Origin of the sequence: Nonomuraea sp. NPDC050383, from assembly GCF_044459125.1 — a bacterium.
Taxonomy (GTDB): Bacteria; Actinomycetota; Actinomycetes; order Streptosporangiales; family Streptosporangiaceae; genus Nonomuraea.
Window position 1 is genome coordinate 112,210 of sequence record NZ_JBITIP010000012.1, and the last position, 161,794, is coordinate 274,003.

Genomic DNA, 161,794 nt, shown 5'->3' on the forward strand with positions numbered 1-161,794 from the left:
CCCGGCTGTTGCGCTCGATCGGCGGGCTCGACACCTCGCTGGTGCTGGCGGAGGACACCGAGCTGGGGTACCGGCTCACCCAGGCGGGCGCGGTCTTCGTCCCGGACGCCGAGGCGCGGGCCTGGCACGTCGGCCTGCCCACGGCCATGCGGGACTTCGCCGCCCTCAAGCGGTACAACGACCCGTACGTCGCCGACCGCGTGCCGTACCGTCGCTACCTGCGCACGGACCCGGGCCGCCAGTGGCTCGTGCCGTACGTGGACGCGTACGTCCCGGCCGGAGCCTACGAGGACGTACGGGCCAGTGTGGACGCGTTGCTGGGCGCGAGCCTGCCGGACGTCCGGGTCACCGTCGAGGGCCCGTGGACGTCCCTCGGCTCCGGCCGCCGCTCCCCGCTCCGCGACCCCGACCTGGACCTGCGCCTGATCCAGGCCACGTTCGCGCACGACCCGCGGGTCCGCCTCGCCCCGCACCCCGCCTGGCCCGCACCGGCCGGCCCTCCCGCGGACGCCGGAGAGCCGGACGGCGCCGACCGGCCGGCCGGCGCGGGGGTCGCCGTCACCGGAGGTGCCGGTGTCCTCGCGGGTGCCGGTCAGGAGCCGCCGCCGGTCGTGCCGCCGTTCCGGTTGCTCGTGCCGCCCGGCTGGGTGCCGGCCCCCGACGCCGTCGAGCGCCTCGTCCAGCGGCTGGAGGAGGCCGACGGCGGCGCCCTGTGCCTGGCGCTGGAGGAGACCGGGGACGGCGTGGTGACCGCCCGCCTGGAGCGCACGGCGGCCCTGTCGCGCGCCGCCCTGGTCGCCCGGCCCGGGGAGCACCTGGACGACGCCCTGGACGAGGTGTTCGGCGTGGAGTGGCTGGACGGCGCGTCGTGGGGCTTCGCCCGGCGCCCGGAGGTCTACCCGCCCCGCAGGCGCCCCGTCCCGGAGCACGTCGCCCGGCTGGCCGAGCGTGACAAGGAGATCCTCCTCCTGCGCAGGCGCACGGACGCGCTCCGCACCGAGCTGGCCGAGCAGCGCAGGCAGGCCGGCAAGGCGGCCAGGGACGCGGCGCGCTGGCGGGAGAAGGCCGAGGAGTGGCGCCGCAAGGCCGTGTCCCTCTCCCGGACCCGCGACCGCACCGTCCTCAACCGCACCGTCCTGAGACGGGCCGTGCGCCGGGTCCGCGGTCTCACCTCTCCGGAAGCCTGAGCCCGACGAGCCTCCGGACCGGCTCCAGCGTGGGCCGCGGCGGCGGCGATCAGCGCTGTCCTAGTCTGGGCGCATGCCGGAGTATGTGCGCAGGCGGGCGGCGCCCCGACTGCGCGGGCTGGTGTCCGGCTACTCGGGGTATCGCTGGTCCGGTGCGCCGGGGCTGCATCATGGGCTGCCGTCCACGCATCTGACGCTCGTCGTCTGCCTGTCCGGCACGCTCGACTTCGTGGGACGTCGGCCCGCGTCCTTCGTGTCCGTGGCCGGTGGGCTGCACGACGGTCCGGTCGTGATGTCGCACCATGGCCTGCAGTACGGCCTGCAACTGGATGTGCCCTGGCGAGGCGCCCGGGCCTTGCTGGGGGTGCCGGCCGGCGAGTTGGCCGGTGACGTGATCGGCCTGCCGGACCTGCTCGGCGATCGGGCCGATGAGCTGGCCGAACGGCTGGCCGCCGCGCCGACGTGGCGGCACCGGTTCCGGCTGCTGGACACCACGCTGTCCGGGCTGGCCGACCACGGCCGCGGCGAGCCGCCGGCTGAGGTGGCGCAGGCGTGGCGGCGGCTGACCGAGACCGCCGGGAGCCTGCGCATCGGCGCGCTCGCCCGGGAGGTGGGGTGGAGCCGCCGGCACCTCACCAGCCGGTTCCAGCGTGAGATCGGCCTGCCGCCGAAGGCTGCGGCCCGGGTGATCCGGTTCGAGCGTGCCCGGCGCCTGCTGCGCTCCCGGTCCCGGCCGTCGCTGGCCGAGACCGCGGCCGAGTGCGGCTACGCCGATCAGGCCCATCTGGCGCGGGACTTCCGCGCCCTGGGTGGCCTCACCGCGACGCAATGGCTCGCGGAGTTCCCATCCGTACAAGACCTGGACGCGGCCCTGGGCGACGATGGGCCGCATGCCGCGGACAGGAGTCCGGAGACATGTTCATACTCGCTTGGAGTCGTCCATGATCGTTAAGCGTGTCGTGCCCAACGTCCGGTCGGAGGCTGTGCGGGAGAGCCGGGAGTTCTATGGGCTGCTGGGGTTCGAGGAGGCCATGAACCTCGGCTGGATCATGACGCTCGCCTCACCGTCCAGCCCGGCAGCGCAGATCAGCTTCATGACCGGCGACAGGACCGCACCGGTCATCCCCGACCTGAGCGTCGAGGTGGACGATGTGGACACGGCCTACGCGGTCATGCGGAAGAGCGGCGCGGAGATCGTGCACCCCTTGCAGGACGAGGAGTGGGGCGTCCGCCGGTTCTTCGTCCGCGACCCCAACGGCCGCGTGGTCAACGTACTGAGCCACCGCTGAATGATCGTGGGGGAGCCCGGCTCCCCCACTGTCACAGCCATCCTGAAGCCCGTGCCCACCGGCCGGGCTACTCGTCGCCCTCCACGCGCATCACGCTGGCCACCGCGCGGACGATGTCCAGGTCGCGCAGCCCCTCCATGGTCGCCGTCAGCGCGGCGTCCGTGGCCCGGTGGGTGACGATGACAAGCTGGGCGTCGTCGCCGTGGCCCTCCTGGCGTACGGTCTGGATCGAGACGTCGTGCGCCGAGAACAGCTCCGCGACGCGCGCCAGCACGCCCGGCTTGTCGGCGACGTCCAGTGCCACGTGGCAGCGCGTGACCGTCTCGCCCATCGGGTGGACGCTCAGCGAGGCGTACGTGGACTCCTCGGGGCCCCGGGTGCCAGCCAGGCGGTTGCGGGCCACGGCGACCAGGTCGCCGAGGACGGCCGAGGCCGTCGGCGCGCCGCCCGCGCCCTTGCCGTAGAACATGAGCTGTCCCGCCGACTCGGCCTCCACGAACACCGCGTTGTACGCCTCACGCACCCCGGCCAGCGGGTGGGACCTCGGGATCATGGCCGGGTGGACCCGCACGCCGACGGAGCGGCCGTCGTCGGAGCGGGCGCAGATGGCCAGCAGCTTGATGACGTAGCCCATGGCCTTGGCCGAGGCCACGTCCGTGGCGGTGATCTCGGTGATGCCCTCGCGGTGGACGTCGGCGGCCGTCACCCGGCTGTGGAAGGCGAGCCCGGCGAGGATGGCGGCCTTGGCGGCGGCGTCGAAGCCCTCGACGTCGGCCGTGGGGTCGGCCTCGGCGTAGCCGAGCGTCTGGGCCTCCTCCAGGGCGTCGGTGAAGGACGCGCCGGTGGAGTCCATCTTGTCGAGGATGTAGTTGGTCGTGCCGTTGACGATGCCGAGCACGCGCCGCACCCGGTCGCCGGCCAGCGACTCGCGCAGCGGGCGCAGCAGCGGGATGGCCCCGGCGACGCTGGCCTCGAAGTACAGGTCGCCGTTGCCGGCGCGGGCGGCCTCGTGCAGGGTGGCGCCGTCCTCGGCGAGCAGCGCCTTGTTGGCGGTGACGACGGACTTGCCCCGGCTCAGCGCCGCCACGATGAGCGAGCGGGCCGGCTCGATGCCGCCGATGACCTCGACCACGATGTCGATGTCGTCGCGGGTGACGAGCGCCTCGGCGTCGGTGGTGAGCAGCTCCGGGGCGACCTCGACGTCGCGCTTGCGGCCCAGGCGGCGCACGGCCACCCCGGCCAGCTCCAGCGGGGCGCCGACGCGGGCGGTCAGGTCGCCGTCCTGCTCGTGCAGGAGCCGGATGACCTGCGAGCCGACGACGCCGCAGCCCAGCAACGCGACCTTCAGCGGTTTCACAGCTGCCCCCTCAACAGGTCGTCCTCGGTCTCGCCCCGCACGATCACGCGGGCCTCGCCGTCGGCGACGGCGACCACGGCGGGCCTGGGCAGGTAGTTGTAGTTGCTCGCCAGCGAGCGGCAGTAGGCGCCGGTCGCGCCGACGGCCAGCAGGTCGCCGGGGGCGAGGTCGGACGGCAGGAAGCAGTCGCGGACGATGATGTCGCCGCTCTCGCAGTGCTTGCCGACGACGCGGCTGAGCATGGGCTCGGCCGTGCTGTCCCGGCTGGCGAGCGTGACCGCGTAGTCGGCGCCGTACAGGGCGGTGCGGATGTTGTCGCTCATGCCGCCGTCGATGCTCACGTACGTGCGCAGGCCCTCGACGTCCTTGACGGTGCCGACCTCGTAGAGGGTGACGCCGCCGGGGCCGACGATCGCGCGGCCGGGCTCCACGGTGAGGCGGGGCACCGGCAGCCCGGCGCCCGTGCACTCCTTGGCGACGATCTCGCGCAGCCCGTCGGCGATCTCCTTGACGTCGGGAGCCTCGTCCTCGTCGACGTACGCGATGCCGTAGCCGCCGCCGAGGTCGAGCTCGGGCAGGACCACGCCGTGCTCGTCCTTGATCTGCACGAGCAGCCCGGCCAGGCGACGGGCGGCCACCTCGAAGCCGGCCGTGTCGACGATCTGCGAGCCGATGTGCGAGTGGAGGCCGACGAGCTCCAGGGACGGCAGCGCGAGGATGCGGCGCACGGCCTCGGCGGCGGCGCCGGCGCTGAGCGACAGGCCGAACTTCTGGTCGTCGTGGGCCGTGGCGATGAACTCGTGGGTGTGCGCCTCGACGCCGGTGGTGACGCGGATCATCACCTTGGGGCGCTTGCCGTGCTCGGCGGCGAGGTGGCCGAGCCTGGCGATCTCCTCGAAGGAGTCGACCACGATGCGGCCGACGCCGACCTCCAGGGCACGGGTCAGCTCGGCGACGGACTTGTTGTTGCCGTGCATGGTGATGCGCTCGGGCGGGAAGCCGACGCTGAGCGCCACGGCCAGCTCGCCGCCGCTGGCGACGTCGAGGCCGAGGCCCTCGTCGTCGAGCCAGCGGACGATCTCCTTGCAGAGGAACGCCTTGCCGGCGTAGTGGACGTCGGAGCCGGCGAACGCGGTGACGTAGTCGCGCATGCGCGAGCGGACGTCGTGCTCGTCGAGGACGAACAGCGGCGTGCCGTGCTCGCGGGCGAGGTCGCGGACGTCGACGTGACCGATCGTGAGCGCGCCATCGGTCCGGCCCGACGTTCGGGGCCAGATCGCGGGGTTGATCCGGTTGAGGTCGGCGGGCGGGAGCGGCGGGCGCTCGTGCGGCAGCATCTCGGCGTGCCGGTCCCCTGCGGGATGGGCGAATCGACTCACCCGATCGAGGCTATCGGAACAGTCCAACCACCAGGACCCGTTGACCACGTATCGAGACGCGATCAACCCTCCGAAGGGATATTTTTACGAGTTTTCGCCTTTTGGCCGGATATTTTCTGGATCATAGGCGGTCGGGTCCCGGCAGGACGTCCTCCACGGCCCGCGCCAGCCGCACCCGGGCCGTGTGCAGCGGCGACGGCGCCTCGTCCCCCACCGGAACGGCCGGGGCCAGCTCGTGCGCGTCGTGGTACGCCGTCGCCAGCCGCACCGCGTAGGACGCCCAGAAGGACGCGCCCCGCGCGGGCCTGGCCAGCCGGCCCGGCAGCTCCGCGAGCACCCGCAGCACCGCCCGGTCGCGCGGGTCGTCGAGCAGCTCCGGCCGGAACCCCTCCCCCGGTACGCCGAGGTCACGTGCCCAGCGCCGCACCGCCACGGCCCGCGCGTGGGCGTAACGCACGGCGAAGCCGGGGTTGTCCCAGGTACGCGGGAAGTCGGGCCACGGGTCCGGCAGGGACAGCGGCCGGACGGTCTCGACCAGCGCCCCGGGGACCTCGACGGTGATCCGCAGGAACCCGTTCGGGCGCTCTTCCACCGCGGCCACCCCGGCGACGGCCCGCACCCGCGCGGCCAGCCCGGCGGCGGGCACACCGAGCCGCCGGGCGGCGGCCGACAGGTAGGCGGCCTCGCGCTCCCACGTCCCCTCGGGGGCCGGCGCCTCCCCCAGTACCTCGGCGACCCGCTGCTCGGGCGTCATGCCACCGACCCTACGGCCCCGAAGGACACCGCTCAGATGAGCGCGTGCGGCTCGGCGGAGCCGTACTCCACCAGGTGGGCGGCGCCCAGCAGCCAGCGGTCCTCGTCGCGCACGCGGACGTAACCGAACCGGTCGGCGGAGAACACCTTCACCCCGTCGGCCCGGCACTGGCGCATGAGAACGTCGTCCCAGCCTTCCGTGAGGTCGGCGAAACCGAGCTGGCGCAGGGTGTTGCGGCGGGCCAGCAGTGTGGCGCCGGCCACTTCCGGCAGGTAGGAGTACTCGGCCTCGGGCCGCTTGAGCAGCGTGGCCTGGGGCTTGCGCAGGTGGGCGTAGTAGGCGGCCTTGCCGACGATGTCGGCGGTGCTGAACAGGAAGGCGCGGCGCAGGTCGGCCAGGTAGTGGATGCCGTAGACGTCGCGCGGGTCCATGACGCCCACCAGGTCGGCCTCGCACAGGTCGAGGCCGCGGCCGAGCATGGCACCGGCGGACAGCGACGGGTCGAGGTGGCGGAAGAGCACCTCGGTGCCGGGCATGACGTCGCGGGCCCGCTGCTCGGCCTCGGGCGGCCCGAACACGATGAGCTGGGCGGGCCGTACCGACTGCCGGGCGACCTGGGCGAGCGCGTGCTCCAGCAGGAAGCGGTCGAGGACCGGCAGCAGCAGCGACACCTCCAGCGTCGCGCGGGCGCTGGGCAGGCCGATCGCCTCCAGCAGGTCGTCGATCCGCTCGGTCATCGTGCCGCCGTCGTAGGCGCGGCGCAGGGCGGCGTGCGCCCGCCGCGAGTCGGGCTGGTCGCCGATCGGCGTGCCGCAGGCGGCGAGCTCCGCGAGCCGCCACGGCGGGGTGCCGGGCGGGCAGTCGACGGCCGCGGGCCAGCGGTAGGAGGTGAGCACGTCGGGGTAGGTGAGGTGGCCCGGAAGGAGCTGGTCCAGGGTGAGCACCCGGTCGATGCGCCCGCCGGAGAGCGGGACGGGGTTGTGCACGCGCGGCTGGACGCCGAAGGACAGGCGCGGCCACCCGGTGGCGGGGTCGGTGCTGAAGCGGTGCTCGAACAGTCCGGCCGCGGCGCGGTAGGGGGCCACGTCGCCGCCCGTGTGCCAGAACACCGTGCGGATGCCCCGCTCGGCGCACCAGGCGAGCAGCGCGCGCAGCCCGTCGCCGGGCTCGCCGGTGATCTCCTCGGCCCACGGCCCGCTCCTGACGGACTCCACGACGAGCAGGTGCGGGACCTCCTGCGGCAGGACCCTGGCGAAGTCGCGCGGGGTGAAGCCGGTCGTCTGCCGCCACTCGTAGCGCAGCAGCGCCTCGGCGTGCGGGTCGGCGACGACCGCCGCCGTGAGGTGGGGGCGCGTGTTGGGGCCGGTGGGGATCCGGTACGGCTTGAGCCTGAAGGAGTGGCCGCCGAGCGTCCGCGTGGAGGTGGTGGCCTGATAGGCGGCGCCCGGCCGCTCGTCCTTGGCCCGCTGGACGGCGACGGGCCGGCGCTTGGGCGCGCTGGGCCGCTTGACCGGCTTGGCGGCGCCCTTGAGTCCCTTGGCCAGCAGCACGGGGTTGCTCTTGCCGCTCCGGATGGCGTCACCGAGGCGGTTCCAGCGGGCGACCTTGATGGAGGACAGCTTCCAGTTGGCGACCTCGGCCTGGTAGCGCTGCTCGGCCAGGTCCTTGCGGAGCTTCTCGGCGGCGGCGCGCTCGTCCTCCAGCAGCTCCTCGGCCTCGGCCAGCCGCTCGGCGAGCGCCTTGGCCTCCTCGGTGCTCCGCTCGGCCTCGGCCAGGCGCGCCTGGGCGGCGTCGAGCAGCCGGGCCAGCTCGGCCGCGTGCTCCGCCTGCGCGATCGCGTCACGCAGCGCGCGCCTCGTGCTCTCCAGCTCCGTGCTCACCAGACCTCCGTTCGCCAGCCCGGCAAAGGATACTCTTCTGCGGAAGCGTCTCGAAGGGATGAGATCCGGTGCAGTTCAACGTGCGGCCCTACGTCTGCGGCGCTCTCGGCCGGATCGACCCCGTCGTGCTGGGCAAGCTCACGGGCGCCGGGCCGCGGGTGCGCCCCGCCCTGCAGACGCCCGGCGCCGCGCTGTTCAGCTCGGCCCCGCTGCCGCCGTACCACCGGGCGGAGGGCTCGTTCGCGTTCGCCTGGGGCGAGCGCAGGCCGTCCGGCTCGCCGGAGGGCGGCTGGATGACGGTGGCGGAGACGTACGAGACGCCGGGGCTGATCGGCGAGGGCGAGCGGGTCACCCTGCACGCCGGCGCGCTGGGCCTGGTCGACGTCTACTACGTCCGGCTGGGCGAGGCCGTCTACTTCTCCTCGCTGATCCAGCCGCTGCTGGCGCTGGTGCCGGTGGAGATCGACTGGGCGGCGTGGGCGTCGATCCTCCAGGTGACGTTCCCCCTGGGCGAGGCGACGCCGTTCGCCGGGGTCAGGCGGCTGCCGGGCTCGGGCGCGCTGGTCGCCGACCAGGACCGGCTGGCCACCGAGCGGCGGCTGCCGCGCTGGCTGCGCGGCGAGCCGTACGAGACGTGGATCAGCGCCGGCGAGCTGCTGGAGATCCTGCACGAGGTCTACAAGGACTACGAGGGGCGCAGGCTGCTCGTGCCGGTCAGCGGCGGCTACGACTCGCGGCTGCTGTGCGCGGTGGCCGTGGCCCGGGGCGCCGACGTGGAGTCGTGGACGACGAGCCCCGACGACGGCACCGACACCGACATCGCGTTCGCGCGGGCCATCACGCGGGAGCTGCGCGTCCCGCACCGGGTGATCACGCAGGACGCCGCCGCGTACCCGGGCGACGCCCGTGAGGTGGCGCGCCGGCTGGAGTACCTGACGCCGCACCACGCCTGGTACGCGCCGTTCGCCAAGGAGGTCCACGGAGCCGGCCGGGTGCTGGTCGACGGCCTGGCCGGCGGCCCGCTGCTGAAGAACTTCATGGTCAGCGGCGCCGCGCTGGAGGCCACCTCGCAGGCCGAGCGGTCGGCGGCGGTGCTGCGGTCGCTGAGCCTGGGCGAGCCGTCGCAGCCGTTCCTGTCGCCGGGGGCGCGCGAGTGGATCGAGGAGGCGGTCGGGGAGCAGTTCGCCGCGGCCACCTCGATGTTCCACGGGCACCGGGCGGAGCTGCCCCTGTCGGTGCTGCACACGCGGACCGTGCGGGGCATCGCGCGTTCCGCGGTCAACCTGGTGGGGCCGGAGGCGTCGTTCGCGGCCCCGTTCGTCCACCCGGACTTCTTCGACGCGGCGCTGTCGGTGGGCGTGGCCCGCAAGGACAAGGGCCGCTTCTACCGCGAGCTGCTGCACGCGGCCGACCCGCGCGTGGCCGCGCTGCCGTCCACGAACGTGGTCAAGCAGCCGCTGCGGCGGGTTCCGCTGCGCTCCACCGCCGCGCCCGCGCGCGCGTACGCGCACGGGATGCTGCAGACGGTCGCCGAGCGGGTTCCGGCCCTGTTGTCGGAGCAGATGCACGAGGTCGTGTGGGGCGGCCCGGACGCGCTCACGCGCTTCGGCGGCTGGAACGACAGGTTTTGGGTGCGCGGGCTGGTGCTGCTCGGCCTGTGGTTGAACGACTTCGAGAACGATCTCGGCGAGCTCGCCCCGCCCTTCTAGATGAACTCATGGTAACAGGACGATTACATATGGATCTCCTGGGTACGACGAGATCACGGCACAACCGGGGTTCCGGAAAGCCCTCGGGCTGGTAGTGTTCGGCCCGTAAGCGCCGCATCAAGCGGGCACCGGATCACAAATCCGGTCCCGTCAAGGGCATGAGGTTCGCAGGGATGACGACCTCAGGCGGCGCGGTCACCAGATAACAACGCCGGGGAACCGGTGACTCCGTCCTGCCCACATCTCCTTCTGTGAGCGACACATGATCAACGCATCCCCATCACCGGAGCCAGTTTCCGAGACCTTCGTCTCGGAGGATCCCTCCTGGTACAAGCGGGCGGTGTTCTACGAGGTTCTCGTCCGGGGGTTCAAGGACTCCAACGGCGACGGCACCGGAGACCTTCGCGGTCTCATCGAGAAGCTGGAATATCTCGAATGGCTCGGCGTCGACTGCCTGTGGCTGTTGCCGCTGTACGAGTCACCGCTGCGTGACGGCGGGTACGACATCTCCGACTACATGAAGATCCTGCCCGACTTCGGGGATCTCGGGGACTTCGTCCAGCTCATCGAGTCGGCCCACGAGCGTGGCCTGCGCATCATCACCGACCTCGTGATGAACCACACGAGCGATCGGCATCCCTGGTTCCAGGCATCCCGGCACGACCCCGAAGGCCCCTACGGCGACTTCTACGTCTGGGCCGACGAGCCGACCGGCTACCCGGACGCGCCGATCATCTTCATCGGGGCCGAGGAGTCCAACTGGACCTACGACCCCGTGCGCAAGCAGTACTACTGGCACCGCTTCTTCCACCACCAGCCGGACCTCAACTACGACAACCCGGCCGTGCAGGAAGCCATGATCGAGGTCCTGAGGTTCTGGCTGGACCTCGGCATCGACGGCTTCCGCCTGGACGCCGTGCCGTACCTGTTCGAGCGGGAGGGCACCGCGTGCTCCGGCCTGCCGGAGACGCACGCGTACCTGAAGAAGATCCGCGCCGAGGTGGACCGCCTCTACCCCGACCGGGTGCTGCTGGCCGAGGCCAACGGCTGGCCCGAGGACGTCGTCGAGTACTTCGGCGACCCCACCACGGGCGGCGACGAGTGCCACATGGCCTTCCACTTCCCGCTGATGCCGCGCATCTACATGTCGGTCAAGAAGGAGACGCGCGAGCCGATCTCCGAGATCATGTCGCGCACGCCGAAGCTGCCGGACAAGGCGCAGTGGGGCATCTTCCTCCGCAACCACGACGAGCTGACGCTCGAGACGGTGTCGGAGGAGGAGCGTGACTACATGCACGCGGAGTACGCCAAGGACCCGCGCATGCGGGCCTACCTCGGCATCCGCCGCCGGCTCGCGCCGCTGCTCGACAACGACCGCGACCGCATCGAGCTGTTCACGGCGCTGCTGCTGAGCCTGCCCGGCTCGCCCGTCATGTACTACGGGGACGAGATCGGCATGGGCGACAACATCTGGCTGGAGGACCGTGACGCGGTCCGCACGCCGATGCAGTGGAGTCCCGACCGCAACGCCGGGTTCTCCTCGGCCGACCCCGGGCGCCTCTACCTGCCGGCCGTCATGGACCCGATCTACGGCTACCAGGCGGTCAACGTCGAGGCGCAGCTGCGCAACCCCGGCTCGCTGCTCCACTTCACGCAGCGCATGCTGGAGATCCGGCGCGAGCACCCCGTGTTCGGCACCGGCGCGTACACCGAGATGTGGTCCTCCAACACGTGCGTCCTGACGTTCGTGCGTGAGGAGGGCGACGACGTGATGCTGTGCGTGAACAACCTGTCGAAGTTCCCGCAGCCGGTGGAGCTGGACCTGCGCCGCTTCGCCGGGAAGACGCCGGTCGAGGCGCGGGGCGGGGTGTCGTTCCCGCTGATCGGCGAGTCGTCGTACACCCTGACCCTGCCGGGTCACGGTTTCTACTGGTTCGCCCTGAAGGGCTGACCTACCCGTTTCGCCCTGAAAGGCCGCCAGCGGCGCTCAGGGACGCGAGGAGGGGACAGGTGCCGGTCACCGCGTGGCGACCGGCACCTGCGCGCGTGCGGCCCGCCTGGCCGGGATGAGCGCCACCGCGAGCGACGCCCCCACGGCCACGAGCACGGCCAGCGTCATCGTCAGCGGCGACGGCGAGCGGCCGATGCCGGCCCCCACCCCGCTCGTGTGCCCCTGCAGATCGATCAGGCCCGTCACCACCGACATCCCGGCCGCAGCGCCGACCGCCACGCCCACCACGACGAGCAGGCCCGTGCTGGTGACGAGCGTGGCCATCACCTGCCGTGGCGTCAGCCCCATGGCCTTGAGCACGGCCAGGTCGAAGGCGTGGTCGCGCAGGCCGAGCGCGCTGGCGGTGAGCAGGTTGGCCAGGCCGATCAGCGCCAGGACGGCGATCAGAGCCACGATCACCACCCGGATGACCGACAGCCGGTCGGCCGGGTTGACCACCCGCTGCACGTCCAGGCTCTCCCCCGACTCGGCCAGCAGCCTGGCCCGCACCTCGGCCGGGTCGGCGCCGGGACGCAGCGCCAGCGCGTAGTACTCCGGCGGCACCGAGTCCTTGGCCGCCAGGGTGTCGATCCCCACGGACAGCACCTCGCCGTCAAGGTCCGGCTCCAGGGCGCGGCCCACGATGCGCACGATGAGCGGCGAGCCGCCCACGGTCAGCCGCACGCGGTCGCCGATCCGGACGCCCAGCAGGTCGAGCAGCCCCTGCCCGGCCACGGCCTCGCCCGGCTGGGTGAACGTGCGGCCCTCGACCACCGGGAACGGGTATGGCTCAGCGGTGGTGCCGAGGGCCCGCACCCGCACGGAGCGGGCCTCGCCGGGGGCCAGGGCGTTGACGTCGGTGCCCGGGTAGAGGGCGCTCACGCCGGGGTCGCCGGCCGCGAGGCGCTGCGCCTCGGCCGCCTCCAGCTTGCCGGGGCGCACGTACAGGGAGGCGTGCTGGCCGACCTGCTCGGGATGGCTGAGGAAGTTGTCGAGGGTGGACCAGACGCCCAGCCCGATCGTGATCATCATCATCGGCACGGCCAGCCCGAACGCGGTCAGGAACGCGGGCAGCCGCCGGGTGAAGGCGTCGCGGGTGCCGAGGATCAGGGCGGGCGGCAGCCGTACGAGCAGGGCCAGGCGGGCCAGGCGCGACAGGTGGCCGCGCGGCGGGGCCGCCGGGACGTCGGGGATGGGCGGGGTGCGTCCGCCGCGCCAGGCGGGCAGCCCGACGGCGGCCAGCACCCCGAGCGCGGTGCAGCCGACGATGGTGAGCACCGGCACAGGCGCGACGGAGGTGGTGCCCAGCGCGGCCACGGTGCCCGCCCAGCCGGTCAGGGCGCCGACCCCGATGCCCAGCAGGCCGAGCGCTCCGTGCTCGGCCAGCAGCAGCAGCGTCACCTGGCCGCCGGTGAACCCCATCGACTTGAGCGTGGCCAGGTCGCGGAGCTGGCCGAGCACCCGGCCGCCGGCCGCGTTGGCCAGGGCGAGCGCGGCGGCGACCATGCCGACCACCCCGAACAGCGCGAGCAGCGTGCCGAGCAGCCGGTTGTCGAGCTCCATGGCCGCCCGCACCTCGCGCCAGGTGTAGACGCGCTGGAGCTGGTCCTCCAGCATGACGACGACGCGCTGCGAGACGATCTGGGCGGCCTCCGGGTCGGACAGGCGCAGCCCGGTCACCCACTCGCTGCGGCCCAGCATCGGCTCGATCCGGTCCAGCATGGACGGCAGCACCCAGGCCAGGCCGGGGGTCCACTCGGGGTAGAAGCCCTGCTCGGCCGAGTCGGCGATGCCGCGCACGTACAGGGTGTGGCGCTCGCCGCTGAGCGCGATGACCGTGAGCGGGGAGCCGGTCTTCAGGCGCAGCGCGGTGGCGAAGGACCGCTCGACCACGACGCCGTCGACCTGCGACTGGTCGAGCCACCGGCCCTCGGTGACGACGGGATGGGCGACCTGCGCGACGGCCGAGGGCAGCGCGCGCAGTGCCGCCGGCTCCTTCTTGCCGTCGCGGGCGACGGTGACGGGCGCCGACCGGTACGGCCCGGCGACGCGGGTGACGCCGTCGATGGCCCCGACCCCGTCCGGCGGGCTGTCCTTGGTGTAGAGCCACACGTGGGCGCCGTTGGTCTGGGCGAACAGGCTGCGCCACGGGTTGGTGCCGTCCTCCAGCAGGGTGACGGCGGCGATGAGGGCCGCCACGATGCCGGCCACGAGGAGCACGGTCAGCGCCGCCTGGCCCTTCCTGGCCCGCAGGTCGGCGGCGATCCACCGGCTCCCGGCCCGCACGGTGCTCATACCGGTGCTCATCCCGCTGGTCGTCTCGGTGGTCGTCCCGCTGGGCATCCCGCTGGTCGTCTCGGTGCTCATCGCAGGTCGATGACCTCGCGGGCCGTTCCGGTGCGCCGGCGCGCGATGCGGCCGTCGTCGACGATCTGCCCGTCGAACAGCGACACCAGGCGGTCGGCCAGGCTCGCCACGCGGGCGTCGTGGGTGACCATGACGATGGTCTGGCCCTGCTTGTGGACCTCGCCGAGCAGGCGGAGCACGTCGCGGGTGTTGCGGCTGTCGAGGTTGCCCGTGGGCTCGTCGGCCAGCAGCACGCTGGGCTTGTTGGCCAGCGCGCGGGCGAGCGCCACCCGCTGCTGCTCCCCGCCGGAGAGCTGCGCGGGCGCGGCGTCGGCCCGGTCGCCGAGGTTGAGCGCGTCGAGCAGGCTCTCGCGGCGCTCGCGGGCCTCCTTGGGGGAGACGCCGGCCAGCAGGGCGGGCAGCTCGACGTTGTCGGCCACGGTCATGTTGGCCACGAGGTTGAAGAACTGGAAGACGAAGCCGACCTTCTTGCGGCGCAGCATCGCCCAGGCACTCTCCGAGAGGGTGTCCACCCGCCGGCCGTCGAGCCAGATCTCGCCGCTGGTACGGGTGTCGAGGCCGCCGAGCATGTGGACGAGCGTCGACTTGCCGGAGCCGGACGGCCCCATGATCGCGACGAACTCGCCCGGCTCGACCTCCAGGTCCACGCCCCGCACGGCCGGGACCGGCACCGCGCCACCGGAGTAGATCTTGACCAGGTTGACCGACTTCAGCACGGGGCTCATGCCAGATCCTCCTGGCAGCGCTCCAGCCAGTCGAGGTCGGCCTGCAGGTGCAGCATGGCGCCCTCGATGAGCAGTCCGGCCACCCGGTCCCGGGGGTCGGTGCGCGAGAGCAGGTCGTTGAGATCCGCCATGAGGGAAAGATAGTGCCGCCGCTGACGGCTGATGAGCGCCATGCGGTCGGCGATGCCGGTGAGCGGGGCGAGGACGAGCTTCATGAAGAACTCGTCGCGCACCCGCGGACCCTCGGTGGGCTCCTCGACCCAGGCGGTCAGGGACTCGCGGCCCTTGGCTGTCAGATAGTAAACCTTCTTGTTCGGCCGGTTGGACTGCTCGACGTCCACCGCCCTGACCAGGCCGTCCTTCTCCAGCCTGCCGAGCGTCACGTATATCTGGCCGATGTTGGGGGAGGGGTAGGCGGACCCGAAGGTCTGCTCCAGAGCCTGCTTCAGCTCGTATCCGTGCGCCGGCTCCTTGGCCAGCAGGGCGAGCAGATGAGGCCGCACGCCTCACCCCCTTCCCTTGCGTTACGTGAGCGTTACTAGGCCATCCGTTGACCGACACATTACCTGTGTGCATAACATGAATGCATCTACCTAACACGTATGTAATCCCGAGAAACGTGGAGGTAACAGGGTGCTTCGCTCTGTTCCGCTTGTCCTGGCCGTCCTGCTGGCGGCCGGATGTGCCGGGACGGGCGACGAGGGCGGTGGCGAGACCGGGACCGGCGGTACAGGCCCCATCACGTTCGCCACCGGACGCGACACCACGGCGTACCTGCAACCCTTGCTGGATCGCTGGAACGAGGCCCACCCGGCCGAGAAGGTGACGCTCCTCGAACTGCCCGAGGCCGCCGACGAGCAGCGCGCGCAGATGGTGGCCAACCTCCAGGCCCGCAGCAGCCGGTACGACGTGCTCGGACTGGACGTTGTGTGGACCGCGGAGTTCGCGGACAACGGCTGGATCATCCCCCTGGAGCGCGGGCTCTTCCCGCTCGACAGGTTCCTGCCGACGGCCGTGGAGACCGCGGTCTACAAGGACAAGCTCTGGGCCGTGCCGTACACGACCAACGCGGGGCTGCTCTACTACCGCACCGACCTCGTGAAGAGGCCGCCGAGAACCTGGGCGGAGCTTCGCGAGCACGCACAAGAGGTCAGAAGAAAGCGCGACATAGAGGGTTACGCCGGCCAGTTCCTCGCCTATGAGGGGCTGACCGTCAACTTCATCGAGGCCCTCCAGTCGGCCGGCGGGCAGATCGTCAGCCCGGACGGCACGAAGGTGGCCCTGGACCCGGCCAAGGCGAGCACCACGCTGAAGTTCCTTCAGCGGGGGCTGCGCGAGGGCTGGATCCCCAAGGAGTCACTGACCTACAAGGAGGAGGAGACGCGGCTGGCCTTCCAGGACGGCCGGCTCGCCTTCGCCCGCAACTGGCCGCACGCCTACGGGCCGGCCAGGGCGAAGCTCGGCTCCAAGGTCGGCGTCACGCGCCTGCCTGGTCTGGACGGGCCGGGCTCCAGCACGCTCGGCGGCACCAACCTGGCCGTCAGCGCCTCGTCCAAGCACCAGCAGACCGCACAGGAGTTCATCCGCTACTTCACGGGCCTGGACAACGAGCGCCGGGTCCTCACCGAGGGGTCCTTCCCGCCGGTGTGGACCGAGCTGTACGACGATCCGGAGCTGATCAGGCGCTACCCGTACCTGCCCGTGCTCAAGGAGAGCATCCTCGCCGCCAAGCTCCGGCCGGCGAGCGCCACCTACAACCAGCTGAGCCTGGTGATCGCCAGTTCGGTCGCCAAAGCGCTCAGTCCTCCTTACGACGAGTCCGCCGACGACGTCGCGGACTCCATGAGATCCGAACTCGAAGAGATCATCAGAACCCAGTGAGGGAAGTCATGGCAAAAGCCAGAGCAGCAGTCATCCTGGCAGGGCTCGCCGTAGCCGTCGCCGCCTGCGGCAACGCGCCGACGGCGTCGGAGCCCACGGCGTCGAGTTCGGCGAGCGCCGCCGGCGGCGCGAAGACCCTCGAAGGGGTCAAGCTGGAGGTCGCCGCCAAGTGGACCGGTGACGAGCAGAAGAACTTCGAGCAGGTGCTCAAGGCCTTCTCCGCCAAGACCGGCGCCAAGGTGACCTACGCCTCCACCGGCGAGGACACCGGCGCCTACCTCGGCCCGCGCATCCAGGGCGGCAGCCCGCCCGACGTGGCCATCCTGCCGCAGCCCGGCCTGGTGCAGCAGTACGCCAAGCAGGGCGCGCTCAAGCCGCTGACGGACGCGGTCTCCAAGGAGATCGACGCCAACTACACGCCGTACTGGAAGGAGCTGGGCTCCGCCGACGGCAAGGTGTACGGCGTGCTGATCAAGGCGGCCCACAAGTCGCTGGTGTGGTACCGCACGCAGGCGTTCGACGACGCCGGCGTCCAGCCGCCCACCACCTGGGACGAGCTGATGAAGGCCGCTCAGACGATCGCCGACTCCGGCACCGCGCCGTTCTCCCTCTGCGGCGCGTCGGCCTGGACCCTGACCGACCTGTTCGAGAACGTCTACCTGTCGACGGCCGGCCCCGAGAAGTACGACCAGCTCTCCAAGCACGAGATCCCGTGGACCGACCCGAGCGTGGCCACCGCGCTGGAGAAGATCGCGCAGATCGCCGGCAAGCAGGAGTACATGGTCGACGGAACGTCCGGCACCCTGCAGACGGACTTCCCGACCTGCGCCAACAAGGTCTTCGCCACCAAGAAGTCCGCCATGGTGATCGAGGCCGACTTCGTGGCCACCTCCGTCGTCCAGGCCAAGGCCAAGGTGGGCGAGGACGCCAAGGCCATCCCGTTCCCGAAGGTCGGTGACACCGCGCCCGTCATTCTCGGCGGCGACGTCGCGGTCGCGATGAAGGACTCCCCCGGCGCCATGGCGCTGCTCGAGTTCCTCGCCTCCAAGGAGGGCGGCGAGATCTGGGCCAAGCTGCCCGGCTACCTGTCGCCGAACAAGAACGTCTCCCCCGACAACTACCCCGACGCGCTGACCAAGCAGCTCGGCCAGACGATCGTCTCGGCCGGCGACACCGTCCGCTACGACATGTCGGACCTCGCGCCGAGCGCCTTCGGCGGCACCGACGGCAAGGGCGAGTGGAAGATCCTCCAGGACTTCCTGCGCAAGCCCACCGACGTGAAGGGCGCGCAGAGCGCCCTCGAGGCTGAGGCCAAGAAGGCCTGGAAGTAAAGAGGTATGGCCGTGACCGAACGGTTGGACGGCCCGGCAGCACCGCGCGAGGAGAAGTCCTCGCGCGGCAGCGCACCCGGACCGGCTGATACCCCCCGCACCTCACTACGCCTCGGCCCCTCGCCGGCGGTCGCCATCGCCTTCCTTCTCCCGGCAGCGGTGCTGCTGGGCGTCTGGGTGGTCTATCCCATCGTCTACTCGCTGTTCCGCAGCCTCTTCGACGCCTCGGGCACGGGGTTCGTGGGCCTGGGGAACTACGCCACCATCTTCAGCGACCAGGGGATGCTCACGACGATCAGGAACAACCTGATCTGGGTCGTCGTGGCGCCGATCGTCGTCACCACCCTGGGCCTGATCTTCGCGGTGCTCACCGAGCGGATCAGATGGTCGACGGCGTTCAAGCTGATCGTGTTCATGCCGATGGCCGTCTCGCTGATGGCCGCCGGCGTGATCTTCCGCCTCGTGTACGACGAGGACCCGGGCAAGGGCGTGGCCAACGCCATCCTCACCACCGTGCACGACACGTTCTCCTCCTCGCAGGGCTACCCGGAGGCGCGGGCCCGCGAGGGCGGCGAGTCGCCGGTGGCCACGAAGGACGGCGCGGTCGTCACCACGCAGCCCGTTCAGGCGGGCCAGCCGGTGCTGATCCCGATCGTGGGCGTCAAGCCGGCGGTCATGCCGGAGAACGCCCTGGCCGCCAAGGCGCCCACGGGTGGCAGCGGCCTGACCGGCACCGTGTGGTTCGACTTCACCCCCGGAGGGGGCGGCGCCCCCAACCAGGTGGACTCGGGCGAGAAGGGCCTGCCCGGCATGACCGTGGAGGCGGTCAAGGACGGCAAGGTGGCCGGAACCGCCACGACGGCCGAGGACGGCTCGTTCCGCTTCGACGGCCTGCCCGCCGGCTCCTACGTCGTACGGCTGCCACAGGACAACTTCAAGGCCGCCTACAACGGCCTGACCTGGCTCGGCCCGACGCTCATCACGCCGGCGATCATCGGCGCGTTCGTCTGGGTGTGGGCCGGGTTCGCGATGGTGCTGATCGCGGCGGGCCTGGCGGCCATCCCGCGTGACGCGCTGGAGGCGGCCCGCATCGACGGGGCCACGGAGTGGCAGGTGTTCCGCCGGATCACGGTGCCGCTGCTCTCGCCGGTGCTGCTGGTCGTCTTCGTCACCATGATCATCAATACCCTGAAGGTCTTCGACCTCGTCTTCATCATCGCGCCGTCCTCGGTACAGCCACAGGCGAACGTGGTCGCACTGGAGATGTGGCGGGTGGCCTTCGGCGGCGGCAACAACCAGGGGCTCGGCAGCGCGCTGGCGATCTTCCTGCTCATTCTGGTCCTGCCGTTCATGATCATGAATGTCCGCAGGTTCAAGAGGGAGAACGCATGACGACCGCGACAGCCACGGCCGCTCCCGCCGGACTGGAGGCCGGCGCTCCCCGCAGGGGCCTCGCCAGCCGCATCGTCGACCGCCTCGGCAGCGGCGCGGTGCAGGTCATCATGGTGCTGCTCGGCCTGTTCTGGCTGGTACCCACGCTCGGCCTGTTCGTCGTCTCGCTGCGCACGGTGGACGTCAACAACGCCGAGGGCTGGTGGACGATCTTCACCAAGCCCGCCGAGCTGACCTTCAAGAGCTACAGCAGCCTGCTGGCCAGCGGCTTCACCACCTCGTTCTGGAACACCGTGGCGATCACGGTGCCGACCACGATCCTCGTGATCGGCATCGCCGCCATGGCCGCCTACGCCTTCGCGTGGATGGAGTTCAAGGGCCGCGACACGCTGTTCCTCGTCGTGGTGGGCCTGCTCATCGTGCCGATCCAGATCGCGCTGATCCCGGTCGCCGCCATGTACGGCGGCATGGGGATCTTCGGCACGATCCCCGGCGTGGTCCTGTTCCACACGGCGTTCGGCCTGCCGTTCGCCATCTTCCTGCTGCGCAACTTCTTCGTCGGCATCCCGGCCTCGCTGCTGGAGGCCGCGCGGATGGACGGCGCGCCGGAGTGGAAGATCTTCGTCTCGGTGGTGTTCCCGCTGGGCAAGCCGGCGATCGCCTCGCTGGGCATCTTCCAGTTCCTGTGGGTGTGGAACGACATGCTCATCGCGCTGGTCTTCGCCAACACCGAAAGCCAGCCGATGACCAAGGCACTCCAGTCGCAGATGCGGCAGTTCGGGTCGAACGTGGACATCCTTTCCTCGGGCGCGTTCCTCTCGCTGATCATCCCGCTGGTGCTGTTCTTCTCCTTCCAGCGTTACTTCGTCCAGGGCATGATGGCCGGCTCCGTCAAGTAGCCGCCACCGGGCGCCCGCTCCCCCACGCCGGGGGGCGGGCGCCGCTCTGTGATCATTCCGGTACGGCCGGAACACCCGAATCGGGCACGGGGCCGTCCCGGACCTCGATAGGCTGATCGGCCATGGCCGGTCGTCCCCTGAACGAAGTCGTCGAAGCCGGATGGGCCCAGGCACTGGAGCCCGTTTCCGAGCGGATCGCCCACATGGGCGAGTTCCTGCGCAACGAGATCGCCGAAGGCAGGCAGTACCTCCCCGCCGGGGCCCACGTACTGCGCGCCTTCAGCCAGCCCTTCGACGAGGTCAAGGTGCTGATCGTCGGGCAGGACCCCTACCCCACGCCCGGGCACCCCATCGGGCTGTCCTTCTCCGTCGCCGCCGACGTGCGGCCCATCCCCGGCAGTCTCCTCAACATCTACAAGGAGATGGAGTCCGACCTCGGGCTCCCGCGCCCCGCCAACGGCGACCTGACCCCGTGGGCGGACCAGGGCGTGCTGCTGCTCAACAGGGTGCTCACCGTGATGCCGGGCAAGCCGGCCTCCCACCGCGGCAAGGGCTGGGAGGAGGTCACCGAGCAGGCCATCCGCGCACTCGTGGCCCGCGACAAGCCGCTCGTCGCCATCCTGTGGGGCCGCGACGCCCGCAACCTCGCGCCCATGCTCGGCGGGGTGCCGCGCATCGAGTCCGCCCACCCCTCGCCGCTGTCGGCGCGCAACGGCTTCTTCGGGTCGCGGCCGTTCAGCCGGGCCAATGAGCTGCTCATCCAGCAAGGCGCGACCCCGGTCGAGTGGAAGCTGCCCTAGCATCGTCGCCATGAGCGATAACGAGAAATTCCTGCGCCTGACGGTCGAGCTGACCGTCGAGGTGCTCGACGTCAACGCGTTGCAGGCCGCCGCGCTTGCCGAGATCCGGCATCCCGACGCCGACCTGTCCGACGAGGAGCGGGCCGAGCAGGCCGAGCTGGTCTCCTCCGACGAGACCGGCGCCTCGGCGTTGCAGTGGCTCATCGAGCCCGACCACGTGCTCCAGCTCGTGGACCACATCGACGAGATCGAGCCGCGCGAGGCCATGCTGGGCGTCGAGCCGTCGGAGGCGCCCGATGACGAAGAGGGCGACGAGGAGCATGCGCACGCCTGACGTGCGGCGGGGGGCCCGGGGCGGGCACGACCCCGGGGCCCCCGCCGCCAGTCCAGCCGAGACCGTGCACGAGGGGGCACAGCGTGATCGTCGCATTCTCCATCACCCCGCTGGGCGTCGGCGAAGGGGTCGCCGAGCCGGTGGCCCGCGCCGTCCGGGTGGTCAGGGAGAGCGGGCTGCCCAACCGCACGGACGCCATGTTCACCACGGTCGAGGGCGAGTGGGACGAGGTGATGGCCGTGATCAAGCGGGCCGTCGACGCGGTGGCGGAGGTCGCGCCCCGGGTCAGCCTCGTCCTCAAGGCCGACCTGCGCGAGGGCGTCACGGACGGGATGACCAGCAAACTCGAGTCCCTGGAACGCCACCTCCCCTGACGGGCCCGCCCCCGGAAACCCCGGGGGCATCAGGCACACAAACGCGATATGTCTTGACCTGTTCGCAGACGCGACATATCGTGTCGGTCGAACGCGATATTACGCGTGCCCTGATCCTTCTGAGAGGTGGACATGAAGCACGAGCGAGTGCCCGTCCTGGTGGTCGGCGGCGGCTACGCCGGGCTCAGCGCGGCCCTGCTGCTCGCCTGGCGCGGCATCCCAGTCATGCTCGTCGAGCGGCATCCCAGCACCTCGATCCAGCCCAAGGCGTTCGGCGTCATGCCCCGCGCCGTCGAGCTGCTGCGCCCCGTACCCGGCGTCGAGCACCTCCTCGGCCAGATCTCCCAGGGCATCGGCGACGGCATGCGCATGGCCATCGCCCCCAGCCTCAGCGCGCCCGACCCCCACATGATCATGGACAGCGAGGACGAGTCGCTCGGCTTCCTCCACGAGCTCACCCCGGCCATCAGGGTCGGCGCCCCGCAGGCCGAGGTGGAGCGCCTGCTCCGGGCCAAGGCCGAGGAGCTCGGCGCCGATCTGCGCTTCTCCACCGAGCTGGTCAAGCTCGACCAGGACGGCGACGGCGTGACGGCGGTCATCCGGACCCACGGCGCGGAGAGCGTGGTCCGGGCCGACTACGTGGTGGCCGCCGACGGCTACCGCAGCCCGCTGCGCGAGGCGCTCGGCATCCCGACCATGGGCAAGGGCGAGCTCGGGCGGATGTACTCGATCATGTTCGACGCCGACCTCACCGGGCTCGTGCGCGAGCGCGAGGTCACGCTGTGGTACCTGCGGAACGACGTCTTCACCGGCGTGATCATCACCGGCACCGGCGTCGGCGCGCACGTGGTCGGCGTCAACTACGACCCCGCCAAGGGCGAGAGCGACGCCGACTTCACCCCCGAGCGCTGCGTGGAGCTGGTACGCCTGGCCACCGGCGTACCGGACCTGGACGTGCGGCTCCTCGACACGACCTCGTTCACCATGGCGCACGTCCTGGCCGAGCGGTACCGCCACGGGCGGGTGTTCCTGGCCGGCGACGCGGCCCACACCATGCCGCCCACGGGCGGGCAGGGCGGCAGCACGGCGCTCCAGGACGGCTGCGACATCGCCTGGCGGCTCTGGCTCGTCCTCACCGGCCAGGCCGGGCCCGGCTTCCTCGACACGTACGACGCCGAGCGCCGCCCCATCGGCGCCCTGACCGCCGACGCGCAGCTCGCCAACCTGGGGGTGCGGATGCCGCCCGCCCAGCGCGTCGACTACCCCGAGCCGCTGGAGGACCCGGCCGCGGTCCTCATCGGCTACCGCTACCACTCGACGGCCATCCTGGACGAGCCGGGCGACGACGGCTCGCTGCTGGAGGACCCCCGCGTGCCCAGCGGCCGTCCCGGCAGCAGGGCCCCGCACGTGGTCCTCGACTGGGACGGCCGGCACATCTCGACCATCGACCTGTTCGCGACGGGGTTCGTGCTGATGACCGGGCCGAAGGGCAGGGCGTGGACGGACGCCGGGCGCCGGGTGCAGGACCTGCTGGGGATCCAGCTCACGCGCGTCATAGTGGGCGACGAGCTGAAGGACGTGGACGGGGTCTTCGAGGAGCGGTACGGCGTGGGCGGGGGCGGCGCCGTGCTGGTACGGCCCGACGGATACGTCGCCTGGCGCTCACCGGGACCGGACCCGGCACCGGCGGCCACGCTGGAGCGCGCCCTGCGCCGTCTCCTCAGCCGCTGAGCCGCCGCACCAGTTCGAGGGCGTCTCGGGCGACGGGCGCTCGTGGAGGCCGGCGCCCGGAGACAGGACGAGGCCAGCCCCATCGTGGCGTGGACGCCCATCGCGCGCCGCGTCATGACTTCCGTACCTGCCCCCCGCGACTGCCCGCCAGGTAGTCCCTGGCCCGCGCCGGCCGCGCCGCCGATCGGGCTGGACCTGGTGGCGGGAGGTCCGAGATGGCGCAGGCCACGCCCGGAGCTGAGCTCTCCACTCGGGACCGAGGCGGGCAGGGGCTGCGTGGTCCTGCGGTTTGCCCCTCTGCGCTCGGCAACCACCCGGTCTCGGTGGTAGTCCAACCCCGTGTGAGGAGTGCACTGATCGACGGGGACCCGCAGCGGCTGGGCGCGTACTGGCTGGCCGGGCGGCTGGGGGCGGGCGGCCAGGGCGTCGTGTACGAGGCGTACGACCAGGCCGGCACGCGGGTGGCGGTCAAGCTGCTGCGGGGCGATTTGGCCGGCGTGACCGAGGTGCGGGGGCGGATGGCCAAGGAGGTCGTCGCGGCGCAGCGGGTGGCGTCGTTCTGCACCGCCCGGGTTCTCGGCGCGGATCTCGACGGGCCCAGGCCGTACATCGTCAGCGAGTACGTCGAGGGCCCGAGCCTGCGGGCGGCCGTGGCAGGCGGGCGGCGCTTCACCGGGGACGACCTGCACCGGCTGGCCACGGCGATCGCCACCGCGCTGACCGCCGTCCACGACGCGGGCGTCGTCCACCGCGACCTCAAACCCGACAACGTGCTGCTCGGGCCCGACGGCCCCCGGGTGATCGACTTCGGCGTGGCCAGGACACAGGAGATGTCGCTCACCACGACCGGGGTGGTGGCGGGCACGCCCGGCTACATGGCGCCCGAGGTGTTCTCGGGGGAGCGGGCGGGGCCGGCTGCGGACGTGTTCGCGTGGGGCGCCGTGGTGCTGTTCGCCGCCACCGGCAAGGCCCCGTTCTCGGGCGAGTCGCTGGGCGCGGTCATGCACCGCGTGCTCTCGCACGAGCCTGACCTCGCCGTGCTGCCCGGCTCGCTGCGCAGCCTGGTCCGCGCGGCGCTGGCCAAGGACGGCGCGCGCCGCCCGCGCTCGCGCGAGCTGCTGCTGGGGCTCCTCAGCGCGGACGGGCTCGTCGGACCGGCGGTCGGCCTGCTCGGCACCGACGGGCTCACCGGACAGCCGGACGGCCTTCTCCGCACCGACGGGCTCGCCGGACAGGTGGACGGGCTCAACGAGGCGGACGGGGCCGTGGACACGGCCCGGCTGCTGGCGCGCGGCGCGAGCGACGGCAAGCGGATCGGCGTGGCCGGCAGCGACCCGGCGCTCGGCGTCATCGCCGAGGACGCCTACGCCGCGCTCTCCCCCGCCGACAGGGAACTGGTTCCGGACATCTTCCTGCGCCTGGTCACGGTCACCGAGGACGGCACCCTCGTGCCGCGCGAGGCGCGCAGGTCCGAGCTGCCCCCCGACGCCGACCGCGTGCTGGCCGCCTTCGCCTACCTCGTCTCGGCCGTGGACGGCGGGGACAGGCTCCGGCTGCTGCGGCCCGCCCTGCCGTTGGCCTGGCCCCGGCTGCGGGCCTGGATCGCGGCCAACCGGGACGGGCTGCCCATCCACCGGCAGATCCTCACGGCCGCCGAACGCTGGAAGGAGCGCGGGCGCAAGGACGCCGACCTCCTGCATGGCAGCTCCCTCGACGACGCGCTGCGCTGGGCCGCCGCCGAACGCCGCAACATCACCCTCACGCCCGCCGAGCGGGACTTCCTGGAGGCCGGCGCCGCGCTCACCAGGCGTCGTTCGCGGCGTACCAGGGCGCTGGCCGCCGGCCTCGGTGTCCTGCTGGTGGTGTCGCTGGTCGTGGGCGGTTTCGCGGTACGGCAGAGCGCCACCCTGGCCGAGCAGGGGGACACGCTCGTCCGGCAGCGCGACACGGCCGAGTCCGCCAGGCTGGCGGGCGTCGCGGAGTCGGTGCGCGGCCGCGACCCCGTGCTCGCCATGCTGCTCAGCGCGGCCGCCGGACGGCTCTCGCCCACGGCCGAGGCGCGATCGAGCCTGCTCGCCTCGATCGCCGATCCGGCCACCGGCTCCTTCCACGATCCCGCGACGGGCCCGGACGTGGCCCGCGCGCTCAGCGCCGACGGCCGCACGCTGGTCAGCGTCAGCCCCGGCGAGGTGCGGATGTGGGACGTGGCGACCGGCCGCCGCACGGGCGGCTTCACCGGCAGCCTCACCGCCCCGGGCAAGCCCGCCGCGCGGCTGCGGCAGGTCGCGGTCAGCGAGGACGGCCGGCTGCTGGCCGTGGCCGACACCAGGGGCGTGGCGCTGTGGAACCTCGCCACCGGCACGCGGGTGGGCCCGCGCGTGCCCGCCAGCGAGGAGCTCGACCTGGAGGTCTCCTTCAACGGCGGCCTCCTCGTCATCGACTACGGGCAGGGAAGGGACATCCGCGACCCGCGTACCGGACGGACCACCATGGTTCCCACGCTCGACAAGGTGGCGGTCCACCCCGGCGGCGACTACGCCGTGGGAGGCGGAAAGCGCTGGGCACTGCCCTCCGGCAACGCCCTGCCGGGCTTCCCCGGCATCTGTTCGAACTGCGCCGCCTGGGCGGCCTTCAGCCGCGACGGGCAACGGCTCGCCATCGCCGACGACAAAGGGCTCACCGTCTTCGACGCCCGGACCCGCAAGGAGATCGCCTTCATCGGGGACTGGGACCGCATGGCGACACCGGTCTTCGGCCCGGACGGCCGGCTGCTCGCGGGGCTGGGCACGACGCTGCGACTCTACGACGTGGACGCCGACGATCCCCTGGTGTACGAACGGGAGCTACCCGACCTGGCGTCCGCGGTCGGGTTCGGGCCGGACGGCCTGCGGTACCTGAGCGAGGACACGGTCGTCACGCTCCCGCCGCAGGCGGTCTCGGCGGAGCCCGTGGACGAGGTCGAGCTCGACCCGCACGGCCGGTGGCTCGCCTCCCACGCGCTGGACGCGCCGGAGGTGCGGCTGGCCGACCCTCGCACGTGGGAGGCGTCCCGGGTACGGACGGCCGGCAGGGCGCTGGCCGCTGGTCCGTCGGACCCGTACGACAGCGAGCTCACCTTCAGCCGCGACGGCGGCCGGCTCGCGCTGCGGCGCAACGACAACGTCGTCGTCTGGGACACCGCCACCGGAGGCGAACTGGCCAGGGTGCCGCTCGCCGGCATCGCCGACGGCGCGCTCCCCGGCCCAGCCGGGCTGTGGACGGCCGAGGAGAAGACGTTCACCCTCTGGGCGCTGCCTGGCGGGCGGCGGGTCAAGCAGGTGTCCAGGCCGCGCCTGTTCGGGTGGACGGTGAGCGCGGAAGGCCGGCTCGTCGGCCTCGACGCGGACCGGCTGCGCATGGTCGACCTGGAGAGCGGGCAGCCTTACGGGCCGCGGTTGCCGTTCCCGGGCGCGACGGAGGAGGTCTGGTTCGACGCGGACCTGAGGTTGGTCGCCGCGAACTTCGCCGGCAAGGTCGGCATCTGGGACACCCGCACAGGAGCCCAGGTGGGCGACTGGCTGCGGGCGGGGGCGCCGTCATGGGCGGCCGCGTTCTCGGCCGACGGCGGGCTGTTCGCGTTCGCGGCGCAGGACAACACGCTGACCGTCTGGGACGTGCGGCGAGGGCAGCAGGTCGGGCCCGTGGTGCAGTTGACGGACAGCGCGCGGTCGGTCGCCTTCACCGACGACGCGGAAGTGGTGGCGATCGGCAGGAAGGCACGGCTGACACGGCTGCCCGTGGCGGTCGGGCCGCTGCTCAAGGCGGTGTGCGCCCGGGCCGGGCGGACCCTCACCGCGGCGGAGTGGGCGCGCCACCTCCCCGGCCGGCCGTACCGGGCTGGGTGCTGACGGGAGCCTCGTCAGCCGCGGAGCGGGTCGCCGCCGAGGATGCCCCGGACGAACTGTGGCCTCGTGACGGGCGCGGCGAACGGGCAGTCGCCCCGTGCCTGTCGGACCACGAGCCGGGCGCAGGTTGCCGCTCATGCTGCGAGGGGGTAGGGCGAAGGGGTGCGTCGGAACGGGTGCGCCTCCTGGGTGGCGCAGAGCCAGTCGTTGAGGGAGCCGGTGAAGCCGGAGGGCGGACCGACCTTGAGGCATGTCGCCTGGCCCGTGCCGGGGGCCGGGGCGACCTTGAGGCGGCGGACGCTGCCGGGCCGGCCCGCGCCCGGGGCCTGCGGCTCGCAGGGGGTCAGGCGTACGCCGAAGGTGAGACCGTCGAACGCGGTAGCGGCTGACGACGTGGCGCGCCGGGCCTGAACGGCGGCCGGGACCGACGTGGCACGCGGGGCCGGAACGGCCGCCGGGAGCGTGGCTCGCCGGGCCTTAACGGCGGCCCGGACGGACGTGGCAGGTGGGGCCTGAACGGCCGCCGGGACGGACGTGGCGCCGCCGGGTGGGCGCGGCCGCTCGGCCGGGATGCCGGGCAGCGGCTCGGCCGGTAGGGCGATGTGGAGGTGGTCGTCGATCACGCGGACGTCGGCCTCCGGGTGCGCGGCCAGGAACGTCAGGTGGTCCGCCACCAGCCGGTGGGCCACCGCGCGGAGCAGGTTGGTCGCGCACAGCCTGTGCGCGCAGGCCGCACCGTCGATGGTGATCTCCGGCAGCGCGAAGCGGCGCAGGCCGCGGGAGGTCACCCGCAGGCAGTCGCACGCCGCCGTGTCGGCCGGGTCCCACGGCGGGCACGTCGCGTCGTCGTGGACCTGGATGTCCCAGCCCAGCCAGTCGTCGGCCGGCCGGAACTCGGCGGGCTCGTCGGGGCACCGGTCGCAGGGGGGCACCGTCGTGCCTGTCAGCGGGTCGATGACCAGGCCGCCGCACTGGCGGGCCAGGGCCCGGGCCGTGGCGCGGGCGACCTGCGCGTTGCCGGGGAGTGCGTGCGGTGGCGCCGTCGAGGAGACGACGAGGTGGTGTCTTGCCCGGCGTAGTAGCTGCCGCTCGTCGGGGTGCAGCGTGGCGGCCGTCGGTCTCCAGGGGGTGGGGTGGGGATCTTCCCATGGCGGGAGGGGCGCCTGAGGGGCTACTTCGAGGCGGGGTGTGCCGTAGGCGGTCATCGCGGCCTTGCGGAACGGGCGGCCGACGCGCCAGGGCACCAGCTCCGGGACCGGGCGTGGCAGGCGCTCGACGGCGACGACGAACCGGCACGTCAGGGACGCGGGGACGGGCAGGGTGATCTTCATGTGGGCCTCCGGGACGGGGTGAGGCCCTCAGGGTGGCGAAGAGGGTGGGTGGGCGGTGCGGCCGAATGCGGTTCTGTGGATGGTGGGGCCGGGCACAGGGCGGCTGTGGATGACGGGGCCCGGGCAGGCTGACGTACCCGTTCCGTGGATGGCAGGGGCGGGGCACGATTCGTGGCATCCAGCCGGATCAGGACGGTGCGCCCTCGCCGGTACGCAGTGACGAGGGCGCACCGGCAGGGCGTCTGGTAGCAGGGCCCCTGGTAGCAGGGCCTCTGGTAGCAGGGCCTCTGGTAGCAGGGCCTCTGGTAGCAGGGCCTCTGGTGACAGGCCTCTGGTGACAGGCCTCTGGTGGCAGGGCCTCTGGTGACAGGGCCTCTGGTGACAGGGCCTCTGGTGGCAGGGCGCGTCAGGTGGGCGGGGACTGGGTCGTGCGGCAGATGGCGAGGCTCTGGGAGGGGAGTCGGAGGCCGTCCTCGCCCCCCGTCACGTTGTCGTCCGCCGCCAGCAGCACAGACGCCACCCGCACCGGCAGTGTCACCGCGTCCGCGCCGAAGTTCACCGCCACGCACACCGACTCGCCGCGCCACATGACCAGCCAGTCGCCCCCCGGGTCGTGCTCGACGCGGACCCGGTCGAAGCGCGGGTCCGACAGCTCCGGCAGCGCCTTGCGCAGGGCGATCAGGTCGCGGTACCAGCACAGCAGCGACCAGTGCGCCTCCTCCTTCAGCTCCCCCCAGTCGAGCTTGGCGTTGAGGAACGTCTGCTCGTCCGACGGGTGCGGCGCCTCCCACGCGTAGCCGAAGCCCTCGAACTCCTGCTCGCGGCGGTCGTCCTCCGACTCGCGCAGCTCCGGCTCGACGTGGTCGGAGAAGAACGGGAACGGCGTGCGCGCCCCCCACTCCTCCCCCATGAACAGCATGGGCGTGAACGGCGACGTCAGCAGCAGCCCGGCGCCCAGCCTGAGCGCGGGGATGGGCAGCCGGTCGCCCGCCGGGCGGTTGCCGATCTGGTCGTGGTTCTGGAGGCAGGCGACGAGCCGGTGGCCGGGCACCCCCGTGTACGGGCTGCCGTGCGTGCGGCCCCGGAACGTGGAGTAGCCGCCGTCGTGGACGACGCCCGAGGTCAGCACCTTGGCCAGGGCGTCCAGGCCGGCGAAGTCCTCGTAGTAGCCGTGGGTCTCGCCGATGACCGCGGTGTGCAGGGCGTGGTGGACGTCGTCGTTCCACTGCGCGGTCATGCCGAGGCCGCCGGCGTCCAGCGAGCGCACCATGCGCGGGTCGTTCAGGTCCGACTCGGCGATGAGCGACAGCGGCCGGCCGACGGCGCAGGCCAGCGCGTCCACCTCGGCCGACAGCTCGGCCAGCAGGTGCGTGGCGCGCTTGTCGTGCAGCGCGTGGACGGCGTCGAGCCGCAGCCCGTCGATGTGGTAGTCGCGCAGCCACTGCACCGCGTTCTCGATGAAGTAGCGGCGCACCTCGTCGGAGCCGGGCCCGTCGAGGTTGACCGCCTCGCCCCAGTAGCTCCCGGCGAAGCCGGAGAAGTACGGGCCGAACGGGTGCAGGAAGTTGCCCGACGGGCCGAGGTGGTTGTAGACCACGTCGAGGATGACGCCGATGCCCTTGCGGTGGCAGGCGTCCACGAAGGACTTGAGCCCGTCGGGCCCCCCGTACGTCTCGTTGACCGCGTACAGGTCCACCCCGTCGTAGCCCCAGTTGCGCCCGCCCGGCACGGGCGCCACCGGCATGACCTCCACGAAGTCGACGCACAGCTCCGACAGGTGGTCGAGCCGCTCGACGGCCGCCTCGAACGTCCCGTCCTGGGTGAACGTGCCGACGTGCATCTCGTAGATGACGGACCCGCGCAGGTCGCGGCCGGTCCACCCGTCGTCGGACCAGGTGAAGCGGCCGTGGTCGTAGACGGCGCTCGGGCCGAAGATGCCGTCGGGCTGCCGCCGCGAGCGCGGGTCGGGGTACGGCCCGCCGCCGTCCACCACGTACGCGTACCGCGTCCCGTGGGTGGCCTCCGGCACGTCGGCCGTCCACCAGCCGTCCGGCCGCTGCCGCATGGGCCGCCTGCCGCCGAGGACGTCGATCTCGACAGCCGTGGCCTTCGGTGCCCAGACCTCGAAGGTCTTGTCGCTAAAGGTCATGTCTCTCCAGAAGTGCGACGGGATGCCGGTTGAGCAGGTGTGCGAGCGGGACTCGGCCCGTGTGGACGGCACCGGTGAGCAGGTCACGCCAGGAGCCGGGCGGCAGCGTGAGCGTGGTGGCGCCCCAGCCGCCACGGCGGTACAGGCGCACCGGGAGGCGGGTGGCGACGGCGACGGCCCGTGCCCGCCCCTCGTCGCCCGGGGTGCCGGTGCCGCCCGCGGCCGCCGGGCCGCCGGTGGTGAGCGCGCCGTCCGTGACGGAGCCGGCGAACGCGCCGCCGCCCCGCGCGAAGGCGATCACGTGCTCGGCGGCCTCGCCGTCCGCCGCCAGCGGCGTGTACGCGGCGTCGGCGCCCAGGCGGCGGCGCAGCCGGAGCGCCTGGGTGGTGACCAGCAGCTTGGCCGCGTCCCACTCCGACGCGGGGGTGCGCGGGTAGCTGACGGGCCGCCGGTTGTCCGGGTCCACCAGGGAGAAGTCGGTCGTCTCGTTGCCCTGGTAGACGTCCGGGACGCCCGGCATCATGAGCTGCACCAGCTTGGCGCCCAGCGAGTTCGACATGGCGTAGCGGTCGATCCGCGAGGTGAACTCCCCGACGGGCAGCTTGACGGCGGCCTCGGCGAAGTCGCGCAGCCGCTGCTCGTAGCCGGGGTCGGGATCGACCCAGGAGATGGCGGTCTTGGCCTCCCGCGCCGCCTTGAGCAGGTAGCCGGCGAACCGGTCGGCGGAGATCGGCCAGGCCGCCATGAGGTTCTGCCAGGCCAGGTAGTCGAGGTGGGGGTCGTGGGAGACCGCCGACGACCAGGCGGTGACGGCCTCCTCCCACTCCTCGGGCAGCTCCGACAGCACCGACAGCCGGGCGCGCACGTCCTCCGACCGCTTGGTGTCGTGCGTGGACAGCGTGGTCATCGAGTGGGGCCGCATCTGCGCGCAGAACGCGTGGAACTCCTCGACCGGGATCCCGAACACATCTGGCTCGCCGCCCACCTCGTTGAGGCAGGACAGCGGGAACCACCGGTACAGCGCCGTGTCCTCGACGCCCTTGGCCATGACGGGCCCGCACGCCTGCTGGAAGCGGGTGACGACCTCCGGCGGGCCGTACAGGACCTGCTGGGCGAGCCGCTGCGCGGCCGGGGAGCAGGCCGCCGCGGCCTGCTCGACGATCTCGACCGACTCGGGCGGCGGCGGCTCCCCCGGCACGATGTACGCCCGGTACACCGGCATCGCGGCCAGCAGCTCGGCCACCGTCTCCGGCTCGGCGCCGGTCGCCTGGGCCAGGCGCCGGACCTCGGCGCCGAAGAACAGGTCCAGGACCTCGCTCTTCGAGCGCGCCACCACCTCCCGGTAGTCGGCGGGCTGCCCGGTCAGGCGGGTGAACAGCTCCACCAGCGGCGGCGCGCCCGCCGGGTCGACGAACAGGCCGTTGACGCGGTTGAGCACCTCGTAGCCGGTGGTGCCGTCGCACGGCCAGTCCTCCGGCAGCCGCTCGCCTCCGATGAGGATCTTCTCCACGACGGTCCACGTGTCGCCGGTCCTGGCGCGCAGCCGTTCGAGGTAGCCACGCGGCTCGGCGAGGCCGTCGGGGTGGTCGATCCGCAGCCCGTCGACGAGCCCCTCGTCGAGCAGCCAGAAGATCACCTCGTGGGTGGCGAAGAGCACCTCGGGGTCCTCGACCCGCAGCCCGATCAGCGTGGAGACGTCGAAGAAGCGCCGGTAGCCGGGCCCCTCGCGCCAGTCCACGAGCCGGTAGTGCCCCGGGTGGGGGAACTCGTGCTCGTGGTAGCGCAGCACGTCGCCGTCCACGACGGGCTCGGTGTCGTCGCCCAGCACGGGCAGCGCCACCTTCCCGTCCTCCCACTCGATGTCGAACCAGCGGGCGTACGGCGAGGCGGTCCCGTCGCGCAGCACCGACCAGAACTGGGCGTTGGTGGTGTTCATGTGGTTCGGCACGATGTCGACCACGATGCCGAGATCGTGGGCGGCGAGCTGCTCGGCCATCTCCCTGAAGCCCTTGGCGCCGCCGAACTCCTCGCGGATGCGCGAGTGGTCGGTGACGTCGTAGCCGTGCAGCGAGCCGGGGGTCGCCTGGAGGATCGGCGACAGGTAGACGTGGGTGACCCCCAGGTCGCGCAGGTGGCCGGCGATCTGCGCCACCTGCGCGAAGCCGAAGTCGGGGGTGAGCTGGACGCGGTAGGTCGACAGGGGCCTAGACACGACGCAGCACTCTCACACTGCGGCCGGGGACGCCCACCTTCTCACCGGCCCGGCAGACCCGGATGTCCAGGCTGATCGGCATCGCCGTGTCGATCTCGGTCTGCCACATCTCTCCGTAGTCCTTGGGGATCGTGAACTTGATGGTGTCGTGGTGGGCGTTGAACAGCAGCAGGAACGAGTCGTCGCGGATGGGCCGGCCGCGCCGGTCCGGCTCGGTGATGGCGTCGCCGTTCAGGAACACGGCCAGCGACCTGGCGTATCCGACGTTCCAGTCGGCGTCGGTCATCTCATCCCCGGCCGGGGTGAGCCACGCGATGTCGCTCAGGCCGCGCACCGGCCGGCCGTAGAAGAATCGCCTGCGCCGGAACACCGGGTGCTTCTTGCGCAGCGCGGCCAGGCTCTGCGTGAACTCCAGCAGCAGCCAGTTCTCGCGCACGTCCGACCAGTCGACCCAGGTCAGCTCGTTGTCCTGGCAGTAGCCGTTGTTGTTGCCGCGCTGGGTGCGGCCCAGCTCGTCGCCGTGCGAGAGCATCGGCACGCCCTGCGACAGGAACAGCGTGGTCAGGAAGTTGCGCTTCTGCTGCTCGCGCAGCGACTCGACGGCCAGGTCGGCCGGGCCCTCGGCGCCGCAGTTCCAGGACCGGTTGTCGTCGCTGCCGTCGCGGTTGCCCTCCTTGTTGGCCTCGTTGTGCTTGTGGTCGTACGAGACGAGGTCCTGCAGGGTGAAGCCGTCGTGGCAGGTGACGAAGTTGATCGAGGCGGCGGGGCGGCGGCTGTCGTCCTGGTAGAGGTCGCTGGAGCCGGTGAGCCGGGAGCCGAACTCCGGCAGCGTCGCCGCCTGCCCCCGCCACAGGTCGCGGATGGTGTCGCGGTAGCGGCCGTTCCACTCGGTCCAGCGCGAGGGGAAGTTGCCCACCTGGTAGCCGCCCGGGCCGACGTCCCACGGCTCGGCGATGAGCTTGACCTGCGACAGCACCGGGTCCTGCTGCACCAGGTCGAAGAAGGCGCTCAGCCGGTCCACCTCGTGCAGCTCGCGCGCCAGGGTGGAGGCGAGGTCGAAGCGGAAGCCGTCGACGTGCATCTCCGTCACCCAGTACCGCAGCGAGTCCATGATGAGCTGGAGCACGTGCGGCGAGCGCATCAGCAGGCTGTTGCCGGTGCCCGTGGTGTCCATGTAGTAGCGCGGGTCGCCGTCGACCAGCCGGTAGTAGTTGGCGTTGTCGATGCCCTTGAACCCGAGCGTGGGCCCCAGGTGGTTGCCCTCGGCCGTGTGGTTGTAGACGACGTCCAGGATGACCTCGATGCCCGCCTCGTGCAGGGCGCGCACCATGGCCTTGAACTCCGGCACCTGCCCGCCGCGCTGCCCCTGGCTGGAGTAGCGGTTGTGCGGGGCGAAGAAGCCGATCGAGTTGTAGCCCCAGTAGTTCGCCAGCCCCCGCTCCTCCAGGATGTGGTCGGTGACGAACTGGTGCACCGGCATCAGCTCGATGGCGGTCACCCCGAGCTTGGTCAGGTGGTCGAGGATCTCCGGGTGGCCCAGCGCCGCGTAGGTGCCGCGCAGGTGCTCGGGGATCTTCGGGTGCGCGATGGTGAGCCCGCGCACGTGCGCCTCGTAGATCACGGTGTCGTGGTACGGCGTGGCCGGCGGCCGGTCGTGGCCCCATCCGAAGAACGGGTTGATCACGATGGACCGCGGCATGTACGGGGCGGAGTCCATGTCGTTGCGCGAGTCGGGCTGGCCGAACCGGTAGCCGTACACCGCCTCGTCCCACTTGACGTCACCCTCGATCGCCGTCGCATACGGGTCGAGCAACAGCTTGTTCGGATTGCACCGCATGCCCTGCGCCGGGTCGTACGGCCCGTGGACGCGGTAACCGTAACGCTGGCCGGGGTTCACGCCGGGCAGGTAGCCGTGCCAGATGAACCCGTCCACCTCGGTCAGAGCCACCCGCGTCTCTTTGTTCTTCTCGTCGAACAGGCACAGCTCCACCTTGTCGGCGGCCTCGGTGTACAGCGCGAAGTTGGTGCCCGCGCCGTCATAGGTGGCCCCGAGCGGATAGGGGTCTCCCGGCCACACTTCGATCATCAAGGCTCCCTTACGGCTCTTCCCCATGTTCCGTTCCCCCGCTCCACCGGACAAGGCCGGCTCCCCGTAGACGGATCAGGTCCTTCCCACAGAACGGCCCCTTAGCCTGTCTCCGCGTCGCGTTTGACCGCCCGTCCCCCGGTCACGTAGGCGTTCCATGAGTGGATTCAAGAAGTTCCTCTTACGGGGCAACATCGTGGAGCTGGCCGTCGCGGTGATCGTGGGCGCGACGTTCAGCGGGCTTGTGCAGGCGCTCGTCGCCGATCTCATCACCCCGCTGATCGGCGCCGTGACCGGCGGGCGGAAGCCGGACTTCGCTCAGTACTCCTTCACCGTCAACGGCAGCCAGTTCAGGTACGGCGACTTCCTCAACCATCTCATCACCTTCCTCATCATCGCGGCCGTCGTGTACTGGCTGGTCGTCCTGCCGATGACGCGGCTGGTCAGCCTGTTCGACCGGGACCAGGAGGTCACGACCCGGCAGTGCCCGGAGTGCCTGAGCGACGTCCCGACGGAGGCGCGCCGGTGCGCCCACTGCACCTCGCCGCTGGTCCCCGACTCCGAGAAGCCGGCCGTGACCGAGCCCCGGTAGAAGCTTGGGGTGGACCGGGCGGGGACGGGCGGAAGCCGCAGAGGTTCCCAGTACGCATGGGGTGTGGGGTTTTGGCAGGTTGTGGGCTTCAAAGGGGCCGGGGGTTGGGCAGGATGGGCGGGTGAGCGTTGAGTTGATGGTCTGGGACGAGCCCGTGCCGATCTCCAGGGATCAGGCGCGGGCCGGGTACCTGGCCGCGAAGAAGGGCAGGCCGGTCCAGGGCGCGCTGCCGGAGGTCGCCAAGGAGCTGCCGGGGCTCGTCACGGTGTTCCCCGGGCACGTGCTGGTGACGATGGACCTGGAGTCGATGGACGAGATGTCCGGCCAGGTGTTCACCGTCGCGCGGGCACACGGGCTGGTCTGCTACGACCCGCAGCGCGACCTCGTCCACAACGTCGGCCCGCTCGGCGTCCACCAGGGCATGCAGCTCCACACGGGCGACGGCATGGTGGTGCACGACCCGGACCTGGGGCTGATCCACGACGTGCTGGCCACTCTGTCGGCGCAGAACCCGTTCGCGGCCCTGGTGACCTTCGGGCACCACTTCATCCAGGTGTCCCCCGCCGAGCAGGGCGAGCCCGCGTACGAGGTGGAGTACAAGGAAGGGCACATGGTGCGGACGCTGATGCCGCGCCTCGACGAGGTCCGGCAGGCGTTCCACGAGTACGCCACCGGCGACCGGTCCTTCCTGAGCCGGCACGAGTGGTCCTGAGGGTGGCAGGATCGGCGGGATGAGAACCCATTACCCGCCCGTCGAGCCCTACGACTCCGGCTTCCTGGATGTGGGGGACGGCAACGAGATCTACTGGGAGCTGTGCGGCAACCCCGCCGGCAAGCCGGCCGTGATGCTGCACGGCGGCCCGGGCGGTGGGTGCACGGCCAAGCACCGCCGGCAGTGGAATCCCGACCTGTACAAGGTGGTGCTGTTCGACCAGCGCAACTGCGGGCGCAGCCGCCCTCACGCGAGCGACCCCGCCACGTCGCTGGAGCACAACACCACCTGGCACCTCGTCGCCGACATGGAGCGCCTGCGCGAGCATCTCGGCATCGAGGCGTGGCAGGTGTTCGGCGGGTCGTGGGGCAGCGCGCTCGCCCTGGCGTACGCGCAGGCCCACCCGGAGCGCACGACCGAGCTGGTGCTGCGGGGGATCTTCACGCTGCGGCCCCAGGAGCTGCGCTGGTTCTACCAGGAGGGCGCCTCGTACCTGTTCCCCGACCGGTGGGAGGCGTACGTGGCGCCGATCCCCGAGGAGGAGCGGGGCGACCTGATCGCCGCCTTCCGCCGCCGGCTGGAGGGCGAGGACCCCGAGGCGCGGCTGGCGGCGGCGCGGGCGTGGGCGCAGTGGGAGGGCTCCACGGTCACGCTGCTGCCGGACGAGGAGCTGGTCGCGGACTTCGGCCAGGAGCGCATGGCGGTGGCCTTCGCCCGGATCGAGAACCACTACTTCACCCACCTGGGCTGGTTCGAGCCGGAGCAGCTCATCCGCGACGTCGGCAAGGTCCGCCACATCCCGGCCGTCATCGTGCAGGGCCGCTACGACGCCTGCACGCCCATGGTCACGGCCTGGGACCTGCACCGCGCCTGGCCCGAGGCGGAGTTCCACGTGGTGGCCGACGCGGGGCACTCCGCCACCGAGCCGGGCATCGTGGACCGGCTCATCGCGGCGACAGACGGCTTCGCGCCAGCCGCACCACCGGCGTGACCGCGCCGACCAGCAGCAACGTGCACAGCGGCGCCAGCGTCACGCCGATGAGGAAGCCCGCCGCCACGTCGTGCGGGTAGTGGACGCCGACGAACACCCGCGAGAACGCCATGACCGCCGCCAGCGGTAGCACCAGCCAGGCCAGCGCGCGCCAGGCCAGCACCAGCGCGCCCGCCGCGCCGGCGGCGATCACGGCGTGGTTGCTGGGGAACGACCAGTCGTCCGGCGGCGGGCACGCGGTGATCGTCGCCACGCCGCCCCGGCACGGCCGGTCCTCCCTGACGACGGTCTTGACGACCTCGCTGACGACGTACGCGCACACCACTCCGGCCGGGCCGGCGATCGCGATCGCCAGGTCGCGCGCGGGCCCGTTGCGGGTCCGCCACCAGCACAGCACGAACAACGCCGCGAACAGGAACAGGCCGGCGTCGGTGCCCACCTCCGCGAGGGTGTGGAGCCATGCGGGCGTGCCGAGGGCGAAGTCGACGATGTCGCGGTACACACGTGTCCAATCGGTGAACGAGCAGTGACACGACTTTACGGAAGATCACCCGCTTTCGCGTCCGACTCCCGGCCGATCCCGGAGTGTCGCCGATCGGCCGATCGGCCGAGGGCCGGGCTGGACGAAGGTCAGGGCGCGGCACGCCGGATCGGCGGCGTAGGCGGAGTTCCGGCCGGGTAGAGAGGCATGCGTGATCGGAGAGCACGTGATCGTCGGCTACACCGCCGACGCGGGTGGACGTGACGCTCTCGCCCTCGGCGCCGCCATCACGCGCGTCACCGGCGGCGAGCTGACCGTGGCGACGGTCTACCCGCCCGGCAGTCCCGGCGAGGCCGTGGAGGCGCAGGCCAACCTGGCGCACGCCGCCGAGGAGCTGGGCGGCATGCCCGCCGAGTACATCACCTACGAGAGCCGGGGCGTGGGACGCGGGCTGTCCGTCCTGGCCAGCCGGATCCGGGCCGACCTGGTCGTGGCAGGCTCGGCGGACGGCGGTCAGCGGGGGCGCATCGCGATCGGGTCCACCACGGACCACCTGCTGCACCTGTCGCCGGAGGCGGTGATGCTGGCGCCCGCCGGGTACCGCCCGCCCGAGGAGGCGGGGCGGCTCACGCTCGCCTACGTCCACCGGCCCCAGTGCGACGCCGCCGTGGAGCGGGTGGCGCAGACGGCCCTGCGGCTGGGCGTGCCGCTGCGGCTCATCACGCTCGACCTCCGGACGGAGGACCCGGGCCGGCTGGGCGACGACCTGGCCCTCGCCGTACGGCTGGCGTGGGAGTCGACCGGCATCGAGGCCGAGGCGGAGATCGCCGAGGGGCACGACGTGGCCTCGGCCCTGGAGACGCTGGAGTGGACGCCCGGCGAGCTGCTGGTGTGCGCGGCCAGCGAGGACGCGCAGCCGCACCGGGTCTTCCTCGGGGAGCTGGCCATGAAGGTGCTGCGGGCCGCGCCGTGCCCGGTCACGGTGCTGCCGCGCGGGTTCGGCTGAGCCGGATTCGATCGGCGCGCCGCCCCTCCTAGGCTGGTGCCCTCACGGGTCACAGGGGGGCAAGGGTGCGTCAGGCGCGGCTGATCGTGGTCGTGGTGCTGGCCGGATTCGCCGGCGTGTACGTGATCGCGGGTTTCCCCGGGGCGGTGGCGGTCTTCGGCGTCCAGGTCGCGTACATGCTGTGGCGCCGCTGCGGGTGGCTGCTCGCCGCGCAGGCCGCGCTGGTGGCCGGGCTGTCGGCCGGGCTCGGGTCGTCCGTGGCGGTGATCGGGTTCCTGGGCGGGGCGCTGCTGCTGTCGCGGTGGTGGGCGCTGACGCCCTTGGCGGTGCTGGGCGCGGCGGTGATCGAGCACGCGCGGCACGGCGAGGTGCGGGCCACCCTGGACGCCACGATCACGACGGCGCTGCTGTCGCTGCTCATCTACGGCATGGGGCGGCTGGTGGACCGGGCCGGCGAGCTGCACGCGAACCGCGCGGCGCTGGCGGCGGGCGCGGCGGCCGACGAGCGGCTGCGGATCGCGGCGGAGCTGAACGACGGCCTGGGCCGGAGCCTGGCGGTGATCGTCGAGGGTGTGCGGCGCGCCCTCGCGGGCGCCGACATGCCGGCCGAGGTGGTGCGGACGGCGCGGGAGTCGCTGGCCATGGCCCGGGAGGCGGCCGCCGGCTACCGGGCCATGTCCCTCGGCCCCGAGCTGACGACCGCCCGCGCTCTGCTGGCCGCCGCCGGGATCGGGGCCGAGGTGCGCGAGGGGCACGCCGAGCCGCTGGGCCCCGCGGGCGCCGTGCTCGCCGCCGTGCTGCGGGAGGCGGTGACGGACGTCGTCCGGCTCGGCGCCGCCCGGACATGCCTGATCGAGACCCTGGACACGGACGGGACGGTGCGGCTGCGCATCACGGACGACGGCCGGCGGACCGCCGAGGACGGCCGGCCGGGCGCGACGGCCGCGCAGGTGGAGGCGGCGGGCGGCGTCCTGTCCGCGGGCCTCGCCCCGGACGGCCGCTACGTCGTCGAGGCCGCGCTGCCCCACCGGGCCGCCGGCGAGGACGAGGCGGAGACGGGCCGGGCGACGTACGGCGAGTCGTACGGCGTGGTCCTCGGGCTGCTCGCGGCCGTGCTGGTGGGGTTCAGCGTGAAGGCCCTGCTGGCGCTGCCCGCGGGCATGGTGGCGCCCGCGGCGGCGGTCCTGGCCGTGGTCGTCGCGATGCAGCTGCGGTCCGTCAACGGGCGGCACATGGTGGCGCTGGGCGTGATGACCGTGCTGGCGGTCGCGCCCGTGCCGGTGTTCGGGCCGGTGTGGCTGGGCGTGGCCGGGTTCGTGGCGGGGCCGGTGCTGCTGGCGTTCCGGTGGCGGGTGGCGTGGCCGCTCGTGGCGGCCGTGCTGGCCGCGGTGGCCGTCGCGGGGACGGCCTTCGGGCTGCCCTCCGCCGCCACGGCGAACTTCACGGTCAGCGCCCTGGTCACCGGTCTCGTCGTGTACGGCCTGGTGCGGCTGGCCCGGCAGGTGAAGGAGCTCCAGGCCGCCCGCGAGGAGCTGGCCCGCGCGGCCGTCGTCGAGGAGCGCCTGCGGGCCGCCCGCGACCTGCACGACCTCCTCGGCCACAGCCTGGCCGCCATCCTGCTGAAGTGCGAGCTGGCCCGGCGGCTCGACCCCGCGCGGGCCCGTGCGGAGCTGACGGGCGTCATCGCCCTGGCCGAGCAGGCGGAGGCGGACCTGCGCTCGGTCTCCGGCGAGCACCGCGACCTGTCGCTGGCCTCCGAGGCGGCCTCGGCGCGCTCGGTGCTGTCGGCCGCGGGGGTGGAGGTCACCGTGGACCTCGCCCACCCGCCGCTGCCCGCCGAGGCCGAGACCGTGCTGAGCGCCGTCCTGCGGGAGGCCGTGACGAACGTGTTGCGCCACAGCTCCGCACGCCACTGCGCCGTCTCCACGGCGCTGGAGGACGGCGTGGTACGGCTGCGCGTCCGCAACGACGGCGCCCGGGGCGCGCGGGCCCGGCACGGCTCGTCCGGCATCGGCAACCTGACGACCCGGCTGGCCGCCCTCGACGGCCGCCTGACCACCGCCGCGGGGGACGGCTGGTTCGAGCTGGAGGCCGTGACACCCCTCCTCGCCTCACCCTGCCCGATCCCGGCGGCGTGAGCGGGCGTCAGATCCAGCCGGCCTCCGTGGCGATCCGGACCGCGTCGGTGCGGTTGCGGGCGTTGAGCTTGGCCACGATGCCCGTCAGGTAGTTGCGGACCGTGCCCGCCGTCAGGTGCAGCTGGGCGGCGATGTCCGTGGCGTCGGCGCCGCCGGCGGCCAGGCGCAGCACGTCCGCCTCGCGGCCGGTCAGCGGGTTCTCCGCCAGTCCCCAGGCCGCCACCGCGAGCGAGGGGTCCAGCACCCGCTCCCCCGCCGCGACCTTGCGGATGGCCGCCACCAGGTCCTCCGGCGGCGCCGTCTTCAGCAGGAAGCCGTCCACCTGGGCCGCGAGCGCCCGGCGCAGGTGCCCCGGCTTGCCGTACCCGGTGAGCATGAGCATGCGGCACGACGGGACGCGGGCGCGGATCTCGCTCGCCGCGTCGAGGCCGTCGAGCCGGCCCGGCATGTCGATGTCCATGACGGCCACGTCCGGCCGGTGGGCCGGCGCGGCGGCGACGGCGGCGTCGCCCGAGTCCACGGCCGCCACGACCTCCAGGTCGGCCTCCAGGCCCAGCAGCGCCGCCAGCGCGCCCCTGACCACGTGCTGATCTTCTGCCAGCAGTACGCGAATCACGGGGACATGTCTATCAGTGTCCGGTTCATGATGGCGTCATGGTCGACCGGTGATCGCGTCTCTGGTCCGGGGGCGGCCCGCTGAGCAGGCTTGAGGGCATGACGGACGTGGTGCGGCTCGACGCCGTGAGCAAGGTGTACGGGAAGGGGCAGGGGGCCGTGGCCGCCCTGCGCGAGGTGTCCGTGGCGATCCCGCGCGGGAGCTTCACGGCGGTGATGGGGCCGTCGGGATCGGGCAAGAGCACGTTCCTGCACTGCGCGGCCGGGCTGGACGTCCCGACCTCGGGCTCGGTACGGCTGGGCGGCACGGAGCTGGCCGGCATGGACGAGACCCGGCTGACCGAGCTGCGCAGGCGGCGGGTCGGGTTCGTGTTCCAGTCGTTCAACCTGGTGCCGTCGCTGACGGTGACGGAGAACGTGACGCTGCCCCTGCGGCTGGCCGGGGCCCGCGTGGACGCGTTCTGGGCGGCGGAGCTGCTGCGCCGGGTCGGCATGGACGGGCGGGCCGGGCGGCGGCCGGCGGAGCTGTCGGGCGGCCAGCAGCAGCGGGCGGCGATCGCCCGGGCGCTGGTGACGAAGCCGGAGGTGGTCTTCGGCGACGAGCCGACCGGGGCGCTGGACACGATGACGGCCCGGGGCGTGCTGACGCTGCTGCGCGAGGTGGTGGAGGGCATGGGCCAGACCGTGGTGATGGTCACCCACGACCCGGTGGCCGCCTCGTACGCCGACACCGTGCTGTTCCTGGCCGACGGGCGGATCGTGGACGCGATGGGCGCGCCGTCGGCCGACAAGGTGGCCGAGCGCATGACGCGGCTGGGGGCGTGGACGTGATGGCGAGGTCCCAGGGGATGACGGGGTTCGCGGTCCGCTCGCTGCGGCATCGCAAGGCGGGGGTGGCGGGGGCGTTCGTGGCGCTGCTCTGCGCCGCGGCGCTGGTGTGCGCCTGCCTGATGCTGCTGGACACGGGGCTGCGCGGCACGGTCGCGCCGCAGCGCTACGCGGGGGCGCCGCTGGTCGTGGCCGGTGACCGCTTCGTGCGCCAGACGGTCACCTCGGGTGACAAGGTGAAGACCAAGGCCAAGCCGCTGGCGGAGCGGGCGTGGATCCCCGCCGGGCTGGCGGACGAGCTGCGCGCGGCGCCCGGGGTGTCGCGGGTGGTCCCGGAGGTGACGTTCCCGTTCGGCACGGCGCTGGGGCACGGGTGGGAGTCGGCCGCGCTCACGCCGTTCACGATCGCGTCGGGACGGGAGCCGCGGACGGCGGGCGAGGTGGTGGTCGACGCCCGCGCCGGGCTGGCCGTCGGCGCGCGGCTGGGCCGTCATCGGGTCGTCGGCGTGACCGCGCAGGCGCTGCCGGGGCAGGACACGGTGTTCCTCTCCACGGCGGAGGCGCGCCGGCTGGCCGGCCGCGCGGGGCTGGTGAGCGCGATCGGGGTGTTCCCCCGGGTGGACGTCTCCGCCGTGCTGGCCGCGCACGCGGGCGACAAGCGGAACGCCGCTCCTGTCGCCTACACCGGGGACGAGCGCGGGGCGGTCGAGTTCCTGGACGCCGAGAAGGCGCGGACCCGGCTGGTGAGCCTGGGCGGCGCGCTCGGCGGCACCTCGCTGCTGGTGGCGATCCTCGTCGTGGCCGGCACGTTCGCCCTGTCGGTGCAGCAGCGGCAGCGGGAGATCGCGCTGCTGCGGGCCGTGGCCGCCACGCCCCGGCAGGTGCGCCGGCTGCTGGGCGGCGAGGCGGTGCTGCTCGGGCTGGCCGCCGGGACGCTCGGCTCGGCGGCGGGGATGGGACTGGGGTTCTGGCTGCGGTCGAGATTCGTGGCGCTCGGCGCGATGCCGGAGAACCTGGAGCTGGTCGTGAGCCCGTTCCCGGCGCTGGCCGCGCTCGTCGCGACCGTGGCGGCGGCCTGGGTGGCGGCCCTGGTGTCGGCGCGGCGGGCCACCCGGATCAGGCCGGTGGAGGCCCTGGGCGAGGCGGCGCTGGAGAGCGGCCGTCCGGCGACAGGCCGGATCGTCGCCGGAGCGGTGCTGGCCGCCGGCGGCGCGGCGCTCGCGCTGGTGCTGTCCGGGCTGGAGACGGAGGCGGCGGCGAGCCCGGTGACGATGCTCACCGCGCTGGTGTGGGCGGCGGCCGTGGCGCTGCTCGGTCCGGTGCTGGCGCGGGCGGCGGTCGCGGCGCTCGGGACGCCGCTGGGCGCCCTCGGCGCCGCCGGCCACCTCGCGGCGCGCAACCTGCGCTCCCGCGCCGGCCGGACGGCTTCGGTCATGGCACCGCTCACTCTCATGGTCGCCATGACGTGCACGATCCTGTTCGTCCCCGTCACCCTCGGCCAGGCGGCCGGCGAGCAGGCAGACGCCGGCATCCGCGCCGGGTTCGTCCTGTCCGGCCGCGAACGGACCGCCGCGACGGGCCCGGCGCTCCGGGAGGGCACGCCCGCCGCCCAAGTACGCCGGGTGGCCGGGGTGGAGGCCGTCACCGAGGTGGTGCGCACCTCCGTCAGGGCCGGGCTCGACCGGTACGGCGCGCAGGGCCTCACGCCGGACGCCCGGACCGTGGACCTGGGCGTCGTGGCCGGGTCCCTGGACGGGTTCGGCCCCGGCTCGGTCGCGCTGAGCCGGACCGCGGCCTCCCGGCTCGGCGTGGGGGTGGGCGACCGGCTGGAGCTGACGCTCGGCGACGGCACGCCGGTCGCGCCGCGGGTCGCCGCCCTCTACTCCCGCGGTCTCGGGTTCGGCGACGTGACGCTGGACCACGCGCTCGTCGCCGCGCACGTGGACGACCCGTCGGGCACGCTGCTGGTGTCGGCTCCCGCGCTGACCCGGGACCGGCTCGCCGCGGCCCTGCCCGGACTACGGGTGCTCGACCGCGCCGAGGCCGCCGAGGTGAGCGCCCCGGACGCCGGGGTGAACTACGTGGCCATGGGACTGGTCATCGCCTTCACCGCGATCGCCGTGGTCAACACGCTGGCCATGTCCACCTCGGACCGCGCCGGCGAGCTGGCGCTGCTGCGACTGGTGGGCACGACCAGGCGGCAGGTGCTGCGCGTGCTGCGGCTGGAGACGCTGGCCGCGGTGCTCGTGTCGGTCGGGGCGGGCACGCTGATCGCGCTGGTGACGCTGACGGCGTTCGCCGCGGGCATGACGGGCTCGGCGGCGCCGTCCGTGCCCGTGCCGGGATACCTGGCCGTGGCCGGCGCGGCGGCGGCGCTCGCGCTCGCCGCCACCGCCCTGCCGGCCCGGCTGGTGCTCGGGCGGCGCCCCGCGGTCCACTGAGTACGCCGCCCGAGCATGGAGGCCACGATCAGGCGCCGGCTCGGCGCCGCCTGATCGTGGCCTCGTACAGCTCCAGGTAGCGGTCCGCCATGACGCCCGGCGAGAAGCGGCGGGTGGCCTCCGCCCGGCACTCCTCGGGGTCGATCTCGTCGACCCGCAGGACGTACTCGGCCAGCTCCTCCTCGGTGTCGGCCAGCCATCCGGTGCGGCCGTGGTCGATCAGCTCCGGCAGGCAGCCCCGGCGCAGCCCCACGGCCGGCACGCCGAGGGCGAGCGCCTCGACCACCGCGGTGCCGCCCGGCTCGTCCCACTGGACGGGGAACAGGGCGGCCCGCGCCGAGCCGTACAGCTCGTCGCGCCGCCGCCCCGCGACGGCCCCCTCCCAGCGGACCAGGTCGCCGTCGAGGTAAGGGCCGACCGCCTCCAGGTGGTAGCGGACGTCCGGGTGGCCGTGCAACGGGTGGTAAGGGTCCTGGACGACGGCCTCCAGCTCGGCCGGCGTGCCGAGGCCGCTGACCGGCCCGGCGAGCGCCAGCGGCTGCCCCAGCTTCTGGCAGATGCGGGCCGCGACGTGCTGACCCTTGAGCCGGCAGATCCGCCCCATGACCACCAGGTGCTCACCGCGTTCCACCCGGGGCGCGGCGCCGGCGAGCGGGGTGGCCAGGTGGACCGCGCCGAGCGCCGCCTCGCGCAGGGCGGCCGGCGCGGTGCGGAGCTGCGACTCCGACACGCCGTTGGCGGCGACCGACTCGGGGAAGGCGCCGTAGAACGCGGCGTGCTTGCGCAGGTCCCAGTGCAGGGTGTGCAGCACGGGCGGCCCGTCGAGGGCGGAGAGCACGGCCGGACCGACCACCTCCAGATGGTCGTGGACGAGGTCCACGTCGTCGCGGCGGCGCAGCTCGCGCGCCACCATCGCCTGGTGGGCGTGCGCCAGCCCCATGACCTGGTTGTACGGTTTCTGCAGCTCCGCGAACTGGCCGGAGTCGTAGACGCTGACCAGCTCGTCCACCTCCAGCGTGCTCGACCCGACGGAGGCGAGGACGACCCGCACCCCGCGCTCCCGCAGCGGGGGCACGAGCGTGGCCACGACGTTCTCGATGCCGCCGTACCCGGAGGGCGGGACCTGGAGCCAGGGTCCCGTGTTGATCAGCACGTTCATGCGACGTCCTCCTCGGCGAGCAGTAAGGCGAGCGGAGGACGCTCGGCCACGACCACGTTCATGAGCGAGGCCTGCCCGTCGAGCCCGAACTGCAGGAGCGTGCGGGCGGGCGGCTGGGCGGCCATGACCCGCCCCTGGCGTTCGAGACGGGTCCAGGCGGTGTGCAGGATCTGCCCGGCCATCCGGCCGAGTGCCGCGGTGGACTGGTGGGAGTGCACCCGGACACCCAGGTCCACCTGGGCCATGGCGTCGAGGCCGACCAGCTCCAGCAGGTCGACGAGGAGCCCGAGCTCGACGCCGTACTCGGTGACGAACGGCACCTGCTCCAGCGTCTCGCGCCGGCCGGCGTACTCGCCGCCGAGCGGCTGCTGGAACCCGGCCAGCTCGGGCCAGAACATGTTGATGAGCGGGCGTGCCACCAGCTCGGTGACCCGCCCGCCGCCTCCTCGCCGCCGCACCCCGTCGGCGCCGGTGAACGGCCGCTCGCAGGCGCCCTTGACGAACTGGATGCCGGGGTCGGTCAGCAACGGCCCGAGGAGGCCGATGACGAAGTGCGCGCCGAAGTCGCGCAGGTCGGCGTCGACGAAGACGACGATGTCCCCGCTGGAGGCCGCCAAGCCCTTCCACAGGGCCTCACCCTTGCCGGTGAGGGGCGGCAGGTGGGAGAGCACCGCGTTCTGTGCCACGACGCGTGCTCCCGCGGCGGCGGCCCGCTCGGCCGTCGCGTCGGTCGAGTTGGAGTCGACGACGAGGACCTCGTCCACGAGCGGAACCCGCTCGACGAGCTCGCGGCGGATCACGGTGACGATGTCGCCGACCGTCGACTCCTCGTTGCGAGCCGGCAGGACGACGCTCACCGTGGTCGTTCCCTTGGCGAGGAGCAGGGCCTCGGGGACCCACTCGGTCGCGGTGCTCGAGTGGGGACCGTACCATTCCCGAGCCCTGGCCAAGGCCCGCAGTTCTGTCTCCATGCACTCAGCCCCGTTCTGTTTTAGGGGTTCACGGTCGCGCATATGTTCCCTATAGCCGCACGTTTGAACGTGTTGTTTGATTTTGCGTAAAAGTGGGATATGCGAGATGTGTCCTCAACCACCCGTGTAGGCATCATCGGTGCCGGAAATGTCGCCGCGCGTCACGCGGACGTGCTGTCAGGTTTTCCCGATGTGGTGATCGCCGGAATCGCCGACGTCGATCCCCTCAAGGCCGAGGCGCTCGCCGCGCGTCACGGAGTCCCGGCTTTTGACGGCCATGCCGGGCTCCTGGAGGCGGGCAGACTCGACGCAGTATACGTCTGTGTGCCCCCATTCGCGCACGGTAAGCCAGAGCATGATGTTCTGTCATGTAATCTCCCGATTTTCGTGGAAAAGCCGCTCGCACTCGACCTGAAGACCGCGGAAAACATCGCGTCCGAAATCCAGCGGCGTGGACTGCCCTCGGCGGTCGGGCATCACTGGCGCTACCTGGACGTTCTCGACCGGGCCCGTGACCTGCTGGCCGACCGTCCGGTACGGCTGGCGCTCGGCCACTGGCTCGACAAGGTCCCCCCGGTCGGCTGGTGGCTGGACCCGGCCCGGTCCGGCGGCCAGGTCGTCGAGCAGGCGGTCCACGTCCTGGACCTGGCCCGGGTCCTGGTCGGCGAGGTCACCATGGTCCACGCGGTGCCCGCAGCGTTGGGCGGCGACGGCGCCGCCGGGGAGGTGGACCGGGCCGTGGCCGCCGTGCTGAGCTTCGCGGGCGGCGCCACCGGCACCCTGGCCACCACGAGCCTGCTGCGGCACAAGCACCGGGCGGGACTGGAGGTCTACGCCGACGGTGTCGCCCTGGAGCTGACCGAGACCTCGCTGACCGTCAACGGCGGCGAGGTCGTCGAGGACGCCGGACGGGCGAAGACGCTGGTGGACCGGGCGTTCGTCGACGCCGTGCGGGGCGCGGACGGCGACGTGCGGGTGCCGTACGCGGAGGCGCTGCGCACCCACCGGGTGGCGCTCGCGCTGGCCAGGTCGGCGGCCGAGGGAAGGCCGGTGACCCTGGATGACTGACCACGGCGCCGGAGTGACGGGCGGCGCGACGGTGCGCAGCCGCGTGCTGTGCGTCGAGGCCCCCGGCAAGATCACCCTGGCCGAGGAGGAGCTGCCCGAGGTGCCCGAGGGCGGGTTCCGGGTGGCGACCGCCTACAGCGGGATCTCCGCGGGCACCGAGCTGACCTACGTCAAGGGCACCAACCCCTACCTCGCCGCCTCCTGGGACCGGACGCTCGGCCTGTTCCGGCCGGGCGCGCCGGCGGTCCGCTATCCCGTGCGCGGCATCGGGTACATGCAGGTCGGCCGGGTGGTCGAGGCCCGTACCGCGGCCGTGCGCGAGGGCTCGCTGGTCGCGATGGCGTACGGCCACCGCACCGGGTACGTGGCCGACCCGCTGACGGACCGGTTCGTGGAGCTGCCGGCCGGCCTCGACCCGGTGCTCGGCGTCTACGTCGCGCACATGGGGCCGATCTGCGCCAACGGGCTGCTGCACGCCGCCGCCGACCTGCACGGACCCGCGGTGCGGGACCTCGGCGACGGCGTGCGCGGGCGGCGCGTGGCCGTCGTCGGGGCGGGCGTGGTGGGACTGCTCACGGCCTCGTTCGCGCTGGCGCACGGGGCGGCGGAGGTGGTCGTGGCGGACGAGACGCCCGCCCGGCTGCGGATCGCCGAGGCCCTGGGCGCCCGAGCCCTGAAAGCCGGGGCCCTCGCCACGGAGGAGGACCCGGCGGTGGAGCTCAAGCGCCGCTGGCGGCACGGCCCGGACGACCGGGGCGCCGACGTGGTGTTCCAGTGCCGTGGGCAGGCCTGGGCGCTCGCGCTGGCCCTGCGGATGCTGCGGCCCCAGGGCACGGTCGTGGACCTGGCCTTCTACACCGGCGGCGCGGACGAGGTGCGGCTCGGCGAGGAGTTCCACCACAACGGGCTGTCGCTGCGGTGCGCGCAGATCGGCCGGGTGCCGCGCGGGCTCGCGCACGCCTGGGACAGGGAGCGGCTCTCGTACGAGACGATCGCCCTGCTCGGGCGGCGCGGCGCGGTGCTACGCGAGCACCTCGTCACCGAGGTCGCCGATTTCGCCGAGGCGCCGGGCCTCCTCGCGGATCTGGCCGCCCGCCGGCGTCACGCCGTCCAGGCCGTCCTCCGCTGCGACGTCGAGGACGAGGGCGGCTGACCAGCTGAAGTCGTGGCAGCCGTGCCCCTCCAGCGTGAACGGGTCGAAGTACTCGCGGAACCCGGACTCGGCGACGGCGCGGACCATGCCCTCGGCGAGCGGCGCCGCCAGGTCGGGCCGGCGCCGCCGCAGGCCCCGCCAGATCAGCCAGGTGAGGTTGATCCAGGCGGGGCCGCGCCAGTAGCGGACCGGGTCGAACTCGGGCGCGGCCGGCGCGAAGCTCGGCAGGATCCCGTCCTTGAGCCCGAAACGGTCGAGCCCGGTGCCGATCAGCTCGTTGACCAGCTCGCGCGGCAGGCCGGGCAGCATGAGCGGGGTCAGCCCGGCGGCGCTGTTGGAGCGCACCAGGCAGCCGGTGAGCATGTCGCGGGCGTGGAAGAGGCCGTCGTCGTAGAGGTGCTCGGCCATCGCGGAGGTGTGCGCGGCGGCCTCACGCAGGTGCGGCTCGGGGTCGTGCCCGACGGCCCGCGCGATCCGGGCCAGCGCCACCTCGGCCACGCCGTACGCGGTGTTGAACAGCGGGTCCTCGACCCGGAAGGCGTCGGAGCGACGGTAACCGGTGTCGCGGTAGGCGCGGGCAAGGGTCGTGTAACGCGCGTAGTCGCGGTCGGTGGGCCGCTCGTCCACGCTGACGTAGGTGGTGTCGCGGCGCACGAACGCGGACGGCTCGGGCTCGACGGCGGCCAGCGGCGCGTCCCAGGCCGGGCTGTTGTCCATGCCCGACTCCCACGGGTGGACGATCGAGATGAGCCCCTCGGGCGAGCGCCTGGCGGTGCGCAGGTACTCCTGCTGGGCGACCAGGCGGGGATAGATCCGCCGCAGGAACGCCGTGTCGGGGTCGGCCAGGTGGACGCGCCAGGCGGCCAGCGCGTGGACGGGCGGCTGCACGATGCCGGAGGTCCGCGCCCCGGAGGGCGCGCTGACCTGCCAGAACTCCGGTCCGGGGAAGTAGGCGCCCTCCGGCACCGCCGGGTTGAACACGATGTGCGGCACCCGGCCGTCGCGCCACTGCGCCCCGAACAACGTCAGCAGCTCCGACCTGGCCCGGCGCGGCGACCACTGGGCGTTGCCGATGGCGATGAAGGCGGAGTCCCAGCTCCACTGGTGGGGGTAGAGGGTGCGGGAGGGGACCGTGTAGCTGCCGTCCCAGTTGGCGACGAGCACGCGGACGGCATCGCGGAGGATCATAGGAATTTCCTGATGAAGGAGGCGGTCTGGGGAAGGACGATCTCCGGCTCGCCACGCAGGCGGCACTCCAGCGCCAGGTAGCCGTCGTAGCCGGCGGCGTCGAGGGCGGCGAGCTGGGCGCCCCAGTCGAGGTGGCCGGTGCCGGGCTGGTTGCGGTTGGACTCGCTGACCTGCATATGAGCAAGGTAGGGGGCGGCCCGCAGGATCGAGCGGCAGGGGTCGTCCTCCTCGATGTTCATGTGGTAGGTGTCGCCGGCCACCCGGATCGCCTCCATCGAGCAGTACGACACGGCCTCGGCCAGCGTGTTCACCATGTGATTCTCGTACCTGTTGAGAGGCTCCAGCATGATGAGCACGCCGTTGCGCTGGGCGTGCTCGCCGAGCGTGGTGAGCGCCTCGGCCAGCACCTCGCGGTCCTCGTCCGGACCGCGGGGCGGCTCGAACGGCGGCAGCCGGCGCGAGAACTGGCCCCAGGAGGCCGGCGTCATCACGCCGATGCCGCCCAGCTCGGCGATCACGGTGAGCTGCGACCTGAGCTGCTGGATGGCGTCCTTGCGCCGGACCGGGTCGAAGTCGCCGATGAAGTGCGGCATGTCCACGCACACGGTCGGCATGACGACGCCGTCGGCCAGGGCGCGCTTGAGCTCGGTCAGGCGGGTGGCGAAGTGGAAGTCGCCCTTGCCGCGCAGCTCGATGGCGTCGAAGCCGGCGTCGACCGCGAAGGCGAACTTCTCCTGCAGCGTGCGGCCGGGCAGAAGCTGCTCCTGGACGGAAAGCTTCACTTGTCTCACTCCTCGAATCGGAAGACGAGCTGGAGGACGTCCGACGGCCGGTGGTCGAGCAGCTCGTAGGCCGTGGCCGCCTCCCCTGCGGGGACCACGTGGCTGACCAGGCCGAGGACGCTCACCTCGGCCCGGTGGACGAGCTCCATGAAGGTGCGCTGGAGCCGCTCGACGTCCCAGCGGTGGGACAGCCATGAGGCGACGCCGCCGATCTGGGAGGAGACGAGCTGCACCTGGTTGTGGTGGAACTCCTCGCCCAGCCGCAGGCCGGTCGCGTCGCCCTGGTAGAAGCCGGCGGCCACGACCCGGCCGCCCCGGCGCACGGTCCTGATGGCCTCGTGCAGGCCCTGGTGGCTGCCGCTCAGCTCGATGGCACTGTCGGCGCCCTCGACGCGCTTGCGCACGATCTCGGCGACCGAGCCGGAGCGCACGTCGAACGTCTCCGCGGCCCCGAAGGCCCGGGCCAGCTCCAGCCGGGCCGGGATGGCGTCGGCCGCGAGGACCCGGGCGCCGCTGAGCACGGCCATCCGGGTGGCGAGCAGGCCGATGACGCCCTGGCCGAAGACGGCGACCTGGTCGCCGAGGCGCAGGTCGGCCGCGTGGACGGCGTTGAGCGCGATGGCGCCGACGCGGGCGAACACGCCGGTCAGCGGGTCGGCGCCGGGCGGCAGCACGTGGCCGGCCAGCCGCTCGGCGGGCACGACGGCCTCCGCCCGGTGGCCCCAGATGCCCCACACGAGGCTGCCGACGGGCGGGTCGGCGACCTCGGGCGCGGCCTCGACGACCTCGCCGACCTCCTGGTAGCCCCATCCGGTGAGCGGATAGGCGTGGGTGCGGCCGTCGACGAAGAGCCGGCGCTCGGCGTCCCACCTGCGGGTGAGGTACGGATTGGTGCCGCGGTAGGCGGTGAGTTCGGTGCCCGCCGAAACCCCGGAATACAGGGTGCGGACCCGGACGGAGCCCGGACCGAGGGCGGCGGGCGGCTCGACGCCGACACGGACGCGGCCTGGTCCTTCAAAGGTGATGACGCGCATTCCCCCACGCTTACGATTATTGATCAAACGAAAGTCAAGGAATTAGTACGTGCACGCAGACCATAGTTGAGCGGATAACACTCTTAAGTCCAGGACTTCGACGGAGGTAACAATGAAATTGGGTTTCCTGACCGCCTGTCTCCCCGAGCTCGATCTCGTGGATGTCGCCCGCTGGGCCGCCGCGCATGGTTTCGAGGCGCTCGAAGTCGCCGGATGGCCGTCGACGGATACCCGAAATCACATCAGAGTGGACCGTTTCGACGAAGCCGAAAGAGAGCGGGTCGGGAGAATCTTCGCAGAGACCGGACTCACCCTTTCCTCGATCGCCTATTACGAGAACAATCTGCACCCTCGCGCTGGGGCGGAGGTGAACGCGCACGTGCGCCGGTGCGTGGAGGCCGCGGCGGCGCTCGGCTGCCCCACCGTCGGCACGTTCGTCGGCCGTGACCCCGGCCTGTCGGTCCGCGACAACCTCGAACGCGCCGAGGGCGTCTTCCGCCCCCTCGTCGCCCACGCCCGGGACCACGGCGTCGACCTCGTCATCGAGAACTGCCTGATGAAGAGCTGGCACCCCGACGGCTACCCGGGCAACCTGGCCTACTCCCCCGAGCTGTGGGAGTGGATGTTCACGCTCGGGCTGCGGCTCAACTACGACCCCTCGCACCTCGTCGCGCTCGGCATCGACCCGGTCGCGGCCGCCATGCCGTACATGTCGCAGATCTCCCACGTGCAGGCCAAGGACACCGAGCTGCTGCCGGGCACCATCAACCGCTTCGGCTTCTACGGCCCGATCAGCGGCGAGAAGGGGTGGTACCGGTTCCGGGTGCCCGGGCTGGGTCAGGTCGACTGGACCATGGTGATCGGCGCGCTGCGCCGAGGCGGGTACGACGGGGTGGTCTCCGTCGAGCACGAGGACCCCGAGTGGACCGGCAGCACGGACAGGGTACAGACCGGTCTCGGTATCGCGTACCGGACGTTGCGCCATCTCGTGCGGGGGTAAGTGCGGCATATCCCCGCAACGGAGGAGCGCGCCATGCCGAAGAGGACAACCGCCGTGCTCTGTGTCGCCCTGATGGCCACGGCCACATTGGCCGCCTGCGGCGACGAGGAGAAGGCGAGCAACCAGATCACCGTCTGGACCGAGGAGAACCTGCCTGACCGGATGGCCGTGCAGCAGCGGATCGCCGCCGACTTCACCAAGAAGACCGGGATCAAGGTGAACCTGGTCGGAGTGGCCGAGGACCAGTTCAGCCAGATCGTCACCTCGGCGGCCGCCGCCGGCAAGCTGCCCGACGTCATCGGGGCCCTCCCGCTGTCGTCGGTGCGCGAGCTGGAGGCCAACGACCTGCTCGACACCGAGACGCCGGCCAAGGTCGTCGACCAGCTGGGCCGTGGCACGTTCTCCCAGCGCGCCCTCGACCTCGACAGCTCCGGCGGCAAGCTGCTGGCCGTGCCCAGCGACGCCTGGGCCCAGCTCGTCCTGTACCGCAAGGACCTGTTCGACAAGGCCGGGCTGGCGCCACCCGACACGTACGAGGCGCTGGAGGCGGCGGCGCGCAAGCTCAACACCGGCGGCGTCGCCGGCATCACGCTGGCCATCGCCCCCAAGGACTCCTTCACCGCGCAGAGCTTCGAGCACGTGGCCCTGGCCAACGGCTGTCAGCTCGTGGACGGCTCCGGCAACGTCACGCTCGACTCGCCGCAGTGCGTGAAGGCGTTCGGCTTCTACGCCGGCCTCGTCAGGAACTACTCGGTCAAGGGCAAGCAGGACGTCGACTCCACCCGCGCCACCTACTTCTCCGGCAAGGCCGCCATGGTCATCTGGTCGTCGTTCATCCTCGACGAGCTGGCGGGGCTGCGCAAGGACGCGTTGCCGAGCTGTGAGCAGTGCAAGAAGGACCCGGGCTGGCTGGCCAGGAACACCGGCGTCGTCACCGCGCTCAAGGGGCCCGACGGGAGCGCGCCCGCCCAGTACGGGGAGATCGTCTCGTGGGTCGTCACCCGCGACGCGGCCAAGGACCCCGCCGCCAAGTTCGTCGCGTACGCGATGAACGAGGGCTACGAGCGGTGGATCGGGATGGCCCCGGAGGGCAAGTTCCCCACCCGCAAGACCTACGCCGCCGCCTGGAACAAGCTGCCGGCCGGCGTCGACACCAAGAAGCCGCTCGCCGACGTCTACCCGGTCTCCGTGCTCGACGCGCTGCGCGCCGGCCCCGACCACTTCGGCCGCTGGGGCATCACGCAGGGCCAGGGCAAGCTGGTGGGCGCCACGATGGGCGAGCTGCCGGTGCCGAAGGCGCTCAGCCAGGTCGCGGACGGCTCGCTGACACCCCAGGCCGCCGCCGCCCAGGCCAAGAAGGACGTCGAGACCATCAAGCGCGGGATCCGCCAGTGAGCCCGCGCCCCCGCACTCTCAGGCAGCAGGAGGGGCGGGCCGGGCTCGCGCTGATCTCACCCACTCTGGTCATCACGGTCGTCGTGGTCGTGCTGCCGCTCCTGTGGGCGATCATGCTGGCCTTCCAGGACGTGCGGCTCATCAACATCCGGAGCAAGGGCCTGTTCGGCGGCTACACGCTGGAGAACTTCCGGTACGTGATCTCCGAGCCGGGCTTCTGGACCGCGCTGGTCAACACGCTCGTCTACACCGTGGCCGGCACGGCGCTGTCCATCGCCGTCGGGCTGGTCACCGCGCTGGCGCTGCGCGACCGGTTCAGGGGGCGCACGCTGGTGCGGGCCTCCATCCTCGTGCCGTACGTGGCTCCGGTCGTGGCCGTCGCGTTCCTGTGGGAGACGATGCTCAACCCCCAGTACGGCATCGTGAACACCTGGCTCAGCCAGCCGATCGCCTTCCTCAGCCAGGCCAAGGGCACCTTCCTCGGGGTGGAGGTGCCGGTGGCGCTGCTGACGGTCATCGCGTTCGAGGCGTGGCGGTACTTCCCGTTCGCGTTCCTGTTCATCCTGGCCCGGCTCCAGGCGCTGCCCGCCGATCTGGAGGAGGCGGCCCTGGTGGACGGGGCGACGCCCACGCAGCGCTTCCGGCACGTGGTCCTGCCGCAGCTCGCGCGGGTCATCGCGCTGCTGGCCGTGCTGCGTTTCGTGTTCACCTTCACCAAGTTCGACGACGTGTACCTGCTCACCGGCGGCGGAGCCGGGACCGAGGTGGTCAGCGTGCGCGTCTACAACTTCCTGACCGCGCGCGACGACATCGGGGCCTCCGCCGCCCAGGCCATCGTGCTCGCCGTCGTGCTGGTCGTCTTCCTGGTCCTCTACCTCAGGTTCTTCGCGGGAGGCGAACGTGAGCGCAACGGCTGAGCGGACGAGCGCCAGGCCGATGAGCAGGGACCGGGTGGAGCGGGCGGTCCTGCGCGTGCTCAAGCCGCTGGTGATCGCGGCGCTGGTCGCCGTCACCGCGTTCCCGTTCCTCTACATGATCACGCTGTCGGTCCGCGACATCCAGGAGCTCATCCTGGACCCGGGCTCCCTCTGGCCCCGGAACCTCACGCTGTCCACCTACGCGGACGTGCTGGACCGGCAGGGGTTCCTGACCTTCATGCGCAACAGCGCGATCGTCGCCGTGGCGTCCGTGGTGGTCACGCTGCTGATCTCCATCCCCGGCGCGTACGCGGTGGCCCGGCTGCGCTTCTTCGGGCACCGGCAGGTCCACTTCCTGTTCCTGTCGGTCTACCTCTTCCCGGCGATCGTGCTGGCCATCCCGCTCTTCGTGCTGTTCACGATGATGGGGCTGCGCGGGTCGCTGCTCGGCCTCATCCTCGTCTACATCGCGCAGACCGTGCCGGTCACGGTATACATGCTCCGCAACTACTTCGAGACCGTGCCGCGTAGCGTGGAGGAGGCCGCCGCGATCGACGGCTGCTCGCGCCTGTCGACCATCTGGCGGGTGGTGCTGCCGCTGTCCAAGCCCGCGCTCATGGCGACCGGTCTGTACGTGTTCATGATCGCCTGGAACGAGTTCCTGTTCGCCCTGCTCTTCCTCGTCGAGAGGCGGGAGAGCTGGACGGTTTCCCTGGGACTGTCCCAGCTCGCGGGTAGCATCGAGATCCCGACCACGGTGCTCATGGCCGGATCCGTGGTCCTCACGCTGCCCATCGTGATCGTGTTCTTCGCCGGCGAGCGTCTGCTGACCGAGGGCCTCACGGCAGGAGCGGAGAAGGGGTAGACCATGCTGACGGCGGGGCACATCCTCCAGCTCATCCGCGATGGCTCCTGCCGCACCCGTAAGGAACTCATCGAGTACACCGGTCTGTCCCGCTCCACGATCACCGACCGGGTGGACCGGCTGATCGAGGCCGGCTACATCCACGAGTCCGGCGTCGCCAGCTCAGGGGGCGGCCGGCCGCCCTCGGTGCTCGACCTGGACGCCGGCAAGCGCCTGGTGCTCGTGGCCGACCTCGGCGCCGGCCACGCCCATGTCGCGCTCACCGATCTCGCCGCCCGGCCGCTGGCCGAGGAGCACAGCGAGATGCGCATCGACCGGGGGCCCGACGCCGTGCTGACGTGGGTGCGGCAGGCCTTCCAGCGGCTGCTCGACCGGACCGGCATGCCGCGCGAGCGGGTGTGCGGCATCGGCGTCGACCTGCCCGGCTCGGTGGACCACGGCACCGGCAGGCTGATCAGGTCGTTCCTCATGCCCGGCTGGGACGACCACCCCATCGGGGAGAGCCTCAGCGCGGCGTTCGGCGTGCCGGTGCTCGTGGAGAACGACGCGAACGCGATGGCGCTCGGCGAGTGGTGGTGCTCCTGGCGGAGCACCCGGGCGCTGCTCCTCGTCAAGGTCTCCACCGGCATCGGCACCGGCGTGGTGCTCGACGGCACTGTCTACCGGGGCGTCGAGGACGCCGCCGGCAACCTCGGTCACGTACGGCTGCGCGAGAGCGACGACCGGGTCTGCACGTGCGGCTCGCGCGGCTGCGTCGCCTCGCTGGCCAGCGGCCAGGCCCTGGCCACCGACCTCGGCATGGAGTCCAGCCGCGACGTGGTGCGTCTCGTCCAGGCCGGCGACCCGGCCGCCATCGCCCGCGCCCAGGAGGCGGGCCGGACGCTCGGGGTGCTGCTGGCGACCGCGGTCAGCCTGCTCAACCCGGGCGTCCTGGTGCTGGCCGGCGACATGGCCGAGACCGGCGAGCACTACCTGACCGGCATCCGGGAGAGCGTCTACCGGCGCAGCCTGCCGTACACCACGCGCAACCTGAAGATCGTGACCAGCTCGCTGGGGCGGCTGGCCGGGATCGTGGGCACGGCGGTCATCGTCATGGAGCACGTGCTGAGCCCGGAGGCCGTGGACGCCGCCCTCGCCGCCCCGTCCGGGCGCTCCAGGACCGGCACCTGACCCCCCTCTCCCCCGGGTGTCACGCCAGCGCGCCGGCGAGGCGGTCGCGGGCCGTCACGAGGGAGGGGCCGTACCAGGTGAGGTCGCGCCCGCTGACCAGCGCGCACCGCAGTCCGGGAAAGCACTCCGGGCCGTCGCCGGCGCTGAAGGCGTACGGCTCGTCGGGCAGCACCACCAGGTCGGGCGCCTGCGCGGCCAGCTCGGGCAGCGGCACCCTGGGGTAGCGCTCGGGGTGACCCGCGTACAGGTTGTCCACGCCGAGCCGGCGCAGCACGTCGCCGGTGAACGTGTCGCGCCCCACCACCATCCACGGCCGCCGCCAGATCGGAATGACCGCCGTGCGCCGCGGCCCCCGCGCCGGCTCGCGCCACACCTCGCGGGCCTCCTCCAGCCACGCGGGCGGCCGGGCGCGGCAGGCGTGCCGGAACATCCGCTCCAGCGAGACGAACGCCTGGTCCAGGGTCTCGATCCTGGTCACCCAGACGGCCACTCCGGTCGCGCGCAGGGCGGCGAGGTCCGGCTCCCGGTTCTCCTCGGCGTTGGCCAGGACGACGTCGGGACGCAGGTCCCGGATCGCGTCGAGGTCGGGGTTCTTGGTGCCGCGCACGCGCGTGACGTGCAGGTCCGCGGGGTGCGAGCACCAGTCGGTGGCTCCGACGAGCGCGTCGGGAACGGTCGCCGCCACCGACTCGGTCAGCGACGGCACCAGTGACACGATCCTGGTCACGACCTCGGGCACCCGCACGGTTGTCCCGGTGTCGTCGTCCGCGTCCTGTTCCGTCACAGATGTCCCCTTACCTGGTCTCCTACGATCTCTTCCCGGAGAGCCTGACCGAAAAAGAGTGAAATCAAGTGAATTTTGAGCCGAATGTGCGCAGCTTCTCCACAAGGGACATAACGAATCCGTAGAATCCCCCATAAAGATCGTTACATCTTGATCGGGGGATCTCCGGTTGGAGCGAGAATCGCTGGGCTTCGATCCGAACACGCCCAACGTCGCCCGGCTCTACGACTACTACCTCGGGGGCAAGGACCACTTCCCGGCCGACCGTGAGGCCGCCGAGAAGATCCTGGCCGTCGCACCCGAGGTACGCCTCGCCGCGCGGGCCAACCGGGCGTTCCTCGGGCGGGCCGTGCGGCATCTGGCCGCGGCCGGGGTCACCCAGTTCCTGGACATCGGCACCGGGCTGCCCACGCAGGGGAACGTGCACGAGGTCGCCAGGGAGGTCGCGCCGGGGGCGCGCGTCGTCTACGTGGACCGTGATCCCGTCGTGCTCGTCCACGCCCGCGCGTTGCTGGCCGACGACGAGAACACCACCGTCGTCGAGGGCGACGCCCGCGATCCCGGCAGCATCCTGAAAAATCCGGATGTGTTGAAGTTAATCGACTTCAGCCGGCCGGTCGCGGTGCTGCTCGTCGCGGTCATGCACTTCGTGAGCGAGGACGACGGCCCCGAACAGATCATCGGGACGCTGCGCGAGGCGATGGCCCCCGGCAGCTACCTGGTCATGTCGCACGGCACCAGCGACGCCCGGCCCGATGCCGTGGACAAGGGCGTCGAGGTCTACCGGAGCGCGACCTCTCCCCTGGTCCTGCGCAGCCGTGACCGTGTCAGGGAGCTGTTCGCCGGGTTCGACCTGGTCGAGCCGGGCATGGTGTGGCTGCCGCAGTGGCGGCCCGACGAGACGGACATGATCGACTTCGCCGACGACCCCCAGTCGTCCCTCATCGTGTGCGGGGTCGGCCGCAAGAGCTGAGGCCCGTGCGGCCCGTACGGCCGGGGCGGCGACCATCGCGCGACGCCCCGGCACGGACAGGCGGTTACTTCAGGGCGGCGAGAGCGGCGTCGTAGTCCGGCTCCTGGGTGATCTCCGGCACCAGCTCGGAGTGGACCACCCGGTTGTCGCCGTCGAGCACGACCACCGCGCGGGCGGCGAGCCCCGCCAGCGGCCCGGACTCCTGCGCGACGCCGTACTCGCCCAGGAACTCCCGCCCCCGCATGAGCGACAGCATGGTCACGCCGTCGAGCCCCTCGGCGCCGCAGAAGCGCTGCTGCGCGAACGGCAGGTCGGCCGACACGCACAGCACCACGGCCTCCGGGTGCTCGGCGGCGACCTGGTTGAAGCGGCGCACCGAGGCCGCGCAGACGCCGGTGTCGACGCTCGGGAAGATGTTGAGCACCTTCACCGAGGAGCCGAACGACCCGAGCGTGACGTCGGCGAGGTCCTTGCCCACCAGCCTGAACTCGGGCGCCGTGTCACCGGGCTCCGGGAACGTGCCCCCGACCGTGACCGGGTTGCCCTTGAACGTGATCTCGGACATGAGAAAACCTCCTGTTAGCTGTGGTCCCCGGTGGCGATCCTATCCGCGCGTGGATCGATCACCGTGCCGACGTCCGGGGCGGCATTCAGGAGCGTCGTCTCACACGTTGCGCCGGTACTGGCCTCCCGCCTCGAACAGGGCGTCGGTGATCTGGCCGAGCGAGCAGACCCGCGCGGCGTCCATCAGCACCTCGAACGCGTTGGCCTCCGACATGGCGGCCTCCCGCAGCCGGGCCAGCGCCGCCGGCGCCTCGGACCGGTTCCGCTCGTGGAAGGAGCTCAGCCGGTCGAGCTGTGACCGCTTCTCCTCCTCGGTGCCGCGGGCCAGCTCCAGCTTCCGCTCGTGCGGCTCGTCGCCGCGCGGGTTGCGGAACGTGTTGACGCCGATGATCGGCAGCGAGCCGTCGTGCTTGCGCGTCTCGTACAGCATCGACTCGTCCTGGATGCGCCCGCGCTGGTAGCCCGTCTCCATCGCGCCCAGCACGCCGCCCCGGTCCGAGAGCCGCTCGAACTCGCTCAGCACGGCCTCCTCCACCAGGTCCGTCAGCTCCTCGATGACGAACGAGCCCTGGAGCGGGTTCTCGTTGCGGGCCAGGCCCCACTCGCGGTTGATGATGAGCTGGATGGCCATGGCGCGGCGCACCGAGTCGGCCGACGGGGTGGTGACCGCCTCGTCGAAGGCGTTGGTGTGCAGGCTGTTGCAGTTGTCGTAGACGGCGATCAGCGCCTGCAGGGTGGTGCGGATGTCGTTGAAGTCCATCTCCTGGGCGTGGAGGGACCGGCCCGACGTCTGGATGTGGTACTTCAGCTTCTGCGAGCGCTCCCCGGCGCCGTACCTCTCGCGCATCGCGACGGCCCAGACGCGCCGGGCCACCCGTCCGAGCACGCTGTACTCGGGGTCCATGCCGTTGGAGAAGAAGAACGACAGGTTCGGGGCGAAGTCATCGACGTTCATGCCGCGCGCCAGGTACGCCTCGACGTAGGTGAAGCCGTTGGCCAGCGTGAACGCGAGCTGGCTGATCGGGTTGGCCCCGGCCTCGGCGATGTGGTAGCCGGAGATCGACACCGAGTAGAAGTTGCGCACGCCGTTGGCGATGAACCACTCCTGGATGTCGGCCATCATCCGCAGCGAGAACTCCGTGGAGAAGATGCAGGTGTTCTGCCCCTGGTCCTCCTTGAGAATGTCGGCCTGGACCGTGCCCCTGACGGTGGCGAGGGTGCGGGCGCGCAGGTCGCGCGCCTCCTCCTCCGACGGCTCCCGCCCCTGCTCGGCGCGGAACCGGTCGAGGGCCTGGTCGACGGCGGCGTTGAGGTAGAAGGCCAGGATGGTGGGCGCCGGGCCGTTGATGGTCATCGACACGGACGTGTTGGGCGCCGACAGGTCGAAGCCGTCGTAGAGCGCCTTCATGTCGTCGAGCGTCGCGATCGACACCCCCGAAGTACCGACTTTTCCGTAGATGTCGGGGCGGGGGGCGGGGTCGTTGCCGTACAACGTCACCGAGTCGAACGCGGTGGACAGCCGGGTGGCGGGCTGCCCCTCCGAGAGCAGCTTGAAGCGCCGGTTGGTGCGGAACGGGTCGCCCTCGCCCGCGAACATCCGGGTGGGGTCCTCGTCGTCGCGCTTGAACGGGAACACCCCGGCGGTGAACGGGAAACGGCCCGGCAGGTTCTCCGAGCGCAGGAACCGGAGCAGGTCGCCGTGGTCGGTGTAGCGGGGCAGGGCCACCCGGGGGATGCGGCTGCCGGACAGCGTCTCGCGCCACAGCGGGGTGTGGATCTCCCGGTCGCGGACGCGGACGACCAGCTCGTCGGCGGTGTACTGCTCGCGGGTGGCGGGCCAGGAGTCGAGCAGCGCCCGGCTCTCGCCGGTCAGCTCCCGCCCGGCCCGCACCTCCAGCTCGGCCAGCCGCTCGTCCTCGCCCTCCAGCATGGACCGCACGGCGGTGAGCTGCTGACGCCGCCGGGCCACCTCCGCCTGGGCGAGCGTCTCGGCGTGGTACGCGCGGACGGTCTCGGCGATCTCGGCCAGGTAGCGGACGCGGGCGGGCGGGACGATCGCGGCGGAGGTCTCGGAGGTACGGCCGCGCACGGGCGCGAGCAGCCCCGGCCCGGCCGGCAGGCCACGGTCCACGAGCAGGCCCTTGAGGTGGTGGTAGAGGGCCGTCACCCCCGCGTCGTTGTACCGGGCGGCGATCGTGCCGAACACCGGCATGTCGTCGGGCGAGACGCCGAACGCCTCCCGGTTGCGCACGAGCTGGCGGCGCACGTCGCGCAGGGCGTCCTCGGCCCCGCGCCGCTCGTACTTGTTGATCACCACGGCCTCGGCGAAGTCGAGCATGTCGATCTTCTCCAGCTGGGACGCCGCGCCGAACTCGGGGGTCATGACGTAGATCGGCACGTCCACGTGCGGCACGATGCCGGCGTCGCCCTGGCCGATTCCGGGCGTCTCCACGATCACCAGGTCGTACCCGGCGGCGCGGCAGGCGGCGACCACGTCGTCCAGGCAGGCGGGCACCTCGTTGGCGGCGCCCCGGGTGGCCAGCGAGCGGAAGTAGGTCTGCGGGCCGAGACTGTTCATGCGGATGCGGTCGCCGAGCAGCGCGCCGCCGCCGCGCCTGCGGGTGGGGTCGATGGCGACGATCGCGATGCGCAGCTTGTCGTCGTTGTCCACGCGCAGCCGCCGTACCAGCTCGTCGGTGAGCGAGGACTTGCCCGAGCCGCCGGTGCCGGTGATGCCGAGCACGGGCGCGCGCCGCCCCGCCGGCCCGTCGGCGCTCCCCGCCGTGCGCAGCCCGTCGAGCAGCTCGGCCGGGGCGCGACCGGACTCCACCAGGGTGATCGCCCGGGCCAGGGCGGCCTGGTCGCCCGAGACCACGGCGTCCACCGAGGGCGGGTCGCCGAGCTCGACGTCGCACTCTTCGACGAGCTTGTTGATCATCCCGGGCAGGCCGTAACGCTGGCCGTCCTCGGGCGAGAAGATCCGGCTGACGCCCCGGGAGTGCAGCAGCTCGATCTCCTCCGGCACGATGACGCCGCCGCCTCCGCCGTACACCCTGACGTGTCCCGCGCCGCGCTCGCGCAGCAGCTCGACGAGGTAGGTGAAGAACTCGACGTGGCCGCCCTGGTAGGAGCTGATCGCGACGCCCTGGACGTCCTCCTGGATGGCGGCGGTGACGATGTCGTCCACCGACCGGTTGTGGCCGAGGTGGACGACCTCGGCGCCCTGCGACTGGAGGATGCGCCGCATGATGTTGATCGCGGCATCATGGCCGTCGAACAGGGCGGCTGCCGTCACGAAGCGGACGGGATGGACCGGAACGTGCACGCCTGATCACTCCTCTTTGAGCGGCCTACTCCCAAGATACTAGGACGTCCTACTATTTCCTGTCGCCCGCCGGGTACAGGTACGGCATGCGTGCGATCACCTTCCAGCCGGGAGCTCCGGGGACGCTGCGCGTCGAAGAGGTGCCCGACCCGGAGCCCGGACCGGGCGAACTGCTCGTCCAGGGGCTGGCGCTGGGCATCTGCGGCACGGACCGGGAGCTGGCCTCCGGCGAGTACGGCTTCGAGCAGGACGGCAAGAAGACCATGATCATCGGGCACGAGTCGCTCGGCAGGGTGATCCGGGCTCCCGAGGGGTCCTCCTTCTCCCCCGGCGACCTCGTCGTGGGCGTCGTGCGCCGGCCCGACCCGGAGCCGTGCCCGGCCTGCGCCAGAGGCGAGTTCGACATGTGCCGCAACGGCCGCTACACCGAGCGCGGCATCAAGGCGCTCGACGGCTACGGCAGCGAGCGGTGGACCGTGGAGGAGGACTACGCGGTGCGGCTCCACCCCGGGCTGGAGCGGGTCGGGGTGCTGATGGAGCCGGCCTCGGTCCTGGCCAAGGCGTGGGAGCAGATCGAGGCCGTGGGCTCGCGGGCGTGGTTCGGGCCGCGTACGGCGCTCGTCGTCGGGGCGGGGCCGATCGGCCTGCTGGCCGCGCTGCTCGGCAAGCAGCGAGGGCTGGAGGTCCACGTCATCGACCGGGTCACCGAGGGGATCAAGCCCGACCTGGTGCGCTCGCTCGGCGCCGTCTTCCACTCCGGGAGCACGCTGGAGCCGGTGCGCGACCTGCGCCCGGACATCATCGTCGAGGCCACGGGGGCGGGTCCGATGGTGCTCGACGCCTTGGTGGCGAGCGGGGCCGCCGGCGTCGTCTGCCTGACCGGCGTGTCGGCGGCGGGCAAGGTGCTGGACGCGGACGTGGGGCGGATCAACCGGGAGATCGTGCTGGAGAACGACGTGGTGTTCGGCTCGGTCAACGCCAACCAGCGCCACTTCCGGGCCGCGGCGGAGGCGCTGGCGGCGGCGGATCGCGCCTGGCTGGAGCGCATGATCACCAGGCGGCTGCCGCTGGAGGAGGCGCCGCAGGCCATAGAGGGCCACAGCGACGACGTGAAGCTGGTCATCGACCTCGGCGGCTGATCCCGGCCGCGCCGCTCCGTGCCGGCGTCAGGGTTTCGGCTCGTACGGGCGGCGACGGGAGGGGGCGGCGCCGCCGCGCGCGGGGCCTCCGGAGCCGTGGCCCGCGACGACGGGGACACGGTCGCCGTCGTGGTCGTCCACGTCCAGCCAGGAGGGGTCCGCCTCGGTCCAGGACACGACGGTGGGGCGGGGGCCGGACGGCGCGTTCCAGGGCCAGGTGAAGCGGCGGTGGGTGCCGCGGCGGCGTCCGGCGAAGCGTAAGGAGAGCACGATCGTCGTCAGCACCATGACGGCGAGCAGCGCGTGCGGCGTGCCCAGCACGTCGAACACCGACCCCTGCGGCTCCCGCGCCCTGGGCAGCGGCGCGAGCGGATGCTCGGTGGCCCGGATCTCGCTCAGCGTGGCGTTGGCCTTGACCACGCGCGGCAGGCCGTAGCCGACGACCTTGTCGGTCTCGCGGACCTTGCGCTTGAGCCAGACGCCGTCGACGTTCGCCTCGATGGTGTGGATCTTTCCACCGGAGACGCTCTCGACGATGCCGACGTGGTCGATGCCCTGGTAGCTCTTGCCGCCCTTCCAGTCGAAGAAGACCAGCGCCCCCGGCTCGGGCCGGGACGACCAGGCGCCCTGCTTGATGAACCACGCCGCGTGGGACGGCGTCCAGGCGAACCGGCCGACGTAGTCGGCGATGCCGGCCCGGTCCGCCGCCCAGGCGATGAACATGTCGCACCAGGGCGCGTCCCGGTACTGGGCGTCCTGGACGCGCTCGGCGTACCAGTGGCCGAACTTGGTGTTCTGGCCGCTCTTCTCCCGGTAGCCGACTTCCGGACGGACTTGCCGCAGCAGAGCTTCCGCGATGGGGTCCAGTGCGACTCCTCCCAGAAAATCCGGCAGATCACGATGTACGGTAATCGCCGCGCGGCGAGCGCGGGCCGCCCACCGCGAAAGTGGCTAGCTCTGAGGAGAAAAGGCACTTCTGTGACCGAAGGGATCGAAGGGGCGGGCCTAGGCGCCCGCGCCGACGCGGTAGACCTGCTCGTCGCCCGTGCCCGGCGCCACCACGTCGGCCACGATCACGGTCACGTTGTCGGGCGAGCCGCCCTCGTTGGCCAGGTCGATGAGGCGCTGCACGGCCAGCGCCGGGTCGGGGTGCGTGGTCAGCACCTCGTGCAGCGCCTCCGGGCCCAGCACGGCCGTGAGCCCGTCGGAGCACAGCAGGTAGCGGTCGTCGGGCTCGGCCTCGCGCAGCGCCATGTCGGGCTCGGCCCGGCCCTCGCTGCCGAGCACCCGCAGCACCATGGAGCGACGGGGATGAACGGCGGCCTGATCCTCCGTTATCCGCCCTTCGTCCACCATCGACTGCACAAGTGTGTGATCCTTGGTCATCTGGTAAAGAGCACCATCGCGAAGCAGGTATCCGCGGGAGTCACCGAGATGAGCCAGGGCGAACCGGTAACCGTCCCAGAGCATGGCGGTCACCGTGGTTCCCATTCCCCTGCGCGCCGGGTCGATCTCCGCCAGCTCGACCAGCCGGCGCGCCGCCTCGTGCACGGCGCCCTCAAGGGCCGCCTCCAGGTCGGAGCCCGTCTCCGGAAGCGTGGCATCCAGCTCGCGCATGACGGCGATCGCCGCCGAGCTCGCGAGCTCGCCGGCCGCGTGGCCGCCCATCCCGTCAGCCACCACGAGCAACCGGCCGCTCGCGTAGCCGGAATCCTCGTTCTGCTCCCTGCGGCGCCCCACATCTGATCCGGCGGCATAGCGGATGTTGTGCTTCATACCTAGCAGTAAATCATTGGTTGAAAGACTTCACAAGCAGATGCGCTGAAGACTCTTGTGAACTACTCTGGTCCGCATGAGCCACGACCCGACCGTGAACGCCGGGGACATCGCCCGGCTCGCGGGGGTCGGGCGGGCCGCGGTGAGCAACTGGCGACGCCGCCACGACGACTTCCCCCGTCCCGTCGGCGGAACCGCGAATCAGCCATTGTTCTCGCTGCGACAGGTGGAGGCGTGGCTGCGCCGCTATGGGAAGTCCTACCAGGTATCCCTCGGAGATCGTGTGTGGCAGCGCCTGAAAGCCGCCGGAGATCTACGCCTGGGTGAACTTGTCGCCGCGGCGGGCACGTTTCTTTCCACCGGCCTTTCCACCGGCCTTTCCACGGACCTGTCCACGGACCTGTCCACCGGCGGCGACGGCGAGCTGGAGCCCGAGCTGGCGGGGCTGCTGACCGAGCTGGCCGAGCGCGACGGCCCTCTCAGGGCGTACGAGTTCCTGTGCGAGCGCTACCTGGAGGCCCACTCGCGGCAGCTCTCGGTGACCCGGGAGGACGTCGCCGCGCTGATGGTCCGCCTGGTGAGCACCGTCCCGGCGGACGCCCACCCCGCGACGGACGGCCGGCCCACGACCTCCCTGGCGGACGGCCGCTCCCCGACCTCCCTGATCGACGGCCGGTTCGTGACGGACCCTTCGGCGCCGGGCACGATCCTGGACCCCGCGTGCGGCGTCGGCACGCTGCTGCTCGCGCCCGAGGCGGCCCGCGTGCTCGGGCAGGACCTCAGCGACACCTCCGCCCGCATCGCCGCCGCCCGGCTGCGGCTGCGCGGCGCCGAGGCGCGGGTCGTCGCGGGCGACGCCATCCGCCACGACGCCTTCGCCGGGGAGAAGGCCGACGCCGTCCTGTGCGACCCGCCGTTCAACGAGCGCGCCTGGGGCTACGAGGAGCTGACCGGCGACCCGCGCTGGGAGTACGGCCTGCCGCCGCGGGGAGAGCCGGAGCTGGCCTGGGTGCAGCACTGCCTGACCCACGTCAAGCCCGGCGGCCTGGTCGCGATCCTCATGCCGCCCGCGGCCGCGAGCCGCAAGGCGGGCCGCCGCATCCGGGCCAACCTGCTGCGGGCCGGCGCCCTGCGCGGCGTCGTCGCGCTGCCCGGCTCCGACCTGTGGCTGCTGCGCCGGCCGCGCGCGGGCGAGCGCCCGCCGTCCGACGTGCTCATCCTCGACGCGACGGCCGACCTGTCCGCCGTCGAGCCGGCCTGGCGCGACTACCTCGACGACCGCTCCGACCGTACGGTGCGCATCATCGACCTGCTGGCCGACGAGGTGGACATGACGCCGGCCCGTCACCAGCGCCGCGACGACGTCGGGCGGGCCTTCACCGAGGCGCGCGACCGCTTCCTGGCCGCCTCCACGACACCGCCCGACCTGAAAGTCCTGGACCAGCCGCTCGACCAGCCCGCCACCACCGTCGGCGACCTCATCAAGGAGGGCCTCGTGACGGTGCTCCAGGCGCCGCCCAAGATGGCCGCCGACGGCGGCGACCTGGCGGTGCTCACGGCCGACGACGTGGCCGGCGGCGCGCCGCCCTCCGGCCACGCGGGCGGGCAGCAGGGCCTGGTGCAGGTGCGCCCCGGTGACGTGGTGGCGTCCTACTCCAGCGTCCGGGTCATGGCCGAGGGCGGCTGCGTGCTCGGGCCGCACCTCACGCTCTACCGGGTGGACCAGCGTCGCCTCGACCCCGACTTCCTGGCCGGCTTCCTGCGGGCCGCCGGGGGCCGCGCGACCACCGGCTCCAGCCGCTTCGACGTGCGCCGCACCCGCCTGCCGCGCCTGTCGCTGGAGGAGCAGCGCGCGTACGGCGAGGCGTTCCGGCAGCTCGCGGTGCTGGAGGACGCGCTGCGCGAGACCTCGGCGCTGGGCCAGACGCTCATCCGGCTGGGCCTCGACGGGCTGGCCGACGGTCACCTGCACCCGCCCGCTCCTGGCCTCACCCCGTGAGGCGGGGGAGGTTGACGGTGTAGTTTCTTCCGGAAAGGCGGTATGGAGGGGCGAATGGTCATCGGCGACCGCTACGTGCTCGGTGATTTCCCCCTCGGGCAGGGCGGCATGGGGGCCGTCTACGCGGGCCACGACCGCCATCTCGACCGCCGGGTCGCGGTGAAGCTGCTGCGGCTGCCGAGCGGGCCGGACGGCGAGCTGGAGCGCCGCTTCATCCGGGAGGCCCGCATCCTGGCCCGGCTGGAGCACCCGGGCGCGCCGGTGCTCTACGACTTCGGCACCCACGAGCAGCGGCTGTTCCAGGTGATGCAGTTCATCGAGGGCGTCACGGTGGCCGACGTGGTCAGCGAGCACGGGCCGCTGCCGGTGCCGTGGGCCGCCGCGATCGCCGCGCAGGCGTGCGCGGTGCTGTCGGCCGCCCACGCCCTGTCGATCTGCCACCGCGACCTCAAGCCGACCAACCTCATGCTGTGCCCCGACGGCAGCGTGAAGGTGCTCGACTTCGGCCTCGCCATGCTGCGCGACGCCGACGTCACGACGTTCACCCGGATCGGGCAGATCCTCGGCACACCCGCCTACATGGCGCCCGAGCAGATCCAGCGGGGCGTCGCCGAGCCCCGCAGCGACCTGTACGCGCTGGGCTGCGTCATGCACGAGATGCTGACCGGCCGGCAGCTCTTCACGGGGCCGACGGACTACGTGGTGTTCGAGAAGCAGGTCAAGGAGCGACCCCCGGCCATCCCGGGCCTGCCCGCCGGGCTCGGCGAGCTGCTGGCCGAGCTGCTGGAGAAGCGGCCCGACGACCGACCGGCGGGGGCGGACGAGCTGTACGAGCGGCTGGAGCCGTACGCGGTGGGGCTGCCCATGCTGCCCGGCTTCCTGGCCAAGGCGCCGAGCCCGGGCCGCATGTACGCCCGGATGGTCGGCCGCGTGCTCACCGCCTGAGACCGGATCGCCCTAGGCGTGAACGCGCTCTCTCAGCCTTTCTGATCGTTATCTCACAGCAATTGACAGCCTTGGGTGAGGCCCGCGACTCTGTCGAGAGAGCGCTCTCTCGCATCGACCGACACCCCCCGCTCCGACCCAGGAGGGTCCCATGCCCCCTCGTCTCCAGCGCCTCGCCGTCCCCCTGCTCGCCGCGTCCCTCCTGGCCCTGGCCACGGCGTGCGGCGGCGGAGGTGACAGCGACGGGACCGCCGCCAAGCCCGGCGAGAAGGTCAAGCTCAGCATCGGCCTGTTCGGCGACTTCGGCTTCAAGCCGCTCTACGAGGAGTACAAGAAGACCCACCCGAACATCGAGATCACCGAGCACGTCACCCAGTTCAACGACCACCACAACAACCTGGTCAAGCGCCTGGCCACCAACGCCGGCGCGGACGACATCGAGGCCGTCGAGGTCGGCTACATCAGCACGTTCACCGCCCAGCCCGCCAAGTTCCAGGACCTCAAGCAGTACGGCCTGGACAAGCGGCAGGGCGAGTACCTCGACTGGAAGTGGCAGCAGGGGCTGAGCAAGCAGGGCGGCCAGCTCCTCGGCCTCGGCACCGACGTGGGCGGCCTGGCCATGTGCTACCGCAAGGACCTGTTCGCCAAGGCCGGCCTGCCCACCGACCGGGCCGAGGTGGCGGCTCTCTGGCCGACCTGGGAGAAGTACATCGAGACCGGCCGGAAGTTCGCCGCCGCGAACGTGGCCGGCGCCAAGTTCGTCGACAGCCCCGGCGAGATCTTCCGCGCCATGGTCAACCAGGCGCCGACCGGCCTGTACGACGACCAGGACACGATCATCGTGGGCTCCAACCCGGCCGTGAAGCAGGCATGGGACCTGTCCAACCAGCTCACCTCCGACAAGCTGACCGCCAAGCTGGCCGCCTTCTCGCCGCCGTGGAACACCGGCTTCGCCAAGGGCTCGTTCGCCACGATCATCTGCCCCGCCTGGATGACCGGCTTCATCCAGGAGCAGGCCAAGGACGCGACGGGCAAGTGGGACATCGCGACCGTGCCGGGCGGCTCCGGCAACAGCGGCGGCTCCCACCTGATGATCCCCAAGCAGAGCAAGCACCCGAAGGAGGCGGCGGAGCTGATCGACTTCCTCACCTCCAAGGAGAACCAGGCCAAGGTCTTCAAGGAGGAGGGCACGTTCCCGTCGATCCCCGCCCTGTACGACGACCCGTCGATCCAGAGCTTCACCAAGCCGTTCTTCGGCGACGCCCCCATCGGCAAGATCTACTCCGAGGCCGCCAAGGCGCTCAAGCCGCAGCACCTGGGGCCCAAGGAGGCCGAGGTCCGCGTCGTCATCGGTGACGGGCTCGGCCGGGTCGAGCAGGGCAAGCAGACCCCCGACCAGGCGTGGGCGCAGGTCCTCGAGGACGTCAAGAAGATCAAATGAGCTCTCTCCCCCTCGCCGTGGCCCGGCGGCGGCACCGGCGGGGCGTGCGGCACACCCTCGACGTGAGGGTGTCGCCGTACGCCTACGTCGCGCCGTTCCTGCTGCTCTTCTGCGCCTTCGGGCTGTTCCCGCTGGCCTACACCGCCTGGGTGAGCCTGCACGACTGGACGCTGCTGTCGGACGAGCACGCGTTCGTGGGCGTCGCCAACTACGGCACGCTGCTCGCCGACGGCTACTTCTGGAACGCCGTGGCCAACACGCTGTCCATCGGCGTCCTGTCCACGGTGCCGCAGCTCGTCCTGGCGATCTGGCTCGCGCACCTGCTCAACCGGCCGCTGCGTTTCCAGACGCTGTTCCGGGTGTCGCTGCTGCTGCCGAACGTCACCAGCGTGGTGGCCGTCGTGGTCATCTTCAGCCAGCTCTTCGGCCGGGACTTCGGGCTGATCAACTGGGTGCTGTCCTGGTTCGGCGCCGGCGCGGTCGACTGGGCGGCGGGCACGGCCACCTCGCACGTCGCCCTGTCCACGATGATCATGTGGCGCTGGACGGGCTACAACGCGCTGATCTTCCTGGCCGCCATGCAGGCCGTCCCCCGTGAGCTGTACGAGGCGGCGACCCTCGACGGCGCCGGCGGGTTCACCCAGCTGCGCAGGATCACGATCCCCATGATCCGGCCGACGATCGTCTTCGTGGTCGTGGTCTCCACGATCGGCGCCATGCAGATCATCGCCGAGCCGCTGCTGTTCAGCGCGAGCAGCGGCGCCGGGGGCGTCGGCGCGAGCGGCGGGCCCGACCGGCAGTACCAGACGCTGGCGCTGTTCGTCTACGAGCAGGGCTTCACCAAGTTCGACTTCGGCTACGCGGCGGCGGCGTCCTGGCTCATGTTCCTCGCCGTCGCGCTGGTCGCCGGGGTCAACTACCTGCTCACGCGCCGGCTGAAGGGCGGTGTGGCATGAGGCTGCGCTACCTCACCCTGATCGCGGTCGTCTTCTTCTCCGCCTTCCCGCTCTACTACAGCGTGGTGGTGGCCTCCCGGCACAACTCGGCGCTGGCCCAGGTGCCGCCGCCGCTCTGGCCGGGCGGCAACTTCTTCGCCAACGTCGCCCGCGTCTTCGACACCGTGCCGTTCGGCCTGGCCCTGGTCAACTCGGTGCTGGTCGCGGGGTCGATCTCGGTCGCGGTCATGTTCCTGTCCACGCTGGCCGGGTTCGCGTTCGCCAAGCTCCGCTTCCGCGGACGCAACGCCCTGCTGCTCGTCACGGTCGCCACCATGACCGTCCCGGCGCAGCTCGGCATCATCCCGCTCTACCTGCTCATGGTGAAGCTGGAGTGGACCGGCACCATGTACGCGCTGGTGGTGCCCGCGCTGGTCAACGCCTTCGGGGTGTTCTTCATGACCCAGTTCCTGTCGCGCGCCCTGCCGGGCGAGCTGCTGGAGGCGGGGCGGGTGGACGGGTGCACGACGTGGGGACTGTTCTGGCACGTCGTGCTGCCGGTCGCGCGGCCCGCGGCGGCGGTGCTCGGCATGCTGACGTTCATGTCGGCCTGGAACGACTACTTCTGGCCGCTGGTCGTGCTCACCCCGGACAACCCGACCGTGCAGGTGGCCCTGTCCACGCTGGCCAGCGGCTACGTCAACGACTACGTGCTCGGCCTGGCCGGCACGGCGGTCGGCACCCTCCCCCTCGTCCTGATCTTCGCCGTGTTCGGCAGGCAGATCATCGGCGGAATCATGCAAGGAGCAGTCAAAGGATGATTTTTCCGGAAGGTTTCGTCTGGGGTGCCGCCACGGCCTCGTACCAGATCGAGGGGGCGGTCAAGGAGGACGGGCGCGGCCAGTCGATCTGGGACGCCTTCTCCCACGCCCCCGGCAACGTGGCCGGCGGCGACACCGGCGACGTCGCCTGCGACCACTACCACCGCTACGCCGACGACGTCGCGCTCATGCGGGAGCTGCGGCTGGCCGCCTACCGGTTCTCCGTGGCCTGGCCCCGCGTCCAGCCGGACGGCACGGGCCCCGCCAACTCCCGGGGCCTCGCCTTCTACGACCGGCTCGTGGACGAGCTGCTGGCCGCCGGCGTCACGCCGTACGCCACGCTCTACCACTGGGACCTGCCCCAGGCGCTGGAGGACCGCGGCGGCTGGACGGCCCGCGACACCGCGTACCGCTTCGCCGGGTACGCCGAGGCCGTGCACGCCCGGCTGGGCGACCGGGTCCGCCACTGGACCACGCTCAACGAGCCGTGGGTCGCGGCGTACCTCGGCTACGGCAACGGCGTGCACGCGCCCGGCCGCCGCGACCCGGCGGCGGCGATGCGCGCCGCGCACCACCTGATGCTCGGCCACGGCCTGGCGGCGGCCCGGCTGCGGGAGCTGGGGGCGGAGAGCCTCATGCTCGTCGTCAACTCGGCGCCCGTGCTCACCCCCGCCCAGGTGGGCGACCCGTCCGCGGTGCCCGGGGAGGCGGACGCGGCGGCGGTGGAGCGCGTCCACGCCCTGCTGACCGGGCAGTTCCTCGACCCCGCCGTCCACGGCCGCTACCCGGAGGCGGTGCTGGAGGCGGCGCGGCGCAACGGCGGCACCGGCCACATCCTGGACGGCGATCTGGAGCTGATCTCCGCGCCGATCGACCAGATCGGCGTGAACTACTACAACCCCTGCGTGGTGGAGGCCAGCCCCGGCGAGCCGGCCGACGCCGCCTGGCCGGGCACGGAGGACGTCGGCTTCCGGGGCGCCGACGCCCCGGCCACGGCCATGGGCTGGCCCATCGTGCCGGACGGCCTGTCACGGCTGCTCCTTCGGCTGTCGCGGGACTATCCGGGCACGCCCCTCATGGTGACCGAGAACGGCGCGGCCTTCGAGGACGTCGTCGTGGACGGCCGGGTCCACGACGCCGACCGGGTCTCCTACCTCGACGGGCACCTGCGCGAGGCGCACCGCGCCATCGAGGCGGGCGCCGACCTGCGCGGCTACCTCGTGTGGTCGCTGCTGGACAACTTCGAGTGGGCCGAGGGCTACCGCCGCCGGTTCGGCATCGTCCACGTCGACTACGCCACGCAGGCCCGTACACCGAAGGACAGCGCGCTGTGGTTCAGGGACGTGATCGTCAGGAACGGGCTGTAGATTTTGCCCGTGCTCACCCTCTCGCCGGCGCAGCCATGAGGCGTCCGACCCTGGAGGCGGTCGCCGCCCGTGCCGGGGTCTCCCGGGCCACCGCCTCCCGGGTCGTCAACGGGCAGACGACCGTGGCGGCGCACATCCGCGACGCCGTGCTGCACGCGATCGACGAGCTGGGCTACGTGCCCAACCCGGCCGCGCGCAGCCTCGTCACCCAGCGCACCGACTCGGTGGCGCTCGTCGTGTCGGAGCCGCCGACCCGGGTGTTCTCCGAGGACCCGCTGTTCTCGACGGTGATCCGCTCGGCCAGCGTCGAGCTGGAGACGGTCAACAAGCAGGTCGTGCTCATGCTGGCCTCCTCGGCCAGCAGCCACGCGCGGGTCGAGCGGTACATCACGGGCGGCCACGTGGACGGGGTCATGCTCATCTCCATGCACGGCGCCGACCCGCTACCGGCCGCGCTGTCCCGGCTGCGCGTCCCGGTCGTCTCGTACGGCCGGCCCGCGGTCCCCGTCGACATCCCGTACGTGGACAACGACAACGTGGGCGGGGCCGAGCTGGCGGTCCGCCACCTGGTGGGCCTCGGGCGGCGGCGGATCGCCACGATCGCCGGCCCGCAGGACATGATCGGCGGCCAGGACCGGCTGAGCGGGTACCGCACCGTGCTGCGCGACTCCGACCGCCGCTCGATCGTCGCGGTGGGCGACTTCACGCGCGAGTCGGGCGCGGTCGCGATGCGCCAGCTCCTCCGCGACGACCCGGGCCTCGACGCGGTGTTCGTGGCCAACGACCTGATGGCGGTGGGCGCGCTCCAGTCGCTGCGGCAGGCGGGCCGCAGGGTGCCGGACGACGTGGCGGTGGTGGGCTTCGACGACATCGAGGCCGCCCAGTACACCGAGCCGCCGCTGACGACGGTCCGCCACCCGGTGGTGGAGCAGGCGACGGCGATGGTGCGGCTGCTGCTCGGGCTGTTCGAGGGCGAACCGGCCGACCCGGTCATCCTGCCCACGGAGCTGGTGGTGCGCGAGTCCGCCTGACCTCAGCGGGACGGCTCGCTCGGCGGCACGGCCCGCTGCCAGGGCAGCCGGCCCTCCAGCTCCACCTGGAGCGAGAAGCTGAGGAACGTCCGCACCGCCACGATGACGGCCAGCACGCCCACGCTCTGGAACGTGGGCGAGACGGCCACGGTCCTGATGATGTCGGCCGCCACCAGCAGCTCCAGGCCGAGCAGGATCGCCCGGCCCACCCCCTGCCGGAACACCGGGTAGAGGCCGGTCACCTCACGCGTCCGGACGTACCTGAGGCCGAAGGCCACGCTCGCGACCAGCGTGCCCACGGCGATGACGAGCACGCCGGCGAAGTCCATGAGCTCGCCGATGACCTCGATGACGTGCCTCACGCGACCGCCTCCTCGCCCTGTTCATGCCCATCCGTCCCCCTCGCGGATCTCAATCTGCCCGTGATCAACGAGTGGAATGCTGGGGTCCCAGTCGAACCGCGGCCGTTGGGAGCGTCATGCCGGTGCTTGGGTCCATGGCTCGCATCCGCCTCGCCGCCTCGGCGGTGGCGCTGGCGGCGGCCCTCCTGCCGCTCGGCTCGCCGCCCGCGGCGGGAGCGAGCGCGGAGGTGGTCGAGTACTCCTGCTCCGGCGAGTCCGTACCGGCCCAGACGGTGCGCGTCCGGGTGACGCTGACCATGCCGGCCTCGGCCGTGGTGGGGCAGCCGTTCGCCATCGGCTGGCGCGCCGAGTACGAGGCGGGCGCCGAGCTGAAGGCGCCGAGCAGCGGGTTGTCCGCGGGGGCGAACCTCTACGCGCACGCCGGGATCTCGGGCCTGCCGCAGCTCACCTCCGCCACCGGGACCGCCCCACTGGGCGCCATCACCCCCGGTCAGGCCATCCCCCTGCCGGCCTCCGTCGCGATGACGACCACGGCGCGGAACGCGGGCACCGGCGCCGTCCGGCCCGGCGCCATCAACATCGGGACGATGGAGAACGATCCCCTGATCGAGTGCGAGGTACGCACCCCCGGGGCGCTGTCGGCGTACACCCTGACGGTCGCCGCGGGCCCCGGCACGGACCCGGACACCTCCCCCTCGTCCGACGTCTCCTCCTCGGAGAGCTCGTCCCCGAACGCTTCCTCCTCCGAGACCTCCTCGGAGACCTCCTCCGAGGCCGACGAGAGCTCCGAACCGGAGAGCACGCGCAAAAGATCGTCCGCCGTCCCCAAGGCGGGCGCGGACACGGGCGGCGGCGGGGAGGCGGGGCCGGACGGGCGGGCCCTCGTCCTGGGCGGGTCGGTGCTGATCATGGGGGCCGGTCTCGGCGGCCTCCTGGCCCGCCGCCCCCGCCCGGCCGGAGCCCCGGCCCGCGACCGCGCGTGACCGGCCGCCACCCGCTACGGGCAACGTAGGCGTCAGCGGTCCGCCAAGCCTGCCCCGCCCGCCCGCGCCTCCGTGCTCGCGGGACCCGCCGCCATGACCATGGAGCCGTGCGTAGAACCCTCGCTCTCCTCGGCGTCCTCGCCCTGCTGCTCACCGGATGCAGCTCCTCCCCTCCCGGCCGCCCGGCCCCGTCCCCGCCCCTGGCGCAGACGGCGTCGCCCGCCCGGCCGAGCGCCCCGCCGCCGGGCCGGCCGGCGAAGTGGCGCATCACCCATCGGGGCGGCGAGCACGAGATCGAGGGGTACGCCGACCACACCAGCGTGCTGCCCGGCGAGCGGTTCCGGCTGCACGTCTCCACCACCGCGCCGCGCTTCACCGCGCGGGCGTTCCGGATGGGCGCCCAGGCGGAGGAGGTGTGGCGCTCCGAGCGGGTCCCCGGGCAGCGGCAGCCGCCGGCGCGGACCGTCGAGGGCACGGTGACGGCCGCGCACTGGAAGCCCTCCCTCACCGTCGACACCACGGGCTGGCGGGAGGGCGCCTACCTGATGCGCCTCGACGCCTCCACGGGCGGCCAGCGCTACGTCCCCATCACCGTGCGCTCGGCCTCCACCCGCGGCCGGGTCGTGCTGCTGAACGCCGTCACCACCTGGCAGGCGTACAACTTCTGGGGCGGCCGGAGCCTCTACCTGGGGCCCGGCGGGTTCGCCGACCGGTCCCGCGAGGTGACCTTCGACCGCCCCTACGACACCACGGGGGCCAGGCTGTTCCTCGCCTTCGAGCTGGACGCCATCGAGGTGGCCGAGCGGAGCGGCGTGCCGCTGGCCTACCTCACCAGCCTGGACCTGCGGCCCGGGGTGCTGGACGGGGCGCGGGCCGTGGTGTCGATGGGGCACGACGAGTACTGGTCGCCCGGCATGCGGGCCGCCGTCACCCGCGCCCGCGACCAGGGCACCAACCTGGCCTTCCTGGGGGCGAACGCCGTCTACTGGCGGATCGGGCTGCACGACCGGACGGTGGCCTGCGACAAGGAGAGCACCTGCACGCTGTGGCGGGCGTCGAAGCCGGAGAGCGCGCTGGTCGGGCAGATGTACGACTGCTTCCCGGCCGAGGCCGCCTACGTGGTGACCCGGCCGGACCACTGGATCTACGAGGGCACCCACGGCACCCGCTTCCCGGGGATGACCGGGGTGGAGACCGACCGGGTGGGGACGGGGTCACCACGTGACGTCCAGGTGCTGGCGGAGTCGCCGGTGAACTGCGGCGGCCGGTCCACCGTCAGCACCAGCACGTACTACGTCGCGCCCAGCGGGGCGAGGGTGTTCGCGTCGGGGACGATGCGCTGGGTGTGCGCGATGCGGGGCCGGCGGTGCGGGCACGGCGTGACCGACGCCGCCGCGGTCTTCACCCGCCGCGCGACCCGCAACCTGCTGACCCGGTTCGCCCAGGGGCCCGTGGACGGCCACTGACGCCGCGGCCCGGCCGGGCCGTCCTTGACGCCGTGGCCCGGCCGGCCGGGCCACGGCAAGCCTTAGGCTGGGTGATCGTGACCACCGAACGATGGGCGCTGGGCGGCGATCTGAGCGTCGCGAGGATCGGGTACGGCGCGATGAAGCTGACCGGTTGGCCGAGGGGCGAGCGACCCGGCCGGGAGACCGCCCTGGCCGTCCTGCGCCGCGCCGTGGAGCTCGGGGTGAACCACATCGACACCTCGCACTACTACGCGCGCGACGGGGTGGCGGCCAACGAGCTGATCCGGGAGGCGCTGCACCCCTACCCGGACGACCTGGTGATCGTGACCAAGGTGGGAGCGCTGGTCGAGGGCTCCGACATCGCGCTCCCGGCGGAGCGGAAGAACGGTCTCACCCCCGACGGTCTGCGCCGCGGCGTCGAGGCGAACCTGCGCTCGCTCGGCGTGGACCGCCTGGACGTGGTCAACCTGCGGATGGGCGACCTCGACCGCGCCGGGACCCCGCTCGCCGCGCCCCTGGAGACGCTGCTCGCGCTGCGTGAGGAGGGCCTGATCCGCCATCTCGGCGTCTCCAACGTCACCGCCGCCGAGTTGGCCGAGGCCCGCGCGATCGCGCCCATCGCCTGCGTGCAGAATCTCTACAACCTGTCCCAGCGCGACGACGACCCGCTCGTCGACGCCTGCGCTGATGCGGGCATCGCCTACGTCCCCTTCTTCCCGGTCGGCGGTTTCCAGCCGATCACGGCGGAGCGCCTGGACGCCGTCGCGGCCCGCCACCGCGCGACCGTGCCGCAGGTGGCGCTGGCCTGGCTGCTGGCCCGGTCCCCGAACGTCCTGCCGATCCCCGGGACCGGCTCGCTGGAGCACCTGGAGGAGAACGTGGCCGCCGGCGCGCTGAAGCTCGGCGCGGACGACCTCGCGGAGCTCGCGGGGCGGCCGGGGTGACCGCCTAGAGGTCCGCGCGGGTGGGGAGGCCCTGCCAGTCGCTGGCGCTGCTCACGGCTGCTGCGCTCAGCACCGTGCCGCGGTGCAGCCGCTCCTGCGGCGTCAGCCCCTCCAGCGCCGCGCTGATGTACCCGGCCACGAACGCGTCGCCCGAGCCCGCCGGGTCCACGATCGGCACCTGGAGCCCCGCCGCGTCGTACCGCATCCGGTGGGCCCGCACGCTGGCGCCCTTCATGCCCCGGTCCACCACGACCTCGCGCTCGGGCGTGAGCGCGGGCTTGACCAGGTCCAGCTCGTCCTGGGCGAGGAACAGCAGATGCGACTCGCAGGCCAGCTCGCTCAGCACCTCCTCCGCCTCCCGCACCGAGGGCCACAGCTCCGGGACGTAGTGGACGGCGAACGAGATCACCACCTCGGCGGTGCGCGCGGCGCTCACGGCGGCGCGGACCGCTTCGAGCGCGTCCCGGCCGAGCCCCGCCGTCAGGCCGGTGACGTGCAGCATCTTGGAGGCGGCGATCCGGTCGATCGGCACGTTCCCCGGTGTGAGGGCCGAGCCGGCGGAACCCACCCGGTAGTGCGTCACCAGTGGCTCCCGGCCCACGCGCGACTCCCTGAGGAGCATCCCGGTGCGGACGCCCTCGCTGACCCGTACGTCGGCCACGTCGACGCCCTCACCCCTGAGCACCGTGAGGACTCTCGCCCCCAGCTCGTCCCCACCGACCTTGCCGAGGAAGCACGCCCGGTGGCCGAGCCTGGCCAGGGCGACGGCCAGCGTGAACTCCGGCCCGCAGACGTCGAGCCGGGCCTCTGTCTCGTGGCGGACCCGGCCGCTGGAGACGACTCCCAGCGCCTCGCCAAGGGTGTAGACGTCCGTCATGGGCGAGACTGTAGCCGGTCTGCCTATCCCAAAAGGATTTTCGGGTGATTGCCCTGGTAGCGCCTGTGATCAAATTTTTGCACGAACTTTAGACAACCTTTTCCCCATACAGTGGCTCTAAGTAGTAAAGGAGTCGGCTTCCCGGGCCGACTCCAGCGATACGGGGAGAGGAATCAGCACCCTCATGAGAAAGATCGCTGTAGGTATCGTCTCCACCCTCGTCGGTGGGGCCATGCTCGTGTCGGGTGGCAGCGCCGCCATGGCGAAGACCAAGGCCGCCACCATCGACATCAGGGACATCACGCCCAACCCGGTCGTCGTCAAGGACGGCGGCGAGACGGAGGCGTTCTTCAAGGTCGACGCCAGCAGCGACGTGGACAACGTCAAGCTGAGCGTCTCGCCCCTCGGCGTGCGCACGCTGCGCGCCCAGGAGGCCAAGCAGATCGAGTCGTGGCGCTTCAGCGTCCCGTTCAACTCCGACGACGCCGAGGGCAAGTGGCGCGCCACCGCCCAGGCGTTCAAGGACGGCAAGGTCGTCGCGACTGACGAGGCCGTCTTCAGCGTCGAGATCGAAGAGGGCAAGGCCGAGACGCGGGTCTCCCGCTTCAGCGCCGACCCGTACAAGGTTCGCAAGGGCAAGTCGATCTGGTTCTCCGGCCGTCTCCAGGTGGATGACGACGGCTGGGAGGGCGTCCGCGGCGAGAAGGTGAACGTCTACTACCGCGCCAACGGCTCCAGCGGCTGGAAGTGGGTCGCCTCCGGCACCACCAAGTGGGGCGGCAAGTTCACCGCCAAGACGCGCGCCTGGAAGAGCGGCACGTTCAAGGCCGTGTACGACGGTAACGACGAGCTCGACGGCAGCACCAGCCGCACGGACTACGTCCGCGTGTACACCTGGCGCCGCTAGCACGACCGGTCCTCACGACCGCTGAGCACGTCTGAGCGAGAGCCCGGCCCCTTCGTCAGGGGCCGGGCTCCCGTGTTTCCCGGGCCCCCACAGGGGGTGGCCGTGAGAGGCGGCGTCCTGCGGGTAGCGTCGGAATATGGCTGAGGACCTGCTGAAAGAGTTCGATCCGTTCGCCATCTTCGACGCCGAGGCGGCCAGGCTCGACCGGTTCTTCTCGGGGTTGGACGACGAGGCGTGGGAGCGGCCGTCGCAGTGCGAGGGGTGGTCGGTCAGGGACGTCCTGGGGCATCTGGCGGGCGAGGAGCTGTACAACCACGCCTGCCTCGACGGCAACGTCCAGAACCTGCTGACCCGCCTCGCCCGCGAGGGGGTGAACGGTTTCCACGACTTCAACGAGTGGTCCGTACGGCAGCGCCGGGCGACGCCCGTACGGGACGTCCTGGCGGAGTGGCGCGAGCAGAACGGCGACACCCGGCGGCGCATGCGCGAGCTGGGAGCCGAGCACCTGATCGACACCATGGCCGGGCCGTACCCGGTGGGGCTGCAGACCTTCCACTACGACTCGGAGTACGCCACGCACGCCGACGACGTCGGGGCGCCCGTCTCCGAGGAGGAGGCCGACGGCCGGACGCTGTGGCGGGTGGCGGTGGGCCGGTTCGCGCTGGCGGAGCAGAGCGCGGACGTCCAGGTGGAGCAGACGGCGGACCAGATCTGGGCGCACGCCGACGGGGTGAGCGCGACGCTGTCGTACCCCGAGTTCGTGCACGCGACCGTGGGACGGCTGCCGGCCGGGCACGGGCTCGACCCGCGGCTCGCCGCGAAGCTGCGCTGCCTGGCCTGACCAGGCGATCTCCCGGGGGGAAGGGGAGGAACGATGTGGTTGCGTGACCGCGCGGGGTACGAGCCGGCGAACGCGCGCAGCCCGCTGGGCGCCCGGCGGGGACTGTCCAGGGTGGCGCTGGTGATCGGCATCGCGGCGGCCGTGTTCTTCGCCGTCCGCGCGATGCGGACGGGCGACGAGGTGTGGGTCTGGGAGGCGGCGATCGCCGCCGCGGTGGCGGTCATCGCGGCGATCGATCTCGTGGTCCTGAAGCGGCACCGCCGATCGCCGGACCGCTGAGCCCTTCCTGTGGCCGCCCCGTGGGTCTTGGCGGGGCGCTGCCGCCTCCTGGGCCCACGAGGCCCAGGAGTGCCGGACGGGCGGTCAGGCGAGGAGTACGGCCAGGGTGAGCAGCGCCACCACGAGCACCACGGCCCCCACGATGAGCCATACGTGCCGTGTCACCCAGACCCGCGCCCGATCCCCGTACGGCCGCATGTACCCTTCGCCGCCTGATTCGATGCTGTTGATCGCCGCGACGCGCCTGGCCAGGTCCGGGTCCTCCAAGGCCAGGGCGTACTCGATTTCCGCGAGGATGCGGCGTTCCTTTCCTGAGAGACTCATCGCGATCACCCTGCTCCCACGCCGGTGAAGGCTTTGTACCCACTGGTAATGGGGGCATGCGACCCGGTCTGTCCGAAGGCGATTCGTCAGTGTGTTCGATTCAGCGCTTGCCGTACCGCTGCTGGAAACGCTCGACGCGTCCGGCGCTGTCGACGATCCGCCCGCGCCCGGTGTAGAAGGGGTGGCTCGCGGAGGAGACGTCCACGTCGACGACCGGGTACGTGCGGCCGTCCTCCCACTCGACGGTCTTCGCGCTGGTCACGGTGGACCGGGTGAGGAAGGCGACCCCCGCGCTCGGGTCGCGGAAGACGACGGGGCGGTACGACGGGTGCAGGTTCTTCTTCATGCCCCCTCCAACCCGATGACAACGGTTTTCATTCCCACAGTGTGGACGGGTCTCAGCCCTGCCCTTCGGGGTCGAGCCCGAGCACCGACCGGCCGCCGTCCACGGGCAGCGTCACGCCGCTGACGAACCCCGAGTCCTCCCCCAGCAGGTACGCCACGGCGGCGGCTATCTCGGCCGGCGAGGCCACCCTGCCGAGCGGGTGCAACCGCGCCATCTCCTGTTCGATGCCGGCCGCCCCCTCGGGCCCGAGCGAGGCGAGGAACTCCTCGTACCTCTCCGTCGCCACCGAACCGGGCGCCACGGCGTTGACCCGGATGCCACGCTTGCCGTACTCGACGGCGAGCGCCCTGGTCAGCCCCTCGATGGCGGCCTTGGCCGTGGAGTACGGCAGGCTCCCGGGGACCGCCCGCCGGGCCTGGTGGGAGGTGACGTTGACGATCGCGCCGGCCGTACCGGCGACCAGGAAGCGGCGCACGGCGACGGCGCAGCCGGTGACGGCCAGATCGAGGTTGGCCGCGATCAGCGCGCGGATCTCGGCGGTGGACGAGGTGTGGACGGAGGCGTCGCGGAAGACGGCGGCGTTGTTCACCCAGCCGGCGAGCGCGCCGGCCTCCTGGGCCAGGTCGGCCGCCCGCTCGACGACGGCCTCGTCGGAGGCGTCGCCGACGACGGGGACCACTCCGCCACCCGCCCAGGCGAGGGCCTCGGCGTCGCGCTCGACGGCCACCACACTCACCTTCACGCCCGGTCCGCCGGAGCGGAGCAGCCGCTCCACGACCGCCCTGCCGATGCCACGCCCTCCACCGGTCACCACATACGAAACACTCATGATCTGCACACTTTCCCGCTCCCGCCGGGTCACAACAGGATTCGCCTAGGATCGCCGTGGGCGAACACGGCGCCGGAGGCTCGGCGAACACGTAAGGTAGCCGCATGGATACCCCCATCGACGTCCTCAACCGGGTGTTCGGCTACGACTCCTTCCGCGAAGGCCAGCAGGAGATCATCGAGCACGTCGTGAAGGGCGGCGACGCGCTCGTCCTCATGCCGACCGGCGGCGGCAAGTCGCTGTGCTACCAGATCCCGGCGCTCGTGCGGCCCGGGGTCGGCGTGGTGATCTCGCCGCTGATCGCGCTCATGCAGGACCAGGTCGACGCGCTGAGAGCGCTCGGCGTGCGCGCGGGGTTCCTCAACTCGACGCAGGGCTTCGACGAGCGGCAGGCGGTCGAGGCCGCGTTCCTGGCCGGCGAGCTCGACCTGCTCTACCTCGCGCCCGAGCGGCTGCGGACCGACTCCACCCTGCGACTGCTGGGCAAGGGCGACATCTCGCTGTTCGCCATCGACGAGGCGCACTGCGTGTCCCAGTGGGGCCACGACTTCCGGCCCGACTATCTCGCGCTGTCCGGGCTGCACGAGCGCTGGCCCGACGTGCCGCGCATCGCGCTGACCGCGACCGCCACCCCGGCCACGCACGCCGAGATCTCCTCCCGGCTGGGCCTCGACCAGGCCAGGCACTTCGTGGCCGGGTTCGACCGCCCCAACATCCAGTACCGCATCACGGCCAAGAGCGAGCCGAAGCGGCAACTGCTGGAGTTCCTGCGCGCCGAGCACCCGGGCGACGCGGGCATCGTCTACTGCCTGTCGCGCTCCTCGGTGGAGAAGACCGCCGAGTTCCTGGCCGACAACGGCATCCCCGCCGTGCCGTACCACGCGGGCCTCGACGCCCCCACCCGCGCCGCCCACCAGGCCCGCTTCCTGCGGGAGGACGGGCTCATCGTGGTGGCCACGATCGCGTTCGGCATGGGCATCGACAAGCCCGACGTGCGGTTCGTCGCCCACCTCGACCTGCCCAAGTCCGTCGAGGGCTACTACCAGGAGACCGGCCGCGCCGGGCGCGACGGCCTGCCCGCCACCGCCTGGATGGCCTACGGCCTGCAGGACGTCGTCCAGCACCGGCGGCTGGCGCTGGAGGGCGACGAGGCGCACCGGCGGCGCCAGGTCCTCCACCTCGACGCCATGCTCGCCCTGTGCGAGACCGCCGGCTGCCGCCGCGCCATGCTCCTCGACTACTTCGGCCAGCGCCTCGACGAGCCCTGCGGCAACTGCGACACCTGCCAGGCCCCGCCGGAGTCCTGGGACGCCACGGTCCCCGCCCAGAAGGTGCTGTCCACGGTCCTGCGGCTGGACCGGGAGCGACGGCAGAGGTTCGGGGTGGGGCAGATCGTCGACATCCTGCTCGGCAAGAAGACGGCCAAGGTGCTGCAGCACGGCCACGACTCGCTGACGGTGTTCGGCGTGGGGGCCGAGCTGGGCAACACCGAGTGGCACGGAGTGGTGCGCCAGCTCCTGGCGCAGGGGCTGCTGGCCGTGGAGCCGGCCCATGGCACGCTGGTGCTCACCGACGCCAGCGCCGACGTGCTGCGCGGCCGGCGGCAGGTCGACCTGCGCCGCGACGCCCAGCGCCCCGCCCGCTCCAGGACCTCCGGCGGCGGCTCCTCGCGTCCGGTGGTGGAGCTGCCGGCGGAGGTGGCCCCGGTCTTCGAACGCCTCCGCGCCTGGCGCGCCGCCACGGCCAAGGAGCAGGGCGTCCCGGCCTACGTCATCTTCCACGACGCCACCCTGCGCGAGATCGCCACCCGGGGGCCGTCCTCGCTGGCGGAGCTCGGGACGGTCAGCGGGGTCGGCGAGAACAAACTCGCCAAGTACGGCGAACAGGTCCTGGAAGCCTTGGCCTCCTGACCGGAGGCCGGCGCTTCTGGAGGGACCTGGGCACGGACGGTGACGGTCCGAAGCACAGCCAGTCGCGCGAGGCGGTGGCGACGGCCCCACGAAGAACGGTCGTCGCCACCGCGCTGCCACCCAAAATCGGGCGGTCAGCTTCACTGCCACATTAGCCGGACAATCGGCGTGGCGCTCTCGGCAACCCTTTCGGCCGCTACATACAGTGATCACGCATCGTCACTTCGTGGTAACAGGGGGAACCATGAGAAGCCTCATCGCCGCCGGCGGGCCGTTGATCGCCGCCTTCGCACTGGCCGGAGCGGTGGCGGGTCCGGCCGCCGCCGCCACGCACGGGGACGACGGCATCGGGATCGAGTGCAGCGCGTCCTCACGCACCACGTCCACCTGGGTGTACTCCGTCAACGACGAAGTGGTGTCCGGGTCCTACTCCTCGGAAAGGTGCAAGGACCCCGCGATCGGCTGGCGCCCGTACTGGTGGGAGAACATCCAGACCGAGACCGACAACGCCGCCGCATTCGACGACGCGGACGGCGCCGCACTGTACGAGAACGACAACGCCGACGAGCTGCAGGACTAGCCTCGCGCTCTCACCGGGAGCCGTGGCCAGCACAGCCACCTACCCGAGAAAAGGGCCTTTGAGCTGGAGGACCGGGCTTGTCCAGAGTCCGAGTCCGGTCCACCCCAGCCCAAGGGACCCGTGATTCACAGTCCCTACGGGTACGCGCCAGGCGGGTTCAGGCGAGCTTGGGGAGAGCCAGCCATTCCTTCCACGACAGGTCGCGTCCGATGAGGCGCGGGCGCTCGAACGGCCAGGACTCCGCGATCCACTGCGGGACCAGCGCGTCCATCGCGCGTTCCAGGTCGGTGCCGACGCGATCGTCCACCACCCACCAGGACACCTCGGCGTCGGCGTCCTGGCGCTCCGGCGGGTCGATGTAGACGCAGCCGAGGAGTGCGGTCTCCGCGTCGTCGAACAGCGCGTAGTTGAAGGACTCGTGCGCCTCGATCTCTCTCGCATGCCGTTCGAGGTCCTTCAGGTCATCCTCGTAGGTCATGTCGGCCCTGGGCCAGCCGTACGCCTCACCGTAGATCGACCAGAGCCGTGCCTGCGAACCCATCACGGCGGGGTGGTCGAGGTCGGTGTCCGCGCCGGTGATCGGGCGTAGGTGACAGCCGCCACCGGGGAGCTCGACATGGGTGGGATGGACGAAATCAGCGGGCAACCATGTCATGGCGGCAGCCAACCGAGCGGGCAGCCGCCTCCTGATCCCTGCACCACGGCACCTCCAGCGGTCACATCCCAGACGGTGGTGATCCTCACCGCTTCCCGATCGACCCCCTCCCCCGGCCCCACGGGGACCCCTCAAGAGCATTCATCCGTGGAACCATTCGGCACCGCGACGGAATTACCGCCGACAATCACGGGAATTGGCACCACGATGGTAAAAGCTGCAGGCGTAGCCTCTTGCCATGGACCCGGATCACGGTCGCCAGGAATGGGGCGACCGAGGAAGAAAACGCACCGTGGTGGCCGGATGCCTGGTCATCGGGGCGATCGGAGCAATTATCTGGCTCATTGCTCTCGGTGTGATCCTTTATTTCCTTTTACGATCATAAATCATGACGGGAACCTTCTGCCGCCTCCCGGTGTATGGGACGTGAGCGAGTGAGGAGGCCTCATGAGATGGACGGCGATGGGAGCGGCGCTCCTGCTGCTGGCCGCCGGCTGCACGGCCGGCGGAGCCGAGAAGGCGGGCGGTTCAGGGCGAGACCCGGATACGCCGGCGACCGCCCCGGCGACGACTCCCGGTTCGAGCGAGGAGGCGAAGCCCAGCGGCGATGACGGCGCCACGGCGACCCCAACGGCGAGTGACGAGGCGGCGACTCCTGGGACGAGTGACGGGACCAGCCCGGCCGTCACGGGGGCGGGGAAGGGGTGCCATGGGATGCCGGTGCTGACGTCCGGCGGCGGGTTTCCGGAGGTGCGGGGTGAGGGCCGGGGCGCGGAGGTGTGGGGATTGCTGTTCGCCCCGGTGCCGTTCCGGAAGGGTCGCGAGGTGAAGATCGTGTGGCGGATGACCGGTGAAGGGCCGTTGACGGTCACCGCCACGCTGCCGGACGGCACGCGGGCCCGCCGGACGTTCGGACCTGAGCAGCATGGCGGGTCCAACTGGAAACGACCGGGCGAGGAGTGGGGAACGGGCTTCGTGTTCCCGAAGCCGGGGTGCTGGAAGGTGGAGCTGTCGCGGACACGCGGCTCCGGCCAGGTGTGGTTACCCGTGCGCTAGCGCTTTGACCGGAAATGATCACCGGGTTGGCGCGTAGGGCGTCCCTGCCGGTTGGATGGTGCTGATCACGTTCGATCGGCACGTGGGAGGCCGAGGGACGCAACCGGTCAAGGTCCGCAGGCTCACGGACCAAGAAGGCCAGAAGCTGCAGCGGATCGTGCGACGCGGCACGACCAGCACGGTCCGCTGTCGGCGGGCGATGATCGTGCCGACCTCGGCGGTGGCAATGCCGTGCCGGTCATCGCCCGCTTGGTTTCGACGAGTTCGGACCGCTCGGCATCCGCCCCACCGCCGGGGCGGGCCGGGCACCGCAGGGCGAGCCGGACCAACTGTCGTCAGCGATTCGGCGTCGTGAAGCCCTCCCTCCAGGTAAAGGATTTGCCACACTTCTGGGTGCGGAGGAGTGGGAGATCCGCGCCACCAAAGAGATCCTGGCCTGGATCAACGCCCTGGACGAACGATCCCGGGTGCAGGTCGTCGATGCCATCGACCGACTGGCCGAAGCCGGCCCGAGCCTGGGCCGCCCGCTGGTCGACAAGTTACAAGGCTCCCAGGTCCACAACCTGAAGGAACTACGTCCCGGCCCGGCGGGTAGCTCCGAGATCCGGATCTTGTTTGTGTTCGATCCGTGGCGGTCGGCCATCTTGCTGGTCGGCGGGGATGAGTCCGGTGACTGGTCGGGCTGGTATCGGCGGACCATCCCCCGCGCCGAAGAGCTGTATGCGGAGTACTTGACCGAACGCGAGGCGGAAGAGAAGGACCGATTTTCCCAAGTGGAGCGACGTCCGCGCCGACATCGTGGCCACCTCCGGCGGCGAGGAGGCCGTGGCTGAGGCCCGGCGACGCAATCAGGCCTACATCGATGGCTATCGGCTAGCCGAACGGCGCAAGAGCTTGGGCATGTCACAGACCGAGGTCGCTGACCTGATGGGAGTGACCAAGAGCCGGATCTCCCAGATCGAACGTGGTGAGGTGTCCACCGTGGAGGCCATCGCCCGGTACGTGCAGGCCCTCGGCGGGCAACTCCAGATCTCGGCGGTGTTCGGCGATGACCTGTACATCCTGCGTGGCACCGACACCCACGCCGCATAACTCGAACGCCATCTCCACGGCCCGATCACGCGACTCTTGGGGATACTTTCTCTGCGCGGGCACGGCTCCCAGCCTTGCGGGCTTCCGATCAGCTCGGGGCGTCTCAAGCATGTGGCCGTCATTTCGCTGGCGCTGCCATATCGGATGCGTTGGGAAGTAGAGGCGTAGGCAGGCGGGGTGACGACGGCTGGACCCCGGGTGTCCGGCCCGGCATGGTGGAGCCTGCCCGAGCAGGAGATGACCACCCAGGACGAGAACTGCTGGTGGAAGGCGAAAACCTGGGCGGCCGACGGCGGATCCATGACCCGGACCCGGCTGTCCAGCGCCGGACGAAGCTCCACCCCGTCTGGGCCAGTGACACGGTCCCTGACTCGCGCGGCTCGAAGCATGTTGCCAAACGGAAAAAGCGCAACTTTCGCCGTTAATGGTCAAACGATCCAATTAAGTCATACAAAGATCACGGACGGTGGCTTACCATTCCTGATCCCCTCACCGGCCGATGGCCGCGTCCGCGCAACGGTTCGGATGAGAGTGCCGAACGGGCTTCTGGTCCCGGCACGTCCGGGACTACCTTCTGATCCATGACCGCACTGGAGCCACCGAGAGCCCCCTACCGCCCGCGCCGGACCCGGTCCCTGGGCGTGACGATGGTGGGCGGATGGAGTGTGAAGGTCATCGGGATCACCGCCGGAGGGGAGCTGCCGGACGACTTCGAGGTGGAGGCCGCGCTGCGGGCCGTCGAGGAGGAGCTGCCCGAGGGGGGCGGGGTGGCGTTCGTGATCGTGGACCGGGGCACCGACGCGCTGTGGGCGAACGTGTGCTGGTGGCAGTCCGACATCCTGTTCCAGCGCCTGTGGCGGGCCGAGCCGGGCACGACCGACCTGCGCAGGCTGCCGCTCGACGCCCCCATCGGCTGCGTCTGGCACCTGGTGGCCATCGAGCATGAACGGCGGGCCTGGGTGGAGCACGTGCTGGCCCGGCCGCAGGCCCCGGACGTCACCGGCTATCTGGCCGCCGACCCCATGGTGGAAGCCGGCTGAACGGGTCTTAAGAGCACCTGAAGGAGACCGTAAGGCCGCTCCGGCATCGTGGAACTCGTCAAGCCGACGACCACCGGAGAAAGGCACCCCGATGACCACGCAGACCGCGCAGTACGAGATCACCCGAGTCCTCGACGCCCCCCGCGAGACGGTGTTCGCCGCCTGGACCGAGCCGGAGCGCCTGTCCCGGTGGTTCGGGCCGCGTTCCTTCACCGCCCCCGTTGAGCGGATCGTCGTCGACCTGCGGCCCGGCGGCGTGTGGCAGGTGGTCCTGGTCGGCGAGGGCGGCTTCGAGGCCCCGCTCGGCGGCACCTACCGTGAGGTGGACGGCCCCGGCAGGCTGGTGTTCACCACCGGTGACCCGGACAACCCCGGCGACGGCCCCGCCTCCGTGGCCACGCTGGAGCTGACCGGGAAGGACGGCGGGACCGAGATGCGCTTCCACCAGTTCGGCGTCAACACCGACGAGGAGCACGCCCAGCAGGCCAAGGCCGGCTGGATCCAGTTCTTCGACCGTCTGGCCGAGTACGTGGCCACCCAGGCGTGAAGGTCAGAGGGCGAGGCCTGGTGCGTCGTCGAGCTTCAGGCGGCTGCCCTCCTCGTACAGGGCCGCGAACCGCTCCTCACCCAGCGCCTCCCGGACCCGCTCGGTGACCCGGTCGATCTCCTCCGTCTGCGACGGCGTCGCCGGGGTCCGGCCGGCCTCGTGGGCGGCGGCGGCCAGGCCCAGCAGGCGCGCGGCCCGGTCCGGCGAGCCGGATGCGGCCAGCGCGGCGGCGAGCGCCTCGACGGCGAACGTGACGCTGCTCGGGTCGCCGATCCTCTGGGCCGCGGCCAGCGCCTCCAGGTGCAGCTTCCGGGCCTCCTCGGCGTCGCCCTGCCGTTCGCGCAGGTATCCGAGCTCGACGAGCGTGGTGGGCAGGTGCAGCGCGGGCTCGGCGCCGGGGTGGCGGGGCACTCCTTCGAGCAGGTGGAGCAGGTGCCGCTCGGCCAGGTCGAACCGCTCGGCCCGGCGCGCGGCGAAGGCGAGGCCCATCTCGGCCATCACCTTGCCCTCCCGGAACCCTTGCTCGACCGACAGCCGCAGTGCCCGGCCGCACAGCTCCATCGCCCGCTCGTAGGCTCCGGCCTGCAGCGCCCCCCAGCCCAGCCAGGCCGTACGGCGGGCGGCCTCGTTCCACAGCCCGAGCTCCTCGGCCACCCGCAGCCCGTCCTCGAACAGCAGCCTGGCCCCTTCGCCGTCGCCCCGCATCTCGGCCAGGCCGCCCAGCCACTCCAGGGCCTGGAGGCGTCCCCACTGGTCGCCGAGCTTGTCGAACAGCCGGACGCTCTCCTCGCTGTCGCGTTCGAGGGCGACCACGTCGCGCTGCGTGAAGGCGTCACGGGCCCGTTTGCTGAGCACTGTCGCGATGCCCCATTCGTCGCCGATGGCGCGGAACGTGGTCAGAGCGCCGCCCATCAGCGCCTGCGCCGTCGGAACGTCGGCCACGGCCATGCCGAGGAACAGCTCGGCCCTGGCCCGGTCGCGGGCGTCCTCGATGGCGGCGGTGTCCCAGGTCGCCTGGTCACCCAGCATGAGGGCGAACCCCGCCCGCCAGGCCGCCGCCCTGGCCCGGCCGGGGGCATCGCCGTGGAGGGCGAGCGCCGTCTCCAGGGAGCGCCGGGCCTCGCCGGGCCTGCCACGCAGGTACCAGTACCAGCTCAGCGCGTTGACGAGGCGGATCGCGGTGCCGGCGTCGTCGCCGCGGGCCGCCGTCTCCAGCGCCGCGCGCAGGTTGGCGGCCTCCGCGTCGAGCCGTTGCAGCCATTCCCGCTGGTCGTGGCCGTACAGGGCTGGCTCGGCCTGCTCGGCCAGCGCCAGGTGGTGGCGGGCGTGCGCCCGCCGTACGGACTCCAGCTCGCCGGCGTCGGCCAGCCGGTCCAGGCAGTACTCGGCGACGGACTCCAGCAGCCGGTACCGGACGCCGGCGGCCCCCTCCACGACCACCACCAGCGACCGGTCGACCAGCCGGGCGAGCAGGTCGAGGACGTCGAGCTCCGCGAGCTCCGCGAGCTCCGCGAGCTCCGCGAGCTCCGCGAGCTCCGCGGGCTCGTCGATCCGGTCCCGGCCTGTCCTGTCGCCGGCGCAGACCTCCTGGGCCGCCTCCAGCGTGCAGCCGTCGGCGTGGACGGCCAGGCGGCGCAGCACCACCCGCTCGGGCGGGGTCAGCAGCTCCCAGCTCCAGTCGATGACCGCGGTCAGCGTCTGCTGGCGGGGCGGGGCGCCGCGGTGCCCGGAGGCGAGCAGCCGGAACCGGTCGTCCAGCCGCGCCACCACCCCCCGCAGACCGAGCGCCCGTACGCGGGTGGCGGCCAGCTCCAGCGCCAGCGGGATGCCGTCGAGCCGGCGGCAGAGCCGTACGACGGCCTCGGCGTTGCCCGCGTCGAGCGTGAAGCCGCGCGTGGAGGCGGCGGCGCGGGCGACGAAAAGGCGGACGGCGTCGGACCCCTCGGCGGCGGCGAGGGCGGCGCCGGGCGAGGCGCCGAGGACGGCGTCGAAGGCGGTGAGGTCGGGCACGTCGAGCGGCGGCACGCTCCACAGCACCTCGCCGGGCAGGGACAGCGGCTCGCGGCTGGTGGCCAGCACGCGCAGCCCGGGCACGGCCCGCAGCAGCGCGCCGGCCACGTCGGCGATCCGATCGACGACGTGCTCGCAGTTGTCCAGCACCAGCAGCGTCTCGCGGGTGCGCAGCACCTCGGCGAGCCGGGCGGCGGGCGTCGCGCCGTCGGTGCCCTCGCGGATGCCGAGCGCCTCCATGACGGCCTCGGCGGGCGAGCCCGTGGCGCGGTCGAGCGAGGCCAGCTCCACCAGCCAGGCCCCGTCGGTGTAGGCGCCGGACAGGCTGTGGGCCACCTCCAGCGCGAGCCGGGTCTTGCCGACGCCGCCGCTGCCGGTCAGCGTGACGAGCCTGTGGTCCGCCAGCAGCGCGGCGACCTCGGTGATCGCGTCGTCGCGGCCGATGAGCCTGCTGACGGGGGCGGGCAGGTTGGTGGGCGGGCGCTCGGTCACGGCGCTGAGCGCGGGGTCCTGCCCGAGGATCGCCTGGTGCAGCTCGGCCAGCTCGGGGCCGGGGTCGAGGCCGAGCTCCTCGGCCAGCCGCTCGCGCAGCTCGGCGTAACTGGCCAGTGCCTCGCTCTGCCGCCCCGCGCGGTACAGGGCGCGCATGTGGACGGCGCGCAGCCGCTCCCTCAGCGGGTGGAGGGCGACGTGCTCACCCAGCTCGCCCGCGAGCAGGCCGTGCTCGCCCAGTTCCAGCCGCGCCTCGGCGTGCCGCTCCAGCGCGGCGAGCCGCTGCTCCTCCAGGCGGACGATCGCCGACCTGGTGAACTCCTCGTCGGCGAAGTCGGCGTACGCCGGTCCGCGCCAGAGCCCGAGAGCCTCCGACAGCAGCGCGGCCGTGGCGCGCGGCCCGTCGGCCGCCTCGGCCCGCGCGAGCAGGCCGGTGAAGCGGGCGGCGTCCACGGCTCCGGGCTCGGCGCTCAGGAGGTAGCCGGGAGCGCGGGAGACGACGAGGTTCTTGGCGCCGGGCTCGGCGTCCTCCAGCGCCCGCCGGAGCTGGGAGACCCGGACCTGGAGCGCCCCGGCGGGGTTGCCCGGCGGCTCGCCGCTCCACAGGTCGTCGACCAGCCGGTCGGCCGACACCACGTGCCCCTCGCTGACGAGGAGATCGGCGAGGAGCGCCCGCACCTTCAGGCCGGGGATCGCCACGCTCTCCCCGGCGTCGGTCCAGACGGCCAGCGGGCCGAGCACGCCGAATCGCATGCCCGTCACCTTAGGGGGGACCTTGAGCCGGCGAGAAGAGCATCCGGAGCCCTGTTGGGTTCGGCTCAGGAGGACAGCGGGGGCGCCTTCCTGGCCGAGCCGCGGTAGCGGCCGGGGTCGTAGCGGCGCTCGTTCTCGTCCAGCTTGGCGCCCGCCGCCTCCACCAGGTCGATCCCGAGGACGTCGGCCAGGCGCACCAGGTAGGCGGTCACGTCGCCCAGCTCGGAGCGGACCCGGTCGAGGGTGGCCGGGTCGGGGCTCGCCGACTCTGCCGGGGTGAGCCACTGGAACTCGGCCACCAGCTCGCCCACCTCGCCGGCCAGCGCCATCGCGAGGTTCTTGGGGGTGTGGAACTGCTCCCAGTCCCGGGCCTCGGCGAACGCGCGCAGCCGTGCGGTCAGCCGCTCCAACTCGGTGCTCACGTGCGCCGACCCTACCCGCCCCCACCTGCCCCGGCCACCGGCGGCCGTCAGGCCGCGCCGATGCTGTGATCGGTGCTGTGATGGGTGCGGTGGTCGAGGCGGTTGAGGGCCTTGGCCAGGGCCACGCCGTACACGACGTGCCCGGCGGCCATCACCGCCTGGCGGCCCGGCCGGTCACGGTGCAGCGGCGGCATCGTGCCCAGCTTGGGCACCCATCCGGCGTAGCTGGCCACCCAGATCGCCAGGCCGTACGCGATGCCGAGCGGCACCCGGGCGCGACGGCCGCGGGCGAGCGCGCCGAACAGCGCCCCGGACCCCACCCCGAACCCGAAGTGGGCCACGGCGCCGAGCACGCCCTCCCCCGGCTTGCTCCTGTGCCGGTGGCCGGGCAGGATCGCGCGGACGATGCGCTTGGGCGGCTGATCCCCCATCAGACCGGCGCGCTCGCCCGCCACCATGACCGTGCTCATCGCCGCCGTGGCCAGGGCTCCCCCGACGGCTCCGTTCACCAGGTTTCGCAGCATGTCGTACCGGCTGCCCCGGTAGCCGACCAGAAAACTCGGACGCCTGGCCGCACGCGCTACGCTTCCGCGCGTGTCGGAATTATCCGTCCCCGGGTACGAGATCCGGGGCGTGCTGGGGCAGGGCGGCTTCGGCGTCGTCTACCGGGCCCTGCAGTCGGCCGTGGGCAGGGAGGTCGCCCTCAAGGTCGACAACCGGGTCCTGCTCTCCGACCGGGACCGGCGCCGCTTCATGCGCGAGGTCACCGCCGCCGGCGCGCTGTCCGGCCATCCGCACGTGGTGCCCGTCTATGACGCCGGTCTGCTGCCCGACGCCCGGCCGTACATGGTGCTGGAGCTGTGCCCCGGCGGGTCGCTCAAGGGGCGGCGGCTCACCCCGGCGGACGCCCGCGACGTCGGCGTCCGCATCGCCGGCGCGCTGGCCGCCGCGCACGCGCAGGGCGTGCTGCACCGCGACGTCAAGCCCGCCAACATCCTGCTCAACCGGTACGGCCAGGTCGCGCTGTCCGACTTCGGGCTGGCCACGATGCCGGCAGCCGGGTCCGCGCCGGGCCTGGACGCCTCGGTCACCCGCGAGTCGCTGACGCCCGCCTACGCCCCGCCGGAGGCGTTCGAGCTGGCCGGGCCCACCCCGGCCGGTGACGTCTACTCGCTCGCCGCGACCGTCTACGCGCTCATGTCGGGCCGCCCGCCGCGCTTCCCGGAGAGCGGCGTGCCGCACCTGGCGGTGATCCTGGCGCTGCACCGTCTGCCGGTGCCGGACCTGCCGGGGGTGCCGCCGGAGCTGACGGCGGTGCTGAGACGGGCGCTGGCGTCGGACCCGCGCGAGCGCACCCCGGACGCGGCCACCTTCCGCGACGAGCTCGCCGCCGTCCCCCTCGGCTCGCATCCTTTCAGCTCGCGTCCCCTCGGCTCTGTCCCCATCGGCACCGGTTCCCCGGGGCCCGTGCGCGTCCCGGCCGCTCCTCATGGCCCGGCGTACAGGACGGACGACCCCGCGTACGGGCCCCGCGATCCCGCGCCCCACGGGCCCGGTCCAGATCCGGCGCACGCGGCGGACGACGGAACGGGCCCCGGGGGGCGCGGCGGCCAGGAGGTCGACACCGAGGCGCCCGCCCGGCTCGGCGCCTCCAAACTGCTCCTGACGCTCGTGACCGTCCTCGCGGTCGTCTCCGCGACCGCCGTCGGCGTCGTGGTCCACGACCGCATCACCGGCGAGCCATCCGACCGGCAGGCCACCGCCCCGGCCGACCCGTCCGAAACCGATCCGACCGGGGCAGATCCGTCCAGGACCGGGCCCACCGGGACGGCCCCAGCGACCGGACGCCCCGCCAAGGGCCCGCTCAGCGGCCTGGACACCTACACCGAGGGCTGCCCGGCGGCGGCAGCGGCGGCCGGCGCGGCATGCGTGAAGGAGGCCGAGTGCTGGGGCGGCCTCGTCATCATCGCGGGCGACACCACGGCCCGGCGGGTGGGCTGCGAGGAGACGCACTCCTGGGAGACGTACGCGGTGGCGCCGATACCGGACGACTCCATGACGTACGACCAGCACGACCTGGCCAGGCACCCGACGGTGAAGCGGGTGTGCTCCCCGCGGGTGATGCTGGCCACGCGCAACGCCGCGGCCGAGCGCGCCGGGCGGAAGCTGGAGTCGGAGGTGATGCCGCCGTCGGCGGCCCAGTTCGCGGCCGGGGCGCGCTTCTACCGGTGCGTGGGCAGCGTGGTGGGCACGGAGACGAGGCGTGCCCTGTTCTTCCGGCCCTGACCGATCCCGCCGGGTCAGCGGCGAAGAGGCGCGGTGCTCTCGCGGACGACCAGCTCCGTGGCCAGCTCCACGCGCCGCGACTCCGGCACCTCGCCGCGTCCCATCGCGAGCACCGTACGGGCGGCCAGCGCGGCCATCTCCTGCAACGGCTGCCGGACGGTGGTGAGCGGCGGCCAGGCCGAGCGGGCGAGCGGCAGGTCGTCGAAGCCGACCACGCTCAGGTCCTCCGGCACCCGCAGCCCGCGCTGCCGGGCGGCCTCGAAGACGCCGAACGCCTGCAGGTCGCTGCCCGCGAAGATGGCCGTGGGCGGGTCGTCGAGGGACAGCAGGGCGTGGCCGTTGTCGTGGCCGGAGTCGACGAGGAAGGTGCCGCGCCGGATCAGCTCAGGCGCGACCGGCATGCCGGCGGTCTCCAGGGCGGCGCGGTAGCCGTCGATGCGGGCCTGGCTGCACAGCATGTCGGCGGGACCGCTGATCACGCCGATGCGGCGGTGGCCCAGCTCGACCAGGTGGCGGGTGGCGGCGAGCCCGCCGTTCCAGTTGGTGGCGCCGACGGAGACGACGCCGGGCGCGGGCTCGCCCTCGGGGTCGACGACGACGAACGGCAGCGAGCGGGCGCGGAGCTGGTCCTGCACGCCGGCCGACAGGCGTGAGGCGACGATGACGACGCCGTCGGTGCGGCGGCCGGCCAGGCGCTCCATCCAGTCGCGTCCAGGTCCGGCGTGGGTGTGCAGGACGGAGATGACGACGCTGGACCCGGCCTCGTGGGCGGCGCTCTCGGCGCCACGGACGATCTCCATGGCCCACGGTGACTCGATCTCGGCGAAGACGAGGTCCACCAGCCCGGCGTGGGTGTCGCCGGCGCTGGCGCGCCGCTGGTAGCCGTGCTGCTGGAGCAGCCGCTCGACGCGGGAGCGGGTCGCGGGCGCGACCTCGGGACGGCCGTTGATGACCTTGGAGACCGTGGGGATGGACACCCCGGCCTCCTCGGCTATCACGGCGATCGTCACCCGTCTCTTCGCTGACATGCTCGAAAGTGTACCGAAACTTTCGGCACCGCGATGCTCCCGTTCCTGCTATTGACGCGTAACACGCCGTTTACCTATGCTCCGGGCAACGAAATTATCGGGGGGTTTCACGAAACTTTCGGCCTGAAGGAGAGAACCCCTATGAAACGTGGTTTCCTGCTGATCGCGACGGCCGTTCTCGTCACCGGCTGCAGTGGCGGCGGTGGCGGCGCCGCCGAGCCGCAGAAGAGCACGGCGGGCTCCCCCGCCAAGGTGACGCTCGAGCTGTGGCACCTGTCCACCACCGAACCGATGAAGACGATCATGGTCCAGCGGGCCAAGGAGTTCGAGGCCGCGCACCCCAACGTCACCATCAAGGCCACCGTCCTGGAGAACGAGGCGTACAAGTCCAAGATCACTACGCTCACCCAGTCGGGCAAGGCACCCGACGTGTTCGCCTCGTGGGGCGGCGGGGTCCTTCAGCAGCAGATCGACGCGGGCCTGGTCAAGGACATCTCCGCCGACGTCGCCCCCATCCTCGGCACCTTCACCAAGGCGTCGCTGACCGCCTACCAGTTCGACGGCAAGACGTACGGGCTGCCGACCGACATCGGCATGGTCGGCTTCTGGTACAACAAGAAGCTCTTCGCCAAGGCCGGCATCCAGCAGCCGCCCGCCACCTGGGCCGAGCTCCTCGACGACGTCAAGAAGCTCAAGGCGGCCGGCACCACCCCGATCGCGCTGGCCGGCAAGGAGAAGTGGCCTGGCCACTACTACTGGGCCTACCTCGCCATGCGCATCGGCGGCGTGCCGGCCATGCACCAGGCCGCGGTCGACAAGAACTTCAACACCCCCGACTTCGTGGCCGCCGGCCAGCAGCTCAAGGCGCTGGCCGACCTGCAGCCGTTCCAGAAGGGCTTCCTCGGGGCCGGCTACTCCACGCCCGACGGCCAGTCCGCGTCCGTCTCCAACGGCAAGGCCGCCATGGAGCTGATGGGCCAGTGGGCGCCGGCCGTGCAGAAGTCGTCCGGCAAGGGCCTCGGCGACGACCTCGGCTTCTTCCCCTTCCCCGCGGTCGACGGCGGCAAGGGGACGGTCACCGAGGCGTTCGGCGGCGGTGGCGGCCTGGCCGTCGGCGCCGACGCGCCGCCCGAGGCCGTCGAGTTCGTCAAGTTCTTCACCGCCATGGCCAACCACAGCAGGGCGGTCGAGGCGGGCGGGGTGCTGCCCGTCCTCCAGGGCGAGGAGAGCTCCGTCAAGGACCCGAACCTCAAGATCGTGGCGGAGTCGCTGGCCGGCGCGACCGGGTTCCAGCTCTACCTGGACCAGGCGTACCCGCCCGCGGTGGGCGCGGAGGTGAACGACAGCGTGGCCCAGCTCATCGGCGGCACCAAGACGCCGCAGCAGGTCGTCGAGGCCATCACGGAAGTGGCCAAGAGCGAATGACGACGCTGACGCGAGGGCCGCAGGCGCCCGCGCTCCCGGCCCGCGCCCGGCCGCCCGGGCGCCCGCGCCGGCCCTGGGTGACGATGACGTTGTTCGTCCTGCCCGCCCTGGTGCTGTTCCTGCTGCTGGTGGTGGCGCCGATCGCGGTCGCGCTGTACGCGAGCGTGTTCAAGTGGAACGGCTTCGGCGGCCTGCCCACGGACTTCGTCGGCCTGGACAACTTCACCCGACTGATCGGCACCGAGGTCTTCCGGCAGGACGTGTGGCACCTGGTCCTGCTGATCCTCCTGTCGTTGTGCGTGCAGCTGCCGTTCTCGCTGGCCATCGCCATGCTGCTGCACCAGCGCGTCCGCGGCAGGGCCGTCTACCGGCTGGTCTTCTTCGCGCCGTACGTGCTGTCCGAGGTCATCACGGGCGTGCTGTTCTCGCTCCTGCTCTCGCCCGACGCGGGCCTGGCCAACCAGATCCTCGGCGTGGTCGGGCTGGACTCGGAGTGGCTGGCCGACACGGGCACCGTCATGCCGTCGCTGTTCCTCGTGATGACGTGGAAGTACTTCGGCTTCCACATGATGATCTACCTGGCCGGGCGGCAGAACATCCCGGACGAGCTGATCGAGGCCGCGCAGATCGACGGCGCCACGCCGTGGAAGGTGTTCCGCCACGTCACCCTGCCGCTGCTCGGCCCGACGATCCGGATCAGCGTGTTCCTGTCGGTCATCTACACGATCCAGCTCTTCGACCTCGTCTGGATCCTCACCGAGGGCGGCCCCTCCCACGCCTCGGAGACCATGGCGGTCACGATGATGGAGTTCGGCTTCGGCCGCAACCAGGTGGGCTACGCCAGCGCGATCAGCGTGGTGATGTTCGGCCTGAGCCTCGTCTTCGCGCTGTTCTACCAGCGGTTCGTGATGCGGCGCGACCTGGAGGGCGCGACGACGTCGATGGGAGACCACCGGTGAGACGCAACACCCTTCCCCTGCACGCCGTCGCCTGGATCGTGGGCGCGTTCATCCTCGTGCCGGTCGTGTACGCGGTGCTCGGCGGATTCAAGAGCACCGACCAGCTCTCCACCAACGCCTTCGGCCTGCCCGACCCGTGGGTGATCGGCAACTACACCGACGTGCTCGGCTCGGGGTCGTTCTGGCGGCAGCTCTGGAACAGCACGTTCATCGCGGTGGCGACGACCGTGATCGTGGTGCTGCTGTCGGCGATGGCGGCCTACGTCTTCGCCCGCTTCGCCTTCCGGGGCCGGGAGCTGCTGTTCACGGTCTTCACGGTGGGGCTGATGTTCCCCTTCGCCGTGGCCATCCTGCCCATCTTCGTGCTGCTGCGCACGTTCGGGCTGATCGACAACCCGCTCGGGGTGATCCTCACCCAGGCCGCCTTCGGGCTGCCACTGACGATCATCATCCTGCGCGGCTTCTTCCGCAGCATCCCCGGCGAGGTCGAGGAGGCCGCCACCATCGACGGCTGCACGCCGTTCGGGTTCTTCTGGCGCATCCTGCTGCCGATGGCGCGCCCCGCGCTCGCCACCGTCTCGGTCCTGGCCATCGTCGGGAGCTGGAACAGCTTCATGCTGCCGCTGGTGGTCTTCAGCGACGAGTCGGCGTGGACGCTGCCGCTGGGCGTGCAGCAGTTCCAGGGCCAGTACGCCTCGGACACCGCGCGGGTGCTCGCCTACCTGGTGCTGGCCATGCTGCCGGCGCTGGGCTTCTACGCCGTCGCCGAGCGGCACCTCATCGGCGGACTGACCGCGGGCGCGACGAAAGGGTGACCATGCTGCATGTGTCCGGAACACGGCTCCTGACCTCCGACGGCACGCCGGTGCGGCTGCGCGGCGTGGGCCTCGGGGGCTGGCTCAACATGGAGAACTTCATCACCGGCTACCCCGCCAACGAGTCGTCGATGCGGCTGGCCGTGCGCGAGGTGCTGGGCGAGGATCGGGCGGCGCTGTTCTTCGAGCGGCTGCTCGGCTCGTTCTTCACCGAGGACGACGCGGCGCTGCTGGCGGGGCTGGGCATGAACTGCGTGCGCATCCCGGTCAACTACCGGCACTTCGAGTCCGACGACCGGCCGTTCGAGATCATCGAGGACGGCTTCCGGCACCTGGACCGGGTGATCGACGCGCTCGGCGCGCACGGCCTGTACAGCGTGATCGACCTGCACGCCCTGCCCGGCTCGCAGAACCAGCACTGGCACTCCGACAACCCCACACACGTCGCGGCGCTGTGGCAGCACCGGCACTTCCAGGACCGGGTCGTGCACCTGTGGGAGGCGATCGCCGACCACTACCGCGACCATCCGTGGGTGGCGGGCTACAACCCGGTCAACGAGCCGGGCGACCCGTCGGGCAAGGTCGTCGGGCCGTTCTACGACCGGCTGGTGAAGGCGCTGCGCGCCGCCGACCCGCGCCACGTGCTGTTCCTCGACGGCAACACCTACGCCACGGACTTCACGGTCTTCCGTGAGATGTACGAGAACACGGTGTTCGTCTGCCACGACTACGCCCTGGCCGGGTTCGCCCACGGCGGGCCGTACCCGGGGTACACGCGCGGCGAGTGGTGCGACCGGGGCGAGCTGGAGCGGGCCTTCGAGCGGCGCTCGCGGTTCCAGCGGGAGACGGGGACGCCGCTGTGGGTGGGCGAGTTCGGGCCCGTCTACACCGGCGACCCCGACACGGACCGGCAGCGCTACCAGATCCTGCGGGACCAGCTGGAGATCTACGACGGGTACGACGCCGGCTGGTCGCTGTGGACGTACAAGGACGTGGGCCTGCAGGGTCTGGTCTGCGCCCGGGGGCCGTACCTGGAGCGGTTCGGCCCGTTCATCGAGAAGAAGCGGCGGCTGGGCGCCGACCGGTGGGGCTCGACCATGGAGGAGACGGCGAGCGAGCTGGCGCCGCTGCACCGGCTGGTCGAGACCGAGGCCCCCGGCTGGAACCCCTACCCGTGGGGCGCCCGGTACCAGACCGACGACCTCGTCAGGCACATCCTCATCGCGCAGGCCCTGCTGCCGGAGTACGCCGAGTTGTTCAGGGGCCTCGGCGACGACGAGCTGGTGGCGCTGGCCGACTCGTTCCTGCTGGAGCGGTGCGACCGGCGCGAGCCGCTGCTCGGCCTGCTGGCGGACAGCCTCCGCTAGGGGCCGCCGCAGTAGTCGCCGAGCCCCTTCTCCAGCAGGTCGAAGGCCCGCTCGGCGTCGGCCGACGCGTCGGGGTGGACCGCGTCGGCCGGCTCGCCGGCGAACAGGCGGCGCAGGTTCTCGGTGACGAGGGCGGCGCGCGTGTAGATGATCTGCGCCGCCGCCACGCGGGCCGTCACGTCGTCGCGCCCGGATTGCGCGGCCAGCTCGCGCTCCAGCAGCTCCTGAGCGTGCCGGTGGAAGGCGAACGCCCTGACCTGCAACGCGGGGGTGCTCTGGATGAGCCGCATGACGCTCAGGACCTCCGGCGTGTCGTTGAGCCCCGTCGAGGCATCGCGCTCGGCGAGCATGGCGAGGAAGTGACGGCGCAGCGCCGCCACGGCCGTCTCGCCGGGCGCGCGCTCCCGCACGATGCGGGCGGCGTCGTCCACGTGCGCCTCCATCGGGGAGAGGACCAGGTCCTCCTTCGTCGCGTAGTAGTTGAAGACCGTCTTCTTCGACACCTGGACCGCCGCGGCGATCTCCGCCACCGACACGTTGTCGAAGCCGCGCTCCAGGAACAGCTCGATCGCCGTCCGCCACAACGAGCGCTGGGTCTGCTGCTTCTTCAACTCACGCAAGCCTAGTTCCATGGCGCAAGAATACACCAAGTTAAAAAGTTGTCTTGGTGTAAATTTCGTCCTAGAGTACCGCCATGACCAAGACCCAGCGCCGCGTGGCGCAGGTACTCTGCCTTCTCACCATCGTCGTCGCCGTCCTCGACCAGAACATCGTCTCCTCGGCCATCGTCCCGATCGTCCGCGAGCTCGACCCCGCGGGCGGCCTCGACCACGTCGCCTGGCTCGTCACCGCCTTCGCCCTCGGCGCCACCTCGGTGCTCCCCCTGTACGGCCGGCTGTGCGACGCGCTCGGCGCCAAGCAGGTCTTCATCGGCGCGGTGGGCACGTTCGCCGCCGGCTCGCTGCTGTGCGGCCTGGCGCAGAGCATGTCTCAGCTCATCGCCTTCCGCGCGGTGCAGGGCATCGGCGCGGGCGGCCTGATGAGCGTGACCATGGTGGTGATAGCGCAGTTGCGCGAGCCCGGCGACGACGGCCGTCCCAGTGCGCTCGCCGGCCTCGTGGGGGGCATCGGCTTCGCCGTCGGTCCGCTCGTGGGCGGTCTGTTCGCCGACCACGGGAACTGGCGGATGGCCTTCCTCGTCAACCTCCCGATCACCGTGCTGATCATCGGCGGGTCCCTGTGGGCCGTCCGCATCCCCCGGCACGCCGCCAGGGGCTCCATCGACGTCGCCGGCGCCGTGCTCGCCGCCGCCTTCGCCGGCTCGCTGCTGCTGGTCTGCGACTGGGGCGGCACCGAGTACGCCTGGAGCTCGCCGATGATCCTCGGCCTCGGCGCCACCGCGGTCGTGTCACTCGCGCTGTTCGTCCGGCGGCAGGCCACGGCGGCGCACCCGATCCTGCCCCTGAGCCTCTTCCGCGTCGGCGGCCTGCGCGGCGCCTACCTCGTGCAGATCCTGTGCAGCGTCGCCATGGTCGGCACCATGATCTACCTGATGCTCTACCTCCAGGTGGCGCGCGGGGTCAGCGCCACCGGGGCCGCCGGCTACCTCGTCTTCATGGCGATCGGGCTGACCGCGTCCGGCTTCGTCGGGCGTAACGCCTCCGTCCGCGCCTCGCTCGTGGCCGGCACGTCCGCCACGGCGCTCGCCCTCATCTGGCTTGCGTTCCTGCGCGAGGACACCTCCCTGTGGCTGGTGCGGGCCGCGCTCCTGCTGGTCGGTCTCGGCTTCGGCCAGCTCCTCGGCAAGCTCATCACGTTCGTCCAGCAGCAGGCGCCGGCCGCGCACCTCGGCGTGGCGACCACCGGCATCCGCTGGTTCCAGAACCTCGGCATGGCCCTCGGGTCCGCCGCCTTCGGCTCACTGCTGGCCCGCGTGCTCGCCGAGAAGACGGGCGGGCTCGATCTCGCGGACCTCGCCACGCACCCGGCCGCCGTCGGGGCGTTCGTCTCCTCGCTCGACGTGGTGTTCGCGGTGGCCGCGGCCGTCATGACCGCCGCCCTGCTCTGCGCGGCGCTGCTGCGCGCGGCCGGCCGGGCGCGGACCGCCCCGCAGGAGGAGCTCGTCCCCGCCGCCTGACCATGCCCGGCGCCCCCATCATGGGAGGAGCCATGGAAGGACCACTCGTGAATCTCGTCTTCCCCCGGCATCCCGGGGCCCGCCCCGTCCTCACCTGGGCCGTCTTCGGCGTCACCGCCGTGACCACGGCGGCCGGATACCTCGTCCCCGGCTTCGCCCAGGCCCTCGCCCGCACCAACGCCTTCCACCACGGCGAGTGGTGGCGTCTGATCTCCCCGGTGCTCGTCAACCCCGAAGGCTGGCACCAGGTCGTCTTCAACGGGGTGCTGCTGCTCCTCGCCGGCGTCGCCGCCGAGCGCACGTTCGGCCGGGCCCGCTGGGCGGCCCTGTACCTGGCCGGTGGACTGGCCGGCAACGCCGTCGGCTACGTGACCGACCACTACAGCGCGGGCAGCTCCGTGGCCGTCGCGGGGCTGGCCGGCGGCCTGGCCGCGTGGGCGCTGAGCGGCCGCGCCGGCTTCGCGGCTCCCCCGCGGATCGCGGCCGGCGCGTTGCTCGCGGGCGGCGCCGCGCTCGCGTTCCTGGGCGACAACCACGGCGCCCCCCTGCTGGCCGGGGCCCTGCTCGGGACGGTGTTCGTGCGCACGATGCGCGACGTGCCGTCCCGGGCGGACGTCAGCCTGAGACGTTCAGCGCGTACTCCGTGACCCGCCTGCCGTGCACCCCGTAGGAAGGGGCGTCCGCCGGGTCCGGCAGGGCCTCCTCCAGCACCACGTTCCCGTCCTTGCCGGCCGCCGAGCGGGCCATCGCCAGCAGCAGGAAGTGGTCGGTGACGTCCACGTAGAACGGCCTGCGGGCCGCGCGCCGCCCCGAGCCGAAGCGGACGAAGAACCGCCGGGGGATACCGTGCCGCTCCAGCCAGCGCGCCGTCCTCAGCACGAACGCCGCGTCGCTCTCCCCCTCGTACGGCACGGGCAGCTCGGCGACCGGCATCCGCCAGCCGGCCCGCACCAGCACCACCCGGCCGAGCTGGAGCCGCGGCCTGGCCTGTACCTCGTCGACGGCCGCGGCCGAACGCCACGGCACCGGCGCCAGCCCCATCGGCTCGCCGAACACCCGGACCAGGAACGACCAGGCCGGCGGCAGCGCGCGCGGCGCCGACATGCCGAGGTGGGCGGGCCGCACCGGCTCGCCGTCGGCGCCGGTCAGCACCAGGAGCAGCGTGCCGGGATCGTACGAGACGCGCAGGTCCGTCAGCGACAGCTCCGCGCCGTCCGTGACGGTGAACGGGTAGTCGACGCCCACGGCCGAGGCGGGCCGCAGGTTCAGGTGGTTGCCGAAGCTGCCCAGGCACTCGGCCACCGGCTGCCGCGTCCCGTCGGGCACGCTCACGCCCGCGCGGGCGAGCAGGTGGCGGGTCCTGCCGGCGCCCCGGCCGTAGCCGGTGGTGACCGTGCTCAGCACGAACTCCGGGCCCGCCGTCAGGTGGCCGTAGCAGGTGATGGAGCCGGGCGGCCGGACGTAGGCGGGCCAGGACACCGCCATCTTCTCCACGATGTCCGGGTCGGCGACCAGCACGCCCCGCTCGTCGGGCGGCGAGGCGTACAGGGCGTTCCAGGTCTCGCGCCGCAGCCGGGCCACCCGGCGCCCCGGCGAGCCACCGGTCGGGCCGGTCCGGTCCAGCAGCTCCCGCAGGTCCGCGCAGGCGGCGGGGGCGTCGCGGTAGAAGGCCAGGAACGGCACCGACGCCTCCGCCCCGTGGCGCTCCACGAAGTGCTCGGCGGCGGTGAGCTTGACCGGAAGGTCCGGGTCGAACACGGCGGCCAGGCGGCGCACGGCGTCCAGGTCGCGCAGCACCGGCTGCCAGGCGGCCCGCCCGCACACGGCCGGCGGGGCCGTAGACACGGCCGTCTCCAGGCGGACGCCGCGCTCGCCGAGCCCCACCGTGTCGCCGAGCCGGGCGAGCAGCCAGCCGGCCACGGGCCTGATGCGCTCGCCGTACGTCGCCTCGACGGCCTCGCGCAGCGCGTTGGGCAGCCACGGCCGGTCCGGCGAGTCGCCGGGCAGGACCTCCTCCACCCAGGCGGCGAGGTCGGCGAGCGGGTCCAGCGCCTGGTCGGCGAACGGCCGCAGCCGCTCCACGAGCCCCAGGTCGAGGAGCCGCTTCACCACGCCCGGCTCGGCGACGGCGCGCTCCAGCGCCCCGACGGTCGGCTCGGGCGTGGCGCGCACCCAGGCCAGCGCTCCGGCGACGGCCGGCTCGGCCAGGACCGCGGTGGGCGCCGGGGCCTCGACCGGCTCGCGGAACGGACCGCCGGCCGACCGGCCGCCGCCGCTGCCCCCACTCCTGCCCGCGTCCCCGTCTCCGGCGCGCGGCCCGGCTCCGAGGAACCACAGCCGGCCGTCCTCCTGCCACAGGCTGGGATTGACCCGCACCCGCACGGCCTCGCGCAGCGCCGGCCGCTCGGCCAGCGCCGCCCAGACGCGGCGCACCGTCGCGAGGTCCACCTCGGGCACGGCGCTCCAGCGCAGCTCGCCGGCCGGGGTCAGAGCCGGTCCCGTGTCCGCCCACCGGCCCAGCCCGCTGATCGTGAACGCGGCGTGCGGGCCGGCCGTGGAAGCGGCGCGGGCGACGTTCCTGGCCAGGCGTGCCAGCCTGGGCCGTCTCGGCACCGCGCCGGGCCTGGCCAGCCAGCTCTCCATCGTGGCCGACAGGCCGGGGCTGGCGCAGGCCAGCGCGCGCAGGAACGCGTCGTCGCCGCCCAGGGAGCGCAGCGCGTCGGCCCGGTCGGCCAGCTCGGCCGCCAGCGCCTCGGCCAGCGCGCCCGGCGCCTCGTCGGCCCAGCCGTCGCCGTCGTCGCCCTCCTCGACCGGCGCGCCGTACGGGTCGCGGCCGAACCTGTGTCCCCCCACGCCGTACGGGCCGCCGTCCGGCTCGTCGTCCTGGTCCTCGTCGTCCGGCTCGTCGCCGGGCTCGCCGTGGTGACCGCGTCCGGCCTCGGCGTGGTCCTCCGCGAGGATCTCGTCCACCAGCGCCCACGTGCGCGTGAACCGCAACTCCTCCAGCCCGTCGGCCGGCAGTCCCGCCACCCGCACGCCGAAGGCGTCACCCATCTGATCGTCCATCGCGATCCCCCTGTACGGACTCCTGGGGCCACCTTCCTCGGCCCGGCCGGTCCAGCGGCAACGCGCGCCGTGGCTTTACCGGTTGGACGCGGTGAAATAGGCCGCCGTAGACGTTCCCCTTTTTGACCTGCGATGGGGCACGAAGAGGAGGGGCGTGTCAGTCGACCCGCTTGCATTGGGTAGGCTCCACCTGCCCTAATTTAGGTAAGCCTTTCCTACGCCGCTGCGGGAGTGACCGTGTTCGCCAGTTACCTGATCGGACTGCGCGAGGGACTGGAAGCGACGCTCGTCGTCTCGGTCCTCATCGCGTTCCTCGTCAAGAGCGACCGCAGGGACCGGCTCCCGCACGTGTGGGCGGGCGTCGGCTGCGCCGTCGCGCTGTCCGTGGGCTTCGGGGCGCTGCTCACCTTCACCGCCGCCAACCTCGGCCACACCGGCCAGGAGCTCTTCGACGCGATCACGTCCCTGCTGGCCGTGGTGTTCGTCACCTGGATGATCTTCTGGATGCGCCGCACCGCCCGCGCGCTCTCCGGCGAGCTGCGGGGCAAGCTCACCGACGCCCTGCAGATGGGCTCCCTGGCCGTCGTCGTCATGGCGTTCCTCGCCGTCGCCCGCGAGGGCCTGGAGACGGCGCTGCTGTTCTTCGCCTCCGTCCAGGGCGCCACCGCCACCGCAGCGCCGCTGACCGGCATCAGCCTGGGCCTGCTCACCTCCGTGCTGATCGGCTGGGGGCTCTACCGCAGCGCCCTGCGGATCAACCTCACCAAGTTCTTCACCTGGACCGGGCTGCTGCTCATCCTCGTCGCCGCCGGCATCTTCAAGTACGGTGTGCACGACCTGCAGGAGGCGGCCATCCTGCCGGGGCTCAACACCTACGCCTTCGACGTCAGCGCGGTCGTCCCCGCCGACTCCTGGTACGGTGCGCTGCTGGCCGGGACGCTCAACCTGACGCCGCAGCCCAGCGTGCTGGAAGCCCTCGCCTGGCTGCTGTACCTCGTGCCCACGCTCTTCCTCTTCCTGCGCCCGCAGCGCACCAGGACGACGCCGACCACGACGTCCACGACCCCGGCCGCCCGGCCGTCCGCCTGACCGTTGAGGAGCATCATGCGCATCAGCACCCCCCTCGCCCGGCACGGCCTGATCCCGGCCGCCGGCGCGCTGGCCCTGCTCTGCCTGGCCGCCTGCGGCTCCGGCGAGCAGCCGGCCACCGGCTCGGCGGCCGCCGGCAAGCCCGGGAAGATCACCGTGGCCGCGTCCGACACCGAGTGCAAGGTGGCCGCCTCCGAGGTGACGGCCGGCACCAGCACGTTCGCGATCACCAACGGCGGCAGCAAGGTCACCGAGTTCTACGTGTACGCGCCGGGCGACCGCGTCATGGCCGAGGTGGAGAACATCGTGCCCGGCCTGACCCGCGAAGTGGTCGCCGAGCTGCCGGCCGGCACGTACGAGGCGACCTGCAAGCCCGGCATGGTCGGCAAGGGCATCCGCAACCCGCTGAAGGTGACGGGCGAGCACAAGCCGCTCACCAAGGACGCCAAGCTGGCCGCCGCGACCGCCGAGTACAAGAGGTACGTCAAGTCGCAGAGCGACACGCTGCTGGTCAAGACGCAGGAGTTCGTGGACGCGGTCAAGGCCGGCGACGTCGCCAAGGCCAAGGAGCTCTACCCGGTCTCCCGTACGTACTGGGAGCGGATCGAGCCGGTGGCGGAGATCTTCGGCGACCTCGACCCCGCCATCGACGCCCGCGAGGCCGACCTCGCCGAGGGCGAGGAGTGGACCGGCTTCCACCGCATCGAGAAGGACCTGTGGGTGACCAAGGACGTCGGCAAGGACGGCCCCGTCGCCGACAAGCTGATCGCCGACGTCAAGACCATCGTCGCCAAGGCCAACGCGACGGAGCTGACCCCGCTCAACCTCGCCAACGGCGCCAAGGAGCTGCTCGACGAGGTCGCCACCGGCAAGATCACCGGCGAGGAGGACATCTGGTCGCACACCGACCTGTGGGACTTCGACGCCAACGTCGAGGGCTCCAAGGCGGCCGTGCAGGCGCTCCGGCCGGTGCTGGAGGAGCGGGCGCCGGACCTGGTCAAGACGCTCGACGAGAGGTTCGCGGCGGCTGAGGCGGCGCTGGCCGTCCACCAGAAGGGCGACGGCTGGGAGCTGCACGACAAGCTGTCCAAGGCCGACCTGAAGAAGCTGTCGGACGCGATCAACGCCCTCGGGGAGCCGATCAGCCAGATCGCCCCCATCGTGGCGAAGTGAACAGCGGGCAAGGAGGGGTGACGGTGGACGAGCACGGCGACCAGGCGGGCGGCAACGGAAGCGGGCTGAGCCGCAGGAAGCTGTTCGGACTCGGCGCGGCGGGGGTGGCGGTCGTGGGCGCGGGCGCCGTCGCCACACGCTCGCTGCTCGACGAGCCGGTGGCCCGGGCGGCCTCCGCCTCCGACCCCGTCCCGTTCTACGGCGAGCACCAGGCCGGCATCGTCACCCCGGCCCAGGACCGGCTGCACTTCGTCGCCTTCGACGTGATCACCGACAAGCGGGCCGAGCTGGTCGAGCTGCTCCAGGAGTGGACCGCCGCGGCGGCCCGCCTGACGCAGGGCAAGGACGCGGGCACGTTCGGCGCCGTCGGCGGCTCCCCGGAGGCCGCGCCGGACGACACCGGCGAGGCGCTCGGCCTGCCCGCCTCCGGGCTGACGCTGACGATCGGGTTCGGGCCGTCACTGTTCGACGACCGGTTCGGGCTGGCGGCCAAGCGGCCCGCGGCGCTGGCCGACCTGCCCAAGTTCCCCGGCGAGCACCTCAACCCGGACATCTCCGGCGGCGACATCTGCGTGCAGGCGTGCGCCCACGACCCGCAGGTCGCGGTCCACGCCATCCGCAACCTGGCCCGGATCGGGTTCGGCAAGGTGTCGGTGAAGTGGTCGCAGCTCGGCTTCGGCCGTACGTCGTCCACCTCCCGGGCCCAGGCCACGCCGCGCAACCTCATGGGCTTCAAGGACGGCACCAACAACATGAAGCTGGAGGACGCCCAGCTCCTGCGCGACCACCTGTGGGCGTCGGGCTCCGACTGGATGGCCGGCGGCACGTACATGGTGACGCGCAAGATCCGCATGACCGTCGAGACGTGGGACCGCACCTCGCTGACCGAGCAGGAGGCCGTCTTCGGGCGTGACAAGGGGGCGGGGGCGCCGCTGGGTCGGAAGGCCGAGTTCGACACGCCCGACTTCAACGCCACGGGGCCGGACGGCCAGCCGTACATCAAGGCGGACGCCCACGTACGACTCGCCCACCCCAGCCACAACGCCAACGCCCACCTGCTGCGGCGCGGCTACAACTACGTGGACGGCTCCGACGGCCTGGGGCGGCTCGACGCCGGTCTGTTCTTCATCGCCTACCAGCGCGACCCGCGCACCCAGTTCGTGCCTGTGCAGATGAACCTGGCCAGGCACGACGCGCTGAACGAGTACATCAAGCACGTGTCGAGCGGGCTGTTCGCCTGCCCGCCGGGAGTCCGGGACGCCGGCGACTACTGGGGCCGCGCCCTGTTCGCCTGACCGTCCCCCTGCACCCCCGAGCGTTGTCCACGTCCTGAAAGACCTCTTCACCGACCAGGGCCCCAGTCTTCCTTCGGAGGACCTGGGCCTACAAGCCCGGCCACCATGACCCGTAATAACCCATGAGCGGCGTACAGGACCCGCGTGGCGCTGATCGCCGGGTTTATACGGAGTGAACACATCGCTGGATGCAATACCTCCCATGATTCGACCCCGAACATCCTCGTCCGCGCCGAGCACCCCTGAGAACGTCGATCGACGTAAGTTCCTGCGGCGAGCGGGCCTGGCCGCGGGAGCTGCCGCGCTGGCTCCGCACCTGGGCCCCCCGGAAAGCGCGCCCCTCTCGATGACCCTGAGCTCCTCGTCATCGACCATCGACCCCGACCAGCTGTTCAAAGCCGGCAGCTTCAAGGAAGCCGATCGGGGCTACGCGCATCTCTTGCGGCAGGACCCCGGCAACGCCCACGGCGTGGCGCAGCGCGGACGCATCGCGCTGCTGTCCAACAAGTTCGAGGATGCCGAGAGGTTCCTGAGCAAGGCCGTCCGCCTGGCGCCCGACGACACCTTTTCGAGGCGGCAGCTCGCGCAATGCTACGTCCGGCAGGACAGGCTCGCCCGCGCGGTGCCGCTGCTGAGGAGCACCGGCGACCAGAGCGACTCGGCGTTCGCCACCCAGTACGCCGGCGTGACCGGCACGCCGTACGAGATGCGCGGCGCTCAGAGGACGCGGGTTCCCCTGGTGTGCGTCGATCCTCTGCCCTGCGTCGAGGCCGCCGCGAACGGGTCGAAGCCGAAGCGGTTCCTCATCGACACCGGGGCGACGCTCGCCTTCTCCACGGAGATGGCGGAGCAGGCCGGTCTGCGCGCGCTGTCCACGAGCACGAGCCATCCCGCCGGGCAGACCCTCACGACCTACCACGGCGTCATGGAGTCGTTCCAGCTGGGTGACATCGTGCTGCGCAACGTTCCCGTCGTCTGGTACGACCTGAGAATGCCGGACCTGCCGGACGGCTCTCGCCCGTCGGGTGTCATCGGGACCACGCTGCTCTACCACTTCCTGGCCACGATGGACTACGCGAACCAGGCGCTCGTCCTACGGCGGAAGACGGGAGCACAGCTGCGCGACCTCCGGGCGGAGGCCGGGCGCGCAGGGGCCGACCGCCTGCCGTTGTGGCTGGCCGGCGACCACGTGCCCTGCACGCTGGGGAGCCTCAACGACTACGGGCCACGGGTGGCCTCCCTCGACACGGGAGGCATGGGCATGGGTGTCATGACGACCGAGGAGAACGCCAAGAAGGCGGGCATCGAGATCGACTACGCCCATCCGGACACGGGTGGCGGGATGACGGTCTACCCGATCACTCCCGCCAGGATGAGCCTCGGCAAGACCGTCGGCCGGAACGTCCCCGGTGTCGTCGGCGGGTGGCCCTGGCTCCAGCTCTTCGGGTTCGAGACGATCGCCAACTTCACGCACGAGTTCTTCAAGCCCCACGCCATCACCTTCGACTACGCAGGCATGAACGTCTACATCGCCTGAGTGGCCCAAACAGGTGTCAGGGGCGGTGGCGGGCGCGGGAGGCGGCGGCGTGGGCGCGGTTGGCGCAGCGGGTGGAGCAGAACTGGCGACGGCCCGGGCGGCTGCGGTCCACGAAGGTGTCCCGGCACGGGGCGGCGGCGCACGTCCGGACGCGGTCCCAGTCGCCCTCCGCCGCGAGGTCGAGCAGTTCCTGGACGGCGCGTACGGCCAGGCGGTCGGCGAGCGGGGCGCCGGGCGCCGGGGCCAGGCGGAGCCGGGGGACGCCGTTCGCGTCCTCGACGGCCGGGCGCAGCGGGAGGCCGGCCGTCCAGCGGGCGAGGGCGTGCGCCCGGTCCTGAGGCTCGGCGGAGAGCACGGCGCGCAGCTGGTCACGCGTCGATCGGACCGCCTCCAGGTCCTCCGGCCCGTTCGCGCCCCCGTCCACCTGCAGCGCCGCGCAGAAGCGGCGCAGCGCGTCCACGTCCGGCAGGCGTTCCGGGTCGTCCAGGTACGGGTCCCAGGTGTTGGCCAGGTCGAGGGCCACCAGGCCCGTTTCCGCGTAGTCCCGCATTCCGCCATCCCATCATCCCGTGCTACCGTCAGGAGTATGAGCAGTATAACCACTGACAGAAGCCTCGTCGTGCTCGACGCCCCGTCCAACCTCGGCCTGCGGCCGCCCGCGTCCGGCACGGTCCCCGGCTGCTACAAGGCCCCGTGGGCGTTGCGCGACGCCGGGCTGCTCCAGCGGCTCGGCGCGAGCGACGCCGGCGCCGTGGTGCCTCCCCGGTACGTGGCCACCTGGCAGCCCGGCGACGGTGTTCGCAACGGCCAGGCCATCGCCGCCTACACGGAGAAGCTGGCCGGGCGCATCGCCGGGCTGCGCGGCGAGGGGCGGTTCCCCGTGGTGCTGGGCGGCGACTGCTCGATCGTGCTCGGGTCCGCGCTGGCGCTGCGGCGCGAGGGCCGGTACGGGCTGGCCTACCTCGACGCGCACGCCGACTTCCGCCACCAGGGCAACTCATCCGACGCCGGCGTCGCGGCGGCCGGGGAGGACCTGGCGCTGGTGACCGGGCGCGGCGACGGCCGTCTGACCGACATCGACGGCCTGCGGCCGTACGTGCGCGACGAGGACGTGATCGTGCTCGGGGTGCGGGACGACGAGGATCTGCCGGACATCGCGGACGTCGGCCTCGCGTACGTGCTCGCCGGCGAGGTGGCGTCCAGGGGCGAGGAGGCGGCGGCGGGGGTGCTGGCCCGCGAGGAGCTCGACGGGTTCTGGATCCACCTGGACGCCGATGTGCTCGACGCGTCCGTGATGTCCGCCGTCGACTGCCCCAGCCCCGGCGGGCTCTCCCCCGACGAGCTCGTACGACTGCTGCGCGGCCTGCTGCGGCTGCCGGGCGCGGCGGGCCTCCAGGTGACGATCCTCGACCCCGACCTGGACGAGGACGGGTCGCAGGCGGCCCTGCTCGCCGACGTCCTCGCCCGGGCACTGACGGCCTGAAGGAGGTCAGAGGGCGAGGGCGCCCGCCGGGTCCGCGATCACCCGCTGCATCGCCAGGCCCGCCGCACCCAGGATCGCCGCGTCCGCGCCGATCGCCGAGACCGCGAGCCGCGGCGCGGTGCGCCGCATCTGCCGGAGCCGGGCCGACAGGACGTCCGACACGGGCCGTTCGAGCCAGGGGAACAGCCGCGCGAACGCCCCGCCCAGCACGATCGTCCCCGGGTCGAGCAGATGGACCGCCGAGGTGAGCGCCAGCCCGAGCGCCTCGCCCGCCTGGCCGGCCGCGGCGAGGGCCGACCGGTCGCCCGCCTCCAGCAGCGACACGAGCCCCTCGATGGAGGCGGCGGCCGCGGGCAGGGCCGCCGCCGCGCCGGGCAGCGCCGCGACGCGCCCGCGCATCGGCACCACGGCTCCGAGCAGCGCGTCCTGCCCCGCGTACACCTCCAGGCAGCCGCGGCCGCCGCAGCGGCAGGCGGGGCCGTCGGGCACGACGACGACGTGCCCCAGCTCGCCGGCCAGCCCGTACGTGCCGCGGAACAGCGATCCGTCCACCACCAGCCCCGCGCCGATGCCGATCTCGCCCGAGACGTAGAGGAAGTCGGTCTCCCCGGAGCCGAACCACAGCTCGCCGAGCGCCGCCAGGTTGGCCTCGTTGTCCACCTCGCACGCCAGGTCGTGCAGGCCGAGCTGGCCCGCCACGCCGAGGTCGCGCCAGCCGAGGTGGGGCGCGTTGCGCAGCAGGCCGTCCTGGACGGGGCCGGGCACGGCCAGGGCGGCGCCGGTGATGCGCAGCCCGGCGCGCTCGGCCTCGGCGACGGCCTGGACGGCCAGCTCGCGCAGGTCGGCGAGGATGGCCTCGGGACGGGAGCCGCGGTTGTCGGCGGGCCGGGTACGGCGCACGCGGACGACGCGAGTGAGGTCCACCACACAGGCCGCGAGGTAGTCGACGTTGACCTCCAGGCCGAGCGTGGCGACCCGGTGGCCGCTCAGGCTCACGGCGACGCCCGGCCGGCCGCGCTCGCCGTCGCGGACGGCTCCGTTCTCCACGACCACACCGGCGTCGAGCAGGTCGGAGACCAGCTTGGACACGGTGGTCTTGGTCAGCCCGGTCAGCTCGGCGAGGGCGGCCCGCGTGAGCGGGCCCGCCGCGCGGATCTCACCGAGCACGACGGCGAGATTGCGGGCGCGCATGGAATCGTGCCGCACGCCTCTTGACGATGCCACATCTGCCTCCGAGGATTATGTGCAGATTGTGGACTTAATCCTAGACCGGCGAGAGGGCACCATGAGCTCGTTCAATCCAACCCCCGATGATCGCTTCACCTTCGGCCTGTGGACGGTCGGATGGCAGGCTCGTGACCCGTTCGGTGACGCCAGCCGGCCCGCTCTCGACCCCGTGGAGACCGTACACCGCCTGGCGGAGCTCGGCGCCTACGGCGTCACCTTCCACGACGACGACCTGCTGGCCGTCGAGCCCGACCGGGACAGGGCCATCGAGGCGTTCCGCAAGGCGCTGGGCGAGACCGGGATGAAGGTCCCCATGGCCACCACGAACCTCTTCACCCACCCGGTGTTCCGCGACGGCGCGTTCACCAGCAACGACCGCGACGTCCGCCGCTACGCCCTCCGCAAGGTCATGCGCAACATCGACCTCGCCGCCTCGCTGGGCGCGACGACGTACGTGTGCTGGGGCGGGCGCGAGGGCGCCGAGTCCGACGCGGCCAAGGACATCCGCGCGGCGCTGGCCCGCTACAAGGAGGCCCTCGACCTGCTCAGCCAGTACGTCATCGAGCAGGGCTACGACATGCGCTTCGCCATCGAGCCCAAGCCGAACGAGCCCCGCGGCGACATCCTGCTGCCGACCATCGGGCACGCGCTCGCGTTCATCAACGAGCTGGAGCACCCCGAGATGGTCGGCCTCAACCCCGAGGTCGGGCACGAGCAGATGGCCGGCCTGAACTTCGTCCACGGCATCGCACAGGCCCTCTGGCAGGGCAAGCTGTTCCACATCGACCTGAACGGCCAGCACGGGCCGAAGTACGACCAGGACCTGGTGTTCGGCCACGGCGACGTCAAGAGCGCGTTCTTCCTGGTGGACCTGCTGGAGCACGGCGGCTACGACGGACCGCGCCACTTCGACTACAAGCCGCTGCGCACCGAGGACCCCGAGGACGTGTGGGTCTCGGCCGCGGCCAACATGCGGACGTACCTCATCCTGCGCGAGAAGGCCCGCGCCTTCCGCGCCGACCCGGAGGTCCAGAAGGCGCTGGCGGCCTCCCGCGTGGACCAGCTCGCCGTGCCCACGCTCGCACCCGGCGAGACGCTCGCCGACCTGGCCGCCGACGAGTTCGACCCGGAGGTGGCGGCCGAGCGCGGCTACCACTTCACCCACCTCAACCAGCTCGCGCTGGAGCACCTGCTCGGCGTGCGCGGCGGGGTGGCCGGATGACGAACGCCCTCGCCTTACAGCTCTACACCGTCCGCGACGCGATCTCCGCCGACCGCGACGGCGTCCTGCGCCGCGTCGCCGAGCTCGGGTACGGCGCCGTCGAGCCGTTCGACCCGACCACCGACCCGAAGGGGTTCCGCCGGGTGGCGGACGACCTCGGGCTGTCCGTGCCGATCACGCACGCGTACGCGCTGCTGAGCGAGGAGCCAGCGGCGGTGTTCGACGCGATCGCGACGATCGGCGCGGAGCTGGTGGTCATCCCGGGCGGCATCGCGCACGAGGAGTTCACCACCCGCGACGGCCTGGCCCGCACCGCCGACCTGCTGAACGGGCTGGCCGAGCAGGCCGCCGCCCACGGGATGCGGCTCGGCTACCACAACCACTGGTGGGAGATCGAGCCGCTGGTCGGCGAGCGGCACGCGCTGGAGGAGCTGGCCGGCCTGCTGGCGCCGGAGGTGTTCCTGGAGGTGGACACGTACTGGGCGGCGGTCGGCGGCGCGGACGTGCCCGCGCTGCTGCGCCGCCTCGGCGACCGGGTCAGCGCGCTGCACGTCAAGGACGGGCCGGGCGGCAAGGAGGCGCCCCACACCGCGGTCGGCGCGGGCGTCATGCCGGTGCCGGACATCCTGGCGGCGGCGCCCGCCGGGGCGTGGCGGATCGTGGAGCTCGACCACTGCGCGGGTGACGTGTTCGAGGCGCTGGCGGCCAGCCGCTCCTACCTGAGCTCCCTGGAGGCCGCGTGAGCGGCGGGCCGGTCGGAGTCGCCCTGGTCGGCGCGGGTGTGATCAGCGGTCAGTACCTGAGCAACCTCACGGCGTTCCCCGACGTGCGGGTGCTCGGCGTCGCCGACCTCGACGAGGGCCGCGCGGCGGAGGTCGCCGGGCGGTACGGCGTGCCGGTCTCGGGCGGCATCGACACGGTGCTCGCGCTGCCCGAGGTGGAGATCGTCGTCAACCTCACCGTCCCGGTCGCGCACGCCGCGGTGGCGCTGGCCTGCTTACGGGCGGGCAAGCACGTGTACGGCGAGAAGCCGCTGGCGCTGGACGCCGAGGAGGCGGCCAAGGTGCTGGCCGTGGCCGCCGACCTCGGGCTGCGCGTGGGCAACGCCCCGGACACGTTCCTCGGCGCCGGCATCCAGTCGGCGCTGCGGGCGCTGCGCTCGGGCCTCATCGGCGAGCCGGTCGCGGTCACCGCGGCCACCCAGGGGCTCGGGCCGGAGTCGTGGCATCCGAGTCCCGAGTTCTTCTACCAGCGGGGCGGCGGGCCGCTGTTCGACCTCGGCCCGTACTACCTGACCACGCTGGCCGCCCTGCTCGGCCCGGCGGCGCGGGTCTCGGCGCTCACCCGCCGGGCCCGGGACGTGCGGGTCGTCGGGTCGGGGCCGAAGGCGGGCACGATGATCCCGGTGGAGGTGCCGACGCACGTCGACGCCCTCATCGACTTCGCGGGCGGCGGCGGGGCGGCGGCGACGTTCAGCTTCGACTCGCCGATCCCCAAGCGGCTCATCGAGATCGTCGGCACCGAGGGCGCGCTGTCGCTTCCGGACCCCAACACCTTCGAGGGGCCGCTGCTGGCCCGCGGGCTCCGCGACGCCGACTGGCGGGAGCTGCCGGTGGAGGGGACGGTCGCGGGGCGCGGAATCGGCGTCCTCGACCTCGCCCGGTCGATCCGGGCGGGCACGCCGCACCGCGCGTCGGGCGAGCTGGCGCTGCACGTCCTGGAGATCATGACGGCTGTCACGGAGTCCGGGGAACGGGGTGAGTTCCGGCGGGTCCGCTCGGCCCCGCCGGTGCCGGAGCCGCTCCCGGCGGACTGGGATCCCCACGCCGCGACCCTGCTCTGACCGGCCGGCCCGCGGGTCGTCCCGTCACTCCTCCTGGCGGTCGTCCAGGCGGAAGGTGAAGCCGCCGGTGCTCTTGCGGCCGGCGGCGTTCACGGCCGTGACCGTGAGCCACGGCCGGCCCGGGGCGATCCCGGCCGGGTCGAACGGCGCCCAGACCGTCTCCCGCGCCACTCCCCCGGCCGGCCGCTCCGGGCCGGGGGCGGCCTCCGGGGCGACGGTCACGGTCCTCGCCCCTCCCCCGGCCTCCGGGTAGGTCACCTGCAGCGTGCCGCCCCCCACGTCGAGCCCCCGGACCTCGATCCCGTTCCTGCCGCCGGAGGCGCGCCGGCCCGCGTACACGATGAGGGGGTCGTTCCAGGCCGCCATGACGGCGTCGGCGAGCGACGGTGCGTCCGGGGTGTCCCGGCAGGTCAGGAACGGGTCCCAGCCGTAGGAGATGATCTTCGCGGCGTACCGGCCGACGGCCATGACCTGCCGGTCCACCCGGCTCTTCGCGGCCCGCCCGCGCAGCGGCAGCGGGTCGGTCCTGGCGCACTCGCCCTCCACCGGGGTGGGCTCGAAGACCTCGACGTTCACCCACAGCTCGACGCCGTGCCCGGCGCGGCGGGCCGCGGCCGCGACGTAGTCGGCGGTCGAGCCGTAGTATGCCTGCCGATACGGCATGGCGCCCACCACGGGAACGAGCCGGGCGTCGACCGGATCGCCCTCCCGGCCCGCGTCGTACACCGGGACCTTGCCGACGCCCCGGCCGTCCTGGATGGCGATGACCATCGGCAGGCCGGCCCGGGTGGCCGCGATGTCCGCGAACCCCGCGCCCACCGCGCTCGGCGGGAAGCCCCGCGACCGGCGCGCGTCCCAGTACGGGCTGACCGCGATCGTCCGGCCCGGCAGCACGGAGGCGACCACGGCGTGCTGCGCCCGGTAGAGCGCGAGCACCGGGTCCCGGGGCCCCCGGTCCCGCATGGCCAGCTCGAACGACTGGTAGACCCCGGCCAGCGCCGGCGACGTCCCGAACCGCTGCCGGTAGCCGGTCAGCACCCGCTCGGTGAAGGCGTTCAGCGCGCCGGTCAGGGCGGGGTCCGGCTGCCACGGCTTGGCCGGGTCCTGCGGCGCGGCGGGCAGCCCGGGGAAGACCCGCATCCCGTACGCGGCGGCCTCCTCCAGCAGGTTGCCCACGCCGTCGCCGTCGGTCGCGACCAGCACCAGGTCGTAGGGCCCGCTCCGGCATGACGGGCCCAGCAGCAGCCGGTAGTAGACGCGCTCGCCGCCGTCGATCCGCCGGTCGAGCGCGGGGCAGCGCAGCGCGCCCGGCCCGAGGCTCTCGCTGGTCACGTACGTGAAGACGCGGCGGATCTGCTGACCCCGGGCGGCGTCCCGGGCGGCGAGGTAGCACGGCCGCCCCTGCTCGACGCAGCCGGCGAACACGGGATCGGGCCGCCACCCGGGCCCGTCCGCGACCAGGCCGGGCTCCTCCCCCGTGCTGTCGGCGACCGGGGCCCGCGCCGCGCCGGCCCGCGCCGCGGCCAGCACCCGTCCTTCGCCGTCCACCCGTGCGGCGCTGAAGCGCGGCCCGAACGTGATGATCGTGTCGCCGCCGGCCGCGTGGATCGCCTGGAGGGTGCGCCGCGTGTCGCACCGGTCGGCGCGCGGCTCCATCCAGTAGCCGCTGATCGCGTACGGCGCCGTCACGCGGGTGTCGCGGGCCGGGCAGGCGGGCGCCGGAGCCTCGCGGCCGGCGCCGAGACCCCAGGCCAGGCCGGCCACCGCCACCGCCGCCACGGCCGCGCAGGCCACCACCGACTGGAGGACGAACCGAGCCCGGTGCCGCACAGCCACCCCGCATCCCGCCGCGCCCCTCCGCGTTGCTCACCGCGCCGAGGTCGCTCGTCAGCCTATCCATCGGCCTCGCCGAATTGTCGGCGCGCTCTGCCACGATCGCGATCACCTCAGACCCAAGGAGAGTCGTGCGAGCGAACGACGCCGCCTGGCCGGCGGTGCGCGACCTCATCGTCGCCGGCGACCTGGCCAGGCTGGTGGACACCCTCAAGGCGCTGGACGAGCCGGCGCGGCGGGAGGTGGCGCGCGAGCTGCCCGGCCACGTCGCCGCGGTCCGGCAGATCGTCGCGGACGAGGTGGGCGCCTACGAGGAGCGGCTCGACCGCGCCCGGGAGGAGCGGCAGGCCGAGCTGGCGCGCCGGTACGAGGCGGGTGAGCTGAGCGAGTACCAGTACAACGCGGCCTACGCCATGACCTGGGACGACGACGACTGGGAGACCAGGCCCCGGGCCGACCGCTGGATCGAGCCGATGCGGGTGGCGGGGGCGGCGACGCTCGGTGGCGCGGCGGCGGTGGCCGCCTGGGTGACCCGGCGCGACTTCGACCGCTGGGTGTCCTCCCCCGACGCCCTGGAGCGGGAGCTGGAGCCGGTGCTGGAGATGGTCGCCGCCCGCCCGGCCGCGTGGCAGGCCGACCTGGCGGTACGGCTGGCCCTGCGGGTACGCGCCCGGCGGCGGACCCGGTGGGACGATCGGCCGCTGGCCCTGGCGCTGACGCTGCTCCGGCGCACCGGGGCCACCCCGCCCGAGCACGACCCGCTGGTGGCGGGCTGGGCCTGGCGGGGGCCCGTGCCGGGCGACCCGCTGACCCGGCACCTGGTGCCCCGGCTGTTCGAGGCCGAGGGGGTCGGGCGGGTGCTGCGCGACGACCGGACGTGGCAGGGAAGCCTGGCGAGGCTCGCGGCGCGTGACGCGGCGATGCGGGCGCTGCTGCTCGACGGCTGCCGGCGCCGGTTCCTGCGCGGCGGGGAGGGCCCCGACCTGAGGTTCTTCGTCCGGCTGCACGAGCTGCTGGAGCCGCGGCCGGCCGAGGTCGCCCCGCACTCGCGCGACTACCTGCGCCTGCTGCCGGCCGCGCCGGGCCCGGTGGCGGAGCTGTCGCTGCGGCACGTGCGCGTGCTGGACGGCCTCGGCCGCGCCGATGTCGTGGAGGCGCTGGAGGGGCTGGCGTTCCGGGCGGAGGGCGGGCTGGTCCGGGCCGGGCTGAGCTGGTTGGAGGAGGAGGTCAAACGGTCACCCGGTCAGGCCGGCGACTTCGCCCCCGCCCTGGTCACGGCACTGACGCACGAGGCGCGGGCCGTACGGGAGCGGGCGGTGCGGATCGCCGTACGGCATGCGGCGCGCTTCACGGCCGATGCGGCCGAGGCTCTGCGGGAGAGCGCGACGTCGCTGCCGCCGGACCTGCGCAACCGGATGGCCACGGCCTTCGGCGGCGAGACGGTTCCGGAGCCGGAGTCCGCCCCCGGGGTCCACGCGGAGGAGCCCGTCCCCGGGACGCTGCCCGTGCCGCCCGGCCCCGTGCCGGCCGCGGCCCCGCCCGGCGACGCCCGGAGCCTGGCCGCGATGATGCTCGACGACGGCCGGTCGGCGGCCGAGCGGACGCTCGCGGCGTTCGTGCGGCTCGCCGCGGGCGACCGGGACGCGCTGCGGGCGGCGCTCACCCCGCTGACGCGGCAGGAGGACTGGCGGCTGGGCGAGAACGAATGGTGCGCGCACGACACCTGGATGCGCGCCCTCGCCGTCGAGCTGGTGGACCCGGGCCGGCCGCACCGGCGCACCGGGATGAGGCCGCTGAGGGTGGCGGCGCGCCTGAACGGGATGTCACCGGAGCAGGAGCATCCCGACCGGGTGCCTGAGCCCCGGCGCGCGTCGCCGTTCCACCGCTTCATCCTGCGGCGGTACGCGGAGATCCACGCCGCGCTGGCGACCGGCACGCTGCCGCCGCTGCTCCTGGCCACGCCAAGCCTCTCGACGGGCCACGTGGACCCCATGGACCTGGTGGCCCGGCTGGCGGAGCTGGAGGCCGCCGGGTGCGAGCCGCTGCCCGCCGACTTCCAGCAGGCGCTGCTCCGGCTGCCCCGCGCCGTGGACCCCGCCGTGGTCGAGCGGGCCGGGACGCTCACCTCGGCGGCGGGCCGCCGCGCGGCCCGCTGGATGCGTGAGGGCGGCCTGCCCGACCCCGTCGTGCGGATCACCCGGTCCGGGCAGGACGACGGGCTCGGGTCCGTGGTGTGGATGACGACGACCGTCGAGGCCGCACCCACCGGGCTCCCGTTCATCGACGAGCTGCTGGCCGACCAGCCCCGGCACGTCAACTACGTCTGCGACGGGCACCTGGGCGGCATGCTGGAGCGCTGGCCCGCGGTCATGCCGTCCCACCGGGAGACGGTCGCCGCTCACATGGTCGGCCACCAGCCGCTGGAGATGACGCACATGCCGTCGTCCACGCTGCAGCTCCTGGCCGAGGCCTCCGGCCCGGCCGGGCGGGCCGTCGCCCTGCTGCTCGCGTACCGGATCTTCCCCCGGCCCTGGGGCGAGCACGCCACGGAGGCGGCGCTGCGGGCGCTGCGGCGGTTCGCGGCCACCGGCGGGCTGCCGGCGGAGGAGCTGGGCGGGTGGCTCGCCGAGCGGGTGCTGCGCGGTGAGATCACGACGAAGGCCCTGGCCGGCCTGCTGGAGGCCGAGGCGCTGAACGGCATGCACCACGACGTGTGGCGCGTGCTCACCACGGCCCTGCCACCGCTGCTGCCCGCTCCCGGCGCGCGGCCGGTCAAGGCCGACACCGACCTGATGTCCCTGGCCGAGCGGACGGCCCGCTGGTCCGGCGCGCGGGGGCGGCATCCGGAGCTGGCGGCGTTCGCGGCGCGCAAGGGCACCGCCCGCGCGCTGCGCCTGGCCCGCGCCCTGGACGACCACCTCGGCCGTCCCTAGCGTTCCGGGGCGGACCGGCCTCCGGGCACCGGCGGACGAGCTACCGCCCGGCCTGCGCGAGCGGATGGCCGCGGCCTTCGGCGGCGAGACGGCTCCGGAGCCGGACTCTGGGTGCGGCCCGTTCCGATCCTAGTTACTTTCTGTCAATACACCAATACATAGAGTAGCAATCGAGGGATCCATGGGACTTCCCAGAGGACGGTTCTCCATCTACCGGGGCACGGAGCTGCACGCTCAGAGCCGGCTGGACTTCACGTACTGCACACATGCCACGACCAGCCGCCCCGGGCACTTGGTGGACACCAAGTGGCTGTGCTGGGGCGCCCTCGAGTCCGCCCAGGCGCGCTTCAGCGTGGTGGACGGCCAGGAAGAGGACGGCGGCTGGAGCTGCCGCATGAGAATCGACGACGGCCCCTACGCCGGCCAGTGGCTGGACTCCAGCGACGGCTGGGTCTGCGCCGTGGGCTCCACCAGCCAGCGGTGGAGGTTCCTGGGCGGCGGCGACCAGGTCGAATGGTGGCAAGGAGACCTCCGGAAGGTAGTGGTCACCGACAGAAAGCCCTCCTCGGACGCGGCCAGCGGCCAGCAGCTGCGCGCCCTCATCGACGACGACCCCCCGCAGACGTTCGCCATCAGCCGGATCGACGGCTGAGCGCCGGGCGACGCGGGCGGCCACGACCTCGCCGCGCTGGTGCGCCGCGGGGACGCCGTCGAGCCGCGTGAGCCGCCCCGCCCGGACGTCCCTTGATCGCGGGGGCGGGACATCCCGACCGCCGCGCTGGTAGCTTCTTACCCCTGCCTGTTCACGCGGTTCGGGAGGCCCGGGGTGATCCAGCCGTTGGTGGAGGACGATCCGCGTCGGCTGGGCCCGTACGAGATGGCCGGACGTCTCGGGCAGGGCGGCCAGGGCGTCGTCTACCTGGGGCGGACGGCGTCCGGCGAGCAGGTCGCCGTCAAGCTGCTGCACCACGGCCTGCTGGCCGAGCCCGACGCGAGAAGCAGGTTCCTTCGCGAAGTGGAGATCGCCCGGCGGGTGGCCAGGTTCTCCACCGCCCCCGTGCTCCACGCCGACCTCGCCGGGCAGCGGCCGTACATCGTCAGCGAGTACGCCCCTGGCCCCTCGCTGCGCGACCTCGTCACCGTCGAGGGGCCACGGCGTGGCGCCGCGCTCGACCGGCTGGCGATCAGCACCGCCACCGCGCTGGCCGCCATCCACCGCGCCGGGATCCTGCACCGCGACTTCAAGCCCGCCAACATCCTGATGGGACCGGAGGGTCCCGTCGTGATCGACTTCGGCATCGCCCGCGCGCTCGACGCGCCGGGCACCAGCACCTCGGCCGGCTCCCTCATGGGGACGCCCTCCTACCTCGCGCCGGAGCAGCTCGGCGGGGAGACGGTGACGGAGGCGGCCGACGTCTTCGCGTGGGGCGTGACCATGGTGTTCGCCGCCTCGGGCCGGCCCGCGTTCGGCGCGGACTCCACCCCCGCCGTGATCAACCGAATCCTCAACCAGGAGCCGGCGCTCTCCGGGCTGGACGGGCCGCTGCTCGGCCTCGTCACCGCGAGCCTGTCCAAGGACCCGGCCGAGCGGCCGAGCGCCGACGACCTGGTCGCCACGCTGACCTCACAGCCCTTACAGCCCTCGCAGCCCGCGCGTCCCCCGGCGCACCCGCCCGAGGATCCGCCGGCGCGCGGGCGCCGCCGTTCGGTGGTCCTCACGATCGCCGGCTGCGCGGCGGCGGCGCTGCTCGTCACGGGCGGCGTGCTGATCAACGTGGGCGGCCACCCGGCGGTGTCACCCGCCGAGGGCGACTCGACGTCCCAGCCGGCCGTGCGCCCCACTGCCGCTCCTACCGGGTCTCCCTCCGGGTCTCCCACCACGGTCCCCGCCCTCGCCACGGCTCTCGACACGTCACGCACCACGTCCCGCGCCGCCGCGCCGTCGCCGAGCAGGGGAGCCGGGCGGCGGACGTCGCCCCCGGCCGACGAGCCGACGTCCCGCCGCAGGACGTCGGCGCCGACCACCGAGCAGGTCCGCGCCGGCGACCCGGCGGGCACGCCGGTCAGCCAGGAGTCCGGGAAGGAGCCGGTCCCCGACCCGGGCGATGAGTCCACCCCGGAATCGGCAGCCGAGACGACCTCCCTGCCCTACCCGACCCCTCCCCCGAACCCTTTCACCTGCATTCCCTCGACGTGCTGACCCTGAGGGCGGCCGGCGGAACGGCCGCCCGGGGTGTTCACACCTTGGTGATGCGGACCGCGTCGGCGATGACGTAGCCCGTCGTCGTGGTCCAGCGGCTGACGCCGACCACGTTGTACGTGCCCGCGTTCAGCGTGTACGTACCGAGCGTGCGCCACGCCCCGCCGCCCGTGCGCTGGTCCACGGCCACCGTCTGGTTGCCGCCGCTCGCGGCCACGATGTACGGCGTCGCGCTGTTGTACCCCGCGTTCGAGGGGTACCAGACCTCCACCTTGTAGCTGCCCGCACTCGGGATCGCGGCCTGGAACCAGGCGGGGTCGCTGGCGGAGACCGGGTCGGCGAAGCGGTAGTCGGTGCCGTGGAGCTGCGAAGAGTACGTGGAGGTGCCCCAGGACGAGCCGGCCGTGAAGCCGGCGTCCGCGTTGTCCACCGTCACGGTGAACGACGTGCCGCTCCCGGCCACCGCCTTGCCGGCGCTCGGGGCGCTCTCCTGGTGGGTGCGGGTGAGGGCGGTCACGTAGTAGGTGTAGGCGGCCGTGGCCGAGGCCGTGGCGTCGGTGAACGTGGTCCCGCGGGTCGTGGTGAGCAGGTTGCGGGCGTCGGCGAAGGCGCACGGGTCGGCGGAGGCGGGCGAGCCGTCCACGCGGTAGACGGCGTACGCGGTGCCCGAGCCCTGCCAGGTGAGGGCGACGCCGCCCGAGCCGCGCGTGGCCGCGCTGATCGCCGGCGCTGAGGGGGCCGCGGCCGTGCCGCGCGCCGTGAGCAGCGCGGGCCTGGTGTAGTGGGTGGAGACGACCTTGGTGAAGCTGCCGATCCGGTCGGCCTTGACGTCCTTGGCCGAGAAGTAGACGTCGCCGACCACCTCGGGCCGGGTGCGGTTGTAGGTGAGGTGGTCGCTGAGCTCGGCGGCGTCCTGCCAGGCCGCGTCCTGGCCGGAGGCGCCCGCCCGGTAGGCGGCCTGGCCGATGACGAGCTGCACGTCCGTGCCGCGCACCACGTCCGCCCACCAGGCGGTGAGCACCTTGTAGTCGGCCGCGCTGTTGCCGATGTGCCAGTAGATCTGCGGCGCCAGGTAGTCGACCCAGCCCTGCTTCACCCACTGCCGGCTGTCGGCGTAGATCGAGTCGTACGCCTGGAGGCCGGAGGTGGCCGAGCCGAGCGGGTCGGTCGAGGAGTTGCGCCAGATGCCGAACGGGCTGATGCCGAACGTCACCCAGGACTTGGCGGCGTGGATGCGCTGGTCCATCTCGCGGACGAGCTTGTTGACGTTGTCGCGCCGCCAGTCGGCGATGCCGGCGTACCCGCCGCCGTACTCCGCGTACGTGGCCGAGTCGGGGATCGTCTGGCCGCTGACCGGATACGGGTAGAAGTAGTCGTCCAGGTGGACGCCGTCGAGGTCGTAGCGGGTGACGGCGTCCATGACGGCGTCCTCGATGAAGGCGCGCACGGCCGGGATGCCGGGGTTGTAGTACAGCTTGCCGCCGTACGCGAAGCGCCAGCTCGGGTTCTGGCGGGCGGGGTGGGTGGAGACTAGCTTGGTGGGATCGTCGTGGTTGGCGATCCGGTACGGGTTGAACCACGCGTGGAACTCCAGGTTGCGCGCGTGTGCCTCGGCGACCATGAACGCGAGCGGGTCATAGCCGGGGTTCTTGCCCTGGGTGCCGGTCAGCCACTGCGACCACGGCTCGTACGACGAGGGCCAGAACGCGTCGGCCGTGGGCCGGACCTGCACGACCACGGCGTTCATCCGCTTCTGCACGGCGAGGTCGAGCCAGGCGCGGAACTCCGCCTGCTGCGTCGCGACGCTCAGGCCGGGCGCGCTGGGCCAGTCGATGTTGGCCACCGTGGAGATCCACATGGCGCGGAGCTGCCGCTTCGGCCGGGCCGGGTCGGTGGTGCAGGCGGCGGTGACGGCCGGGCCCGCCGCGGCGGCGGAAGCCGGCACCACGGGTACCAGCAGCGCGGCGACGGCGACGAGGACGGCCACGGCGGCGCGTAACGAGCGGGGGGCGGGGGGCGACGCGGTGAGCCGGCTTGACAGGCTCCCGTGGTGCGTGGTCACGAAGAGAAGTTTCAGCGACCGCATCTCAGAGCGCAATAGTCTTCACCGATCCGAGGGGGCCCAACTTCGGGCCGCCGCTGGCGCGGACAAGATGCCCCAAACCCTGACAAGACCATCTCAGGGGCGAAAAGTTTCTTCTAACCGACAAGCAATGTCAATTATCGACATTGGACATGGAATGCGCTTACTGTGCGACCGTTACCCCCCAACGAGGGAGCTCTCCCATGACGTTCGCCCGCACGCGATTAGTCGCTCTCGTCACCTCTGTCCTCCTCGTGACCCTCACCCTCGGCGCCGGCCCCGCACTGGCCGCCAAGGACACGCCCCTCCAGGCGGCCTTCGCCAAGGCCGCCGCCCAGCACGACGTCCCCCGCGACCTGCTCGTCGCCCTCGGTTACGCCGAGACGCACCTCGACAACCACAGGGGCGAGCCCAGCGCCAGCGGCGGCTACGGCGTCATGCACCTGGTCAGCAACCCGACGAACCACAGCCTGGAGAAGGCCGCCGAGCTCACCAAGCTGCCGGTCGAGAAGCTGCGCGCCGACGACGAGGCCAACATCCTGGGCGGCGCCGCCGTCCTGCGCTCCCTCGCCGACGAGCAGGGCCTCGACGAGGCCGCCCGTAAGGACGCCGGCCGCTGGTACAAGGCCGTGGCGGCGTACGGCAACGCCTCCTCCCCCGAGCTGGCCCGCCTCTACGCCGACTCCGTGTACGAGCTGCTCGGCCTCGGCGTCCAGGCCAAGGGCGTGAGCGTGCGGCCGCAGGAGGTCACCGCCGACCGCGGAGACCTGGCCAAGGCCCGCGACCTCAGCGCCAAGGCCGACGGCTCCCCGAGCCTCCAGGCCGAGGCGGCCGCTGCCGACTACCCGAACGCGACCTGGGTCCCCGCCAACTCCGGCAACTACACCGCCTCCAGCCGGGAGTCCTCCTACGCCATCGACCGGGTGATCATCCACGTCACCCAGGGGTCGTACGCGGGCACCATCTCCTGGTTCCAGAACGCCAGCGCCAACGTCTCGGCCCACTACGTGGTCAAGTCCTCCAACGGCGCCATCACCCAGATGGTGCGGGACAAGGACATCGCCTGGCACGCGGGCAACTGGGACTACAACACCCGCTCCATCGGCATCGAGCACGAGGGCTACGTCAGCGAGGCCTCGTGGTTCACCGACGCCATGTACCGGTCCTCGGCCGCGCTGACCCGCTACATCTGCGACAAGTACGGCATCCCGAAGGACCGCACCCACATCATCGGCCACAACCAGGTGCCCGGCGCCGACCACACCGACCCGGGCCAGTACTGGAACTGGACCACGTACATGAACTACGTGACCGGTGGCACCGGCACGCCGTCGTGGACGACCACCGTCGACAACTCGACCTCCGGCCAGTTCACCGCCAGCGCCAACTGGGGCACCTCCACCTACTCCAGCCAGCGTTACGGCGCCGACTACCGCTTCGCCGACCCCGTCTCCTCCAGTGACGTCGCCTGGTACCAGGCGAACATCCCGAGCGCGGGCAGCTACAAGGTCGAGGTCTACTACCCGGCCGACGCCGGCTACAACAGCTCGGCGCCGTACATCGTGGCGACGTCGAGCGGCAACCAGACCGTGTACGTCGACCAGCGCTCAGGCGGCGGAGCCTGGCGCAGCATCGGGACGTTCTCGCTCAACGCGGGCACGGCCAACGTGGTCGGGGTGAGCCGGTGGACCTCCGGCACCGGCTACGTCATCGCGGACGCGGTTCGCATCAGCCGGTCCTGACGACGGCTCCAGCGGTCCGGGCCGGGCACCGCGCCCGGCCCGGACCGGCTCGCGTCCCACGGCACGATCTGTCGGTCCCGTCTCCTAAGCTGCCAAGCGGTACAGGATGATTGGATCTTTGCCGTGGAAGCCTCGGTCGAGCAGCTCGTCTACGTCCGCGACGACGGCTACACCGTCGCCCGGATGAGCTCCGACACCGGGCCGGGCCCCGTCGCGGCGACCTTCGTCGCGTCCGGCCGGGCGCTCGCCGGCGTGCAGCCGGGCGAGACGCTGCGGCTGGCCGGCGAGTGGGGCGAGCACCCGCGCCACGGCGGCCGGTTCCAGGTCAAGGAGTGCGAGCGGATCGTCCCGTCCACCGTGCGGGCGATCCAGCTCTACCTCGGCTCGGGCCTGATCCGCGGCATCGGCCCGCGCCTGGCCCACGCCATCGTCAGCCACTTCGGCGAGCAGACCCTGACCGTCGTCGACACCGCTCCCGAGCGGCTGACCGAGGTGGTCAACATCGGCAGGACCCGCCAGGCGCAGATCGTCGAGGCGTGGCGGGAGCAGAAGGCGATCGCCGGGCTGATGGTCGTCCTGCAGGGCTACGGCGTGAGCCCGCTGCTCGCCACCAAGATCTACCAGGTGTACGGCGCCGACTCGGCCGGGGTCCTGGCCTCCGACCCGTACCAGCTCATCGGCCGGGTGCGGGGCGTCGCGTTCCACACGGCAGACCGCATCGCGCTCCAGTCCGGGGTGCCGCGCGAGAGCCCGCAACGGATCAAGGCGGCGCTGCTCGACCGGCTGGAGAACGCCGCCGCCGGCGGCGGCCACTGCTACCTGTCCATGACCGCTCTCGTCACCCAGGCCGCCGAGCTGGTCGAGCAGGACCCCGACCTGGTCCGCGCGATGGTCGACGCGCTCACGGCCGAGCGGCGGGTGGTCGTCGAGGCCGGTTCCGACCAGATCGTCGTCTACGCCAAGGAGCTGCACGCCCGCGAGGTCAAGCTGGCCGGCGAGCTGGCCCGGCTCTGGCGGGCCCGCTCGACGCTGCCCATGCGGCACTTCACCGAGGACCCGGGGCTGCACGACGACCAGCGGGCGGCCGTCACGATGGCGTTGACCAGCACCGTGTCCGTCCTGACGGGCGGCCCGGGGTGCGGCAAGAGCCACACCGTGCGGGTGATCGCGGCGACCGTGCGCGCGATGGGCGGCACGGTCACGCTGGCCGCGCCCACGGGCAAGGCCGCCAAGCGGCTGTCGGAGCTCACCGGCCTGCCCGCGATGACCGTCCACCGGATGCTGGCCCACCAGCCCGACCCCGACGCGCTGTTCGACCAGGCGCCGGCGCAGGCCGACCTCGTCGTGGTGGACGAGGCGTCCATGCTCGACCTGCACCTGGCGACCCGGCTGTGCTCGGCGATCCCCTCGGGCGGCCACCTCCTGCTCGTCGGCGACAGCGACCAGCTCCCCAGCATCGGGCCGGGCAACGTGCTGGCCGACGTGCTGCGCGTGGAGGACATCCCGCGCGTCCGGCTCACCCACGTCTTCCGGCAGGCGGAGGACAGCGGCATCATCCGCAGCGCCCACCGCATCCGCGCGGGCGAGCTGCCCCCGCTGCCCGGGGGCGGCGGCTTCTGGTTCGAGGAGCTCGACGACCCGGCGGCCGTGGCCGAGCGCGTCGTCCACCTCGCGACGGTCGCCATCCCCCGCAAGCAGGGCGTCGAGCCGGGCCAGGTGCAGGTGCTGTGCCCGATGCGCAAGGGCGTCGCCGGCACCGCCGAGCTGGGCCGCCTCATCCAGGAGCGGCTCAACCCGGCCCGCGACGGCGCACCGGAGCACTGGTCGGGCTCGTCGGTCTACCGGGTCGGCGACCGCGTCATGCCGATCCGCAACAACTACGACAAGGGCGTCTTCAACGGCGAGACAGGCACCGTCACCCGCATCGTCCCCGAGGAGCGCCTGCTGGAGGTCCGCATCGACGACGGCGACACGGTCACGTACGGCTTCGACGAGCTCGACGACCTGACCCACGCCTACGCGATCAGCGTCCACCGGTCGCAGGGCAGCGAATACCCGTTCGTGGTGGCGCCGATCGTGGTGGAGGCGGGGGGCGTCATGCTCCGCCGCCGGCTGCTCTACACGCTGGTGACGCGGGCCCGGTCGTGGGTGGTGCTCGTGGGGGAGCGCAAGGCACTGGAGCTCGCCGTCCACCGCCTGGGCCACCGGCGCAACACCGCCCTCCCCCGGCGCCTGTCCTTCGCGATCGCCTGACCTCGTTCCGGTCCCCCAAGGGCTAATTGATTCAACTTCGATCACTTTCGATCGCTACTATGGGGGCGGCGAGGAGGACTATGACCAACACCGTGACCGGTACGGCGGGCTCCGACCGGAAGGCCGGGCCGCTGCTGGCGGCCTGGGGCGCGGCGGCGACGCCGGGCGCGCTGGCCGGGACACTGCTGCCCCCCGACGCGGCCCTGCCCGTCCCAGGCGGTGGAGGCTCCGCGGGCTTCGGGGGGCTTCTCGGAGCGTACGGCGCGCGGGCGCTGCGGGCCGTACGGGAGCGGGCGGAGGCCGAGGCGGGCACGCCGTGGCCGCAGCCGCTGGCCTCGCAGTACACGCGCTACTTCCGGGACGGCAACCGGACGGCGTACGAGACGGAGGTGTTCGAGCGCCAGGACCGGCTCACCCGCGCGGTGCTCATGACCCTGGCCACGCCCGGCGCCCCGGCGACGGACTCCGAGCGGTGGCTGGACGAGGTGGCCGACGGCATGTCGCTGCTGTGCGAGCAGACCTCGTGGTGCTGGCCCGCGCACGAGGACACGTGCCGGCCGCGCGGCACGGTGCTGCCGGACCCGGCCGCGCCGTGCCTCGACCTCGGCGCTGCCGACGTCGCCGCGCAGCTCGCCTGGGCCGACCACGTGCTCGGCGACCGGCTGGACGCCCGCTACCCCGGCCTGCGCGAGCGGGTCCGCCAGGAGGCGCGGGCGCGGGTGCTGCGGCCGTTCGTCGAGCGGCGCGACTGGCACTGGCTGGGGCTCGACGGCGACGTCCACAACTGGTGCCCGTGGATCTGCGGCAACGTCCTCGTCGCCGCGCTGCGGTTCGGCGAGCCGGACGAGGAGCGGGCGTCCCAGGTGGCGTGGGCGGTGCGGGGCCTCGACCGCTACCTGGCGGCCCTGCCGGAGGACGGCTCGATCGACGAGGGGTACGAGTACTGGTGGAACGGGGCGTGCCGGGCGCTGGAAGCCCTGGACGTCCTGGAGCACGCCACCTCCGGCGCCCTCGCGGCGTCCGGCGTGCCGGTGGTGCGCGCGACGCTGCGCTTCCCGCACCTCATGCGGCTCGGTGGCCCCTGGTACCTGAACCTCGCCGACGCGCGGGCCCGCCCGCCCGCCGACCAGCCCTGGCACGTGCCGTACCGGTGGGGGGTGCGGCTGGGCGAGGACGACGCGGTGCGGCACGCCCGGTCGCGGCGCTCCGGCGAGATCGCGGCCACGACGGAGCTGGGCCGCGCCCTGCTGGAGCTCGCCGACCCGGAATGGCACACCCCGGCCCCGAGCGACCCTGACCTGACCGACCCTGACCTGAGCGACCCGGGGCCGGGCGCCCCGGAGCCGGGCGGGGGGTCGCTGGTGGCGGCCGTGTGGTTGCCCGGCACGCAGGTGGGGCTCGCCCGCGAGGTCGCCGGCAGCGCACGCGGGCTCACGCTCGCCGTCAAGGGCGGCCACAACGCCGAGCACCACAACCACAACGACGTCGGCTCCGTCGTCGTCGCCGTGGACGGCGTGCCGGTGCTCGTGGACGCCGGGCGGCCGACGTACACGGCGCAGACCTTCGGGCCCGACCGCTACGCGATCTGGACGATGCAGAGCTCCTGGCACAACGTCCCCGAGGTCCGGGGCACGCCCCAGGGCCAGGGCCCCGGGTTTCGCGCCCGCGCCGTCGAGGTCGCCGACGGGTCCGCGCGGTTCGAGACCCGCATGGACCTGGCCGCCGCCTACCCCGTTCCCGGGCTGGAGCACTGGTGGCGCACCGCCCGCCTCGACCGCCGGGCGTCGTTCGTGACCGTCGAGGACGCCTGGGCCTTCACCGCCGGGGCGGAGCCGAGCGTGCTCCACTACCTGCTGGCGGGACAGGTCGAACGGCACGAGGACGGGCAGGTCGTCGTACGGCCGCCGGACGGCGCGCGGGCCGCCCTCCTCACGTGGGACCCGGCGGTCGCCACGTCCACCCTGACCGTCCGCGCGCTGGACGACCCGATGCTCTCGGAGGTGTGGGGCGAGCGCCTGACCCGGCTGGAGCTGCGCCTCCCCGGCACGGCGCGCGGCTCCTTCGAGCTCCGGGTGGAGGCACACCCATGACCGTCCACGACGACCCGGCACTCGATGCCCCCGGCGACACCTCAGCCGGTCCGCCCCGCGCGCAGACCGTCGAGCTGCTGCCCGACGAGCGGCGCGCCCAGGTGGTGGAGCTGCTGCGGCGGCGCGGCGTCGTGCGCGTGAACGAGCTGGCGGCCGAGCTGGACGTCTCGGTCATCACCGTGCGCCGCGACATCGCGCTGCTGTCCTCCCAGGGCCTGGTACGCCGGGTGCGCGGCGGCGCCGTGCTGCACGACGGCCCCGTGGCCGACGCCCTGGCCGGCCGCGCCCCCGCCCCGGCAACGGGCGCCCTCGCGGCCCCGGGCGTCGTTCAGGCAGCGGTACCCGCGCTCGCCCCGGCCCCCCGCGGCGGACCCGAATCCGAGGCGGCGGCCGGCGCCGCGCCGGCGGGAACGCCGTGGAGCTCGGGTGCGCGGCCGGGCGTGGAGGAGGCGCGGGTCACGTTCGGCATGGTGGTGCCCTCGCTCGACTACTACTGGCCCGACGTGATCCGCGGCGCTCGTGAGGCCGCGGCCGCGTCCGGGGCGCGGCTCGTGCTGCGCGGCGCCAGCTACCAGGCGGCCGACGAGCGTCACCAGCTCGCCCGGCTGGTCGAGACGGCCGGGGTGGACGGCCTGCTGGTGGCGCCGACCACGACCGGCGACGAGGGCGAGGAGCTGGTGCGCTGGCTCCAGGGCGCCGGTGTGCCGGTGGTGCTCGTGGAACGGGCGGCCACCGTCGGCCCGCACCAGGAGGCGATGGAGTCGGTGGTCAGCGACCACGTGTTCGGCGCGGCGATGGCCGTGCGGCACCTGGCCACGCTCGGTCACCGGCGGGTCGGGGTGGTGACCACGACGCAGAGCCCGACGGCCCCGCACGTGCGGCGCGGCTGGCGGCAGGCGTGCGTGGAGCTGGGCCTGCCCCTCGGCGACACCCTTGACCTGACGACCGTGGACCAGCGCGATCCCGGCTGGCCGGAGGCGCTCGACGCCGTCCTGGACGTGTGCGCCGCCTCGGGCACGACCGCGCTGCTCGTCCACTCCGACCCGGAGGCGATCCGGCTGGTGGAGCGCTGCCAGGAGCGCGGCATCCGGGTTCCGGGCGATCTGTCGGTGGTGACGTACGACGACGAGGTGGCGGAGCTGTGCGACCCGCCGCTGACGGCGGTCCGGCCGCCGAAGGCGGCGATCGGGCGGGCCGCGTACCGGCTGCTCGCGGAGCGGCTGGCCGACGAGGACCCGCAGCGTCCGACGCACCGCGTCGTCATCGAGCCACGGCTGATCGTCCGCGCCTCCTCGACTCCCCCTGCGAGCGCATGACCCGACCGTTCGTCTCGCCAATACCGCACAGGAACGATCAATATCGATCAGATAAACGTGATCGTCCTGATTAACAAAGTATTGACGTGATCGTAACGATCGGACAGGATCGGCGGCACTGGTAAGCGCTTGCCGCCGAAAGGGACGCCGAGTGAGACGGCCACACGCCCTGCTGGTCATGGACCCCACCACGTTCAGCACAATGTTCGAGGAGCCACAGCTCCACCGGTTGCGACAGCTCGCCGAGCTCGGCGAGCCCGTCGTCACCGACGACCTCGACACCCCGCGAGTACGGCGGCGGCTGCGCGAGGTCGAGGTGCTGGTGACCTCCTGGGGCTGCCCGCGGCTGACGGCGGAGCGGCTGGCCGACGCGCCGGGGCTGCGGGCGATCTTCCACTGCGCCGGCACCGTCCGCACGTTCGTCACCGACGAGGTGTGGCGGCGCGGGATCCTGGTGACCAACGCCGCCGACGAGAACGCGGTCCCGGTCGCCGAGTTCACGCTGGCCGCGATCATCTTCGCCGGGAAGAAGGTCCCGTTCCTCGCCCAGGACGCGCGGCGGCACCGCGCCGACTGGTCGTACGCGACGAGCCGCGGCGAGCTGAGCAACCGGGGCCGCACGATCGGCGTCGTCGGCTACTCCCGCGTGGGCCGCCGGGTCGTCGACCGGCTGCGGGACCTGGAGGTCGACGTCCTCGTCGCCGACCCGTACGCCGACCCGGACGAGGTGGCCGCGGCCGGCGCCCGCCTCGTCGAGCTGCCCGACCTGCTGCGGCGCAGCGACGTGCTCACCCTGCACGTCCCCGCGCTCCCCTCCACCCGGCACCTGATCGGTGCCGCGGAGCTGGCGCTGCTGCGCGACGGCGCGACGGTCATCAACACCGCGCGCGGCGCCGTCCTCGACACGGCCGCGCTGGAGCGCGAGTGCGTCAGCGGCCGGCTCGACGCGATGCTCGACGTCAGCGACCCCGAGCCGCTGCCCGCCGACTCGCCCCTGTACGACCTGCCCAACGTCATGATCACCCCCCACGTCGCCGGGTCCCTCGGATCGGAGACCCGGCGAATGAGTGAGAGCGCGCTCGACGAGCTCGAACGCTACCTGGACGGCCGGCCGCCCCGCGCGGCCGTCACAGCCGATGAGTTCAAGGTCAGCGCCTGAGCCCCCGACCGGCTCGACAGGAAAGGAGACCGGATCACATGATCTCTTCTGACACCTCGGCGAGGGCCAGAGGGCGACGCCACCTCGTGAAGTCCCTGGCGGCCGTCGCGGCACTGTCGCTGGCGGCGGCGGCCTGCGGCTCGGGCGGCGACTCCGCGCAGGAGGCGGCCGACGGGAACGTCACCCTCAGCGTCACCGTCTGGAACATGGCCAAGACGCCCGAGTTCAAGGCCATGTTCGACGCCTTCGAGCAGGCCAACCCCGGCATCAAGATCAAGCCGGTGGACATCCTCGCCGACGACTACCCCGACAAGATCACCACGATGCTGGCCGGCGGCGACCACACCGACGTCATCACCATGAAGAACGTCACCGACTACTCCCGCTACTCCAGCCGCGGCCAGCTCACCGAGGTCACCGACCTGGCCAAGTCGCCCGACGCGGCGACGCTCGCGGGCCTGGACGCGTTCGACGTCGGCGGCAAGTACTACGCGCTGCCGTACCGGCAGGACTTCTGGCTGCTCTACTACAACAAGAAGCTGTTCGACCAGGCGGGCGTCAAGTACCCCGGCACGCTGACCTGGGACGAGTACGCCAAGCTGGCGCAGCAGCTCACCAAGGAGGAGGGCGGCAAGAAGGTCTACGGCACCTACCACCACACCTGGCGGTCGGTGGTGCAGGCCATCGCGGCGGCTCAGACGGGCGGCGACCAGCTCGGCGGCGACTACTCCTTCTTCGCCGACCAGTACGCCACGGCGCTCAGCCTGCAGAAGGCCGGCGCGACGCTCGACTTCGGCACCGCGAGCGCCCAGAAGTCGGACTACAAGACGCTGTTCGAGACCGGCGCGACCGCCATGCTCCCCATGGGCACCTGGTACATCGCGGCCATCCTGGACGCCAAGGCCGCCGGGAAGACCGACGTCGACTGGGCCATCGCCCCGATGCCGCAGCGTCCCGGCGCCACGGGCGTGACGACGTTCGGCTCGCCGACCGCGTTCGCCGTCAACAAGAAGGCCGAGCACGCCGACGCGGCGAAGAAGTTCGTGCAGTTCGCGGCCGGCAAGGGCGGGGCCGAGGCGATCAGCAAGGTGGGCGTGGTCCCGGCGCTGCAGAGCCCCGAGATCACCGAGGCGTACTTCAAGCTCAAGGGCATGCCCACGGACGAGACGTCGAAGAAGGCGTTCCAGCCCGACAAGGTCACGCTGGAGATGCCGGTCAGCGACAAGACCGCCGACGTGGACACCATCCTCAAGGAGGAGCACGAGCTGATCATGGTCGGCGAGAAGTCCGCCGCCGACGGCATCCGCGAGATGAACGAGCGGGTCAAGAGCGAGGTCCTGAACTAGCGGCCCGAGCGGCGGGCCCGGAGCGGTCCAGGCCCGCCGCATCCCGCGTTCCGCCCTGCGCTCGCGGTCCGCCATAGCCTCACATTTCGCCATATTCTCGCGTTTCACGATGAACACACCAAACGCCCCGAAGGCTCGCAAAGGACGCCCATGGCTCAGGTGATCACAAAACCGGCGCCGACCGCGCCGCGGGCTCGGCCCCGTGGGCGGCGCGCCTGGCGCGACATCCTCGTCGGCTGGAGCTTCATCCTCCCGAACTTCGCCGGCTTCCTGCTGTTCACGATCATCCCGATGCTGGCGGCGTTCGCGCTGGCGTTCCTCGACTGGGACTCCTACAGCGACCCGGAGTGGGTGGGGCTGGACAACTTCGCACGCCTGCTGACCGACCAGAACTTCCACGTCGCTCTGCGCAACACCCTCTTCTACGCGGCCGGCCACATCCCGCTCACGCTGGCCGCCGCGCTCGGCCTGGCCATCGCGCTGAACCGCAAGCTGCGCGGCGTGCCGTTCTTCCGCACCGCGGCGTTCTTCCCGTACATCACCTCACTGGTCGCGGTGGCGGTCGTGTGGAACATGCTGTTCAACCCGACCGCCGGGCCGATCAACCAGGTGCTGGAGGCGATCGGCGTCTCCGACCCACCGCGGTGGGTGGCCAGCACCGACTGGGCGATGCCCGCTGTGATCATCACCAGCGTGTGGCGGGACATGGGCTACTACATGGTGCTCTATCTGGCCGGGCTGCAGACGATCCCCAAGGAGTACTACGAGGCGGCCCGCGTGGACGGCGCCAACGCCTGGCAGCGCTTCTGGGGCATCACGCTGCCGTCGCTGCGGCCCACGACGTTCTTCGTCGTGGTCATGCTGACCATCCAGAGCTTCAAGGTGCTCGACCTGATCCTGGTCATGACCGACGGCGGGCCCGGCCGCAGCACGCTCGTGCTGGCCCAGCTCATCTACCGGGAAGGCATCACCGAGGGCAAGTTCGGCTACTCGTCGGCGATCGCTCTCGTGCTCTTCGTGATCGTGCTGACCGTGACGGTCGTCCAGTTCCGCATCAACGAACGGAGGAGCGCCTCATGACCGCCCTGCGCGATGCGCCCCTGGCCGAGCCGGCCACCCGGCCGGGCAAGGCGCCGCGTCCCTCCGGCGACCGCTCCGCCGCCGCCGTCACCCGGCGGGTGCTGGCGTACGTGGCGCTGACCGTGGTGGCGGCGCTGGTGCTGGTGCCGTTCGCGTGGATGCTGTCGGCGTCGCTGAAGCGCGACAACGAGGTGTTCACCGTGCCGATCGAGTGGATCCCGCACGAGCTGCGCTGGTCCAACTTCGTCGACATCTGGGACCGCATCCCGCTGCTCACCTACCTGGGCAACTCGGCGTTCCTGTCGGTGTCGGTCACGCTGCTGCAGCTCCTCAGCGGCAGCTTCGCGGCGTACGGCTTCGCCAAGGTGCGCTTCCCCGGCCGTGACGCGCTCTTCATGGCCTACATCGCGACCATCGCCGTGCCCTGGCAGGCGTACATGGTGCCGCAGTACATCATGATGCAGAAGGCCGACCTGACGAACACGCACCTGGCGATCATCCTGCTCCAGGCGTTCGGCGCGTTCGGCGTGTTCCTCATGCGGCAGTACTACATGTCGATCCCGGACGAGCTGTGCGAGGCGGCGCGGATCGACGGGCTGAGCGAGTACGGCATCTACTGGCGGATCATGCTGCCGCTGTCCAAGCCGGCGCTGGCCAGCCTGGCGCTGCTCACGTTCGTCAACACGTGGAACGACTACATGGGGCCGTTCATCTACCTGACGGACAACGACCTGTGGACGGTCCAGCTCGGCCTGCGCTCGTTCGTCGGCCAGTACGACGCCGAGTACGCGATGATCATGACGGGTGCGGTGCTCTCGGTGCTGCCGATCCTCGCGGTGTTCCTGCTGGGGCAGCGCTACTTCATCCAGGGCATCGCGACGAGCGGGCTCAAGGGATGAGCGGGCAGCCGCCGGCCCCCGGCGTGCGGAGCCTGCTGAGGCCGGCCCGGCAGGCCACGTACGAGAAGGTGTTCGCCGCCGCCTACACCGGCCTGGCGGTGAACGCGCTGCTCGCCGTCGCGTGCGCGCCGCTGCTGGCGGCTCTCGCGCTCGTGCGCGACCCGCTGGGCTCGTGGCCGTTCTTCGCGGTGCTGTCGCTGGTGTGCGCGCCGGCGCTGGCGGGCGCGTTCCGGTGCTTCGCCGCGCTCGGCTCCGGCTCCACCTCCGTGGTCCGTACGTTCTGGAACGGCTACCGGCGCGGGGCCGGCCGCGCGCTGGCCGTGTGGGCGGCGGGCGCGGCGGCCGTGAGCGTGCTGGTCCTGGACGCGACCGTGGTGGCGCGGACGGCGTGGAGGCCGGCGCTCGTCCCGTTCTTCGCCACGGCCGTGGTGCTGGTGGTGGCCACGGTCGTCGCCCTGATCACGCTGATCGCCGAGCCGTCCGAAGGGCCGTCCGAAGGACCGTCCGAGAAGCCGGTGCGGCTGCGCGCGCTGGTCCGCCCGTGCCTCTACCTGGTGGTGCGGCGGTGGTACCTGGCCGCGGCGAACACCGTGGTCCTCGGCCTGGCGGTGACGGTCGTGCTGGCCAGGCCGGTGCCGGGCCTGCTGCTGGCGTGCGCGCCGCTGCTGTACGCGGTGTGGGCCACCACCCGGTTCGTCCTCGCCCCGATGCTGCCACGCGAGGCAGCCTGAGAATCCCTTCCCCCTGGACCGAGCCCCCGGATGTCCCGCCTCCGGGGGCTCTCTCGTGTCTCGGGCATGCAGTACGGGGGTATGGTGTCCCTTAACTCGTACATAAGTGTTCAAGTTAAGGAGATCTCGTGAGCCACGGACACGTCACGCCCGCGCACCCCGACACCGGGCGCGCCTCCGGCGGGTGGGCCGCGCTGACCCTGCTCTGCCTCGCGCAGTTCATGCTCATCGTGGACATCACGGTCGTGCAGGTCGCCCTGCCCAGCATCGGGGCCGACCTCGGCCTCGGCCGCGAGGCGCTGACCTGGGTCGTCACGACGTACACGCTCTGCTTCGGCGGCCTCATGGTGCTGGGCGGGCGGCTGGCGGACACACTCGGCGCGCGGCGCACGCTGCTGGCCGGGCTGGCGGTGTTCACGCTGTCCTCGCTGGTCGCGGGGCTGGCGACGAACGGCGCCATGCTCATCGCCGGCCGCGGGCTCCAGGGCGTGGGGGCGGCGCTGATGTCCCCGGCGGCGCTCGCTGTCATCACGGGCGCCTTCCACGGCGAGCGGCGCAACCGGGCGCTCGGGGTGTGGGCGGCCATCGGCGGCTCCGGCGCCGCGGCCGGCGTGCTCCTCGGCGGGCTGCTGACCGCGGGGCCCGGCTGGACCTGGGTGTTCTACGTGAACGTCCCGATCGGCGTGCTGGTGTTCGCCGCCCTCCCGGCCGTCGTGCCCGGCCGGGCGAGCGGCTCGGCCGGCGCGCGGCCCGGGATCGACGTGCCCGGGGCCGCGGCGGTGACCCTGGCCACCGCGCTGCTCATCTACGGGCTCGTCGGCGCGGGCGACGCCGGCTGGGCCTCCGTCCGCACCCTGCTGCCCCTGGCCGCGTCCGCCGCCCTCTACGCCGTGTTCGTGCTGGTCGAGCGGACCGCGCGGACGCCGCTGATGCGCGTCGAGACGCTGGGCCGCCGCCCGGTGCTCTCCGGCGTGTTCGTCATGCTCATGGCGACCGGGCTCATGCTGGGCCTGTTCTTCCTCAGCTCGCTCTACCTCCAGCACGTCCTGCGCATGAGCGCGCTGGAGACGGGCCTGCTGTTCCTGCCCGTGGCCGTGGCCATCACGGCCGGCGCGCAGCTCGGGGCGCACCTGATCGGCAGGGTCGGCGGGCGGCCGGTCGCCGTGGCGGCGTTCGCGGTGACGGCGCTCGGGGCGTGGCTGATGACGCGGATCGAGCCCGGCGCGAGCGCGTACACGACGCTGCTGCCGGGCTTCGTGGTGGCGGCGTTCGGCATCGGGCCCGCGTTCGTCACGGCCACGACGACGACCATGGCGAACGTTCCGCACGGCGAGGCCGGCGTGGCGTCGGGCGTGGTCAACACCTTCCACGAGCTGGGCGGCTCGATCGGCGTCGCGGTTGTGTCGTCGCTCGCCGCGGCGAGCCTGGCGCCGGGGGCCGCGGGTGCGAGCGGCTTCACGACCGCGCTGACGGCGTGCGCGGTCGCCGCGGGGGCGGCGGCCCTGGTGTCGCTCGGGCTGGTGCCGGGCGGGAGGCCGTCGGGGGCGTTCGTCGGTCACGGTCACGGTCACTGACGGGTCGGCGTGGCCTCATCATACCCCCTGCCGGTATGATGAGCCGACCCCGCGAAAGGCGACAATCATGGAAGACCACACCGGGCACCATCCGGCCGCGCCCGCGGCGACGTGGAAGGCCGCGTCCCAGGCGACCCTGCACTGCCTGACCGGCTGCGCCATCGGCGAGGTACTGGGCATGGTGATCGGCACCGCCGCCGGCCTGCACAACTCCGGCACCGTGGTGCTGTCGGTGGCGCTGGCCTTCGTCTTCGGCTACGGGCTGACCATGCGCGGCGTGCTGCGCGCGGGCGTCGGGTTCCGCTCGGCGCTCAAGGTGGCGCTGGCGGCCGACACGATCTCCATCATGGTCATGGAGCTGCTGGACAACGCGGTGATCGTGCTGGTGCCCGGCGCGATGGACGCCGGCCTGACGAGCGCGCTGTTCTGGGGGTCGCTGGCCGGCTCGCTGGTGGTGGCGTTCGTGGTGACCACGCCGGTCAACCGCTGGCTGATCGCCCGGGGCAAGGGGCATGCCGTGGTCCACCAGTACCACCACCCGGGCCACTGACCACCCTCACGACCGCTCGACGCCTGGCATCCGCCCAGCTAGGCTCGGTTATATGAACAGTTCTTCACAGGAACAGGTGACCGCCCTGGAGGGCTGCGCCACCCGGGTGGTCGACGCCGACCGGGTGGCGAGCGTCAGCTCCCGCATGCCCGCCGAGGGCGACCTCGTCGACACGGCCGACATCTTCGGGCTGCTCTCCGACCCCGGGCGGTTGCGGCTCCTGCTGGCGCTCCTCGACGGAGAGCTGTGCGTGTGCGACCTGTCGGTGGTGACCGGGCTGAGCGAGTCGGCCACCTCCCACGCGCTGCGCCTGCTGCGCGCGCACCGCGTCGTCGCCGTACGACGAGCGGGCCGCATGGCCTACTACCGCCTGGACGACGCCCACGTCCGCATGCTGCTGGACCTGGCCGTGGCGCACACCGAGCACACCCAGGCCATCCACCTCGAACGCAGGCAGCCGTAGCCGCGCGGCTTGACAGGCGCGCGCATCTCGTCCATAAACTCCACATATGAACAGTCATTCAGATGTCAAGGAGGCGGCGACCCCATGACGGACCGCGAGCGGGGGCACGGGCACGGACACGGGCATGCCGTGGGAGTGGCGGGTGACCGCCGGTACCTGACCGGCGCCCTGGCGCTGATCGTCGGGTTCATGGCGGTCGAGGTGGTCATCGGGTTCGTCGCCGGGTCGCTGGCGCTGATCTCCGACGCCGGTCACATGCTCACCGACGCCATCGCCATCGTCTTCGCCCTGGTCGCGATGCGGATCGCGGCCCGGCCGCCGCAGGGCGGGTTCACGTACGGGCTCAAGCGCGCCGAGATCATCTCGGCGCAGGTCAACGGCGTGACGCTGCTGCTGCTGAGCGTCTACTTCATCGTCGAGAGCGTGCGCCGCTTCGCGAACCCGCCCGAGGTCGAGGGCCTGTACGTGGTGGTGACCGGCCTGGCCGGCATCGCGGTCAACCTCCTGGCCACCTGGCTGCTGACCCGGGCCAACCGGACGAGCCTCAACGTCGAGGGCGCCTACCAGCACATCCTGAACGACCTGTTCGCGTTCATCGCCACGACCATCGCCGGCGCCGTGGTGTGGCTCACCGGCTGGACCAGGGCCGACGCGGTGGCGGCCCTGGTCGTGGCCGCGCTCATGCTCAAGGCCGGGTGGGGGCTGGTGCGCGACTCCGCGCGGGTGTTCATGGAGGCCGCCCCCGTCGGCATGAACCCCGCCGAGATCGGCCGCGAGCTGGCGTCCCTGGACAAGGTGGTCGAGGTGCACGACCTGCACATCTGGGAGGTGACCTCCAACTACCCGGCGATGTCGGCGCACGTGCTGGTCACGCCGGGCGACGACTGCCACGCCGTACGGCTGGCGGCCGAGCGGCTCGTCCACGACCGGTACGGGATCGAGCACACGACGCTGCAGGTGGACCACGCGCCGGCGGACGTGCTGACCATCGGCGAGCCCGACCGCCACTGCGCGGACGCTCACGGCCCGTCACACCGCCCCGGCCCCGGCGTGACTCAGCGGTAGCCGGTCGCGTCGGCGGGCCGGCCCGCGTCCGTCACCTCCACGAGGTAACGCCAGCAGTCGGGCCGCGACCCGTCCACGTCCGTGAACCCGTACTCCTTCGCCAGCTCCCCGCTCGACAGCGACCGCCCGCTCCACCGCATGACCTCCGGGTCGGCGGCCAGCGCCGCCACCGCCCGGCCGGTGAAGCGGGGCGACTCGGAGATGACGAAGTGCGGCTGGTCGGCGGTGGCGTCCCGCCAGTTCTCCTCCGTCACGCCGAAGGTGTCCAGCATCATCTCCGAGCGCATCCACCCCGGTGTCAGGGCGACGGCGGCGCAGCCGAACGGCTTGAGCTCGTGCGCCTGCGCGTACGCGAGCCGGATCACGGCGGTCTTGGCGAGGTCGTAGAAGACCGAAATGCGGTAGTTGCCGTCGTTGTACTCCTTGGTGCCGTCGGTCATCTCGACGACCAGCCCGCCCGGGGTCCTGGTGAGCAGCGGCAGCGCGTAGTGGCTGGTGATGATGTGCGTGTCGACGGCCAGGCGCAGCAGCCGCAGCCCGCGGTCGAGGTCGTGCTCCCAGAGCGGCGTCTCCCACTGGGCCAGCCGCTCGCCGCCCCACACGTCGTTCACCAGCACGTCGAGCCGCCCCTGCTCGCGGTCGATCCGCTCGACCAGCTCGCGGACCCGGGCGTGATCGAGGTGGTCGACCTGCACGGCGATGCCGTGGCCGCCGGCCTCGCTCACCAGCTCCGCGGTCTCCTCGATCGTCTCCGGCCGGTCGTACTCGGACCGCTCGCTCCGCGTCGTGCGGCCCGTCACGTACACGGTCGCGCCGGCCGCCCCCAGCTCCACCGCGATGCCCCGGCCCGCGCCCCTGGTGCCGCCGGCGACCAGCGCGACCTTCCCTTTCAACGTGTCTGTCATGGCACAAAGGCTGACACCGAAACCCGACAGGGCATGTCATCTTTTCCCTGCGTGTCCGTCCGCGGCGAGGCGTCGGATTCGCGTATCCGTCGCGGCGAGGCGTCCGATTCCGACAAGACCCGGACCCTCCTCCCTGGGCACGATGAAGGCATGAGCATCGACCTCTCCGCGGCCGCGGCCTTCATGGCCACCCACGCGCGCGTCCTGGACCGCCGCCGCTTCCATCTGCTGACCGAGCTCCTGTCCGGGGCGTCCGGAGGCTCGGCGCCGGACACGACGCCGGTGCTGTCGGCCCTCGACGGCTACCGCAATGCCGACGGCGGTTACGGCTGGGGCCTGGAGCCCGACCTGCGCTCCCCGGAGAGCCAGCCGGGCACCGCCCTGCACGCGTTCACGGTGTTCGAGGAGGCGGGCCCCCTCACCAGCCCGCGGGCGGCCGAGCTGTGCGACTGGCTCCAGGCGGTCTCGCTGCCGGACGGCGGACTGCCCTTCGCGCTGCCCACCACGCTCGCCGCCGGCACCGCACCCTGGTGGGCCGGCGCGGACCCGGCGACCTCCTCGCTGCAGATCACCGCGATCTCGGCGGCGGTCGCCCACCGCGTCGCCGCCCACGACCCGGCCGTGGCCGCCCACCCGTGGCTGGAGCGCTCCACCGCGTACTGCCTGGCCGCCATCGAGGCGATCGACCGGACGCCGCACGCGTACGAGCTGGCCTTCGCGGTGCGCTTCCTGGACGCGGCGCACGCCGCGCACCCGCGACGCGTCGAGGAGCTGGTGGAGCACCTGCGCCCGCACGTCCCGCCGGACGGCACGATGCCGGTCGAGGGCGGCAAGGAGGACGAACGGCTGAGCCCGCTGGACTTCTCCCCGCTCCCGGGCGGCCCCTCACGCACGCTGCTCGCCAAGGAGGCGATCGACGCGGACCTGGACCGGCTGGCGGGCGGCCAGAAGGAGGACGGCGGCTGGACGGTCGACTACGCCCACTTCTCGGCGGCGAGCCCGCTGGAGTGGCGCGGCCACGCCACCGTCGGCGCCCTACGCCTCCTCCACCACAACACCCGCCTCTGACCCGCCCCCGGCCCATCGAGGATCACGCCGGTGTCGATGCCGTGGACAGCTCGTAGGTGACGCCTGTCAGGCGTTCGGAGAGCTGCCACAGGCGAGCGGCCGTGTCGGTGTCGCGGATGGCGCGCTCGCGCGTGCGAGGTGTCGGCTCACCACGCAGTTGCAGCGGCCCGTCGGGAACGATGTAGCTGCCCCCGGGCAGGTCGGGGACCGTCGCGGCGTACAGGGAGGTCTTCGCCCCTTCCGGAGTGGGGCGGAAGGCCGCGTGCACGAGCAGGCGCGTGGCGGTGGCGTACAGTCGTCCTCTGCCGCTGTTGGCGCCGCCGGTGAGCACGTTGGTACGGGTGAGTCCAGGCGCGACGGCCATGCTGCGCAGCTTCAGCCCGGCGGTGTCGGCCCAGCGCTGCAACTGCATCGCGAAGTAGAGGTTGGCCCGTTTGGACTGCACGTAGGCGAAGGCCGTCCGGTAGCCGCGTTCGGCGTTGAGGTTGCCCAGGTCGAAGCGGGCGAAGCGCTGGCCCTCGCTGCTGACGGTGACCACCCGCGGATCGGGCGCGGCCAGCAGGTGAGGCATGAGCAGCCCGGTCAGGGCGAAGGTGCCCAGATGGTTGACACCGAACTGCGACTCGAACCCGTCGGCGGTTCTGGCGTAGGGCACCATCGCCACCCCGGCGTTGTTGATCAACAGGTCGAGGGGGCCGCGGTCCCAGCCGGCGGCGAACGCTCGGACGGAGGCCAGGCTGCCCAGGTCGACCTGGCGAAGTTCCAGGCGAGCGCCGGGCACCTCGCCCCGCATGCGGGCGAGCGCGGCCCCGCCGCGCCCGGGGTCGCGGCAGGCCAGCACGACGTGCGCGCCATGGCGGGCCAGTTCGCGGGCGGTGACGTAGCCGATGCCACTGTTGGCCCCGGTGACCACCGCGACCCGTCCGGACTGGTCGGGGACGGCATGGAGGGTCCAAGCGGGCGGGTTCCGCATGATGTGCCACCTCAGGGGATGCAGGATCGATGTAACGCAACTTGAAGTCGCGATACAGTGATCGTGCCACTCGCCCCGCTGATATCGCAACTCGGAGTTGCAATGCACTCTGATCCGTCCCCCGTCAGGCCGGTCGGCCGCGGCGCCAAAGTACGAGCCGCCGTCCACGCCGCCACACTCGCCGAGCTGCTGGACAAGGGCTACGCGGCATTGACCGTCGAGAACGTCGCCCAGCGTGCCGGAGTCCACAAAACGACGGTGTACCGGCGGTGGAAGGACCGGGAAAGCCTGCTCACCGACGCCTTGGCCGAGCACATGGCGATGGACATCCCCGTCCCCGACACCGGGGGGATCGAGACCGACCTGCGGGCGCTGGCGCGCTCGCTCGTCCAGTCGTTCACCAGCCCGACCGGGCAGGCCGTCCTCGCCGCCATGTTCACCGGGGCGGCCCACCTTCCGGAGATCGCCGCGGCCCGGCGTCACGTGTTCGACGACCGCCTCGCCAGGGCCGAACCGGTGGTGACGCGCGCTGTCGAGCGCGGTGAGCTCGCCGGGGACACCGACCCCGCCGAGCTCTTCAAGACCCTCGTCGCGCCGATCTACCTGCGCTTGCTCATGACCGCCGATCCGGTCGACGAGACGACCGCCGACCAGGCGGTGCGAGTGACGTTGGCCGCCGCGCGAGCGGGCGCCCTGCGACGGGCGCGCGACGGCGACCCGGCTTCCGGGTGAGGACGCTGATCAGACATGAGGCGGCGCGGGCGGGCGACGCCCACCTGGGATCCGTTCCCGAGCCTCCGCCGTGAAGTGCCGGAGGGTCATGTCGTTCATGTCGCGAAAATGTATGACAGCGGTGTCCCGGCAGGAGAGAGGGCAGTGTCGTCCCGGATAGTGACGGGGAGCCGAGTGCGCTGGTCACTCTGGTAGACGTGACCTGGCAACCGAGCGCTTGCTGACCATGGGTGACGCTCGCGCGGTGACCGAGCGGCACCTCGGCCTCTTCCGGAACGTACCGGCCGCGCGGCCCGGCCTCTGCCGCGTCTGCCACTCCGCCCCGGCGGAACCGCACGCGCCCGCGTGCCTGTGCGCGGGCTGCCACCGCGCCACGGCCGGGGTCCACCGGCACACGCCGCACGTGGTGCCCGTCTCGCTGTGCGCGCGGACGGGTGACGACCGGCGGCTGTACGACCTGGTGACCCGCCGCCGCTCCCCGCCGGGCGACCTGACCGGGGCGGCGTTGCTGGCCGCCACCGTGGCGCGCTTCCACCGCGCTCACCTGCCCTGCCTGACGAGGCCGGCCGGAGGGCCGTTCACGCTGGTCGCCACGGTGCCCGGGGCCGGCGCCGAGCGGCCCGTCGAGGCGTTCGACCTCATGCCCCGGGTCGTCCAGTGGGTCGCCGGGCTGCGCGACCTGCACCGGCCCGTGCTCATGCCCGGCGGCGACCGCGCCGCCGAGGAGGCGCTCGCCCGGCACGTGCCGGACGAGCGGGCGTTCCAGGTGCTGGGCCGGCTCGACGGCGAGCGGGTGCTGCTGCTCGACGAGTTGTTCGCCTCCGGGGCCCGCGTGCAGAGCGCCGCCTCGGTCCTGTACCGGGCGGGCGCGGAGGCGGTGGTGGCGCTGGTCGTCGCCCGGCTGGTGGACCCGTGGGCCGACACGCGCGTCGCGGACGCGTGGGCCCGGCCCTACGACTTCGGGCGCTGCTGCCTCTGCGACCCCGCGGCGCGGTTGTCCTCGGACGCCGGGCGGGCCCTGCTGGGTTAACCTCGTGTCGACCACCAGCCGACGTCCCAGAGGACATCATGATCTTCATCACCGCGAAGTTCCGCGTCCTGCCGGAGCACGCCGACCGCTGGCCCGAGATCACCGCGGACTTCACCCGGGCGACGCGCGCCGAGCCGGGCTGCCTGTGGTTCGACTGGTCGCGCAGCGTCGACGACCCGAACGAGTACGTGCTGGTGGAGGCGTTCCGCGACGACGAGGCGGGCGCCGCGCACGTGCGCTCCGAGCACTTCCGCGCGGCTCAGCGCACGCTCCCGCCGCACCTGGCGGAGACGCCGCGCATCGTCAACGCCAGTGTCCCGCAGGAGGACTGGTCCGAGCTGGGCGAGATGGCCGTCTCCTGACACTGCCCCGGTCCGCCCCGCCCCTGCCGCGCGTTCAGCCCCGGTCGCGGGCCGCTCCGCTGAGCACCTGGTCGATCCGGGCGGCGAGCTCCACGTCCTTCGCCGTCACCCCGCCCGAGCTGTGCGTCCACAGCCGGAACCGGACGCCGTCGCCGGTGCGCTCGATCTCGGGATGGTGGTCGAGCGCGTTGGCCTCGTTCATCACCGCCTCGCTCAGCCAGCCGTAACTGTCGGGCGTGATCGGCACGTCCTTGAGCAGCGCCTCCTCCTCATACCGCCACCCCTGCAGGGCCGCAAGCGCGGTGTCGATCTCGTCAACGGTCAGCCGCTCGGCCATATCGTCCCCTTACATCCGGTTTATCGCTTCGTTGATGGCTTACCACCGGAGCGCGCCCTCACACCCCCGGTTCCGTCGGCGAAGATTCCCGGCGCCAGGACCGACGAATCCGGCCCGGCGGCGGAGTCCTACCTCTGCAAGCACCATCACCCCAGGGAAGGACCACCCGCCATGAGCACCACCCACACCCTCCGCGTCCCCGGCGCGCGCCTGCGCTACGAGGTGCGCGGCGCCGGCCCCCTGCTGCTCGTCTTCGGCGCCCCCATGTCCGCCGCCGCCTTCGCGCCGCTGGCGGAGGCCCTGGCGGGCGACCACACCGTCGTCACCCACGACCCGCGCGGCATCTCGGGCAGCGTCCTCGACGACCCCGCGCAGGAATCGACCCCCGACCTGCGCGCCGACGACGTCGCCGCCCTGCTGGACCACCTCGGCGCCGACACGGCCGACCTGTTCGGCAGCAGCGGCGGCGCGGTGACGGGGCTGGCGGTGGCCGCCCGGCATCCCGGACGTGTGCGGACGCTCGTGGCGCACGAGCCTCCCCTGCTGGAGCTGCTGCCGGACGCGGCCGAGCGGCGCGCCGTGGTGGACGACATCGTGGAGACGTTCCGGCGGGACGGGCACGGGGCGGCGTGGATGAAGTTCATGACCACCTCCGGGTTCGACCTGGACGGCTCGGCCCCGCCGCAGGGCGAGTTCTCGGAGCAGGACCTCGCCGACAGTGCCCGCTTCTTCCTGCACGAGCTGCGGGGCACCACCCGGTACGTCCCGGACGTGGCCGCCCTGAAGGCCGGGCCCGGCCGGGTCGTGGTCGGCATCGGCGCGGAGTCGCGCAAGCTGCTCACGTACCCGACCTCCACGGCGCTGGCGGAGCTGCTCGGCACGCCGCCGGTGGAGTTCCCGGGCGAGCACGGCGGCTTCGTCACCCACCCGGAGCCGTTCGCGGAGGTCCTGAGGAAGACGCTGGCGGGCTGACGGCGGGCCGTCAGGACGTGCCCTTGCGCTTCTGCCGCAGGCCGTCGAGCAGCCGGAGGTATTCCGCCTGGGAGCCGATGAACCTGGTCTCGCCCGTCGCCGGATCGACCGCCACGTAGTACAGCCACGGGCCGGTGGCCGGGTGCAGCGCCGCCTCGATGGCGGCCCGGCCCGGGTTGCCGATGGGGCCGGGCGGCAGGCCGGGGAAGCGATAGGTGTTGTACCTCGACCGGCTCCTGAGCTCCTCGTTCGTGGCCTGGACAGCGTACTTGCCCAGGGCGTACAGGAGAGGGCTGTCCATCTGGAGCCTCATCGGCGGCTTGTGGCCCAGGCGGTTGTAGATCACCCGTGCGATCTTCGGCATGTCGGCCGTGCGGGCCGCCTCCGCCTGCACGATGCTGGCGATGATCATGATCTCCCGGGGGGTACGGCCGGCGCGGCGGGCGGCGTCCTCCAGGTGGACCTCGTCGGCGGTCCGGCGGAAGCGCTTCACCATCGAGGCGAGGACCTCCTCGGCACTCGTCCCCGGCGAGATCCGGTAGGTGTCGGGGAAGGCGAATCCCTCCAGCCGTCCCTTCGCGTAGGCGGGCAGGCCGAGCGCCGCGCCGTTCCGTGACGCCCGCTCGAACTCGGCCAACGGCCTGCCGGTGGCGCGCGCGAGCCGCGGCAGGACGTCGACGAGCCGGAGCCCGTCCTGCACGGGCACCAGGACCTCCGGCCGGTCGGGCTCCGGGCTCGTGGACGCCCGCCCGGAGCCCCGCTCGGCGGGAACCGCGCCAGGGACCGCCTCCCCGCCGGCCAGCCCCCGGACCGCGACCGTCGAGCCGGCGGCCAGCACCGCGACGGCGGCCGCGGCCGCCAGCGCCACTCCACGGGACCCGCGCCGGCGACCGCCCACCGCCTGGAGGAAGCGCGCCGGCGGGGGCGGCGGCTGCTCGTGCGCCATGTCAGCCAGGGTGTCGCGCAGCACATCCTCGATCTTCATCCGAACTCCCTCACAGCACTCAGTTCGGGCGCCGCCTGCTTCAGGCGCTCCAGTGACCGGTAGATCTGGCTGCGCACCGACCCGACCCTGACCCCGAGCAACCGGGCGATCTCGGTCTCCGACAGGTCCTCGAAGTAGCGCAGCACGAGCATGGTGCGCTGGCGGGGCGTGAGCCGGGCCAGCGCCGCGCGCATCACCAAACGCAGGTCCACGACGTCGGCGTGCTCACCGCCGGCCTGGTCGGGCAGCCACTCCGTGGAGACCTCCGTGACCCGGGAACGGCGCCGCCACCGGCTCACCTGCTCGTGGTACATGGCGCGCCGGACGTACCCCTCGATGGCCCCGCGGTCCCGCAGTCCCCTCCACCGCGCGGCCGTCTTGGCCAGGGCCGACTGCACCAGGTCCTCGGCCGCGTGCCGGTCGCCGGTCAGCAGGTACGCGGTACGGAACAACGCCGCTGACCGCTCGACGACGAACTGCCGGAAGTCCGCCTCAAATCCTGGATCCACCCGTCCTCCTCACCATGTCACCAAGCAAGGACGCACCCGGGACGCCGATCTATGCCTCCGTGCCCCGGGTCAGGTTAGGGTGGCCCGCGGAGGCCCTGTCCGGCGTGGACGCGTGGCTCACCATGCTGGACGGGCGCGTCGCCCACCGCTCCACCGGGAACCGACCCGCGTGCCCATAACCGGCGGCTATCGCCCCAGCTATTGGACATCCGAAATCCACTGCCACAGGATGATCACGTCCGGCACGAGGCCGGGCCGCAGGTCATCGAGGGGAGCCGGTGATGATCGCACTGGTCACGGGCGCGAACCGGGGCATCGGGCGGGAGGTGTGCCGCCAGCTCGCCGCCGCCGGCCACACCGTCGTGCTCACCGCCCGTTCTCTTCAGCCGGCCGCCGCCGCGGCCGCCGAGCTCGGCCCCGACGTGCACCCTCTGCTGCTGGACGTCACCTCCGAGGAGAGCGTCGCACGGGCGGCCGAGGCGGTCGCCGAGCGGTTCGGGCGCCTGGACGCGCTGGTCAACAACGCCGCCATCACCTACGACACCTGGCAGCGCGCCGAGAACGCCGACCTGGACGTGGTGCGGGAGACGGCCGAGACCAACCTGTACGGGCCGTGGCGGATGGTGCAGGCGTTCCTGCCGCTGCTGCGCGCCGGCGGGCACGCGCGGGTGGTCAACGTCTCCAGCGAGGCCGCCTCGCTGACCGGCATGGGCGGCGGCACGCCCGCGTACACCACCACCAAGGTGGCGCTCAACGCCCTGACCCGCATGCTCGCCGCCGAGCTGCGCGGCGACGGCATCCTCGTCAACGCGGTCTGCCCGGGCTGGGTGGCCACCGACATGGGTGGCGCCGGCGGGCGTCCGGTCGCCGACGGCGCGGCCGGAGTGGTGTGGGCCGCCACCCTGCCCGACAACGACCCGACCGGCGGCTTCTTCCGCGACGGCCGTCCCCTGCCCTGGTGATCCCGCACTCCGGAGGAACGGGAAACGATCCTGGTATCGGGCGCCACGGGCAGGCCCGCGAGGAGATGCTCGCGGCCATGCCGCGGCAGTACCTCGACGCCTTCTTCGACTTCTACGTCAAGGGGACCCTGGACGAGTCGGTGGTGCGCCCGACCGTCCAGGAGGTCACCGGCCGGCCGCCCCGCACGTTCGAGCAGTGGGCCCGCACCCACGACCGCGACCGCGTGATCGCGAACATCGGCGCGCTGGTCGACAAAGCCAGGGCGGAGGACGTGCCCGTGGTCTGGGTGCAGCACTCCGACGACAACATCAAGCGGGACAGCGAGAGCTGGCAGTACGTGCCGGAGCTGGTCCGCCTCGACCCGGAGCCGCTGGTCCACAAGAGCTACGCGGACGCGTTCGAGGGCACGGAGCTGGAGGCGGTGCTGGCCGGGCGGCGGGTGGGCCGGCTCGTCGTCACGGGCGCCCAGACCGACGAGTGCATCCGCTCCACCATCCACGGGGCCTTCGTCCGCGGGTACGACGTGACGCTGGTCGGCGACGCGCACACGACCGAGGATCTCAGCGAGTACGGCGCGCCGACCCCGGACAAGGTGATCGCGCACACCAACCTCTACTGGCAGTGGCAGCGGGTGCCGGGCCGCCGCGGCGAGACGGTCGGCACGGCCGAGGTGACCTTCGCGGCGCCCGGCACGGACTGACCTCGGGCGGCGGACCGGCGAGCTGATGCGCCCACAGGCTGGTCACGCGCACGACAGCTCCCCCACCACCTGGGACATCGGGGCCCGCCCCTCCTTCGGCCGTGGCCGCTCCTACCCGCGCCCCCTGCCAGGCAAGCGATTGACCAGGAAAATCCCCCCAAAGGGACCCGGCGTCAGGGACGCGCCTGCGCCTGCCGGCGGCGGAACTCGTCGAACGGCGTGCGGTCGAACACGAACCGGTTATAGACGATCTTCCCATCGCGAACCGTGACGCACTCGGCCGCCGGTGCGCTCTTGGCCGGGATGGTCTCGGCGTCGTACATGAGCAAGGCCGTGTCCTCGTCCCCGAACGCGGCGATCAGCTCCGCCCTGATGAGGAACCGCTCCGCGAAGGGCGCCAGGAACTCCCGGTACGCCTGGATGCCGGCGATCCGTCCCGCCGGAGCGTCCAGCACCACGTCGTCGGCGATGTACCTCATCGCCCCGTCGAGGTCCTTGCCGGTCCAGGCGCGGTGGTGGGCCAGTGCGACCTGCAATGCCGTGCTCGTCACGACGGCCCGCCGGAGCCGTAGGGACGGGTGATGATCTCCAGGCTGTGGCCGTCGGGGTCGGACCAGTACAGGCCGCGGCCGCCGTCGTTGGTGTTGATCCGTCCCGGCTCGCGATGGAACGGGTCGGCCCAGAACTGCAGCCCGCGCTCCTTGATCCGGCTCCAGATCTCGTCGAACTCCTCCTCGGTCACGAGGAACGCGTAGTGCTGCGGATGAACGGTTTCGGCCTGGGCGACATCGAGGGAGATGCCGTTGGCCATGTCCACGACGCGGAAGGGGCCGAAGAGGGACGCGGGCGGCAGCCCCAGGAGGTCGGTGAGGAACCGGGCGGTCTCCTCCCGGTCCCGTGCGTGAACGATGGTGTGGTTCAGCTGCACCGGCATGTCGTTCTCCTTACGCGGCCCGATCTGGTCCGCCTTGGTTGTCCTGCCCGTTGGAGGCAGCGGACTCACCGCGCTCGCGCCGAGGAAGCCGGGGAGCCTGCCAGACGCCGGACGCTCCACCCGCACAGGCTCCCGACGGCGGCCCCGGCCACGACGTCGGAGAGGTGGTGCACGCCTGTGTGCACCCGTGAATAGGCGACGGCCACGGCCGCCACCCGCACCGGGACCCGGACGGCCGGCTCGGCCACCCCAAGGGCGGAGGCGAAGGCGAACGCGGACGCGGCATGCCCCGAGGGAAACGACGTCGAGGTCGGACGCCGTACCCATCGCGAGAGCAGCGCCGGACCGTGATCCGCCGGAGCCGGCCGCCGGCGGCCGGCCAGCGGCTTGAGACACAGATTCGTCAACGCCGACGCCACCCCGATCGCCAGCACCCCCTGACGGGCCGCCCGCCGGCCCCGCCTGCCTCCCAGGACCGCCATCACGGCCGCGGTCAGCAGCCAGAGCCGTGAGTGGTTGGCCGCGTTGGACGCACCCACCAGCAGCCGGTCGAGGCCGGGTGTCGGCGTCCCCGCGACGGCGTCGAACACCGCCCGGTCCACGGCGCCCACCTTCGTCCACATTTCCGTCGTCCACCGCGCCCGACCTGCGCCGCCGCGCCTTTTCCGCATCGCCGCCTCCCTTCGCCCGCGCACCAGCGAACTCTTCATGAACGACTGCTTACCGTAGGCATGCCTGCGAAAACCGCACCCCGGCACCGACTGCTCCCCTGTCCCCGCTGAGCCCGGCGATTCCGCGTCGAGGCGTGTCCGCCTCCACGCGGTCCGGTGCCGGCTCAGGACTTGAGGGGCTGGGCGTCCGGCTGGGCGTCCGGCTGGGCGTCCGGCTGGACGTCCGCCACGACGGCCGGCTTGGGCCGGCGCATGAGGACGAGGACGAGCAGGCCGCCGGCGACCGCCACCACGGCGGCCCCGACGAAGGCGGTCTGGAAGCCGTCGGTGAGCCTGGGCAGGTTCCCCAGCTCGGCGGCGCCCTGGGAGGTGGCGACGGCGGTCATGACCGCCAGGCCGAGCGCCGATCCCACGTTGTAGGTGGTGTTGACGATGCCCGAGGCCAGCCCGCTCTCCTCCGGGCGCACCCCCGACATGGCCGCCATCATCGCCGGGATGTAGGCCAGGGACACGCCCACGGCGGCGACCAGCGAGGCCGGCAGCACGTCGACGGCGAAGGCGCCGTCCGGCCGGACCAGCGAGAGCGCACCGACACCCGCCGCCAGCACGAGCAGGCCGAGCACGATGAGCGGCTTGGCCCCGAGGCGGTGGTTCTTTCGCCGCTGAGCCAGGTCCGGCGTCGTTCGTCTTCGGCGTCGGCTTTCGCGTCCCGGCCGTCGTCCAGCAGGCCGTGAAGGTGGTCAGCGGAAGTCGGCGGCGTGGTCTTGCGCCCATTCCGCGAAGGTCTGGGCGGGTCGTCCGGTGAGCCTTTCGATGATGACGGAGGTCTCGGGGACGGTCTCGACGCCCGCCGCCCACCCGCGCATGACCGCCTCCACTCCCATCGCGGGCATCGTCCTGCCCAGGTCGGCCCGCGCCTGTTCGGGTGTGACCACCTCGATCGGGATCTTCCTGCCGATGGCCGCGCCGATGTGTCCGACCTGCTCGCGCAGGGTGAGCGCCTGCGGCCCGTACAACGTGTACGCCTGTCGCCCGTGCCCCCGCTCGGTCAGCGCCGTCACCGCGAGGGCGGCCATGTCCCGCTCGCTGACGGGAGCCGTCATCGCCTCCGGGTACGGCAGTCGCACAGCCTCCCCATCCTTGATAGCCCGCGTCCACCACCACCGGGTGTTGGTCGCGAACATCCCCGCACGGATGAAGGTCCAGGACAGCCCTGACTCCTCCAGGGCCGACTCCACGATGCGATGGTCCCGGGCGATCGGATTACGGGCGGCGCCGGGCTGCACGACCGCCCCGGACGACAGCAACACCACATGCCGCACCCCGGCCGAACGGGCAGCCGTCACGAACCCCTCGATGCCCGCGGGCTTGGCATAGAGAAAGACCTGCGAGGCGCCCTCCAGCGCGGCGGGCAACGTTTCCGGCATATCCAGATCCGCCACCACATGGGTGGCGTCCGGCGTCCTGCTCGTCAGCCGGACCGGCACACCGGAAGCGGTCAGACCGGCGGCGACATGGCGGCCGACGTTCCCCCGGGCGCCGAAGACAACAGTGATCATAGGGTGGGCCTCTCCTGATCCTCGGTGAGCAGTTGGACGAGCTGGGTGCGCAGGACCTGCCGGGTCTCGGGTGACAGCGGGTCGCCGCCGAGGATGTCCCGGACCAGGTGTGGCATCGTGATGGGCGCGAAGATGATCGCGTAGGCGGCGAGGAGCGCGAACGCGGGGTCGAGCCCGGCGCGGATCTCGCCGTCCTCCTGGCGCCGGCGGGTCTTGTCCACCGACGCCGCCATCGCCTCGCGCTGCCGCTCCGCCTGCCGCCTGCCGTCCTCGGCGTCGGCGAACGGGCAGTCGCCCAGTGCCTGCCAGACCACAAGCCTGGCCCAGTCGGGCCGATCGAGTGTCGCGTCGAGATGCGCGCCAAGGGACTCGGCGAACGACGCCCCAGGCGGGACGATCTCCGCCTGCACCTCCTGCCACCGGCGCCGGAGCTCGTCGAGCAGCCCCTGCTTGCCGCCGAAGTAGTAGGAGATGAGCTGCTGGTTGACGCCGGCCCGCGCGGCGATGCCTGCCGTCCGGGCCCCGGAGTAGCCCTTGGCCCCGAACTCGGCGACGGCCGCGGCGAGGATGCGCTCCCGCGTCCCGTTCGCCGCCCGCTCGCGCTCGTCCGGCCGCGACTCCTCTGATGAAGGCATGCGGCACATACTACTCAATCAACTAGTTGAATGAACCCTGGGGGATGCGCGCTCGGCAGCCATGGTGGCCACGTCGCCGATGGAGAGGGTCCGAACCCGGGGCCCGGGGACCGGTGCGGCAACTGGGGGCAGCGCGCAGCGTCCCGCTCGAAGAGCACAAGAAGATCACAGCAAGGCCGCCTTCAGCGGTACGTTCTGAACCACGCCCGCCGGTAGCGGACCTTCAGCCGGCCGTACGCCATGCTGCCCGTGACGCGGACGTGCAGTCTCCCCGGACGCCTGCGCCCCGGCACCCTGGTGACCGCCTCACCCCATTCGAGTTCCACCCCGTCGATGTCCGCGGTAGCGCCGGCCGGCAGGAGGATCGTGGCGGAGCCGTACTGGAGCCGGAGGTCGATGTCGAGCTCCGGATGCTCGATGACGGCCTGGGACAGGTCGAGCGACACGCCGCCGTACTCGGACTCGATCCGCAGCTCACGTGGCACCCGCCAGTCACCTGTGCGCCTGACGCGCCCTTTGGTGGACTTGAGCCGGAGCACCTCGCCCGGGACATCGCCGGGCAGGTCGGCGACCGCCGCCGCCAGGTCGCTGTGGGAGCCGGCGGTGAGAGCGCGTTCGAGTCGCTCCTCCATCTCGCCGGAGCTGATCCGCCCGTCGGCGAACGCCTGCTGAACTCGCTGAACGATCGTGTCGCGTTCGTGCTCGGAGACACGTACCTGCGGCTGCGAGGGGAAGGAGGGCGTGGTCATCGGCTGACCGCTCTCTTGTACAGGCGCGTGGCCAGCGGCACGAACACCACCAGGAGCAGCACCGACCACAGCAGCGACGCCGTCACCGCGTGCTGAAGCGGCCACGCCCCGGACACGGGCAGCGCCGGGCTGGTGTTGCCGAAGAGCTCGCGTGTGGCCTGGATGATCGCGGAGACGGGGTTCCACTCGGCGACGGCACGCAGCGGACCCGGCAGCCGGGCGCTGTCCACGAACGCGTTGGAGAGGAAGACCAGCGGCATCGACACGACGGTGGCGATGTTGTTGAAGACCTCGGGCGTGCGCAGGGCCAGCGCCACCGTCGCCGTGACCCAGGAGAACGCGTAGGCGAACAGCAGCAGCAGGAGGAAGCCCAGGACGGCCTCGTGCGGCGCCGAGTGGATGCGCCACCCGACGATCAGTCCCATCACGGTCATCGCGATGATGCTGCTCACGTTCATCAGCACGTCGGACAGGGTCTGGCCGGTCAGCACCGCCGACGGCGCCATCGGCAGTGTGCGGAACCGGTCGAAGATGCCCTTCTGCAGGTCCAGGACCAGGGTGTAGCCGGTGACCTGCGCGCTCATGACGACCGTCTGGACGAAGATCCCGGGGATCATGTACTCCTGGTAGGACATCCCCGGCACGTCGATCATGCTGCCGAAGACGTAGGCGAACAGCAGGACGAACACGATCGGAAGGATGATCACGCCGCCCAGCAGGTCCGGCGCCCGTTTGATCTTGAGAGCGTTGCGCCTGGTGACCGTCAGGCCGTCGGCGATCGCGATCTGGAGGGTGTTCATCGGCTGCGCTCCTTGGGGGTGTCGGTGGCCTGGTGTCCGGTCAGCGTCAGGAACACGTCGTCCAGCGTCGGTCGTCGCAGGCCGGCGTCGCGCACGGTGACACGCTCGGCGGCCAGCCCGGCCAGGGCGTCGGTGAGCGATGCGGCGCCGTGGGTCACCGGGACGGTCACCTGTAAGGCGATGGCGTCGATCTGAAGGTCTCCGACCGCCAGGGGCACGAGCACCCGGCGGGCGGTGTCGAGGTCCGCCGGGTTCGTCACCGCCAGCTCGATGCGATCTCCGCCGACCTGATTCTTGAGCTCGTCGGCGGTGCCGAGCGCGATCACGCGGCCGTGGTCGACCACGGCGATCCGGTCGGCGAGCCGATCGGCCTCCTCCATGTACTGGGTGGTGAGGAGCAGCGTCGTACCGCCGGCGACGAGCTCGGCGATGACGTCCCAGAGCCCGGCGCGGGCTCGCGGGTCCAGGCCGGTCGTGGGCTCGTCGAGGAACAGCACCCGCGGGTCGGCGACCAGAGCCCCGGCCAGGTCGAGCCGGCGGCGCATGCCTCCGGAGTAGCCCTGGACGGGGCGGTCGCCCGCCTCGGTCAGGTCGAAGCGTTCCAGCAGCTCGCGCGCTCGCTGCTTGCTGCGCTTGGTGCCCAGGTGGTAGAGCCGCCCCACCATCTCCAGGTTCTCCGCGCCGGTGAGGTGGTCGTCGACGGCGGCGTACTGCCCGGACGCACCGATGTGGGAGCGCAGCCGCTGGGCGTCACGGACGACGTCGAAGCCCGCGACGGTGGCGCGGCCGGCATCCGGCGTCACCAGCGTGGTCAGGATCCGCACCGTCGTCGTCTTGCCGGCGCCGTTCGGCCCGAGCAGGCCCAACACCGTTCCCTCCGGGACCGACAGATCCAGCCCGTCCAGGGCCGTCACGTTGCCGTACCTCTTGACCAGGCCTTCGGCCACTATCGCGAGGGACATGATCATTCTCCTCTGCTGGGGTAGCCGGTCCGCGGCCGGCTACGGCGGATCACGATGTCGCCGTAGGACGTTCGAGCGCGCACCTCGACCGTCTCGTCGGTCCGGTCAGGGCCGTCGGAGGCGGCCAGGGAGACGTGCACGCTGCCGTACTCCGTCCTGGCGTCCAGGTAGGCGGCGGTGCCCTCGCGGATGCCCGCCTCGATCTCGCCGGAGGAGGTCTCCAGCACAGCCGTACCGCGCGCCACCTCGCCGATCCGGACGTCGCCGGTCGCCGTCCTGGCGGCGACGCTCGCCTGCGCGCGGTCGACGGTGATGTCGCCGTACGCCGTCTTCATGCGCAGGTCTCCGGTGACGTCGCCGAGCGTGATGTCACCGTTGGCGGTCTTGATCACCGCCGAGCCGTCGATCTCGCGCACGCGGATTCCGCCGTTGGCCGTGGTGATGTCGGTGTGCCCGGTCGACCTGACCACGGTGATGTCGCCGTTGGCGGTGTTCAGCTGCAGATTGCCCGTCTCGTCGAGCCAGATGTCGCCGTCGGCGGTGTCGAACCTCGACTCGCCGAGACGGCCCTCGGCGCGGATGTCACCCGTCGTTCTCGCGTCCACGCGGGAGCCCGCCGGCAGCTCGACCGTGACGTCCATGGAGCCGCCCTGCCAGAACCACGAGCGGATCGTGGGCTTGGGCGACTTCACCAGCAACCGGCCCTGGGCGTATTCCACCTGGGTCTGTGCCGCGCTCTGCACGGCGGCGTCGTCGGACGCGTCCTGCGGGCGTATCCCCACGACCGTGTCGGCGCGGTCGCCAGCGCGGATGCGGACGTCGGCGGCCATGAGGTCGATGGTGACGAAGATGGGTTCCGGGGTGTCGAAAGCCGGCATGGCGGTGCCTCACGATGGGATGGCGAATGGATCATGGCGGGGTGGGACCGGCCGGGGCTAGCGCACCCAGCCGGTGTAGTGCCGCCCGGTTCCCGGAAGGTCCTGCGAGACCCCGGGCCGATCGGAGCGGGCGCCCGCGTCGCCGGTCTCCAGCGCCGCGGACACCGCCCGGACCAGCCAGGCGTTGACGGAGAGCCCGGCCCGGCTTGCCGCCTCCTCGATGCGCGGCTTGAGGTGGTCGGGAACGCGGAGCGAGATCCGCGACGTGCCGCCGTCATCGCTCTCCGGCGGCGCCTCCGCGACGGGCGCCCGGACGCCCATCGCAACCTCGACCGCTCCGGCCAGCGCGGTCCTCAGGCTGGTCCTCGGCTGCTCCTCGGCCGGCCGGTGGACCGGCGCCGGCGTCACGACGAAGTCGGGGTCACGCCCGCGCAGCCGCACGTCGACCGACCCCGGAGCGAGATCGCGGGTGATCTCGCCGGCGGCGGCCGACAGCGCGTCGAGCAGGGTGAGCCGTACGGCCGCCTCCAGGGGGGCGGTGAGACGCTCGGCGAGCGCGCGAGAGTCCGGGCCGCCCGCCTCGGCGGCGACCGTCAGCTCGCGGCGGAGGTTGTCGACGTACGGCGTGAGATCCATGACGCCATCATGGCGCCATTCTGACGCCATCGCAAGCCCGCCGGAGAGCTGACGCTGACATCACCATGACGCCACGGCCCCGACCTGGTGATCCGCGGCACGCCGATGGGGCAGATCTGGCGGCTGGAGGTCGGCCAGGCGCGCTACCCGCTCAAGCAGGTCTTCGCCGACCCGCCGCCCGAGGCGCTGATCGAAGCCGAGCGGGCAAGCTTCGTGAGCGGGGTACGGCTGCCACCGATGACCAGCGCGGTCACCGGCCTTGCCCCGGCCCGAAACGGCGCCGGTACTCCACGGGCGTGAGCCCGATCTTGCGACGCATCAGCCCGCGCAGATTGGCGGCGGTGCCCAGTCCGCTGTGCCGTGCGACCAGTTCGAGGCGGGACTCGCCGCGCTCGATCAGCCGGCACGCCTGGGCGAGCCGTTCCCCCGTGAGCCAGGCCAGCGGTGTGGTGCCCAGCTGCGACTGGAAGCGGCGATGCAGGGTCGCCGGACTGACCGAAGCGCGCGCCGCGAGATCGGACACCGTGAGCGGGGCGTCCAGCCGTTCCTGAGCCCAGGCCAGGACAGGCGCCAAGGATTCGTCCGGCGCCTCGGGCACGGGCCGCTCCACGAACTGCCGTTGCCCGCCGTCGCGGTGCGCGGCGAAGACGAGCCGCCTGCTCACGGCGTTGGCGACCTCCGCGCCATGGTCGCGGCCGACGATGTACAGGCCGAGATCGAGCGCGGCCGCGCTCCCCGCGGCCGTGAGAATGTCACCGTCGTCCACGAACAGCACGTCCGTTTCCAGCCGGACGGAAGGGAAACGGGCCCGGAAGGAATCCGCCCACTGCCAGTGCGCGGTCGCCCGCCGCCCGTCCAGCACGCCGGCCTCCGCCAAGGTGAAGGCGCCGCTGCAGAGGCCGACGAGACGTGCGCCACGCGCGTGCGCCCGCCGGACGGCCTCGAGCACGGCGGGGCGGCGGGGCACCTCGACGTCGGGACGGTTGGGCACGATCAACGTGTCCGCCGACTCGGCCGCGTCCAGGCCGGCGACACCCGTGAGCGTGAAGAACCCGTCCCGCATCAGTGTGCGCGGCTCAGGAGAACACAGCCGGAAGTCGTAGAGGTCACGGCCGAGCTCGGGCCTGCGCAGGCCGAAGACCTCGGTCGCGCAGCCGAGCTCGAACGGGTTGGAGTTCTCGTCCACGATCACGACGACGCGGTGCGGGCGTCCCTCGTGAACGGGTTGCGAGGATTCTTGCGCCATGTGCGATTCCTAGCACTCACACCAGTCCTGGACAAACGGCCAGGATTGTCCTCATGAGCAACGAACCCATCGCTCTGACCAGCGCCCTTGCCTCCTTCGACACGCTGTGGAGCCCCCGCATCGTCACCCGCGTCAACGACTACGACGTGCGCGTCGCCAAGGTCGAGGGCGAGCACATCTGGCACGTCCACGACGGCACCGACGAGTTCTTCCTGGTCCTCGACGGGGAGCTCGTCATCTCCTTGCGCGAGCCGGCCGGGGAACGCACGGTCCGGCTCCCCCAGGGGTCGGTCTTCACCGTCCCCCGGGGCACGGAGCACAGGCCGTCGGCTCCCCATGGGGCCGCGATCCTCATGTTCGAGCCCACCGGCACTTCGTCGGTCGGCGACCGCCACGACGAGATCGTGGACCACATCGACGCGACGACGGGGCACGCGCTCGGCCTTTGAGCCGCGACGGCCCTAGGGCCTGTTTTGTGGATCTCATGTGAGCCATAGCAACAGGCAGACGATGGTGACACTTGCCTGGTAGTGAACGGCGAGCTTGTCGTAGCG

At 72.4% G+C, this 161,794-nt stretch carries 145 protein-coding genes and 3 pseudogenes (1 of these 148 cut by a window edge); 92 read left to right on the forward strand and 56 right to left on the reverse strand.

Annotated elements, in window-relative coordinates; translation table 11 throughout:
• The 3 genes from ACIBG4_RS27885 to ACIBG4_RS27895 all read left to right on the forward strand — a co-directional run.
• Positions 1-1,187, forward strand: partial view of a glycosyltransferase gene (locus tag ACIBG4_RS27885; protein WP_397204321.1) — the 3' portion only. It extends 631 nt beyond the left edge of the window; the window shows 1,187 of its 1,818 coding nt (coding positions 632-1,818); its start codon lies beyond the left edge, outside the window; it ends in the stop codon at positions 1,185-1,187.
• A gap of 73 nt (positions 1,188-1,260) precedes the next feature.
• A complete protein-coding gene (locus ACIBG4_RS27890) occupies positions 1,261-2,139 on the forward strand; it encodes a helix-turn-helix domain-containing protein (protein WP_397204322.1) in 879 nt (292 codons plus the stop codon).
• On the forward strand, positions 2,129-2,476 hold the full coding sequence (locus ACIBG4_RS27895; RefSeq protein WP_397204323.1) for a VOC family protein: 348 nt from the start codon (positions 2,129-2,131) through the stop codon (positions 2,474-2,476). Before ACIBG4_RS27890 ends, ACIBG4_RS27895 begins: the two co-directional genes overlap by 11 nt.
• 67 nt (positions 2,477-2,543) lie before the next feature.
• On the opposite strand, the gene ACIBG4_RS27900 is transcribed toward ACIBG4_RS27895, so the two are convergent.
• The 4 genes from ACIBG4_RS27900 to ACIBG4_RS27915 all read right to left on the reverse strand — a co-directional run bounded on the left by ACIBG4_RS27900 (position 2,544) and on the right by ACIBG4_RS27915 (position 7,846).
• Entirely contained in the window at positions 2,544-3,833 is a 1,290-nt protein-coding gene (locus ACIBG4_RS27900) for a homoserine dehydrogenase (protein WP_310710559.1), read from the reverse strand.
• Complete coding sequence (lysA, locus tag ACIBG4_RS27905) at positions 3,830-5,212, reverse strand: diaminopimelate decarboxylase (protein WP_310710558.1); 1,383 nt, start codon at positions 5,210-5,212, stop codon at positions 3,830-3,832. Before lysA ends, ACIBG4_RS27900 begins: the two co-directional genes overlap by 4 nt.
• A gap of 121 nt (positions 5,213-5,333) precedes the next feature.
• Positions 5,334-5,966, reverse strand: coding sequence for an anticodon-binding protein (locus ACIBG4_RS27910; protein WP_397204325.1), 633 nt, complete (start codon positions 5,964-5,966; stop codon positions 5,334-5,336).
• 32 nt (positions 5,967-5,998) lie between these two features.
• Entirely contained in the window at positions 5,999-7,846 is a 1,848-nt protein-coding gene (locus ACIBG4_RS27915; protein ID WP_397204326.1) for a hypothetical protein, read from the reverse strand.
• A 68-nt stretch (positions 7,847-7,914) separates the two neighbouring features.
• Between ACIBG4_RS27915 and ACIBG4_RS27920 the strand changes: the two genes are divergently transcribed.
• Complete coding sequence (locus tag ACIBG4_RS27920) at positions 7,915-9,555, forward strand: asparagine synthetase B family protein (RefSeq protein WP_397204327.1); 1,641 nt, start codon at positions 7,915-7,917, stop codon at positions 9,553-9,555.
• A 262-nt stretch (positions 9,556-9,817) separates the two neighbouring features.
• Positions 9,818-11,506, forward strand: a complete 1,689-nt coding sequence (treS, locus tag ACIBG4_RS27925; RefSeq protein ID WP_310710554.1) for a maltose alpha-D-glucosyltransferase — start codon at positions 9,818-9,820, stop codon at positions 11,504-11,506.
• A 66-nt stretch (positions 11,507-11,572) separates the two neighbouring features.
• Here the strand turns inward: treS and ACIBG4_RS27930 are convergent, their stop codons facing one another.
• The 3 genes from ACIBG4_RS27930 to ACIBG4_RS27940 are packed head-to-tail and all read right to left on the reverse strand — an operon-like array spanning position 11,573 to position 15,140.
• Positions 11,573-13,912, reverse strand: a complete 2,340-nt coding sequence (locus ACIBG4_RS27930) for an FtsX-like permease family protein (protein WP_397204328.1) — start codon at positions 13,910-13,912, stop codon at positions 11,573-11,575.
• Positions 13,909-14,637: an ABC transporter ATP-binding protein gene (locus ACIBG4_RS27935; RefSeq protein WP_310710552.1), complete on the reverse strand. Its 729-nt coding sequence runs from the start codon at positions 14,635-14,637 to the stop codon at positions 13,909-13,911. Before ACIBG4_RS27935 ends, ACIBG4_RS27930 begins: the two co-directional genes overlap by 4 nt.
• Entirely contained in the window at positions 14,634-15,140 is a 507-nt protein-coding gene (locus ACIBG4_RS27940; protein ID WP_175594099.1) for a PadR family transcriptional regulator, read from the reverse strand. The genes ACIBG4_RS27935 and ACIBG4_RS27940 overlap by 4 nt, the downstream gene beginning before the upstream one ends.
• A 130-nt stretch (positions 15,141-15,270) precedes the next feature.
• Here ACIBG4_RS27940 and ACIBG4_RS27945 point away from each other — a divergent pair, with 130 nt between their 5' ends.
• From ACIBG4_RS27945 to ACIBG4_RS27985, 9 genes are all read left to right on the forward strand, one after another.
• Positions 15,271-16,518, forward strand: a complete 1,248-nt coding sequence (locus tag ACIBG4_RS27945; RefSeq protein ID WP_397204329.1) for an ABC transporter substrate-binding protein — start codon at positions 15,271-15,273, stop codon at positions 16,516-16,518.
• Positions 16,519-16,526: 8 nt separating this feature from the next.
• Complete coding sequence (locus ACIBG4_RS27950; protein ID WP_397204331.1) at positions 16,527-17,849, forward strand: ABC transporter substrate-binding protein; 1,323 nt, start codon at positions 16,527-16,529, stop codon at positions 17,847-17,849.
• Positions 17,850-17,855: 6 nt separating this feature from the next.
• The gene (locus ACIBG4_RS27955; protein WP_397204332.1) at positions 17,856-19,241 is read left to right on the forward strand and encodes an ABC transporter permease subunit; all 1,386 of its coding nucleotides are present in this window, start codon (positions 17,856-17,858) and stop codon (positions 19,239-19,241) included.
• Entirely contained in the window at positions 19,238-20,140 is a 903-nt protein-coding gene (locus ACIBG4_RS27960) for a carbohydrate ABC transporter permease (protein ID WP_310710548.1), read from the forward strand. The genes ACIBG4_RS27955 and ACIBG4_RS27960 overlap by 4 nt, the downstream gene beginning before the upstream one ends.
• 122 nt (positions 20,141-20,262) lie before the next feature.
• Positions 20,263-20,940 carry a uracil-DNA glycosylase gene (locus ACIBG4_RS27965; protein ID WP_310710547.1) on the forward strand — a complete coding sequence of 226 codons (678 nt, stop codon included), beginning with the start codon at positions 20,263-20,265 and terminating at the stop codon, positions 20,938-20,940.
• Between the two features lie 10 nt (positions 20,941-20,950).
• Positions 20,951-21,274 carry a hypothetical protein gene (locus tag ACIBG4_RS27970; RefSeq protein ID WP_310710546.1) on the forward strand — a complete coding sequence of 108 codons (324 nt, stop codon included), beginning with the start codon at positions 20,951-20,953 and terminating at the stop codon, positions 21,272-21,274.
• Between the two features lie 83 nt (positions 21,275-21,357).
• Positions 21,358-21,648 carry an MTH1187 family thiamine-binding protein gene (locus ACIBG4_RS27975; protein WP_397204333.1) on the forward strand — a complete coding sequence of 97 codons (291 nt, stop codon included), beginning with the start codon at positions 21,358-21,360 and terminating at the stop codon, positions 21,646-21,648.
• A gap of 132 nt (positions 21,649-21,780) precedes the next feature.
• Complete coding sequence (locus tag ACIBG4_RS27980; RefSeq protein ID WP_397204334.1) at positions 21,781-23,379, forward strand: FAD-dependent monooxygenase; 1,599 nt, start codon at positions 21,781-21,783, stop codon at positions 23,377-23,379.
• 341 nt (positions 23,380-23,720) lie between these two features.
• Entirely contained in the window at positions 23,721-27,266 is a 3,546-nt protein-coding gene (locus ACIBG4_RS27985; RefSeq protein ID WP_397204335.1) for a WD40 repeat domain-containing serine/threonine protein kinase, read from the forward strand.
• A gap of 131 nt (positions 27,267-27,397) precedes the next feature.
• On the opposite strand, the gene ACIBG4_RS27990 is transcribed toward ACIBG4_RS27985, so the two are convergent.
• The 4 genes from ACIBG4_RS27990 to glgX form a co-directional block, all read right to left on the reverse strand.
• Positions 27,398-28,594 (reverse strand): hypothetical protein, encoded by a 1,197-nt coding sequence (locus ACIBG4_RS27990; protein WP_397204336.1) that lies wholly within the window; start codon positions 28,592-28,594, stop codon positions 27,398-27,400.
• Positions 28,595-29,000: 406 nt separating this feature from the next.
• On the reverse strand, positions 29,001-30,743 hold the full coding sequence (treZ, locus tag ACIBG4_RS27995; RefSeq protein WP_397204337.1) for a malto-oligosyltrehalose trehalohydrolase: 1,743 nt from the start codon (positions 30,741-30,743) through the stop codon (positions 29,001-29,003).
• On the reverse strand, positions 30,733-32,955 hold the full coding sequence (treY, locus tag ACIBG4_RS28000) for a malto-oligosyltrehalose synthase (protein WP_397204338.1): 2,223 nt from the start codon (positions 32,953-32,955) through the stop codon (positions 30,733-30,735). Before treY ends, treZ begins: the two co-directional genes overlap by 11 nt.
• The gene (gene glgX / locus ACIBG4_RS28005) at positions 32,948-35,041 is read right to left on the reverse strand and encodes a glycogen debranching protein GlgX (protein WP_310709335.1); all 2,094 of its coding nucleotides are present in this window, start codon (positions 35,039-35,041) and stop codon (positions 32,948-32,950) included. Before glgX ends, treY begins: the two co-directional genes overlap by 8 nt.
• A 157-nt stretch (positions 35,042-35,198) precedes the next feature.
• Between glgX and mscL the strand changes: the two genes are divergently transcribed.
• The 3 genes from mscL (at position 35,199) to pip (ending at position 37,336) form a co-directional block, all read left to right on the forward strand.
• Positions 35,199-35,633: a large conductance mechanosensitive channel protein MscL gene (gene mscL / locus ACIBG4_RS28010; RefSeq protein ID WP_355453000.1), complete on the forward strand. Its 435-nt coding sequence runs from the start codon at positions 35,199-35,201 to the stop codon at positions 35,631-35,633.
• A gap of 121 nt (positions 35,634-35,754) precedes the next feature.
• The gene (locus tag ACIBG4_RS28015) at positions 35,755-36,345 is read left to right on the forward strand and encodes a hypothetical protein (RefSeq protein ID WP_397204339.1); all 591 of its coding nucleotides are present in this window, start codon (positions 35,755-35,757) and stop codon (positions 36,343-36,345) included.
• A gap of 19 nt (positions 36,346-36,364) precedes the next feature.
• Positions 36,365-37,336: a prolyl aminopeptidase gene (gene pip, locus ACIBG4_RS28020; protein WP_397204340.1), complete on the forward strand. Its 972-nt coding sequence runs from the start codon at positions 36,365-36,367 to the stop codon at positions 37,334-37,336.
• On the opposite strand, the gene ACIBG4_RS28025 is transcribed toward pip, so the two are convergent.
• Positions 37,290-37,838 (reverse strand): phosphatase PAP2 family protein, encoded by a 549-nt coding sequence (locus tag ACIBG4_RS28025; RefSeq protein WP_310709339.1) that lies wholly within the window; start codon positions 37,836-37,838, stop codon positions 37,290-37,292. The genes pip and ACIBG4_RS28025 overlap by 47 nt on opposite strands.
• Before the next feature lie 190 nt (positions 37,839-38,028).
• On the opposite strand from ACIBG4_RS28025, the gene ACIBG4_RS28030 reads away from it, so the two are divergent.
• Positions 38,029-38,823, forward strand: coding sequence for a universal stress protein (locus tag ACIBG4_RS28030; protein ID WP_397204341.1), 795 nt, complete (start codon positions 38,029-38,031; stop codon positions 38,821-38,823).
• 65 nt (positions 38,824-38,888) lie between these two features.
• Positions 38,889-40,961, forward strand: coding sequence for a sensor histidine kinase (locus ACIBG4_RS28035; RefSeq protein WP_397204342.1), 2,073 nt, complete (start codon positions 38,889-38,891; stop codon positions 40,959-40,961).
• Positions 40,962-40,968: 7 nt separating this feature from the next.
• Here ACIBG4_RS28035 and ACIBG4_RS28040 read toward each other — a convergent pair whose 3' ends face one another.
• A complete protein-coding gene (locus ACIBG4_RS28040; RefSeq protein ID WP_310709342.1) occupies positions 40,969-41,577 on the reverse strand; it encodes a response regulator transcription factor in 609 nt (202 codons plus the stop codon).
• 98 nt (positions 41,578-41,675) lie between these two features.
• On the opposite strand from ACIBG4_RS28040, the gene ACIBG4_RS28045 reads away from it, so the two are divergent.
• Both ACIBG4_RS28045 and ACIBG4_RS28050 read left to right on the forward strand, forming a co-directional pair.
• Positions 41,676-42,407, forward strand: a complete 732-nt coding sequence (locus tag ACIBG4_RS28045) for an ABC transporter ATP-binding protein (protein WP_310709343.1) — start codon at positions 41,676-41,678, stop codon at positions 42,405-42,407.
• Between the two features lie 17 nt (positions 42,408-42,424).
• Positions 42,425-44,845, forward strand: a complete 2,421-nt coding sequence (locus ACIBG4_RS28050; RefSeq protein ID WP_397204343.1) for an ABC transporter permease — start codon at positions 42,425-42,427, stop codon at positions 44,843-44,845.
• Between the two features lie 28 nt (positions 44,846-44,873).
• Here the strand turns inward: ACIBG4_RS28050 and ACIBG4_RS28055 are convergent, their stop codons facing one another.
• A complete protein-coding gene (locus ACIBG4_RS28055; protein ID WP_397204344.1) occupies positions 44,874-46,004 on the reverse strand; it encodes a glycosyltransferase in 1,131 nt (376 codons plus the stop codon).
• Positions 46,001-46,975 carry a glucosyl-3-phosphoglycerate synthase gene (locus tag ACIBG4_RS28060; RefSeq protein ID WP_310709346.1) on the reverse strand — a complete coding sequence of 325 codons (975 nt, stop codon included), beginning with the start codon at positions 46,973-46,975 and terminating at the stop codon, positions 46,001-46,003. The genes ACIBG4_RS28055 and ACIBG4_RS28060 overlap by 4 nt, the downstream gene beginning before the upstream one ends.
• Before the next feature lie 99 nt (positions 46,976-47,074).
• Between ACIBG4_RS28060 and ACIBG4_RS28065 the strand changes: the two genes are divergently transcribed.
• Positions 47,075-48,043, forward strand: coding sequence for a Gfo/Idh/MocA family protein (locus ACIBG4_RS28065; protein WP_397204345.1), 969 nt, complete (start codon positions 47,075-47,077; stop codon positions 48,041-48,043).
• Positions 48,036-49,196: a zinc-binding dehydrogenase gene (locus ACIBG4_RS28070; protein WP_397204347.1), complete on the forward strand. Its 1,161-nt coding sequence runs from the start codon at positions 48,036-48,038 to the stop codon at positions 49,194-49,196. The genes ACIBG4_RS28065 and ACIBG4_RS28070 overlap by 8 nt, the downstream gene beginning before the upstream one ends.
• 9 nt (positions 49,197-49,205) lie before the next feature.
• Here ACIBG4_RS28070 and ACIBG4_RS28075 read toward each other — a convergent pair.
• From ACIBG4_RS28075 to ACIBG4_RS28085, 3 genes and pseudogenes are all read right to left on the reverse strand, one after another.
• Positions 49,206-50,384, reverse strand: a pseudogene (locus ACIBG4_RS28075) (MGH1-like glycoside hydrolase domain-containing protein); the annotation flags it as partial.
• Positions 50,381-51,166, reverse strand: a complete 786-nt coding sequence (locus ACIBG4_RS28080; protein WP_397204348.1) for a sugar phosphate isomerase/epimerase family protein — start codon at positions 51,164-51,166, stop codon at positions 50,381-50,383. The gene ACIBG4_RS28080 and the pseudogene ACIBG4_RS28075, both read right to left, overlap by 4 nt.
• Before the next feature lie 5 nt (positions 51,167-51,171).
• Positions 51,172-52,200 (reverse strand): zinc-binding alcohol dehydrogenase, encoded by a 1,029-nt coding sequence (locus ACIBG4_RS28085; protein ID WP_397204349.1) that lies wholly within the window; start codon positions 52,198-52,200, stop codon positions 51,172-51,174.
• A gap of 112 nt (positions 52,201-52,312) precedes the next feature.
• Between ACIBG4_RS28085 and ACIBG4_RS28090 the strand changes: the two genes are divergently transcribed.
• From ACIBG4_RS28090 to ACIBG4_RS28110, 5 genes are read left to right on the forward strand one after another with little or no spacing between them, the layout of a single operon-like run.
• The gene (locus ACIBG4_RS28090) at positions 52,313-53,200 is read left to right on the forward strand and encodes a sugar phosphate isomerase/epimerase (protein ID WP_310709350.1); all 888 of its coding nucleotides are present in this window, start codon (positions 52,313-52,315) and stop codon (positions 53,198-53,200) included.
• 33 nt (positions 53,201-53,233) lie between these two features.
• Entirely contained in the window at positions 53,234-54,595 is a 1,362-nt protein-coding gene (locus ACIBG4_RS28095; protein ID WP_310709351.1) for an extracellular solute-binding protein, read from the forward strand.
• Positions 54,592-55,512, forward strand: a complete 921-nt coding sequence (locus ACIBG4_RS28100; RefSeq protein WP_397204351.1) for a carbohydrate ABC transporter permease — start codon at positions 54,592-54,594, stop codon at positions 55,510-55,512. Before ACIBG4_RS28095 ends, ACIBG4_RS28100 begins: the two co-directional genes overlap by 4 nt.
• Positions 55,496-56,377, forward strand: coding sequence for a carbohydrate ABC transporter permease (locus tag ACIBG4_RS28105; RefSeq protein WP_397204352.1), 882 nt, complete (start codon positions 55,496-55,498; stop codon positions 56,375-56,377). Before ACIBG4_RS28100 ends, ACIBG4_RS28105 begins: the two co-directional genes overlap by 17 nt.
• Positions 56,378-56,380: 3 nt before the next feature.
• Entirely contained in the window at positions 56,381-57,547 is a 1,167-nt protein-coding gene (locus ACIBG4_RS28110) for an ROK family transcriptional regulator (RefSeq protein ID WP_397204353.1), read from the forward strand.
• Between the two features lie 19 nt (positions 57,548-57,566).
• On the opposite strand, the gene ACIBG4_RS28115 is transcribed toward ACIBG4_RS28110, so the two are convergent.
• A complete protein-coding gene (locus ACIBG4_RS28115; protein WP_397204354.1) occupies positions 57,567-58,331 on the reverse strand; it encodes a helical backbone metal receptor in 765 nt (254 codons plus the stop codon).
• 169 nt (positions 58,332-58,500) lie between these two features.
• Here ACIBG4_RS28115 and ACIBG4_RS28120 point away from each other — a divergent pair, with 169 nt between their 5' ends.
• Positions 58,501-59,304: an SAM-dependent methyltransferase gene (locus ACIBG4_RS28120; protein WP_310709356.1), complete on the forward strand. Its 804-nt coding sequence runs from the start codon at positions 58,501-58,503 to the stop codon at positions 59,302-59,304.
• 64 nt (positions 59,305-59,368) lie between these two features.
• On the opposite strand, the gene tpx is transcribed toward ACIBG4_RS28120, so the two are convergent.
• Positions 59,369-59,869: a thiol peroxidase gene (tpx, locus tag ACIBG4_RS28125; RefSeq protein WP_310709357.1), complete on the reverse strand. Its 501-nt coding sequence runs from the start codon at positions 59,867-59,869 to the stop codon at positions 59,369-59,371.
• Positions 59,870-59,968: 99 nt separating this feature from the next.
• Positions 59,969-63,193 carry a fused isobutyryl-CoA mutase/GTPase IcmF gene (gene icmF, locus ACIBG4_RS28130; RefSeq protein ID WP_397204355.1) on the reverse strand — a complete coding sequence of 1,075 codons (3,225 nt, stop codon included), beginning with the start codon at positions 63,191-63,193 and terminating at the stop codon, positions 59,969-59,971.
• Between the two features lie 86 nt (positions 63,194-63,279).
• On the opposite strand from icmF, the gene ACIBG4_RS28135 reads away from it, so the two are divergent.
• Positions 63,280-64,332, forward strand: a complete 1,053-nt coding sequence (locus ACIBG4_RS28135; protein WP_397204356.1) for a glucose 1-dehydrogenase — start codon at positions 63,280-63,282, stop codon at positions 64,330-64,332.
• Positions 64,333-64,359: 27 nt separating this feature from the next.
• Here ACIBG4_RS28135 and ACIBG4_RS28140 read toward each other — a convergent pair whose 3' ends face one another.
• Positions 64,360-65,244 (reverse strand): CHAP domain-containing protein, encoded by an 885-nt coding sequence (locus ACIBG4_RS28140; protein WP_397204444.1) that lies wholly within the window; start codon positions 65,242-65,244, stop codon positions 64,360-64,362.
• Positions 65,245-65,337: 93 nt separating this feature from the next.
• Positions 65,338-66,108, reverse strand: a complete 771-nt coding sequence (locus tag ACIBG4_RS28145) for a PP2C family protein-serine/threonine phosphatase (RefSeq protein WP_397204357.1) — start codon at positions 66,106-66,108, stop codon at positions 65,338-65,340.
• A 76-nt stretch (positions 66,109-66,184) separates the two neighbouring features.
• Between ACIBG4_RS28145 and ACIBG4_RS28150 the strand changes: the two genes are divergently transcribed.
• From ACIBG4_RS28150 to ACIBG4_RS28180, 7 genes are all read left to right on the forward strand, one after another.
• A complete protein-coding gene (locus ACIBG4_RS28150; protein WP_397204358.1) occupies positions 66,185-68,107 on the forward strand; it encodes an N-6 DNA methylase in 1,923 nt (640 codons plus the stop codon).
• A 54-nt stretch (positions 68,108-68,161) separates the two neighbouring features.
• Positions 68,162-69,052: a serine/threonine-protein kinase gene (locus ACIBG4_RS28155; protein ID WP_310709362.1), complete on the forward strand. Its 891-nt coding sequence runs from the start codon at positions 68,162-68,164 to the stop codon at positions 69,050-69,052.
• 151 nt (positions 69,053-69,203) lie between these two features.
• Entirely contained in the window at positions 69,204-70,493 is a 1,290-nt protein-coding gene (locus ACIBG4_RS28160; protein WP_397204360.1) for an extracellular solute-binding protein, read from the forward strand.
• Positions 70,490-71,449, forward strand: a complete 960-nt coding sequence (locus ACIBG4_RS28165; protein ID WP_397204361.1) for a carbohydrate ABC transporter permease — start codon at positions 70,490-70,492, stop codon at positions 71,447-71,449. Before ACIBG4_RS28160 ends, ACIBG4_RS28165 begins: the two co-directional genes overlap by 4 nt.
• Positions 71,446-72,249 (forward strand): carbohydrate ABC transporter permease, encoded by an 804-nt coding sequence (locus ACIBG4_RS28170; RefSeq protein WP_397204362.1) that lies wholly within the window; start codon positions 71,446-71,448, stop codon positions 72,247-72,249. Before ACIBG4_RS28165 ends, ACIBG4_RS28170 begins: the two co-directional genes overlap by 4 nt.
• Complete coding sequence (locus ACIBG4_RS28175) at positions 72,246-73,616, forward strand: GH1 family beta-glucosidase (RefSeq protein WP_310709366.1); 1,371 nt, start codon at positions 72,246-72,248, stop codon at positions 73,614-73,616. The genes ACIBG4_RS28170 and ACIBG4_RS28175 overlap by 4 nt, the downstream gene beginning before the upstream one ends.
• A 35-nt stretch (positions 73,617-73,651) precedes the next feature.
• Positions 73,652-74,647 (forward strand): LacI family DNA-binding transcriptional regulator, encoded by a 996-nt coding sequence (locus ACIBG4_RS28180; RefSeq protein ID WP_310709367.1) that lies wholly within the window; start codon positions 73,652-73,654, stop codon positions 74,645-74,647.
• Positions 74,648-74,649: 2 nt separating this feature from the next.
• Here ACIBG4_RS28180 and ACIBG4_RS28185 read toward each other — a convergent pair whose 3' ends face one another.
• Complete coding sequence (locus ACIBG4_RS28185) at positions 74,650-75,009, reverse strand: DUF1622 domain-containing protein (protein WP_310709368.1); 360 nt, start codon at positions 75,007-75,009, stop codon at positions 74,650-74,652.
• A 134-nt stretch (positions 75,010-75,143) separates the two neighbouring features.
• Between ACIBG4_RS28185 and ACIBG4_RS28190 the strand changes: the two genes are divergently transcribed.
• The 3 genes from ACIBG4_RS28190 to ACIBG4_RS28200 all read left to right on the forward strand — a co-directional run bounded on the left by ACIBG4_RS28190 (position 75,144) and on the right by ACIBG4_RS28200 (position 78,405).
• Positions 75,144-75,992, forward strand: coding sequence for a hypothetical protein (locus ACIBG4_RS28190; RefSeq protein WP_397204363.1), 849 nt, complete (start codon positions 75,144-75,146; stop codon positions 75,990-75,992).
• A gap of 107 nt (positions 75,993-76,099) precedes the next feature.
• The gene (locus ACIBG4_RS28195; RefSeq protein ID WP_397204364.1) at positions 76,100-77,458 is read left to right on the forward strand and encodes a N,N-dimethylformamidase beta subunit family domain-containing protein; all 1,359 of its coding nucleotides are present in this window, start codon (positions 76,100-76,102) and stop codon (positions 77,456-77,458) included.
• 77 nt (positions 77,459-77,535) lie between these two features.
• Positions 77,536-78,405, forward strand: coding sequence for an oxidoreductase (locus ACIBG4_RS28200; RefSeq protein WP_397204365.1), 870 nt, complete (start codon positions 77,536-77,538; stop codon positions 78,403-78,405).
• 4 nt (positions 78,406-78,409) lie between these two features.
• Here ACIBG4_RS28200 and ACIBG4_RS28205 read toward each other — a convergent pair whose 3' ends face one another.
• Positions 78,410-79,282: a sugar kinase gene (locus tag ACIBG4_RS28205; protein WP_397204366.1), complete on the reverse strand. Its 873-nt coding sequence runs from the start codon at positions 79,280-79,282 to the stop codon at positions 78,410-78,412.
• 184 nt (positions 79,283-79,466) lie between these two features.
• On the opposite strand from ACIBG4_RS28205, the gene ACIBG4_RS28210 reads away from it, so the two are divergent.
• From ACIBG4_RS28210 to ACIBG4_RS28220, 3 genes are all read left to right on the forward strand, one after another.
• Entirely contained in the window at positions 79,467-80,189 is a 723-nt protein-coding gene (locus tag ACIBG4_RS28210) for a hypothetical protein (protein ID WP_397204367.1), read from the forward strand.
• A gap of 136 nt (positions 80,190-80,325) precedes the next feature.
• Positions 80,326-81,030 carry a maleylpyruvate isomerase family mycothiol-dependent enzyme gene (locus ACIBG4_RS28215; RefSeq protein ID WP_397204369.1) on the forward strand — a complete coding sequence of 235 codons (705 nt, stop codon included), beginning with the start codon at positions 80,326-80,328 and terminating at the stop codon, positions 81,028-81,030.
• 33 nt (positions 81,031-81,063) lie between these two features.
• Positions 81,064-81,309 (forward strand): DUF6343 family protein, encoded by a 246-nt coding sequence (locus tag ACIBG4_RS28220; protein ID WP_397204370.1) that lies wholly within the window; start codon positions 81,064-81,066, stop codon positions 81,307-81,309.
• 84 nt (positions 81,310-81,393) lie between these two features.
• Here ACIBG4_RS28220 and ACIBG4_RS28225 read toward each other — a convergent pair whose 3' ends face one another.
• From ACIBG4_RS28225 to ACIBG4_RS28235, 3 genes are all read right to left on the reverse strand, one after another.
• Positions 81,394-81,633, reverse strand: coding sequence for a DUF3040 domain-containing protein (locus ACIBG4_RS28225; protein ID WP_397204371.1), 240 nt, complete (start codon positions 81,631-81,633; stop codon positions 81,394-81,396).
• A 100-nt stretch (positions 81,634-81,733) separates the two neighbouring features.
• Positions 81,734-81,979, reverse strand: a complete 246-nt coding sequence (locus tag ACIBG4_RS28230; RefSeq protein WP_310709377.1) for a type B 50S ribosomal protein L31 — start codon at positions 81,977-81,979, stop codon at positions 81,734-81,736.
• 52 nt (positions 81,980-82,031) lie between these two features.
• Complete coding sequence (locus ACIBG4_RS28235) at positions 82,032-82,808, reverse strand: SDR family NAD(P)-dependent oxidoreductase (protein ID WP_397204372.1); 777 nt, start codon at positions 82,806-82,808, stop codon at positions 82,032-82,034.
• A gap of 104 nt (positions 82,809-82,912) precedes the next feature.
• On the opposite strand from ACIBG4_RS28235, the gene recQ reads away from it, so the two are divergent.
• Entirely contained in the window at positions 82,913-84,718 is a 1,806-nt protein-coding gene (gene recQ, locus ACIBG4_RS28240; protein WP_397204373.1) for a DNA helicase RecQ, read from the forward strand.
• Between the two features lie 244 nt (positions 84,719-84,962).
• Entirely contained in the window at positions 84,963-85,298 is a 336-nt protein-coding gene (locus tag ACIBG4_RS28245) for a hypothetical protein (protein ID WP_397204374.1), read from the forward strand.
• Positions 85,299-85,455: 157 nt separating this feature from the next.
• Here ACIBG4_RS28245 and ACIBG4_RS28250 read toward each other — a convergent pair whose 3' ends face one another.
• Positions 85,456-85,953 carry a GNAT family N-acetyltransferase gene (locus ACIBG4_RS28250; RefSeq protein WP_397204375.1) on the reverse strand — a complete coding sequence of 166 codons (498 nt, stop codon included), beginning with the start codon at positions 85,951-85,953 and terminating at the stop codon, positions 85,456-85,458.
• Between the two features lie 447 nt (positions 85,954-86,400).
• Here ACIBG4_RS28250 and ACIBG4_RS28255 point away from each other — a divergent pair, with 447 nt between their 5' ends.
• From ACIBG4_RS28255 to ACIBG4_RS28280, 6 genes and pseudogenes are all read left to right on the forward strand, one after another.
• On the forward strand, positions 86,401-87,009 hold the full coding sequence (locus tag ACIBG4_RS28255; RefSeq protein ID WP_397204376.1) for a hypothetical protein: 609 nt from the start codon (positions 86,401-86,403) through the stop codon (positions 87,007-87,009).
• Positions 87,010-87,064: 55 nt separating this feature from the next.
• A pseudogene (locus tag ACIBG4_RS28260) lies at positions 87,065-87,267 on the forward strand (hypothetical protein); the annotation flags it as partial.
• Between the two features lie 182 nt (positions 87,268-87,449).
• Positions 87,450-87,842, forward strand: coding sequence for a type II toxin-antitoxin system RelE/ParE family toxin (locus ACIBG4_RS28265; RefSeq protein WP_397204445.1), 393 nt, complete (start codon positions 87,450-87,452; stop codon positions 87,840-87,842).
• The gene (locus ACIBG4_RS28270) at positions 87,835-88,101 is read left to right on the forward strand and encodes a helix-turn-helix domain-containing protein (protein ID WP_397204377.1); all 267 of its coding nucleotides are present in this window, start codon (positions 87,835-87,837) and stop codon (positions 88,099-88,101) included. The genes ACIBG4_RS28265 and ACIBG4_RS28270 overlap by 8 nt, the downstream gene beginning before the upstream one ends.
• Before the next feature lie 581 nt (positions 88,102-88,682).
• Complete coding sequence (locus ACIBG4_RS28275; RefSeq protein WP_397204378.1) at positions 88,683-89,141, forward strand: hypothetical protein; 459 nt, start codon at positions 88,683-88,685, stop codon at positions 89,139-89,141.
• A gap of 91 nt (positions 89,142-89,232) precedes the next feature.
• Positions 89,233-89,688, forward strand: coding sequence for an SRPBCC domain-containing protein (locus ACIBG4_RS28280; RefSeq protein ID WP_397204379.1), 456 nt, complete (start codon positions 89,233-89,235; stop codon positions 89,686-89,688).
• Between the two features lie 3 nt (positions 89,689-89,691).
• Here the strand turns inward: ACIBG4_RS28280 and ACIBG4_RS28285 are convergent, their stop codons facing one another.
• From ACIBG4_RS28285 to ACIBG4_RS28295, 3 genes are all read right to left on the reverse strand, one after another.
• A complete protein-coding gene (locus ACIBG4_RS28285; protein ID WP_397204380.1) occupies positions 89,692-92,943 on the reverse strand; it encodes a BTAD domain-containing putative transcriptional regulator in 3,252 nt (1,083 codons plus the stop codon).
• Between the two features lie 65 nt (positions 92,944-93,008).
• Positions 93,009-93,365, reverse strand: coding sequence for a nucleotide pyrophosphohydrolase (locus tag ACIBG4_RS28290; RefSeq protein ID WP_355444150.1), 357 nt, complete (start codon positions 93,363-93,365; stop codon positions 93,009-93,011).
• A gap of 47 nt (positions 93,366-93,412) precedes the next feature.
• Entirely contained in the window at positions 93,413-93,889 is a 477-nt protein-coding gene (locus ACIBG4_RS28295; RefSeq protein ID WP_397204381.1) for a DUF6789 family protein, read from the reverse strand.
• A 70-nt stretch (positions 93,890-93,959) separates the two neighbouring features.
• Between ACIBG4_RS28295 and ACIBG4_RS28300 the strand changes: the two genes are divergently transcribed.
• The gene (locus ACIBG4_RS28300; RefSeq protein ID WP_397204382.1) at positions 93,960-95,651 is read left to right on the forward strand and encodes a protein kinase; all 1,692 of its coding nucleotides are present in this window, start codon (positions 93,960-93,962) and stop codon (positions 95,649-95,651) included.
• A gap of 14 nt (positions 95,652-95,665) precedes the next feature.
• On the opposite strand, the gene ACIBG4_RS28305 is transcribed toward ACIBG4_RS28300, so the two are convergent.
• Entirely contained in the window at positions 95,666-96,679 is a 1,014-nt protein-coding gene (locus tag ACIBG4_RS28305) for a LacI family DNA-binding transcriptional regulator (protein WP_355444160.1), read from the reverse strand.
• 141 nt (positions 96,680-96,820) lie between these two features.
• Here ACIBG4_RS28305 and ACIBG4_RS28310 point away from each other — a divergent pair, with 141 nt between their 5' ends.
• The 4 genes from ACIBG4_RS28310 to ACIBG4_RS28325 are packed head-to-tail and all read left to right on the forward strand — an operon-like array spanning position 96,821 to position 101,245.
• Positions 96,821-98,104: an extracellular solute-binding protein gene (locus tag ACIBG4_RS28310; RefSeq protein ID WP_397204383.1), complete on the forward strand. Its 1,284-nt coding sequence runs from the start codon at positions 96,821-96,823 to the stop codon at positions 98,102-98,104.
• The gene (locus tag ACIBG4_RS28315) at positions 98,101-99,063 is read left to right on the forward strand and encodes a carbohydrate ABC transporter permease (protein WP_397204384.1); all 963 of its coding nucleotides are present in this window, start codon (positions 98,101-98,103) and stop codon (positions 99,061-99,063) included. The genes ACIBG4_RS28310 and ACIBG4_RS28315 overlap by 4 nt, the downstream gene beginning before the upstream one ends.
• Complete coding sequence (locus ACIBG4_RS28320) at positions 99,060-99,878, forward strand: carbohydrate ABC transporter permease (protein WP_355444168.1); 819 nt, start codon at positions 99,060-99,062, stop codon at positions 99,876-99,878. The genes ACIBG4_RS28315 and ACIBG4_RS28320 overlap by 4 nt, the downstream gene beginning before the upstream one ends.
• A gap of 2 nt (positions 99,879-99,880) precedes the next feature.
• Positions 99,881-101,245 carry a cellulase family glycosylhydrolase gene (locus ACIBG4_RS28325; RefSeq protein ID WP_310709396.1) on the forward strand — a complete coding sequence of 455 codons (1,365 nt, stop codon included), beginning with the start codon at positions 99,881-99,883 and terminating at the stop codon, positions 101,243-101,245.
• Here ACIBG4_RS28325 and ACIBG4_RS28330 read toward each other — a convergent pair.
• Positions 101,242-101,865 carry a TetR/AcrR family transcriptional regulator gene (locus tag ACIBG4_RS28330; protein ID WP_397204385.1) on the reverse strand — a complete coding sequence of 208 codons (624 nt, stop codon included), beginning with the start codon at positions 101,863-101,865 and terminating at the stop codon, positions 101,242-101,244. The genes ACIBG4_RS28325 and ACIBG4_RS28330 overlap by 4 nt on opposite strands.
• A gap of 74 nt (positions 101,866-101,939) precedes the next feature.
• Between ACIBG4_RS28330 and ACIBG4_RS28335 the strand changes: the two genes are divergently transcribed.
• The gene (locus tag ACIBG4_RS28335; RefSeq protein ID WP_397204386.1) at positions 101,940-103,382 is read left to right on the forward strand and encodes an MFS transporter; all 1,443 of its coding nucleotides are present in this window, start codon (positions 101,940-101,942) and stop codon (positions 103,380-103,382) included.
• Between the two features lie 32 nt (positions 103,383-103,414).
• Positions 103,415-104,029 (forward strand): rhomboid family intramembrane serine protease, encoded by a 615-nt coding sequence (locus ACIBG4_RS28340; RefSeq protein ID WP_397204387.1) that lies wholly within the window; start codon positions 103,415-103,417, stop codon positions 104,027-104,029.
• Here ACIBG4_RS28340 and ACIBG4_RS28345 read toward each other — a convergent pair.
• Positions 103,998-106,448: a lantibiotic dehydratase gene (locus ACIBG4_RS28345; RefSeq protein ID WP_397204388.1), complete on the reverse strand. Its 2,451-nt coding sequence runs from the start codon at positions 106,446-106,448 to the stop codon at positions 103,998-104,000. The genes ACIBG4_RS28340 and ACIBG4_RS28345 overlap by 32 nt on opposite strands.
• Positions 106,449-106,685: 237 nt before the next feature.
• Between ACIBG4_RS28345 and efeU the strand changes: the two genes are divergently transcribed.
• The 5 genes and pseudogenes from efeU to ACIBG4_RS28370 all read left to right on the forward strand — a co-directional run bounded on the left by efeU (position 106,686) and on the right by ACIBG4_RS28370 (position 111,542).
• Entirely contained in the window at positions 106,686-107,537 is an 852-nt protein-coding gene (gene efeU / locus ACIBG4_RS28350; protein ID WP_397204389.1) for an iron uptake transporter permease EfeU, read from the forward strand.
• A 15-nt stretch (positions 107,538-107,552) separates the two neighbouring features.
• Entirely contained in the window at positions 107,553-108,710 is a 1,158-nt protein-coding gene (gene efeO / locus ACIBG4_RS28355) for an iron uptake system protein EfeO (protein WP_397204390.1), read from the forward strand.
• A 17-nt stretch (positions 108,711-108,727) separates the two neighbouring features.
• On the forward strand, positions 108,728-110,005 hold the full coding sequence (efeB, locus tag ACIBG4_RS28360; RefSeq protein WP_397204391.1) for an iron uptake transporter deferrochelatase/peroxidase subunit: 1,278 nt from the start codon (positions 108,728-108,730) through the stop codon (positions 110,003-110,005).
• A 202-nt stretch (positions 110,006-110,207) separates the two neighbouring features.
• Positions 110,208-110,324 (forward strand): annotated as a pseudogene (locus ACIBG4_RS28365) (twin-arginine translocation signal domain-containing protein); the annotation flags it as partial.
• Positions 110,325-110,351: 27 nt separating this feature from the next.
• Positions 110,352-111,542 (forward strand): aspartyl protease family protein, encoded by a 1,191-nt coding sequence (locus tag ACIBG4_RS28370; RefSeq protein WP_397204446.1) that lies wholly within the window; start codon positions 110,352-110,354, stop codon positions 111,540-111,542.
• 16 nt (positions 111,543-111,558) lie between these two features.
• Here the strand turns inward: ACIBG4_RS28370 and ACIBG4_RS28375 are convergent, their stop codons facing one another.
• A complete protein-coding gene (locus ACIBG4_RS28375; protein WP_397204392.1) occupies positions 111,559-112,092 on the reverse strand; it encodes a CGNR zinc finger domain-containing protein in 534 nt (177 codons plus the stop codon).
• A 36-nt stretch (positions 112,093-112,128) separates the two neighbouring features.
• On the opposite strand from ACIBG4_RS28375, the gene ACIBG4_RS28380 reads away from it, so the two are divergent.
• Positions 112,129-113,025, forward strand: a complete 897-nt coding sequence (locus ACIBG4_RS28380) for an arginase family protein (protein WP_397204393.1) — start codon at positions 112,129-112,131, stop codon at positions 113,023-113,025.
• A gap of 6 nt (positions 113,026-113,031) precedes the next feature.
• Here the strand turns inward: ACIBG4_RS28380 and ACIBG4_RS28385 are convergent, their stop codons facing one another.
• On the reverse strand, positions 113,032-114,231 hold the full coding sequence (locus tag ACIBG4_RS28385) for an ROK family protein (protein ID WP_397204394.1): 1,200 nt from the start codon (positions 114,229-114,231) through the stop codon (positions 113,032-113,034).
• Between the two features lie 79 nt (positions 114,232-114,310).
• On the opposite strand from ACIBG4_RS28385, the gene xylA reads away from it, so the two are divergent.
• From xylA to ACIBG4_RS28400, 3 genes are read left to right on the forward strand one after another with little or no spacing between them, the layout of a single operon-like run.
• Positions 114,311-115,474 (forward strand): xylose isomerase, encoded by a 1,164-nt coding sequence (gene xylA, locus ACIBG4_RS28390; RefSeq protein WP_397204395.1) that lies wholly within the window; start codon positions 114,311-114,313, stop codon positions 115,472-115,474.
• Positions 115,471-116,217, forward strand: a complete 747-nt coding sequence (locus ACIBG4_RS28395) for a sugar phosphate isomerase/epimerase family protein (RefSeq protein ID WP_397204396.1) — start codon at positions 115,471-115,473, stop codon at positions 116,215-116,217. Before xylA ends, ACIBG4_RS28395 begins: the two co-directional genes overlap by 4 nt.
• Complete coding sequence (locus tag ACIBG4_RS28400; protein ID WP_397204397.1) at positions 116,214-117,317, forward strand: Gfo/Idh/MocA family protein; 1,104 nt, start codon at positions 116,214-116,216, stop codon at positions 117,315-117,317. The genes ACIBG4_RS28395 and ACIBG4_RS28400 overlap by 4 nt, the downstream gene beginning before the upstream one ends.
• A 24-nt stretch (positions 117,318-117,341) precedes the next feature.
• Here ACIBG4_RS28400 and ACIBG4_RS28405 read toward each other — a convergent pair whose 3' ends face one another.
• A complete protein-coding gene (locus ACIBG4_RS28405; RefSeq protein ID WP_397204398.1) occupies positions 117,342-119,153 on the reverse strand; it encodes a DUF4434 domain-containing protein in 1,812 nt (603 codons plus the stop codon).
• A 128-nt stretch (positions 119,154-119,281) separates the two neighbouring features.
• On the opposite strand from ACIBG4_RS28405, the gene ACIBG4_RS28410 reads away from it, so the two are divergent.
• The 3 genes from ACIBG4_RS28410 (at position 119,282) to ACIBG4_RS28420 (ending at position 124,283) form a co-directional block, all read left to right on the forward strand.
• On the forward strand, positions 119,282-122,083 hold the full coding sequence (locus tag ACIBG4_RS28410; protein ID WP_397204399.1) for a DUF6493 family protein: 2,802 nt from the start codon (positions 119,282-119,284) through the stop codon (positions 122,081-122,083).
• A gap of 181 nt (positions 122,084-122,264) precedes the next feature.
• Positions 122,265-122,735: a hypothetical protein gene (locus tag ACIBG4_RS28415; protein ID WP_397204400.1), complete on the forward strand. Its 471-nt coding sequence runs from the start codon at positions 122,265-122,267 to the stop codon at positions 122,733-122,735.
• A 174-nt stretch (positions 122,736-122,909) separates the two neighbouring features.
• Entirely contained in the window at positions 122,910-124,283 is a 1,374-nt protein-coding gene (locus ACIBG4_RS28420; RefSeq protein WP_397204401.1) for a protein kinase, read from the forward strand.
• Positions 124,284-124,320: 37 nt separating this feature from the next.
• Here the strand turns inward: ACIBG4_RS28420 and ACIBG4_RS28425 are convergent, their stop codons facing one another.
• On the reverse strand, positions 124,321-126,345 hold the full coding sequence (locus ACIBG4_RS28425) for a family 10 glycosylhydrolase (RefSeq protein ID WP_397204402.1): 2,025 nt from the start codon (positions 126,343-126,345) through the stop codon (positions 124,321-124,323).
• A 224-nt stretch (positions 126,346-126,569) separates the two neighbouring features.
• Between ACIBG4_RS28425 and ACIBG4_RS28430 the strand changes: the two genes are divergently transcribed.
• From ACIBG4_RS28430 to ACIBG4_RS28490, 13 genes are all read left to right on the forward strand, one after another.
• Entirely contained in the window at positions 126,570-128,108 is a 1,539-nt protein-coding gene (locus ACIBG4_RS28430; protein WP_397204404.1) for an N-acetylmuramoyl-L-alanine amidase, read from the forward strand.
• Between the two features lie 123 nt (positions 128,109-128,231).
• Complete coding sequence (locus ACIBG4_RS28435; protein ID WP_397204405.1) at positions 128,232-130,361, forward strand: ATP-dependent RecD-like DNA helicase; 2,130 nt, start codon at positions 128,232-128,234, stop codon at positions 130,359-130,361.
• Between the two features lie 80 nt (positions 130,362-130,441).
• Positions 130,442-132,451, forward strand: a complete 2,010-nt coding sequence (locus ACIBG4_RS28440; protein WP_397204406.1) for a heparinase II/III family protein — start codon at positions 130,442-130,444, stop codon at positions 132,449-132,451.
• The gene (locus ACIBG4_RS28445; protein WP_397204407.1) at positions 132,448-133,767 is read left to right on the forward strand and encodes a substrate-binding domain-containing protein; all 1,320 of its coding nucleotides are present in this window, start codon (positions 132,448-132,450) and stop codon (positions 133,765-133,767) included. The genes ACIBG4_RS28440 and ACIBG4_RS28445 overlap by 4 nt, the downstream gene beginning before the upstream one ends.
• A 151-nt stretch (positions 133,768-133,918) precedes the next feature.
• Positions 133,919-134,926 carry a hydroxyacid dehydrogenase gene (locus tag ACIBG4_RS28450; RefSeq protein ID WP_397204408.1) on the forward strand — a complete coding sequence of 336 codons (1,008 nt, stop codon included), beginning with the start codon at positions 133,919-133,921 and terminating at the stop codon, positions 134,924-134,926.
• Between the two features lie 38 nt (positions 134,927-134,964).
• The gene (locus ACIBG4_RS28455; RefSeq protein WP_397204409.1) at positions 134,965-136,272 is read left to right on the forward strand and encodes an ABC transporter substrate-binding protein; all 1,308 of its coding nucleotides are present in this window, start codon (positions 134,965-134,967) and stop codon (positions 136,270-136,272) included.
• Between the two features lie 159 nt (positions 136,273-136,431).
• Positions 136,432-137,352, forward strand: coding sequence for a carbohydrate ABC transporter permease (locus ACIBG4_RS28460; protein ID WP_397204410.1), 921 nt, complete (start codon positions 136,432-136,434; stop codon positions 137,350-137,352).
• The gene (locus ACIBG4_RS28465; protein WP_397204411.1) at positions 137,349-138,251 is read left to right on the forward strand and encodes a carbohydrate ABC transporter permease; all 903 of its coding nucleotides are present in this window, start codon (positions 137,349-137,351) and stop codon (positions 138,249-138,251) included. The genes ACIBG4_RS28460 and ACIBG4_RS28465 overlap by 4 nt, the downstream gene beginning before the upstream one ends.
• On the forward strand, positions 138,248-138,982 hold the full coding sequence (locus ACIBG4_RS28470; RefSeq protein ID WP_397204412.1) for a hypothetical protein: 735 nt from the start codon (positions 138,248-138,250) through the stop codon (positions 138,980-138,982). The genes ACIBG4_RS28465 and ACIBG4_RS28470 overlap by 4 nt, the downstream gene beginning before the upstream one ends.
• A 128-nt stretch (positions 138,983-139,110) precedes the next feature.
• The gene (locus ACIBG4_RS28475; protein ID WP_397204413.1) at positions 139,111-140,556 is read left to right on the forward strand and encodes an MFS transporter; all 1,446 of its coding nucleotides are present in this window, start codon (positions 139,111-139,113) and stop codon (positions 140,554-140,556) included.
• Positions 140,557-140,623: 67 nt separating this feature from the next.
• Entirely contained in the window at positions 140,624-141,106 is a 483-nt protein-coding gene (locus ACIBG4_RS28480) for a DUF4396 domain-containing protein (protein ID WP_397204414.1), read from the forward strand.
• 52 nt (positions 141,107-141,158) lie between these two features.
• A complete protein-coding gene (locus ACIBG4_RS28485; protein ID WP_310709430.1) occupies positions 141,159-141,569 on the forward strand; it encodes a metalloregulator ArsR/SmtB family transcription factor in 411 nt (136 codons plus the stop codon).
• 84 nt (positions 141,570-141,653) lie between these two features.
• On the forward strand, positions 141,654-142,634 hold the full coding sequence (locus tag ACIBG4_RS28490) for a cation diffusion facilitator family transporter (RefSeq protein ID WP_397204416.1): 981 nt from the start codon (positions 141,654-141,656) through the stop codon (positions 142,632-142,634).
• Here ACIBG4_RS28490 and ACIBG4_RS28495 read toward each other — a convergent pair.
• A complete protein-coding gene (locus ACIBG4_RS28495) occupies positions 142,625-143,539 on the reverse strand; it encodes an SDR family oxidoreductase (RefSeq protein WP_397204418.1) in 915 nt (304 codons plus the stop codon). The genes ACIBG4_RS28490 and ACIBG4_RS28495 overlap by 10 nt on opposite strands.
• 150 nt (positions 143,540-143,689) lie before the next feature.
• Here ACIBG4_RS28495 and ACIBG4_RS28500 point away from each other — a divergent pair, with 150 nt between their 5' ends.
• On the forward strand, positions 143,690-144,607 hold the full coding sequence (locus ACIBG4_RS28500; protein ID WP_397204419.1) for a hypothetical protein: 918 nt from the start codon (positions 143,690-143,692) through the stop codon (positions 144,605-144,607).
• A 22-nt stretch (positions 144,608-144,629) separates the two neighbouring features.
• On the opposite strand, the gene ACIBG4_RS28505 is transcribed toward ACIBG4_RS28500, so the two are convergent.
• Positions 144,630-145,580, reverse strand: coding sequence for an oxidoreductase (locus ACIBG4_RS28505; protein WP_397204420.1), 951 nt, complete (start codon positions 145,578-145,580; stop codon positions 144,630-144,632).
• Positions 145,581-145,682: 102 nt separating this feature from the next.
• Between ACIBG4_RS28505 and ACIBG4_RS28510 the strand changes: the two genes are divergently transcribed.
• From ACIBG4_RS28510 to ACIBG4_RS28520, 3 genes are all read left to right on the forward strand, one after another.
• Positions 145,683-146,312 carry a TetR/AcrR family transcriptional regulator gene (locus tag ACIBG4_RS28510; protein WP_397204421.1) on the forward strand — a complete coding sequence of 210 codons (630 nt, stop codon included), beginning with the start codon at positions 145,683-145,685 and terminating at the stop codon, positions 146,310-146,312.
• A 244-nt stretch (positions 146,313-146,556) separates the two neighbouring features.
• A complete protein-coding gene (locus ACIBG4_RS28515; protein ID WP_397204422.1) occupies positions 146,557-147,342 on the forward strand; it encodes a hypothetical protein in 786 nt (261 codons plus the stop codon).
• A 38-nt stretch (positions 147,343-147,380) separates the two neighbouring features.
• Entirely contained in the window at positions 147,381-147,704 is a 324-nt protein-coding gene (locus tag ACIBG4_RS28520; RefSeq protein ID WP_310709436.1) for a putative quinol monooxygenase, read from the forward strand.
• Between the two features lie 34 nt (positions 147,705-147,738).
• Here the strand turns inward: ACIBG4_RS28520 and ACIBG4_RS28525 are convergent, their stop codons facing one another.
• A complete protein-coding gene (locus ACIBG4_RS28525; protein WP_397204423.1) occupies positions 147,739-148,041 on the reverse strand; it encodes a 4a-hydroxytetrahydrobiopterin dehydratase in 303 nt (100 codons plus the stop codon).
• Positions 148,042-148,212: 171 nt separating this feature from the next.
• On the opposite strand from ACIBG4_RS28525, the gene ACIBG4_RS28530 reads away from it, so the two are divergent.
• Positions 148,213-149,013, forward strand: a complete 801-nt coding sequence (locus tag ACIBG4_RS28530; RefSeq protein ID WP_397204424.1) for an alpha/beta fold hydrolase — start codon at positions 148,213-148,215, stop codon at positions 149,011-149,013.
• Positions 149,014-149,023: 10 nt separating this feature from the next.
• Here ACIBG4_RS28530 and mltG read toward each other — a convergent pair whose 3' ends face one another.
• Together mltG and ACIBG4_RS28540 are read right to left on the reverse strand one after the other, a co-directional pair.
• Positions 149,024-149,998 (reverse strand): endolytic transglycosylase MltG, encoded by a 975-nt coding sequence (gene mltG, locus ACIBG4_RS28535; protein WP_397204425.1) that lies wholly within the window; start codon positions 149,996-149,998, stop codon positions 149,024-149,026.
• Positions 149,995-150,507 (reverse strand): SigE family RNA polymerase sigma factor, encoded by a 513-nt coding sequence (locus tag ACIBG4_RS28540; protein ID WP_397204426.1) that lies wholly within the window; start codon positions 150,505-150,507, stop codon positions 149,995-149,997. Before ACIBG4_RS28540 ends, mltG begins: the two co-directional genes overlap by 4 nt.
• 281 nt (positions 150,508-150,788) lie before the next feature.
• Here ACIBG4_RS28540 and ACIBG4_RS28545 point away from each other — a divergent pair, with 281 nt between their 5' ends.
• Both ACIBG4_RS28545 and ACIBG4_RS28550 read left to right on the forward strand, forming a co-directional pair.
• Positions 150,789-151,469: an SDR family NAD(P)-dependent oxidoreductase gene (locus tag ACIBG4_RS28545; RefSeq protein ID WP_397204427.1), complete on the forward strand. Its 681-nt coding sequence runs from the start codon at positions 150,789-150,791 to the stop codon at positions 151,467-151,469.
• 77 nt (positions 151,470-151,546) lie between these two features.
• Entirely contained in the window at positions 151,547-152,170 is a 624-nt protein-coding gene (locus ACIBG4_RS28550; RefSeq protein ID WP_397204428.1) for an isochorismatase family protein, read from the forward strand.
• 173 nt (positions 152,171-152,343) lie between these two features.
• Here the strand turns inward: ACIBG4_RS28550 and ACIBG4_RS28555 are convergent, their stop codons facing one another.
• The 11 genes from ACIBG4_RS28555 to ACIBG4_RS28605 form a co-directional block, all read right to left on the reverse strand.
• Positions 152,344-152,706: a nuclear transport factor 2 family protein gene (locus ACIBG4_RS28555; protein WP_397204429.1), complete on the reverse strand. Its 363-nt coding sequence runs from the start codon at positions 152,704-152,706 to the stop codon at positions 152,344-152,346.
• Between the two features lie 11 nt (positions 152,707-152,717).
• Positions 152,718-153,104 (reverse strand): VOC family protein, encoded by a 387-nt coding sequence (locus ACIBG4_RS28560; RefSeq protein ID WP_397204430.1) that lies wholly within the window; start codon positions 153,102-153,104, stop codon positions 152,718-152,720.
• A gap of 65 nt (positions 153,105-153,169) precedes the next feature.
• Positions 153,170-153,727 carry a phosphatase PAP2 family protein gene (locus ACIBG4_RS28565; protein ID WP_397204431.1) on the reverse strand — a complete coding sequence of 186 codons (558 nt, stop codon included), beginning with the start codon at positions 153,725-153,727 and terminating at the stop codon, positions 153,170-153,172.
• Positions 153,728-153,939: 212 nt separating this feature from the next.
• Positions 153,940-154,446: an MFS transporter gene (locus tag ACIBG4_RS28570; RefSeq protein ID WP_397204447.1), complete on the reverse strand. Its 507-nt coding sequence runs from the start codon at positions 154,444-154,446 to the stop codon at positions 153,940-153,942.
• 69 nt (positions 154,447-154,515) lie between these two features.
• A complete protein-coding gene (locus ACIBG4_RS28575) occupies positions 154,516-155,334 on the reverse strand; it encodes an NAD(P)H-binding protein (protein WP_397204432.1) in 819 nt (272 codons plus the stop codon).
• Entirely contained in the window at positions 155,331-155,969 is a 639-nt protein-coding gene (locus ACIBG4_RS28580; RefSeq protein ID WP_397204433.1) for a TetR family transcriptional regulator, read from the reverse strand. The genes ACIBG4_RS28575 and ACIBG4_RS28580 overlap by 4 nt, the downstream gene beginning before the upstream one ends.
• A gap of 182 nt (positions 155,970-156,151) precedes the next feature.
• Positions 156,152-156,718, reverse strand: coding sequence for a DUF1707 domain-containing protein (locus ACIBG4_RS28585; protein ID WP_397204434.1), 567 nt, complete (start codon positions 156,716-156,718; stop codon positions 156,152-156,154).
• On the reverse strand, positions 156,715-157,518 hold the full coding sequence (locus ACIBG4_RS28590) for an ABC transporter permease (RefSeq protein WP_397204435.1): 804 nt from the start codon (positions 157,516-157,518) through the stop codon (positions 156,715-156,717). Before ACIBG4_RS28590 ends, ACIBG4_RS28585 begins: the two co-directional genes overlap by 4 nt.
• On the reverse strand, positions 157,515-158,480 hold the full coding sequence (locus ACIBG4_RS28595; RefSeq protein ID WP_397204436.1) for an ATP-binding cassette domain-containing protein: 966 nt from the start codon (positions 158,478-158,480) through the stop codon (positions 157,515-157,517). The genes ACIBG4_RS28590 and ACIBG4_RS28595 overlap by 4 nt, the downstream gene beginning before the upstream one ends.
• Before the next feature lie 2 nt (positions 158,481-158,482).
• Positions 158,483-159,358: a DUF4097 family beta strand repeat-containing protein gene (locus ACIBG4_RS28600; RefSeq protein WP_397204437.1), complete on the reverse strand. Its 876-nt coding sequence runs from the start codon at positions 159,356-159,358 to the stop codon at positions 158,483-158,485.
• A 57-nt stretch (positions 159,359-159,415) separates the two neighbouring features.
• Positions 159,416-159,994 carry a hypothetical protein gene (locus ACIBG4_RS28605; RefSeq protein ID WP_397204438.1) on the reverse strand — a complete coding sequence of 193 codons (579 nt, stop codon included), beginning with the start codon at positions 159,992-159,994 and terminating at the stop codon, positions 159,416-159,418.
• A gap of 87 nt (positions 159,995-160,081) precedes the next feature.
• On the opposite strand from ACIBG4_RS28605, the gene ACIBG4_RS28610 reads away from it, so the two are divergent.
• On the forward strand, positions 160,082-160,294 hold the full coding sequence (locus ACIBG4_RS28610) for a hypothetical protein (RefSeq protein WP_397204439.1): 213 nt from the start codon (positions 160,082-160,084) through the stop codon (positions 160,292-160,294).
• Here the strand turns inward: ACIBG4_RS28610 and ACIBG4_RS28615 are convergent.
• The gene (locus tag ACIBG4_RS28615; protein WP_397204440.1) at positions 160,245-161,240 is read right to left on the reverse strand and encodes a GlxA family transcriptional regulator; all 996 of its coding nucleotides are present in this window, start codon (positions 161,238-161,240) and stop codon (positions 160,245-160,247) included. The two genes, ACIBG4_RS28610 and ACIBG4_RS28615, sit on opposite strands and share 50 nt — an antisense overlap.
• A gap of 53 nt (positions 161,241-161,293) precedes the next feature.
• On the opposite strand from ACIBG4_RS28615, the gene ACIBG4_RS28620 reads away from it, so the two are divergent.
• The gene (locus ACIBG4_RS28620; RefSeq protein WP_397204441.1) at positions 161,294-161,689 is read left to right on the forward strand and encodes a cupin domain-containing protein; all 396 of its coding nucleotides are present in this window, start codon (positions 161,294-161,296) and stop codon (positions 161,687-161,689) included.
• The last annotated feature ends 105 nt before the right edge of the window (positions 161,690-161,794 follow it).

What these genes read in the sequence shown, in the direction of transcription:
- ACIBG4_RS27890 (WP_397204322.1), top strand. Translation starts at nt 1,261, where the DNA reads ATGCCGGAGTATGTGCGCAGGCGGGCGGCGCCCCGACTGCGCGGGCTG.
- ACIBG4_RS27895 (WP_397204323.1), top strand. Translation starts at nt 2,129, where the DNA reads ATGATCGTTAAGCGTGTCGTGCCCAACGTCCGGTCGGAGGCTGTGCGG.
- ACIBG4_RS27910 (WP_397204325.1), bottom strand. Translation starts at nt 5,966, where the DNA reads ATGACGCCCGAGCAGCGGGTCGCCGAGGTACTGGGGGAGGCGCCGGCC.
- treS (WP_310710554.1), top strand. Translation starts at nt 9,818, where the DNA reads ATGATCAACGCATCCCCATCACCGGAGCCAGTTTCCGAGACCTTCGTC.
- ACIBG4_RS27930 (WP_397204328.1), bottom strand. Translation starts at nt 13,912, where the DNA reads ATGAGCACCGAGACGACCAGCGGGATGCCCAGCGGGACGACCACCGAG.
- ACIBG4_RS27935 (WP_310710552.1), bottom strand. Translation starts at nt 14,637, where the DNA reads ATGAGCCCCGTGCTGAAGTCGGTCAACCTGGTCAAGATCTACTCCGGT.
- ACIBG4_RS27950 (WP_397204331.1), top strand. Translation starts at nt 16,527, where the DNA reads ATGGCAAAAGCCAGAGCAGCAGTCATCCTGGCAGGGCTCGCCGTAGCC.
- ACIBG4_RS27955 (WP_397204332.1), top strand. Translation starts at nt 17,856, where the DNA reads ATGGCCGTGACCGAACGGTTGGACGGCCCGGCAGCACCGCGCGAGGAG.
- ACIBG4_RS27960 (WP_310710548.1), top strand. Translation starts at nt 19,238, where the DNA reads ATGACGACCGCGACAGCCACGGCCGCTCCCGCCGGACTGGAGGCCGGC.
- ACIBG4_RS27965 (WP_310710547.1), top strand. Translation starts at nt 20,263, where the DNA reads ATGGCCGGTCGTCCCCTGAACGAAGTCGTCGAAGCCGGATGGGCCCAG.
- ACIBG4_RS27970 (WP_310710546.1), top strand. Translation starts at nt 20,951, where the DNA reads ATGAGCGATAACGAGAAATTCCTGCGCCTGACGGTCGAGCTGACCGTC.
- ACIBG4_RS27980 (WP_397204334.1), top strand. Translation starts at nt 21,781, where the DNA reads ATGAAGCACGAGCGAGTGCCCGTCCTGGTGGTCGGCGGCGGCTACGCC.
- ACIBG4_RS27990 (WP_397204336.1), bottom strand. Translation starts at nt 28,594, where the DNA reads ATGAAGATCACCCTGCCCGTCCCCGCGTCCCTGACGTGCCGGTTCGTC.
- treZ (WP_397204337.1), bottom strand. Translation starts at nt 30,743, where the DNA reads ATGACCTTTAGCGACAAGACCTTCGAGGTCTGGGCACCGAAGGCCACG.
- glgX (WP_310709335.1), bottom strand. Translation starts at nt 35,041, where the DNA reads ATGATCGAAGTGTGGCCGGGAGACCCCTATCCGCTCGGGGCCACCTAT.
- mscL (WP_355453000.1), top strand. Translation starts at nt 35,199, where the DNA reads ATGAGTGGATTCAAGAAGTTCCTCTTACGGGGCAACATCGTGGAGCTG.
- pip (WP_397204340.1), top strand. Translation starts at nt 36,365, where the DNA reads ATGAGAACCCATTACCCGCCCGTCGAGCCCTACGACTCCGGCTTCCTG.
- ACIBG4_RS28045 (WP_310709343.1), top strand. Translation starts at nt 41,676, where the DNA reads ATGACGGACGTGGTGCGGCTCGACGCCGTGAGCAAGGTGTACGGGAAG.
- ACIBG4_RS28050 (WP_397204343.1), top strand. Translation starts at nt 42,425, where the DNA reads ATGACGGGGTTCGCGGTCCGCTCGCTGCGGCATCGCAAGGCGGGGGTG.
- ACIBG4_RS28055 (WP_397204344.1), bottom strand. Translation starts at nt 46,004, where the DNA reads ATGAACGTGCTGATCAACACGGGACCCTGGCTCCAGGTCCCGCCCTCC.
- ACIBG4_RS28060 (WP_310709346.1), bottom strand. Translation starts at nt 46,975, where the DNA reads ATGGAGACAGAACTGCGGGCCTTGGCCAGGGCTCGGGAATGGTACGGT.
- ACIBG4_RS28065 (WP_397204345.1), top strand. Translation starts at nt 47,075, where the DNA reads ATGCGAGATGTGTCCTCAACCACCCGTGTAGGCATCATCGGTGCCGGA.
- ACIBG4_RS28070 (WP_397204347.1), top strand. Translation starts at nt 48,036, where the DNA reads ATGACTGACCACGGCGCCGGAGTGACGGGCGGCGCGACGGTGCGCAGC.
- ACIBG4_RS28085 (WP_397204349.1), bottom strand. Translation starts at nt 52,200, where the DNA reads ATGCGCGTCATCACCTTTGAAGGACCAGGCCGCGTCCGTGTCGGCGTC.
- ACIBG4_RS28090 (WP_310709350.1), top strand. Translation starts at nt 52,313, where the DNA reads ATGAAATTGGGTTTCCTGACCGCCTGTCTCCCCGAGCTCGATCTCGTG.
- ACIBG4_RS28095 (WP_310709351.1), top strand. Translation starts at nt 53,234, where the DNA reads ATGCCGAAGAGGACAACCGCCGTGCTCTGTGTCGCCCTGATGGCCACG.
- ACIBG4_RS28110 (WP_397204353.1), top strand. Translation starts at nt 56,381, where the DNA reads ATGCTGACGGCGGGGCACATCCTCCAGCTCATCCGCGATGGCTCCTGC.
- tpx (WP_310709357.1), bottom strand. Translation starts at nt 59,869, where the DNA reads ATGTCCGAGATCACGTTCAAGGGCAACCCGGTCACGGTCGGGGGCACG.
- ACIBG4_RS28135 (WP_397204356.1), top strand. Translation starts at nt 63,280, where the DNA reads ATGCGTGCGATCACCTTCCAGCCGGGAGCTCCGGGGACGCTGCGCGTC.
- ACIBG4_RS28145 (WP_397204357.1), bottom strand. Translation starts at nt 66,108, where the DNA reads ATGAAGCACAACATCCGCTATGCCGCCGGATCAGATGTGGGGCGCCGC.
- ACIBG4_RS28150 (WP_397204358.1), top strand. Translation starts at nt 66,185, where the DNA reads ATGAGCCACGACCCGACCGTGAACGCCGGGGACATCGCCCGGCTCGCG.
- ACIBG4_RS28155 (WP_310709362.1), top strand. Translation starts at nt 68,162, where the DNA reads ATGGTCATCGGCGACCGCTACGTGCTCGGTGATTTCCCCCTCGGGCAG.
- ACIBG4_RS28160 (WP_397204360.1), top strand. Translation starts at nt 69,204, where the DNA reads ATGCCCCCTCGTCTCCAGCGCCTCGCCGTCCCCCTGCTCGCCGCGTCC.
- ACIBG4_RS28165 (WP_397204361.1), top strand. Translation starts at nt 70,490, where the DNA reads ATGAGCTCTCTCCCCCTCGCCGTGGCCCGGCGGCGGCACCGGCGGGGC.
- ACIBG4_RS28170 (WP_397204362.1), top strand. Translation starts at nt 71,446, where the DNA reads ATGAGGCTGCGCTACCTCACCCTGATCGCGGTCGTCTTCTTCTCCGCC.
- ACIBG4_RS28175 (WP_310709366.1), top strand. Translation starts at nt 72,246, where the DNA reads ATGATTTTTCCGGAAGGTTTCGTCTGGGGTGCCGCCACGGCCTCGTAC.
- ACIBG4_RS28180 (WP_310709367.1), top strand. Translation starts at nt 73,652, where the DNA reads ATGAGGCGTCCGACCCTGGAGGCGGTCGCCGCCCGTGCCGGGGTCTCC.
- ACIBG4_RS28190 (WP_397204363.1), top strand. Translation starts at nt 75,144, where the DNA reads ATGGCTCGCATCCGCCTCGCCGCCTCGGCGGTGGCGCTGGCGGCGGCC.
- ACIBG4_RS28205 (WP_397204366.1), bottom strand. Translation starts at nt 79,282, where the DNA reads ATGACGGACGTCTACACCCTTGGCGAGGCGCTGGGAGTCGTCTCCAGC.
- ACIBG4_RS28210 (WP_397204367.1), top strand. Translation starts at nt 79,467, where the DNA reads ATGAGAAAGATCGCTGTAGGTATCGTCTCCACCCTCGTCGGTGGGGCC.
- ACIBG4_RS28215 (WP_397204369.1), top strand. Translation starts at nt 80,326, where the DNA reads ATGGCTGAGGACCTGCTGAAAGAGTTCGATCCGTTCGCCATCTTCGAC.
- ACIBG4_RS28220 (WP_397204370.1), top strand. Translation starts at nt 81,064, where the DNA reads ATGTGGTTGCGTGACCGCGCGGGGTACGAGCCGGCGAACGCGCGCAGC.
- ACIBG4_RS28225 (WP_397204371.1), bottom strand. Translation starts at nt 81,633, where the DNA reads ATGAGTCTCTCAGGAAAGGAACGCCGCATCCTCGCGGAAATCGAGTAC.
- ACIBG4_RS28230 (WP_310709377.1), bottom strand. Translation starts at nt 81,979, where the DNA reads ATGAAGAAGAACCTGCACCCGTCGTACCGCCCCGTCGTCTTCCGCGAC.
- ACIBG4_RS28235 (WP_397204372.1), bottom strand. Translation starts at nt 82,808, where the DNA reads ATGAGTGTTTCGTATGTGGTGACCGGTGGAGGGCGTGGCATCGGCAGG.
- recQ (WP_397204373.1), top strand. Translation starts at nt 82,913, where the DNA reads ATGGATACCCCCATCGACGTCCTCAACCGGGTGTTCGGCTACGACTCC.
- ACIBG4_RS28245 (WP_397204374.1), top strand. Translation starts at nt 84,963, where the DNA reads ATGAGAAGCCTCATCGCCGCCGGCGGGCCGTTGATCGCCGCCTTCGCA.
- ACIBG4_RS28250 (WP_397204375.1), bottom strand. Translation starts at nt 85,953, where the DNA reads ATGACATGGTTGCCCGCTGATTTCGTCCATCCCACCCATGTCGAGCTC.
- ACIBG4_RS28255 (WP_397204376.1), top strand. Translation starts at nt 86,401, where the DNA reads ATGAGATGGACGGCGATGGGAGCGGCGCTCCTGCTGCTGGCCGCCGGC.
- ACIBG4_RS28275 (WP_397204378.1), top strand. Translation starts at nt 88,683, where the DNA reads ATGACCGCACTGGAGCCACCGAGAGCCCCCTACCGCCCGCGCCGGACC.
- ACIBG4_RS28280 (WP_397204379.1), top strand. Translation starts at nt 89,233, where the DNA reads ATGACCACGCAGACCGCGCAGTACGAGATCACCCGAGTCCTCGACGCC.
- ACIBG4_RS28285 (WP_397204380.1), bottom strand. Translation starts at nt 92,943, where the DNA reads ATGCGATTCGGCGTGCTCGGCCCGCTGGCCGTCTGGACCGACGCCGGG.
- ACIBG4_RS28295 (WP_397204381.1), bottom strand. Translation starts at nt 93,889, where the DNA reads ATGCTGCGAAACCTGGTGAACGGAGCCGTCGGGGGAGCCCTGGCCACG.
- ACIBG4_RS28305 (WP_355444160.1), bottom strand. Translation starts at nt 96,679, where the DNA reads ATGTCAGCGAAGAGACGGGTGACGATCGCCGTGATAGCCGAGGAGGCC.
- ACIBG4_RS28310 (WP_397204383.1), top strand. Translation starts at nt 96,821, where the DNA reads ATGAAACGTGGTTTCCTGCTGATCGCGACGGCCGTTCTCGTCACCGGC.
- ACIBG4_RS28315 (WP_397204384.1), top strand. Translation starts at nt 98,101, where the DNA reads ATGACGACGCTGACGCGAGGGCCGCAGGCGCCCGCGCTCCCGGCCCGC.
- ACIBG4_RS28325 (WP_310709396.1), top strand. Translation starts at nt 99,881, where the DNA reads ATGCTGCATGTGTCCGGAACACGGCTCCTGACCTCCGACGGCACGCCG.
- ACIBG4_RS28335 (WP_397204386.1), top strand. Translation starts at nt 101,940, where the DNA reads ATGACCAAGACCCAGCGCCGCGTGGCGCAGGTACTCTGCCTTCTCACC.
- ACIBG4_RS28340 (WP_397204387.1), top strand. Translation starts at nt 103,415, where the DNA reads ATGGAAGGACCACTCGTGAATCTCGTCTTCCCCCGGCATCCCGGGGCC.
- ACIBG4_RS28345 (WP_397204388.1), bottom strand. Translation starts at nt 106,448, where the DNA reads ATGGACGATCAGATGGGTGACGCCTTCGGCGTGCGGGTGGCGGGACTG.
- efeO (WP_397204390.1), top strand. Translation starts at nt 107,553, where the DNA reads ATGCGCATCAGCACCCCCCTCGCCCGGCACGGCCTGATCCCGGCCGCC.
- ACIBG4_RS28370 (WP_397204446.1), top strand. Translation starts at nt 110,352, where the DNA reads ATGACCCTGAGCTCCTCGTCATCGACCATCGACCCCGACCAGCTGTTC.
- ACIBG4_RS28375 (WP_397204392.1), bottom strand. Translation starts at nt 112,092, where the DNA reads ATGCGGGACTACGCGGAAACGGGCCTGGTGGCCCTCGACCTGGCCAAC.
- ACIBG4_RS28380 (WP_397204393.1), top strand. Translation starts at nt 112,129, where the DNA reads ATGAGCAGTATAACCACTGACAGAAGCCTCGTCGTGCTCGACGCCCCG.
- xylA (WP_397204395.1), top strand. Translation starts at nt 114,311, where the DNA reads ATGAGCTCGTTCAATCCAACCCCCGATGATCGCTTCACCTTCGGCCTG.
- ACIBG4_RS28395 (WP_397204396.1), top strand. Translation starts at nt 115,471, where the DNA reads ATGACGAACGCCCTCGCCTTACAGCTCTACACCGTCCGCGACGCGATC.
- ACIBG4_RS28415 (WP_397204400.1), top strand. Translation starts at nt 122,265, where the DNA reads ATGGGACTTCCCAGAGGACGGTTCTCCATCTACCGGGGCACGGAGCTG.
- ACIBG4_RS28430 (WP_397204404.1), top strand. Translation starts at nt 126,570, where the DNA reads ATGACGTTCGCCCGCACGCGATTAGTCGCTCTCGTCACCTCTGTCCTC.
- ACIBG4_RS28440 (WP_397204406.1), top strand. Translation starts at nt 130,442, where the DNA reads ATGACCAACACCGTGACCGGTACGGCGGGCTCCGACCGGAAGGCCGGG.
- ACIBG4_RS28445 (WP_397204407.1), top strand. Translation starts at nt 132,448, where the DNA reads ATGACCGTCCACGACGACCCGGCACTCGATGCCCCCGGCGACACCTCA.
- ACIBG4_RS28455 (WP_397204409.1), top strand. Translation starts at nt 134,965, where the DNA reads ATGATCTCTTCTGACACCTCGGCGAGGGCCAGAGGGCGACGCCACCTC.
- ACIBG4_RS28465 (WP_397204411.1), top strand. Translation starts at nt 137,349, where the DNA reads ATGACCGCCCTGCGCGATGCGCCCCTGGCCGAGCCGGCCACCCGGCCG.
- ACIBG4_RS28470 (WP_397204412.1), top strand. Translation starts at nt 138,248, where the DNA reads ATGAGCGGGCAGCCGCCGGCCCCCGGCGTGCGGAGCCTGCTGAGGCCG.
- ACIBG4_RS28480 (WP_397204414.1), top strand. Translation starts at nt 140,624, where the DNA reads ATGGAAGACCACACCGGGCACCATCCGGCCGCGCCCGCGGCGACGTGG.
- ACIBG4_RS28485 (WP_310709430.1), top strand. Translation starts at nt 141,159, where the DNA reads ATGAACAGTTCTTCACAGGAACAGGTGACCGCCCTGGAGGGCTGCGCC.
- ACIBG4_RS28490 (WP_397204416.1), top strand. Translation starts at nt 141,654, where the DNA reads ATGACGGACCGCGAGCGGGGGCACGGGCACGGACACGGGCATGCCGTG.
- ACIBG4_RS28495 (WP_397204418.1), bottom strand. Translation starts at nt 143,539, where the DNA reads ATGACAGACACGTTGAAAGGGAAGGTCGCGCTGGTCGCCGGCGGCACC.
- ACIBG4_RS28500 (WP_397204419.1), top strand. Translation starts at nt 143,690, where the DNA reads ATGAGCATCGACCTCTCCGCGGCCGCGGCCTTCATGGCCACCCACGCG.
- ACIBG4_RS28505 (WP_397204420.1), bottom strand. Translation starts at nt 145,580, where the DNA reads ATGCGGAACCCGCCCGCTTGGACCCTCCATGCCGTCCCCGACCAGTCC.
- ACIBG4_RS28510 (WP_397204421.1), top strand. Translation starts at nt 145,683, where the DNA reads ATGCACTCTGATCCGTCCCCCGTCAGGCCGGTCGGCCGCGGCGCCAAA.
- ACIBG4_RS28520 (WP_310709436.1), top strand. Translation starts at nt 147,381, where the DNA reads ATGATCTTCATCACCGCGAAGTTCCGCGTCCTGCCGGAGCACGCCGAC.
- ACIBG4_RS28525 (WP_397204423.1), bottom strand. Translation starts at nt 148,041, where the DNA reads ATGGCCGAGCGGCTGACCGTTGACGAGATCGACACCGCGCTTGCGGCC.
- ACIBG4_RS28530 (WP_397204424.1), top strand. Translation starts at nt 148,213, where the DNA reads ATGAGCACCACCCACACCCTCCGCGTCCCCGGCGCGCGCCTGCGCTAC.
- mltG (WP_397204425.1), bottom strand. Translation starts at nt 149,998, where the DNA reads ATGAAGATCGAGGATGTGCTGCGCGACACCCTGGCTGACATGGCGCAC.
- ACIBG4_RS28545 (WP_397204427.1), top strand. Translation starts at nt 150,789, where the DNA reads ATGATCGCACTGGTCACGGGCGCGAACCGGGGCATCGGGCGGGAGGTG.
- ACIBG4_RS28550 (WP_397204428.1), top strand. Translation starts at nt 151,547, where the DNA reads ATGCCGCGGCAGTACCTCGACGCCTTCTTCGACTTCTACGTCAAGGGG.
- ACIBG4_RS28560 (WP_397204430.1), bottom strand. Translation starts at nt 153,104, where the DNA reads ATGCCGGTGCAGCTGAACCACACCATCGTTCACGCACGGGACCGGGAG.
- ACIBG4_RS28565 (WP_397204431.1), bottom strand. Translation starts at nt 153,727, where the DNA reads ATGTGGACGAAGGTGGGCGCCGTGGACCGGGCGGTGTTCGACGCCGTC.
- ACIBG4_RS28575 (WP_397204432.1), bottom strand. Translation starts at nt 155,334, where the DNA reads ATGATCACTGTTGTCTTCGGCGCCCGGGGGAACGTCGGCCGCCATGTC.
- ACIBG4_RS28580 (WP_397204433.1), bottom strand. Translation starts at nt 155,969, where the DNA reads ATGCCTTCATCAGAGGAGTCGCGGCCGGACGAGCGCGAGCGGGCGGCG.
- ACIBG4_RS28585 (WP_397204434.1), bottom strand. Translation starts at nt 156,718, where the DNA reads ATGACCACGCCCTCCTTCCCCTCGCAGCCGCAGGTACGTGTCTCCGAG.
- ACIBG4_RS28590 (WP_397204435.1), bottom strand. Translation starts at nt 157,518, where the DNA reads ATGAACACCCTCCAGATCGCGATCGCCGACGGCCTGACGGTCACCAGG.
- ACIBG4_RS28595 (WP_397204436.1), bottom strand. Translation starts at nt 158,480, where the DNA reads ATGTCCCTCGCGATAGTGGCCGAAGGCCTGGTCAAGAGGTACGGCAAC.
- ACIBG4_RS28600 (WP_397204437.1), bottom strand. Translation starts at nt 159,358, where the DNA reads ATGCCGGCTTTCGACACCCCGGAACCCATCTTCGTCACCATCGACCTC.
- ACIBG4_RS28605 (WP_397204438.1), bottom strand. Translation starts at nt 159,994, where the DNA reads ATGGATCTCACGCCGTACGTCGACAACCTCCGCCGCGAGCTGACGGTC.
- ACIBG4_RS28615 (WP_397204440.1), bottom strand. Translation starts at nt 161,240, where the DNA reads ATGGCGCAAGAATCCTCGCAACCCGTTCACGAGGGACGCCCGCACCGC.
- ACIBG4_RS28620 (WP_397204441.1), top strand. Translation starts at nt 161,294, where the DNA reads ATGAGCAACGAACCCATCGCTCTGACCAGCGCCCTTGCCTCCTTCGAC.